Annotated in this window: 201 protein-coding genes and 1 pseudogene (2 of these 202 only partly in view); 96 read left to right on the top strand and 106 right to left on the bottom strand. The window is 45.2% G+C overall.

The features are described from left to right. The 9 genes from BMX95_RS20230 to truB form a co-directional block, all read left to right on the top strand. Window positions 1-781, top strand: the 3' portion of a protein-coding gene (locus BMX95_RS20230; RefSeq protein WP_081203853.1) for a stage II sporulation protein M. It extends 188 nt beyond the left edge of the window; only the last 781 of its 969 coding nucleotides appear in the window; the start codon falls outside the window, past its left edge; the stop codon is at window positions 779-781. Between the two features lie 16 nt (window positions 782-797). Then, complete coding sequence (locus tag BMX95_RS20225) at window positions 798-1,580, top strand: DUF4129 domain-containing protein (RefSeq protein WP_133054059.1); 783 nt, start codon at window positions 798-800, stop codon at window positions 1,578-1,580. Further along, window positions 1,577-2,833, top strand: coding sequence for a DUF4350 domain-containing protein (locus BMX95_RS20220; RefSeq protein ID WP_133054060.1), 1,257 nt, complete (start codon window positions 1,577-1,579; stop codon window positions 2,831-2,833). Before BMX95_RS20225 ends, BMX95_RS20220 begins: the two co-directional genes overlap by 4 nt. 3 nt (window positions 2,834-2,836) lie before the next feature. After that, the gene (locus BMX95_RS20215; protein WP_081203856.1) at window positions 2,837-3,811 is read left to right on the top strand and encodes an AAA family ATPase; all 975 of its coding nucleotides are present in this window, start codon (window positions 2,837-2,839) and stop codon (window positions 3,809-3,811) included. A 166-nt stretch (window positions 3,812-3,977) separates the two neighbouring features. Next, on the top strand, window positions 3,978-5,324 hold the full coding sequence (locus BMX95_RS20210) for a DUF58 domain-containing protein (protein ID WP_081203857.1): 1,347 nt from the start codon (window positions 3,978-3,980) through the stop codon (window positions 5,322-5,324). A gap of 64 nt (window positions 5,325-5,388) precedes the next feature. Then, window positions 5,389-6,435 (top strand): hypothetical protein, encoded by a 1,047-nt coding sequence (locus BMX95_RS20205; RefSeq protein ID WP_081203858.1) that lies wholly within the window; start codon window positions 5,389-5,391, stop codon window positions 6,433-6,435. Window positions 6,436-6,490: 55 nt separating this feature from the next. After that, window positions 6,491-7,525, top strand: a complete 1,035-nt coding sequence (locus tag BMX95_RS20200) for a hypothetical protein (protein WP_081203859.1) — start codon at window positions 6,491-6,493, stop codon at window positions 7,523-7,525. Window positions 7,526-7,546: 21 nt separating this feature from the next. Further along, window positions 7,547-8,008: a hypothetical protein gene (locus BMX95_RS20195; protein ID WP_081203860.1), complete on the top strand. Its 462-nt coding sequence runs from the start codon at window positions 7,547-7,549 to the stop codon at window positions 8,006-8,008. Window positions 8,009-8,063: 55 nt separating this feature from the next. Next, on the top strand, window positions 8,064-8,768 hold the full coding sequence (gene truB, locus BMX95_RS20190) for a tRNA pseudouridine(55) synthase TruB (protein ID WP_081203861.1): 705 nt from the start codon (window positions 8,064-8,066) through the stop codon (window positions 8,766-8,768). A 237-nt stretch (window positions 8,769-9,005) separates the two neighbouring features. Here the strand turns inward: truB and BMX95_RS20185 are convergent, their stop codons facing one another. Further along, complete coding sequence (locus tag BMX95_RS20185) at window positions 9,006-11,372, bottom strand: BamA/TamA family outer membrane protein (protein ID WP_081203862.1); 2,367 nt, start codon at window positions 11,370-11,372, stop codon at window positions 9,006-9,008. A gap of 21 nt (window positions 11,373-11,393) precedes the next feature. Between BMX95_RS20185 and BMX95_RS20180 the strand changes: the two genes are divergently transcribed. Continuing rightward, window positions 11,394-12,122, top strand: a complete 729-nt coding sequence (locus BMX95_RS20180) for a TrmH family RNA methyltransferase (protein WP_081203863.1) — start codon at window positions 11,394-11,396, stop codon at window positions 12,120-12,122. Window positions 12,123-12,243: 121 nt separating this feature from the next. Here BMX95_RS20180 and BMX95_RS20175 read toward each other — a convergent pair whose 3' ends face one another. After that, window positions 12,244-14,130 carry a DUF3857 domain-containing protein gene (locus BMX95_RS20175; RefSeq protein WP_081203864.1) on the bottom strand — a complete coding sequence of 629 codons (1,887 nt, stop codon included), beginning with the start codon at window positions 14,128-14,130 and terminating at the stop codon, window positions 12,244-12,246. An 11-nt stretch (window positions 14,131-14,141) separates the two neighbouring features. Then, window positions 14,142-16,052: a DUF3857 domain-containing protein gene (locus tag BMX95_RS20170; protein ID WP_081203865.1), complete on the bottom strand. Its 1,911-nt coding sequence runs from the start codon at window positions 16,050-16,052 to the stop codon at window positions 14,142-14,144. Window positions 16,053-16,242: 190 nt separating this feature from the next. On the opposite strand from BMX95_RS20170, the gene BMX95_RS20165 reads away from it, so the two are divergent. Further along, a complete protein-coding gene (locus tag BMX95_RS20165; RefSeq protein WP_081203866.1) occupies window positions 16,243-17,226 on the top strand; it encodes a TraB/GumN family protein in 984 nt (327 codons plus the stop codon). Window positions 17,227-17,424: 198 nt separating this feature from the next. On the opposite strand, the gene BMX95_RS20160 is transcribed toward BMX95_RS20165, so the two are convergent. Further along, a complete protein-coding gene (locus tag BMX95_RS20160; protein WP_014218284.1) occupies window positions 17,425-17,841 on the bottom strand; it encodes a nucleoside-diphosphate kinase in 417 nt (138 codons plus the stop codon). Between the two features lie 205 nt (window positions 17,842-18,046). Here BMX95_RS20160 and BMX95_RS20155 point away from each other — a divergent pair, with 205 nt between their 5' ends. Further along, entirely contained in the window at window positions 18,047-19,054 is a 1,008-nt protein-coding gene (locus BMX95_RS20155) for a DHH family phosphoesterase (protein ID WP_081203867.1), read from the top strand. 21 nt (window positions 19,055-19,075) lie between these two features. Then, on the top strand, window positions 19,076-20,038 hold the full coding sequence (locus BMX95_RS20150) for an FKBP-type peptidyl-prolyl cis-trans isomerase (RefSeq protein ID WP_081203868.1): 963 nt from the start codon (window positions 19,076-19,078) through the stop codon (window positions 20,036-20,038). Window positions 20,039-20,145: 107 nt separating this feature from the next. Here the strand turns inward: BMX95_RS20150 and folP are convergent, their stop codons facing one another. Continuing rightward, a complete protein-coding gene (folP, locus tag BMX95_RS20145) occupies window positions 20,146-20,967 on the bottom strand; it encodes a dihydropteroate synthase (RefSeq protein WP_081203869.1) in 822 nt (273 codons plus the stop codon). 203 nt (window positions 20,968-21,170) lie between these two features. Between folP and BMX95_RS20140 the strand changes: the two genes are divergently transcribed. The 3 genes from BMX95_RS20140 to BMX95_RS20130 all read left to right on the top strand — a co-directional run bounded on the left by BMX95_RS20140 (window position 21,171) and on the right by BMX95_RS20130 (window position 24,575). Further along, window positions 21,171-22,307, top strand: a complete 1,137-nt coding sequence (locus tag BMX95_RS20140) for a BT_3928 family protein (RefSeq protein WP_081203870.1) — start codon at window positions 21,171-21,173, stop codon at window positions 22,305-22,307. Between the two features lie 180 nt (window positions 22,308-22,487). Further along, window positions 22,488-23,540, top strand: coding sequence for an ABC transporter permease (locus tag BMX95_RS20135; RefSeq protein ID WP_081203871.1), 1,053 nt, complete (start codon window positions 22,488-22,490; stop codon window positions 23,538-23,540). Window positions 23,541-23,672: 132 nt separating this feature from the next. Next, the gene (locus BMX95_RS20130; RefSeq protein WP_081203872.1) at window positions 23,673-24,575 is read left to right on the top strand and encodes an SMP-30/gluconolactonase/LRE family protein; all 903 of its coding nucleotides are present in this window, start codon (window positions 23,673-23,675) and stop codon (window positions 24,573-24,575) included. 72 nt (window positions 24,576-24,647) lie between these two features. Here BMX95_RS20130 and BMX95_RS20125 read toward each other — a convergent pair whose 3' ends face one another. From BMX95_RS20125 to recF, 4 genes are all read right to left on the bottom strand, one after another. Next, window positions 24,648-25,286, bottom strand: a complete 639-nt coding sequence (locus BMX95_RS20125) for a carbonic anhydrase (protein WP_081203873.1) — start codon at window positions 25,284-25,286, stop codon at window positions 24,648-24,650. Window positions 25,287-25,296: 10 nt separating this feature from the next. Continuing rightward, window positions 25,297-25,422 (bottom strand): hypothetical protein, encoded by a 126-nt coding sequence (locus BMX95_RS35690; protein WP_262493622.1) that lies wholly within the window; start codon window positions 25,420-25,422, stop codon window positions 25,297-25,299. A gap of 54 nt (window positions 25,423-25,476) precedes the next feature. Next, window positions 25,477-25,758 (bottom strand): DciA family protein, encoded by a 282-nt coding sequence (locus BMX95_RS20120; protein WP_081203874.1) that lies wholly within the window; start codon window positions 25,756-25,758, stop codon window positions 25,477-25,479. Window positions 25,759-25,834: 76 nt separating this feature from the next. After that, window positions 25,835-26,917, bottom strand: coding sequence for a DNA replication/repair protein RecF (gene recF / locus BMX95_RS20115; protein ID WP_081203875.1), 1,083 nt, complete (start codon window positions 26,915-26,917; stop codon window positions 25,835-25,837). 537 nt (window positions 26,918-27,454) lie between these two features. Between recF and pdhA the strand changes: the two genes are divergently transcribed. The 5 genes from pdhA (at window position 27,455) to bamJ (ending at window position 31,120) form a co-directional block, all read left to right on the top strand. After that, complete coding sequence (pdhA, locus tag BMX95_RS20110) at window positions 27,455-28,450, top strand: pyruvate dehydrogenase (acetyl-transferring) E1 component subunit alpha (protein WP_081204127.1); 996 nt, start codon at window positions 27,455-27,457, stop codon at window positions 28,448-28,450. A gap of 55 nt (window positions 28,451-28,505) precedes the next feature. Then, complete coding sequence (locus tag BMX95_RS20105; RefSeq protein ID WP_081203876.1) at window positions 28,506-29,201, top strand: tetratricopeptide repeat protein; 696 nt, start codon at window positions 28,506-28,508, stop codon at window positions 29,199-29,201. 78 nt (window positions 29,202-29,279) lie between these two features. After that, entirely contained in the window at window positions 29,280-29,804 is a 525-nt protein-coding gene (ribH, locus tag BMX95_RS20100) for a 6,7-dimethyl-8-ribityllumazine synthase (protein ID WP_242673243.1), read from the top strand. 20 nt (window positions 29,805-29,824) lie between these two features. Further along, window positions 29,825-30,550 (top strand): (Fe-S)-binding protein, encoded by a 726-nt coding sequence (locus BMX95_RS20095; protein WP_081203877.1) that lies wholly within the window; start codon window positions 29,825-29,827, stop codon window positions 30,548-30,550. 135 nt (window positions 30,551-30,685) lie between these two features. Next, window positions 30,686-31,120 carry a BamJ family beta-barrel-assembly machinery protein gene (gene bamJ, locus BMX95_RS20090; RefSeq protein ID WP_081203878.1) on the top strand — a complete coding sequence of 145 codons (435 nt, stop codon included), beginning with the start codon at window positions 30,686-30,688 and terminating at the stop codon, window positions 31,118-31,120. A gap of 77 nt (window positions 31,121-31,197) precedes the next feature. Here the strand turns inward: bamJ and BMX95_RS20085 are convergent, their stop codons facing one another. Next, window positions 31,198-31,707 carry a nuclear transport factor 2 family protein gene (locus tag BMX95_RS20085; protein WP_207631717.1) on the bottom strand — a complete coding sequence of 170 codons (510 nt, stop codon included), beginning with the start codon at window positions 31,705-31,707 and terminating at the stop codon, window positions 31,198-31,200. A 43-nt stretch (window positions 31,708-31,750) separates the two neighbouring features. Continuing rightward, window positions 31,751-31,948, bottom strand: a complete 198-nt coding sequence (locus BMX95_RS20080; RefSeq protein WP_090519532.1) for a hypothetical protein — start codon at window positions 31,946-31,948, stop codon at window positions 31,751-31,753. Between the two features lie 163 nt (window positions 31,949-32,111). Here BMX95_RS20080 and BMX95_RS20075 point away from each other — a divergent pair, with 163 nt between their 5' ends. Both BMX95_RS20075 and BMX95_RS20070 read left to right on the top strand, forming a co-directional pair. Then, window positions 32,112-33,452, top strand: a complete 1,341-nt coding sequence (locus BMX95_RS20075) for a S8 family serine peptidase (protein WP_081203880.1) — start codon at window positions 32,112-32,114, stop codon at window positions 33,450-33,452. Window positions 33,453-33,529: 77 nt separating this feature from the next. Continuing rightward, on the top strand, window positions 33,530-33,766 hold the full coding sequence (locus BMX95_RS20070; RefSeq protein ID WP_081203881.1) for a hypothetical protein: 237 nt from the start codon (window positions 33,530-33,532) through the stop codon (window positions 33,764-33,766). A gap of 14 nt (window positions 33,767-33,780) precedes the next feature. Here the strand turns inward: BMX95_RS20070 and BMX95_RS20065 are convergent, their stop codons facing one another. Next, window positions 33,781-34,512: an EcsC family protein gene (locus tag BMX95_RS20065; protein ID WP_081203882.1), complete on the bottom strand. Its 732-nt coding sequence runs from the start codon at window positions 34,510-34,512 to the stop codon at window positions 33,781-33,783. A gap of 653 nt (window positions 34,513-35,165) precedes the next feature. Between BMX95_RS20065 and BMX95_RS20055 the strand changes: the two genes are divergently transcribed. Continuing rightward, entirely contained in the window at window positions 35,166-35,621 is a 456-nt protein-coding gene (locus BMX95_RS20055) for a rhodanese-like domain-containing protein (protein ID WP_081204133.1), read from the top strand. On the opposite strand, the gene BMX95_RS20050 is transcribed toward BMX95_RS20055, so the two are convergent. Next, the gene (locus BMX95_RS20050; RefSeq protein WP_081203883.1) at window positions 35,610-39,767 is read right to left on the bottom strand and encodes an FG-GAP-like repeat-containing protein; all 4,158 of its coding nucleotides are present in this window, start codon (window positions 39,765-39,767) and stop codon (window positions 35,610-35,612) included. The two genes, BMX95_RS20055 and BMX95_RS20050, sit on opposite strands and share 12 nt — an antisense overlap. 218 nt (window positions 39,768-39,985) lie before the next feature. Between BMX95_RS20050 and BMX95_RS20045 the strand changes: the two genes are divergently transcribed. The 5 genes from BMX95_RS20045 (at window position 39,986) to BMX95_RS20025 (ending at window position 46,160) form a co-directional block, all read left to right on the top strand. Next, entirely contained in the window at window positions 39,986-40,393 is a 408-nt protein-coding gene (locus BMX95_RS20045; protein WP_081203884.1) for an EVE domain-containing protein, read from the top strand. Between the two features lie 304 nt (window positions 40,394-40,697). Continuing rightward, entirely contained in the window at window positions 40,698-42,371 is a 1,674-nt protein-coding gene (locus BMX95_RS20040) for a vWA domain-containing protein (protein WP_081203885.1), read from the top strand. A 168-nt stretch (window positions 42,372-42,539) separates the two neighbouring features. Beyond that, window positions 42,540-43,229, top strand: a complete 690-nt coding sequence (locus BMX95_RS20035) for an SIR2 family NAD-dependent protein deacylase (protein WP_081203886.1) — start codon at window positions 42,540-42,542, stop codon at window positions 43,227-43,229. A 22-nt stretch (window positions 43,230-43,251) separates the two neighbouring features. Beyond that, window positions 43,252-44,868, top strand: coding sequence for a DUF1800 domain-containing protein (locus tag BMX95_RS20030; RefSeq protein WP_081203887.1), 1,617 nt, complete (start codon window positions 43,252-43,254; stop codon window positions 44,866-44,868). Window positions 44,869-44,879: 11 nt separating this feature from the next. Continuing rightward, the gene (locus tag BMX95_RS20025; RefSeq protein ID WP_081203888.1) at window positions 44,880-46,160 is read left to right on the top strand and encodes a DUF1501 domain-containing protein; all 1,281 of its coding nucleotides are present in this window, start codon (window positions 44,880-44,882) and stop codon (window positions 46,158-46,160) included. Here BMX95_RS20025 and BMX95_RS20020 read toward each other — a convergent pair. From BMX95_RS20020 to BMX95_RS20010, 3 genes are all read right to left on the bottom strand, one after another. Next, the gene (locus tag BMX95_RS20020) at window positions 46,150-47,664 is read right to left on the bottom strand and encodes a saccharopine dehydrogenase C-terminal domain-containing protein (protein ID WP_081203889.1); all 1,515 of its coding nucleotides are present in this window, start codon (window positions 47,662-47,664) and stop codon (window positions 46,150-46,152) included. The two genes, BMX95_RS20025 and BMX95_RS20020, sit on opposite strands and share 11 nt — an antisense overlap. Before the next feature lie 211 nt (window positions 47,665-47,875). After that, on the bottom strand, window positions 47,876-48,184 hold the full coding sequence (locus tag BMX95_RS20015; RefSeq protein ID WP_081203890.1) for a hypothetical protein: 309 nt from the start codon (window positions 48,182-48,184) through the stop codon (window positions 47,876-47,878). A gap of 158 nt (window positions 48,185-48,342) precedes the next feature. Continuing rightward, complete coding sequence (locus tag BMX95_RS20010; RefSeq protein ID WP_081203891.1) at window positions 48,343-49,824, bottom strand: DUF4339 domain-containing protein; 1,482 nt, start codon at window positions 49,822-49,824, stop codon at window positions 48,343-48,345. Between the two features lie 544 nt (window positions 49,825-50,368). Between BMX95_RS20010 and gyrA the strand changes: the two genes are divergently transcribed. Beyond that, window positions 50,369-53,014, top strand: coding sequence for a DNA gyrase subunit A (gene gyrA, locus BMX95_RS20000; RefSeq protein WP_081203893.1), 2,646 nt, complete (start codon window positions 50,369-50,371; stop codon window positions 53,012-53,014). Between the two features lie 59 nt (window positions 53,015-53,073). Then, entirely contained in the window at window positions 53,074-54,453 is a 1,380-nt protein-coding gene (locus BMX95_RS19995; protein WP_081203894.1) for a hypothetical protein, read from the top strand. Between the two features lie 291 nt (window positions 54,454-54,744). On the opposite strand, the gene BMX95_RS19990 is transcribed toward BMX95_RS19995, so the two are convergent. Genes BMX95_RS19990 through BMX95_RS19980 form a run of 3 tightly spaced genes read right to left on the bottom strand, consistent with a single transcriptional unit; the run spans window position 54,745 to window position 57,680 of the window. After that, window positions 54,745-55,467 (bottom strand): LytR/AlgR family response regulator transcription factor, encoded by a 723-nt coding sequence (locus BMX95_RS19990; protein WP_081203895.1) that lies wholly within the window; start codon window positions 55,465-55,467, stop codon window positions 54,745-54,747. Further along, window positions 55,460-56,575, bottom strand: coding sequence for a sensor histidine kinase (locus BMX95_RS19985; protein ID WP_081203896.1), 1,116 nt, complete (start codon window positions 56,573-56,575; stop codon window positions 55,460-55,462). The genes BMX95_RS19990 and BMX95_RS19985 overlap by 8 nt, the downstream gene beginning before the upstream one ends. After that, window positions 56,562-57,680, bottom strand: coding sequence for a histidine kinase (locus tag BMX95_RS19980; RefSeq protein ID WP_165759092.1), 1,119 nt, complete (start codon window positions 57,678-57,680; stop codon window positions 56,562-56,564). The genes BMX95_RS19985 and BMX95_RS19980 overlap by 14 nt, the downstream gene beginning before the upstream one ends. 427 nt (window positions 57,681-58,107) lie before the next feature. Here BMX95_RS19980 and BMX95_RS19975 point away from each other — a divergent pair, with 427 nt between their 5' ends. Beyond that, the gene (locus BMX95_RS19975) at window positions 58,108-58,506 is read left to right on the top strand and encodes a hypothetical protein (protein WP_133054061.1); all 399 of its coding nucleotides are present in this window, start codon (window positions 58,108-58,110) and stop codon (window positions 58,504-58,506) included. A 462-nt stretch (window positions 58,507-58,968) separates the two neighbouring features. Here the strand turns inward: BMX95_RS19975 and BMX95_RS19970 are convergent, their stop codons facing one another. After that, window positions 58,969-59,550, bottom strand: coding sequence for a nitroreductase family protein (locus tag BMX95_RS19970; RefSeq protein WP_081203899.1), 582 nt, complete (start codon window positions 59,548-59,550; stop codon window positions 58,969-58,971). A gap of 36 nt (window positions 59,551-59,586) precedes the next feature. Here BMX95_RS19970 and BMX95_RS19965 point away from each other — a divergent pair, with 36 nt between their 5' ends. Continuing rightward, the gene (locus BMX95_RS19965; RefSeq protein WP_081203900.1) at window positions 59,587-60,855 is read left to right on the top strand and encodes a pepsin/retropepsin-like aspartic protease family protein; all 1,269 of its coding nucleotides are present in this window, start codon (window positions 59,587-59,589) and stop codon (window positions 60,853-60,855) included. A 77-nt stretch (window positions 60,856-60,932) separates the two neighbouring features. On the opposite strand, the gene BMX95_RS19960 is transcribed toward BMX95_RS19965, so the two are convergent. Beyond that, window positions 60,933-63,467 (bottom strand): TonB-dependent receptor, encoded by a 2,535-nt coding sequence (locus BMX95_RS19960; RefSeq protein ID WP_081203901.1) that lies wholly within the window; start codon window positions 63,465-63,467, stop codon window positions 60,933-60,935. 294 nt (window positions 63,468-63,761) lie between these two features. Beyond that, the gene (locus tag BMX95_RS19955; protein ID WP_081203902.1) at window positions 63,762-65,591 is read right to left on the bottom strand and encodes an ABC transporter ATP-binding protein; all 1,830 of its coding nucleotides are present in this window, start codon (window positions 65,589-65,591) and stop codon (window positions 63,762-63,764) included. Between the two features lie 378 nt (window positions 65,592-65,969). On the opposite strand from BMX95_RS19955, the gene BMX95_RS19950 reads away from it, so the two are divergent. Beyond that, window positions 65,970-66,176, top strand: coding sequence for a hypothetical protein (locus BMX95_RS19950; RefSeq protein ID WP_081203903.1), 207 nt, complete (start codon window positions 65,970-65,972; stop codon window positions 66,174-66,176). Window positions 66,177-66,230: 54 nt separating this feature from the next. Here BMX95_RS19950 and glk read toward each other — a convergent pair whose 3' ends face one another. Beyond that, entirely contained in the window at window positions 66,231-67,271 is a 1,041-nt protein-coding gene (gene glk, locus BMX95_RS19945) for a glucokinase (protein WP_081203904.1), read from the bottom strand. Window positions 67,272-67,386: 115 nt separating this feature from the next. Here glk and BMX95_RS19940 point away from each other — a divergent pair, with 115 nt between their 5' ends. Continuing rightward, on the top strand, window positions 67,387-68,628 hold the full coding sequence (locus tag BMX95_RS19940) for a serine hydrolase domain-containing protein (RefSeq protein ID WP_081203905.1): 1,242 nt from the start codon (window positions 67,387-67,389) through the stop codon (window positions 68,626-68,628). 718 nt (window positions 68,629-69,346) lie between these two features. On the opposite strand, the gene BMX95_RS19935 is transcribed toward BMX95_RS19940, so the two are convergent. Further along, window positions 69,347-70,255, bottom strand: coding sequence for an SAM hydrolase/SAM-dependent halogenase family protein (locus BMX95_RS19935; RefSeq protein ID WP_081203906.1), 909 nt, complete (start codon window positions 70,253-70,255; stop codon window positions 69,347-69,349). Between the two features lie 35 nt (window positions 70,256-70,290). On the opposite strand from BMX95_RS19935, the gene BMX95_RS19930 reads away from it, so the two are divergent. Then, a complete protein-coding gene (locus tag BMX95_RS19930) occupies window positions 70,291-70,818 on the top strand; it encodes a hypothetical protein (RefSeq protein WP_081203907.1) in 528 nt (175 codons plus the stop codon). A 324-nt stretch (window positions 70,819-71,142) separates the two neighbouring features. On the opposite strand, the gene BMX95_RS19925 is transcribed toward BMX95_RS19930, so the two are convergent. Together BMX95_RS19925 and BMX95_RS19920 are read right to left on the bottom strand one after the other, a co-directional pair. Continuing rightward, window positions 71,143-71,862: a YqjF family protein gene (locus BMX95_RS19925; RefSeq protein ID WP_081203908.1), complete on the bottom strand. Its 720-nt coding sequence runs from the start codon at window positions 71,860-71,862 to the stop codon at window positions 71,143-71,145. A 187-nt stretch (window positions 71,863-72,049) separates the two neighbouring features. After that, entirely contained in the window at window positions 72,050-72,427 is a 378-nt protein-coding gene (locus BMX95_RS19920) for a VOC family protein (protein ID WP_081203909.1), read from the bottom strand. Window positions 72,428-72,580: 153 nt separating this feature from the next. Here BMX95_RS19920 and BMX95_RS19915 point away from each other — a divergent pair, with 153 nt between their 5' ends. Further along, window positions 72,581-75,544, top strand: coding sequence for a glycoside hydrolase family 2 protein (locus tag BMX95_RS19915; RefSeq protein ID WP_177193705.1), 2,964 nt, complete (start codon window positions 72,581-72,583; stop codon window positions 75,542-75,544). A 199-nt stretch (window positions 75,545-75,743) separates the two neighbouring features. Here BMX95_RS19915 and BMX95_RS19910 read toward each other — a convergent pair whose 3' ends face one another. Both BMX95_RS19910 and BMX95_RS19905 read right to left on the bottom strand, forming a co-directional pair. Beyond that, complete coding sequence (locus tag BMX95_RS19910; protein ID WP_081203911.1) at window positions 75,744-77,132, bottom strand: Gfo/Idh/MocA family protein; 1,389 nt, start codon at window positions 77,130-77,132, stop codon at window positions 75,744-75,746. A 186-nt stretch (window positions 77,133-77,318) separates the two neighbouring features. Continuing rightward, a complete protein-coding gene (locus BMX95_RS19905) occupies window positions 77,319-78,011 on the bottom strand; it encodes a sulfite oxidase-like oxidoreductase (protein ID WP_081203912.1) in 693 nt (230 codons plus the stop codon). Window positions 78,012-78,290: 279 nt separating this feature from the next. On the opposite strand from BMX95_RS19905, the gene BMX95_RS19900 reads away from it, so the two are divergent. The 4 genes from BMX95_RS19900 (at window position 78,291) to BMX95_RS19885 (ending at window position 81,472) form a co-directional block, all read left to right on the top strand. Then, window positions 78,291-78,734: an SRPBCC family protein gene (locus tag BMX95_RS19900; protein WP_081203913.1), complete on the top strand. Its 444-nt coding sequence runs from the start codon at window positions 78,291-78,293 to the stop codon at window positions 78,732-78,734. A gap of 99 nt (window positions 78,735-78,833) precedes the next feature. Then, a complete protein-coding gene (locus BMX95_RS19895) occupies window positions 78,834-79,310 on the top strand; it encodes an LEA/WHy family protein (RefSeq protein WP_081203914.1) in 477 nt (158 codons plus the stop codon). Between the two features lie 134 nt (window positions 79,311-79,444). Further along, entirely contained in the window at window positions 79,445-80,044 is a 600-nt protein-coding gene (locus tag BMX95_RS19890) for a hypothetical protein (protein WP_081203915.1), read from the top strand. A 126-nt stretch (window positions 80,045-80,170) separates the two neighbouring features. Beyond that, window positions 80,171-81,472: a radical SAM family protein gene (locus BMX95_RS19885; protein WP_081203916.1), complete on the top strand. Its 1,302-nt coding sequence runs from the start codon at window positions 80,171-80,173 to the stop codon at window positions 81,470-81,472. A 104-nt stretch (window positions 81,473-81,576) separates the two neighbouring features. Here the strand turns inward: BMX95_RS19885 and BMX95_RS19880 are convergent, their stop codons facing one another. Next, a complete protein-coding gene (locus BMX95_RS19880; protein ID WP_081203917.1) occupies window positions 81,577-81,987 on the bottom strand; it encodes a hypothetical protein in 411 nt (136 codons plus the stop codon). A 485-nt stretch (window positions 81,988-82,472) separates the two neighbouring features. Between BMX95_RS19880 and BMX95_RS19875 the strand changes: the two genes are divergently transcribed. The 4 genes from BMX95_RS19875 to BMX95_RS19860 all read left to right on the top strand — a co-directional run bounded on the left by BMX95_RS19875 (window position 82,473) and on the right by BMX95_RS19860 (window position 86,315). Next, a complete protein-coding gene (locus BMX95_RS19875) occupies window positions 82,473-83,000 on the top strand; it encodes a DinB family protein (RefSeq protein ID WP_081203918.1) in 528 nt (175 codons plus the stop codon). 168 nt (window positions 83,001-83,168) lie between these two features. Next, complete coding sequence (locus BMX95_RS19870) at window positions 83,169-83,933, top strand: TSUP family transporter (RefSeq protein ID WP_081203919.1); 765 nt, start codon at window positions 83,169-83,171, stop codon at window positions 83,931-83,933. Between the two features lie 107 nt (window positions 83,934-84,040). Then, window positions 84,041-84,934 (top strand): hypothetical protein, encoded by an 894-nt coding sequence (locus tag BMX95_RS19865; RefSeq protein ID WP_081203920.1) that lies wholly within the window; start codon window positions 84,041-84,043, stop codon window positions 84,932-84,934. Window positions 84,935-85,025: 91 nt separating this feature from the next. Then, the gene (locus BMX95_RS19860) at window positions 85,026-86,315 is read left to right on the top strand and encodes a bifunctional folylpolyglutamate synthase/dihydrofolate synthase (RefSeq protein ID WP_081203921.1); all 1,290 of its coding nucleotides are present in this window, start codon (window positions 85,026-85,028) and stop codon (window positions 86,313-86,315) included. An 86-nt stretch (window positions 86,316-86,401) separates the two neighbouring features. Here BMX95_RS19860 and BMX95_RS19855 read toward each other — a convergent pair whose 3' ends face one another. The 5 genes from BMX95_RS19855 to fbp all read right to left on the bottom strand — a co-directional run bounded on the left by BMX95_RS19855 (window position 86,402) and on the right by fbp (window position 90,462). Further along, window positions 86,402-86,959, bottom strand: a complete 558-nt coding sequence (locus tag BMX95_RS19855; RefSeq protein ID WP_081203922.1) for an NUDIX hydrolase — start codon at window positions 86,957-86,959, stop codon at window positions 86,402-86,404. A 112-nt stretch (window positions 86,960-87,071) separates the two neighbouring features. Further along, on the bottom strand, window positions 87,072-87,593 hold the full coding sequence (locus BMX95_RS19850; RefSeq protein WP_081203923.1) for a YfiT family bacillithiol transferase: 522 nt from the start codon (window positions 87,591-87,593) through the stop codon (window positions 87,072-87,074). 17 nt (window positions 87,594-87,610) lie between these two features. Beyond that, the gene (locus tag BMX95_RS19845) at window positions 87,611-88,372 is read right to left on the bottom strand and encodes an ABC transporter ATP-binding protein (RefSeq protein ID WP_081203924.1); all 762 of its coding nucleotides are present in this window, start codon (window positions 88,370-88,372) and stop codon (window positions 87,611-87,613) included. Window positions 88,373-88,612: 240 nt separating this feature from the next. After that, the gene (locus BMX95_RS19840) at window positions 88,613-89,209 is read right to left on the bottom strand and encodes a CAP domain-containing protein (RefSeq protein WP_133054062.1); all 597 of its coding nucleotides are present in this window, start codon (window positions 89,207-89,209) and stop codon (window positions 88,613-88,615) included. 230 nt (window positions 89,210-89,439) lie between these two features. After that, window positions 89,440-90,462: a class 1 fructose-bisphosphatase gene (fbp, locus tag BMX95_RS19835; RefSeq protein ID WP_081203926.1), complete on the bottom strand. Its 1,023-nt coding sequence runs from the start codon at window positions 90,460-90,462 to the stop codon at window positions 89,440-89,442. Window positions 90,463-90,588: 126 nt separating this feature from the next. On the opposite strand from fbp, the gene BMX95_RS19830 reads away from it, so the two are divergent. After that, the gene (locus BMX95_RS19830; protein ID WP_081203927.1) at window positions 90,589-91,857 is read left to right on the top strand and encodes an aspartate kinase; all 1,269 of its coding nucleotides are present in this window, start codon (window positions 90,589-90,591) and stop codon (window positions 91,855-91,857) included. Window positions 91,858-91,948: 91 nt separating this feature from the next. Here BMX95_RS19830 and BMX95_RS19825 read toward each other — a convergent pair whose 3' ends face one another. Next, on the bottom strand, window positions 91,949-93,364 hold the full coding sequence (locus BMX95_RS19825; RefSeq protein WP_081203928.1) for an MBL fold metallo-hydrolase: 1,416 nt from the start codon (window positions 93,362-93,364) through the stop codon (window positions 91,949-91,951). A gap of 165 nt (window positions 93,365-93,529) precedes the next feature. Here BMX95_RS19825 and BMX95_RS19820 point away from each other — a divergent pair, with 165 nt between their 5' ends. Then, window positions 93,530-95,311, top strand: a complete 1,782-nt coding sequence (locus tag BMX95_RS19820; RefSeq protein WP_081203929.1) for a MutS-related protein — start codon at window positions 93,530-93,532, stop codon at window positions 95,309-95,311. Between the two features lie 39 nt (window positions 95,312-95,350). On the opposite strand, the gene BMX95_RS19815 is transcribed toward BMX95_RS19820, so the two are convergent. The 4 genes and pseudogenes from BMX95_RS19815 to BMX95_RS35510 all read right to left on the bottom strand — a co-directional run. Continuing rightward, the gene (locus BMX95_RS19815) at window positions 95,351-96,223 is read right to left on the bottom strand and encodes a hypothetical protein (protein WP_081203930.1); all 873 of its coding nucleotides are present in this window, start codon (window positions 96,221-96,223) and stop codon (window positions 95,351-95,353) included. 26 nt (window positions 96,224-96,249) lie between these two features. Then, window positions 96,250-97,095 (bottom strand): hypothetical protein, encoded by an 846-nt coding sequence (locus BMX95_RS19810; RefSeq protein ID WP_081203931.1) that lies wholly within the window; start codon window positions 97,093-97,095, stop codon window positions 96,250-96,252. Window positions 97,096-97,251: 156 nt separating this feature from the next. Further along, window positions 97,252-99,168: a molecular chaperone DnaK gene (dnaK, locus tag BMX95_RS19805; RefSeq protein ID WP_081203932.1), complete on the bottom strand. Its 1,917-nt coding sequence runs from the start codon at window positions 99,166-99,168 to the stop codon at window positions 97,252-97,254. A 514-nt stretch (window positions 99,169-99,682) separates the two neighbouring features. Next, window positions 99,683-99,898 (bottom strand): annotated as a pseudogene (locus BMX95_RS35510) (IS3-like element ISElsp1 family transposase); the annotation flags it as partial. A 350-nt stretch (window positions 99,899-100,248) separates the two neighbouring features. On the opposite strand from BMX95_RS35510, the gene BMX95_RS19795 reads away from it, so the two are divergent. The 4 genes from BMX95_RS19795 (at window position 100,249) to BMX95_RS19780 (ending at window position 103,747) form a co-directional block, all read left to right on the top strand. Continuing rightward, window positions 100,249-100,926 (top strand): hypothetical protein, encoded by a 678-nt coding sequence (locus tag BMX95_RS19795; protein ID WP_081203934.1) that lies wholly within the window; start codon window positions 100,249-100,251, stop codon window positions 100,924-100,926. An 11-nt stretch (window positions 100,927-100,937) separates the two neighbouring features. Then, entirely contained in the window at window positions 100,938-101,675 is a 738-nt protein-coding gene (locus tag BMX95_RS19790; RefSeq protein ID WP_081203935.1) for an N-acetylmuramoyl-L-alanine amidase, read from the top strand. 222 nt (window positions 101,676-101,897) lie between these two features. Beyond that, window positions 101,898-103,016: a DUF2235 domain-containing protein gene (locus BMX95_RS19785; protein WP_081203936.1), complete on the top strand. Its 1,119-nt coding sequence runs from the start codon at window positions 101,898-101,900 to the stop codon at window positions 103,014-103,016. Window positions 103,017-103,330: 314 nt separating this feature from the next. Then, window positions 103,331-103,747, top strand: a complete 417-nt coding sequence (locus tag BMX95_RS19780) for a helix-turn-helix transcriptional regulator (RefSeq protein ID WP_081203937.1) — start codon at window positions 103,331-103,333, stop codon at window positions 103,745-103,747. On the opposite strand, the gene BMX95_RS19775 is transcribed toward BMX95_RS19780, so the two are convergent. The 3 genes from BMX95_RS19775 to BMX95_RS19765 are packed head-to-tail and all read right to left on the bottom strand — an operon-like array spanning window position 103,719 to window position 105,091. Further along, on the bottom strand, window positions 103,719-104,276 hold the full coding sequence (locus BMX95_RS19775) for a DsbA family protein (RefSeq protein WP_081203938.1): 558 nt from the start codon (window positions 104,274-104,276) through the stop codon (window positions 103,719-103,721). The genes BMX95_RS19780 and BMX95_RS19775 overlap by 29 nt on opposite strands. Then, entirely contained in the window at window positions 104,273-104,749 is a 477-nt protein-coding gene (locus BMX95_RS19770; protein WP_081203939.1) for a redoxin domain-containing protein, read from the bottom strand. Before BMX95_RS19770 ends, BMX95_RS19775 begins: the two co-directional genes overlap by 4 nt. Before the next feature lie 21 nt (window positions 104,750-104,770). Continuing rightward, the gene (locus BMX95_RS19765; RefSeq protein WP_207631718.1) at window positions 104,771-105,091 is read right to left on the bottom strand and encodes a phosphoribosylpyrophosphate synthetase; all 321 of its coding nucleotides are present in this window, start codon (window positions 105,089-105,091) and stop codon (window positions 104,771-104,773) included. A gap of 271 nt (window positions 105,092-105,362) precedes the next feature. On the opposite strand from BMX95_RS19765, the gene BMX95_RS19760 reads away from it, so the two are divergent. Beyond that, the gene (locus BMX95_RS19760; RefSeq protein ID WP_081204135.1) at window positions 105,363-105,776 is read left to right on the top strand and encodes a VOC family protein; all 414 of its coding nucleotides are present in this window, start codon (window positions 105,363-105,365) and stop codon (window positions 105,774-105,776) included. 243 nt (window positions 105,777-106,019) lie between these two features. Here the strand turns inward: BMX95_RS19760 and BMX95_RS19755 are convergent, their stop codons facing one another. After that, window positions 106,020-106,580 (bottom strand): GtrA family protein, encoded by a 561-nt coding sequence (locus BMX95_RS19755; protein ID WP_081203940.1) that lies wholly within the window; start codon window positions 106,578-106,580, stop codon window positions 106,020-106,022. A gap of 417 nt (window positions 106,581-106,997) precedes the next feature. Here BMX95_RS19755 and argS point away from each other — a divergent pair, with 417 nt between their 5' ends. Then, entirely contained in the window at window positions 106,998-108,854 is a 1,857-nt protein-coding gene (argS, locus tag BMX95_RS19750) for an arginine--tRNA ligase (protein ID WP_081203941.1), read from the top strand. Between the two features lie 239 nt (window positions 108,855-109,093). Here the strand turns inward: argS and BMX95_RS19745 are convergent, their stop codons facing one another. Next, window positions 109,094-110,122, bottom strand: a complete 1,029-nt coding sequence (locus tag BMX95_RS19745; RefSeq protein WP_081203942.1) for a tetratricopeptide repeat protein — start codon at window positions 110,120-110,122, stop codon at window positions 109,094-109,096. A 31-nt stretch (window positions 110,123-110,153) separates the two neighbouring features. After that, entirely contained in the window at window positions 110,154-112,100 is a 1,947-nt protein-coding gene (gene glgB, locus BMX95_RS19740) for a 1,4-alpha-glucan branching protein GlgB (protein ID WP_081203943.1), read from the bottom strand. A 219-nt stretch (window positions 112,101-112,319) separates the two neighbouring features. On the opposite strand from glgB, the gene BMX95_RS19735 reads away from it, so the two are divergent. From BMX95_RS19735 to BMX95_RS19715, 5 genes are all read left to right on the top strand, one after another. Next, window positions 112,320-113,042, top strand: a complete 723-nt coding sequence (locus BMX95_RS19735) for a carboxypeptidase-like regulatory domain-containing protein (protein ID WP_081203944.1) — start codon at window positions 112,320-112,322, stop codon at window positions 113,040-113,042. A gap of 41 nt (window positions 113,043-113,083) precedes the next feature. Next, a complete protein-coding gene (locus BMX95_RS19730; RefSeq protein ID WP_133054063.1) occupies window positions 113,084-115,111 on the top strand; it encodes an outer membrane beta-barrel protein in 2,028 nt (675 codons plus the stop codon). Window positions 115,112-115,157: 46 nt separating this feature from the next. Next, window positions 115,158-115,892, top strand: a complete 735-nt coding sequence (locus BMX95_RS19725) for a GLPGLI family protein (protein ID WP_081203946.1) — start codon at window positions 115,158-115,160, stop codon at window positions 115,890-115,892. Window positions 115,893-116,307: 415 nt separating this feature from the next. Further along, entirely contained in the window at window positions 116,308-116,694 is a 387-nt protein-coding gene (locus BMX95_RS19720; RefSeq protein ID WP_242673244.1) for a helix-turn-helix domain-containing protein, read from the top strand. 285 nt (window positions 116,695-116,979) lie between these two features. Then, window positions 116,980-117,609, top strand: coding sequence for a hypothetical protein (locus BMX95_RS19715; protein WP_081203948.1), 630 nt, complete (start codon window positions 116,980-116,982; stop codon window positions 117,607-117,609). A 349-nt stretch (window positions 117,610-117,958) separates the two neighbouring features. On the opposite strand, the gene BMX95_RS19705 is transcribed toward BMX95_RS19715, so the two are convergent. The 6 genes from BMX95_RS19705 to BMX95_RS19680 form a co-directional block, all read right to left on the bottom strand. Beyond that, window positions 117,959-118,825 carry a pentapeptide repeat-containing protein gene (locus BMX95_RS19705; protein ID WP_081203950.1) on the bottom strand — a complete coding sequence of 289 codons (867 nt, stop codon included), beginning with the start codon at window positions 118,823-118,825 and terminating at the stop codon, window positions 117,959-117,961. A gap of 69 nt (window positions 118,826-118,894) precedes the next feature. Further along, window positions 118,895-119,647: an OmpA/MotB family protein gene (locus tag BMX95_RS19700; RefSeq protein ID WP_081203951.1), complete on the bottom strand. Its 753-nt coding sequence runs from the start codon at window positions 119,645-119,647 to the stop codon at window positions 118,895-118,897. A 45-nt stretch (window positions 119,648-119,692) separates the two neighbouring features. Further along, window positions 119,693-120,238: a hypothetical protein gene (locus BMX95_RS19695; protein WP_081203952.1), complete on the bottom strand. Its 546-nt coding sequence runs from the start codon at window positions 120,236-120,238 to the stop codon at window positions 119,693-119,695. Continuing rightward, window positions 120,235-121,080 carry a hypothetical protein gene (locus tag BMX95_RS19690; RefSeq protein WP_081203953.1) on the bottom strand — a complete coding sequence of 282 codons (846 nt, stop codon included), beginning with the start codon at window positions 121,078-121,080 and terminating at the stop codon, window positions 120,235-120,237. Before BMX95_RS19690 ends, BMX95_RS19695 begins: the two co-directional genes overlap by 4 nt. A 44-nt stretch (window positions 121,081-121,124) precedes the next feature. After that, window positions 121,125-121,715 (bottom strand): hypothetical protein, encoded by a 591-nt coding sequence (locus BMX95_RS19685; RefSeq protein WP_081203954.1) that lies wholly within the window; start codon window positions 121,713-121,715, stop codon window positions 121,125-121,127. An 11-nt stretch (window positions 121,716-121,726) separates the two neighbouring features. Next, window positions 121,727-122,377 carry a DUF4136 domain-containing protein gene (locus BMX95_RS19680; RefSeq protein WP_081203955.1) on the bottom strand — a complete coding sequence of 217 codons (651 nt, stop codon included), beginning with the start codon at window positions 122,375-122,377 and terminating at the stop codon, window positions 121,727-121,729. 31 nt (window positions 122,378-122,408) lie between these two features. Between BMX95_RS19680 and BMX95_RS19675 the strand changes: the two genes are divergently transcribed. Beyond that, window positions 122,409-123,098, top strand: a complete 690-nt coding sequence (locus tag BMX95_RS19675; protein WP_165759093.1) for an RNA polymerase sigma factor — start codon at window positions 122,409-122,411, stop codon at window positions 123,096-123,098. Window positions 123,099-123,193: 95 nt separating this feature from the next. On the opposite strand, the gene BMX95_RS19670 is transcribed toward BMX95_RS19675, so the two are convergent. From BMX95_RS19670 to BMX95_RS19640, 7 genes are all read right to left on the bottom strand, one after another. Then, window positions 123,194-123,631, bottom strand: coding sequence for a helix-turn-helix domain-containing protein (locus BMX95_RS19670; RefSeq protein WP_081203957.1), 438 nt, complete (start codon window positions 123,629-123,631; stop codon window positions 123,194-123,196). A 227-nt stretch (window positions 123,632-123,858) separates the two neighbouring features. Continuing rightward, window positions 123,859-125,145, bottom strand: coding sequence for an OprO/OprP family phosphate-selective porin (locus BMX95_RS19665; RefSeq protein WP_081203958.1), 1,287 nt, complete (start codon window positions 125,143-125,145; stop codon window positions 123,859-123,861). Then, window positions 125,135-126,202: a type II asparaginase gene (locus tag BMX95_RS19660; RefSeq protein ID WP_081203959.1), complete on the bottom strand. Its 1,068-nt coding sequence runs from the start codon at window positions 126,200-126,202 to the stop codon at window positions 125,135-125,137. Before BMX95_RS19660 ends, BMX95_RS19665 begins: the two co-directional genes overlap by 11 nt. A 66-nt stretch (window positions 126,203-126,268) precedes the next feature. Further along, complete coding sequence (locus tag BMX95_RS19655; RefSeq protein WP_207631719.1) at window positions 126,269-127,726, bottom strand: aspartate ammonia-lyase; 1,458 nt, start codon at window positions 127,724-127,726, stop codon at window positions 126,269-126,271. A 133-nt stretch (window positions 127,727-127,859) separates the two neighbouring features. Then, window positions 127,860-128,534: a hypothetical protein gene (locus BMX95_RS19650; protein ID WP_081203960.1), complete on the bottom strand. Its 675-nt coding sequence runs from the start codon at window positions 128,532-128,534 to the stop codon at window positions 127,860-127,862. Window positions 128,535-128,554: 20 nt separating this feature from the next. After that, window positions 128,555-129,682 carry a hypothetical protein gene (locus BMX95_RS19645; RefSeq protein ID WP_081203961.1) on the bottom strand — a complete coding sequence of 376 codons (1,128 nt, stop codon included), beginning with the start codon at window positions 129,680-129,682 and terminating at the stop codon, window positions 128,555-128,557. Window positions 129,683-129,784: 102 nt separating this feature from the next. Further along, window positions 129,785-130,807, bottom strand: coding sequence for a DUF481 domain-containing protein (locus BMX95_RS19640; RefSeq protein WP_081203962.1), 1,023 nt, complete (start codon window positions 130,805-130,807; stop codon window positions 129,785-129,787). A gap of 260 nt (window positions 130,808-131,067) precedes the next feature. On the opposite strand from BMX95_RS19640, the gene BMX95_RS19635 reads away from it, so the two are divergent. The 9 genes from BMX95_RS19635 (at window position 131,068) to BMX95_RS19595 (ending at window position 140,070) form a co-directional block, all read left to right on the top strand. Next, window positions 131,068-132,294 (top strand): DcaP family trimeric outer membrane transporter, encoded by a 1,227-nt coding sequence (locus BMX95_RS19635; RefSeq protein WP_081203963.1) that lies wholly within the window; start codon window positions 131,068-131,070, stop codon window positions 132,292-132,294. A 33-nt stretch (window positions 132,295-132,327) separates the two neighbouring features. Then, window positions 132,328-133,353, top strand: a complete 1,026-nt coding sequence (glsA, locus tag BMX95_RS19630; RefSeq protein WP_081203964.1) for a glutaminase A — start codon at window positions 132,328-132,330, stop codon at window positions 133,351-133,353. 6 nt (window positions 133,354-133,359) lie between these two features. After that, window positions 133,360-134,691 carry a hypothetical protein gene (locus tag BMX95_RS19625; protein WP_090519531.1) on the top strand — a complete coding sequence of 444 codons (1,332 nt, stop codon included), beginning with the start codon at window positions 133,360-133,362 and terminating at the stop codon, window positions 134,689-134,691. Between the two features lies 1 nt (window position 134,692). Further along, window positions 134,693-135,754, top strand: coding sequence for an amidohydrolase family protein (locus tag BMX95_RS19620; protein ID WP_242673245.1), 1,062 nt, complete (start codon window positions 134,693-134,695; stop codon window positions 135,752-135,754). A 280-nt stretch (window positions 135,755-136,034) separates the two neighbouring features. Further along, a complete protein-coding gene (locus tag BMX95_RS19615) occupies window positions 136,035-136,865 on the top strand; it encodes a hypothetical protein (protein ID WP_081203966.1) in 831 nt (276 codons plus the stop codon). Between the two features lie 139 nt (window positions 136,866-137,004). After that, a complete protein-coding gene (locus tag BMX95_RS19610) occupies window positions 137,005-137,886 on the top strand; it encodes an OmpA/MotB family protein (protein WP_090519530.1) in 882 nt (293 codons plus the stop codon). 25 nt (window positions 137,887-137,911) lie between these two features. Then, a complete protein-coding gene (locus tag BMX95_RS19605) occupies window positions 137,912-138,466 on the top strand; it encodes a DUF4136 domain-containing protein (protein ID WP_081203967.1) in 555 nt (184 codons plus the stop codon). Between the two features lie 5 nt (window positions 138,467-138,471). Further along, window positions 138,472-139,191 (top strand): outer membrane beta-barrel protein, encoded by a 720-nt coding sequence (locus BMX95_RS19600; protein WP_133054064.1) that lies wholly within the window; start codon window positions 138,472-138,474, stop codon window positions 139,189-139,191. A 105-nt stretch (window positions 139,192-139,296) separates the two neighbouring features. Beyond that, window positions 139,297-140,070, top strand: coding sequence for a hypothetical protein (locus BMX95_RS19595; RefSeq protein ID WP_081204142.1), 774 nt, complete (start codon window positions 139,297-139,299; stop codon window positions 140,068-140,070). A 78-nt stretch (window positions 140,071-140,148) separates the two neighbouring features. Here the strand turns inward: BMX95_RS19595 and BMX95_RS19590 are convergent, their stop codons facing one another. The 3 genes from BMX95_RS19590 to BMX95_RS19585 all read right to left on the bottom strand — a co-directional run bounded on the left by BMX95_RS19590 (window position 140,149) and on the right by BMX95_RS19585 (window position 142,974). Continuing rightward, window positions 140,149-141,360 (bottom strand): epoxide hydrolase family protein, encoded by a 1,212-nt coding sequence (locus BMX95_RS19590; protein WP_081203969.1) that lies wholly within the window; start codon window positions 141,358-141,360, stop codon window positions 140,149-140,151. Between the two features lie 297 nt (window positions 141,361-141,657). Then, window positions 141,658-141,795, bottom strand: a complete 138-nt coding sequence (locus BMX95_RS35015) for a hypothetical protein (RefSeq protein WP_165759094.1) — start codon at window positions 141,793-141,795, stop codon at window positions 141,658-141,660. Between the two features lie 75 nt (window positions 141,796-141,870). After that, a complete protein-coding gene (locus BMX95_RS19585) occupies window positions 141,871-142,974 on the bottom strand; it encodes an alkene reductase (protein WP_081203970.1) in 1,104 nt (367 codons plus the stop codon). Window positions 142,975-143,115: 141 nt separating this feature from the next. Here BMX95_RS19585 and BMX95_RS19580 point away from each other — a divergent pair, with 141 nt between their 5' ends. Beyond that, window positions 143,116-143,511, top strand: coding sequence for a winged helix-turn-helix transcriptional regulator (locus BMX95_RS19580; protein WP_081203971.1), 396 nt, complete (start codon window positions 143,116-143,118; stop codon window positions 143,509-143,511). Here BMX95_RS19580 and BMX95_RS19575 read toward each other — a convergent pair. Next, window positions 143,508-144,266, bottom strand: coding sequence for a hypothetical protein (locus BMX95_RS19575; RefSeq protein ID WP_081203972.1), 759 nt, complete (start codon window positions 144,264-144,266; stop codon window positions 143,508-143,510). The two genes, BMX95_RS19580 and BMX95_RS19575, sit on opposite strands and share 4 nt — an antisense overlap. A gap of 394 nt (window positions 144,267-144,660) precedes the next feature. Here BMX95_RS19575 and BMX95_RS19570 point away from each other — a divergent pair, with 394 nt between their 5' ends. The 5 genes from BMX95_RS19570 to BMX95_RS19550 all read left to right on the top strand — a co-directional run bounded on the left by BMX95_RS19570 (window position 144,661) and on the right by BMX95_RS19550 (window position 147,845). Then, entirely contained in the window at window positions 144,661-145,350 is a 690-nt protein-coding gene (locus BMX95_RS19570; protein ID WP_081203973.1) for a hypothetical protein, read from the top strand. An 81-nt stretch (window positions 145,351-145,431) separates the two neighbouring features. Then, on the top strand, window positions 145,432-145,875 hold the full coding sequence (locus tag BMX95_RS19565; RefSeq protein ID WP_081203974.1) for a DUF4265 domain-containing protein: 444 nt from the start codon (window positions 145,432-145,434) through the stop codon (window positions 145,873-145,875). A gap of 191 nt (window positions 145,876-146,066) precedes the next feature. Next, on the top strand, window positions 146,067-146,573 hold the full coding sequence (locus BMX95_RS19560; protein ID WP_081203975.1) for a hypothetical protein: 507 nt from the start codon (window positions 146,067-146,069) through the stop codon (window positions 146,571-146,573). A gap of 223 nt (window positions 146,574-146,796) precedes the next feature. Further along, complete coding sequence (locus tag BMX95_RS19555; RefSeq protein ID WP_081203976.1) at window positions 146,797-147,114, top strand: hypothetical protein; 318 nt, start codon at window positions 146,797-146,799, stop codon at window positions 147,112-147,114. Next, entirely contained in the window at window positions 147,111-147,845 is a 735-nt protein-coding gene (locus tag BMX95_RS19550; protein WP_081203977.1) for a hypothetical protein, read from the top strand. The genes BMX95_RS19555 and BMX95_RS19550 overlap by 4 nt, the downstream gene beginning before the upstream one ends. A gap of 240 nt (window positions 147,846-148,085) precedes the next feature. Here BMX95_RS19550 and aqpZ read toward each other — a convergent pair whose 3' ends face one another. Then, window positions 148,086-148,793 (bottom strand): aquaporin Z, encoded by a 708-nt coding sequence (gene aqpZ, locus BMX95_RS19545; protein ID WP_081203978.1) that lies wholly within the window; start codon window positions 148,791-148,793, stop codon window positions 148,086-148,088. A gap of 569 nt (window positions 148,794-149,362) precedes the next feature. On the opposite strand from aqpZ, the gene BMX95_RS19540 reads away from it, so the two are divergent. Together BMX95_RS19540 and BMX95_RS19535 are read left to right on the top strand one after the other, a co-directional pair. Then, window positions 149,363-149,764: a cupin domain-containing protein gene (locus BMX95_RS19540; protein ID WP_081203979.1), complete on the top strand. Its 402-nt coding sequence runs from the start codon at window positions 149,363-149,365 to the stop codon at window positions 149,762-149,764. Window positions 149,765-149,865: 101 nt separating this feature from the next. Continuing rightward, window positions 149,866-150,054 (top strand): hypothetical protein, encoded by a 189-nt coding sequence (locus tag BMX95_RS19535; protein ID WP_081203980.1) that lies wholly within the window; start codon window positions 149,866-149,868, stop codon window positions 150,052-150,054. A 14-nt stretch (window positions 150,055-150,068) separates the two neighbouring features. On the opposite strand, the gene BMX95_RS19530 is transcribed toward BMX95_RS19535, so the two are convergent. Beyond that, window positions 150,069-150,719 (bottom strand): hypothetical protein, encoded by a 651-nt coding sequence (locus tag BMX95_RS19530; protein WP_133054065.1) that lies wholly within the window; start codon window positions 150,717-150,719, stop codon window positions 150,069-150,071. 283 nt (window positions 150,720-151,002) lie between these two features. Here BMX95_RS19530 and BMX95_RS19525 point away from each other — a divergent pair, with 283 nt between their 5' ends. Further along, window positions 151,003-151,194: a hypothetical protein gene (locus BMX95_RS19525; protein WP_081203982.1), complete on the top strand. Its 192-nt coding sequence runs from the start codon at window positions 151,003-151,005 to the stop codon at window positions 151,192-151,194. A gap of 1 nt (window position 151,195) precedes the next feature. On the opposite strand, the gene BMX95_RS19520 is transcribed toward BMX95_RS19525, so the two are convergent. From BMX95_RS19520 to BMX95_RS19510, 3 genes are read right to left on the bottom strand one after another with little or no spacing between them, the layout of a single operon-like run. Then, window positions 151,196-153,913: a glycosyl hydrolase gene (locus tag BMX95_RS19520; protein ID WP_081203983.1), complete on the bottom strand. Its 2,718-nt coding sequence runs from the start codon at window positions 153,911-153,913 to the stop codon at window positions 151,196-151,198. 50 nt (window positions 153,914-153,963) lie between these two features. Further along, on the bottom strand, window positions 153,964-155,829 hold the full coding sequence (locus BMX95_RS19515) for a glycoside hydrolase family 13 protein (RefSeq protein ID WP_081203984.1): 1,866 nt from the start codon (window positions 155,827-155,829) through the stop codon (window positions 153,964-153,966). Further along, the gene (locus BMX95_RS19510; protein ID WP_081203985.1) at window positions 155,816-157,183 is read right to left on the bottom strand and encodes an MFS transporter; all 1,368 of its coding nucleotides are present in this window, start codon (window positions 157,181-157,183) and stop codon (window positions 155,816-155,818) included. Before BMX95_RS19510 ends, BMX95_RS19515 begins: the two co-directional genes overlap by 14 nt. A gap of 324 nt (window positions 157,184-157,507) precedes the next feature. On the opposite strand from BMX95_RS19510, the gene BMX95_RS19505 reads away from it, so the two are divergent. Then, window positions 157,508-159,862 (top strand): ABC transporter permease, encoded by a 2,355-nt coding sequence (locus BMX95_RS19505; protein WP_081204144.1) that lies wholly within the window; start codon window positions 157,508-157,510, stop codon window positions 159,860-159,862. Window positions 159,863-160,000: 138 nt separating this feature from the next. On the opposite strand, the gene BMX95_RS19500 is transcribed toward BMX95_RS19505, so the two are convergent. Then, window positions 160,001-161,275, bottom strand: a complete 1,275-nt coding sequence (locus BMX95_RS19500; protein ID WP_081203986.1) for a glucose-1-phosphate adenylyltransferase — start codon at window positions 161,273-161,275, stop codon at window positions 160,001-160,003. 73 nt (window positions 161,276-161,348) lie between these two features. After that, on the bottom strand, window positions 161,349-162,770 hold the full coding sequence (locus BMX95_RS19495) for a glycogen synthase (protein ID WP_081203987.1): 1,422 nt from the start codon (window positions 162,768-162,770) through the stop codon (window positions 161,349-161,351). A 313-nt stretch (window positions 162,771-163,083) separates the two neighbouring features. Between BMX95_RS19495 and BMX95_RS19490 the strand changes: the two genes are divergently transcribed. Together BMX95_RS19490 and BMX95_RS19485 are read left to right on the top strand one after the other, a co-directional pair. After that, window positions 163,084-164,547: an MFS transporter gene (locus BMX95_RS19490; RefSeq protein WP_081203988.1), complete on the top strand. Its 1,464-nt coding sequence runs from the start codon at window positions 163,084-163,086 to the stop codon at window positions 164,545-164,547. A gap of 94 nt (window positions 164,548-164,641) precedes the next feature. Then, a complete protein-coding gene (locus BMX95_RS19485) occupies window positions 164,642-165,622 on the top strand; it encodes an ROK family protein (RefSeq protein ID WP_081203989.1) in 981 nt (326 codons plus the stop codon). 259 nt (window positions 165,623-165,881) lie between these two features. On the opposite strand, the gene BMX95_RS19480 is transcribed toward BMX95_RS19485, so the two are convergent. The 3 genes from BMX95_RS19480 to BMX95_RS19470 form a co-directional block, all read right to left on the bottom strand. Continuing rightward, entirely contained in the window at window positions 165,882-166,781 is a 900-nt protein-coding gene (locus tag BMX95_RS19480) for a phosphodiester glycosidase family protein (RefSeq protein ID WP_165759095.1), read from the bottom strand. A 199-nt stretch (window positions 166,782-166,980) separates the two neighbouring features. Beyond that, window positions 166,981-167,916, bottom strand: coding sequence for a lipoyl synthase (gene lipA / locus BMX95_RS19475; RefSeq protein ID WP_081203991.1), 936 nt, complete (start codon window positions 167,914-167,916; stop codon window positions 166,981-166,983). Between the two features lie 565 nt (window positions 167,917-168,481). Further along, the gene (locus tag BMX95_RS19470; RefSeq protein ID WP_081203992.1) at window positions 168,482-169,282 is read right to left on the bottom strand and encodes a hypothetical protein; all 801 of its coding nucleotides are present in this window, start codon (window positions 169,280-169,282) and stop codon (window positions 168,482-168,484) included. A gap of 49 nt (window positions 169,283-169,331) precedes the next feature. On the opposite strand from BMX95_RS19470, the gene BMX95_RS19465 reads away from it, so the two are divergent. Further along, entirely contained in the window at window positions 169,332-169,757 is a 426-nt protein-coding gene (locus BMX95_RS19465) for an OsmC family protein (RefSeq protein ID WP_081203993.1), read from the top strand. Between the two features lie 78 nt (window positions 169,758-169,835). Then, window positions 169,836-171,302 (top strand): sialate O-acetylesterase, encoded by a 1,467-nt coding sequence (locus BMX95_RS19460; RefSeq protein WP_242673247.1) that lies wholly within the window; start codon window positions 169,836-169,838, stop codon window positions 171,300-171,302. 83 nt (window positions 171,303-171,385) lie between these two features. Here the strand turns inward: BMX95_RS19460 and BMX95_RS19455 are convergent, their stop codons facing one another. Further along, window positions 171,386-171,844: a CBS domain-containing protein gene (locus BMX95_RS19455; protein ID WP_081203995.1), complete on the bottom strand. Its 459-nt coding sequence runs from the start codon at window positions 171,842-171,844 to the stop codon at window positions 171,386-171,388. Between the two features lie 207 nt (window positions 171,845-172,051). On the opposite strand from BMX95_RS19455, the gene BMX95_RS19450 reads away from it, so the two are divergent. Next, window positions 172,052-172,306, top strand: a complete 255-nt coding sequence (locus tag BMX95_RS19450; RefSeq protein WP_081204146.1) for an acyl-CoA-binding protein — start codon at window positions 172,052-172,054, stop codon at window positions 172,304-172,306. Window positions 172,307-172,315: 9 nt separating this feature from the next. Here the strand turns inward: BMX95_RS19450 and BMX95_RS19445 are convergent, their stop codons facing one another. Beyond that, window positions 172,316-173,473 carry a glycosyltransferase gene (locus tag BMX95_RS19445; protein WP_081203996.1) on the bottom strand — a complete coding sequence of 386 codons (1,158 nt, stop codon included), beginning with the start codon at window positions 173,471-173,473 and terminating at the stop codon, window positions 172,316-172,318. A 99-nt stretch (window positions 173,474-173,572) separates the two neighbouring features. Here BMX95_RS19445 and BMX95_RS19440 point away from each other — a divergent pair, with 99 nt between their 5' ends. Beyond that, on the top strand, window positions 173,573-175,030 hold the full coding sequence (locus BMX95_RS19440) for an oligosaccharide flippase family protein (RefSeq protein ID WP_081203997.1): 1,458 nt from the start codon (window positions 173,573-173,575) through the stop codon (window positions 175,028-175,030). Between the two features lie 5 nt (window positions 175,031-175,035). Here BMX95_RS19440 and BMX95_RS19435 read toward each other — a convergent pair whose 3' ends face one another. The 7 genes from BMX95_RS19435 to BMX95_RS19405 all read right to left on the bottom strand — a co-directional run bounded on the left by BMX95_RS19435 (window position 175,036) and on the right by BMX95_RS19405 (window position 185,022). Beyond that, a complete protein-coding gene (locus BMX95_RS19435; protein ID WP_090519529.1) occupies window positions 175,036-175,464 on the bottom strand; it encodes a hemerythrin domain-containing protein in 429 nt (142 codons plus the stop codon). A 227-nt stretch (window positions 175,465-175,691) separates the two neighbouring features. Then, complete coding sequence (gene tpiA / locus BMX95_RS19430) at window positions 175,692-176,453, bottom strand: triose-phosphate isomerase (RefSeq protein WP_081203999.1); 762 nt, start codon at window positions 176,451-176,453, stop codon at window positions 175,692-175,694. A gap of 31 nt (window positions 176,454-176,484) precedes the next feature. Continuing rightward, window positions 176,485-177,552, bottom strand: coding sequence for a putative sugar nucleotidyl transferase (locus tag BMX95_RS19425; protein WP_081204000.1), 1,068 nt, complete (start codon window positions 177,550-177,552; stop codon window positions 176,485-176,487). Between the two features lie 357 nt (window positions 177,553-177,909). Continuing rightward, window positions 177,910-178,161 (bottom strand): type B 50S ribosomal protein L31, encoded by a 252-nt coding sequence (locus BMX95_RS19420; protein WP_081204001.1) that lies wholly within the window; start codon window positions 178,159-178,161, stop codon window positions 177,910-177,912. Window positions 178,162-178,607: 446 nt separating this feature from the next. Beyond that, complete coding sequence (locus BMX95_RS19415; RefSeq protein WP_081204002.1) at window positions 178,608-179,099, bottom strand: YajQ family cyclic di-GMP-binding protein; 492 nt, start codon at window positions 179,097-179,099, stop codon at window positions 178,608-178,610. 241 nt (window positions 179,100-179,340) lie between these two features. Then, the gene (locus BMX95_RS19410) at window positions 179,341-181,833 is read right to left on the bottom strand and encodes a TonB-dependent receptor (RefSeq protein ID WP_081204003.1); all 2,493 of its coding nucleotides are present in this window, start codon (window positions 181,831-181,833) and stop codon (window positions 179,341-179,343) included. 726 nt (window positions 181,834-182,559) lie between these two features. Then, window positions 182,560-185,022, bottom strand: a complete 2,463-nt coding sequence (locus BMX95_RS19405) for a TonB-dependent receptor (protein ID WP_081204004.1) — start codon at window positions 185,020-185,022, stop codon at window positions 182,560-182,562. Between the two features lie 399 nt (window positions 185,023-185,421). Here BMX95_RS19405 and BMX95_RS19400 point away from each other — a divergent pair, with 399 nt between their 5' ends. Then, window positions 185,422-185,943, top strand: a complete 522-nt coding sequence (locus tag BMX95_RS19400) for a hypothetical protein (RefSeq protein WP_090519527.1) — start codon at window positions 185,422-185,424, stop codon at window positions 185,941-185,943. A 409-nt stretch (window positions 185,944-186,352) separates the two neighbouring features. On the opposite strand, the gene BMX95_RS19395 is transcribed toward BMX95_RS19400, so the two are convergent. Next, the gene (locus BMX95_RS19395) at window positions 186,353-187,657 is read right to left on the bottom strand and encodes a prolipoprotein diacylglyceryl transferase (RefSeq protein WP_081204006.1); all 1,305 of its coding nucleotides are present in this window, start codon (window positions 187,655-187,657) and stop codon (window positions 186,353-186,355) included. Window positions 187,658-187,870: 213 nt separating this feature from the next. Next, a complete protein-coding gene (locus tag BMX95_RS19390; RefSeq protein ID WP_081204007.1) occupies window positions 187,871-188,284 on the bottom strand; it encodes a BrxA/BrxB family bacilliredoxin in 414 nt (137 codons plus the stop codon). Between the two features lie 223 nt (window positions 188,285-188,507). On the opposite strand from BMX95_RS19390, the gene BMX95_RS19385 reads away from it, so the two are divergent. Further along, window positions 188,508-188,939 (top strand): Hsp20/alpha crystallin family protein, encoded by a 432-nt coding sequence (locus tag BMX95_RS19385; protein ID WP_081204008.1) that lies wholly within the window; start codon window positions 188,508-188,510, stop codon window positions 188,937-188,939. Window positions 188,940-189,055: 116 nt separating this feature from the next. Further along, window positions 189,056-190,363, top strand: coding sequence for a hypothetical protein (locus tag BMX95_RS19380; protein ID WP_081204009.1), 1,308 nt, complete (start codon window positions 189,056-189,058; stop codon window positions 190,361-190,363). Between the two features lie 81 nt (window positions 190,364-190,444). On the opposite strand, the gene BMX95_RS19375 is transcribed toward BMX95_RS19380, so the two are convergent. The 6 genes from BMX95_RS19375 to thrS form a co-directional block, all read right to left on the bottom strand. Beyond that, entirely contained in the window at window positions 190,445-190,909 is a 465-nt protein-coding gene (locus tag BMX95_RS19375; RefSeq protein ID WP_081204010.1) for a nuclear transport factor 2 family protein, read from the bottom strand. A 28-nt stretch (window positions 190,910-190,937) separates the two neighbouring features. Then, the gene (locus BMX95_RS19370; protein WP_081204011.1) at window positions 190,938-192,332 is read right to left on the bottom strand and encodes a type III PLP-dependent enzyme domain-containing protein; all 1,395 of its coding nucleotides are present in this window, start codon (window positions 192,330-192,332) and stop codon (window positions 190,938-190,940) included. Between the two features lie 419 nt (window positions 192,333-192,751). Continuing rightward, window positions 192,752-193,096: a 50S ribosomal protein L20 gene (rplT, locus tag BMX95_RS19365; RefSeq protein WP_081204012.1), complete on the bottom strand. Its 345-nt coding sequence runs from the start codon at window positions 193,094-193,096 to the stop codon at window positions 192,752-192,754. 45 nt (window positions 193,097-193,141) lie between these two features. Beyond that, the gene (gene rpmI, locus BMX95_RS19360; RefSeq protein WP_081204013.1) at window positions 193,142-193,339 is read right to left on the bottom strand and encodes a 50S ribosomal protein L35; all 198 of its coding nucleotides are present in this window, start codon (window positions 193,337-193,339) and stop codon (window positions 193,142-193,144) included. 396 nt (window positions 193,340-193,735) lie between these two features. After that, window positions 193,736-194,323, bottom strand: a complete 588-nt coding sequence (infC, locus tag BMX95_RS19355; protein ID WP_081204014.1) for a translation initiation factor IF-3 — start codon at window positions 194,321-194,323, stop codon at window positions 193,736-193,738. Between the two features lie 154 nt (window positions 194,324-194,477). Next, the gene (gene thrS, locus BMX95_RS19350; RefSeq protein ID WP_242673248.1) at window positions 194,478-196,454 is read right to left on the bottom strand and encodes a threonine--tRNA ligase; all 1,977 of its coding nucleotides are present in this window, start codon (window positions 196,452-196,454) and stop codon (window positions 194,478-194,480) included. 253 nt (window positions 196,455-196,707) lie between these two features. On the opposite strand from thrS, the gene BMX95_RS19345 reads away from it, so the two are divergent. Continuing rightward, window positions 196,708-197,844, top strand: coding sequence for a hypothetical protein (locus BMX95_RS19345; RefSeq protein WP_081204015.1), 1,137 nt, complete (start codon window positions 196,708-196,710; stop codon window positions 197,842-197,844). A 106-nt stretch (window positions 197,845-197,950) separates the two neighbouring features. After that, the gene (locus BMX95_RS19340) at window positions 197,951-198,817 is read left to right on the top strand and encodes a hypothetical protein (RefSeq protein WP_081204016.1); all 867 of its coding nucleotides are present in this window, start codon (window positions 197,951-197,953) and stop codon (window positions 198,815-198,817) included. Window positions 198,818-198,864: 47 nt separating this feature from the next. Here the strand turns inward: BMX95_RS19340 and BMX95_RS19335 are convergent, their stop codons facing one another. Next, window positions 198,865-201,216: a TonB-dependent receptor gene (locus tag BMX95_RS19335; protein WP_081204017.1), complete on the bottom strand. Its 2,352-nt coding sequence runs from the start codon at window positions 201,214-201,216 to the stop codon at window positions 198,865-198,867. Window positions 201,217-201,267: 51 nt separating this feature from the next. Next, window positions 201,268-201,879, bottom strand: a complete 612-nt coding sequence (locus BMX95_RS19330) for a DUF3347 domain-containing protein (RefSeq protein ID WP_081204018.1) — start codon at window positions 201,877-201,879, stop codon at window positions 201,268-201,270. A gap of 256 nt (window positions 201,880-202,135) precedes the next feature. On the opposite strand from BMX95_RS19330, the gene abc-f reads away from it, so the two are divergent. The 3 genes from abc-f (at window position 202,136) to BMX95_RS19315 (ending at window position 206,935) form a co-directional block, all read left to right on the top strand. Beyond that, entirely contained in the window at window positions 202,136-204,148 is a 2,013-nt protein-coding gene (gene abc-f / locus BMX95_RS19325) for a ribosomal protection-like ABC-F family protein (RefSeq protein WP_081204150.1), read from the top strand. Between the two features lie 7 nt (window positions 204,149-204,155). Further along, a complete protein-coding gene (locus BMX95_RS19320) occupies window positions 204,156-204,602 on the top strand; it encodes a GNAT family N-acetyltransferase (RefSeq protein ID WP_081204019.1) in 447 nt (148 codons plus the stop codon). 74 nt (window positions 204,603-204,676) lie between these two features. Further along, complete coding sequence (locus tag BMX95_RS19315) at window positions 204,677-206,935, top strand: patatin-like phospholipase family protein (protein ID WP_081204020.1); 2,259 nt, start codon at window positions 204,677-204,679, stop codon at window positions 206,933-206,935. A gap of 10 nt (window positions 206,936-206,945) precedes the next feature. On the opposite strand, the gene BMX95_RS19310 is transcribed toward BMX95_RS19315, so the two are convergent. The 8 genes from BMX95_RS19310 to BMX95_RS19275 form a co-directional block, all read right to left on the bottom strand. Then, window positions 206,946-208,007, bottom strand: a complete 1,062-nt coding sequence (locus BMX95_RS19310) for a formimidoylglutamase (RefSeq protein ID WP_081204021.1) — start codon at window positions 208,005-208,007, stop codon at window positions 206,946-206,948. A gap of 35 nt (window positions 208,008-208,042) precedes the next feature. Beyond that, complete coding sequence (locus BMX95_RS19305) at window positions 208,043-210,070, bottom strand: site-specific recombinase (protein ID WP_081204022.1); 2,028 nt, start codon at window positions 210,068-210,070, stop codon at window positions 208,043-208,045. 246 nt (window positions 210,071-210,316) lie between these two features. Continuing rightward, window positions 210,317-211,564 carry an imidazolonepropionase gene (gene hutI, locus BMX95_RS19300; RefSeq protein ID WP_081204024.1) on the bottom strand — a complete coding sequence of 416 codons (1,248 nt, stop codon included), beginning with the start codon at window positions 211,562-211,564 and terminating at the stop codon, window positions 210,317-210,319. Between the two features lie 83 nt (window positions 211,565-211,647). Next, window positions 211,648-213,882, bottom strand: coding sequence for a bifunctional alpha,alpha-trehalose-phosphate synthase (UDP-forming)/trehalose-phosphatase (locus tag BMX95_RS19295; RefSeq protein ID WP_081204152.1), 2,235 nt, complete (start codon window positions 213,880-213,882; stop codon window positions 211,648-211,650). 236 nt (window positions 213,883-214,118) lie between these two features. Continuing rightward, window positions 214,119-214,697, bottom strand: a complete 579-nt coding sequence (locus BMX95_RS19290; protein WP_081204025.1) for a hypothetical protein — start codon at window positions 214,695-214,697, stop codon at window positions 214,119-214,121. 134 nt (window positions 214,698-214,831) lie between these two features. Beyond that, window positions 214,832-216,511 (bottom strand): urocanate hydratase, encoded by a 1,680-nt coding sequence (hutU, locus tag BMX95_RS19285; protein ID WP_081204026.1) that lies wholly within the window; start codon window positions 216,509-216,511, stop codon window positions 214,832-214,834. A 40-nt stretch (window positions 216,512-216,551) separates the two neighbouring features. Then, window positions 216,552-218,114, bottom strand: a complete 1,563-nt coding sequence (gene hutH / locus BMX95_RS19280) for a histidine ammonia-lyase (protein ID WP_081204027.1) — start codon at window positions 218,112-218,114, stop codon at window positions 216,552-216,554. 5 nt (window positions 218,115-218,119) lie between these two features. Further along, window positions 218,120-218,608: a MarR family winged helix-turn-helix transcriptional regulator gene (locus BMX95_RS19275; RefSeq protein WP_081204028.1), complete on the bottom strand. Its 489-nt coding sequence runs from the start codon at window positions 218,606-218,608 to the stop codon at window positions 218,120-218,122. 126 nt (window positions 218,609-218,734) lie between these two features. On the opposite strand from BMX95_RS19275, the gene BMX95_RS19270 reads away from it, so the two are divergent. The 3 genes from BMX95_RS19270 (at window position 218,735) to BMX95_RS19260 (ending at window position 221,957) form a co-directional block, all read left to right on the top strand. Then, window positions 218,735-219,961 (top strand): nucleoside permease, encoded by a 1,227-nt coding sequence (locus BMX95_RS19270; protein ID WP_081204029.1) that lies wholly within the window; start codon window positions 218,735-218,737, stop codon window positions 219,959-219,961. A gap of 141 nt (window positions 219,962-220,102) precedes the next feature. Then, complete coding sequence (locus BMX95_RS19265) at window positions 220,103-221,296, top strand: Gfo/Idh/MocA family protein (RefSeq protein ID WP_081204030.1); 1,194 nt, start codon at window positions 220,103-220,105, stop codon at window positions 221,294-221,296. A gap of 106 nt (window positions 221,297-221,402) precedes the next feature. Beyond that, a complete protein-coding gene (locus BMX95_RS19260; RefSeq protein WP_081204031.1) occupies window positions 221,403-221,957 on the top strand; it encodes an OmpH/Skp family outer membrane protein in 555 nt (184 codons plus the stop codon). A 246-nt stretch (window positions 221,958-222,203) separates the two neighbouring features. On the opposite strand, the gene BMX95_RS19255 is transcribed toward BMX95_RS19260, so the two are convergent. Both BMX95_RS19255 and BMX95_RS19250 read right to left on the bottom strand, forming a co-directional pair. Then, complete coding sequence (locus BMX95_RS19255; RefSeq protein WP_081204032.1) at window positions 222,204-223,937, bottom strand: phospho-sugar mutase; 1,734 nt, start codon at window positions 223,935-223,937, stop codon at window positions 222,204-222,206. Between the two features lie 278 nt (window positions 223,938-224,215). Beyond that, complete coding sequence (locus BMX95_RS19250; protein WP_081204033.1) at window positions 224,216-224,713, bottom strand: phosphoribosyltransferase family protein; 498 nt, start codon at window positions 224,711-224,713, stop codon at window positions 224,216-224,218. 252 nt (window positions 224,714-224,965) lie between these two features. Between BMX95_RS19250 and BMX95_RS19245 the strand changes: the two genes are divergently transcribed. Next, complete coding sequence (locus tag BMX95_RS19245; RefSeq protein ID WP_081204034.1) at window positions 224,966-226,276, top strand: 4Fe-4S dicluster domain-containing protein; 1,311 nt, start codon at window positions 224,966-224,968, stop codon at window positions 226,274-226,276. Window positions 226,277-226,499: 223 nt separating this feature from the next. Here the strand turns inward: BMX95_RS19245 and BMX95_RS19240 are convergent, their stop codons facing one another. The 5 genes from BMX95_RS19240 to BMX95_RS19220 form a co-directional block, all read right to left on the bottom strand. Then, window positions 226,500-227,357, bottom strand: a complete 858-nt coding sequence (locus BMX95_RS19240) for a hypothetical protein (RefSeq protein WP_133054067.1) — start codon at window positions 227,355-227,357, stop codon at window positions 226,500-226,502. 204 nt (window positions 227,358-227,561) lie between these two features. Next, window positions 227,562-228,215, bottom strand: coding sequence for a LysE family translocator (locus tag BMX95_RS19235; protein ID WP_081204036.1), 654 nt, complete (start codon window positions 228,213-228,215; stop codon window positions 227,562-227,564). 227 nt (window positions 228,216-228,442) lie between these two features. Next, window positions 228,443-229,507, bottom strand: coding sequence for an ATP-grasp domain-containing protein (locus tag BMX95_RS19230; protein WP_081204037.1), 1,065 nt, complete (start codon window positions 229,505-229,507; stop codon window positions 228,443-228,445). Continuing rightward, a complete protein-coding gene (locus BMX95_RS19225) occupies window positions 229,504-230,235 on the bottom strand; it encodes an NRDE family protein (RefSeq protein WP_081204038.1) in 732 nt (243 codons plus the stop codon). The genes BMX95_RS19230 and BMX95_RS19225 overlap by 4 nt, the downstream gene beginning before the upstream one ends. Next, window positions 230,223-230,686: the 3' portion of a DinB family protein gene (locus BMX95_RS19220; protein ID WP_081204039.1), read on the bottom strand. The gene runs 37 nt beyond the window's last position; only the last 464 of its 501 coding nucleotides appear in the window; the start codon falls outside the window, past its right edge; it ends in the stop codon at window positions 230,223-230,225. Before BMX95_RS19220 ends, BMX95_RS19225 begins: the two co-directional genes overlap by 13 nt.

Below are 230,686 nucleotides of genomic sequence, written 5' to 3'. Positions count from 1 at the left end.
CCTGAGCATTTACAGAAACAAACGGGAAGACACCTCCCGCATCGGCCGTTTTTTCAAAACGGAATTACCGCTTACAATCCGTAAACACCATCGCGAAATATTGTATGCCTTTCTCATATTCGTCGGTTTTGCAGTAATGGCCGCTTTTTCGGCAGCCCATGACGAAACCTTTGTCAGAGGTATTCTGGGCGATGGGTATGTAGAAATGACGGAAGACAACATTTCCAGAGGTGATCCTTTTGGCGTGTACCGGCAAACAAAAGCCGTTAATATGTTCGCCTACATTGCACTGAACAATATCTATGTCTCGTTCCGGGTTTTCGTATGGGGTTTATTCCTGGGCCTGGGCAGTGTTAAGGAATTATTTACGAATGGGGTAATGGTAGGTGCGTTTCAATATTATTTTTTTGCAAAACACCTGGGCTGGTCTTCGGTACTGGTGATCTGGACCCATGGTACGCTGGAGATCTCTGCCATCATACTGTCGGGCGCAGCCGGTTTAATAGTAGGCAATAGCATTTTATTCCCTGGTTCCCATAAACGATTGTATTCGCTGATGCAGGGGGCAAAAGACGGGCTGAAGATAATGATCGCCCTGGTGCCCATTTTGCTGACAGCTGCCTTCCTGGAAGGGTTTGTAACCCGTTATTCCTATTATACCATGCCCCGCTGGTCGAGCGTTTTGATCCTGGTTGCCTCATTAACTTTTATTATATGGTATTTTGTGTGGTATCCCATACAGGTACAACGTAAAACAAAAGCCGAAAAAGCTGTTGAATAAATTATTTGCCCTGTCAATGAATGTTGTTGTATCATACCGGTTATTGATCCCAGCTGTAAAAAACCTCAGGTTGATGGCCTGCCTGGTTACCCTGCTGGTATGTTCTCCATCGATACAGGCACAAACCGATACCAGACCAGGCACTATACTGCCACCGCCACCTGAATACCGCACCGTTCCCGATTCAACAGTTCGTCGCTTAAAAAATGAAAAAGATTTCGAATACGCCAATGATCCTGCCTACTGGGACCTTGAACAGGAAAGGGAACGCAAGCGTAAACGCGAACAGGATAACGGAGCCTATAAAAGAAGCATTTGGGATTTCTTCTATACTACTTTCTCCGGCGTTGCAATCCGCATCGTTAGCTATGTATTACTGGGTATTTTTTTCCTGTTTGTCATTTACCGCATTATGGTAGTGAACAAACTGTTCCTGTTCTATACTTCCAGAAAAGCAAAAGTAACTGCCGGAGCCGGTGAAGCCGTGGATATTGAAAATGACAACCTGGATGAAAAGATCAGGAATGCCGTGCAGACCGGTGAACACCGCCAGGCCATACGCCTTATGTATTTGAAGGCCCTGCAGATCCTGAACGAAAAACAATGGATCAAATACCATGTGGATGCTACCAATTATGAGTATGTGATCCAAATGAGCAAACACAAACTGGGCGACGATTTTGGTTTCTTAACCCGCATATACGATTATGTATGGTATGGGGAGTTCAAATTGACGCAGGAGCAGTTTGAGATAGTAAGTAATAATTTTAGCCACTTTTACAACGCAGCAAACTCTTGAAACCAATAATACGATATCGATTTCTGCTCTTGCTGATGGCGTTGGTTGTCGTGGCAGCCGGTTGTGGCCGGTCAAAACGGCTGAACAAAAACGTAACGTTGTGGCGTACGGATAAAATCCCCTACGGCACATATTACGCGTATGAGAACCTGCGCCATGTATTCCCGGATGCCAGCGTTGTTATCAATAAAAAATCGCCCGACCAGTATAAAACGTACAGCTATAAAACGGAAAAGGAGGAGGAGGATAGCGATACTGTACAGTATGCTGATGATAAAACCAATTACATCATTATCAGCAACCAGGTTTTACCCGACGAAAGCGAGGTCAATGCGTTGTTGAACCTGGTAGGCAAGGGGCAGCATGTATTTATCTCAGCCTTTACCATCAGCGAAAGCCTGCTTGATAGTTTACATTTGAAAACGGCGTTCTACTCCAGTTTGTTCAATACCGACGATTCACTGACCGTAAGCGTCAACAATCCGGAAACAAACGATTCCCTGTCGTTCACCTATCCCGGTACGGCCCTGGATAATTATTTTGCGTCGGTTGACTCCAACATTACTTCTATTCTGGGGCGTGATAAGTTTGGCCGGCCCAATTTTGTAAAGTTCGACTATGACGGAGGCGGTTCTATTTACATTCACCTGGCACCGATGGCCTTCACCAACTTCTTTTTATTACACAAGAATAATAAAACCTATTACGATAATGCGTTGTCGTACCTGCCTAAAAACAGTACGATAGTACGATGGGATGACTATTTCAGGTACCATACAGCGGGCAGCGACAATAAAGATGGAAATGGGTTGTTTGGTGCAGGCAGCTGGCTTTTCAAGCAAAAGGGCCTGTCGACAGCTTTGCTGTTATTACTGGCACTGATGCTGATCATTTACCTGTTTGAAAGCAAACGCAAACAACGTGTCATCCCGGTTATTCTGCCCCTGAAAAATGCTTCGGTCGATTTTGTGAAAACGGTAGGCCGCCTGTATTTTCAACGGCACGATAACAAAAACCTGGCGCTGAAAATGACGGTGCATTTCCAGGACCATGTGCGCAGCCGGTATGGCATTCGCTCTTCCCTGAACGATCCGGAATTTGAAAAAAAGCTGGCCTGGAAAACAGGGTATAATATCAATAACCTGAAGAACATGTTGTTTTTTATGAATTCCCTGCAGAAGATGCATGATGTAACTGATGATGCCCTGCTTGAATTCAACCGTAAATTGGACCACTTTTATAAATACGCATAATACATGGAAAACTTTTTCGATGTTCGTACCGACCTCAGCGCATTGCAGCAATCGGTACAAACCTTAAAGCAGGAGATAGGTAAGGTGATCGTTGGCCAGGAGCAAATGGTGGAACTATTGCTCGCTGCCATTTTAGCCGACGGACATGTACTTATTGAAGGGGTGCCTGGTGTTGCCAAAACCCTTACGGCCAAATTGCTGAGCAAAAGCATTTCGGTTGGTTTTTCACGTATCCAGTTCACTCCCGATATGATGCCGAGTGATGTAATAGGCACTACTATTTTCAATCCCAAGGATTCTACTTTCCAGTTTAATAAAGGGCCCATCTTCAGCAATATCGTGCTCATAGATGAGATCAACCGCGCCCCGGCCAAAACCCAGGCGGCACTGTTCGAAGTAATGGAAGAGCGGCAGATAACCGTTGATGGCCACTCGTACCAGTTATCGGTGCCGTTTATGGTAGTAGCTACGCAAAACCCCATTGAACAGGAAGGTACCTATCACTTACCTGAGGCACAGTTAGACCGCTTTCTGTTTAAAATAAATGTGTCGTACCCAACGGCTGAGCAGGAGTTCAGGATCGTGTTGCAACACCACCAGCAGAACCTGCAAGAAATGATCAGCCAGGTATCTACAGTGCTTTCAGCTACCCAGGTGCAGGAACTGCGCAAACAGGTGCGTTCGATTCATGTGGAAGAAAAGCTGATCAATTTTATAACTACCATTGTAGCCAATACCCGTAATCATAAATCGATCTATCTGGGTGCCTCCCCCCGTGCATCGATTGGCATATTAAATGGGGCAAAAGCGCTGGCATCCATGCGGGGCCGCGATTTTGTTACACCCGATGATATCATTTATGTGATCCCGGCGGTATTGCGCCACCGCATTGTATTAACACCGGAGAAGGAAATGGAAGGGGCTTCTACGGATGATGTTATTCATCAGATTATAACAAGCGTTGAGGTACCGAGGTAAAGGAAGGGCAGAAGGCAGAGGGCAGAAGGCAGAGATGAAAGCCCGAATTTTGGGACTTCTTTGCCAATTGCAGACTGCCGCTTGTCAAAGTGAACCTCGAATGACAGGAAACCCTTTCTGCCTTCTGCCCTTTTGCTGAATATCACCATGCACCATTTTTATACAAATGAATCTTTATAAAAGATATATACTTCCATTGTTCTTCGGCCGGCGATTTTACTGGTCGTTTGTAACGGTTATATTATTGTTTGTACTGTCGTATAACTGGCCGTTGCTGTTTCCGGTGGCGCGGGTTTGCCTTTGGTTTGTGATAGCCCTGGTAGTGCTGGATTATTCCCTGTTGTTCCTGCGCCGGGAAGGATTGCTGATACAACGGATCGTAAGCGACCGGTTCAGCAATGGCGATATCAATAAGGTAAAACTGCTTATCACCAATAAATTCCATTTTCGGGTTCGCATAAAAGTTATTGATGAAATACCGGTGCAATTTCAGCAGCGTGATTTTTCAGTAGATGCTGAGCTCGACACCGATGAATCGAAAAACATTGCTTATGACCTGCGTCCGGTTGAACGGGGCGAATACATTTTTAACGATACCAATGTTTTTGTAAAAAGCCCTTTGCAACTGGTAGTGCGCCGCATAAAGAATGAGGGCGAACAAAAGGTAAAAGTATTGCCTTCGTATTTGCCCTTGCGCCAGTTTGAACTAATGGCCTATAGCAACAACCTGGCCGAAGCCGGCAGCCGCAAGATCCGTAAAATAGGCCATAGCCTTGAGTTTGAACAGATCAAGGAATACGTTACCGGTGATGACATCCGCAGTATAAACTGGAAGGCGACCGCCCGCAGGGGTGGACAGCTGATGGTGAATAACTATACCGATGAACGCAGCCAGCAGATCTATTGCATTATCGACAAAGGGCGTGTTATGAAAATGCCTTTTGAAGGCATGACGCTGCTGGACTATGCCATCAATGCCACCCTGATACTTTCGAGAGTAGCGTTGATAAAACAGGACAGGGCCGGGCTGGTGACCTTTGCCGAGAACATCGGTCATTTTTTACCCGCCGACCGCAAGGCCTCGCAAATGGGACATATTCTGGAGACCCTGTACAACCAGCAAACCAAATTCCTCGAAAGCGATTATGAGAAGCTGTATGCGCATCTCCGCACCCGCATTTCACAACGCAGCCTGATAGTTTTATTTACCAATTTCGAGTCGTTATCGGGTTTACAGCGGCAGTTGCCTTACATCAGGCATATAGCCCGCAATCACCTGGTGCTGGTGGTGTTTTTTGAAAATACCGAATTGCGCCAGTTGACCGATGATCCGGCGAGTGATATCGAAACACTGTATACCAAAACCATCGCCGAGAAATTCGTATATGAAAAACGGCTGATCGTAAAGGAGCTGCAGCAACACGGCATATTCACCATTCTCACCGCACCGGAGCACCTTACTATCAATACGGTTAATAAATACCTGGAGTTGAAAGCCAGACAGGCAATATGATTTTTTAAATGGTGGATCAGACAAACCCATTTTAAAAAATTAAATCAAGCGCATCTTTAACCTTATGAAACGTATTTTACAAAACGCATTCCTGTTTGCGGTTGTATGCAACTGTTGGAATGTGGTGCAGGCCCAGAAAACGGAAAACTATTCTCTTCAGTGTAAAAATGTAAAGATCGCACATGCCGGTTTTTCAAAAGTAGAAGTGATAGATTCCCGGTATGATACGGTTCACATCGGGTCTATTCAAAGAGGGATGTTCAATCGCAAAGGCTTACTAACCCTGTCACAATCGCTGAAAGATGAAATTGCCGCCGCCGCCAACAAATTAGTCGATGAGGCGGATACAAAAGTGGCGGGTACGCTGCTTATCAACCTTCGTAAGTTCTTTATATCGGAGCACACAACGGCTACAGAAGAAGGGCTGTTTACTATTAAAGCCGGTTTCTATTATAAGCAGGATTCCCTTTACAAGGAAATGTTTACGATAGATACCACCTATAGAATAAAAGCAGGATTGGGTGATGTTACTGAAAGGTTACTCGATACAGTGCCCAGTTTATTAGGCCTGTTGGTACGGGATGCTGCCAATTATAATTTTACAACGGGTGTACTGAAAAATCAGTATACCGGTGTAGAAATCCAACACCTGACCGAGATCGAAAAAATGGTCATCCCGGTGTATAATGTGCCGGCAGCCAAAAAAGGATTATATGCAACCGCTGCAGATTTCATGAACAACCACCCCACCAGGGAAGACGTTATCATTCAACTCAGGAAAGGTTTTAGCCGGCCTTTTATCTATGAAATGACCGAAGATGGCAAAAAGGGCAAGGAAATTCTACGTAAATATTATTATGTGATCAGTGATGGCGATAAAATGTTTCTCTCTCGTCCGAACAACTTATATGAATTGACAAAAAAGGAGGGTGATTTTTATTTTACGGGCGTTGGCAAAGACGATGCCGACATGGGGTCGGTTGCGGTTGGTTACGCTTTGCTTGGTGTTTTGGGTGGCGCAACTGCCGCCAACCACGATACCGCAATTTTTGAATTTATCCTGGACCATTCAACCGGCAAGTTCATTCCCATAAGGAAGATCAAAGATTGATACAGCAACGTGCTGCGTGTACGAATTCCAAGTTACCTTAACATCCAATTTCCTTATGAAACAACTTATAAAGCATATTTGCCTGCTGGCCTTTGTATGCACCTGCCAAAAGATACAGGCCCAGAAGTCAGAAGTCATTTCGCTCGAGCCCCAGCATATAATCATTACTTCCTCCGCTTTTTCAAATGTGCGGATCGTAGATACCCGGCTCGATACTACGCTGGGAATTATTCATAGAGGCGCGCTTCAGAGTCCGGTGGAATTAAAAAACACCCAGCCATTGAAGGATGAATTGGCGTCTGCCGTAGCCAAACTGATCCTCGGCGCCTCTAAACAGGAGGGAACCTTATGCGTGAATATTCGCCAGTTCGGGTTGTCGGAGTATTCAGCAGCCGGAATAAGAACCGGAGTGTTCAGGCTCAGTGCTGTTTTTTATTTAAGACAGGCTAACAGTTACAGGAAACTATTGACAGTAAATACCAGGGTGCTTATAAAAGCGGTTTTAGGTGACGTAACGAAAAGGTTACTGGATACCGTACCACAGGTATGGGGCAGTTTAGTGCAACAGGCGGCCAGCTATGATCCCGCACAAAGCGAGGCAGCCACCCAACTTACGGCGCGCTATATTGATGAACTTGATGTTGAGGAAAAGAAAGCCCTTCCGGTGTACAACACCAACCTGGCGCAAAAAGGGTTATATGCCACCTTTGACGATTTTAAAAATAACCGGCCTTCACAGCAGGCGGCTTTTTATTACAAAGATGGAGTGATCGCGCCGTTGGTGTACGAGTTAAAAGAAAATGGCATGGTAGGGAAGGAGATCAAATTCAATAAATTTTATGCCGTTTGTGATGGCAAAAAAATGTATGTTTCCGGCTTGTACGGCTTGTATCCCTTAACGAAAACCGATAATGATTTTTATTTTGAATGCATAGGCATGGAAGGAGGTTCCAGAGCGATCGTGGATTTAGGGGACAAGACTATTATTATACCCAGGTCGGTCTTACCGCCATATGATTACATTGATGTTGTGCATAAAATAGATCATATTACGGGGGAATTCATCCCTGTTAGAAGAGGAAGGGTGTAAATTTCCATAACAGCGAATAAAATGAAAAATATTTTAATTGTCTGTGTTTTTGCCTTGATGGGTGGATGTGTTTATGATCCTCCTCAAAAGGGTAATATAATTTACATACACAACCAAACTGATCAATACGTTTTCGTTATTGATTCTTTACCCTCACAAGGGAATGCAAGATTGTATGATACTTCTTTAGTAAACGGAAGAAGAATGATATCTGCAATAGATTCAAATATTCCGGCATTTGGTACATGTGCATATTTTCTGTCTGAAAATCATTATCGCTATCAAAAGCTAAAAAATAAAGGCAACGTAACTCTTTATTTTATCGCAGAAAAAGATATAACGAAAACTTATGACAAAATTAAGCATGACACCTTTTATAGGGTATTTAGTGTTGATGCCGATACTGTAATGACCAACGGAATAAACCATATTTTTTATTATAACGATACCATTTTCCTGGAACATATTTTCGATACAGAATAATACAGGTAAACCAGTGCTTCGACAACTCGGATTTTCAGGTTACCTTTGCGCCCTCATGCAAAACGACCACAAAAACATTTTTGAAGAAGGACAGGTCTTATTGATCAATAAACCCCTGGAATGGACTTCCTTCGACGTTGTTAGAAAGATCCGCAATACGATAAAAATAAAAAAGGTAGGTCATGCCGGTACGCTCGATCCCTTGGCTACCGGCATGCTTATTTTGTGTACCGGTAAGTTCACCAAGCGCATCAATGAATACATGGCGCAGGAAAAAGAATACACCGGCACTTTTACCCTGGGCGCCGTTACCCCCACCTACGACCTGGAAAGCGAACCCCAGGATTTCAAAGATTATAATTCCGTTACCCCGGAGCAATTACAGGCTATTGCCGCACAATTCACCGGTGAAATTATGCAGGTTCCCCCCATGCACTCGGCCATAAAGAAAGATGGTATACGGGTGTATGAACTGGCCCGTAAAGGCCAAACCATCGAGCTGGACCCACGCCGGATCACCATAAAAGAATTTGAATTTACAAAGATAGAAATGCCTGTGGCACACTTTCGGGTGGTTTGTTCAACCGGAACGTACATCCGCAGCCTGGCCAATGACGTAGGTAAAGCCGCCGGCTGCGGCGCATACCTCAGCAGCCTTTGCCGTACCCGAATCGGGGCATTTACTTTAGATAAATCCATGACGATGGATGAAGCGTTTGAGTGGATAGCTAAGGAGAAGGCAATGGGCAATAGGGAATAGGCAATGGGAAGAAGGGCAGAAGGCAAAGGGCAGAGGGCAGAAAAAAAGGCAGTAGGCAGTAGGGGGAAGGCAGTGGGCCTTCCTACGCTCTTCGGTAGCCATAGTCAAAGCCGACGGCGGTAAAGCCTTGGCCGGCTAAGCAGACAGCCTCTGCGCGTTAATGCCTTTAAACTTTGAACCAGAACCCTGAACAGAGAACTCAATAACATAATAACCAAATAACATAATAACTTGGAACTAAAAAGGATATCCCAATCCTAACTGAAATTGTCCGTTTAAAATGCGGATATCGTTGAACCAGCCATTATTGATTTCGGCATGTGCGGGGTCTTTTATTTTATAGGCCCAGTCGAGGCGGATGAGGAAGAAATCGAAATCGAACCGCAAGCTGCTGCCCGCGCCAATGGCCAGGTCTTTATACAGGCGGTCGAGGTGAAACGAGGCATCCGGCACCCTTTTACCGGTGTTATCATATTCTGTACTCCAGATGTTCCCCATATCAACAAACAGGGCGCTGTTCACCTTAATACCTGCAATAGTGGTGATGTTAAAGCGGAATTCGGTATTGTACTCCAGTTGCATGTTACCGAAACGCTCAATGTTCGTGGTGTCGTTCTCATACAAAGTAGAGGAACCGGGGCCTAAATGCCTGATCTGCCACGCCCGCATACTGTACGGACCACCGGCAAAAAATGCTTTAAAGAACGGCAGGTTATTCTCCGGCACTATCTTATTGGGATCAAGGGCATCTTTGGTTTTACCATATACATACCCATAACCGGCAAAAAGGCGGAACGCCCAGGAGGAATGTTTCTGATTGATGTAATGCTTATACTCCCCATCGAACTTTACAAAGCGGGCCAGTGACCCATAATCAAGGGTTTTAAAAAAGCCAAACAAACCGCCGCTTTCCTCAATTTTGCCACGCAACAAAGTTAGTTTATTGTCTTTTTCTATCCCCGTACTCAGGCTGAGGATCTGGCTGATGATAAGACCGTTATTAAAAGCGTATTTATAAGAAGGGATCTGATCTTCCAGTCTTTTCAAACTGTCGGTCTTTTTTACATCGGTATACTCATAATTTAAGGGGATGTACTGCCAGGTCTTCCGCCATTTTTGCCCAACCTGGTCCTGGTCTTCCCGGCGCCGGCCTTTTACCCACTCATAACCCCAGCTGGTATTGAACGATTTCGATTGAAACAGCAAAAGCCGGTCGGTATACGAGGCATTCAGGTTTAATACCGTACGCGGGTTTATGAGGCTGTCGGTCTTTATTCTGATGGGGGTTATAAACTTGGGGAAGTTGATGGTATGGGCGAGACTGGCCTGCAGGGTTTGAATAAAGTCGGCCCCTAACTCAATCCCGAACCGCGCGCTGGTCACAGTTTGAATGGCTTCGCGATAAGCATTCCTGTTTAACAGGCGGCCATTTACCCCAATACCAAATAACTGGCCATTGGTTAAGATGTCGCTTACGTTGCGGCTCGCTTCCAGAGATAAATTCAGGTTTTGTTTGGGACTTGGGTACAGTTTTAGTCTGGCGTCGAGGGTAGGCACACTGGTGTCTTTCCGCTCAACCATTTCAAAATCTACGTTCTGCCAGGCCCCCAAACTGGTAAAATTATTTACAGTCCGGAAATAGCGGCGCTGTACATACAGCGACCCTGGCTTCAGGTAAATATTATTGGCTACGAAAGGCAGTCTGAAACGATGGGAGTTATAAATAAACTGATAACCCTTTACATTGGCCGTATGGTGTATGGAGGAATCAAACTCTTCATAGTTGGCATCGGGGTACACAGACACTTTGCCTATGTAAAACTTTTTTATCCGGCTGCTGTCCTTTACCGGGTGTTGTTTAAACACTACATTGATGGTGGGGTTCTCTCTTTTTTTACGCAGCGAGTCCAGTAACCGGATCTGTTCAAACGGATCAAGGGTTGGAGTTATCAGGGCGGCTACCACGGTATCTACCTCGGCATACACATCTTCTTTATTTATCTTGTAATAGCCATTGTTGCGAAAAACGGTTAGCAGCCTGTCCAGTTCGTCCGACACCTTTTGCTGGGTATAGGCTTCATCCTTTTTCAGTACCGACTTATCCTGTTGGTGCATAGCCAGGGATTGCAGGCTGGAATCGCGGAATGCATAACCGATTGAATCGAGTTTCAGCACCTTACCCGGTATAACCTTAAAAGTGATATGGGTGCGGTATTGTTTGCGTACCGTATCGATGAAGAAGGTATCTTTTATTTCAGGATTAAAATAACCCAGGGAATGCAGCAGGCTGGCCATAAATAATTTCGACCGGCTCACATTGGTTGTATCGAATACAGGCGGTTTCTCCAGCACCCGGCGTACACCGGCATAGTAGATGTACTGCGTTTTCACGCTGTCGTCGAGCTGGTTGATGAGGCGTTCCTCCAGCTGTAACTTTTCGGGTACATTACCCTGAATATTGATGGTAGTTTTGTAAACAAAGGGTTTTCCTGGTTGAAAATGTCTGGGAACTGTGCAGGAAGTTATCGTCGCCGCCACTAAAGCGCAGTACGCTATCCATTGAACCAGTCTAAATACAGTAACTTGCCGGGCTAATAACAACATATTTAGTTTAATCGGAATGCAATGTTGATTAAATCTCAGGTCAAATATATTCAAAGTTTAAGCCACAAAAAACTACGAGATAGTGAAGGTGTATTTGTTGCCGAAGGACCGAAGCTTATTAACGAACTTTTAATTGCCGGTTTACCCCTGCAGCAACTGTATGCCGTAAAGGAATGGATAGCAGAACAGGGCCAGCAACTGACCAGCCCCGTAACGGAAATAGCCCCGGCTGAACTGGAGCGCATATCCCTGTTGCAAACTCCCAACCAGGTATTGGGCATTTTTAAAAAACCGGTGTTCACTGCGAACAGGCCTGCACGAAATACCCTTTCGCTGATGCTCGATACCATTCAGGACCCGGGGAATTTGGGGACTATTATCCGTTGTGCCGACTGGTTTGGCATTTCCCAGATCTTTTGCAGTGTCGATTGTGCCGATGCCTATAATCCCAAAGTAGTGCAAAGCACCATGGGCAGTATTACCCGGGTACAGGTAGCCTATGGCGACCTGGTTGCGCTGTTAAAGGCGGAACCTGAATTGCCTACCTATGCCGCAGTGTTGAATGGTACTGACCTGCGTCAGCTGCCGCCCATAAAAGAAGGGGTGCTTATTATCGGAAATGAATCAAAAGGGATTAGTCCTGCCATGCTGGAGCTTTGCCGCAACCATATTACCATTCCGCGCCATGGAAAGGCGGAGTCGTTGAATGCGGCTGTTGCGACCGGGATCATCCTTTCGCATATAATCTAAAACAGTTTAAAGTTCTAAGTTGAAAGTTCAAAGTTGAAAGTTTAAAGTTGAAAGTTTAAAGTTGAAAGTTTTAAGTTCTTTTAGTCAGGAGCTTCCAACTTAGAACTTTAAACTTAGAACTTTATTCTTTCTTAATAACTATCCTTTGCGTATCGTCAAGCAGGATATCATCGAACAATTTTTTTATTTCCGCATAACTGGCTGCGGGGATCTTTTGCTTTTTTAATACCAGGGCTGCCGTACAGTACACTGCCTTTTCGCTTTCGTTGTACCAGTATTGAGTGGTATATGTAGCAAATTCGTTGGTGAGTGCCTTAGGCCTGGGCAGGGCTTCTACAGCTGCGCCCGCCGGCAGTTTGAACAGGGTGGTATCGATGCGCTCAAAAGGATAGGAGAAATAATAATCCTGTTTACGTTCTTCCGATTGGGGCAATGACCTTGACCAGAACCGGTAAATACGGGGGCTGATGAACAGTTTATTACCCGCATTGAACTCAGGCACTTTCTCGTACAACATATCGAGGTGGGTGGTAAACGCCGCTGATCCATCAACCTGCTTTAAGGTAAACTCATCGGGTTGTTTGAAGTTCAGGCTGTTCACGATAAATTCTTTCTGATCGTCTTTCTTCTCCTCTAAATAATACTTCATCTGTATTTTAAACTCTCCGGTGGAGGTAAAAGTGGTATTGGTTTTACCCGATCCATCGGTTTGCAGGTCAATGACCGTATGCACCTTAAACACATTCTCCGAACATTTGCTTTCGGGGGTGGGTACCAGAACACCGCCATTTTCTGTGATCAACAGCGCATTCCGGTTTTCGGTAAAGGCGCCCAATACATTAAAATCGGTGATATTGCTGGTGCATTCCAGCCATACCGAGTCTTTTTCCATGGGTACGCAAAGAACAACGTGGTTGCTGAGTTGGACCGGGAAGTCGGGGTCCATGGCCATGGCATTGTTGCCGGCATTGATAACTGCACTGTAACTTTTAATGCCTACGGCAGTAAGCATGGCCTTCATACAATTGCTCAGGGCTTTACAATCGCCATACTTTTTCTTGTCGGTAAAGTCGGCTGAAAAAGGACGAAATCCACCAATACCCAGCTGAATGCTCACATACCTGAAATTCTTTTGCAGATACGAATACAGTCTTCTTATTTTTTCGTAGTTATCTGGCGCGTCTTTAACCAGGTCATTAAAAAAAGCAACCCGGTCGGCAGGTAATTTATCGAGCCCTTTCCATAGATTGGCGCACCACATGCCGAAACCTTTCCAGGTACTGAGGTCGCCTTCAAAGGCATCGAACTTAAACCGGTTGGGCGCCAGCATCACATACGGGTAAGGACTAACCGAACCGGCTTCGTATTTTACGGCAGGCAGGTTTTTTACCGACCAGCGGTACCATTTGTAATTGCCGTCTTCACCGGTTTCCGGTTTTAAAGTGGTGTTTTTCTCCTTATACCGCAGGTCAAGGTCTTTGGGCACTTTAGCAGTAAACACCGATGACTCCACGCTTTCATTAGCACCCTGGATGTTGAAGGTTGGATAGAATATGTTCCCCCTGAACCGAATGCTGTATGTCACTTCAAAGGTAACAGGGTACGAGGTTGAAGAGAATTCAATGTAGGTGATCTTGTTATCGTCTATCAGGTTGTCACTGTACCCGGCCCTGGTGATCATGTCTTTTTGCCTGAACCGGTTTGTTTGCCGGCCGTTTGCATCAAATACCTTTACCTCTGCATCTTCAAGGATGTGAAATTTATCAGTATACTCGGCAAAATGCAGGGCACTTTTGCCTTTTTCATTCATAACAGTTATCACCTGGTGCACGCTCATGAACGACCGGTCGATATCGGTTACCTCGAAGGTGATCTCCTCTAACCGTTTTACGATGCCGGCATCTTTTTTAATGGTTTCGGGTATCGACAACAGGGCGTATTGCGAAACTTGCGCCTGCAGGGTTATGGCGGCAAAAATGATTGCTATTATGGATATACACGTCTTCATTGTCACATTTATTATGGCTTCCTCAAAACGATCTGTTCATTCATTATGCCCGCCATTCTTTTATAAAAGTCCTTTACATATTCATATTCATCGGCGGCAAACACGCTGCGGGTAGTGCTGATCTCGTATTTCACCCGAAGTTCATTGTCCTTCACATCCATCAACCGGCTAAAGGTAATGCTGGTGTCGGGCATGATCATCCGGAGATTTTTAGGCAGCGTTTCTATTTTCAGGGAGGGCGGCAGTTCTATAGATTCCGTTACACAATGCGATTGCAAACAGCCGAAATCGATATTGGTAAACCTGATATCGGAGATGAACGGATTTTTGGCAATACCGCTGAACAGATTCAGGTTAATGAGTTTATAATCGCCGCTGACTGTTGGTGGCAGGGAGAAATTGAATTGTTGTTCCAGCGACAGGGAATCGTTCTCCAGATTATGCATTTCCAAACTATCTACTTTCAGTCCGGCTTCATACGTGGTGTAATAATTTTCCTTGAAGCGGTCTTTATCGTTTTGCCAGGCCCGCATACGGGTAAGGCGGGCATATTCATCGCTTTGAATAATAGCTTTACCGGTCATGGCGCCATTGTCGTCAATGCGGGCCTGAATAAGCACCAGGTTCCGGTCCTTTTTTTTAGTTTCCGTAAGGGTGATGATGGCACTTTTCTTTTTGGCAACCAGGAATGCTTTTGTATTGATGACAGAAAAGGGGATCATGAAAGGTGGGGTATAAGGGCCTGTGGCATCCAGTACATATTTATTTCCGGCTATCAGTACACAGGCCATAGTTTTACTGAACTGGTCAATAAACGGCGTTTCGGGGTCTACCTTGCCATGGCCACGTTCGCTCACCAGCAGGGGATATACTTCCAGTTCTGCTTCTTTCAGCAGGTTTATCAGCAATAGGTTAACATCGCCGCTGCTGCCCTGTTTTTTATCCCAGGTTTCCTTTACCCCGTCCACAGCCGTAATACTGCGGGTGCCATTCCAGTTGATGTTCTTATATACAAAATTGTAAACGGCCGACATGCGTTCAAACGCAGGCGTTATTGCCTTCACGCTGCTGAGCCATTCCGGTCCCAACGGAATATTTTTATTCAGTTGTACCCCAAACGAAGCGTCCGTCATTAATTCGCGGGTCACTTCATCCCAGGTGGTCATGTACCGGGTAGTGCCGCCGAAGGTGCCCTGGTAACCCGACATCTGAAATTCCACATGTTGCAGGTAATCCTTTTCCGCATCCATAAACGGTTCCTCCCGTAAACCGGCAATATTGTTCATTTCAAAATAGATCCGGCCTTCTCTTTCTCTTTTTTTGATCTCGATGGGCAGGCGCTCGCTTTTGAATACCCGGTAAGAAAAGGCGTAGTTGGGCATTACCGCCAGCGAAAAATGGCTGTGCATTACGGGTAGCTCACGCTGGAAATTCCAGTCTTTGATGCGGTAACTTTTGGCGGTGGTAATGTATTTGTATTCTATTATAGTACCAGGTTGAACATTGGGCAGGGCAATTTTTACTACAGACCAGTAGTCATTTAATTTTTGGCGGAAGATGGCAGACGAAGGCACTCTTTTTACTTCGGGATCTGTACCGGGATTGCAGGTATAGGCTTCTATATCGCTTATATATTCTATTTCTTCTCTGCTGTAATAGGGGATGGAAATATTGGCATAGCGGTTACCTTTTGGTTTCAGGATCTTTAACCGGGTACGCCTGATATAAATGAGTTTATGCTGTTCGTCGGTGTCGGCAGAAGCCTCGTCGAAGATCACCACGGCGTCGGCTTCTTTATCGAACGGGCATTCGGTGATCGCTTTTTCAGCCTCTGTAAATTCTCCCGGTTCAGGCAGGGTAGTTTGCGCTGTGCACAGACTTATGAATACCAATGACAATAAGCTACAAACAAATCGTTTCATGCAGTTAGTTGTAAAAATTCAATTTTGTATTCCCAGGCCCCTGTTTTGTAAATTTATTCGCACATATCACCAAGCCGGTTTAGCTTTGTTGTGAAGTAAAAATGTGCAGTTAACCGGCATTAAAAACTACGCACCGCAAGTATAATAAAAAAAAGCACCCTATTCAACAGGCAGGATAAAAGCAAGCACTATGTTATCGAAAAAAGTAAGTATGTTATTTTTTTATGTGGCGCTGGCCATGACGGGATTGGGACAGCAAAACGCCAATAACGGCAAAAAAGCAACCGCCCCGGTGTCGAAAAGCGGGTATAATCACCTAGATAACACACTGTTATGGAAAATAACGGGTAATGGGCTCAAACGGCCCTCGTACCTGTTTGGCACCATGCACGTTTTGTGTGCCGAAGATGCCACGGTGAGCGATAGCCTGAAATACGTGATCAGGAATTGCGATCAGATCTATTTTGAGCTCGATATGGACAATTTAGGCGAAACGCTGGGCGCCCTGAAATACATCCGGATGAACAACGGCACTAAATTGTCTGAATTGCTTACCCCGGCGGAGTATGCCAAAGTAGAAGCTTATTTCAAACAAAATTCGCTGCCGTTAAGTATGTTCAACCGGGTAAAACCGTTTTTCATCTCCAGCCTTATAGGTGAAAAAATGATGGAGTGTTCCGGCCAGGAGGGTGGATCGTTTCTTTCCCAAAAGAATGGCATGGAAGAACTGATCATGCAGGAAGGCAAGCAATACAACAAGGAAATAAAGGGATTGGAAACAACCGAATTCCAGGCTTCAATTTTCGACAGCATCCCTTATGAAAAACAGGCAAAAGACCTGGTAACGTATATCGACAGCATAGACACCTACAAAGCAGCCACCCTGGAAATGGTAAAAGCTTACCGCGAGCAAAACCTGGAAGAGCTGGATTCCCTTTCGAACAAAAGCGACCCGGGTATGGAAGCCGATTATATGGACCTGTTGTTGTACAGCCGTAACCGTCACTGGGTTGACCAGATGCCGGCATTGATGAAGGAGAACTGTTTGTTGTTTGCAGTGGGAGCAGGGCATTTACCCGGCGAACAGGGGGTGATCAATCTGTTGAGGAAGAAAGGGTTTAAGGTAACGCCGATGAAGAATATCGGGAATAGTAAGAATACGGAATCACTTTGATTGAATTGAAGCAATTGATTATTTGAGGAGGTGAACTAGGAGGTAAGAGGAAAGAGGTAGGAGGTGGGACATAAGAAATAAGAAACTCAAAATAAAAAAGAAGAGGTATGAAATTAGGGAAGTTCTTACTTCCTGCTTCATACCTCTTTCTTCGTTATCTTATAAAACGATAGGTTACAATTAAACCTAAAGCGTTAATTAGAACTGCTCCAGTCCGCTGAAGAAGAAACTGCCTTCGATAGCGGCATTTTCATCGCTGTCGCTGCCATGAACGGCGTTTTCGCCGATAGAGGTAGCAAACAGTTTGCGGATGGTACCTGCTTCGGCCTGGGCTGGGTTGGTAGCACCGATCAGGGTACGAAATGCGTTAACGGCATTGTCTTTTTCCAAAATGGCGGCAATGATAACACCGCTGCTCATAAAATCAACCAGTTCGCCATAAAAAGGACGCTCTTTATGCACAGCATAGAACTCACCGGCTTTTTCCTTGCTTAATTTGGTCAATTTCAACGATACAACGCGGAACCCTTCCTTGATGATCCGGTCTAATATCGCTCCGGCATGTCCATTCTTCATGGCATCGGGTTTAATCATAGTAAACGTGCGGTTACTCATACTAATCTTTCTATTTTGGCCGCAAAAGTAAGGAAAATACAGCTTCAAGCTACAAGCTGTAAGCAGTAAGCCAATACACGGCTGCGCGGCAACGAGGCTTTAAAGGCCGCAGGGCGTTCAAATTATAAAAACTTACAACATAGAACTTAAAACTAAGAACTGTTTTGGTCATTGAGCTTTATTTCTGCAACTTTGCCACCGTTTCATGAAACCTATACAAGACATATATCCCCATTTAACAACCCCACGTAATGTGGTGATTACCACGCATCAGAAGCCTGATGCGGACGCCATGGGCAGTTCCCTGGCCATGTATCATTTTCTTACCGCCCTCGGTCACTCAGTTACCGTAGTTTCCCCTACCAACTGGGCCAAATGGCTCGACTGGATGCCCGGATCGGCAAAAGTGATAGATTATGAACTGCAACGCGACAGGGGTGAGGCCGCCTTACAACAGGCGCAATGGGTTTTTTGCCTCGATTTTAATGTGCTGGTTCGTACCAAGCATATGGCAAATACCCTGCGTCAGGGCGCTTATGACCGTATTTTAATTGACCATCACCAGCAACCTGAAGTACCCCTTTTTACCTGGGGTATCAGCGATACCGCTAAAAGCAGCACCTGTGAAATGGTGTATGATTTTATCGTGGGCGGCGGATACGGCGACCGTATCACCCCGGCCATCGCCGACTGCCTCTATGCCGGTGTTATGACCGATACCGGTTCGTTCCGCTTTCCTTCAGCCAGCGCCTCTGTGCACCGCATGGTGGCCGACCTGAAAGACCGCGGGCTGCAGCACACCCTGGTGCATGAAAATATTTACGATAACTTCCTCGAAAACAGGCTCCGGTTTATCGGGCACATCCTGCTGCACCGGATGGACCTGTTCTATGAATACAACACCGCCCTGATCTCTATTCCCAAAAAAGATCTGTTGCGGTTTGAGATCAAAACCGGCGATACCGAAGGACTGGTGAACTGGCCCCTGAGCATTCAGGGCATTAAACTGGCTGCCCTGGTTATCGACCGCGATGAAGAACGCAAATGGAGCTTCCGCAGCAAAGGCGATTTCGACGTAAATACCTTTGCCCGTAACTATTTTGAAGGCGGCGGTCATTTCAATGCAGCCGGTGGCCGCAGCAGTGATTCGCTCGATGGAACCGTTCAACGCTTTCTGGAAGCCATGAAAGAAAACGCTTTGCAGTTACAATAAAACTTTATTACAAATATTCAAATGAAAAAAACAACGATTTTATTAAGTGCCCTTTCAGCACTGTTGTTGTCAACAACGGCCTGTAAAAACAGCGGGTTCAAAAAAACAAAAAGCGGTTTGCTTTATAAGATCATCCCCAATGGCAGCGGCCCACTGGTGAAAAGAGGTGATATTATAAAAATTCAGTTTGTACATAAATTAAGAGATTCTGTTCTGGCCAACTCATACGAGCAAATGCCTTTTTATGCAAAGGTTGACAGCGTAGGCCCTACTTACGATCCACAGGAAATTTTCACCATGCTGCACAAAGGCGACAGCGCCGTGGTGATCCGCGAGGCTGATACCCTTGCTAAAAAACAAGGCATGCTGCCTGAGTTCATTAAACCAAAAGATAAACTGGTTTTATCTTTCAGAGTGGTAGAAGTGTTCAATGCTGACAGCGTTGCCCAAAAAGACCAGATGGCAGAAATGCAAGTGGCCCAAGAGCGTCAGAAAACAAAAATGGAAAGCCTGAAAGGCCCTGCTGTAAAAGAGATCGAAGACTACCTGACTAAAAATAACATCAAATATCAAAAAGGCCCAGAGGGTACTTTTGTTGAAGTTAAAGAACAAGGTAGCGGCGCCCAGGTTGATTCTGGTAAGTTTTGCTCTATCCGTTATACTGGTAAAGTATTCCCTACCATGAAAACTTTTGAAACCAATATGGAACCCGGCAAACCTGCTTTCGATGTACAGGTAGGAACCCATGCCGTTATTCCTGGTTGGGACGAAGGTTTGAAATATTTCAAAAAAGGTGGAAAAGGTACATTGTACATTCCGTTCTTCATGGCTTATGGTGCACAACCCGGCCCTGGCGGAAAACCATACGAAAGCCTGGTATTTGACATTGAAGTGGCTAACGTAAGCGACAGCGCGCCCAAACAAGCGCCTATGATGCCTATGCCGCCTCAGGGACAACCTCAGCCTCAGCAACATTCACACTAATTGTTAGTGGTTTGTAGTTGGTGGTTGCAGTATAACACTCCTTCACGCTTCAAATAATATACAGGTATGCTCCAGCAATGGCAGCATACCTTTTTTATTTTGAAGAACTACAAACGGCTAACAAGCGTTATCGCTTCCTTTGCTTCTTTTACATCATGCACCCGCAAAATATGCGCACCGTTCAGCAACCCGACGGTATTTAGCACTGTGGTGCCGTTCAACGCCTCTGCGGCAGTTATGCCCAGGGTTTTATACACCGATGATTTGCGCGACACCCCAACCAGGATGGGTTTATCAAGCATTTTCAACAGGGCCAGGTCTTTCAGCAGCACAAAATTATGGGCAGGTGTTTTGGCAAAACCAAAACCGGGGTCAATGATCACGTCGGTAATGCCCGCTTTATGGCACTCAGCCGTTTTTTGAATAAAGAAATCCAGCACCTCCCGGGTAACATTGTCGTATGTTGCGTGTTGTTGCATGGTGGCCGGTGTTCCTTTTATATGGGTGCAGATGTAAGGAACACGCAGCGAACCCGTAGTAGTAATAATGGCAGGATCAACCAGTCCGGCACTAACATCGTTGACGATGGATGCTCCCGCGGCCACCGCTTCAGCGGCTACCCGGGCATAATAGGTATCTATGGAAATTACCGCTTCGGGAAAATTGTAATGCAGCGATTCAATAGCGCCTGTAACCCGCTGCAGCTCTTCCCCGGCCGAAACGGTGATACTGTTGGGGCGTGTGCTTTGTCCGCCAATGTCCAGGATGTCGGCACCGGCCTTTAGCATTTCTTCCGCCTGCTTTAGCACCCCGCTTTCGCCCATAAAACGGCTTCCTTCATAAAAAGAATCGGGGGTGGTATTGATAATGCCCATTACCAGGGGCTTATCTATTACCAATAAACGGCCTTTACAATTCAGCGTATACATTTATGGTTTGTTCATTACTTTTGATGGATAAAGGTAAGACAAAGGGCAGAAGGCAGAAGGCAGAGATAAATACACTTCTTCGCGGCAGCGAAGACAACCCGGCCGCGTCGCGGCTTTTCTTTCTGCCTTCTGCCCGCTGCCTTCTGCCCTTTCAGCCGATTGCATTTGACTAATGAATCACCCTGGATCATATATAACATAATATGAAAATATTACTGACTATAACCCGTATCATCGTAGGCGTTCTGTTTATTTTTTCCGGACTTGTGAAAGCCAATGACCCCCTCGGCCTGAGCTATAAAATGCAGGAGTTTTTTGAAGTATGGGGCTGGAGTTTTCTCGACAATTATACACTGACCTTCTCGGTAGCCATGATCGCGTTTGAGATCATTGCCGGCGTGGCCGTGCTGGTAGGCTGGCAAATGAAACTGTTCAGCTGGCTGTTATTGCTGCTGATCATTTTCTTCACCTTCCTTACCGGGTATGCCCTGTTCAGTGGTAAAATACGCGAATGCGGTTGTTTTGGCGATTGTATTCCCTTAACTGCCGATCAGTCGTTCCTAAAAGACCTGCTGTTGCTGGTATTGATTGCCTTTATCTTCTGGCAGCAAAACAAAATAAAACCGGCTTTAAACAAAACCTTCAGTCTGGCCGCGCTTTTCTTCACTGTTATTTTTTCTTTTGCTTTTCAATGGTATGTGCTGATACACCTGCCCGTAAAGGATTGCCTGCCTTACAAAATAGGCAATAACATTCCCGAAAAAATGCAGGCGCCGCCCGGTTCCATCCCCGATAGTACCGTGATCAGCTTTGTATATGAGAAAGCAGGTAAACAGGTGGAGTTCACCGCAGATAATTTCCCCGCCGATTACGACGATGCCACTTACAAATTTGTAAAGCGGTACGATAAAGTAGTGCGTAAGGGCAATGCCTCACCGGCCATAAAAGATTTCACGCTGCAGACTTTTGCGGGCACCGATACCACCCAGGCATTGCTGAATACAGATGAATACCAGTTGTACCTGTTCCTGAAAAATGGTTATTCCACCACCGGCGAATGGCCTGGCAAACTGGATATGATCATGCGGATTGCCGATAAAAAACACATAAAAGGTTATATGGTCACCAATGTGCCCATGGAAACCCTGCGGCAAAATCCGCCCGATGTGTTTTATGCGTTTATGCCGTTGCGTTGTGACGCCACCGCCATTAAAACTGCTGCCCGTACCAACCCTGCTTTGTTTTTGATCAAAAAAGGAACTATCTTAAATAAATGGAGCTATGCGGATCTGGAGCAGGCGTTGTTGGTAGTTAGTAATTTGAAAGGCAATGGGGAATAGGCAAAGGGCAGAAGGCAAAGGGCAGAGGGCAGAGAGTTGAAAGTTTTAAGTTTAAAGTTGAAAGGCGAAAGCTAACTTAAGAACCTACGAACTTTAAACTTTGAACTTAAAACTTTCAACTTTGAACTTTCAACTTTGAACTTTCAACTTTAAACCTTGAACTTAAAACTTTAAACTTTAATGATAAAATACTTTACCAAACGACTTCTCTATGGCATCCTGGTGATGCTGGGAGTAATCGTACTGGTATTTTTATTATTCCAGGGCTTTGCCGATCCATCGCGGCTGATAATGGGGCAGCGGGCAGATGCGGCTACCCAGGAAAATATTCGGCGTGAATTGTACCTCGATCAACCCAAATGGAAACAGTTTGTACTGTTCCTGAATGATATTTCTCCACTCGCCATTCATACCGATAGTGAAATAGAGAAAAAACAGCTGAAAGGCATTTTTATTGGTGGCGCCGGTTATAACCTCGCCATCAAAGTGCCCTACCTGCGCCGTTCTTACCAAACCAAGAAAAATGTAGGCGAAGTATTGATGGAAGCGTTGCCCGGCACGCTGTTGCTGGCCATTGCCGCCATGTGTATTGCCGTTGCCCTGGGCATACCGCTGGGCGTACTGGCGGCCACGAAGAAAGATACCTGGCTGGATACATCCGCCATTTTTACCAGTGTACTGGGCATTTCAGCCCCTTCATTTTTTATGGGTATTGTAATTGCTTATTTGTTTGGCTTTGTATGGAGTCAGTATACCGGTCTGCACATGACGGGCAGCTGGCGCAATATAGATGAATTTACGGGCAAACCATTCTGGTCGTTACAAAATCTGTGGTTGCCCGCATTGACGCTGGGTATCCGGCCGCTGGCCATTATTACCCAGCTCACCCGAAGCGCCATGCTCGATGTGTTGAACCAGGATTATATCCGTACCGCCTATGCCAAAGGATTGCCCAAACGCGTGGTAATATGGAAACATGCCCTGCGCAATGCCCTTAACCCTGTGATCACAGCCATTACCGGCTGGTTTGCCGAACTGCTGGCGGGCGCTTTTTTTGTTGAATATATTTTTGGCTGGAAGGGGATAGGAAAAGTAACCGTAGACGCCCTGGAGAAACTCGATTTCCCCGTAGTAATGGGTTCGGTACTCATCACCTCTTTCTTTTTTATACTGGTTAATGTCTTAGCGGATGTGCTGTATGCTGTTGTGGACCCACGCGTAAGATTAGGGTAGAACAGGTTACCAGTCGCCGGGTACCGGTTTCCAGGCCCCAATTCGTAATGTTCGACTAATTGACGGCGATCTGAGCGTTCAAGACCCGGTAACCGGAAACTGGTAACCGGCAACCAACACGAAACTTATAAAATGAAGAATAAACTAATTATAACGAGTGCTGCTATTGTAATGACTATTGCCTGTCATAGAAAACACAGTCCCCAAAAGGAGTTTGACAAATCGCTGTTCCGGGCGTATGACCATACCGCAGAGAATTTATTTACCAAGAATTGTGAAGGACCGGCAGTTGACAAAGACGCCCGTTTGTTTGTGGTGAATTACCAACAGGACGGCACTATTGGACTGGTTCAACCCGATGGCAAAGTTGAATTGTTTTTAACCCTGCCCGGTAAAAGCGTTGGCAACAGCATTCGTTTTACAGCAGACGGACACATGCTGGTAGCCGATTTTGTTGAACACAATATTCTGGAAGTGGATCCTGCCACCAAAGCAGTAAGCGTTTATTGTCATGAAGACCGCTTTAACCAGCCGAATGATCTTTGCATCAGCAAAAAAGGAGTGGTTTATGCTTCTGACCCCAACTGGCAAAAACAAAACGGACAGATCTGGAAAATAGGCACTGATAAAAAAGCCGTATTGCTGAAAGAAAACGTGGGTACAGCCAACGGAATTTGCCTGAGCCCCGATGAAAAAACGCTGTACGTAAATGAAAGTATTCAACGCAAAGTAATAGCTTATCAACTGGATAGTAAAGGCGATATCACCGGTGAAAAAACTTTTACCACCTTTTCTGATTTCGGTATGGATGGTATGAAGTGCGACAACAAAGGCAACTTATACATCTCCCGCTATGGCAAAGGTACCATCGCCATCTTCAACGCCGATGGCCGGCAAATACAGGAGGTAGAACTGAAGGGTAAAGATGTAAGTAATATCACCTTTGGCGGTAAAGACGGCAGAACCTGTTTTGTTACCCTGCAGGATAGAAAATGTATTGAGAAATTCAGGACTGATATCGCGGGAAATAGATGAGCGTTGATCAGTTTACGAGTTAACCAGTTGACCAGTTAACTCGTAAACTGGTTAACTGGTCAACTGGTTAACTTATTTACCTGTAAGATTATAGATTTTCTCTATTTTCTTCAATATACCTTCAAAGTCTATTTTCAGGTCCTTCAGCATCCCATTGTGCAGATCGAACACCCAGCCGTGTACAATAGGAAACCCTTTTTCTTCATACATCAATTGCACGGCAGCGGTTTTGATAACGTTGGTAGCCTGTTCAACCACGTTCAGTTCTACCAGGCGGTTGTAACGCAGGGTATCGTCTTCAATGCTGTCTAACTCCTGTTCGTGTAAACGGTATACGTCCCTGATGTTACGCAGCCAGGGGTTCAGGATCCCCAGGTCAACCGGCTGCATGGCAGCTTTCACGCCGCCACAATTGTAATGGCCGCATACAATAATGTGTTTTACCTCCAGGTGCCGCACGGCATAGTTCAGTACCGACATTACATTCAGGTCGATGTTGTTTACTATGTTGGCAATATTGCGGTGTACAAATACCTGTCCGGGCCCGGCGCCCATGATCTCTTCAGCAGTTACGCGGCTGTCGCTGCAACCAATGTACAGGTATTCGGGCGATTGGCCGGCAGCCAGTTTTTCCAAAAAGCTGGCATCTTTTTCCTGTTGCTGACTAACCCACTGGCGGTTGTTTTCAAAAATCTGATCGTAAGAGAGCATGTGCAATAATTTACATTTGAATAAAATGGTTTGGCGTGCGGGCTGCGGGAATATTTTCTACACCCAGCATTTCATTAAGGTCTATCTCTATGGTGCGACTGATGGTGCTTTGCAGGGCCAGTATCTGGGTGCCCATGTTCTTTTTGCTTTTTACGGCCAATTATAAATTAGTTAAGCGGCAGCCAGCTGTTTATTGAATAACTACGTTGTTGATGGTATTTTCGCCCAGGGTCTCATTCACCCGTTTAATGATATTATCTTTTTGATACAGGAGTTCCTGTTTCAGCGGGGCCATGCTGGTGGTGATGAATAATGTTTTACCCTGGATCTGTATTTTCTCGGTGTATTTGGCAATGGTTTTACCCATGATCTGTTCCCACACATCTTCTATCTGTAATGCCTGTATGTAACCTTTCAACTTGCTGTGGTTGAGGAAGTATTTTAGCGCGTCGCCGAGTGAATATTCGCCCATTCTTTATGCGGTTTCTCGCGTGAAGGTATGAAGAAAGAGGTAAGATGTATGAAGTAGGAGGTAAGAAATACAGGAATCACAATTCAATTAATTGAAACGGGATCCCCAAATTGGAAAAATGCAGCTTAATACGTTCCGGGTGTGTATCGGTGATAAAAACCTGACCGGCGTTTTTCATACAAACATGATCGAGCAGGTTGTGCATCCGGTCGGCATCGAGTTTTTCGAACACATCATCGAGCAGCAACAGGGGAGGAAATTGTTTGGCCTGTTTCAGGGTATCGAATTCAGCCAGTTTCATGGCAAACAACAGGCTTTTGCGCTGTCCCTGGGAGGCCAGGGATTTAAACGGCTGGTTATTGAGCTGGGTATTGATGTCGTCGCGGTGAATACCGCCGGTGGTGCGCTGAACGATGCAATCCTTCTGGCGAAAGCGTTGTAACAATTGCGGAAAGGAACAATCGTGCAGCTGGCTTTCGTAGGTGAGGGTCAGCGGTTCTGACTGTCCGGCGATCTGCGTATAAAACTCCGAGACCCGGGGCAGAAACGCCTGCAGGAACTGATTTCTTTTCTGATAAATAAAAGTGCCATAACGGGCCAGCTGTTCATCATACACATCCAACAGGCTGTAATCGCTCATTCTTTTTTCGGCCATCGATTTTAAAAAGCCATTGCGTTGCTGCAATACTTTATTATAATCCATCAACTGTTGCAGGTAGTGGGCATCGAGCTGGCAAAGCAAGGCATCGAGCATGCGGCGGCGTTCTTCGCTGCCGCCGGTAATGATCTGCACATCGTCCGGCGCAATGATCACACAAGGAAGTTTGCCTATATGAGTAGACAGCTTTTCGTAAGGTTCATCATTCACCGAAAATTCCTTCTTACCGGTTTCGCGTAAAATGCAGACTACTTTTAAGGGATCGTGCTGGAGGGAGAAATGGCCTTCAATGCGAAAACCGGCCGCACCGTGCAACATATTCTGGCTATCGCTGCGGGTAAAATAGCTCTTGGTAAAACAGCAGTAATAAATGGCATCGAGCAGGTTGGTTTTGCCTACGCCATTGGGGCCACAAATGCCAACTATCCGTTCTGTAAACGGGAATTGCTGGTGTTGATAGTTTTTGAATTGGGTGAGGGATATGTTGTTGAGCGATAACATTTCGGCTGCAAGATAGCTACTGTTTGGTAAGTTCAGAGTTCCGGGTTTAAAGTTGAAAGTTTAAAGTTTTAAGTTGAAAGTTAATAGGTTCTTATGTTATTGGGTTATTCCGTTATTGGGTTATTAAGTTCTGAGTCCGGCCGGCTCCCTGGACCGGAAACCATCCTTCAAAACATAGAATCTAATAACTTACGAACCTAATAACCTACGAACCCAATAACCGGAACTTAGAACCCGGAACCCCGAACTTTCAACTTTCAACTTTAAACCTTCAACTTCCAACTTTCAACCTTAAACTAAAAAACTTCAAACTTCGAACTAAAAATCTGCCATAATTACCGGAAATATGTCCTTTATACAGGTAATTGATAAGTTTTTCACCCAATCAACTGGCTATCAAACCATCTATTAGGGCTAAAAATGTTAATCCCCATTCCATAATTCCCTTACTTACCCTATCTTTGCCCCCGCCTTAGCCAGCCAGTCCCGATGAAATCGGGAGGACTCGGCGGGGTTAAAACCTCAAATTTTTATAAAGTGGCTTCGAAATTCTCCAAAGAAACGTATTTGTATTGGTACGAGTTAATGCTCCTGATCCGTCAATTTGAACTGGCAGCCGAAGAAAAATATAAAATGGAAGGTAAGATCCGCGGCTTTTTCCACGCCTATGTTGGGCAGGAAGCAATTGCTGCGGGTGTAATGACCGCTACCCGCCAGGAAGATCCATTTGTAACTGCTTACCGCGACCACGGTCTGGCATTGGCAAAAGGGATGAGCCCTGATGGTTGTATGGCTGAATTGTATGGTAAAGCAACAGGTGTGGCCAAAGGAAAAGGTGGAAGTATGCACTTCTTTGGTAAAAAAGAGTATTTCTTTGGCGGTCATGGTATCGTAGGTGCCCAGATAGGCACCGGAGCCGGATTGGCCTTTGCAGAAAAATATAAAGGAACCGATAACGTTTCTGTAACTTTCTTTGGCGATGGCGCAGCCCGCCAGGGTATTTTGCACGAAACATTCAATATGGCCATGACCTGGAAATTACCAGCCATATTCATTTGCGAAAACAACAACTACGCGATGGGTACTTCAGTAGAACGTACCAGTAACGTACACGATATTTTCAAACTGGCCGATGCGTATGAAATGCCTGCTGATTCAGTGGATGGTATGAGCGCTGAAGCCGTTCACGATGCCATGTCACGTGCCGTAAAAAGAGCCCGTGAAGGCGGTGGACCAACATTACTGGAAATTAAAACGTATCGTTATAAAGGTCACTCAATTTCTGACCCTCAGAAATACCGTACTAAAGAAGAGGTGGAAGAATACAAACAACGTGATCCTATTCAATTGGTGTTGAATACCATCACCAAGAATAAATACGCTACAAAAGACGAGATTGCTGCAATCGACAAACGGGTAAATGATAAGGTAGCTGCTGCGGTGAAATTCGCAGAAGAGTCACCTTTCCCAACAGAGGATGAAGTGCTGAAAGACATCGTGCTGACGCCAAATTATCCGTTCATTGTTGATTAACATAACCTGCTTTTCCCTAAGTAAACAACATTGTCAATTAAAACATGAATAATTCATGGCTACTGAAGTAAAACAAGTGCCTGAACAACCAGTAGAAAGATCAACCGAAGAAAGAGTGGTGGATTCGGCCCGCGATTTCTGGGGTAAGAACAATAAAGTGATTACCTACGCATTGGCTGGCCTGGTGGTAATTGTAGGCGGTTATTTTGCATATACCAAATTCTATAAAGCACCTGCTGAAGCAAAAGCGGCAGAAGCCATCTGGAAAGCGGAAGACTATTACAGACTGGATTCTTTCAAGCTGGCCCTGGAAGGTGACGGACAGAATGGCGGCTTTTTGAAAGCTATCAAAAACCACAGTGGTACAAAAGCCGGTAACCTGGCTCAGTTCTATGCTGGTTCCTGCTATATGCAAATGGGCGATTTCAACAATGCCATCAAATACCTGAAAGATTTTTCTACCAGCCAGGTTGAAGTGGAAGTGCGCGCTACCGGTTTACTCGGTGACGCCTATTCTGAACTTGGAAAAAAAGAAGAAGCCATCGGTTATTATAAAAAAGCAGGAAGTCTGTTCGATAAGGACGACATCAATTCACCCGAATACCTGTTCCGCGCAGCTATGCTGAACCAGGAACTGGGCAAGAACAAAGAAGCAATCGAGCTGTTGCACCAGATCAAGGATAAATATCCCAGCAGTCAACGCGCTTTTGAAGTAGATAAGTACTTAGGTAAATTAGGTGATTTGAATTAGGAATTGTTTTTGAAAAAGCAGTTACAGGTTACAGGACACAAGTTACAGGGATAAATCCCTGGCCCTGAAACCTGAAACATGAAACCTGAAACTAAGGACATGGCTGAAGTAAGCAATAGTAAATTATTACAGATAGACGCAGGCATTCACAACACGAATGCCTGTGTTGTTATAGTACGTACTGAATGGAACGCTGCTATTTTAGATGAACTGGAAAAAGGCTGTTTAACTATATTCGAACGCGAAGGCGTAAAGGATGTAAAAGTGGTCACCGTTCCCGGCGCCTTTGAAATTCCATTTGGTATAAAAAGTTATTGGGACGCGAATAAATACAAAGATGACCGTCCGCAAGCTTTCATTGCCCTCGGCTGCGTACTTCGTGGCGACACGCCGCATTTTGATTATGTATGCCAGGGAGTAACCCATGGGGTTACACAATTGAACCTCACCTTACCCGTACCTGTTATCTTTGGTGTGTTAACTGTAGATAACGATCAGCAGGCGCAGGAACGCCTCGGTGGCAAACATGGCCATAAAGGCGAAGAAGCCGCGATCACTGCGCTTAAGATGATCTCACTGACGCAATCGTTTAAAAACCATTAACAGGAAAGGGGAGGTTTGCCATGAAGGTTCAATTATTCATACCCTGCTTCGTTGATCAATTGTATCCAACTACAGCCTTTAATATGGTAAAAGTGCTGGAAAAAGCAGGGTGCACCGTAACGTACAATACCAATCAAACCTGCTGCGGTCAACCCGCCTACAATGCCGGTTTCTGGGACGATTCCCGCGATGTATGTTCCAAGTTCATTAAAGATTTCAGTGGCTCCAGTACCGACTACGTAGTAGCACCCAGTGCTTCCTGCGTGGGTTTTGTACGGAACTATTATACCACACTTTTCGAAAATACAGCCCAAATGCGGGACGTAAATCAACTGCAGGCACGCACTTTTGAATTCACCGATTTTATGGTGAACGTGCTGAAAGTGGAAGAGGTGGGCGCCACTTTATATACAAAGGCCACTTACCACGACTCCTGCGCCGGTTTGCGCGAATGCAAGATCAAGGAGGAGCCGCGTAAGTTGTTGTCGCATGTAAAAGGACTGGAACTGGTGGAAATGAACGACGTGGAAACCTGTTGCGGTTTTGGCGGCACGTTCGCCGTTAAATTCGATCCCATTTCCATTGGGATGGCCGATCAAAAAAGCAACAACGCCAAAGCCACCGGTGCAGAATGTATCATCTCTACCGACCTTTCGTGCCTGATGCACATCGACGGCGTAATGCGTAAAAAAGAAATGGGACTGCAAACCATGCACATCGCCGATGTGCTGGCCAGCGGTTGGTAATAATACAGTTACAGGGTACAGGGTCCAGGTTTCAGGGAATACGTTCAAAAGAGTCCTTGTAACCTGAAATAGGAAACCTGCAACAGCAGTTAAGTGTTTGACAGCTACAATTATTTACTAATTAAACTTAGTATCATGGGAATTGCAGATCGTTTATTTCAACAAAAAAAAGAGAAAGCAGAAGCTAATCTGAAAGCCGGTAACGACTTTCTGGAAGCCAATAAACAAAAACCCGGTGTTGTGGCACTGCCCAGCGGGTTACAATACGAAATAATTACTGAAGGTACCGGTGCCAAACCAGGCGCTACCAGCAATGTTACCTGTCATTACCACGGTACACTCATCGATGGTACCGTGTTCGACAGTTCTGTACGTCGCGGCCAGCCAGCTACCTTTCCTTTAAACCGGGTTATCAAAGGCTGGACAGAAGGTTTGCAACTGATGCCTGCCGGTAGCAAATGGCGTTTCTTTATACCACCACACCTGGGTTACGGTGAGCAACAGGTGAGCGCACAGATCGGACCTAACAGCACACTGGTATTTGAAGTGGAGTTGCTTAGTATTAGCTAGTATAAACGTAATAAGTTATAAAAGAAGCCGCGGTTCGCAGGGACTGTGGCTTTTTGTTTATTATAAACAAAAAGCCACTATTGTTCAATTTCCATCCTTTGCAAAAGACCATCATTGATCACATATACATGGAATACCTTTCCATCAAATAGTATATTTCCTGCTAAATCTTTAACCAGTTGGGCAACTTCAACTTCCAGGGTACCGTTCTCTCTTTCACGAAAACCAACCGGTGTTACATGCGGGTCAAGCTCTTTCCATTGTTTTTCCCAATAATCTCTAACTTCGTCATGCCCATTTGCATAGCCACCTCCCCAGGCCATTGGCCATTTTACTTCCGGGTGCATAACCTCGAGTATTGCATCAATATTTCTGGCGTTAAAAGCAACATAAGCCAGTTTAATTAAAGCCTGGTTTTTAAGCATTTTTTCTTCAGACATGATATTCCGTTTGAGTTTTAAAATGCGATCCTTCCTTCTAAGATAAGCAATTAATGCAGCCCTTTCCCTACGAATAAATTCAATTGTAAAAACCGGAAAAAACACCCAAATACAATTATACATGTAAGTGCTTAAATACATATCCATACCAGTTAGTAGTATGCATAACCGAAAAAAGGTCTTTTTCCTGTTATTCCGCTCTCAGGCTTTTATTGGCCACACTGGCGCCCAGCACCTTGCGGATCCCGATCTCCAGGGCAAATGCGTTCACACAACATAATTTCAAAAACGCTTTAGCTGTAAAAGCCTCTCTATAAAATACCGTGTAATAACGGTATTTATACCACAGCGTCTGCTTTGTTTTGGTCGTATTATCAAATTTCATCATCTTGTATCAGCACTGCTATTCCGTAATTCCTCTACAAACTTTCCCTTTACATTTCGGCCTGATTGGTTTTAAACATTGACAAGAACACCATCATCTGGTTCTTCAGAGGTGTATTGTCAATCATGCATGCACCAAATTCCTTCACACTTAAAATAAACCAATTATGGCTTCTAAAAAAGACCGCAATGAATCACAAAATCTCAGTCTTGTAAACTCTTCAGTAGACGATTTGCTGTTGGCTTCGCTTGAGCGGGGTGGTGATAACCTGCAAACCGGCCGTTACCTGGTTACCTACAAACCAGGAGCCGCCGAAGAAGGCAAACAATCGCTGGCCGATCAGGGCCTTCGGATTGCAGATGCAAGAGACTTTACAGAACAGGCGATAACGCTTGAAAGTGTTGGTGATGCTGATACTATTCATTTTAATGAGATCGGGGTGGCATTGGTTAGCGGTCCGGCAGCACAGGAACGCAGTATGGATATACAAACTGAAGCTGCTACAGACAGTGCTATAGAGTCCATCGATCCTGAGTATTTCGTTTTTGCCAATGATGTTATGACACCGCCATACGGTATGGCAACAGAAGAAACACCCAACCAATATTTGCGGGGCTTTCTGCGGGCAGCAGAGATCATTGCAAAAGACCTGCAAAACCCCAATGGACATTCGCTGTTGGAATTACAGGAAGAAGTGCAGGTACTTGGCGCTACCTGGGGTTTAAATGTATGTAAAGTTCCGCCATGTCCCCGCGGTGGCAGTGGTATTAAGGTAGCAGTGCTGGATACCGGTATGGACCTGCTGCATCCGGATTTCATCGGGCGTTCCATCACTTCCCAGACATTTGTTGGCCAGCCCGTACAGGACCTGAATGGCCATGGCACGCATTGCATTGGAACCGCCTGTGGCCCCAAAGCACCTGTAGGGAATATACCCCGTTATGGTATCGGATTCAAAACGTCTATCTATGCAGGTAAGGTACTTACCAATACAGGAACTGGCACGCAGGCTGGTGTACTGGCAGGTATGAACTGGGCTATTGCGAACCGCTGTGCCGTAATTTCCATGTCGCTGGGAGCACCAATTGGGATTCAGCCTTCCTATACCGCGGCAGGACAGGCAGCACTTAACAATGGTTGCCTCATTATAGCTGCAGCTGGTAATAGTTCTGGCGGACCAACCGGTGCACCAGGCAACTCACCGACTATTATGGCGGTAGCTTCCCTGGATCAGAATTTGATGCCTTCCAGTTTTTCAAGTGCCGGCAAGATTGACATTGCAGGGCCCGGCAGAGACATATTCTCAAGCTGGCCACGCCCTCAAAAATATAATACCATCAGCGGTACCAGTATGGCCACTCCGCATGTGGCAGGTTGTGCGGCGTTGTGGGCCGAAACCTCACCCAATTTGCGTGGTGCATTGCTGTGGCGCAAACTGGTGTCAACAGCCAGGCATTTGTCACTGCCCACCTCAAAAGTTGGTGCAGGGCTGGTTCAGGCTTTATAGTCATTCAATTTTGTAATTTTATAGACAACACCACCGGCAGCATGCTGCCGGTGGTGTTTTAAAAAAATTATCGGGCTATGGCTTCTAATAAAAAATGGATAGTTACCACCTCCAACAAAGACCTGGATGAGATAAAAAAACAGTTGGATGAAAATGGGTTTGCCGTTAACCAGGTGATGACAGAGATCGGCTGCATAAGCGGTACCGCATCTGAAGAAGTGGTAAACAAATTGCGCACTTTACCGGGTGTTACAGATATTTCACCTGATACCGATATCAACATAGGGCCACCGGATTCACCTGTAACCTGGTGAATTGCTTTGTCTCCTCATACCAGCCCCTGCTCTTCAGCCCAACGCATATGATAAGCCATCTTTGCCGTATAGCCAAGTTTGCGTATGAGCCTGTAGTTGACGACTGCCCCAACCGGGGCGCCTATAACGGGTATAAGCTGAGCCATTTTAGCCAGGTCGATATAATCCCTGTATTCCTGTTGAAAGGGACGCCACTCAAACTGGTTAATGTCTTCGGGCAGGCTTTTCGATCGCTCGTCCCAGTTTATCATTTCCAGAAATACATTCCTTCTGTGTTTCGCTGATGAGAATGCAAGTTGAAAAATATACAGAATGTATACCCGTTCTTTGTAGTCGTTCACTGAAAACCCGTAAATAGCGGCGATCTCAAATAACAGTTTGATCTTTATCGCTATTAAAAGCGGGAAATCTGCCAGTCCCAGCCATAAACCGCCGGCGCCGGTAAGGGCACCTTCAGCAGCCGCTGTAGTTCGGTAGATCTTTATCTTTTGTTCAACAACATCATCACTCTCGCCAAGCGTAAGTAGCGTTTTTTTATCGCGGGTGGTCCATTTGGCACCAAATAATACTCCCCGAATCATTTGTTTGATGACTACCGTAACTACCTGATGAACTTTTTCCGGTATAAGGTTATTGATCTTGTCCTGCATCGATTTAGACAGCCTGTTAAAGAAGCCAGGCTTCCGCATCATCTTCCGCTGCCATATCCGCAGCTCCTGCATCATTATCTGTTCGTAGGTGGTCATGGTACTAAATTACACAACGTTTACTGCAACTCTTTTGCCAGGGTGATGGGGCATGCAGGAGGCATTTTCAGCATACTTTCCCCACTGATAATCATAAAATAACAATTTATAATTTATAAATTGAGTATCCCCGTTTATGGCAACAGGAAGGTACGTACATTTAGAAGGCAAGAACCATAACACCACTCCCCAAAACTGCTGTTAATGACAAAAAGAACACTCATTTTAACTGGATTTGTCATTCTTAAATTTGTCCTGCAAAGCATTCTAATAAACCCGGAATACGATTTACAACGTGATGAATATTTACACCTTGACCAGGCAAACCATTTAGCGTGGGGGTATTTATCTGTTCCACCCGTCACCTCCTGGATCTGGTCCTGGGCGCTACGGGTGTTTTATTTTCCTGTTTGCTGCGATTGAACACCCTGTATCAACCCAACTCATTAGATGTGTTATGCTGGACGACCTTATACTTTTGCATCATAAAGTATATAAACTCCCAAAAGTCAAAATTGATATCAGAAAAAGGATAACAGCTGAAATTACAGCAATAAAAAATCGCCCCTAAAGAACGGGCTGTTTGTTAATCCCCCGAAATAAAAATATACTTACATTCGCTAATATCTTCTCCATACCGTAAACGAATGGATATGAAAACAACTATTGCAACGATATCGCTGATAATGCTGCTGGCGTCTGTTAAGTGTATTGCTCAATCAAATGAACCCTGGACAGCCAAACAATTGATAGAACCGGCTGACCTGGCCAAAACGATTAACAATCCCAAAGCTACTCAACCCCATATTTTCTGTATCGGGCCCGGCGCCATGATCAAAAACTCCATTGACATTGGTCCTGGTAAAGACAAGGCCAGCCTTGACAAATTCAAACAGGAACTCAGCCAATTACCCAAGGATGCCAATATTGTCATTTATTGCGGTTGCTGCCCTTTCGATCATTGTCCCAATATTCGTCCGGCATTTACCTTGTTGAATGAAATGAAATTCACCAATCATAAATTGCTGGATATTCCGCACAACATCAAAGTTGACTGGAAAGACCATAATTACCCGGTTCAAAATAGGCGCCCCGCGTTACTGTTTTAGCACCTTGATAACGTAACTCTTCCTGCTTATTGGATTGAATATTTTTGCCAAATAAACACCGGCTGCAATACCACTCAGGTTTACCTGAGTGGTATTGGAAAGCTGGTTATAAGCACCTATTACCCGTCCCTTTAGATCTATCAGCTGTACATTCACAGTTTGAGTAATATTCAAATTGAACGTCAGCTGCAGTTGGCTTTCGACCGGATTGGGGCTTAACCGGATGAACTGGGTATTGTCAATATTCACCACGCCGGTAACCACAAAAAAGAGTTTATCTGACCGGGGACCTGTACAGCCGTTCACAGTGGCTTCTACCGAATAATACCCGCTTTTTGTAGGGGTGTACCCATTATTTGTTGCCCCGGGGATCAGCACGCCTTCCAGGTACCATTGGCTTACACTGTTGATAATGACGCTGGAAATCAGGCTGCTACCAGTCATTGAAATGAATGGTTTCTCTGGGATCGGATTAACAGTTACACTAATTCTATTTGAAGGAGGAGTCAAAAACCCACTAACAACATTGGTGGCTGTATAATCGCCTCCTGCATTGGCGTTATACGTAACGCCGGTAGCCCCATTAATTGCCACGCCATTCTTATACCATTGGTTATTGACTGTGGACGAGGAGGTCAGCAGTACATTACCACCCTGACAAAAAGTGACCGGACCATTGGATGTAATGGCGGGCGGTATTAACCCTTTAACAAAACCAACACTGGCAGCAAAAAAGCCGCTGAATCCTTTCACATCAAAAGTTACTTCCCAGCAATCCGCGCCATTGTTCCATACAATGTTCGCATCATCGGGATTTATTTCTACCCCCAAACCGCTATAACTTCCGGGAATACCAGTTACACTTTCACCATGAAACTGGTAAATACGCAGGTTTGCTTTATTCGTTACATCAGTTGGTTGTTTGGGTAAGTCGGGCCCATGACCGGGAGCTGCATTGTAATTATCAAATTCCTGCTGGGTAAAATACAAGGTAACGGTTGCTTCCAACGTAGCAGCATTGTTTGTAGGTACTACATCGTAATGGCGTTGCACATAAGGGCTGCCATTATAAGTTTGCACACTGGCATCAACTACCGATCTGTTTGTAGTAAGAGCTGTTACCCCATTTAAAACATTAGACAATACTCTTGCTGAACCGACCTGATTGCGAAGCGCCACCATACCATTAAAACTTGTTATTATATCACTTTTACTGTCGCCATCGAAATCAGCAATCGCAATGTCGATAGGAAACTGATTATGCTGGTAACTCACAACGGGGGCGAATGCCAGGTTTCCGGGCGTGCTGCGATTTTTTATATAAACCAGGATCCCATTTGTATTAAGAACCATGTCGGGTTTTCCATCACCATCCAGGTCACCCGACTTCAGTTTGGTGGCCGATGAGGGCAGTTCGATCTTGAATTTCGGGGCTAATGAAATAGCACCCGCTGTACTTGTATTTCTATAAATGGAAACAGCAGCTGGGGCTATCTGGGTCATAACAGCAATGTCTAACTTACCATCGCCGTCATAATCGGCAACAGCCGTGCCCGACGGGATCTGATCTACCGACATATCTATGGGAGCCGCAAAATTGATGGTGCCGGGCGTGCTGATATTGGGATATATTGAAACCGTGTTGGCGTTTCTATTGGTGACCAGGATCTCGGGGCGGCCATCACCGTCTATATCACCGGTACTTAGGTGCATCGGATCGTCACCGGTGGCATAATCTGCTGCTGCCGCCAGGGAAATCAAGCTGCCGATACTTGTATTTTTGAATACGTACAAATGATTTTTAGCAATTGATGTAACGATCACATCAGGTCTTCCATCCAGGTCAAGGTCTGTTACTGCCAGCGTGCTCGACCCGTCTGTGAGCACATTTACTTCAGGGGCAAATGCAATGTCACTTACGGTGCTTATGTTCCTTTTGATTGAAATAGCTGCCGCATCGTTCTGGTTAACGGCATGAGCCGCTATGATGTCCGTCTTTCCGTCACCATTCATATCGGCCGTTTCCAGATAGCTGACACCTATAAGACCTGGTAATCCCTTAACATCGTTAAAGGAGATCGTATTGCCGGTACTGGTGTTCTTTTCAACCGTGATGTTGTTAGGATAGGGATTGGCATGTACAAGATCCGGTTTCCCATCCCCATTAAAATCAGGGCTTAAAAGCTCCCAGGAAACGCCACCTGCATCTACAACACCAGGGGTACTAAATGAGCCCACTGTAAATGCCGGACCAGCAGAAGGATAAGTTACTACAAATGGAATCTGCGTTTGAGCTGTTAACCTTCCTGTAGCCACGGTGATGGGTTGATAGCTGGCACCGACCGGCACCTGTACGGTTAACGACGTAGCAGAAGCTGTCAACACAGTAGCCTTTGTGGCACCAAAATATACAATGTTGGTGGCGGGTGTGGCGCCAAAATAATTTCCGGTGATGGTAACAGTTGTACCAATGGGGCCGGTAACGGGTGTAAAAGATGTTATAACCGGCGCATTGGCAGGAGAGGTTAAATAAGTATAACCGGGCTGATTGACGGTGCCACCGGGTGTAGTGATACTGATTGTGCCGGAAGTATTGAAGCCAACGGTGGCAGTGATCACATTGTCTGATACCACTGAATAGGACAGGGGAGGGGTTCCACCAAACAACACCGCGGTGGCGCCGGTAAAATATCGTCCGGTAATGGTGACCTCTTCCCCGGCATAAACGCCCGCCGGTGTAAAAGAAGTGATCTGAGGCGCATCCCAAAATTTAAAACCCGTGGCTATCCCGGTTCCCGTTGCACCGGTAACGCTCACCTCGCCCGAGGCGCCAGTCCCAACCACAGCCTGAATGGTGGTGGGTGATACTACATTAAATGACTGCGCAGCCACATTCCCGAATGAAACGGCCGTTGCCCCGGTGAAGTTCAGGCCCGTTATGGTAATATTTCCGCCTGCTGGTGACTCTGTGGGCGTAAAGGAAAGGATCGTTGGTTCATCGAACCGGTTCCGGTAAATAGTAGCTGAATTATCACCCTGGTCTACGGAGGCCAGATCGGGTTTTTGATCGTTATTAAAATCTGCAATAGTGATACGCCCGGCACTCGTTTTCGTTGACACATTCACTTCGGCATCGAAATTAATGGAACCTGAAACGCCGCTATTTCTGTAAATCCCTATAGAGCTGCCATCCGAAAAAACAAGGTCAACTTTACCGTCATGATCTATATCTCCTATACATAAATTATTGCCATAACTGGTCGCCGGAAAAGTTGTTCCGGCTGCAAAGGCAATAGTGCCCGGGCTGCCGGTATTCCTGTAAACAGCAATACTGCCGGCCATTAGGTCAGGTTTTGAATCGCCATCAAGATCTGCCAGTTTTATTCCGCCTGATGCGATGCTGCTTCCAACCCCTGTTAAAGAAAAAGAGGGCGAACCGGCAACACCGTTGTTCTTATAAATTGAAACGCTTCCGGCGCCTATAACAAGATCATTCCAGTGATCACCGTCCAGGTCGCCGATGCTAAGACTGGCAGGAAAGCCCCCGGCGGGATAATCAATTTTTGCTGCAAATGATATGGTGCCGGGCGAACCCGTGTTTTTAAATATGGAAATGGAATTGGCTGCCCAATTGGCTGTTACGAGGTCCGGCTTACCATCGTTATTCAAATCGCCAATAACAACCAGATTAGAGAGAAAGGTGGAAAGATCTGTTTTGCTAAAGTTAATATTACCCGGTGTACTCAGATTCCTGAAGATCGAAACGGTGAGGGAGGTATAATTGGTAACTGCAATATCCGTTTTACCATCTCCATCGAAATCACCCGTTGCCATGGAAGTTGGGTCAGAAGCGAAAAAGTCAACTTTTGGCGCAAAGGTAATTGCAGGGCCGCTGCTTATATTTCTATAAACCGAAACGGTGTAGGGGTAACCGGCGCTTAAAACGATCATATCGACTTTACCATCCCCATCCACGTCGGTGGAAGCAACGTCATTGGGCAGCACACCGGCCGAAGGCATGTAACTGGCGTCAAACGACCAGGGGGTGATGGCAGACTGCGCCTGAAGCTGTTGTATAAATATCAAATGGAAAAGAACTATAGAAAGGCATTTGTACACTTTTCTAAATGAAGTTATGGGGGCCATGTGTGGGCGTTAGATTGAATGATTGTAAGGCGACCCAACAAATTTATAAGATTATTATTAAAAAAGAAAGCCCCCGATAAAGAGCAGCTTTATAGTTGAAAGTTCAGAGCCCGGAGTTATTGGGTTATTTTGTTATTGCGTTCTGGATTCTTACGGCCTGAGGCTGTATTCAGCTTTCAGCTGTTTTCCTTACTTTCGCCCTTCATATAACAACAACTATGGCTTACTGGCTCGTAAAATCAGAACCATCCGTATATCCCTGGGAACAATTTGAAAAAGACAAACAGACCTTTTGGGACGGCGTACGCAATTACGCAGCACGCAACAACCTGCGCACCATGAAAAAGGGCGAGGAAGTATTATATTATCACAGCAATGAAGGCCTGGAGATCGTGGGCATTGCCAAAGTGGTAAAAGAAGCCTACCAGGATCCATCCACCGATGATGACAAGTGGGTAGCGGTTGACCTGAAACCTTTTAAAAAACTGAAACACCCCGTTTCATTAAGCGTTATTAAAAAAGATAAACGTCTTGCCAATATGGCCCTGGTACGCATCAGCCAGCTTTCGGTTCAGCCCGTTACTGACGATGAGTGGGCAGCAATTATGGAATTAGCGGGTCTTTAGTTTTAAGTTTAAAGAATGTTACCGGTTGCCAGTTACCGGGTCCCGGAAACTGGCAACCAATTATACGGCCCTTATTCCTCCAAACGTGTTAACCTGTTAACCCGTCAACTGATCAACTCTATTTCTGCCTTCTGCCCTCTGCCTTTTAGCCTTCCTCTATTTAACTTTTCCTTCAGGTTACCTTTCACTCCCGTCCGTATTAACCACAAATACCGGTATTTAAATTATTGTTTTCCTGTAAACTGTTTATGTAATTATCAATTACCTGCATCTTATAATCACACACACCTAAAAACGAACAGCCATGAAGTTTTTATTTCAAATACTGGCAGCATTGCTGCTGTGGATCTTTATTGCCTGTAATAACCGGGGCGCCACCTCCGAATCAAAAGCTGATTCCTCAACAAGAAATGTAACGGTGCAAGACATGGCATTGCAGGAAGTAGCGCCAGCGCCTGCTACTGCACCCTATGTAACTGCGGAAAGCAAATTCACGCCGCCCCGTATTATAAAAGACGAAGAAGTGAAAGAGGAAGAAAGGCCAACGGACCCCAATACCGAAGATTACGATCATATTGTGGAAAACAGGTTCCTTACAGCCACGCAAAACCCATTGTCGACATTCTCGATAGATGTAGATGAGGCCGCTTACAGTAACATCCGCCGTTATATTAATAATGGCAGCATTCCACCGGCCGGCGCTGTGCGTATAGAGGAAATGATCAATTACTTCGATTACACCTATCCACAACCGCAAAATGACGACCCTTTTACGGTTAATACAGAATTGAGTGAATGTCCATGGAGCCCGCAACACCGCCTGGTGCACATCGGTTTGCAGGGAAAGGAGATCCCGGTGAAAAACCTGCCCAATGCCAATATTGTGTTTTTGATAGACGTCTCCGGTTCTATGGAAGATGAGAATAAACTGCCCCTGGTAAAATCATCTATGAAATTACTGGCCGATCAATTGCGGCCCGATGATAAGGTGGCCATTGTAGTATATGCCGGTAATGCCGGACTGGTATTACCGGCTACCAGCGGTTCCAACAAAACTGCTATTAAAGAAGCTATTGACCAACTTGAAGCCGGTGGTTCTACCGCTGGTGGGGAGGGTATTCAACTGGCCTACAAAGTTGCCCGGGATAATTTTATCAAAGGCGGCAATAACCGCATCATTCTGGCCACCGATGGCGATTTTAATGTAGGCGCCAGCAGTGATGATGAACTGGTATCTATGATCGAAAAAGAAAGACAAAGCGGTATTTTCCTGAGTGTATTGGGATATGGTATGGGCAACTACAAAGATAACAAAATGCAACAGCTGGCCGATAAAGGGAACGGTAATCACTCCTATATCGATAACATCAACGAAGCCCGCAAAGTACTGGTAACGGAGTTTGGCAGCACCCTGTTCACTATTGCCAAGGATGTAAAAGTCCAGATAGAATTTAACCCGGCTAAAGTACAGGCCTACCGTCTTATTGGGTATGAAAACCGGGTAATGGCTGCAGAGGATTTTAACGATGATAAAAAAGATGCTGGCGAACTGGGTTCCGGCCATACCGTAACAGCACTATACGAAGTAATTCCTACCGGGGTAAAAAGTGAATTCACCGGCAAGGTAGATGACCTGAAATATCAGCCCGCAAAAACGAATACAGCCACTGGTAGTGGCGATGAAATCATGACCATCAAGCTGCGTTACAAAAAGCCCGATGGCGATGTAAGCAGGCTGATCGTTCACCCCGTTACGGATTCACACCAGGCCCTGGCCAATACTTCAGAAAATTTCCGGTTCTCGGCAGCCGTAGCTTCCTTCGGTATGTTGTTACGAAATTCTGAATTCAAACAACAGGCCACGTACCAACAGGTAATTGAATTAGCCAAAAGCGCAAAGGGAACCGATGCAAACGGCTACCGCCAGGAGTTCATCAATTTAGTACAATCGGCCGGGTCGTTGACAGCTAAGAAATAAAGGCAATGGACAGTAGGCAATGGGCCGCGACGCGGATTGCGCGCAGAGGTGTATTGCTGGCGGAGAAGGAGTGCCTTTCCCATTGCCCATTGCCTATTGCCTACTGCCTTCTGCCCACTGCCTACTGCCCACTGCCTACTGCCCCGCCTTTTTCCTTATATTTGACCTATGAGTAAAAAGAAGATCGTAGTATTGACCGGCGCAGGTATAAGCGCCGAGAGCGGATTAAAAACCTTTCGCGACAGCGACGGATTATGGGAAGGATATAAAGTGACGGATGTGGCTACCCCACGCGCCTGGAAAAAAGACCCGGCCATGGTGCTGGACTTTTACAACCAGCGTAGAAAAAATGTACTCGAAGCGCAACCCAATGCCGCGCATATTGGTCTTGCTAAATTGCAGGACGATTTTGATGTGACCATTATTACCCAGAATATCGATGACCTGCACGAACGTGCCGGCTCAAAAAAAATACTGCACCTGCATGGCGAGATCTTCAAAATGCGCAGTGAATTTGATGAATCACTGGTGTACGACATTCGCGACGACATCAAACTGGGCGACAAAGCCGAAGACGGTGCCCAGCTGCGCCCGAACATCGTCTGGTTTGAAGAACCGGTGCCAATGATCCAGTTAGCCGTTCCCGTAGTGCTCAGCGCCGATATTTTTGTGGTAGTAGGTACTTCCCTGGTAGTATACCCGGCTGCAGGCCTGGTTGATTATGCACCCATGGACATACCCAAATACGTGATCGATAAGGTGATCCCCAGAACAGATAACGTTTACAATGTCACAAACATTGAAAAACCGGCTACCCAGGGTATTCAGGACCTGATCGAGCTGTTAAAAAGTCAATAGCCGCCTGCAAAAAAAGCACGCAATGACAGTACCATCCGTAACAACCACCTTGAAAAAGTACAAAGGCAAATGGGGGCACCCTGAAGTAAAACATTTATTGAAGCGAACCCTGTTTGGTGCAAAAAAAGAAGACATTGATTATTTTGCGTCAAAATCACTCAGGCATACCATTCAGCAATTGTTGAATCAGGAGGAACCTGTTCCCGCGCCCCCTGTCAATAACTACAATGACGACAAATATACCGACGAAGACGTTCAACCAGGCCTTACCTGGACAACCGCAGCCCAATACAGCGGAATGAACGGTTTCCGCAGAAGAAATTCTTTTAAAGCCTGGTGGCTGGGTTGCATGCTGAACCAGCAACGCACTCTGCGTGAAAAAATGGTGCTGTTCTGGCACAACCATTTTGCTACCGAAGCCATGGTGATCGAAAACCCCACCATGGTCTACAAACACAATGTATTATTACGCCAATATGCATTGGGAAATTTTAAAACTATGGTGCGCGCGGTAACTATAGATGCAGCGATGCTTAAATACCTGAACGGAAATGCCAATACTAAAAAAGCGCCCGATGAAAACTATGGCCGGGAGTTACAGGAATTGTTCACGGTAGGCAAGGGGCCGGGGTCGCATTATACCGAATCCGATGTAAAAGCCGCCGCATGCATCCTAACCGGTTTCCGCATCGATAACAAATCATTGCCCGGGATACATGGCACCTTCGATGCGGGCCGCCATGACGAAAGCGACAAACAATTCTCCGAATTCTACAATAACCAGGTTATAAAAGGTCGTAAGGGAAAAGAAGGGGAAATGGAGCTCGATGAATTGCTCGACCTTATTTTTCAACAACCCGAAGTAGCCCGTTTTGTCTGCCGCAAATTGTACCGGTACTTTGTATACCACCAGATAGATGAGGGCACGGAAAAAACGATCATTGAACCACTAGCGAACATCTTTCGACAAAGCAATTATGAAATAAAACCCGTGCTGGAAATATTATTTACCAGCCGGCATTTTTACGACGTGGGCAACCGCGGCAGCATCATTAAAAGCCCGATTGATTTTACGGTTGGCCTGTGCCGTGAATACAGCGTTCCATTCCCGGCTGAAGACAGCTATGTAGAGCAGTATAGTTTCTGGCTCAATATTCAACAGACAGCTTCGCAAATGCAACAGAATATTGGCGACCCGCCCAATGTGGCCGGCTGGCCTGCTTATTACCAGGAACCCATGTACGATAAATCATGGATCAGTTCGGATACGCTGCCCAAACGCACCGCTTTTACCGACCGCATGATGACCAATGGCTTTGCACGTAATGGAAAGAAAATACTCATCGACCCGCTGCTGTATACGAAACAACTATCGGCGCCCGGCGACCCTAATAAACTGATCGATGAACTGGCCGCCTTGTTGTACGCCGTTGAATTACCGGCCGAAGAAAAACAGTATATGAAAACCGGTATTCTATTACAGGGGTTGCCAGGCATGGCCAGCGACCATTACTGGACGGATGCCTGGCAGAAACTACACGATAAACCCGATGATGCAGCCAATACAAAGAATGTGACCAGCAAGTTGAAAAACCTGTTGAAATATATGATGAGCCTGCCACAGTACCAGTTAATGTAAAACCACCAGCTATGAAACGCAGAAAATTTTTACGGGACACTATTACCGGCGTTGTATTGCCTTCCTTTTTGCAGGGCGTATCACTGAAAGCCCTCGCAGGTACGCCGGGCATACATGCGCGGCACGCCAGTCTCGATAACGATCGCGTGTTGGTGCTGATTCAACTGGCCGGTGGCAATGATGGCATCAATACCGTCATCCCTTTCGATCAATACAGCAATTATACGGCCGCAAGACCCAATATCTTTCTTCCGCAGGAAAAAGTATTACGACTGAATGGCTTCGATGCCACGGCTTTTAATCCCGCACTCGCCAATATGCAACAATTGTTCAATGAAGGAAAGCTTGGCGTGATACAGGCGGTAAGTTATCCCAAACCCAACTTCTCACATTTCAGGGCAACCGATATCTGGATGACCGGTTCCGACAGTGATAAAGTGGTTTCGTCGGGCTGGGCCGGGCGATTCCTGAATGATGTATACCCACAATTCCCCGATAATTACCCTAATGAAGCGATGCCCGATCCGCTGGCTATACAGGTAGGGGCGGTGGTATCAACGGCCTTACAGGGTCCCCTGTTCACCATGGGCATGGCCATCAGCAACCCGGCCGGTTTTTATAAACTGGTAGAAGGAAAAGTAAATGTAAATGCCAACTCCCGCTGGGGCGAACAGCTGGATTACATCGAAATGATGAGCCAGAAAACCGATCAGTATGCAACGGTGATCAAAAAAGCGGCGCAAAAGGTAACTACCCAATCGCCCAACTGGCCTGCAGCAGGTAAAAATCCGCTGGCCGATCAGTTAAAGATCGTGTCGCGCCTTATTGCCGGCGGGTTAAAAACAAAAGTGTATATGGTAAGTACAGGCAGCTTCGATACCCATGCCAAACAAACGGAAACAGATACCACTACCGGCACCCACGCCAAACTGTTGCAACGCTTATCGGAAGCCATTGGCGCTTTTATGAATGACCTGCAATTCTTACAAATTGAAAACCGGGTGATGGGTATGACCATCTCGGAATTTGGCCGAAGAATAAAAAGCAATGCCAGCGATGGTACTGACCACGGAGCCGCAGCACCCGTTTTTTATTTCGGCAACGCCATAAAACCGGGTATTATCGGTTCAAACCCGGTGATCCCCGAAAAAGTAACGGCAAATGACAATGTGCCCATGCAGTATGACTTCAGATCATTATATACGTCGGTGTTACAAAACTGGTTCAATATGCCGGTGCAGGAGGTGCAACAGATCCTGATGGGAAATTTTTCGCCGGTGCCTATTGTATAATACAGTCATTCTCTTCAAACCTGATCCCGTTCTTTTCCAGTTCCTGCAAAACGGGTATGTATACGGACGACATAACAGGTATGCGCAAACCGGTTTCCGGGATTCGGCCCAGCAATATTTGTTTGGCCGCAATACCCAATGGCAACCCGGTTGTTTTAGCCATGGCTGTGTTCAGGTGGTTCTCGCCTTTTACTACCAGGCTGCTGCTGGCCAGGTGTTGTGTTCCTTCCAGTTCGTAACCTATCTCATGGTGCAATACAACCAGGTCTTTATCGGCTGGTTGCAACAACAATTTTTTTTCCATGGCAAATTGCAATACGTCGGCAGCACTGCAGTTGCCTTTATTTATTATGGTCTGGTCATCATCCATCCCTAAAAAGAAAAGCTGTTTCATCGACAGGTTGGCTTCGTGCATTTGTCCGGCCACCGTAGCCGCCGCCTGGCTTTTTATGGAATCCAGGTTCACATCCATCAGTTGTCCGTTGTTATCGACCATCATAAAATCCTGCAGGGCTTTTCGTTCTTCTTCATTGGCTTCCTGTTCGGCCTCCAGCAGCTGTTGTAGTTTCTCAAGCAACTGTTTTGTTTGCGCAAAACGCGCTGTTAGTTGCTTTTCGATCCACTCCCCAAAACCATGATGGGCGAAATGCTCCTGAAAAAATTGTTGCAGCGTTAATCCGTCTGTTTGATACCGTTTGGTGCCATCGGTCAGTTTCAGCTCCACTATATTTTTCCAGCCAAAACAAAATTCGGGATAACGCAGTGTGGAACGTATAAAAGTACTGGCATTGGGCAACCCGTACAACGGCATATAATGCAGCGAATCGCAGTTAGGGTACCAGGCCAGGTAACCCAGGTGGGGAATATGAATAACCCGTTTGGGGTCGAACAACTGCTCGTAAGACAGTTGGTGTACAGCCCCATTTTCTTTAAACACCGCGCCATCTATACCGGCCAGCACCGGGTTGTGATGGATCCCGGTCAATTTATAATGCCATGGATTGTCGTCGTTTTCCGGTGATATCAATCCACCACAGTGCGATTTAAAGGAAGTAATGGTGCCGCCATTGGCTTTTATGCGGTGAATGTGTTGCATGGCAATCATGTGATCGATGCCTGGATTCAATCCCATTTCGCAGAGGAACAACAGTTTTTGTTGTTTAATGGCGGGTTGCATACCGGTCAGGGTATCATCTATATTGGCAGGAGTTAGAAAATGTTTGTTGAACCGTAGGCAATCAGTAGCAATGAACGTGTGCCAGGGGGCCGGCAACAGTGAGATCACTATGTCAGCAGCAGCGATCAGTTGCTGACGGCCGGGTTCATTATCCGGGTGTATGATCACAGTTTTAAGATGCGAAGGCGGGTTGGTAATAAGCGGTGTGATTACAGGATAAGTTTCAGCAACAGTGATGAACCAGCTGTTGTATGCAGCTTCCTTCATCAGGTATTCGATCAATGATACTGCCGAATGCCCGGCACCGATCACCAGAATTGAATTCATTCAAATGAAATAAGGATGCAATTTACTTAGAATATGGCTATAAGTTGTATACTGAGTTACAGGTTGCAGGGGAAACATGGGGATTGGCTTTAAACATGGAATAGGTAACGGTAAACTGTTTACTCCCCTTTAGGGGGCTGTGGGGGGCATAAAAAAAGCCGGTGACGAACACCAGCTCTTTTGGTTTTGAACCGTCCCTTATTTAATATTGTTAATTTAGAATGATCGTGCCCATATCAAGTGTACGTCCTTCTGAAACTTCTACTGTTTGTCCTCCCTCAGTATTAGGATGATTTTTTGTCACTATCACCCGCCACTCGCCCGGTTTTACTTTAAACCGGAACTCTCCGTTACTCACCATTGTTTTTAAAGAATCTGTTCCATTAACTGCATACACCCAAATTGAATCCCGCTCTGATGTTACTTTACCTGTTATATTTGATTGATTCATGGCGCGAGAGGCGTGAAGCCCAATAACCACACTCACAACACCTATAAACGTGGCAACAGTTTTATCCATAAAGCAAAAAAGTTTTTTAACTCTTTAGGTGAATCAATTACTGACTAAATTAAGAGCACCTAACTTTTAAAAAAACTGTGCCAGCATCAAGTAAGGTCTAAAAACTATGCCAGACGCAATAAATGTGGAAAACGAAAACAAGAACTGTAGAAACTTCCTCAGAAGCCAGATTGTGCTAATCCCAATGCTTTTGAGTTTATGCTGATCACCCCATATTCAATGGTGATGCCACGTCTTGTGCTGGGTGCTTCCACCGTTCTTCTTTTACCAGGCGGTATACTATTAAAGAGAAGAGTTTGCGTTTTTACCAGTTTCTTTTCCGGCCCAAAATACCTTACTTCTACAGCAACCTGGTCAAGGGCATACAAACTGGTGTTCTGCACTGTTATATCCAGGTCGGAGACACCACCCAGTAAACCTACCTTGAAGGCGCTTGCTTCTACATGCACCTGTTCATATATGTTCTTACGTGCTTTTTCAATCACTTCTTTATCAATGCCTTTTTCCTTTGGCTCCATATTGGTTGGCGATGTCTCAACAGTTTGGGTAGTGGGTGAAATTGGAACTGTGATAGATTTTGTTGGAGGGGGAGGCGGGGTTACCACGCTGTTATCCTTTTTAATTACTGCATGGCGGCCGCCTGGCCGGTTGGCCGGGTTTTCATTGGAGCCTGAAGTCGATGCAGGCTCGGGGTCACTATTTACATGGTCATTATTATAAACATGTTCGCGTTCCGCTGTATGCCGGGACTCTTTGCTTTTTTGGGCCACGTCGCCGGTACGGGGCGTGGAAGTGGTTTTCTCATTCTGTTTATCCCTGATCTCTTTTACCAGGCTTTCGAGCGCCCTGGTATCAGGTTGTTTATGACCGGAATTAATAACCAGACCAATTACTACCCCGCCCAGTATCAGCACGACTGCTACCAGCACCCGGGTTAGGTTTTTATTGTTCTGCAGGTATTGGCTTGAACCGGCCAGTAATGTCTTCAGGTCGAACTGATCTTTTTTAGGACCTGCCCAGGTTTCCTTTTTGGGTTGGGATGCCGCCTTTTCAATTGGTTTTTCGACTGCTTTTACGGCCGACCCGCCTGAATTGTTTTTTGACCAGGCTGCTTTCCGGGATTCGTAATCGTTCATGAACCCGCTGTTGATCTGGTCGTCTTCCTGTTTCCGGCTCTTATGACCTTTCAGTAATGCACTGTTCAGTTCATCGTCTTCCTCGGAAATGAGGTAGGTAGTAGCGGCTGCTTTCTTTTGGGTATTATTGGCCGTATTGGCGTTCTTATCGTTTTGGGAAGAAACCGCTTTGGCTGTTTCTTCTTTTTTGGCAACCGGGGTGCTGGCTGTCTGGGCCTTGCCCTTTGGCATGGTTACGTAAATGTGTTTGGAAGTTTGCTCAACCTGTTTGCTTACCGGCTGGGCTTCCGGTACGGTTTCGGCAACCGCCTGCAGGGAAGTTTCCGTTCCTTCCATTACTGGTGCAAAGGCTTTGAGTTCTTCCAGTTCACCGGGGTAACGCCAGGCCGCACTTTTCCCTTCTAACCATACCAGGTCATAAGGTTTCAAACCTTTGGCCGCCAGCTCCTGGGCGGAATAAGGGCCAGTTTGTTTATTATCGCGTAATAGTAAATATTGGTTCATAACTATAAAAACTCAATAAAATATAATGCAAACAGGCAGCTGTAGTCAGCTACTTCATAAATGAAAGTACAATCATCAGTGGGTCGGGGCTCAGATGGTTAAAGGCTGTTTTTATTAGGATACCGGGGGGTGAATTAAGCTTATATGCAAGTTAAAACTTGGCAGTAATTGTACCAAATACTCAAATGGAAAACTTATAAAAAGAGACGTTAAAAGTGCAGGTAGTTTCCCACTATAACCTACGCATATTGAAAACTGATATACCTGTTAATGAAATTCTAATACCTGGGGCAGAAGGCATAGGGCAGAGAGCAGAGTGAAAACAGCCGATACAGGCAACAGACGCAGGCTGGCGGGGTGGAAAGGGGCTGTATTTCCTTTCTGCCTTCTGCCCTCTGCCTTCTGCCCTTTTTTTAACATTTGTTGATAAAATTTAGGGCTAAAAAACCCCTCCAAATCACGGGTTTTCACGGTTAAATAGGGTATTTTTGCCCCCCATCCAACTTACCAATAACCGGATGTAAATCATTTCTGTAAAACAAGTATGGAAGAAAACTTCACCCCACAGGAAACAAACGATGAGAATCGTATTATCCCTGTAAATATCGAAGAGCAAATGAAAACGGCATACATCGATTACTCGATGTCAGTAATCGTAAGCCGTGCCTTGCCCGATGTACGCGATGGTTTGAAACCGGTTCACCGGCGCATTTTGTTCGCCATGAACGAACTGGGTCTGAACTATAACAGAGCATACAAAAAATCGGCACGTGTAGTAGGAGAGGTGTTGGGTAAATATCACCCGCATGGTGACTCATCTGTGTACGACGCCATGGTGCGTATGGCACAGGAATGGAGCATGCGGTATACCCTTGTTGATGGCCAGGGTAACTACGGTAACCAGGATGGCGACGGCCCTGCCGCCATGCGTTATACAGAAGCCAGGCTCGACCGGTTAGCTGAATACATGTTGATGGATATCGACAAAGATACCGTTGACTTTCAGCCTAACTTCGACGACTCAGAAAGAGAGCCTGCTATTTTACCAGCACGCGTTCCCAACCTGCTGATAAACGGTTCAAGCGGTATTGCGGTGGGTATGGCCACCAACATGATGCCGCATAACCTCAGCGAAGTAATTGATGGCTGTATAGCCTATATCGATAACCGCGACATCACCATCGATGAGTTGATGCAGCACATAAAAGCCCCAGACTTCCCCACCGGTGGTATCATTTACGGTATGGAAGGCGTACGGGCCGGTATGCACTTTGGACGTGGCCGCGTTGTATTGCGCGGTAAACTCACCGTAGATACCAAACCCAGCGGTCGCGAAACCATCATTGTGAACGAAGTGCCTTACCAGGTAAACCGCGATGCGCTTTGCGATAAGATCGGTCAGCTGGTAAATGAAAAAGTGATCGAAGGTATTGCACACGTAAACAATGAATCGAACGCCAAGGAAGGCACCCGTATCGTGATCGATCTCAAACGCGATGCGATCGCCAACGTGGTGATCAACCAGCTGTACAAATTCACCGAACTCCAAACTTCATACGGTATCAACAACGTGGCCCTGTCAAAAGGCCGCCCCAAAACACTGAACGTAAGAGATATGATCAGTGAGTTTGTGGAGTTCCGTCATGAAGTGGTGGTACGGCGTACACAGTTCGAATTACGCGAAGCAGAGAAGAAAGCCCACATTTTACAGGGTTACCTGATAGCACTGGATCACCTCGACGAAGTGATCGCCATGATCCGGGCATCGGCCACACCGGAAATTGCCCGCGAAAGCCTGATCAATGCAGGATGGGGCCTCGATGAAGTGCAGGCCCGTGCCATCCTCGATCTGCGTTTACAACGGTTAACCGGCATGGAACGCGATAAGATCCGCGAAGAGTTTGAAGAACTGCAACGCCTTATCGGACACCTCCGTGAACTGTTAAGCAATGAAGGTATGCGGTACGATGTTATTAAAACCGAACTGGGCGAAGTAAAAGAAAAATTCGGCGATGCCCGCAAAACAGAGATCACTTATCTCGATAATGAAGTACGCATAAAAGACCTGATCAAGGAAGAAGATGTGGTGATCACCATCTCTCACCTGGGTTATATCAAACGTACATCCGCTACCGAATTCCGCGCTCAGCGCCGCGGTGGCCGGGGAGCCAAAGGCAGCAAAGCCCGCGAAGAAGATTGGATTGAACACCTGTTTGTGGCCTCTTCACACCACACCATGTTGTTCTTTACTGAAAAAGGACGCTGTTACTGGCTGAATGTTTATGAAATACCCGAAGGCGACAAAACCAGCAAAGGCCGCGCCATTCAGAACCTGATTCAATTACCGCCCGATGACAAGATCAGGGCGATCATCGATATCCAGGACCTGGAAAACGAAGAGTTTGTAAAATCACACAACATAGTGCTCGCTACCAAAAAGGGTATCATTAAAAAGACTGCCCTCGAAGATTTCAGCCGTCCACGTACAACCGGCGTAAACGCCATTACCATTGTGGAAGGGGATGAATTGCTGGTAGCCAAGCTTACCAATGGCACCAGCGAGATCATGATGGCCCTGAAAAGCGGTCGTGCCATCCGGTTTGCCGAAGAAAAAGTACGTGCAACCGGCCGCGGCGCTATTGGCGTATCGGGAATTGATGTAGATGATGATAATGATGCAGTTATTGGCATGATATGTGTCAGCAAGGAAGATAACTCTCGTAGCGTGTTGGTTGTGAGTGAAAAAGGATTCGGAAAAAGAACACCATTAGAAGATTATCCCATCACCAACCGCGGCGGTAAAGGGGTGAAAACCCTGAACGTTACCGAGAAAACCGGTTCACTGGTAGGTATGCTGGATGTTGCAGCGAAAGAAGACCTGATGATCACCTGTAAAAGCGGTATGACCATTCGTATGCCGGCAGAAGGCATCAGCGAACTGGGCCGTAACACCCAGGGTGTTAAATTAATTCGCCTCGATGATGGTGATGAAATAGCCGCCATTACTAAACTGGATGATAATGAAGAAGAAGGAAATGAAGAAAATGGCGAATTAGAAGCCCAAACCGATGTGAATGCAACAGCCGGGGCAACCGATGGCAATGAGATTGCATCTGATGAAAGTACTGATGCCAGCGAAGATTCAAATGAAGGAGACGAACCAGGAACAGAAGGACCGGTTACAGAATAATTAGAGATTTGCTTTCAATTATATAAGCTCATTGGCTAAAAAACAATAAATATTTTCAGATGAAAAAATTGTTGCTGACAGCATTGCTCGCTGTAGTTGGGTTTTTGTCACAGGCCCAAAAACTAGAAAAGGCTAAAGACCTGCTAGGCAAGAAAAAACTCACGGACGCTAAAACCGAGATCGACAATGTAATGACCGTTGAGAAAAATAAAACGCTGCCAGATGCATGGTACACAAAGGCTAAAATTTATGGCGCCATTGCCGCTGACTCATCGCTGAAATCAACGGTGCCCGATGCACGCGGAACAGCCCTGGAAGCCATGAAAACCTACCTGGACATGGAATCCAATGAAAAAGACGCAGCTAAAAGAAATATTCAGTTAACCCTGGATAACAACGCTCCACTGATTGACCTGTACACAGGTTATTCAAAAGATGCAGCTTCGTTTTATAACGCCAACAACTACAACGACGCGTTCATAAACTTCAAAAAGTCACTGGAAGTATTCGACCTGTTGTCATCAAAAAATATCATTCCTATTAAGCTCGATACTACCACCACTTTATATGCTGGTATTTCAGCTGAAAAGGCACAGAAACCCGATGATGCAGCTGTTTACTACGGTAAAATTGCCGAAGCAAAAGCAAAAGGCGAAGGCTTTGTAGAAATTTACAAGTGGCTGGCTGACTACTATCGCAGAAAAGAAGACAAAGCCAACGCTTCTAAATTTGCTCAACTGGGTAAAGAAGTATATCCCAGCGATCCTTTCTGGACTGGTTTTGAATTAGACCTGGCCCGTGAAGCAGGCAACAAAGAAGAGCTGTTCAAAAAGTATGAAGAAGTTATAAAAGAAAACCCTGACAATTATCTCTTCCTGTTCAACTACGGTGTAGAGTTATACCAAACAGGTTACGATCCTGATGCCAGCAAACGTCCGGCCAATTCAAAAGAGCTGATCGCAAAAGCGGTTGATGTTATGGGCAAAACCCTGGAGAAAAAACCAGATTTCGCCAATGCCAACATGGTATTAGGGCAGATCTATTACAACCAGGGTGTTGAGATCAATAACGAGAACAAGAATATCCGCCCTTCAGGCAATGTTAAATTAACGCCAGACCAGTTGAAGAAAAAAGACGACCTGCGCGCAGAAACTGCCAAGAAGTTCGACCAGGCTTTACCTTACTTAACTAAAGTAGACGAAGTGCTCGATGGTCAGGGTAAGTTGAAAATGGAAGATAAAGACAACCTGAAAAATGCACTTGACCTGTTGATCATCATCAATGAGGAAAAAGCAAATCAGCTGGAGCAAAAGAAACGCCAGGCTGAAGCCAAGAAAGATGTAGCAGGCGTTAAAACAATCGACGCCGACATCAAGAAAATTCAGGAGAATGTTACGAAGTACACAGATAAGTACAACAACATTGATAGAAAGCACTAATAAGTATATCCGAAATTAGTAAAAACCCTCCCGAAGCATCGGGAGGGTTTTCTTTTTATACGCCTGTCATCAATCGGTTGCATGAACCGCAGGTAAATGGGTATAATGTATTTTAATTTCCTTTTAATTGATTACTATTCCCTGTATGATACCTGGCTATTACCTTTACGTATGCGCTGAACAATCGTGCGCATGGGTTTAAGGGTTTAATTTTTCAATCAATTTAACGCGGCTTTTCCAGGCTGCGTTTTTCATTTATATCAACTGGCTGGCAGCAGACAGCGGTAGAAGTTATAATTGGGTAGGGGCGTGCAATGCCTGCTCCACTTCACGACGGTACATACGACTTACCGGAAGTTCATGTTTATCAATCTCAATTAACTCACTGGTGTAGGATTGCACCTTTTTCAACGAAATGATATACGACCGGTGTATACGTATAAAAACATTTTTGGGAAGCATTTCTTCCACAGCCGAAATAGACTGCTTGGTAAGAAGCGCTTTTGCGGTAGTTACTATTTTAATGTAGTCCTTCAGGCTTTCAATGTACAGGATGTCATCTAAAAAGATCTTCACCATTTTCCTGTCGGCACGAACACAAATAAATTCCGGATCATGATTGTTGTGAGCGAACTCTTTTTCAACACCAGTGTCTTTTTTAATGACTTTGTTGACGGCCTTTAAAAAACGCTCAAATGATATGGGTTTCAGCAAATAATCAGCAGCTTCCAGTTCAAAACCTTCCAAAGCATATTTCCGGTAAGCGGTTGTAAAAATAACTTTTGGCGGGGTCTTCAGTGTTCGTATAAAGTCCGTACCCAGCAATTCGGGCATCTTAATATCCAAAAATATTAAATCAACCTGCCTGGTCTGTAAAAAGTTAATAGCTTCAATAGCATCACAACAGGTGCCCGCTAATTCAAGCGATTGCATGGACGAAATATATTTCTTCAACACTTCAAGCGCTGGCGGTTCGTCGTCTACCGCCAGGCACAGCGTTTTTTTGTCAGGCATAAGCCACGATTTTTACTGGTGACTCTTTAATTGTTGAAGCAATTGTACCCAATTCTATTTTCAGGTACACTTCAAACTTTTTTTCTGTTGACTGAATGACCAACATATGTTTATCAGGATAAAGCAATTGTAATCTCTTTTGAACATTCGACAAGCCAATTCCCTTTTTGGGTGATGACATTTTCATATCAGGAAGCCTGTCATTAATTATGCTGAATTCGAGCTGATTGTCAATAATACCTATAGATAAATCGATCTGATGATTTCCCCGCATTTTGCTGATACTGTGTTTAAAGGTGTTTTCAACAAATGGTACCAGCAGCAAAGGCGCAATCGTTTTGTTATGATAGTTACCGGATACTGACATATTGAACCGCAATCGTTGTCCATACCGCACTTTTTCCAGCCCGATATAATTATTCAACATATCAATTTCCTTCTCCAGTAATACTGATTCTACATTGCATTCATCCACCATATACTTTATGGTGTTTTTCAATTTCAAAACAAGACCGCTTGTTTCAACTGACTTACTAAGTGCAAAAGAATAAATGTTATTCAGGGTATTGAAAAGAAAATGCGGATGTACCTGTGCTTTCAAAACCTGCAATTCTGCGTTGGCATTTTCTTTTACGAGCATTTCTCTTTCACGCATTTTTAAATAATAATTCTTAAACATTTTTATTGTTAAGAACATGGCGCAAACAGCAGGGGGGCCGGCAAATATAAACCCGGTGGAAGAATACCATAGTAAGAGAAATTGTTCATTTTGTGATCTGTTAAATGAATCCGTAATCCAAAACTGATAAGCGATGAATAGCACGTAGGTCAAAAGAGTGAGTAGGAAAACAGAGAAACAAAATTTCCTATACTCGTTTTTTTCAAAATACTTAGGTGTGTAATAATAGGCAACCAGGTAAGTATATATGGCATCAATTACAAGTATGCCATCCCCTTTAAAGACGTTGTAAATAAAGGCTTTGTGAAAACCCTCCAATAAACTGTCTGTCCAGCATCCCCAAAACCAGGCCTGGGCAAGCCAGAAAGCGATATGCCGGAAATACTGCTGTGGCTTCTTCGTGGTCCATACGATATCATGAAGCGTCATATACAGGTTCTTTTAAATTATTATTGGCACTAAACGCAGGTTCTTTTGTTTCGGTCGATAGTTTTAATGCAAATCTGATAACGATTCTATTGTCAATATTTACGAGTCCAACCCGGAAATCGGTTGAATCATAGTCGCCTCTAAGTCTGCTTCGGGTATTTTCAATCAACAAAGCCCAATCGATATCGGTCAAGGCATTTCCATCGGCATCGCTAAAGGATAATGTTGAAAAAAGCGTATTGGTTGTTATGGTGAAAGTCCAATCCCCAATCCAGGAACAATTGCAGGAGTTATGCAACTCGGTAATGCTTTGTTCCAGCATTTTAACAAGAACCATGGGAGCGATGAATCGGTTATTCGAATCTCCCTTTATGTCCAACCGGATATCTATAAAGCGTTCTTTGTTTTGATTTTCCAGCATTATCAGATGATTCAGCTGCTGCAATTCCCTTTGAAGAGGCACCATTTTGTTTTCGTTTTCATATAGAGAATAGCTCAAAAGTTCAGAGAGGTATAAAATTTGGGAAGACGAATTGTTATAACCAGATTTGGTATCGCTATAAATGGTATCTAGGGTCCGCAACAGCAATTCCGGGTGTATATTGGCTTTTTCCAATTGCATTTCAATCCTTGCTTTTCGTTTTATTATTTCAAGATTTTCCTTTTGTTGCAGGTACCAGCTTTTAGAAAACTTTATTCCTACCGCCACAAAGGCTATTACCATTCCCCATCGGGTATTTACAATGCTCATATCAATTCTGTGCTGTAACGTGTCCGGAAACCAACCTGTAATTATCAGAAACAATTTTGAAGGATAATAATTCAAGAGTATACCGGTGCCGTATACGGCAAAAAAGCCCAACAGAAAAAGCAAATAGCTTTTTTTCATTAAATAATAGATCAGGAAATAAGTGGCCCCAATAAAAAAGGGGGCATACATGCATAAATTTATGAGGGCGATAAAATAAGGTTTCCCTGTGAAGAATTCATGATAATCACGGGCGGCAATGCTTTGTATATAGAAGTAGGAGCAGTAGGCAATCCAAAAAAACAGGTGGCGCCGGAACCGGTAACGAAATTGATTGCTGAATATAATATCATGCATTGGCATTACTACAACTATTAAATCAATTAAGCAGGTTTACTAAATAGCATATAGTAGCGATCAGCTTTCAGGTACCGAAAAAAGAGCGAATAGTATACTAAAGGTAATTATCTCTTTGCCGATAAATGTGATAAATCGGTACTTTTTTGTTTTTTAAAGACCGATGCCATTTGTCGACGCTTACTTGCAATTCGTTTCTGAATGCTACTAAATGTTTGCGTTTTCACTGCCAATGTCGAGTAGTCTGAAAAAGGCCTTTACACGGAGATACATTTGCATTGTCAATTCAATTTCACCACGCCACCTAAAATTCAGAATAATGAAAAAGCAACTCTTCGTTTTTTGTGCAGTATCAGTTATCGCAATAACATTTTGTAGAGTTAACGCACAATCCCTCGCATTTCAGCCCAAGGACAAATCTGCTAATGTGCCTGTTACAGCAGCTGCTATGGAAGAAAAAATAGCCGATAACGTTCAGAAGAAATTCAGCAAAAACTTTCCCGGCATTACAGGCGAAGTATGGGCAACGCTCCGTAATGGCTATGAGGTTGTATTCAAAAACGGCAAAGTGCAAAATCGTGTTTTTTTAACCCGTAAAGGAAATATCAAGTATCAGATCAGCTATTACACTGAAGCTGAATTACCAGCTGATGTTCGCAAGCGGGTTAAAAGTGAATTTTTCGACTACAATATTTTTTGCGTTCAGGAAATAAACTACAACCAGGCGAAAATTTACCTGGTTACGCTGGAAGATAAAACCACCTGGAAAGTGCTACGTCTCGATGACAATGAAATGGAAGTTTATAAAGAGTTTGTGAAAGGATAGGTTTCCTTCAGCATCTTTTTAAGTGAAAGAGGGGTATTCAGGTTATAAATGTAAAAGCTGCTCCATAACAAGAGCAGCTTTTATCGCCATATCCTATTTAACATAATGTTAATTATCGCAACTAGATATATACTAGCAATGGCCAGGCTCGCAGGTCCATAAACCTGGTAGGAATGATCCTGGTCAAGAAAAACCGATTTAAGCCCGATTTTAGACCCTAATAGGGAAACTACTTATACCAGACTAGAGATTTTATGCGTTGTAAAACCGGTCAACATTCCATTCCTATTAAAAACGATTTGTATGCTAGGTTTTATCTCCCTGATCTTAATTCTGTTTATTCCTGTCATCTTTATCTGGCTGGGTTATCGCAGCAGCAAAAGCTTCAAAGACTTTAACTAGAACAGAGAAGTAAGAACCCCGGAACTAAGAACTTAAAACTTTGAACTGGGAACTTAGAACTTATTTAACCCAGGTAACTTTCTCCTGTATCGGTTTACGTTTACCCGAAACAGATGGCACCTTTACATATCCCAGATAAAAGAAACCCATCAGCACATCATCGGTCCCCAAACCAAACAATGGTTTTGCTTCCTCAATAAAAGTAATGCCGCCCGTACTCCAGTAACCGCCAATATTTTCATACGCAGAAATGGTGAGGTAAATATTCTGCACCGCGCACGCTACAGCGGCGACCTCTTCCATTTCAGGCACCTGGTCTATATGGCGTTTGCAGCCAATGGCAATCACATGCGAGCATTGCTGTGGCGTTACCTGCATTTGCTCGTATTTATTTTGTTTGAATTTTGGGCCGGCGTATTTTTTATAGATCTCAGCCTGTTGTTCGGCCAGTTTCTGTAATCCATTACCGGTAAAAACGGTAAACCGCCAGGGTTCGGTAAACTTGTGGTTGGGTGCCCAGTTGGCGTTTTCAAGCGCCTGCCAAATGATCTCATCCGGAATAACTTTTCCTGCTTCAAATTGTTGAGTAAACACACTCCTGCGTGTTTGTATCAGTTCATTGATCAATTCAGTTTTTTTCATAACGGAACAAAGATAAGGTAGCTTAAATTTGAGACCATGCGGATATTTTTATTCTTTATTTGCATTTTCACAGGCACTTTGTTGCATGCCACCGGCATCAATCCGCTCGACAGCCTGTTGGCAAAGCGGCATTTTTTTGAGCTGCAACGCGCCCTGCAAAGTGATGCTTACCGGGATCTGCCCACTTATAAAAGATTGTATTACCAGGCTTTTTTACATAACTTTTTTCACGATCTCAATACCTCGAACAAAGAAATTACCCAGCTGCTCGGAAATTATAAAAAACAGCTTTCCCATTACCAGATCGGCAATCTGCTGATGAAAAAGATCGAAAACCACGTAAAGCTGTATCAATACCGCGATGCCCACCTTACCACCCAGCTTGTATTACGAAAATACCGGAACTCCCTGTCACCCGGCGAACGCGAAGACGCCCGTAATTCTGACCTTATCTGGAAGGCATTGCAGGACCTGCCCCCTCAAACTACCACTATTTCCAGCGACACGCAGATCGGTTATAAGCGCGATCTGGCCGGCCTGATCACCGTTCCGGTTAGTTTTGTAGACAGCTCCTATTATTTCGTATTCGATACCGGTGCCAATTTTTCCGTAATAACGGAATCCTATGCCCGTAAAGCCTTCCTGCGTAAACTGAATGTGCGGTTTAGGGTAAGGGCCATTACCGGTTTGCAGGTGAGTGCCAGTCTGGGTATTGCAGATGAATTAAGGCTGGGCAGTATCATAGTAAAAAATGTGGTGTTTATGATCTTTCCCGACAGTGCCCTTTCTTTTGCACGCGGTATGTATACCATTAAAGGCATTCTCGGCTTCCCGGTTATTGAGCAATTGCAGGAAGTACGCATCGATAAATACAACCTCACCATACCCCAGGTGGCGGAGGATCGCAACATCCGCAATTTCGGGGTCGATGAATTATTACCGGTGATCTCGGTTGGTTACAATACCGATGTGCTGGCATTTACATTCGATACCGGTGCCCAGTTCACTTTTTTAAATGAACCGTTTTACCACGATTACAAATCCCTGATCGATACGGTGGGCTATTCGTTCGAAATGCAGATCGGCGGCGCCGGCGGTGTTGCCAAATCGAAAGCCTATCGCCTGCCGCAAATTCCCATTACCGTTGCCGGACAACCAGCCCTGCTGAAAGATGTAGCCGTAAAAACAAGCAGTACCACCCCAAAAGACAAATTATACTATGGCAATTTTGGCCAGGACATCATGAACCAGTTCAAAGAAATGGTAATTAACTTTCGCTATATGTACGTAGATTTTGTAAAATAAGGTTTGATATAAAAAAGAAAGTCCCCCCGATGCACCAGGAGGACTTTTACCTTCGATACTAAAAACCCATAGCTGTATTAATCACGATCTTCATTGTCTTCCCGGTTACCACCTTTCTCCTTTTTAAACAACTGGAAATCGGCTTTACCAAATTTGTACGTGAACGTAGCCCGGAAGCTGCGTACATCCCAGCGACGGTATGAATCCTGGTAAAAATTCTCGGTATCGCTGATGGTTCCGCGTTTCCTTGAGTTGAACACATCATTAATATTGAAAGTGAAGGTGGCCTTGTTTTTCAGGAATTCCTTGCGCAACCCAAAATCAACCCCGTACATTTCCTTGCGTTTACCCTGGGCCACTACTTCTGGCGATTCATACCCACCGGTTGCCTGAAAACTCCATTTATTCCACAGCGCTGTTTTAGAAACAACCCGGTAGTTGATGATCAGTTTGCCTTCCCAGTTAAACCCTTCATTGCTCAGGTCAACATTGTTTACATTCGATTTTACTCTTTTGTATTGCAAGTCAACAGAGGGAGTAACATCCAGTTGCTGGCCCAACCTTTGTTGCAGGGTAAGCTCAGAACCCCAGCGATTCTGGTATTGTGCATTTACAAACGTATTTAAAATGGCGCTGGGATCAATAGCAGCATTGTTCAATTGCTGGTATTGAGCCGCTGTGAGGGTATCACTATAACGGGTAATATCGCCCTGGGTGTTGCGGAAATAAATAACGCCCAGGAAACTGCCTGAATGATAGGTTTTATTATAGTTGAATTCAAATGAATTGGTGAATTCAGGACGCAGCGCCGGGTTACCCTGACGAATATTCAACGGGTCGTTGATATCAACAAACGGGTTCATTTGCCAGAAATCGGGCCGGCGAATGCGACGGCTGTAGTTCAACTGAAGTTCTTGTCCATCCCCGATCGTTTTGCTCAGGTATAAACTCGGGAACAACGCATCGAACAAATTCTTGATCTGGTTGGGATACTGATAACCAAATTTCTTGGCGCTGTCAACCAACTCACCATCGAACTTTGAATGTTCGGCCCGCAAACCGGCCTGATAACCGATGCCCACTAATTTGCCGGTATAAGTAATATAGGCAGCGTTCACCATTTCGCGGTACTTATAATTATTGCTGAGGGGCAATTTGGTTTCAACCGCATTATTTACGCTAAAGGCATTGAATGTACTGTTGTAATCATTTATATAAGAACGGATACCCGTTTCCAGTTTGTTATCATCGCCCATCGGATCCACATAATCAAGCTGGAAGGTAACCTGGTTGTTGCTGCCCGAACCGGTGTTGTGCACGCGGCTGTCCGGTGAATATACAGATCCGTTAGAAAAGGAATAGGTGTTCAGGATCTGGGTATTGTCGATATTGCTGCCATGGTTGAAATTGATATCGGCGCTTATTGACTTGCCGGCTTCCACAAAATTATGTTTGAAGATCAGTTGCGTGCTGCTGCGTTCATTGGTAGATTTTCCATCGGAAGTGCGTAAGCCAAAATGATCGGGTGCCTGATTCACATCCAGGTATTCCTGGTTTTGGTTTTCAAAGTTGGTGAAGCGGCCACCGCCAAAGTTTTGAGTTAAGGTAAACGTGTTGCGGTTATCCAGGAAGTAATCCATTCCAAACCGAACAGAATAAAACTGGCGTTTGCGATCTGTATAAGCAAATTGATTGAAATAGTTCTCTATAACACCATTGCTTTTATTCTGGCGGTAAGTTTCCGATTTGGGTTTTCCGCCTGAATGGTTGAAGTTCCCGTTTACAAAGAAATTGAATTTGCCCTGGCGTAAATTCAAAGCCAGGTTGCCATTATAAATATCGGGTGAACCGCCGCCAATGGAGACCATTCCGTTCATCCCCAGTTTTTTATTTTTTTTGAGCACCACATTGATGATACCACCAGTGCTGGCGGCATCAAATTTGGCGGAAGGATTGGTGATGAGTTCCACCCGCTCGATATTATCGGCCGGGATCTGGTCTAAAGTAAGTATAGTAGGGCGGCCATCTACAAAGATCTGGGGCGAGTTGTTACGCAATAACACATTTCCATCCACATCTACCGTAACAGAAGGAATATTACGCATTACATCGATCCCGGTACCTCCTGCTGAGGACAGGTTCTTTTCTACATCGAAGGTTTTGCGGTCGATGCCCATTTGCAAAGCAGGTTTCTGCGCCACCACGGTTACTTCGCCCAGGTATTGCGATTCCGCGGTCAGTTTGATGTTACCGAGGTCTTTTTCAGCGGTTGCAATGCCTTTGGCCGATTTATCGAACGTGATGACCAATTCCTGTTTAGCATATCCTATAGCAGTGGCTACCAGCCTGAAACTATCGGTAGTGGTAAGGCTGCTGATGTCAAAATCCCCATTGGGTTTGGTAAGCATCCCTCCTGCCAGCACGCCGCTGTTTATTTGAAAAAGTTGAACGGAAGCCGCCTCGATGCCCTTGTTGTTCTTGGCATCGGTAATGCGGCCGAATAATTTACCGCCGCCTGCTGCGGCTGGTTTCGTACGGGAAGCATGCTCGTTTTGTGCACATACGGATATTGTGAAAATTGTTGCTAAAAACAGTGCTAATACAGATTTCATTACGCAGTTTATAATTGTTTTTTCTACACCGGATTCTAATAATCTTTTAATCCGGACCAATAGACGCAAAAAAATATAAACTGGTGGGCAGGGGGCGGAAAAAATAATAGGAATTTAATTTATAGAAGATTGGCAATTAGCAATTGACAACCGGTTTCGGTTCCAGGTTCCAGGTTCCAGGTTCCAGGTTCCAGGTTCCAGGTTCCAGGTTCCAGGTTGCAAGGAATACAAAACCGCCAGTTGGCGGAAACGCCCCTATCCCAATCATCCCAAAAAATCTCACCCCATCCCGGTTCAGACAGAAGTAAACTCCAGTTGCAGTTTCGTCAAACTCTTGTACAACCCATCTTCCCGGGCCAATAATTGCTGGTGGGTGCCGCTTTCCACTACATGACCCTGGTCCAGCACAATGATCTTATCGGCGTTGCGAATGGTAGAAAGCCGGTGGGCGATCACAAAAGAAGTACGGTTTTTCATGAGATTATCCAATGCCTCCTGAACAACCGATTCAGAAGCGGAGTCCAGCGAACTGGTGGCCTCATCCAGCACCAGAATAACCGGATCCTTCAAAATGGCCCGGGCAATGGCAATACGCTGGCGTTGTCCGCCCGACAATTTAATCCCCCGCTCCCCTACTATTGTTTCGTATCCTTCGGGAAAACTGCTGATAAAATTATGGGCGTTTGCTTTACGGGCGGCGTCTTCAATCTCCTGCTGGGTAGCACCGGGTTTACCGTAGGTTATGTTTTCCTTTATGGTTCCGCCAAACAACATAACGTCCTGAGGCACCAATGCCATTTGTTTGCGAAGCTGGGAAAGAGGGATCGTATCGGCCGGTTTGCCATCAAACAACAACCGGCCTTCATCTGGTTGGTAGAAACGCAGCAACAAGGCGGCAATCGTTGATTTTCCCGCGCCGCTGGGTCCCACAATGGCAATTTGCTCACCGGGTGCCGCGGTAATGCTTACGTCTTTTAAGATATGCAAATCTTTGCGTGATGGGTAACTGAAAGCCACATGTTCAAAGGTAACAGCACCGTGTAATTTATTTTGCTCCTGTACCGGTTCATCGATAACAGTTACGGGTTCGGTTTCATCGCGCAGAATTTCGCGCACGCGTTGCGTTGCGCCCAGTGTTTTTTGCAACTGGCTGTACAGATCGGCAAAGCCCGCCATGCTACCGCCCACAAAAGCGGTGTACACAACAAAGGCAGTAAGGCCGCCAAAGGTGATGGCGCCATGTTGCACCAGGGTAGTACCATACCATACTACCAGAATGATGGTCCCGAATATGCTCATCAATATAAACGATACAAACAGGCCCCTGAAACGGCCATTGTTGATGGCCATTTTTACGGCGTCCTGTAAACTGCGGGTATACCTGCCTATTTCATACCATTCATTAGTAAACGATTTTACATTGCTGATGCCTTGCAGCGTTTCCTGTACTATTATATTGGAATCGGCTAACTGGTCCTGCGTATTGCGCGACAGTTTGCGGATTCTTTTCCCGAATAATACGCCCACCACCACAATTATCGGCAATACCGATAACATGAGGCCGGCCAGTTTTGGGGACAATACAAATATTAATACCATCCCTATGATCAGCGTAAGCAGCCCACGCAAAATTTCGGCCAGCATACCGGTAACTGCATCCTGAATCTGCGACAGGTCGGCGCTGATGCGGCTCGACAACTCCCCTACTCTCCTTTGTGCAAAGAAATTCATGGGCATCATGATCATTTTCCGGTATACTTCTTTTCGCATATCCGCCAGCGCATGTTCGCCCACATACGTAAATAAGAATACCCGCATAAATGAAAAGACCATCTGCAAACTCAAAATACCCAGCATCCATAAAGCAATCGTACCAGGCGAAACGGCATCTTTCCCGAGGCTAAGCGATTGCGCACTATCAATAAGTTTCTTTAAGAAGTAAGGAAATGCCATGGTGGTGCCGCTGGAAAGCGCAATAAAAAGCAGGCCGGTTACAAACGTCCAGCGATATGGTTTAAGATAGCGGAAAATCAATATCGCTTCTTTGAGATTTTCCCTGTTCAATTTTGCTTTAGGCATATCCGGTTTACGTACACCGTTATCCTGTCTGTTACCACGAGCCATATATAGCAATTACCTTTTTAATGTTTACTAATCAATGTTGCAAATCAACCTTTGTAAAATCATTTGATGACTGGCATCTACGTGTATTAAGGTATTTACAATGGTAGACGGATGAGCAGCACGAATATTGTATAATAAAATACATCTTACCGATTATCAATAATTAATGCGGATTGATTAAAGTGATTCTAATAAATTATTAATAAATAACAGGCAGATTTCTAACAGGTAGATCTTTTTTTGGCATGATTCTTATTACTCTATTGATAACCTGGCGATTTTAAAACTACAAGCCGATTGCTTAACCTGATTAGTAGCCTGCACCCGCCCCGAATATAGTAGTCAATTAAATATTTTATATACTAAAAACTCAAAGTTATGAAAAGAAGCTTTTTAGCGGCAGGCATTGGACTTTGCATTTTCGCATTTACAATGGTAGTATCAAACCACCCAGTGAGAGCAGAACAATATAATGGAAATTATATTGAGCAGGATACTACACCCAAGAAGAAAAAAGATACTGCAAGAAAAGACACTATGCATATCAACAACTTGTCTTCTCCTACCACAACATCACAACAGTAAACTAATAAGCGAAGAGCGTCTTGACCTGAGGCGCTCTTCGCTTATATTTTATAGTTACATCAAGTAAGCTCCATACCAGGCGGCGCCTATCAGCCCGGCCTTGTCATTCTTAATGATCCGGATCGGCACTGTCTCCAGCAAATGTTGCATCCGGTCACAATCCATGTAATGTTCCATAAATTGTTTTTGCAATAACAAGGGCGCAATCTTAGGTGGTATGCCACCACCCAGAAACAATCCACCAGTTGCTTTCATTTTCAACACCAGGTTCGATGATTCACGGGCCAGGTAACGCACAAACAGATTCATGGTCTCCACGCAGATAGCCGACTTTTGTTCTATAGCAGCTCCGCTTATTACAGCAGAATCAGGTGATTCTTTTGCCAGTTCTTCTTTTAACCACTCAGGCTCTTCCATCTTTTTTACATCCCGTAAAAAAAGATAGATATCTACAATGGCCGGACCAGCCACTACTTTCTCCCAGCTTACAATGCCATATTTTTTCTGCAGGTATTTTAATAATGCAATATCATCATCGGTGCGCGGTGAAAAATCAGCATGACCGCCCTCTGTAGGAAAAGGAAAATGGTTTTTACCATTCCAGAATAAACCAGCCTGGCCCAATCCCGTTCCCGGTGAATTGATGGCCATATTACCGGCATTGTTTTCATTGCCGGCATGCACGGTTATAAAATCTTCTTCCGTTAATCCAGCCAGTCCGTAAGCCATCGACTCCAGGTCATTCAGCAGAAATACCGATTCCACCCCCATCATTTTTTTCACTTCCTGAATATCTATATCCCAGCTCAGGTTGGTAAGGTTTACTTTTCCGTTCAGCACCGGGCCGGCCACCCCTAAACAAATCCTGTCGGGTTGCGGACATTTCTTTTCTAATAGAAACTGTTTCATAATAGCAACGCACGATGCATATTCAGCCGAGGGGTATCTACCGGTTTCCACCACCTTTAACCCGGAATCGGTAGCCTGATAAAAGGCCAGGTTGGTTTTGGTGCCCCCAATATCGCCAGCCAATACGGTAATGCCTTTTTCACCTAAGTCTGAACGCTTTGGAATATGCAAGTTTTTTATTGTCATAGTACAGGTACTGTTTTTAACGTGGTTAATTCCTTCCTTAAATGCAATAATAAGTTGTAAAACTAATGAACTTACCAGCTAACTTAGAACATAATACTCACTTATAACCAGAACTATGAAATATCTGCTGCTGCTTATTGCAATGGGTGTTTTGCCGGCGGTTGCCCAACAAAAAAAGCCGGTAATTTATTATCCGCAAGCCGGAAACTGGGAACATCGCAGCGCCTCGTTGGCTGGACTGGATTCTTCGCTGCTGCAGGAAGCCGTTGCCTATGCCCAGGCCCATGAATCAAAAGAATCGCGCGATCTGAAAAAGGCTTTTTACCAGGGCAGTTTTGGGCGGGAACCGTTTGGCTATCCCGTTGGACCGCTGAAAGAACGCGGGCCCGCCACCGGTCTGATCATCAAAAACGGCTACATAGTGGCCGAGTGGGGTGATCCCACCCGGGTTGACCAAACCTTCAGCGTAGCCAAAAGTTTCCTTTCATCGGTAGCCGGACTTGCCTTCGATGCCGGCCTCATCACCAGTATAAACGATAAAGTTTATCCCTACATGGCGCCTATTATTCCGTATGAACCGGGCCGCCTGGCAGCGGATAAATCGGATGCCCTAACGCACCCCGATGTGATTGACCTGTTTGACACGGACCATAACCGCACCATTGCCTGGGATCACCTGCTGCGGCAAACCAGTGATTGGGAAGGCACCCTGTGGGGAAAGCCGGATTGGGCCGACCGCCCCACCCCCAATTCAGCCGAATGGCTGACCCGCAAACGGAACGCGCCCGGTTCCAGCTACAAATACAACGACACCCGGGTGAATGTGCTCGCCCTGGTGTTGTTGAACCTGTGGCGGCAACCACTACCCGTGGTATTAAAAGAAAAGATCATGGACCCCATTGGGGCTTCCCGCACCTGGCGCTGGACGGGCTACGAAAACAGCTGGGTGGTTATTGACGGACAACTGATGCAATCGGTAAGCGGCGGATCGCATTGGGGCGGCGGCCTGTTCATCAATGCCTACGACCAGGCCCGGTTTGGTTACCTTACTTTACGAAATGGGAAATGGAAGGACAAGCAAATAATTTCAGAAGGCTGGCTCAAAATGGCCCGAACACCCACTTCGGTTCAACCCACCTATGGGTTCATGAATTTTTACCTGAACACGGATCAAAAATTGTACGCGAGCGCTCCTGCCACTGCCTTTGCCCATATCGGCGCAGGTTCCAATATTATTTATGTCGATCCTGAAAATGACCTCATCATAGTTGCCCGCTGGATCGAAGGGAATGCCATGAATGGGTTGATTGAGAAAGTTTTAAGTTCTAAGTTGAAAGTTTTAAGTTCAAAGTTTTAAGTTGTCTGTTCCGGGTTCTTAGTTTAAGTTATTGGGTTCTTTAGTTCGGGTTCGCGTCTTTGACTTTCAACTTTCAACTTTAAACTTTAAACTGTAATGTGATAGTAGCCTGACTGTAGGATAATTGCCTAAGTATTCCCTGAGGACTGCCTGAGTATTCCCTGGGTATTGCCTTATGGCTAAGGCGGGGTTTGGGGGAACAGCAGGCAAGTTTTAGGGGATCCCAGTGGCTTATTCCGGCCATCTGACTACCATTCCCGTACTGTTAAAGAACCTGACTGAGATTTAACCCGAACCAGGCAAGGATAAATTCCCTTCCTGGTCCCTGCTTGGTCCCTGCGAGGTCCTTGTGAGATCCTTGTTAGGTTCTGGGAAAACCTCCTTTATAGTTATACTTAAACGCAAAATGACCCATCAATATATCAATCAATTTTTTATGCTCTTTTTTTCAAATTAAATAACAACCCCATTTTTAGATATTGCTACTTTTTTAGCACTACATGAAAAAAGGACCGGGTTACCCGGTCCTTTTTCTTAATTATTTGATTGAATTTTCGCAGGATTATTTCAATTTATAAAGCAGATAAACACATTAACTAATTATAGATCAATCATGATATTTAGTAAACTATCGTTTACTCCCGCCAATATGAATTTTCTGCTTCCCATATTCCCTACTTACTTGGTTATCCACCGATTACACCAAATTGTGTAAAAATTAATTTGGTTTTCTCCTTTTGACTACAATATTCCAATCCGCTCCGCTGTTTATATGAAAAGAATCGGCCATGTTACCCATGTTTATGGCCAGCGAAAAGTTCATCAGGCTGTTCATATAGGCCAACATCTTACCCTCAGGCACGTCGCCGAACGTGTGTACAAATTCAACATCCTCGTCAAAGACAGGGATGCCATTTCTATTGATTTTTACCTCTACTTTTTCTTTAGGTTCCACGTGTAACACTTTGAAAATCGAGTCGTTAATGTTAGTCCATACGTTGCCATATTGAACATCGAGGATAGGTATATTACCCAGTATGGAATCCCCTTGAAACACAGCTTTTTGGTAAGGAATGGTCACTACTGCCGGCGGTAATTCCTGACCCACCTCTTCAAAACGGATCACGCCAGCCGCCAGCCTTGCTCCGGTGTAGGCATATACATCCCGGCCATGAAAAGTGTAGGAGGCCTGTGAGTTTTTCCTTCTATTTAAGGCTTCGTTGATCTCACGTACGGATTCAATGCCAAGTGATTGAGCTATCAGGGTCAAAGTGCCATTATCGGGTGTTACGAAATAATGCCCCGTCTTTGTTTTCAGCACCACCGATTTCCGGTTGGTGCCAACGCCCGGATCTACCACAGACACAAAAACCGTCCCGGCCGGCCAGTAGGGAGCAGTTTGCTGCAGCCGGTAGGCTCCCTCCCAAATATTGAAAGCCGGAATTTCATGGGTGAGGTCGTACAGCTTCAGGTCAGGATCAACACCGGTGGCTACCCCTTTCATAGCAGCCACGGCCCCGTCCTTCAGTCCATAGTCGGTTTGAAAAACCACCATGCCAGCCTTCTTATGGTTACAGGCAGTCACGATACAAAAAACAAAAGCAGTCATTAACTGAGTCTTTTTCATTTGATAATTTTAAAAATGGCTATTTTCAAATTTATATGGATTTATTAAAAGCGATCGAAAAGGAACATTCAAAAAGTCAATGTGAGAAAATCGTAAAATATGTGGGTGGGGATAAAGACCGGTTTGCAGAACTGATGCAATTATTTTTAAAAGGTGAGTACCGGGTAACGCAACGGGCCGGCTGGCCCCTGAGCATTTGTGTGGAGCATCACCCCGAGCTGATAACGCCCTGGTTTAAACAAATTCTGCCCCTGCTAAGAAAAACCGGCGTCCATAGCGCCGTAATCCGAAATGTGGTGCGGCTGCTTCAATATGTAACCATCCCCAAACGCTTCCACGGACAGGTAATGAACGACTGTTTCGAATTTGTTGCCGACCACAATACCGCCCCGGCCATCAAAGCATTTTCACTCTCCATCCTGGAAAACCTCTCCGCCGAATACCCCGATATCAAACCCGAACTAAAATTGATCATCGAAGAACGATGGCCCCACGAAACGGCAGCTTTTCATTCCCGGGGTAAGAAAATACTTAAGAAGTTAGTTGAAAGTTCAAAGTTTTAAGTTGAAAGTTCAAAGTTGAAAGTTCTGGTTCTTAGTTTTTAGTTTTTAGTTTTTAGTTTTTAGTTTTTAGTTTTTAGTTCCAGGGCGGCGCTGCTGCGCCGAGATGTATTGCGTGAAGTGCGCGGAGCGTGCAGCGATGTATCGCTTATAGCTTATGGAACTTTCAGCCCGTATCACTTTCACCTTTTTCCAACTACCTCGCCCGCCGACTGTGTACTGCCGAAGCTTTAGCGTAGGCGTAAGCTTTATCGTAAAAGGGACCGTCTGCCTTCTTCCATTGCCCATTGCCTTTCATCTCTGCCCGCTGCCCGCTGCCTTTTGCCCTTACCCAACCACTCTTTTACTAAACACACTAATCTCCGATCCCTCGGCCAGGAACACAGAAACGGGCGCCTGTTCCTTCAATACCGAAAATGACGGACCATACAGGTTGCCAAAATCGCAATCAATGGTGTAGTCTGTAACGGGAAAAACGTCCCAACTGGGGTGTGATACCTGGTATTCGCCGGTAAGGTGTTCATTCAGGGAAGAGTAGCCCCAGAAATGTTCGGTAATAAACTCCTCCTCGCTGCCGGCCTGCAGGGGGAATTTCTTCAACCCGGTTTTTACTTCGATCCCATTCCAGCGGTTATTAAACTTCCACTGGTAACCGATATGTTGTTCTTCGGGGGTGATTTCAACAAAAGTCTTCATGGGCAGCGTAACATAACGCTCCTTAAAAAGGGAATTGGCAATAAAGGTAATGGCCCGTTTGGGAACGATCTCCTTAATAAACACCACACCCCGTTTGTATTGGTCATTTTCTTTGTAGCGAACATAAAAACGCAGATTCACCTCTGGAAAACTGGTATGAAAAGGCACACTGATCCGCATCACGCGGGTATTATGAAAAAGAAATCCAACCAAACTTACGTAAGTACGCCCGTTCCAGCTGTCCAGTTCGGTTTTAGCAGGCAAATATGGTTTCAGGATGTTTGGATCTACCACATAATTGGCCATTATTAAACGCAGCCACTGGGCCGAAAGGAACTTCTTTTGTTTCATAGTGCTGCAAAGGTAAGTGAAAGAAGGGCAGAGGGCAGAAGGCAGAGGGCAGAGAGAACAGCCAAAACCTAAATCTGAACTTAGTACTGAAAACATAATAACCTACAAACCCAATAACTTAACCTTAGAACCCTGCACTAACACCTTAAAGCTTTAAACTTTCAATTTTGAACTTTCAACTTTAAACTTATTTCGGATTCTGATACAAGCCAATCACATTCCCCGCCGGATCCCGAAAACGGGCAGTGATCTCAGGTGCATCCATGCCAACGGGTTGTACTATGGTACCGCCATTGGCAATTACTTTGGCTATTGTTTCCTCCATGTCATCGACCATTACATATACCAGTAGTCCGGGTGATACGGCCGGCGTGCGGCCTTTTACCCAGGTACCGCTTACTTCACCCACGCCGTCGTCAAAAGAGGTGGCGCCATCGCCGCGCTTACGAATGTTCCAGCCAAATACCGCTTTGTAAAAGGCGGAAGAGCTTTCTATATCTTCAGCAGCCATTTCAATATAACAGATCTTGCCATTGCCATAAGTGGGTTGTTTTTCTGTTGACATAGTTTGAATGGTTTTATGCGTGGTTATTTTACCTGTAATTTACCAAAAACTAAGCTTGCCTGGCACAACAGTAAGCTATTTCAGCGCAGGATTCAACAGGATAGTTGCCATAAGTACCGCCTCTATATTTGAGCACGTATTACAATGCGCCATATGATAAAAAAAACTGTCATTGCTTTCTTATTGGCATTCACCTGCCTGTACCTGCAAGCCCAACGTACCACTTATAATTTTAATACCAGCTGGAAAGTATTCGTGGGCGACACCGCCGCCGCCTCTGCAACTGCGTTTAATGATGCCAGCTGGAAACCGGTAACATTGCCCTATGCCTGGAATGAAGATGAAGCCTTTAAAAAAGATATCAAAGACCTAAGCACCGGCATCGCCTGGTACCGAAAGCATTTTAAAATTCCTGCTGCGGCAAAAGGACAAAAAATATTCCTGGAGTTTGAAGGCATCAGACAGGCGGGGGAATTTTACTTAAACGGGAAACACCTGGGCCTGCACGAGAACGGCGTCACCGCCTTTGGTTTCGATATCTCAGACCTGGTAACTACCGGCGATGCGGAAAATGTACTGGCCGTTCGCATCGATAACAGCTGGGAATACAAAGAAGTCGCTACCAACACCAAATTTCAGTGGGAAGACAAAAACTTCAATGCCAACTACGGCGGCATTAACAAGAACGTATACCTGCACATATGCGGCAACGTGTATCAAACCCTGCCCTTGTTTACTACATTAGGCACAACGGGGGTTTACGTCTATGCCGACAATTTTAATATAAAAGGCGGCACCGCCACCATTCACGCCGAATCACAAATAAAAAATGAAACCGGCCAACCACAGACCATCTCCTATGAAGTAGCCATTACCGACGCCAAAGGAACGCCCGTAAAAACTTTTGCCGGCAGCAACACTACCCTGGCGGCCGGAGCTACCGCCATTGTAAAAGCAGCTTCCGCAGTAAACAACCTGCATTTCTGGAGCTGGGGCTATGGGTATTTGTATTCGGTTCAAACCCGGTTAAAGGTGAATGGTAAAGTGGTAGATGCCGTGAACACCAAAACGGGTTTTCGAAAAACCGAATTCAAAGATGGCATGATCTACCTGAACGATCGCGTGATAATGGTGCATGGTTATGCCCAGCGCACCAGCAATGAATGGCCGGCTATTGGGTTGAGTGTTCCGGCCTGGTTAAGTGATTACAGCAACGGCTTGATGGTGGAAGGCAATGGCAACCTGGTGCGCTGGATGCACATTACGCCCTGGAAACAGGATATTGAAAGCTGCGACCGGGTCGGCCTGCTGCAATCCATGCAGGCGGGTGATGCCGAACATGACATCACCGGCACCCGATGGGAACAACGCAAAGCCGTAATGCGCGACGCCATCATTTATAATAAGAATAATCCCAGCATCATTTTTTACGAATCGGGAAATGAATCTATCAGTGAAGAACACATGCAGGAAATGAAAGCAATCCGCGATCAGTACGATCTGCATGGTGGCCGGGCCATCGGTTCCCGCGAAATGCTCAACAGCAAAGTAGCTGAATACGGCGGTGAAATGTTGTACACCAACAAAAGCGCCCATATCCCTATGTGGGCTATGGAATATTCACGCGATGAAGGCGCCCGCAAATACTGGGATGACTATACCCCACCCTTTCACAAAGACGGCGATGGGCCTTTGTACAACGGACAAAACGCGGCCGTGTATAACCGCAATATGGAATCGCATGCAGTGGAGAATGTTAAGCGCTGGTTTGAATTCTGGAATGAACGTCCCGGTACCGGTAAACGCGTGAGCGCCGGCGGCGTGAACATTGTGTTTTCTGAAACCAATACCCATCACCGCGGTGCAGAAAATTACCGCCGTAGCGGCGAAGTAGATGCCCTGCGTATTAAAAAGCAAAACTATTATGCCAATCAGGTCATGTGGGACGGCTGGGTGAACCCGGAAAAATACAGCCTGCACATTATTGGCCATTGGAATTATACAGCCGGAGTGAAGAAAGATATTTATGTAGTATCGTCTGCAGCCAAAGTAGAATTAAAAGTAAACGGCAAATCACTGGGGTTTGGACTAAAAAGCGATGGCTTTCTGTTCACGTTTAAAAACGTGGAGTGGCAGTCCGGCACGCTTTCAGCAACCGGTTACAACGACAAAGGAAAACAGGTATGCGAGGGTACAATCACCACAAAAGGCACACCGGCCGCACTTCGATTGACCAATATTGAAAGGCCCGTTCCTTTTGTTGCCAATGGGCAGGACCTGTCGCTGGTAGAGGTAGAAGTGATCGATGCCAATGGCGAACGTTGTCCTACCGCCTTGAATATGATCAATTTTAGGTTGGATGGTCCGGCGGAATGGCGGGGCGGTATGGCCATAGGGCCCGATAATTACATCCTGGCTAAAAGCCTGCCCGTTGAAAATGGGGTGAACCGGGTGTTGATCCGTTCAACTACTACAGCGGGAAATATAACAATAAAAGCAACTGCGGATGGTTTACAACCGGCCACTCTTACCCTGAATTCCATTCCCTTTATGGAAAAAGATGGCCTGGCCACGCAGTTACCAGCTGCCGGCTTACAAGGCCGTCTAAACAGAGGATCAACGCCTTCAACACCATCTTATACAATGACCCGCACACCCATTGCCATTGTCAAAGCAACGGCTGGCGCTCATGCCGACAGTGCATTTGCCAGTTATGACGACAATGAATTAAGCGACTGGGTGAACGACGGCCAACTCGAAACCGCCTGGATAGAATATGAACTGGAGCGGACGGCCACGGTAAGCGAAATAACCCTGAAGCTAAATAATTTTCGTAGCCGGGCATATCCATTAGTCATTACCGTGGATGGCAGGGAAGTATTTAAAGGATCCACCAAACCTACCCTGGGTTATTATACAATTGCCTGCAAACCGGAGAAAGGGAAAAAAGTAAGGATCCAACTGGCCACTTTGTCGAAAGACGAAGGCGGCAATACCATGGCAGAAGTAAATGGCAAAAAGCTTGATGATGGCGTTGCCCGGGATGATTCGAAGGCGAAAGGAACGTTGAGTATAATAGAAGCAGAGGTCTATGAAGCGTTGCCTTCGGCACCTTGAAAGATTGAAAGGCAGTAGGCAGTGGGCAGTAGGCAGTAGGCAGTAGGAAATACAGGCTTAAAGGTTAAAGGTTAAAGGCTAAAGGTTAAAGGCTAAAGCAAAAAACATGTATTTGCTTTAGCCTTTAACCTTTCAACTTTATGCTGTATTCCGCTTGCGGCTGTTTTCCCCATTGCCTACTGCCCACTGCCTACTGCCCTTACATCTTAACATCCATCACCTTATTATACTTCCTGCTTTCTTCTGCCATAAAACACATGATATGGCTTTCAATAGATTCATCGATGGTGGAAGTGAGTAGTTTGGGATTTTGCTGCGCTACTGCCTGTACAAAATCAGCTGCCAGATTCCAGTCGCCGCCACCATGACCGCTGTTTTTATAGTCGGCTACATCTTCGGCTTTGGGTACCAGTTTGGTTTGTTTACCGGTTTTAAAATCGGTGATCACCAGTTCTTCCATATCACCCACCATATCGCCCATGGCGCCCATTACCCGCGTACGGCGGCCTGCATAGGAAGTAAATGCTTCCATGGAAAAGCTGGCTGTAATGTTATCGCCAAACCGGATGTTGGTAATGTAGTGATCTGGCTGGTCATTATCCATTTTGTATACACAACGGCCATAATTGGTGGTCTTTAGGTATTCCATGATGGCCTCGGGTTGCTTGGCTTTGTCTTCGGGCAGATCGAATACGTATAACCGCTGTTTATTGTCGTGGTATATTCTAATTGCCGAATAAGGACATTCACGTTCAATAGCACACCCGTCGGTACAACGGGCGGTGCTGTCCTGCGGCGCGTTTTCTTTCCTGAACCATTTTAAATCGCCCATGGCCGAGATCTGCTTTGCCGGTTTATTCAGCATCCATTTTATAATATCCAGGTCGTGGCAGCTTTTTGCCAGTATGATAGGCGTGGTTTGTTTGGAATTATGCCAGTTACCGCGCACATAAGAGTGCGACATATGAATGTGCTCGATGGGTTCAAAATGCTGAACACTGATGATCTCGCCAATGGTCCCATTCTGAAGCAGTTCCTTCATTTTTACAAAGTAGGGCGCATAGCGCAATACATGGCAAACAGCTACAATGCGGCCAGTTTTTTTAGCCATCGCCAATATATTCCGGCATTCTTTTTCTGTGGGGGCAATGGGTTTTTCCAACAGGATGTCGTACCCCATTTCCAATGCCTTCATACACGGTTCATAATGCAGGTTATCGGGCATGGAAATAATAACGGCATCTGCAAACCTGGGCCGTTCAAATACCCGTTCCCAGGTATCGAAGCGGTTTTTGTCGTCGATCTGATGTTTTTTCGCATACCGTTCATTGCGGATGGCAATGTGTTCTGCTACCCCAATGATATCCAGCTGATCGGGGTACTTCTCGGCAAATCCGCCATATACATTACCACGGCTGCCTGCTCCCAGGGTAATGGCAGTGACTGGTTTTGCCAGTGGTTTGTGCAATGGGTTGCGTGGCATTTCGTATTCAATGGCATCGTTGGAAAGGCGGGCCATGGTATTTGATCCCAATACCGTAGCGCCAACACTTAAACTGAGTTGTTTTAAAACACTTCTTCTGTTCATATGGTATTTGTATGGATGAATACTAATTTTAAAGTGTTGTTTATTTCTTATCGTGGGACTGTTGCAAGTTGCAGGTTGCAGGTTGCAAGTTGCAGGGGAAACACAAAGTAACAACCCCTGAAGCCTGTAACGGCTAATGGTTATTGCTATTCATGCTTCAACAACGCCAGGCGCCACCATTCACAACTAGCTGTATCTATCATTCCGCCAGGGATAGGCCGTATTGGAATAACCGCGTTCTTCCCAAAAGCCCAATACGTTTTTGGGCAGGAACTGGATGCGCTTTATCCATTTGGAGCCCTTCCAGGCATATAGCTGCGGGGTGATCATACGTACCGGGCCGCCATGTTCGGGTGGCAATGGTTGTCCTTCGTAGGTATGCACCAACAGTACATCGGGTTTCAATGCTTCTTCCAGCGATACGTTGGTAGTATAATCGTCGTACCCATAACATAGAATATGGGTAGCCGTTTCTTTGGGTTGAACCAGGGCTGCAAGATCCAGCAAACGCACGCCCTTCCAGTTCATATTTAATTTGCTCCAGGTGGTTACACAATGAAAATCGGAGGTATCGTCCGTTTGTGGCAGGGCCATAAAATCATCCCAGTTCAAGGTTACCGGATGCTCCACTTCCCCATCCACTACCAGTTGCCATTCCGATAAAGGAATATCGGGTTGAATACCCAGGTCAAGCACTGGCCACTTGCGGGTCTCAATTTGTCCAACAGGAATTTCAGGCATGCCATGCCGGTTAATTTTACCAGACCCCATGGGCTGGGTATCGGCCACAGAAGGAGTTTGTTTTATTTTTTGCTCGAACCGGTTTTTCAATTTCATGCGTGCTTCCACAATGCGGTTGAGTTTGTCTGATTGTTCCATGCTTATGAAATTACCAATTATGGTTCGGTGTAACAAAAAACAAACATTGTTCCAAGTGCAAACGATTGCTTGAAAAGGGCAATCAATGTCGTTTAGTTAATGCTTGTTTTTAAGAAATCCTCCCGCTTGCGGGAGGCAGGGGTGAGTTTACACCATTGCATGGTTTTTATTATGTCCAAATTAACCCATGATAAAGTCCATTTCGCACCTGCTCAAAAACATATTTAGATAATAGATTTGTGCATGTAACGCTTCATCATCGGCAAAAAATTAGAACTTATGCAAAATCAAAATTTCACTACTGCCTTTCTTGTAGATCAATCTCCAGAGGAAGTTTTCAATGCCATCAACAATGTTCGCGGGTGGTGGTCAGGAGAAGTTGAAGGCACCACTGATAAACCAGGTGCGGAGTTTACATACAATGTTCCGGGAATTCATTTTTCCAAACAGAAGATAACGGAATTTATTCCCGGTAAAAAAATCGTTTGGAATGTGGTGGACGCTGTGCTAAGTTTTGTAAAAAACAAGAGCGAATGGAAGGGAACCAACATCACTTTTGACATTGGCAAAAAAGATGGCAAAACGGAAGTTCAATTCATTCATATTGGACTGGCGCCGACACAGGAATGTTATGACGACTGCTCCAATGCGTGGGGACTGCTTATTAACGGCAATCTGAAAAATCTGATAGCAACAGGGGAACACCAGCCAAGTCCATGGTAAAATATAGCTGCTGTATTGTTAAAAAAAGCTTTAAGAACGTTGTTGCTTAAACTGGTGATGCGATTTTCTATCTAATGGATATTCAACAAACCAGTAATTATGAAGAGCATTTTAACACTACTTTCAGCTTTCGTATTGATCTTTTCGGCCTGTAAATCTGCTAAGGATGTTCGCGAACCGCAATATCGTGACATGGGTGATGTAAAGATCATTGAGACCGGTGTGCTAAAAACAACCGTGGGCGCCAATATGATCTATTATAATCCTAATAATTTCGGTATTAAATTGTCATCTGCCAGAGGCGATGTATATGTTGATAACGCTTATTTTGGCAGCTTTGTGCTGAATCAGGAAGTGGAAGTAAAGAAAAACGCAGAATTTGTATTACCTGTATCAATCAAGATCGATAATATAGGAGCGATCAAAAACCACACCGATATCTACAAAAAGAAAGATGCCTTAGTACGCATTGATGGTATCGCTCTGGTAAAAAGATCCGGGTTTGCAAAGGAGATCCCCATCAAATATGAACAGAAACAGGACCTTGCCCGGTTAAGGGCAATTGTTATCCGTTAGATTAATATATTTAATAATGAAGGCCTCAGGTAAAAACCTGGGGCTTTTTTATTACTGTGTGGGTAACCGTTAATTTTTTAAGGAATTGATATGGAATTTATCGAGTATTACATCTAAGTAAAAAATAACTGCCTATGAACTCCTTAGCCTTGCCCGTTGTTCATCCGGCTTTTCAGAAACTGAAACGCGCTGGTCGTTTGTTGCATTTAGCCGCTGGTGGGTTAATTCTTGTGCATGCATTGTCTCATTTTAATCAGCCGCATAGCAGTCCGGTTTTTCTGGGTTGCCTGGTATTTATGGCGGTTGACATATTCATACTGGCCATGGCCGGAAAAAACATTGCCGCCGATCTGCCCCTGGTGAACCTGTTTTTCCGCTTCATAGAGGTCATCTTTTTTCTGGGTATCGGCATTACGGCCTGTATCCATGGCGAATGGGTGGTGGGCGTCGGCCATGCGTTGATGAGCGCGGCCTATGGCTACCTGTTCTGGTGCGAAAAACGCATGGTCACCGAAGAATTTGTGGCCCTTCACCACACCGGGATCACCATTCCCGCCCTGCCGGAAAGCCGTTTTTTTATTTGGTCGAACATAAATCACATTGAAGCTCAATACGATTCGATCACTATTGACGCCTCAGGCGACAAATCTTACCATTTTGACCTTCGAAATAATCTTCAATTCGAAGAACTCGATCAAATTCACGAATTTTGCAGACATTATTTAAAACAGTAATCCGCCAGCTGGCGGACATAAGCCGTAAGCTGTAAGCCGGAAAACGCAAATATGTATTTGCATATAGCTTACAGCTTAATGCTTAAAGCTTTGATTTTTAGTGCTGTTGACCTGTAAAAGAATAAAATGTCTGTATTGAAGAGTTCTCCGTTCTTATTGTATTCCGACGGAAAAGGAAACATTTTTGAGGATACCACCCTGTATACTACCGGCCGGGCCGGTTGGGATGCGTACGAAGTACCGGTAGAAGACTGGATCGCCCTGCCCGACGGGGGTTCCCTGTACGAATTACCCGGTCGCCGGGGTATTGGTATCGACGTAATAACCGGCGAAATGCGCCTGTGCGACAAAGGCTGGGCCGTGGCGGCCTTTATTCCCCCCGCCCACACCGGTTTGTACCTGGCCGCTTACGAAACAGCGCCCGATGCACCCACCCTGCCCCTGTTTTGCTATACCGCAGTTGGCTGGCATAACGAGCAGTTTTTTGTACCTGCAGTGCGCATCGAGCAGGATATCAGGCAGGAATGTGCCGGTTTCGACAATGATACCATTCAATCGGGCGTTGCAAAATTCCTTGAAGCATACCCCCACAACCGGCTGGTAAAACACCTGGCCGATAATTGTTGCTTAACATATCATTGTCCGGCCGCCCGTAACTATTTTATGGGCCGCTGGGAATGTCCGATCCCTTCTTCCCCGGCCTGTAATGCCAATTGTATTGGTTGTATTTCGTTTCAACCCCAGGAAGAGGAAATCGTTTCTACCCAGGACCGCCTCACGTTCAAACCCACTGCTGAAGAAATTGTGGAATTCACCGTTCCGCACCTGGAATCGGCGCCCTACCCCATTGTGAGCTTTGGCCAGGGTTGTGAAGGCGAGCCCCTGCTGATGTGGGAAACCATCCGCGAAAGCATTATTGAAATGCGGAAGCATACCAGCAAGGGCAGCATCAACATCAATACAAACGGTTCCAAACCAGCTGCCGTAAAAGCGTTGTGCGAAGCCGGACTGAATTCAATCCGGGTAAGTATGAACTCGGCGCGTAAACATATTTACGAAGCCTATTATCGCCCCAATAATTACCAGTTTGAAGACATTGTCGAAAGCCTGAAAGTGATGCGCAGTTATAATGGCTGGGCCAGCATCAATTATTTTGTTTTCCCGGGCATGACAGACAGTGAAGAAGAATATGAAGCGCTGCGCAAGCTGATCATTGAAACCGACCTGAGCATGATCCAGTGGCGGAATTTCAACATCGACCCCGACTGGTACATGGGCAAAATAGGCGCTTATGAAACCGGCGATCTGCTGGGAATAAAACAACTGCAGGAATTGATCCATGAGGAATTCCCGAATGTAAAATTCGGTTACTTCAACCCGTCAATGGAACGGATACAGGGAAATTACGAAGAAGATTTCGCGCATTAAGCGCAACGTTATACGAGAAAATAAGAAAGGCCTCCCGATTTTTTCGGGAGGCCTTTCATTATAAAACACTCTATGATGATTGACTGAACTGCGAACCAGATTTATTATTTGATCTTATTGATCACGGTTTCTTCCACCATATCCTGGTTAGAGAAGATGGTATAAACTTCAGAAATATTGGTCTTTTTAGAGGTGATCACCACGTTCAGGTTCACATCGCTGAATTCCTCTGATTGCAACAGGAACTTTTTGGTTACACCAGATGCACCTTTGAATTTATTTTTATACAGTACATTTCCCAGGTTATCCCGGAAAGTTACGGTATACTCATCATCGTTGTTGATGAGGTTCAGTTCAAATACAGGTTGATTTTCTATATTTCCAACGAACTTTAATTGAGTAGTAGCCGGGTTTCCTTTATCACCACCATTAGCCAGCGCAGTTGTAGTAAAAGCTAAAGTTAAAGCGATTGCTACGATGGCTAATTTGCTAAAATTCCTCAAATCCGTTTTCATAATTGTATGTTTTAAGGTTTGTTTCTCTTTGATGATGCAAACATACTGCGGCTTTTTGCACTACTAAAACCAACTCAAGCCCGTTTATAGGATGGTTAAGCCCCGTATGAAAAGTTAAAACCCACGCCAGACAAGGGTTTTTCGACAAATGAGCCATGATGCCCAAGGTCTTAATTGCCCCAAAAAAAAGTTTAAAAGTCCACAGATTGAGGAGGATAATACCCGTTTAAGTGTTTTTTAGACATATAATTTTATCCTAAAGCGCATAAAGGCGAACGTTTGTTGGTGAAAACAGGGCAGAAGGCAGAGGGCAGAGGGCAAAGAAAAAGACACCAGGCAGCGAAAAATACAAGCTACACACCGAAAGCCGCATTAACTTTCTGCCTTCTGCCCTCTGCCTTCTGCCCTTTGTATTTTATTCCATTTCCCATTGCCCATTGTCCTTCCGGCTAGTAGCTTACCTTTGCCCTATAAAACAAACGACTATGCAATTTGCCATTGAAAACGCCCTACCGATGCTGGAACGAACCCCTCAGGTAATAGAGACTATGTTATACGGACTGGCAGACGAATGGATCTATAGCAATGAAGGTGGCGATACCTGGACGCCGGTTGATATTGTGGCGCATTTGATACATGGTGAAAAAACAGACTGGATCCCGCGCACCCAGGTTATTATGGGTGAAGGCAGCAAAACATTTGTGCCTTTTGATATGGAGGGGCATCATGCCGTAAAAAAAGGAAAAACAATGAGCCAGCTGCTCGACGAGTTTAAAATATTACGAAAAGAAAACCTGGCCCAGTTAAAAACGATCGACATTACCGAAGAATCGCTTAACCGTACAGGTATTCATCCCATACTGGGCACCGTAACCTTACGTCATTTACTGGCAGCCTGGGTAGTACACGACCTTACACATATCCATCAGTTAAGCCGGGTTATGGCTAAACAATACTACGATGCCGTAGGGCCATGGGTTCAGTTTATGGGAGTTTTGGGAGGGAAGAGATAGTTTAAAGTTTTAAGTTGAAAGGTTGACGAGTTAACAGGCTGATAACGTTGACAGGGATGGTAAAGTTATAGTGGAGACAGGTTGAAAATAGACGCGAGGTTGTATTTCTCCCCTCCACCGGAGGGGCTGGGACGGCTTACAGCCTGAAACTTCATTCACGAAATAAACATGACAATAGATTTGATACTCCTTTGCGTATTTGCTTTTTTAGCGGGCTTTACCGATGCCATTGCCGGTGGCGGTGGATTGATACAAACACCCGCCGCATTAGTGTTATTGCCACAATATCCCCTGGCTACGGTGTTGGGTACATTAAAGATCCCCTCCTTTAGCGGCACCAGTATTGCCACCGCTCAATATGTACGCCGGGTACCGGTGAACTGGTTATTGATCGGGTTAATGGCCGTTACGGCGTTTTGCGCCGCCTTTGCCGGTTCCACCCTATTGACGCATGTCAACAACAGCTTTATGAAACCCCTGCTGCTGTTCATGCTGATCCTTGTTGCCATTTATACCTTTACCAATAAAAAGTTTGGCGATCACCTCGAGAAAGACCATTCAGTGAAGCAACAGATACTTTATTCATTGCTCATCAGTTTGATCATTGGGTTTTATGATGGTTTTATTGGTCCCGGTGCAGGCAGCTTTCTGATCCTGTCGTTTATTGGCCTGTTGGGTTTTGATTTTCTAAAAGCAAGTGCACACGCCAAGTTTGTAAACCTGGCCACCAACCTTGGTTCCATCACCTTCTTTATGCTCAGTGGCAAGATCATATTCGCGATAGCTTTACCGATGGCAGCCTGTAATGCCCTGGGTGGATGGGTAGGTGCCCGGCTGGCGATCTTAAAAGGCAACGCTTTTATCAGGATATTTTTCCTGATCGTTGTATGCGCTACCATTATTCGGTTTGCCTACGACGTGTGGTTTAAGTAGTTGGCATTTTTGTTGAATTAGAAAGTACTGTTAAAACAGTTTTGAATTTTAACATTTTCAACCTGTTAACTTGTTAACCTGTCAACTTTTCAACTTAACTTAGTAACATGAATCCGACACACATACAGGAATCTGAATCAAAGAAAAATATCCAGGCTGGCAGTTATACCATATTGGTGGTAGGCCTTATGCTGTGTATTTTCTTTTTTGTAAAATGGGGTATGCCGCCATTACCTGAACCTCCTGTTGAAGAAGGACTTGAAGTGAACCTGGGAAACAGTGAAATAGGATTGGGTAACGATCAGCCTTATGAACCGGGTTCACCGGCGCCTGCCAGCGTACAGGAAACCTACGTGCCGCCAAAGGCAGCTGAACCAGCCAAAGAAGATGTAAAAGATATCGAGACCGACGATAAAGATGCAGACGCACCGGAAATCAAAAAGCCGCCGATTGTAAAACCGGAAGCCACCAAAGTACCTGAAAAGGAAGTGGTGAAAAGCAAACCGGTAAAAAATCCGGCACCAGTTGAGCCGGCGCCTCCCGCTCCTCCCCGCCCCAAAGCGGTGTTTAAAGGGGTAAATGGCAATGGTACCGGCGGCAACGAAGCCAACACCTACAAAAAAGGCGGCAGCGAAGGCATTGCCGGTGGCCGTGGAGATCAGGGACAAGCCGGTGGCAATCCCGATTCAAAGAATTATTCAGGTGGTGGCCGTGGGTCAGGTATTGCCATTAAAAGCGGTTTATCGGGCCGCACTTTTACCAGAATGCCTTCCTACTCCGATGAGTTTAATGAAGATGCAACGGTAGCAGTGGATATCCGGGTAAACCAGAATGGAGATGTGATCAGCGCTACTTATCAGCCAAGAGGATCCACTACTGCGGAAAGTTTTTACAAACAAAAGGCCGTCGACCTGGTCCGCCGGTCGAAACTGAATGCCAACCCCGATGGCCCTGATGAGCAAACAGGTACCGTTCTGGTCAGGTTTAAAGTGAAAGGGTAACTTACTAATCCTTTATATACGAAGTCCGAAAGAAATGTACTATTAATTTCTTTCGGACTTTTCTTTTAGCTTTGTCGGCCTAATTATACCGATGAACTACGAGCAAGCGACGAACTATTTGTTTACCCGGCTGCCAATGTTCAGCCGCATAGGCGCAGCTGCCTATAAAAAGGACCTTACCAATACCCTTCGGCTTTGTGAATATTTAGGCAATCCGCAAACTAAATTCAAATCCATTCATATTGCCGGAACCAATGGTAAAGGATCTACCAGTCATATGCTGGCAGCCGTGCTGCAAACAGCAGGTTATAAAACCGGCTTATATACTTCCCCGCACCTGCGCGATTTCAGGGAGCGGTTCCGCGTAAATGGTGAAATGATCGACAAAGACTTTGTGGTTGATTTTGTGGAACGCATTCAACCTGCGATCGATGAAATAGAACCCTCCTTCTTTGAGATCACCGTAGCCATGGCCTTTGAATACTTTGTACGCGAAGGAGTGGATATTGCAGTGATTGAAACCGGACTGGGTGGCCGCCTCGATTCTACCAATGTAGTTATTCCGGAGATCTCGGTTATTACCAATATTGGCTGGGACCATATGAACCTGCTGGGTGATACACTGAGCGCCATCGCTTATGAAAAAGCCGGTATTATTAAACCGGAAATTCCTGTAGTGATCGGTGAAACCGACGAAGCAACAAAGCAGGTGTTTGAACAGGTAGCCCTTGAAAAACAGGCGCCGCTGTTTTTTGCCGATACCCAGCGCTATGTGGCCGAATGGAAATATGACCACCATCAACTGGTACTGCAGGTAGCCACCTCCGCCACCGATGTACGCAATTCGTATCAGCTTGACCTGCCCGGCTTTTATCAAACCAAGAACTGCATTACCGTACTGGAGGTAATATATCATTTACAAAAAGCAGGCTATAAAATTACAGAAGCACATATTCAACAGGCCCTGCGCCAGGTAAAGAAATTGACCGGTTTGCATGGCCGTTGGGAAGTGATCCATACCAATCCGGTAGTGGTGCTCGATGTGGGTCATAATGAAGATGGCATCAAACAGATCACTGCACAGATTGAACTAAGCGATTACCAGCACCTGCACATTGTGATCGGACTGGTAAAAGATAAGGAAGTTGAAAAAGTGTTGACTTTATTACCCAAAGAAGCAACCTATTATTTTACCCGCGCACAAATACCCCGCGCATTACCCGAAAATGAACTGGCCGCCAGAGCCCATGCTGTTGGGTTAAATGGCCATGCCTATGAGGATGTAAATACCGCGGTGAAAGAAGCGATGCACCGGGCTGAGAAGAAGGATATGATCCTGGTGTGTGGAAGTGTGTTTGTGGTTGGGGAAGTGAACTTATAAGGTCGAAGTAGGAAGTAAGAGGTAAGAAATTCGCGATTGTCGTACTTCCTACCTCCTACTTCAGCCTGTTCTTCAGGCGATGTTAATTAAAAACGCAATTCACCTAACTTACTCAACGCATACATTATAGCAGTTACGTGCATACTCTGAACAATCTGGTTATCGCGTAACAATTGTTTTAATTCCTCCATCGATACCAGGTGAATGTCGATGTCTTCGTTGTCATCAAACTCCTGGTCCTTTACTTTTTTACCACCGGTTGCCAGGTACATGTGCATCCAGTTGTTGTTGGTGGATGGGTTGGCACTCGTTTTACCCAGGTATTCGTAGTGCGTGAATGCATAACCCGTTTCTTCCAGCAGTTCGCGGGCAATGGCTTCTTCATAATTTTTATCCGTATCATCTACACAGCCACCGGGAATTTCCAAATGCGTTTCGCCCAGTCCCTGTCGGTATTGTCGTTCCAGAATGATCTTTCCATCTTCAGTGAGCGCTACCGCCGTTACCCAGGTAGGAAATTCATACACATAATACGGCGTAACCAGTTTACCATCCGGTCTTTCACAGGTATCCTTCCGCACCGTAAACCACATATCTTTAAACAAATACTCTGACTTTAACGTCTTCCACTTCAGGTCTCTCATTACGTTGTTTTATTCGTGAGTTGAACTCATCTATGCCTTCTGCGTCGCCCGCCGACTGCGTACTGCCGAAGCCTTAGCGTAGGCGTAAGCCTTGGCGTAGGAGGGCCTATTTCTACCATCTCATCCGTTCCCGTAACGAAGTAATATGCGCTACGTGATGACGGCCATGCCAGGCATAACTGCCCAACAGGTAATACAGCGTCATTTCTTTTTTGGCTTCCGGATGGAATACCGTCCGGTTCCAGGCTTCTGCGGGCAGGTTCAGCAAGGCTGAATGCCAGCGGGTATGTAAGGCATATAACAGCGTGATGGAAATATTGATGGGCACTGCTTTTACATCGTTCAATTCGGCCCATAAAGATTCTTCGTACGGTCTTATAGTTGGATTGTTTTCCGTTAACCCCAGTTTAAACCGGATATAGGCATTCATATGGCTGTCGGCCACATGGTGCACTACCTGTTTTACATTCCAGCCGCCCTCGCGGTAAGGTGTGTTCAGTTGTTTTTCATCCAGGTTTTCGATGGCGGCTTCAAGCATGCCCGGCAGGAACTGAATATCCTGCAGCCATTCGCGTTTCTGTTTGTCGGAAAACGGTTGTGGTTCGTATTTACCGATGGGATAACGTAAGTCCATAGTATAAAGTTTTGAATTTACTCTTCTCTTAAATTGTGACCGGTCAGGTGAATGAACACATCTTCCAGGTTCGCCTTCTTCACTTCTTTGGGTCGTTCAAAACCGGTAGCAACCAGGTCGTCGATCAGTTTATCGGGTGTAGCCAGGGCTATGATCTTACCGGAATCGATGATGGCGATCCGGTCGCACAACACCTCGGCCTCGTCCATATAATGGGTAGTGATAATAACAGTAGTGCCTTTTGCACGGATCGATTGTATGAGGTCCCACAAGTTACGGCGGGCCTGCGGATCGAGGCCGGTAGTGGGTTCATCCAGGAAAATGATCTTGGGATCGTTGATGAGTGTGGTGGCAATGGAAAAACGTTGTTTCTGGCCGCCACTCATGTCTTTGTATTTGTTTTTGGCCTTGTCTTCCAGGTTCACCATTTTCAACAGCTCGTGTGCATTCACCTTCCGGTTGTACAGTCCGGCAAACAGATCGATCAGTTCCAACAGGTTCAACCCGGGATAAAAACCCGATGTTTGTAATTGAACGCCAATCACTGCTTTAATGGAATTGGGATCTTTATCGAGATTAAATCCATTGACCCATACTTCCCCGCTTGTTTTTTCGCGCAGCGTTTCTATGATCTCGAGGGTGGTAGATTTTCCGGCGCCGTTGGGACCGAGCAACCCAAATATTTCTCCTTCATTCACTTCGAAGCTGATGCCCTTTACTGCCTCGAAACTGCCATAATTTTTGATGAGGTCTTTTACGGAAATGATCACCTTGCTCATGTACTATTCCTGAATTTGGTGCACAAGATAGCCCGAAAGTTTGATACTGAGGGGCCGGATTCAGAATATCAGGGGGGCCAGTTTGTATGGTGTTACTTATTGGTTCATAAGAGGCTGAAGTAAGAGGTACGAAGTAAGAGGTAAGAAATATGAAGTACGAAGTTTGAGGATGAAGATCGGAAGCGAGGCCAAAAGCCTGAAACGCTTCCTAATTCTGACCTCATACTTTTTACTTCTGTTTTATTTCGCAAACATTTGCGTAAAGTATAACTGATTCTGCATATTACGCGTAACACCTATCCCTGTATACTTGTAATTTCCTTCCATATTCTTGCGGTGCTCGGGGCTGTTGATCCAGCCGCTTACTACAGCCTGGGCCGACAGGTTACCATAAGCTATATTTTCGGCAACCGTGGCTGAACCGGGTACTTTCTCCATAACATACTTCATTCGAAAGGGAAAGCCCTGGTGGCCAAACGGAACCCGGTGCGTACCCATATCCATACTATGGCGGCGGGCCTGGTATTCCATGGCGGGATTGTTTGCCAGCGGTGGCAGTTTTTTTGTTTTGCGGTAATCGTTTACCAGTCCAAGAATGTCCCGTTCCAGTCCGGGCGCCACGTTGGCTTCCACAACCGGCGTGGCAGGCGTTACCACCACTTTCTTTTCGGCAGTAGCAACCTCGGCGGGTTTTGTACTGGTGGTTTTGGGAACCGTTTTGGGTATAGCTCCTCCACTGCTGCTATAAGCAGAGTAACTGGTTGTTGTTGATTTTGAGGATTTACAACCTGCTATTGTTAAAAAAATACTAATGAATAGAAAAACGAATCTGCACATATCCTGTAGGCTTTGATTCAGAAATGCATATTCTATACCAGATTTGAAAGGCAATGGGCAGTAGGCAGCAGGCAATGGGGAAAAGGCAGAAGGCCCTCCTACGCCAAGGCTTACGCCTACGCTAAGGCTTCGGCAGTACGCAGTCGGCGGGCGAAGCAGAAGGCAGAAAGTAAAAGCCTAAAGCAACACCGGTGCTACTTTAGGCTTTTTACTTTGTATTTTGTATTTGCTTATGGCTTCTTCAAACCCAGACATTCCTCCAGCTCATCCATCATTCCCCGGCTGCCGATAAACATGGGGCTGCGCTGGTGCAGTTCGGTAGGTTCAACATCCAGTATTCTATCCTTGCCATTGGTAGCACGGCCTCCGGCCACTTCGGCAATAAATGCAAACGGATTGCACTCATACAGCAACCGCAGTTTGCCCTTGGGTTTATCAATGGTGCCGGGATACATGAAGATGCCGCCTTTGATCAAATTGCGGTGCACATCGGCTACCATGCTGCCTATATAACGTTGCGTATACGGGCCACCGGTATCCTTGTTCTTTTTCTGGCAAATGTCGATGTACTTCTGAACGGCGGGATCGTACTGAAAGAAATTACCATGATTCACTGAGTAGATCTTCCCAAACTCAGGACATTTGATATTCGGATGACTTAAACAAAATTCGCCAATGGAAGGATCGAGCGTAAACCCATTTACCCCACGGCGGGTAGCATACACCAGCATGGTGGAGCTGCCATAAATAATGTAACCAGCAGCCACCTGTTTTCTGCCTGGTTGCAGAAAATCTGCGGCAGTGGCCACAGTGCCAATTTCACTTACCCGGCGATACACGCTGAAAATGGTACCGATAGACACATTCACATCGATATTACCACTACCATCCAGCGGATCGTACAGGCAAACATATTTCGAGTTCCTGCTTACTGCATCGTTAAAAGCTACATAATCATCCAGCTCTTCACTGGCAATACCGGCACAGCTGATCCCATGCTGCAATACCCCGGTAAACTGGTTGTTGGCAAAAACATCCAGCTTTTTTACATCTTCCCCCTGTACATTAATAGTTCCTGCTTCACCCAGAATGTCTACCAGTCCGGCTTTATTTACCTCTACGTTTACCCGCTTGGCGGCCAGGCCAATATCGCGTAACAGACCACTCAGTTCGCCGGTGGCATGGGGAAAGTCCCGTAATTGCTGAATAGTAAACTCGTCCAGGGTTGATACATTTCTGTTAATAGTGGTCATATTGGCTCTGTTGTTTGGTTAACAGTTGTTAGCTGGCGAAGGTAGGTAAAACCGATGTAACTTCCTTCCTCCCGCTTCTTTCATTACATTTGCACACTTATCAATCGTTACCTTAATTAAACAAGTATGAAGGTTTTCAAATTCGGCGGCGCCAGTGTTAACAGTACGGAAAGAATCCAGCAGGTAGGACATATATTAAAATCATACCAGGATGAGGAATTGCTTATTGTTATTTCGGCAATGGGTAAAACCACCAATGCCCTGGAGAAAGTAGCCGAATCATTTTATGCCGGCAAAAAAGAAGAAGCTTTACAGTTGTTTGAGGCCATCAAACAAAATCACCTTACCATTGCCAAATTTTTGCTGGTTACCACCTACAATGAAGCGTTGGATCAACTTGTTAATTTTTTTACAGAAGTAGAATGGCTGTTGCACGATAAACCAGTGCAGGAATTCGATTATTATTACGACCAGGTAGTGTGTATCGGCGAATTGTTATCGACCGTTATCGTAAGCGCTTACCTTAACGAAATCGGTTTTGCAAACCATTGGGTAGATGTGCGGGACATCATTCGCACCGATGATAATTTCCGCGATGCCAATATCGACTGGCGTTTTACCAGTGAAAGAGTGGAGAACCTGGTTACACCCCTCTTGAAAGAATACAAGGCGATCGTAACCCAGGGCTTTATCGGTTCTACCGATGAAAATGAAAGCACCACCCTGGGCCGGGAAGGCAGTGACTATACCGCGGCGGTATTTGCGAACCTGCTGAATGCATCCGGACAATACATCTGGAAAGATGTGGAAGGTGTAATGAGTGCCGACCCCAAGGAGTTCAGCGACGCCCAGTTGCTGCGTGAACTGAATTACGACGAAGTGATAGAGATGGCTTATTATGGTGCACAGGTGATTCACCCCAAAACCATCAAGCCCCTGCAGAATAAAGGCATTCCCCTGTATGTAAAATGCTTTCTCGATAAAGACCTCGCCGGCACGGTTATCCATAATAAAAGCCTGAAAGGTTTACCGCCCATTGTTGTACTGAAACAAAACCAGGCCCTGATACAGCTGCATTCAAAAGACTTTTCGTTTGTTGGTGAGAAACCGGTGGCAGAGCTGTACCAGTTACTGGCCGATATAAAAATAAAACCGAACCTCATGCAAACCGGTGCGGTTTCTATTCAGATCTGTTTAGACAATCATGCAGAAAAATTAGAAAAGCTGGCCCATGCCGCTTCCGATATTTTTGATGTACAGGTGGAAAAAGGATTGACCCTGCTTACCATTCGTCATTACAACGAAGCTATCTTACAGAAAATGGTTGCGGGTTCCAAGGTAGAGTTGTTACAACAAACGCCTGAGACCGTTCAGGTAGTTTTGAAAGCAGTTTAAAGTTTTATGTTTAAAGTTCAAAGTATCGGCCAGGCCTTTGAGCTTTAAACTTTCAACTTTGAACTTTCAACTTTAAACTTTAAACTTTGAACTATCTCAGATATTTATCCAAATCCAGCTTCCCATACACCAGCTTGTCTTTTGCCAGCTGCATGTACAATACAACTTCCCGCCATCGCATTGACCACGATTCTACCGATCGCCAGGTAAAGATGCGGCGCAGGGGTAACAAGTCATACTCATAGGCGTTGAAGACCAGGTTCAACGCCTCCATATATTTTTTCTGACTGGCCGTGACTTTATAGAACACGCGTTTTCCAATACACATATGCGAGAAGATCCTGAATTCAATTCCACGCAAAAAAATAAAGGCGGTCGTGTGTATTTGAATGGGGTATGTGGCATGGTCTAATGGCGTATCGGGTGGCAATTCCACTACCCTGCCCTGGTGCACGTTTATCTGGTAAACGTATTTGGTGGTTTCGCCAGCCGAAAGCACATAGGTGAAATGCACCTTTTTAAAGTAGCGCCGGATAAAGTACGGCAGCGTGGCCGTAAACTGTTCAAAATACGCTACCACTACCTGTTTATCGATCTCGGTTTTATTTTCCTGCGCATAGAATTTCTCCAGGCTGTCTTTTTGTTGCTGTAAATACTCAGCCAGCAGGGCCGACCGGTTGGTGAACCAGTCTTTATCGCTGATGGTAAACCCGCTGTCAGAACACCAGCTATCGCCCGAAACCATCACTTTTACCTGGGGCGATTGGATCTGGTGTTGTTTGAAGTAGTCCTCGACTAACAAAGGGTGTTGAATATATTGGTTGAAATGAAAGGAGTCTTTATGCAAATGACAATGGTTGCTGGCAAACGGTATAGCAAACCTGGCTTTGGTAGCTTTGGCGGTTTGTGCAAACTCCTTTATGTATCGCTCCAGGTCATCAACCGGGGCGTTGGGTTCATCAACTATCTGGTACGATAACCGTTCATTGGCCGAGCTATGGCTTCTGAATACAAAATCGATGGGTTTGTGTTTGCGAACTATTTGTTTCAGCGTAAGTCCCATGTGTTTGCTGTCGTTCAGGTTCAGCAGTTTTACGCCGTCGCATTCAATCAGCAGGGCACTGTCGAGGAACATCCAGAACTGATAGGAAGTAATGTAGAACTGTTCAGCTATTTGAAAGCGCTCGCCATGTTTCAGTTCTATGATATTGGTGTAACCCAGGTAAAACAAGTCATCCTTCATACGGGTGTAATTCCCTTTGGGAATGATGATGGGAATATCGGGTCTGAACTTTTTTAAAGAGTCACCATGAAAGTGGTCCCAGTGAATATGGGTGAGGTATATGAAATCGGGTTGCAGTGAGTTGATAAGGTCTTTACTAACCGGTGGATAATTCCACCACGAGCGCCAGTAACTGCTGCCAACTAACCAGGGATCGCATATCAAAGATTTGCCGGGTTTATTCCTTACCAATAAACCGGCATGGGATAAGATTTTGAATTCCATTGCTGAGCCGTTTAACTGTTTTAAAGTTACAATTATAACAGTGAAATACAAGTGCCGGCAAGTGGTATTTTGATAATATAAAGGCTAAGAAGTATATGAGGTGGCAACCGCCGTTTTTAAACTATCTTGCATTTCGATATTTTATTAATATATAGCGTTTTCATTATGTCGTCAATCCTTGCTTTTTACGAAGAAAAGATCTCTTATTACAATAATGCGTTGACCCGGTTAAAGCCGTATGCCACTGCAGTGGCGGCGTTGCGCATGGCCTGTTTTGGCGGTATTGCCTGGGGTATTTATAAATGGGCGGTCACACATAGTTCCGCCTGGATAACCACTACCCTTTTACTGGTTGTTGCTTTTGTGATACTGGTGCGTGCTGCCTGGCGGTTGAACGATCGTAAAGGGCTTCTTGAAAAGTTGCTGTTTATAAATACCAATGAACAGCAGGTGCTGCAAAACAAACCCAACGAGTTTCACAACGGCGAGGAATTTTTGTCCTACGGCAGCATTGCAGGCGATCTGGACGTATTTGGCCCCGGCTCTTTATATCTTTTGTTGAACCGTACCACTACGGGCCATGGAACCAAACAACTGGCCGGTTTGTTGAACGCGCCTCCGCTGAACCCAACCGACATCGAAGACCAGCAACAGGCTATCAGAACCTTAAGCACGCAAAGGGAACTGGGACAGTTATTGACGGCCTATGGATTGATAAACGGCGAGAAGAAAGGCAACATGGATGACATCGGTAACTGGTTACAGCAACCACAGGCCATCCATGGCAATCGCTTCATCAACATCATGCGTTTTCTCACGCCTTTGTATAGTACTATATTCCTGTTCAACTGGCTCATCACCGGAAGCTATGGCATGTTGATCCCGGTTATTCTTGTAAACTGGGGCATCATTGGCATGTATACCAAACGGATTCAACAGCAACATCTGCTGCTCGGGAAGAAAGAAGCTATCCTGAACCAGTACGCTACCATTCTGTCGCTTTTTACAAAAGTGGAAACAGGCAATTCAGTATTGTTGAAAAAGGAAAAAGATAAAGCAGCCCAGGCGCATCATACAGTAAAAAAGCTCTCCCGGTTAGCAGCGATGTTCGATCAGCGGCTGAACCTGTTCATAAACTTTTTCCTGAACAGCTTTTTTATGTACGATATCCAATGCCTGTGGGCTCTGGAAAGCTGGAAACAACTTAATAAAGAGCAGTTCAACGAATGGATCCATTCTGTAGGCATGATCGAAAGCCTGAACTCCCTGGCAACTTTTGCCTATAACAATCCGGTTTATAAGTACCCCACAATTCACACCGATAAACTGGCGATCACCGCTACCCAACTGGCGCATCCCCTGATCGCTGCGGAGGGCCGCGTGGCCAATGATTGTTCTTTTGGTGACAATGAAAAACTGGTACTGGTAACCGGTTCAAACATGTCGGGCAAAACCACCTTTTTGCGTACGCTGGGCATCAACCTCATACTGGCGCAGTGCGGTGCGCCGGTTTGCGCCACGTCCTTTTCTTTTACGCCCATGGTTATCCGGGGTTCCATACGTGTAAGCGATTCGCTGCAGGAGCAGACTTCGTATTTCATGGCAGAGTTAAAACGGTTGCAGCTGATCATTCATTTCCTGCAACAGCAAACCGTACCGGTACTGATCCTGATCGATGAAATATTACGCGGTACCAATTCAGAAGATAAGACCTACGGTTCCGAACAATTTATAAAAAAGCTGATCAAATACAATTGTTTAACCTTGTTTGCCACGCACGACCTTACCCTTAGCCGGTTGGAAGAAGAACTGCCCAAACAGGTAAGTAATTATTGTTTCGAAAGCACCATCCGCAATGGAGAGTTATTGTTTGATTATACCCTGCAACGTGGTGTTGCTAAAAATAAAAATGCTTCTTTCTTAATGGAGAAGATGGAGATCATTTAAAAGACAATCCCTCCTGCAAAACCAGGAGGGATTGTTCCTTTATCTGATTAAAGTAGTATAGTAGAAGTTTGTTTTTAAGCTGCCAACTATATTCCCATCACCGGTCGCTTCACAGTCAACCGGAAGGTTGTGCTCGTTATAATTATATTTATAGGTGAGGGTTCCCGCCGGCGTATATCCGCCAGGGCCTCCGAATAACGGGATGAAACCGGTTTTCATTTCGGTGGGATTGTTTTCGCTGTAGCCATTATTATTTATCCCGCCTAAATTGCCCAAGGGAATAGCTGCATGAATGTTCAGGGCATGGATCGGGTTTATATTATTGTCATAAGTATAATAAGTGGCTGGTATCCCCTGTCCAAGCGGGTAACTGGTGCCGAATTGTGCCAGTACATTGTGGTTGTTTATTTGAAAGGAGTCCGTTCTCATGGCAATAGTACCCATTGCGTGTATTGCGGATATGATCATTAGCTTGTCAACGTACCAGTTGTATTGTCTTATAGTGTAACTCGTATGGGTAACATTGGGCAAAAAAGAATCAGTTGCCAGCCGGCCCTGGTTGTCGTAAAAGAAATACATTTCATTGACAAAGATGCTGTCTTTGAATTGCGTATATTTATAAGGCAACTGCTCATCGCCTTTATAAAACCATTTTGTAGTACTAACATACTTCGCCCCGGATTCGTCCTTTGCTGCATCTCCATATAAATAGTCGAACCCGGTTATCCGGTTCTGGGCATCATAATAATATTTATTAACCTCAATGCTCCCGGAGGGCAAATTGGAGGATCCGCGCACGATAATTTTCGACAACACAGTGCCATTGGATCCCTCGTCACCGGAATGTTTTTTACAGGAAAAAACCACCGATACGGATAACATAATCCCTAATATGGGGATCAGCGATTTCATAAATAAGGTTTATTGGTTGGGAGTAGTTAATTATAGTAGAATTTATATCTCGTAATACCTGCTATGTTACCTGAGGTTTCACAGTCAACCGGCAGTCCACCCGCGTTATAATTGTATTTAGAAGAAATGATCTGTGACTTTACAAATACTGCCGGCCCGGGCCCATAGATATCGAAGTAACCATTTGCCGTCTCAATAAGATTGTTTTCGTTATAACCGGCTGTAGGCAACCCGGCTATTGCGGTAAAAGTGGCAGCCGCACGAATATTCAATAAATGCAAAGGATTTATTTTATTATCATACGTGTATAGCGAGCCAAAGCTCTCACCAGTCTGCGGATTGGAGCCGGTAGCCCCGAGTTGACTTTTATCTGAAAGGGTAATGGTGTCCTGGTTTACTGACGACATACCACCAGTCGTATTACTCCATATGCTGGTGCGCACGATCATATTGTTGCCCCAGCTATATTTTTCTTCATTATGACTGTTAGCATCGACTATGCTATCACCTACCAATCTTCCCATGTCATCGTAGAAATAATACTCATCGTAGTGTATAAAGCTTTGATTGACACCACTGCTTTTGAAAGGCTTTTGTTCATTGCCATTATAAAACCATTTTATTGATTCGTAGGGCTTCGCCTGTTCTTCCCCACTGGCAGAATCTCCATTGGCATAGGTAATCTCTGATACCCGGTTCATGCCATCGTACCGGTACCCATATACGTCGATGGTATGTGAATAGCCTATTGTGTTCCACACGATAACTTTAGACAATTTAGTACTGTTAGAACCGGAATCATTGGAGTCTTTCTTGCATGCAAACAAAAGAGAAAAGGATAATATGACTCCCAGGAGTTGGATACGTTTCATAAAGATGGTTTAAAGCTTTTGGTTAAGGTGCAAGTTATAAACAGAATTAGTAAACGAAGGTTAAAATCTGTTAAAACAAAAAAGGCCCCGACAGAAACGAAAAAGGCCCCGACAGAATCGTCGGGGCCCTTTGTAGTTTATTGTAATCCTCGTCCTTTATTTCACTTCTTCAAACTCGGCGTCGGTTACGTTTTCGCCGCCACCGCCGTTGTTTCCGCCCTGTTGCTGATTGCCACCGGCTCCGGGTTGGTCGCCACCGGCTTGTGTGCCTTGTGTAGCTTTGTACAACTCTTCGCTGGCTGCAGTCCAGGCATTGTTCATTTCAGTGGAGGCCGCATCGATGGCGTCAACGTCCTGAGACTTGTGGGCTTCTTTCAATTTGTTCAGCGCATTTTCGATAGGCGCCTTTTTATCGGCCGGGATCTTGTCGCCGTATTCCTTCAGTTGTTTTTCTGTTTGGAAAATCAGGCTGTCGGCCTGGTTGATCTTGTCGATCTTTTCGCGGGCAGCCTTGTCGCTGGCTTCGTTGGCCTTTGCTTCGGCTTTCATTTTTTCGATCTCGTCTTTGCTTAAACCGCTACCGGCTTCGATCCGGATCTTTTGTTCTTTACCGGTTCCCTGGTCTTTCGCTGTTACATGCAGGATACCGTTGGCATCGATGTCGAAGATAACTTCGATCTTAGGTACACCGCGTGGAGCAGGCGGAATGTCTGTCAATTGGAAGCGGCCGAGGCTCTTGTTCTGATTAGCCAACGGACGTTCGCCTTGCAGTACATGTATTTCAACACCAGGCTGGCTATCGCTGGCGGTTGAGAATATTTCTGATTTTTTAGTAGGGATGGTGGTGTTGGCAGTGATCAACGGGGTCATTGCGTTACCCAGTGTTTCAATACCCAGGCTCAGCGGTGTAACGTCGAGCAACAGCACGTCTTTTACTTCGCCGGTCAATACCGCACCCTGAATAGCAGCACCTACGGCTACCACCTCATCGGGGTTCACGCCTTTGTTAGGTTTCTTGCCAAAGAACTTTTCTACAATTTCCTGTACTTTAGGAATACGGGTACTACCACCTACCAGGATCACTTCATCGATGGCTGAAGTAGATAAACCGGCATCTTTCAGTGCCTGTTCGCAGGGTTTCAAACAGCGTTCGAATAATTTATCGGCCAGCTGTTCAAATTTAGCCCGGCTCAGTTTTTTAACCAGGTGTTTAGGCACCCCGTCAATAGCCGTGATGTATGGCAGGTTGATCTCTGTTTCTGTTGAAGAAGACAATTCCACTTTGGCTTTTTCAGCAGCTTCTTTCAAACGCTGTAACGCCATAGGGTCTTTGCGCAGGTCAACGTTTTCGTCATTTTTGAATTCTCCGGCTAACCAGTCCATGATCACTTTATCGAAGTCGTCACCACCGAGGTGGGTATCACCATTGGTAGATTTTACTTCAAATACACCATCACCCAGTTCCAGTACGGAGATATCGAAGGTACCGCCACCAAGGTCAAATACCGCGATCTTCTGATCGTGTCTGCCTTTATCGAGACCGTAAGCCAGGGCAGCAGCCGTAGGTTCGTTCACGATACGACGTACATTTAAACCGGCAATTTCACCGGCTTCTTTGGTAGCCTGACGTTGCGCGTCGTTAAAATAAGCCGGAACCGTAATAACGGCTTCATTTACTTCCTGACCCAGGTAATCTTCAGCGGTTTTCTTCATTTTCTGAAGAATCATGGCTGAAATTTCCTGGGGTGTATATAAGCGGCCGTCTATGTCAATACGTACCGTATTATTGTCACCCTTAGCTACTTTGTAGCTCCAATGGCTGATCTCTTCTGTCACCTCGTCAAACCGGCGCCCCATGAAACGTTTAACGCTCATGATGGTGTTGTGTGGGTTAGTGATAGCCTGGCGTTTAGCCGGATCGCCTACTTTTCTTTCGCCGTTCTTTAAAAAAGCCACTACAGACGGGGTGGTACGGCGTCCCTCGTCATTGGCAATTACCACGGGTTCATTACCTTCCATTACTGCCACGCAGCTGTTTGTGGTACCGAGGTCAATTCCTATTATCTTTCCCATATATGCTGAATTTAATGTTCTCTTATGGTTATCAATGATTATGCCGTGGGCAGAGACAGTGAAAAAATGTCAGGTTGTTGGCAGAGACTGTCATTAATAGGTTGATAGTTAATACCGGGAAGGCAGTTTTAAGTTTAAAGTTGAAGGTTTTAAGTTCCGGGTTCTTGGGTTTCCAGGTTATTGGGGTCTGAAGGTCGGGTTGAAGTGTTTGTGAAGCCGGGTTGGATTGTAGTTAAACTTATGTTGACTATATAAGGTATTCGATACTTATCCCACCAGGCTCACTGCATAATTGCACTGTAATTGCACTGGGGAGTGGGATTCCAGTGGCATTCCAGTGGCATTCCAGTGGCATTATTACCGGGGATGTCGTATAGGTGGAACGAATCTGACTAGAATCAGACAGGGGAATGTCTCGTCCTAAAGCTATACAGATGAATAATAAGTCCTGAAGCAACTATACACAAGCAATTGATAATCCTGAAGAAGCTATACATGAGCTTATGGTAATCCTGAAGTTGCTGTAGAGATTAAACGCTGTTTTAAGAATCCCATTAACCCGTTCCGCCAGGGCATTTTCATAAGGGTCACCATTTTCTGTCATGCTGATGGCGATATCATTTTCCTTTAGTATTCGCACATAATCAGCAGAACAATACTGGGATCCGCGGTCGAAATGATGGATAAGCGCCGGTTTAGGATAGAGTCGATTGGCAAGAGCCATTTGCAATTTGTCTATTCACCAGACCTGCTGTTCTCCGTTCTCTATCAACCCAGTTAACCAGCCGTCCACTTTACTCTCCTATCAACTTTTTAACTTGTTAACTTAGCAACTGACCAAACCGTATTTATACTGCAACATCACGTATAACCTCTTTTTGTTATTAATTAATGTCTATATATCTTCACGCCCCATCACCCCTATACCTGCCGGTTAAACGCTGCGGAAGCCCTGTTATACCGGTATTCTTCAATTTGAACGACTAAACCGTAAGTAGAAACTCTTGGTTTTTGAAATCCGGCATTCCCTTTGGAAGTAAAGGGATTGTCACAAACAATGTCCCTTAAAAACAACTCCTTATGGTTTTTCAGTTCTGGGCCTTATTTGCCATCTTAACTGCCTGCGTTGTCGTGTGCGACCGAAAGTTCAATATGTTGCGCGACCTGAGCAAGGCCAGTCCGCGCCCCTTTAGCTGGTCGCGCGTGCAACTGGCCTGGTGGTCGGTGATCATTCTTACGGTGTTTACGTCTATTATTATGCAAACCGGCCATGCGCCCAACCTGCATTATTCCACCCTGGTATTGCTGGGCATCAGCGCCGGTACCACGGCCGTGGCCCGGGTCATTGATCTGGGCGATCAACAGAATGCCTTGATCTTCCGGCATCAGGACATCAAGACCAGTAATTTTTTCTTAGACATTCTATCCGATCAAAACGGGGTTAGTATTCAACGGTTCCAGGCCGTTATCTTCAACATGATATTCGGCATCTGGTTCATTTCATCGGTACTGGGTAACCTGGGCGATCCCAGCTTTTGCATGTCCGATTTTGCCAAGGGCGACCCCAACCTGGCCAACTGCCTGTTGCATTCGACCGACTTTATTATTCCAATTATCAGCGACAATAACCTGATCCTGCTGGGTTTAAGTTCGGCTACTTATGCGGCATTAAAGATCACAGAAAACAAAGGAACTGCTTCTGAAGCGCTTAATGAAAAAGTGGTAGATGAAGCCATGAACACACCTGCACAGGGTTAAAACGGATTTATATGAACATCATATCAGTAGCGAGTCCCAACTTCACCCAGGGAAGAAGGACTTACCGTCCCGAGGCCATTGTTATTCATATTATGGATGGTACCTTAAAGGGTACCGATAGCTGGTTCCTGAGCCCGCTGTCGCAGGTATCGAGCCACTACGGTATTGGCAAAGGCGGCGAAGTACATCAATACGTCGATGAAACCGATACCGCCTGGCATGCCGGCCGTATCCACGATCCAACCTGGCCCCTGATCAAAAAAACATCCGATGGCATGTTCATCAATCCCAACTATTATACCATTGGGGTTGAACACGAAGGCAATGAAAGCAGCGAGTGGACCGACGCCATGTATGCCACCAGCGCCGAACTGATAAGACGGCTTTGCCAGCGCTGGAGCATTCCCGCCGACCGCCTGCATATTATAGGGCATCATGAAATTTATTCTTTAAAGAACTGTCCGGGTTTGAAAGTAGATATGGATAAACTGATCGCCCTGGTAAATGGCAGCGCCCAGGTAATGAACGGACAGATCAGCAAAACCGAAAAGTTTGGCAAAGTAACCACACTCACCCGGCTGAACCTGCGGGCAGGACCCGGCAAGGTGTATAAAATAACCAACATGGTGAATGCCGGTATTCAACTGGCCTTTGATGGATTTACCATGCATGGCGAAACCGTGAATGGCAATGGTAAATGGTATTATACCGAAGAAGGCAATTGGTTTTGGAGTGGCGGGGTTAAATAGTTTTAAGTTGAAAGTTCAAAGTGTTTTCTGACCAACATCAACCATAGATTTATCAAAAACAATAAAATAGTTAATAACTTGGAGCTTCCTTGTTAATGCATTGCTTTTACATTTCCGTACTTCTACCCTAAAAAGATCAGTAATTCCCGGTTGCAATCTATCTCCTACCCTACATAAATTTATAGCAGCCGTTCTTTTAAAATATTTCCTGAAATCACTGCCATGAAACGTTTAATAACCTGCAGCGATGGCACCTGGAACAAACCAGGCAATACCGATCGCGGTCAACGTGTAGAAACAAACGTTGAAAAAATGTATCAATGCATTTGCTCGTACGATAATTCAACGGGGCAACCCATTCCCCAGCTCAAGTTTTACGATAAAGGCATTGGCACCGGCTACTCCTGGAAATCAAATTTACTGGGTGGCATCACCGGCGCCGGTATCGATAAAAACATCAAAGACATCTACACTTTCCTGGTCACCAATTACGAACCCGGTGATGAAATTTACCTGTTCGGTTTTAGCCGGGGCGCCTATACCGCCCGCAGCATTGGCGGACTGATCCGCAATTGCGGTATCCTGAAACCTGAATACCTCGGCCTCACAGATAAAGCTTATGATCTGTATCGCATGCGCGATGAATATACCGCACCCGAATCTGATATGATGGTGGGTTTTAGAAAACGATATGCCCGCGAAGACCTAACACCCATAAAATTTATTGGCGTCTGGGATACCGTGGGCAGTTTGGGTATTCCCCTGCCCTGGTATCGTTCCTGGAACATGAAAAAATATCAGTTTCACGATGTTACCCTCAGCAGTTCTGTTGAGAACGCCTTTCATGCACTGGCCATCGATGAACGAAGAAAGATGTTCTCCCCGGCGTTGTGGCAGCTCAGCGATACCGTTAAAAACGATCCCGATCACCCGCAACAAGTAGAACAACGCTGGTTTGCCGGTGTGCATAGTAATATTGGTGGTGGTTATGCCGATACCGGTCTAAGCGATCTGGCCCTGCAATGGCTGGCCACACAAGCTAACAACATTGGATTGTGTTATGATAATTCCGAATACAAATCCATCAAAGGCAATCCCTGGGGTGAATTGCGCAACTCCTATTCCCCTGCATTCTGGTTCTGGCTGCCCATTTGGCGTGCTATCACACTGAACGATGATACCCGTCAAACCATCGATGCCAGTGTACTGGAGCGTTTTCGGGAAATGTATCAGTATAGGCCGAGGAATTTGAGGAAGTATGTTAATCTGGATGAAAGTAATAAGCCTATGGTGGTTTTAAAGCAAAGGGCAGAAGGCAAAGGGCAGAAGGCAGAGATTTGAAGAAAGGGCAATGGGGCTGTAAGCAGCAAATGCAAGGCTAAAGCCCAAAGGTAAAAGCCTAAAGCAAATACATTAAAGTTTAATTCAAATAGAAAATCCCCGGATCATTATGGTCCGGGGATTTTGTTTTTAAATAGTTTGGCGTACCGCCGAATCCGCCAGCCAGCGAAGCAGGAGGGCAGTTTTCCTAGTGCCTACTGCCTACTGCCCACTGCCCATTGCCTTTCTTTCTCTGCCCTCTGCCCTCTGCCCTCTGCCCTTCTGCCCTCTGCCCTTCTGCAACTTTTCGTATATTTAATTCCAATATACCAACCATGCCAATTACTTCCGATACGTACCAACGTATAGTAACCGCCAAAGTTTATATTGACGATAACTTTCGGGAGGCTATCGATCTTGACAAAATAGCCGGACAGGCTTGTTTGTCGCGCTTTCATTTTCACCGGTTGTTCACGAAAGTGTATAAGATCACGCCGCATCAATACCTTACACAAAAAAGGATCGATAAAGCCAAAGACCTGCTTCATAAAGAAAACCTCACTATTACCGAAGTATGTAATGAGGTTGGGTTTGAAAGCATTGGCTCTTTCAGCATGCTCTTCAAAAAAGAAATTGGGTTTGCGCCTACATATTATCGCAACATGGCCTGGCTAAAACAACAACAACTAAAAGAACAACCCAAACAATTTATTCCGCATTGTTTTATTGAGGGGTATCGGTTGGAGAAGTAGACAGCTCTGCCAATACGTTTTGTAAATAGTTCAGTAAGTTATCACCGCTCCAGTCGCCATCGAATTTTTGTCCGTTGATAAAGAAGGTGGGCGTTCTGTTCACGCCACTTCTAAGGCCGCCGTAAAAATCTTTCTCCACTTTATCGGTCAGGGCCGGGTCCTGAATATCATTTCTGAAACGTTCCAGGTCGAGCCCTACTTTATGGGCAAACAAAAAAAGATGCTCTACTTCCAGGGTCTTCTGGTTCTCAAAAATAATGTCATGCATTTCCCAGAACTTGCCTTGTAAAGCTGCGGCTTCCGTAGCTACAGCAGCTGATACGGCATGGGGATGCACATTCGATAACGGAAAATTCCGGAACACAAATTTCAGGTTGTTGCCCATTTGTTTGATGATGTCTTTTACGATCGGGTATGCCCGGCCGCAATAAGGACATTCGTAGTCGCCATATTTCAATAACTCAAGCGGGGCATTTTCATTGCCCCAGATATGGTCATTACTGTTTACAGGTGTTCTTAGTTGTGTCATTGGTTTGTTGATTTAACGTTATCTAATTCTTCCAATGCATTCAGTATGCCATCGGCGCCGGGGTTAATACCTACGGGTGATAAATAACTCCAGCGAATAATACCGTCTTCATCCAGCACATACAAAGCGCGTTGACATTCACCGGTCTTGTCATTGTATACTTCGTATAAACGTGCGACTTCACCCTTTGGTTCAAAATCGGCTAACAGCGGAAAATGAAATTTGTTGTGCTCGCAGAAAGCCAGGTGGCTCCATTTGCTATCTACCGAAATACCTATTAACTGGGCATTGTGCCTGGCAAAATACTTTCCCATCTCGTTGTACAGGTTCATTTGATCATCGCATACGGGACTCCAGTTGGCCGGGTAAAATGCCAGGATCACTTTTTTGCCTCTCAGCTCACTTAATCTCAGTTGTTGGTCGAGCGTGGAATACAATTCAAAATCGGGTGCCAATGTGCCTGTTGCTATCATAGCGTTTTATTTTGTGTGTGATTATAATGGTTGATCAATTCTAAGCAGCGTGGTGATGGGTTTGGGCAGTTCACAACTATCACCCCCACCGCGTGCGCCATAGGGATCCACCAGGGTACCTCTTACCCCGGAAGAAGCCGAGATGGCATACAACACGGTATTTTCTTCCGGTTTGCAATTGCCTTCAAACCGATGCACCTCATCTATATGAAAATCTTCGGGGTCCAGTCTCAGGTCGAGATCACCGCAATAAAGACAAACAGATTCTGTAGCAAAGTCGGCATTATAGCCCCTGCCTCTGAGGTCAGACAAAGCATCGGCGAGTGTTTCATAATTTTTCATATCATTCGGTTTTTACTATTATAAAGCCAATGCAATGCCAACCGGTTAAATTACTGGCTACCAATTATATACTTGAATGTTGCCTGTATATTTTTCACTGTATTTCGTGAAAGCACGAATTGATTCACCATATAAGAGGAGGCAGAAGGCAAAGGGCAGAGAGGGAAAGGCAATGGCCCGCTTATGGCAGGCGAAGCAGGCGAAGGAAAAAGCAATAATCAATAACTTACCTCGTGCCTTGTTCGATAGCTTTGTTGAAAACAAAAAGCATATGATCACGAAATTATCACACGCCAGTTTTTTTGTAAGCGACCAGGAGAAAGCCTACGATTTTTACGTGAATAAACTGGGGTTTAAAGTTCATACCGATGCCACTATGGACAATGGTTTCCGATGGCTGACCGTTACACCGCCCGAACAACCCGAATTGGAAGTGATCCTGTTCCCTGCCACCGATGCCATGAATGGGTATGATGAAGAAGTACGCAATGCCCTGAAGTTATTGCTCGACAAAGGCGTAATGGGCGCCGGCGTTTTATATACACCCGATTGTTACGCAACCTATGAAGAGTTAAAAGCTAAAGGTGTTCAATTCAAGGGGGAACCTAAAGAACAGTTTTATGGTATTGAAGCTATTGTTACCGATGGATGCGGGAATTGGTTTAGTATGACGCAGCCGAAGTAAGGGCAGAAGGCAGAGGGCAGAGGGCAGAGAGGGAAAGGCAGAGGGCAGAGGGCAGTAGGAAAACAGCCCTCCTGCTTCGCTGGCTGGCGGATTCGGCGGTACGCCAAACTATTTTTTTAAACGAAAATCCCCTGATCATAATGATCCGGGGATTTTCTATTTTATTGTATTTTGTATTAAATCTCTGCTTCGCCCGCCGTAGCTTTAGCGTAGGAGGGCCTTCTGCCCTTTACATTCTGTCCTTCACCTGCGGCCTTCCATTCTTGGCTTTTCTTCTTCCAATACTTCCGCTTCCATTACCGCTTCGGCTTCCAGCATAGTTTCTTCTTCGGTCGTTTCTGTCTTGAATGTGAAATGCTTTTGGGTAACAAAACTGAATGCTACTACAATGAAAGTGGTCAGTATTTTAGCTACTGTGGGAAATAAATGACATTGTTCAACAAAGAGCTTTATAAAGATATAGTTCAGCCCTATGCAGATACATACCAGCATAAAATAACGGATCAGCTGGATACGGCCCCTTAAGGTTGAACCGGGAAATACAATGGTACGGCTCATATAAAAACCCAGCGGAAAAGTTATTGAGAAGGAAACCATAAATGCCGCGGTATACGGCTGTAGGGAAATGATCGGCGTATGAACCAATTGTTCCCTGAACAAAAAATGATAACTTATATAAAACAGGGAGATATCGAGCAATGTATTTCCACCACCACAGGCTGCATACCGAAAGGTTTGTAATGGCATGATCCGGCGAAAAAAAGGATATAAAGCGTTTATGACTGCATTGATCAGGTTCTTCACAAATGGTATTTTGTATACTTAACAAAGGTAATTGAATATCAATAATTACCGGTCAGGAACTGGGCGAACGTGTATATTTTCTCCCATCCGGCACCGGAACGCACTCTTTGACGTCATTATTTTGCCAAAACAGCGGTTTCTTGAAGAAAAGCAGAGGGCAGAAGGCAAAGGGCAGAGAATGGGAAGAATTGATCCGGGTCAAGAAAATTTAACATTGTTTTAAAGTATCCTAAAAACGAGCATATTTGATGAAGTTTAACCCCTGAACTTTATAAAGAGCCGTCCGCCGAAGGCGGATGGCTCTTTGAATTTTTATCGCAAAAGATGCTTCTCAGGTGAATTTCCTCTGTGTCCTTTGCCTTCTGCCCGCCCTTTGCCCTCATTATCTTAAATTTGCACCATCAACAAATTAAACGAATGGCAATAGTTTCCGTTATTCAGCAGGCAGTTAGCGAACAGCTCAGTAAGTTGTACCAGGTAGAGGTAAACCCGTCTTCTATTACCGTCAGTGAAACCAAACCCGAATTTGAGGGCGATTATACCGTGGTGCTGTTCGTCCTGTTAAAAACCCTGAAAAAGAAGCCGGAGGAATTGGGCAATGAACTGGGACAGGCCCTGCTGGCGAATAACGCCAACCTTTTCAGCGCTTTTAATGTGATCAAAGGTTTTTTAAACCTCGCTGTCAACGACAGCTTCTGGCTGAATTTCCTGAAAGAAAACTATAACGAACCCGCCTACGGCCGCCTGCCGCGCAACGGCAAACGGGTAATGGTTGAATATTCTTCCCCCAATACCAATAAACCCCTTCACCTGGGGCACTTAAGAAATAATTTCCTCGGCTGGAGCGTTGCCGAGATCTATAAAGCCAATGGCTATGAGGTTATAAAAACCTGCATTGCCAACGACCGCGGCATCCACATCTGCAAAAGCATGATCGCCTGGCAACTATTCGGCAATGGCGCCACCCCCGACAGTACCGGCATAAAAGGCGACCACCTGGTAGGCGATTATTATGTTCAGTTCGGGACCGAACTGAAGAAACAAATGGTGCCCATCAAGGAAAAGAAACTGGCGGAATTATTAGCCGCCGGAAAAACGCAGGAACAGGCGGAAAAAATAATGGAAGACACCAAACAGGAAATGGAAAAAGAAGCCCCCATTATGCAAGCCGCCCAGCAAATGCTGGTTGACTGGGAAGCCGGCAAACCCGATGTAGTTGAACTGTGGCGCACCATGAACAGCTGGGTATACAAAGGCTTCGATGAAACCTACAAACGCATTGGCAGCGACTTCAACAAAGTATATTACGAAAGCGAAACCTACCTGCTGGGGAAAGGCCTGGTTGAAGAAGGTTTGCAGAAACAGGTGTTTTTTAGAAAAGACGACGGCAGCGTGTGGGTTGATTTGACCAAAGACGGCCTCGACGAAAAAATAGTGCAACGGCGCGATGGTACCGCTGTTTACATAACCCAGGACATTGGCCTGGCTGAAGTAAAACAAAACGAATTCCATTCCGACCAAAGCGTGTATGTGGTAGGTGACGAACAAAACTATCACTTCAAGGTATTAAAACTCATTTGCCAAAAGCTGGGCGTCGCCGGCGCCGATGGTATCTTCCATTTAAGCTATGGCATGGTAGAATTGCCTACCGGCAGAATGAAAACGCGTGAAGGTACTGTGGTGGATGCTGATGATATGCTGGATGAAATGATAAAGGAGGCCGAGCGTAAAAGAACCGAAAGAGAACAGGAACAGAAAGAAAAAGGCCAGCATAAAACGGAGGACATGACCGAAGAGGAATTAAAAAAGCTGGATGAAATGGTTGGAACCGGTGGCTTGAAATTCTTCCTGGTTCGCGTTGACCCCCAAAAGCGGATGATCTTTAACCCGGAAGAATCGATAGACCTGCACGGGTTTACCGCCACCTTTGTGCAATATGCTTTTGCCCGTACCCAATCGGTATTCAGAAAAGAATTACATACCGGTTCCGACATTGGCACGGACCTGTTGCCGCTTGAAAAAGAATTGATCCTGTCACTGGAAAGATATCCTGAAGTTATTAAACAGGCTGGTGAAGAAATGAACCCGAGTGCCATTGCCAGTTATGTATTCAATGTGGCCCAGTTGTACAACAGTTTTTTCGCCAAACATAAAATACTAACCGCCGAAACGCCCGCTAAAAAAGAATTGCGTCTACAGATCAACCAGCTGGTAGCCAATGTGCTTAAATCCGGCATGGCGCTGTTGGGGATACAGGTACCTGAGAGAATGTAAATGAAGGGCAGAAGGCAGAGGGCAGAAGGCAGAGATAAATACACCGCTGCGCGGCAAAATAAAAAATCCCCGGATCATTATGATCAGGGGATTTTTGTTTTAAATAGTTCGGTGTACCGTCGAGTCCGCCAGCCAGCGGAGTAAGGGGCTGTTTTCCTATTGCCCACTGCCTACTGCCCATTGCCTTTCTCTCTCTGCCCTTTGCCTTCTGCCCTCTGCCCTCTGCCTTCTGCCCTTTCCTAAATTCCTCCCGGCATTTTCTGTTCCTGCTTCAAATTCTTCAGGGAAGGGTCCATCTCGATGGCTTTGTCGCACAGCTGTTGTCCTTTTTCTTTCTCGCCTTTCTTTTGGTAGCTCAGTCCGATCATATATAAAGAGTTCGCGTTCTTTTTATCGAGCTCCAGAATTTTATCCCAGTAGCTGATGGCGTCGTCATACTTGCCAATGTTGTAATAGGCATCGGCAATATTGTATAACAATTCCTGGTCCTGCGGTTTTTTCACCAGCACTTCCTGTAACATGGATAATCCTTTGTTATAGTCCTTCACATTCAGGTAGGCATTGGCGAGGTTCTCTATAAAATCATTGCTGCGGGGATAACCTTTGGCGGAAGCGCGTTCAAACCAGTAAATGGCTTTTTTATCATCAGGTACTGCGTAGTAAACCAAACCGGCTTCATACATCCAATTCGCTTTACTGCTGTCGAGTGCGATGGCCTGTTCAAAACAACCGGCTGCTTTTTTATAGTTGCTCATATCCACCAGGCAACGGCCGGCGATATAGGGGACTTCTGCATTTTTGGGATCGTCTTTATAGGCCAGTTCACAATACTTCACACATTCGCCATAATTCTCCAGCCCGTAATAGCTTTTCACCATAATGAAATTGGCGCTGTTACCGATCTTCAACTCCTGCATTTTTTTGGCGTAGGTGATGGCGTCATTCCACTGGCGGGTATTCAACGACAGGGTAGCCAGCTGCAGTACCGCATCGGGATTTTTGTTGTCGGCCTGGTAGGCGCCGGTAAACTTTTCCCGGGCTTCCACATAACGCCGCTGCTCTATCAACGATTCACCCCAGGCCAACAATACGCTGGCGTTTTTGGGTGAAAACTGGGCAGCTTTGGCGAAGCTCTTTTCAGCTTCCCTGAACCGGCGGGCGTCCTTTTCGGTGGTCCCTTTTTTAAAATAAAAATCTGTGCTGTCTGTCTGGGCAAAAAGACCGTTGGAAATTAATCCCAACATTAAAATAGTACTTAGGGTTTTCATAGATAGTGCTTTTCTATTTCACAAAAATCAATTACTTCAATACTATAGCTCCCAACGGCGGCAGGTGCACATTTATTTCATACATATTATCATTTTTATCTAAACTACGGGTGGAGATCTCCGGATTGAACACATTTCCGGTTCCCCAATATCGTTTGTCGTCGGAATTAAAGACCTCGCGCCATTGGGATTTTCCGTGCGTATATACTTTCCAGTCGTGCCGTACCACCGGGGTAAGGTTTAAAATTATCAGGAGGTCATTCTCAGGGTTTTTCCCTTTGCGCCGGTAGGCTACTACACATTCGGCGGTATGGTTCAGGTCAACCCATTCAAAGCCATAAATATTAAACTGATTTTCATACATCGCGGGTTCATTCCGCAATAATAAGTTCAAGTCACGCACACAATCCTTTAACATACGGTGTGAGTCAAACTTCAACAGGTCCCATTGCAGCTCGCTTTTGTAATTCCATTCATTGGTATCGCCGAATTCGTTGCCCATGAATAAGAGTTTTCCCCCGGGATGCGTAAACATATACGTATACAACGTGCGCAGGTTGGCGAATTTCTGCCATTCATCGCCGGGCATTTTAAAGATCATCGGACTTTTACCATGCACCACCTCATCATGACTCAAAGGCAATAGAAAGTTTTCGTCGTAATAATACATCATACTGAACGAAAACTTGTTCTGGTAGTGGCGGCGGTAAATGGGATCCATTTTAAAATAATCCAATGTGTCGTGCATCCACCCCATCATCCATTTCATACCAAAGCCCAGGCCGCCCTGAAACGTGGGGCGTGATACGCCCGGCCAGTCGGTAGCTTCTTCTGCAATGGATTGTATATCGTGAAAATCGCGGTACATGGTTTCATTCAGGTCCTTGATAAAGGTGATGGCTTCTATATTGCCATCGCCGCCATATTCGTTAGGTTCCCACTGGCCGTGGGTACGCGAATAATTCAATTTCAGCATGGAGCTGACTGCATCTACGCGGATGCCGTCGATGTGGAATTTATCGAACCAGAAACGGGCGCTGCTGATGAGGAAGGATTTTACTTCTCCCCTTTTATAATTGAACACATAACTGTTCCAGTCGGGATGAAAGCCTTTGCGCATATCGGCATATTCGTAGGTGTTGGCCCCGTCGAACATAAACAGGCCATGCGCATCGTACGGAAAATGCGAAGGCACCCAGTCGAGTATAACGCCGATGCCTGCTTCATGAAAAGCATTTACCAGCTCCATAAAACTTTGCGGGTCGCCAAAACGTGAAGTGGGTGCAAAATAACCGGTTCCCTGGTAGCCCCAGCTGCCATCGAAGGGATGTTCCATTACCGGCATAAACTCCACATGGGTAAAACCCATTTCTTTTACGTAGGGAACCATTAGATCCCTTATCTGATCGTAGGTATTGTAAGATTCTTCGTCGTGTTTATCGGGGCGCATCCAGCTGGCCAGGTGTACTTCATAAATGCTGCAGGGCGCTTCCAGCGAATTGTGATGGCCGCGGGTATCCATCCACCCGGCATCCTTCCAGGTATAATCGAGGTTCCAGGTAATGGATGCCGTGTTGGGGCGTTTCTCCCAAAAGTTGGCATAGGGGTCGCCTTTGTCGGTTTTGACGCCCTTGAAACCATCGATATGATATTTATATACTTCCCCTTTAGGCAGGTTGGGAATAAACCCTTCCCAGATGCCCGATTTATCGAGCCGTACAAACAGTGGGTGGCTGGTGGGATTCCAATCGTTGAAATTGCCGATCACTGAAACGGCCGTGGCATTGGGCGCCCATACGGCGAAATAATAGCCCTTCTTTCCCAATACTTCAATTTCGTGTGAGCCAAACAGATCGTACAACCGGTAATGGGTCCCGTGCTGAAAATTGCGGATGTCATCTTCCGTGAAAAAAGAATAGTTCCATACTGCTCTTGTGCTATCTACAAAATGAACCTCTTCATATTTTTTTACTTCCATAAGCCTGTTCTGTTTGTTTTGATCCGTTACTTGTCTTGTATATTATGACCAGATAAATATGAAACTCCTTTAACGATAAATTAAGACACTGTTTAGTTAAATCCCGATTACATTCCAGACATTCGCTCCGTTCTTTCTACCAGAAGGCGTATCGGACGACAAACTAATTAAACACGTTAACCAACAACGATGGCTTAGTGCCTACGTCCCTTACTTCCCATGAAGCAAACAACCATTCTGCTCGCCTTTTTATTTATTATTTCCGTACCTGTTTTCGCCCAGCAAGCCGTTCTTAAAGGTACAGTAATTGACACTTCGGAAAAAAGAAACCTTGCAAATACTGTCATTGCATTATTGAGGCCAGCCGATTCGGTGTTGATTTCCTATACGCGCAGTAATACTTCCGGGCAATTCCAGCTGCAAAAGTTACCTCCGGGTAAATTTATTGTTATGGTTACGCGACCAGCCTATGCCGATTATTACGACGGAGTTGAATTAGCAGCCGGCGCCACCGTTGATGTAGGTAAGATTTCCATGACCTTAAAGACCCAGCTGCTGGCAGAAGTGGTAGTGCAGCACAAACTGGGCGCCATTCGCATCAAGGGCGATACCACCGAATACGTGGCCGACAGCTTTAAGGTGAACCCCGGGGCCACGGTAGAAGATCTGTTGAAAATATTACCCGGTATTCAGGTAGACAAAGACGGTAAAATAACCGCCCAGGGTGAAACCGTACAAAAAGTACTGGTTGACGGCGAAGAATTTTTTAGCGACGACCCTACCATTGCCACCCGCGGGTTAACCGCCGATGCTGTTGACAAAGTGCAAACGTTCGATAAGAAAAGCGATCAGGCCACCTTTACAGGCATCGATGACGGACAAAAAACCAAAACCATCAACCTGCAGTTAAAAGAAGAAAGAAAGGCTATTTTGGCAAAGTAGAATTGGGCAGCGATGGCAATAAATACTGGAATAATAACGTGATGTTAAACGCCTTTAAAGGCAAGCGGAAGTTTGCAGCCTATGGTATTATGTCGAACACCGGTAAAACGGGGTTAAACTGGAACGAAGGCATGAACTATGGGGCCAACAACAGCGTGGAAGTAGGTGTTGATGACAATGGCAATGTTACCAACAGCTGGAACAATAACTGGGATAATGAATTCGGCGGCAGCTCGTATTGGGGCGAAGGATTGCCTAAAGGCTGGAATGGCGGCCTGCATTACTCCAACAAATGGAACGGCGACAAAATACACCTCAACAGCAATTACCTGTATAATAAACTGAATACCGAAGCCGAGGGCAACACCTTTAGCCAAAATATCCTGAACGACACGGTTACCTACACCAATGAACATGGCAATAGTTTCACCAGCAAATACCGCCACCGCCTGGATGGATTGTATGAGGCGCAGCTCGACTCGCTTGCGTCCATAAAGATCACCGTGCAGGGTTCGCAGGGAAAAAGTTACAGCGAGAGCAACTATCACCAGGAATCCATCAATTCGGAAAACGACACTTTAAGTATTATTGACCGGAAATCAGCTGTTGATGCCGATAACAAAAACTTCAACTCTTCCATTCTCTGGCGGCAAAAATTTAGAAAAGTGGGCAGAACGTTGTCTGTTTCGGCCCGACAAAACTATACCGACCAGGCTTCGCATGGGTTGTTTTATTCCGATAACAATTATTTCAAAAACAGGCTGCCCGATAGTTCCAACATCCTTGACCAGCAAAAGCTGAATGAAAGCACTATCTCCGCCATCAATGCCAAAGCATCCTATACCGAACCGATCAATAAAAGATCGCTGCTTGAATTCAATTACAGCATCGATAACAACCACCGGCAATCCCGTATTACCACGCTGGAAAAGATAGATCCAACGGGAAAAGACTATTCAAACCGAATCGATTCACTGAGCAATGATTATAGCTTTAACGTGTTCACGCAGTCGGGCGGTATCAATTACCGATATGCCAAACCCAAGAAGATCAACTTCTCATTTGGGATGAACATTTCTAATGCCGCCTACACCCGCCAGGACCTGCAAAACGATTCAACTATCAAATACAGCTTTACCAATTATTATCCCCAGGCCAATCTGAACTGGACCATGGGTACCAATGGCAACTTCCGGTTCAGTTATAACGGCAGTACACAGGCGCCTTCCATTGACCAGATCCAACCTATTAAGGATATCACCAACCAGCTGAACATCCGCCTGGGTAATCCCGATCTGAAACAGGCTTTCCGCCACCGGTTGAATGCCTCTTATGAGAGTTATAAATTCCTGTCGGACCGCAGCATTTATGCCGAAATAAATTATTCCGCCACACAGAATGACTTCAGCAGCAGTAACTGGCTGGACCCTAACACCGGTCGTAAAACCTCTCAACCCATCAACGTGAATGGCAACTACCGGTTAAGCAGCTATATGTGGTATAGAAAAAAGGTAACCAAATGGGGTTTACGGGCAGGTGGTAATGCCAGTGTAAACCTGAACCACAATACCAATTTTACCAATGGCCAGGAAAACAGGAACGACGTGTATACGTACAGCCTGGGTCCCGGCTTGGGTTTGTATAAAGAAAAGAAATACAGTTTCTGGCTAATGACCAACTTCGACTTCAATGAATCCCAAACCTCGTTACAAGCGGACCATATTACCCGTTACCTTACCCAACGACATGAATTCGATATATGGATGTCGCTGCCCTGGAAACTGGAAGTAAATGGTGATGTCACTTTCAACATCCGACAAAAGACAAGCGTGTTTGAAAACAATAACAACAACACCATTGTGAATGCCAGTATAGACCGGAAAATTCTCAAGAACGATATAGCCCGGCTGCGTTTTTCTGTTAGGGACCTGCTAAACCAAAATATCGGGTTTAACCGGAACATCAACAGCAACTTTATTTCAGAAAGAACCTACAATAACATCAAACGAAACTTTATGGTATCGTTTATATACAACTTTAGTAAAAACGGTAAGCCAATGGGCTGGTAAAACCAGTTGAAAGTTTAAAGTTTAAAAACACAACAACCCGACAACAATGAAGCTACTTTTTTATATAATAACAACCATATTACTCTCCCCTGCTTTGTTTGGTCAACAACAATTTATAACCGAGGGGAAAATTGAGTATGAGCGTAAAACGAATCAGCATGCGTTTATGGATGAGAACAGTGCTTATGATGAAAAGGCGAAAGCGGCACTGCCTAAGTTTGTGACCTTTTATTATGACCTTACGTTTAAGGGTGATCGTACGTTGTTCAATACAGGGCGGGAGCCGGAAACAAAACAGCCCAAGAACTGGGGCATTTTTGATTCGGAGAATACGATTCTTTCCAGGTTAGACAGCAACATAGCGGTAACACAACGCGTGGTTTTTGGAAGCGCCTATTTGATAACAGATTCCATCCGGCATATTGACTGGCGTATTACGCCGGAGATCAGAAAGATTGCCGGGTTTGATTGCCGCAAGGCCGTTGGCCGCGTGCTCGATTCCATTATTGTGATCGCTTTTTATACCGATGAAATAATCACCACCGGCGGCCCGGAATCCTTTGCCGGTTTACCGGGGATGATCATGGGGCTGGCCATTCCCCGCCTTCACACCACCTGGTACGCCACCAAACTGAAACTGATCGATGTAACGGATGCAGACTTGCAAGCTCCTAAGAAGGGAAAGAAAATGACCGGTACTGCTTACCAGCTGCAGGTAAAAGAAAACATGAAGGACTGGGGTTCAGAAGCCGGCAAAATTCTATATGAGTTTTTATTGTGAGGCTACTATTACGAAGTTTTTCAAAGGGTACAGGTTTACTGGCTGCCAGGTTCGGCGGAGGTCTGGCATAACGCGTGTTTCCTGGCAGTTTTGACCAAATAGCCGGGAGCAGTGACCAGTTGCCTAAAACAAACCGGTGATTTTACAGTTAAATGTAACTGTCCATCAACCGGACGTTACCTTTATGGGTGAAAATGCCGCCACGATGTTACCATTCATGGTAATCGATGATGAGCCATTTGCTGTTCTCCCTGAGCACAGGAAACCTTGATTGGCAGGTTTCTATGAGCATCCCTACCTAACATATGATTCACCGTTAAACGGCTTGACGGTAGCGCAAGGCGAGTAATTTTGTAGTACTGCCTTGTTGCTTATGGAAAGAAAATTGCTTCATATATTAAGATCATTACTGGGTATGAATAAAGATGAACCCCAGCCTGAGGCCGACAGCGCCAATGTTGACCTGATCAGGTCCAGACTGAATAATTTTATGCTGCAGCAACAACCCTTTTTAAAACCGCATTATAAGCTAAAGGACCTGGCTGAAGATTTGCAAATGCCTCTGCACCAGTTGTCGGCATTTTTGAACAAACGCCTGGGCATGCATTTTACCGATTACCTGAACCAGTTCCGCATCAAATATTGTGAAGACCTGATCAAAAACGAAAAACCGGGCAAGATCAACATGAAAGACCTGGTGGCCAAGTGCGGTTTTCACAACCGGAACACCTTTACTACCGCCTTTAAGAAATTCACCGGCAAAACACCTTCCGATTACGTGCGTAACAGGCTGTATATGTGATTTGGACAATTTTTGCAAATCTTGTCCACTAAGCCTCCCTGTTATTTGTTTTCCCCTTGCACGGCCGGTAACTTTGATAATGGTATTCAATGCGAATTTTTAGGTTACGTTGGTTACGCAGACAGTTTTATTTATTGGGTTTTTAATAGGAGAAGGCAAGTTTCCGGTTTATTTTTCTGCATGCGATGGGTAAAACGCAGCAGGCTCACAAAAAGACCGGTGCAACAAGGTTTCATCGGTCTTTCTTTCAACAGCCCCTTTATCTAAGATTCAAATCGGTAGGCAATGTTAAAGTATCTGCTCTTTTTATTACTATGGCCGTTTGAATCACTGCAGGCGCAAAACCTGCAGGTAAGCGCCAATGCTGGCTATTTTACCGGAGCCAGTCTGAAAGCTACCAGGGGGCGATTTATTTTCGGAGATGGTCCCTGCTACACGGGTGCCATTGCATTATCAATGCAACCGGATAAGCTGAGAGATGTATGTTTTGAATTGCAATATGGATATGTATCTACCAGCATGCGTTTTCAACGATATGATTCAGAAATAAAAATGCCGCTGGGCTCTGTAAAGATGCATACGATACTGGCAGGGGCCGGAAAAGAATTTGGCAAACGTACTGTGCACGTTTTTGGAAAAGCTTTTTTGGGCGCCGCTTATTTTGACCCCGATTCAATTCCCCATGGAAACCGGATAACATTTTCGTTTTCGTTTGCAGGCGGTATGAGAATAAGCATCACACACGCCATGGGTATTTGCCTGCAGGCCCAGGTTCTTTTACCTCTGATGTACAACAGGGTATATGTAGGCTGGGAACCGGATAATGGCCTGCAAACAATGGTAACACCCCTCGGGATTTTGTATTCAGGTTATTTAACAGGAGGCATTTACTACAAGATCATTCAAAAATATTAGATCATGCAGTTATACAAGTATAGACACTTAAGACAATCAAGCCACTTTTTAAACGATTCTATTCAGGAGTAAGGTTAAAATCAGCAGGTGTATTTCTATACGCCACTGAAAAGTAGAGTTCAGGATTTTTTATACCTACGTCAGTTTTTTCATATGGTAGCAGAATCCCGTTTCCACGGGATTCTTTTTTTATGCCTGTATGTGAAGGCCGGCAAATAATACAAATAAAAAATACCGTCGCTGTTTTAATCCCTTGGGATGTGAACAGTTTCGGTATTTTTCCCGTCATCTCAGCGATGCGGTTCGGTCACTCCTAGATTCAACGTCTCCTTGCCAGGGATCTCTTCAGTTATTTTTTATCGGTCACGATCCTGTTATCGATAATACAGTTGATCCTTCGTGAATTGCCCCAATTGATCATGGTAATATCTGCGCGGGTGAAATCAATATTCCGGAGCTTCGACTGGTTGAACCGGGTGTTGGCCATTTTTGTACCCCGGAAGGACGTGCCAAACCGGCCGGTTATGTACAGGGCGATGCCATGCAACAGATAAAATCCCTGTACATTGCTCAGGGCCCGTTTGGTGATAAAGGCACATAAAAGGGCCAGCACGAGTGTGCCGATGCCACCACCAATGGTTTTACCAAATATTTCACCCGATATGGCTACCAAAAAGAACAAAACATTCGATAAAACACCGGCCATCGCCTGGGCAATAGTACCTGTTATAAACATGACCACTAACAGCAGCAAAGACAATCCCAGATAAAACATGCCTTTACCTGTGCTGAGCCCGGTCCAGTAAATGATGAGCCCGGCCAGAAAGGCAAAGATTATGATAGGGACAATTACCGTGCGAATGGCATGGCCACCACCCACCCACCAGGAGCACACGATAAACAGGATGGTAATGATGATGGCCAGTATGCCGGCGGTGCGTTCATGTTCATGTTTTGAAGATAACAGCGTCTGCACAGATCTTCCACCCAACATGGCCAGATAGCCGGAGAGCAACGAAATGGCCATCGCTACCAGGAACATCCAAACCAGCCTCACCGGAGTAACACCGGTTTTAATGCCTGTAAAATCAACCCCGTTCAAATTAGCCCCGGTAAAATTGGCGCCCCGGAGATCACTGTTTGAAAAATTGGAAAACCTGAGGTCCTGATCAACAAAGGAAGCATTCTGCAAATTCTGGTTACTGTAATCCTTCACTGGTTATTGTTTTAAGGTCAATTCATTTTCACGAAACCAGGCTGTCAGGTCACCCATTTTAATCATGCGCTATTTGTCTACGGTGTCCCAGAGCTTATCGAGGTCGGGGTTAAGTATAATATCGGTGCGCCGGTTCTTTGATTTACCTTCTGCCGTTGTGTTTTCGGCAACCGGGTTGTACATACCCTTACCAGCGGCAGTCAACCGCATGGGATCCATTTTTCCTTCATCCTTTAATACTCTTACTACTCCATTGGCTCTTTCTGTGCTGAGTGTCCAGTTATCCATGCCATTCTTGAACTTTACATCATCGGTATTGCCCAGTACAATTACTTTCAGGTTGGGATAGCCATTCAGCACTCCTGCCAGGTGGTTCAGTGCATCTTTGCCTTCCGGGCCCAGCTTGGCGCTGCCACTTTTATACAGCAGTTTGTCTTCCATGCTTACATGAACCAGTCCCTTGTCGAAATATACTTCTACTCCTTTGCTCTTAAAATCTGCCAATGCATCATCTACTTTGGTTTGCACCTGGTGCATCACATCGGCTTGTTCTTTTAACACTGCGTTTGTCTTGGACAGCCGTTCCTGAAAGTGTTTGTTATCGGCTTTAACCTGAGTGAGTTCATCCATACATCCTTTTTGACTTGCCGTACAATTACCCAGCTCAGTATTAACTGAGCTTACCTGGCTTTTTAATTTCATGTTCTGTTCGGTGAGTTCCGCATTCTGTCCCTGCGCAACCTCCAGCTTTTTAGCAGTGCCGCAGCGTGTCATAAACAATCCAGCCACTATGAATGGCGCCATCAATGCAATCTTTGTCATACGATATTATTTTATGCTTGAATAAATTGTACTCATTCTCCACAGTCATTTAACTTTTACCAGTTCTCCTTCTCCGTCATAGATCACTTTCTTTTTTTCTTTTCCGTTACTGGCTACAAATTCATAGTACTCCTTACTGCTGTTGTAATTGGTGTTTTTGTAATAGGTTTTTGAGCTTAATTTATACCCGGGATATTTATCTTTCAGGTGTGTTAAGGATTCTTTTATTTTGTCAGGGATATTTTGTACGGTTTCCTGGTATTTCGACATTACCAGGGTACCATCTGGTTTGTACAAGCCGTAATATTGAAAATCGGCTCTTTTGAATTTGAGTGCATAATAATCGAGGTCGGCCTCGCCTTCGATATTATCCTCTACATTGATCGCCCACCCTCTCGCCGCAGCGTCTTTAGGGACCTTGAAATATGCCACCGATTTGGCATCAGGGAATCTGGCTTCCAGGGAGTCGATGATCTGTTTGGGTGTAAGTTCTTTGGAGATCTTGTTTGTGCCGGTTATTACTATGTCATCCTGGGCAATTGAAAACTGGTACATCAGCACCAGGAAGAGGACTAGCGCATTTTTCTTCATATTGTTTGGTTTTTAATGTTAATGCCTGAATAGTTGCTGGCCTGGTTGGTGATCACCTGGCAAATGCCATCCTGTACCTCAAAAAGGTTGGAGTCGGTAATGGTGCAATCAAAAACCCTTGACCATATTTGCCGGTAATAGTGGCAGTCGATGATCTGGATGTTTACCCGGCTTTTGTTTTGCTGGTACTGGGCACCTACACTGATGATGTGGTTGAACCGCAGCGCCGAACTCAGTTCCTTCAGGTCGCTGTAGCTGTCGGCCATGCTTTTTACTACCTGGTAACTGATTACGGAGATTTGTTTTACCTGCGACAAAGCAGAGCTGATCTGCAAACACAGGTCATCGAGGAAGGTGCGGGTGGCTTCGTTCGCAGAATGATAGTTAAAAGGAAGAATGGCAAAAGTCAGTGGTTCGGTTTCAGCATGCGATCTGTTAACCTCGTAGGATTTATTCAGCAGGCTTTCCTCGAGCCACTGTTGACGGTCCATAAAAACGGGCACATACTTTCCTTTCGGGATGCCAATGATTATTTCATCGTCAGCGCCGGGAGCGTTATAATAATGATACAATGCCCGCCTCAGCCTGCCTGCATGGATGCGTACAATACAATTCTTTTGTGGATTGAAGTTGACAGGCTTCTGTAATACTTTCAACGCTATGGTATATTCTTTCAGGCAATTGGCATTACCGGTAAGCGTTTCCTGTACTACGAACGTCAGGAATCTTTTCAGGATCTCTGAACTGCTGAAATCAGGATGCAGGAAGATCCGTTCCAGTTGTTGTTCAACAGCCCGGCCATCCAGCCAGGCAGGCATCGTGTTTGGAACCGGGAAGATCATGGTTTGGTTAATTTTAGTGAATAAATAAGATCTACTCAGTTTGTTTATAAACTGGAGAAAACAAAACCCACATTGATCGACAAAAAATTCTGGCCATCGAGGTCATCGGTATTGAAAGCACCGTAATATTTTACACCAACCATAGCTTTCAAACCGGGCTCAATAGAAAAGAGCACACCCACTTCGGGTTTAATGCAAAATTGCCAGGCTTCATTGGTTATACGGTATAAGCCAAAATCGGTTGACCGGCTTGCGAAAAGCGTTCCCACGCCTAAGCCAACATACGGGTTGGCCTTCTTCTTCTCCTCGGTGGGATACCATTTTGATTCCACCAGTATGGGTACTGCATTGGTATATCTGTATGTTACCCCGGTAACGGTTGTAGTACCGCTCTTGTAAGGCTGCTTGCCTACCTTTTCATAAAACACATTCCAGCCTGTTTCCAACCCAACGGCCACACCGGGTTTTGCATGGCCCAAAAACTCCATATTAATGCCCCGCCAGCTTGTTTTTTTCGAATAATCGTGCAGGTCACCCATGGGGAAACCAATAGGATAGGTTAAAATGAAGGAACTCTGGCTGTAGCTGTTGATGCCACACAAAAGGATGAACGCTGACAAAATATAGTATTTCATAAAAAATAGTTCTAGTGTTTTAAGTATGGTGACTGAGTATATGCCTGGTCTATGTTGATCTGCGTACGTGCAGCAATGTCAGAAGTACCGCCTTCAGCCAGGCCGTTTAATATACAAACCCATTTTACGGGTGCATTATCAGCGCCCCATGGTTTGCTTGTATTGTCTATAAACTGCATAAAAATTGAACCGGAGCGGTAACCCGTAACATAAGGCGGGTAATAACCAGGATAATACCAGCCCCAGCCGGGATAGTAACCGGGATAATACCAGCCCCAATACCACCAGTCGTAGTAATAATAAATATTGGTAGTGGTCATGGAAGAAACCAATATAGTAGCATCGGGGTTTTGTCTTTTGTCAACCAGCGTCCATCCATAGTTGCTCATGTTTGTTTTTATCTGATCGAGTATTACCTTACCGGATGACGATGGCAAAAACGACGGTTTACCATCTCCGTCAGGATCGGAAATAACATCGCCGGTGATCTTTACAACGCTGTCGGGGATTGAATAAGTCTTCAAAGCTGTAAAATTGAAGTCACTGGCATAGTTCGTATATACGAGGTCCAGTTCGTCTGTGTATTCCGCACCCTTGGGATAGCAGCTCCACAACAGCGGCAACAGACACGCAAGAAGCAGATAGCGCAAACTCGTTGTCATAATGTTTTTTTTGGTGTTTATTTTATATTTTATGACACGTCAGAAATCCAAAAAAGTGCAAAAAGAACCAATCAACCGGCACAGTTTTATAAAACCGATCATCGTTGTAGACTTGTGCTCAGGTCACCGTTCACATAATTTCTACATTCGTACCATGATGATCCGGAATTTCAATGACGAGGCTGTTTTTGAGGTGTTGTATAAAAAATACTGGGACCTGTTATTGAGATTTGCCAAAAAGTACATCAACGACAAACAAACCTGTAAAGAAGTAGTACAGGAACTGTTCATCACCCTGCACGTTAAAAGAGATCAGTTAACGATCAATGTATCGCTGTCATCTTACCTGTATCGATCACTACGAAACAAGATCATCAATCACCTGCGGAACGAGTCGGTATATAAAAAGCATATAGCTATTGCGGGAAAAAAGTACAGCATCATTTCTGTTGGCAATGAAGCTGAGTATTGGATGGATATGATCGATCTGCAACGGGAGATCAGCTGCTGCTTGCGTAAAATGCCGGATAAGTACCGCGATGTATATGTACTCGCCATGCAAAAAGACAAAACGGTCAAAACTACAGCGGCCCTCCTTCAACGCTCCGTACCTACTGTTGAGCGCCAGTTAAGAATAGCCATTCGCCTGATGCAGGAGTACCTGAACAAGCACAAAGCATATCTGCAGTTTTTAATACCGATTATCTGTCAGCTGTTATAAAAATCAAGGTTGGCTGGACGAAACAAAAATAAGAGAGGTGACCTAATAGACCACCCCTCTTTCACCCATACTGATAGCACAGAGTTGACAGCCTGTTACGGCTTTATTCCCAAACGTACACTCTTGGTGTAGCGGGAAGGGGTTAGCCCTGTAAATTTTTTGAAAGCACTGGTTAAAGTATTCCGGTTCTGAAAACCGCAAATCAATGCAAGGCCCTTCATGTTCAGATCATTCGCCAGTCCTTCCTGAATAAGGTTTTCACAATATTCGATCCGGAACTGGTTGAGATAATCGGTAAAACGTAATCGTTTTTCCTGATTTAGATAGGCAGACAGCAGGTACGCCTGAACCTGGATATCATCTGCCAGGCTTTTTATGGTATACCTGTAACGCAAATACGGTTTCTCTGAAAACATAAATTGTTTCAGCCGTTCGGAAATGTCACTGACCTTTTCAGGACTTAATACATGAGCGTTAAAACTCGAGGTCCTTTTTTCAGTCTCTGGTGCGAAGGTTAGGTTTTGGTGTCGCATACTAGTAAGATTTAATGTGATTGGTTACGCTTTGTGTGTGCATGTAGCCGTACTAAGCTTTCGAGTGGGAATACGAAAAAATGTTGTGCGGGAATACGAAGTAAAAGTATGCTGGTGTTTGTAATACAATTTACCATCTATCGCCAACACAGCCTAATTTAAGTTTGCATATTGAAAAGTTTGGGCAACCTATTTTTTTTTTGTGCAGAAAGATTGCTTATCTGCAATTACAGCATGGTAAACTGTAAACGGGTTTGAAAGAACTGTACGGGGCCTTTGATTTGATATCTGTCAAGAACACCATAGCCATATACAAATTCCATTCTGATTACCTTGGTGGCATACCAGTTGATCATAGGTGTAATCCGCCAGAACTTACCACCTGCAATAGACCGGTCATCCAGATCGAGCATAGAGAAGTGTAATACAGCCTCCCACTCGCCCCAGCCTCCTTTAAAGATGGACCGTTTAACAGGCACAAAGCCAAACACATTACTGTTGGTTGTATAAGGCCGAACAGCACCCGTAAAAAGCCAGGTAAACACAAAATTGCCACCATAGAACCGGTGGTTCTCGCCATTATCGGCGTAAAAACTATGCAGGTTCCATTCCGATCCTATCAAAAAGCCTTTGTTGCTGTAATAAATTTCTCCACCAATATGGCTTGAATGGTCGGCAGCAAATGAACCCGTATTAATTATTTGCGGTGTAGGGTTCGATTCCGGTCTCGACTTCAAGGTTATCTTGCCATCAACCGGTTTGCCATAACGCAGGTTTACACCCACATGTAACACTTCATTTGTCTTTTTATTATAGATAGGTAACCAGCCAATACGGGCATCGTATTGCCAGGCATAGGTAGAGAAACCCTGTCCATTTGAAATGACATCGTTATAAGCACCCAGGTTCCAGAATACCCGGGGTTTCGGCAAATAACCAAAGTACTTGATACCATCGGCCAGAATCGGAATTACATCAATTGACATTTGTCGTTCTGCGGTCCAGGGGGAGTGGCCATTCATTACCTTCACCATCGAATACCCTTCTTTTGTACGGCCTATAAAAATGTGACCGGACAATTCCGGTACGCCTATCGTAAGCCCCGATTCCCTGACAAGCCATTTTTGGTTATCACCATCCCACATATAGGCAAATTTGAATGCCAGGTATCTTTTGGTTTTAAACACGCCGCTGCCCATTACCCTAAAATCCCTTAGTTTAAATTCAGGTTTCAGATCATAATGGAGAGAATCCATTTGTTGTTTGAACTTGTCGCTTTCACTGTAGGCTACAAAGTCATGAATGTATCCGAGACCAATTTTAAAAGTGGCTTTCGGTCCGTCGAATTCATTGTCTTTCATATTTTTCCCCGTATCAGCCGGGTTGAATGTCAGGCCATCCGTACCATTGGGAAGGAGCTTTGTTGTATCCTGTGACCAGGTAAAAAGTGGGAGGATGCCAATAAGCAAGCTGATCAGCACCCTCCCGGTTGCGCTTCCCATGTTAATACTCATAAAATATCTTTTGCATATCGGCATTACTCCTTTGTTTTAGCAATGCCACAGACAACAGTATTCTTGATTTTTGGGGATTGTGGTCATAAGAGGCTACAAAACCCATTTTATCATCATCCACTTCTACATTGCGGCCCACATTACCGGTAACCACGCGGCTGCTTCTAACCACTACAACACCTTTTTTTACCGCTCTTTCACAAGCTTCCATACCGGCCTTGTTCATATTGCCATTGCCTACACCGGCTATTACAATTCCTTTGGCGCCTTTTTCAACGGAGGCATCAATCAGGTCGGCTGGCAGGTCTACATCGGCATAAATAATATCCACGCGCGGAAGTTTGGCAACATTGTCTACCGAGAATTCGCTTTGGCTGCCATATTTATTAAAAGGAAAACGATAAAATTCGTTCGTTCCATAATTGCTGATCCCAATAAGCCCATTCAATGGCGACATAAAGGTTTGAACAGCCGTGGTACTAACTTTCGTAAGGCTTTGTGCCGAATGGATCCAGTCGTTCATCACCAGCATTACGCCACGTTTTTTGGCGTTAGGGTCTGCAGCCACTGCCACTGCATTATACAGGTTGAGCGGGCCATCGGCACTAACGGCAGTTGAAGGCCGCATAGAACCCACCAGCACAATAGGTATATCTGTTTTACAAACCAGGTTCAGAAAATATGCGGTCTCCTCCATAGTATCGGTTCCATGGGTGATCACAATGCCATCGAGCCCGCCCTGCTGGGTTAGTTCCGCAATTCTTTTTGCCAGTTTCAACATGATCTCGAACGACATATCCTGGGAACCCACATTGGAGATCTGCTCCCCTTTTATGTTAGCCAGTTTGGTAATATCGGGCACGGCATTTACCATGGCATCGATGGTAACCTGGCCCGACGTATACCCCGATTGCACCCCGGTGCTGGCAGCACCTGCAATAGTACCCCCTGTAGCCAGTATGACTACGTTGGCCTTTTTCTGGGCAAAACTGCCCATGCTTACCAGTATCAACAAAATGGTGATCTTGCTTCGCAACACTGTATTAAGGGTTTTCATTTTCAGTTGATGTTTTAATTAACGGTAATATTTTTGTTTGATTAACTCGCCTGCCTACTGCCCCTCTTACTTTTCCCCAGTCAATGCAGCAGGGTCGAGCAGTTTTTTTATCTGGTCTTCCGTCAATAACTTCTTTTCCCTGATCAATTCCAGGATGCCTTTGCCCGATTGCAGGGCTTCCTTGGCCAGTTCGGTGGTTTTATCATAACCCAATACCGGGTTCAGGGCGGTTACTATGCCCACGCTTTGCGTAATGTATTTGTCAAGGATGTTCTTATTAGCCGTAATACCATCTATGCAATTCTTTCTGAACAGCGGCAGTATTTTAAACAGCAGGCCCTGCGATTCCATGATGGCAATCGCCTCTACGGGTTCGTAGGCGTTTAACTGCAGCAATCCGGAATGAGCAGCCATAGAAACCGTTACATCATTGCCTATCACTTTAAAACAGATCTCATTCATTACTTCGGGCATAACCGGATTTACCTTACCGGGCATTATGGAAGAACCGGGTTGCAACGCAGGCAGGTTTATTTCAAAAATACCGGTGCGGGGCCCCGAAGCAAGAAAGATGAGATCACTCGAGATCTTCGATAAGGTAATGGCAAAACTTTTTAAGGCGGAAGAATAGATCACAAATGCCTGCTGGCTGCTGGTGGCGGCTATCAGGTCAGCACTTTTCACAATAGGTTTGCCGGTTATTTTTGCCAGTTCTGCAGCACATTTATCAGCATAACCGGGTGTGGCAGTGATACCTGTTCCTATAGCAGTGGCACCCATGTTTTGTTCACATAAATACATTTCTGTTTTGCGAAGCGTGGCTATCTCGGCATCGAGCTGGTTGCCAAAGGCATGAAACTCCTGTCCCAGGGTCATCGGAACCGCATCCTGTCCTTCAGTACGGCCCATTTTTACCATACCCTTGAACTCATCGCCTTTTTTATGGAATGCCTTTGCCAGTGCATCGGCCTCTTTTGTCAATTTATCGTTGTGCAGCAACAGCGCCACCTTGATGGCAGTTGGATAAGCGTCATTGGTCGACTGCCCCATGTTCAGGTCGTCATGAGGTTCAATGCTGTGGTAATCGCCTTTTTGCTTACCGCTTAACTCCAATGCAATATTCGCCAGTACTTCATTCACGTTCATATTGGCTGAAGTGCCGGCGCCGCCCTGGTACATATCAACCAGGAACTGATCGTGGTATTTGCCATCCATCACGGCCTGACAGGCCTTTTCAATGGCAGCCAGTTTCTCGGGTTTCATTCTGCCCACCTCGGTATTGGCCCTGGCCGCAGCCAGTTTCACGATGGCAAATGCTTTTACATAATCGGGGTAAAAAGAAGTAGGAACACCACTTATAGTAAAGTTCTCCAATGCACGTGCTGTTTGAACCCCGTAATACGCATTCGCATCTATTTGCTTTTCACCCAGCAGGTCTTTTTCTGTTCGGGTTTGCTGTGCCGGTAGTTGTTGTATAAACAACAATACAATAAGTAACATGGTAACCGCAAGTGACTTTTTCATGTTGATGTGGTTTTCTCTTTGTTAATTTCAATGTGCTACCAACCCCTATTAAAGATACCCCTTGCCTGCTGGTTATCAATTGATTTACACCTATTCACAGTTAAATGTCACCCGGTTTACAGTAAAGCCCTCATCAGGGATGACGGGTGGGTTTAGGATCGGGATGACCAAACCGGACAAATACACCGCCCCCCAACACAAATTGTGTCATACTGCTGTAGGTAGTAACGCCAACGCCCGCACCGCCTGTGCCAAAATACAGACCGCCACCAGCTGCCTGGGTAGCGCTTTGTATCTGTGCCTGAAACCGGAACCCAATACGTTCGCTTACCAGTACATTAGTACCCAGTCGAAACCCCCAGGCGAATTTGGTAGCACTTTGCTTATTGCCATTATCAGGGTTGGTGCCATCGAGAATGGCCACCCCAAGCATAAACCCGGCAAAAGGTTCCAGGCTTCTTTTCTCAGTAAGGTATCGCGTTCCGCAAGCCATGATCCAGTTGACGCCGAGATCAACATCGCCATTTTTGTCGCCTACTGAAGTAAGATCATAATAATGAACGGTGGCTTTTGTATCCTGTCGCTGATACAGGATCTCGAGGCCATACTCATCATGCACTTTGAATTCCAGTCCAACGCCCCACATCCCGCCGCCTTCAATAACGCCATTAAAATAGTTGGTAGAGCTGTAGTACGATTCTACTCTGTCATCAAACACATAATTGCCATATCCACATATTCTTGTTTCCTGGGAATAAACTGCTCCTGCCACTAAACTGACAATGATCAAAACTGCATATTTTCTCATAACTAAATTTTGAGTGGTTATTAAAAGCCAAACCGGTATTGCAAACCGCCAATAAACTGCTTGCGGCTGCTGAGAAAACCATATTCTGCCCGGATCATAAAATGTTTATTGATCTGGTATTGCGCACCTATAAGGAAATTCCATTTGTCTTTGGGGCGTTTGTCAAGGGAGTATTGTACGGAGGAATTGCCCAGCGTACCGGCCGCTTCCGATGCGCCATTGAGCAACTGCCCTGCTTTATCCAATGCGGCATTGGCGGTAGCGTATTTTGCTTTATTCACCGGGTTTTGCTGATCGCGCGGAGAAAGGCCATTCCACCAGGCGTTTACCTGTTGCTGGCTATTGGCCACTTTTATATACCCACTATCTATCCTTTGCATCCATTCATTAGTGGAGAACAGATCAGAAAGGGGTAAAGAACCATTTGTACCGCTGTTCATGTGTACGCGGAAACCGCCCGTCCAGATGGCGAGGCTTTGTTCCCCTTTGAATTTGAAATTTTTTCCAATGCGGGGCCCCAGAATAAAAATATAGGCGGGCTTATCCAGCTGCTCAATATCTGACCACGACCAATTCATATCGATCGCCACAAAAAACCCGCCTATCCCGAACGTGGGGGTCAGTCCAAAGCCTATGGTGGTTGCATCAAAATCAGCTTTTGTATTGATGTCTGTTATCTTTTTCCAGCTGTTGCTACTGTCGGGTACCCATAGCCCACAGTGCACGGTGGTAGAGTTGTTCGATCTTGCCAGGATCCCATATACATTCAAAAAAGGAAAGATCCAGAAATCGGGCCGCAGGTTAACCCCATTGGTGGTGGCGGTGGCTTTATCGAACCGGATCAGGTCATCGCAATTCCTTTTTGGTCCATTGTTAAACCCCACCTGTAAATTATTGATGAGGATGTCCGATTCCTGCCAAACATATTGGACGCTCAAACCCATGGGAAATGGCAGGTCGAACCCTTTATTGATCACCTTTTGCCCCCAGATCGGCAGCAGGTACGGGTAAGTCACATGCTTCAAACTATCAGCCAGCGTTACGTTCTTTTCCTTCTGCCCTACTATCTTGTCGGTGGTATATTGAGCGGCCGCCTCCCTGTACAGGAGTCCTAAAAGCACAGTCAATAAAAAACAGCTAGTACGCATATTGCACAGTTATGAATGCGGAAGCAATAACTACTAATTTACCGCGGGTTTGTGCAACAATAAATAATGTAACCGTTTAGTTTAACCGTAAAACGGGTACTGTTAAAAGAGGTAGGAGATGCCGAAGACCGTACCGAAATCGAATTTGCGGCTTTCTTCGGATGGTGGCTGGCTGTCGAAGTTAGAGTAGAAGGAAACAGTGAGGTTAAGGTCTTTGATGATCTTGTAACTGAGTGTAGTGGTGGCATCGTTACGAATGCGGTCTTTTTGCGTAAGGCCGTAATAAAAAGCTTCTGTTACGGTAAAACTGATTTCTGGTTTTGTAAACTTGAAAAAATTAAATTCCAGTTGCCCATACAACTCAGCGAGCGTAGCGGTGGTCGTATTTTCCGTATTTTCTTCCTGGTTCAACACCATGCCCATTCTGGTCCACGCATATATGTTTTTGTTAGTAATGAATTTATTGCCCCCGCCGATACCCTCCTGAAAACGCCGTAGCAGGCCCAGTTCCAGATTTCGTTGGTATTTTACCAGCAGGGTGCCAAACCAGGTAGTGTTGAAATAGTAATTATTCTTTATACTAATATCTTCCCGGTCGCGGCTGAAACTGGAATCGGTAAGCGTATAAATACCGGCAGTTGATAACGTGAGCTCCACTTTTTTTGCGTTGTAATTTATCTTACCATCATAATTTATCCTGCCTATTCCACTGGAGCGGGTGAAATCCAAACCTGCAGTTGCCTGGCCAGAAAATCGTTGAAAAAAGGAGTTCTTTACCGGGTACAGGACAGAGATATTTTCAATAGCACGGGCGGTAGTGTCAATTTCTGACATAAAAATAGCATAGCCATCCCTGTCACTCGTAGTAATTTTACCGAAATAAACTATTTGTGTGGTGCTTTCAACCCGGTATGGCCTGTACTGGGCAGCCATGGTGCGTAATTTTTTTAACTGTACAGTAATATCATTGGCATCATCGGGATCGAAGGTCATTACCCCCAGTTTTATCTTTTTAATTTTCCCAATGACCCTGGTGCCGTTCTTAAAATAGATGGTATCCCTGGGTTGTTGTGCAGTAAGTGGTATAACAGCCAAAATCAGCAAAGACAACAGAACGTATCTCATATACACCCAATGTGATCAATGAATGTAGTTACTATAAAAGCGCAGGTGTTCATTTTACGGTTAAACACGTGCGAAATTCCAATTCATCTCTAAAACCGTATAACTTTAATGAACTAAAGCGCGTGCTGGACCAACCTTCTTCAGAATACTTTTGCGCATAAGAGTATTCGTCTGGTCATTCCGATACCATCCTGGAAAACACCTGCTCCTTCCCTGCCAGGGGATACGGAACAAAACCTTCATGTTTAAAATAATTGTTTATGAAGCAATCCTTGTTACTGGTTTCTGCTTTAATTTTTTCTACATTGTTCTGTAGGGCACAGCAGTCTGAAAAGTTAATAGATACCACCAGGGTAAAGGCACTGGAAATTTATGGGTTCGTTATGACCGATGTTGGTTACAATTTTGATCAGATAAACCCCAACTGGTTCGATGCCATGCGCATAACGAAACTCCCTTCTTACAAGGACCAGTTCGCTCCGGATGGAAAGGTGTTCTTCGGTATTCGCCAAAGCCGGTTTGGCGTGAAGGGTTATACCAACACCCCGATTGGGGAATTGAAAACCACCTTCGAGTTCGACTTGTTTGGTACGGGAGCAGATGAAGGACAAACCACCATGCGCTTGCGTCATATATACGCAGAGTTAGGACCGATTGCCATTGGACAAACCAATTCACCCTTTATGGATGGTGATGTGTGGCCCAATACCATTGAATACTGGGGGCCATCAGGCATGGTGTTCTACCGGAATATACAACTTCGCTATGCGATCATGCAGGGTAAAAATGAACTCTTCGTTGCCCTGGAAAGACCCGGCGCCAGTGCCGACCAGGGTACTTTCGAAAGCCGTACAGAGCTGGACAGCGTACGGGGCCGGTTAAAGCTGCCCGATTTTTCGGCCCACTATAAAAGAAGCGGTGACTGGGGACATATTCAAATTGCCGGTATGCTGCGCGACCTGAGGTGGGAGGATACGCATACAACAGGAGGTTATGATATCAGCGACAATGTACTTGGCTGGGGCGCTCACTTTAGTACGGTGCTTAATCTGGGACAGAACAATGTATTCAGAGGATCTTTTGTATATGGACATGGCATTGAGAACTACATGCAGGATGCGCCGATTGATGTAGGCGTGGAGGAACAACCCGGTAACACTACAGAACCATTTACCGGTAAAGCATTACCCGTGTATGGAATACACGCTTACCTGGACCATAACTGGAATTCAAAACTGAGCACTTCACTCGGATATTCAAGCGTACACATCGAGAATACAGATGCCGCAGCCCCCAGTGCCTATAAAATGGGACAATATGCCAGCGTGAATTTTGTGTCTGTCCCTTTTCCCAATGCCATGGCGGCCATTGAATTTCAATGGGGCCGGCGCACCAATTTCAGTGATGATTTTCACTCCGATATTTTCAAGATCCAGTTAGGATTCAAATATAATTTCTCTCAGATCTTTTACAGAAACAGGGATTAGCCTTTTTCAATAATCAGCATTAAAAAAGCAGTTATGAAGCAGATATGTTTTAGGAAACAAACAGCTATAGCTGTTATGTTTTCGGTGTTGTGCAGTACCACCTGTATAGGCCAGTTAACGCTGCCACCGGCAGAGATCGAGAAAGCGCTGGACGAAGCCTATAATAAATTCAAGGACCTTAAAGAAGGTAAAAATGCCGATTATATAAAAGAGCTCGCCAGTGTAGACCCCAACATTTTTGGAGTGGTGCTGGTAACCACCGATGGAAAAGTATATACCAAGGGGGATATTACCTCTATGGTTTCCATTCAAAGTGTATCGAAAGTATTCACCATGGCAAAAGTGATTGAAGAACAGGGCGCGAAGGCGGTGGAAGACAAGATTGGGGTAGATGCTACCGGGATGCGGTTCAACAGTATTGTTGCCGTTGAATTGCAAAAGGGAAAAGAGATCAACCCGCTGGTGAACCCCGGCGCCATAGCTGCTTCCAGTTTAATCAATGGCGCCGATTCTGCGGCCAAAATGAAAAGTATAATGCAGGTGCACAGTGATTTTGCCGGCCGCCCGCTTTCATTGAACTGGCCGGTGTATGTAAGTGAGGCGGGGGATAATTTACGCAACCAGGCTATTGCGCACCTGCTGCTCGCCTATGGCCGCATGTATTTCGATCCTGTACAGTCGACGGATATCTATACCAAACAATGCGCCATAAACGTAAATGCCAAAGACCTCGCCATTATGGCCGCTACGCTGGCAAACGGTGGCGTAAACCCCGTAACAAAAAAGAAAATCGTAACGCCTGAAACGGTGATGCATACGTTATCGGTAATGGCTACCGCCGGTTTGTACGACAATTCGGGCATCTGGTTATACAATTCCGGGCTGCCAGCCAAAAGCGGTGTAGGCGGTGGTTTGCTGGCTGTTTGTCCCGGCAAGTTCGGTATTGCGGTTGTTTCTCCCCCACTCGATGCAGCCGGCAACAGCGTAAAAGCACAAAAGGTGATCGGCTATGTAGTGGATAAACTACATGTTAATCCCTATCTCGTACAACCTAAATAATAATTGATGCGATACTTAATCCGGGCAAAACTATACCTGTTGTTTGTATTGATGACAGGTAGCCATAGCAATAGTTGGGCGCAACTGGAGCCCGAGGTATTTCAAAAAGATACCGCAAAGGTAGACCAGGTGGAAACATACCCAAACATGGTGGCCGGGGAATTAACGCCCGGCAAAGGATTCGCCATAGTAAAAACAAAAGTGGCCAGTTTAAATATTGGTTTGTATTCAGTGGTTCGCTACCTGAACCAGTTGCCGGGAGAACACGAACAGACCTGGCAGGACCATTTAGGAAGAGACAGAGAGGTAACCGGGCGTAATGATTTTTACTGGCATCGTGTTATGATCTGGTTCACCGGTTTTGTGATGACGCCAAAACTAACGTATACCGCTACCGTATGGACCATCATGACCACCCAGCAAACCCTGGTATACGGGAACCTGCAATACAAGTTCAACAAATACTTTATTCTGGGCGCGGGTATTATGCCAAACCAGTCTATTCGGTCTATGCAGGGGCCATTTCCCTTTTATTTATCAACCGACCGAACCATGGGTGAAGAAAGCCTGCGGGCCGGTTTTACCAATGGCTTCTTCGTAAAAGGGGAAGTGTTGCCCAAATTACACTACACCCTTATGCTGGGCGACAACCTGAGCATTCTGGGAATTGCCGCTGCCAAACTAACCCGTACCATGTCAAAGGGCGTGGGATTGATGTACATGCCTACTACCGGCGAATATGGCCCCCGGGGGGGACTGGTTGATTTTGAACACCACGATAAAGTAGCCACCCGTTTCGGCCTTAATTATACCCATTGCCGCGATAATCGTTTCAATAATACCGGCCAGCCTTCACCCGACAATACACAGGTACGCATGACCGATGGTGTATTGTTTTTTGAAACCGGCGCCCTGGCCGATAATGTTACCGTGAACGAAGCCAATTATGATATGATCGCCGTCGACCTTGGCGCAAAGTATAAAGGCTTCAATGCACAGGTGGAATTATATTACCGTTCCCTCACAAAATTCGATGCAGACGGTCCGCTTCCGGTAAGTTCACTGCGCGATAAAGGATACAGCCTGCAGCTATCCCAAATGGTTATACCAAAAAAACTGTGTGTATATGGCTTTCACTCCTTTTTTTGGGATGCTTTTAAACGGCATCCCTGGGAAGCAGGCGGTGGTATTAACTTTTATCCCATGAAATCGAGAAGCTGGCGTCTGAATGCCCAGGCGCATTACGTATATAAAAGTTCCGCAGGCGGCACCTTTGGGTTATATGCCGGCGGACAAACCGGCGCTACTATTACCATAGGTACCGACATTTTATTGTAACATGATGAAACCAATATATGCGCTCATACTACTGGTGCCTTTAGCTACCAGGGCGCAAACCAACACAACCGCAGACACTTCCTGGTTTTATGATTCGCACTTTCACTTAACCAACTATGTGCAGGAAGGAATAACCGTTCAACAATTCATACAGGTAATGAAAGGAAAAGTGGGCCGAAGCACCTTGTTCGGTATCCCTTTGCAACAGGAATGGTCTTATGGCAACACCGGTGATTTTGCCCCCACCTATTACCTGGCCACTGATGCACCTTTATATTATTACTCTTTTACCGATGCATACATTGCCATGGCTTATCGAGGCCTAAGCAAAGAAGAACAAAAACTCTTCGACCCCATGATCACCGGGTTCAACCCCACCGACATGTATGCAGCCGATCACATCAAACGGGTATTGAAAGTATTCCCGGGGGTATTCTCAGGCATTGGCGAGTTTACCATTCATAAGGAATTCGTTTCTTCGAAAGTGGCCGGCGAAGTAGCCTCCCTCACCAACCCGGCCCTTGACCGCATTCTGGATTTCGCCGCAGAAGCAGGACTGGTGGTGTTACTACACAGTGATATCAATATGCCCTATCCCAAACCCGGGCAGGAGCCATATTTGCTGAAACAGATCCGCAGCCTTTTTCAGCGTCATCCCAACACAACTATCATCTGGGCGCATTGCGGCCTGGGCCGCGTTGTGCAGCCTGTACAGGACCAGCTTAAAATGCTCGATGTAGTGTTGAGCGATCCTGTATTAAAACATGTACATATCGACATCTCCTGGGATGAAGTAGCCAAATATGTTGTTGCCACTCCGGAAACCATAAAGGCTACCGCCGCAGTTATTAATAAATACCCAGACCGGTTTTTGATGGGTACAGACGAAGTAGCGCCCGCTACACAGGAGAAATATTTGAAAGTGTATTATATGTATGAGCCATTATTAAAGCAACTAACACCCGACGCGAAGAACAAACTGTTGAAGGGCAACTATGCCCGGCTTTTTGATAATGCCCGTCAAGAAGTTCGGAAATGGGAAGCGGCACATACCAATAATTAAAAAAATAATCATATACTTGTATGGCGAACTGCATTAATACGATTAAAACCCAATGGATAATTCGCTCAAAATTTGCCAGTTCAATATTTTCTTATTATTTTTTACTATCCTATTCACCCGCAGTGCCCTGGCATTATAGAACTCTCCCTCCCTCCTTGTGAGAACAACGGGCTTTGAAATTCATTTCAAAATCATTTCACCTATTCAATCAAGTGTAACCTATTGAATTATTTGGCTGACTTTTTTAGTGCCTATTCTATTATTTATTAAAAACCTGACTATGAACTTCCCGACTCCGTTTGTAGCTAACAAACCGTTTAGTTACGACTCCATTGCCGACCAATTGGATAAAATATTCGTGCATCCTGATTTTAGCAAATCGGAGATCCTGAAAAAATTCTTATCCTATATTGTTCATGAAACGCTTATTGGTAGTGCACATTGTATAAAGGAATATACGATTGCGCTACATGTATTGGAAAAACCAGTTAGTTTTAATCCGCAGAAAGATTGTATTGTACGCATTCATGCCGGCAGGCTGCGACAGGCACTCACGCATTATTATTCCGGAATGGGTTTTAACGATCAGATCGTTATTGGCATACCCAAAGGCAAGTATGTGCCTGTTTTTATGGACCGGCAACAATGGATCGACGAAAAGAATTTGCTCACCCCACCCCGTCAAAGGGAACCAGCCATTCCCGATTATGAACCGGTGATCTTTGCTATTATGCCATTGATCTGTACCTCTGACGGCAAATTGATCAAAGCATTTAACGACAGTCTTTGTTTACAAATGTGTACCACGCTGTCGCAACTGAACGAAGTTTCAGTGATCGCTTACCAGGCCATAAAGAACCTTGCTACGAAGTACCTCGATCTAAAAGAGCTGGGCACCATGGTTGGTTTCAACCATATTATTACCGGCGGAACCCAGTACGTAAAGAACAAGATCCGCATTAACATCCAGATCATCGACAGCCGCAATTACAAACAAATATGGTCGAAGATCTTTGAAAGTAAAGTCACTCCTACCAACCTTTTCGACATTCAGGACGAGATCTGTCAGCAAACCATTATTCAGGCGCAATACCTGGTAAACGAAAGCTAGCATATCCAATACGGCTATACATTCTCTTTATTTTTGGGCACGTTAGATAACACACACTATACCGTTAAACGGGTTGAAAATTCAATTTGCCCTGTAATTTTGTAATGAACTCACCCAACCACTTAAAACCACATGCTGTATGTCCCTGTTTAAAATCACTGGTCTGTTTTTAATGATCACGCTCATTTTTTCTGGTTGCGTTAGTAACAAAAAGTTCAATAAAATGAAAACCGAGGCACAACAAAATTATGATGCCTTGTCTGGCAAAAACCAGAAACTGGAAACTGACCTTAAAGGCTGTAATGACAAAACTGCAGAATTAACACAAGCCAATACCTCGCTGCAGGATGAGAATTCAAATTTAAAAAAACACGTAGATCAGTTAAAGGAGAACAACACCACCATGTTAAAACAACTGGAAGGCCTTTCAGTGCTCACCTCCACACAGGCCGCCAGTATAAAACAGTCGCTGGAAAATATCGGCGCCAAGGATATTTATATCGCCGACCTGCAAAAGGAAATGGCCCGTAAAGACTCTTTGAATATGGCATTGGTGTTGAACCTGAAAGGCGCCATTGGAGATCTCAACGACAAAGACATCAATATAAAAGTAGACAAAGGGGTGGTATTTATCGACATCTCAGACAAACTACTTTTCACCAGTGGGAAATATGATATTCGTCAGCAAGCCCAGACGGTACTGGGAAAAGTGGCCACGGTGTTAAAGGCCCAGCCTAACATTGATTTTATGGTAGAAGGCCATACCGACAATGTAAAGTACAACAAGCCGCCCCTGGTCGATAACTGGGACCTGAGTGTAAAAAGAGCCACCGCGGTTGTTCGGGTATTGCAAAAGAAATATGGCCTCGATCCTACTCACATAACCGCTGCCGGCCGTAGTGAGTATGCACCTATAGCGTCGAACGACAACGCGGAAGGGCGGGCCACCAACCGAAGAACACGCATCGTAATACTGCCAGAACTTGATCAGTTCTTCAAGCTACTGGAACCAAAACAATAATTGTGAATACTCAACCATGTAAGCCATGAAATACATTTATATAGGTTTGGGACTATGGTTTCTATTACAGGCAAACTACGGCTGCGCGCCCAGTGTAAAGGTGAATGTAGATTATGATCGCGCAGCCGATTTTACTTCCCACAAAACATTTACGATGACAGACATTGCCGCCAAAGGCGAGGTAAGTCAGCTGAATGCAGAGCGTATCAGGAATGCCATTGTGCAAAACATGAAGACCAAAGGGTACACCGAAGTGGGCGCAGATGCCGCCGATCTGCTGGTAAATGCAGTGACGGTATCAAAAACCAAAACTTCCGTAACCGCTAATAACAACTATTATGGTTATGGTGGTGTTTACAGGCCATATGGGTATTGGGGTGCCGGATCTACCACTTTCAGTACGTACGATTATACGGATGGCTCGCTGATCATCGATGTAGTAAATAACAAAACCCAAAAACTGCTGTGGCAGGGTGTTGGCAATTCCGAGATCGATTCAAAACCCAAAAACCCCGATAAGTTCATTCAATATGCGGTAGAAAAGATCATGAAAGATTTTCCGCCAAAGCCAGGAAAGTGAGTGATGTGAAAAAGATAACAGTGCTGGTTATTTGCTTTTTGATAACGGCCAACCTTCATTCGCAGATCCTGATCTCAATTTTGTTTGGCGACAAACTGAACACCGATAAAATGACCTTTGGTTTGGTGCTGGGCCCTGCATGGAACAATTTAACGGGTTATGCCGAATCCGATGCGCAGACCAATTTCAACCTGGGTATTTTTCTGACATTCAAATTAAAGGAGCGGCTTTTTCTGCAGTTCGATGCCCTGGCAAAATATAAACTGGGTGCCAAAGGCCTGCCGGTTTATACGCTGGGAGATGCCACGCTCGATTCCATTTACCAGCATGGAAGTCTGCAACGAAGCATCTCCTACGTGGGGCTGAACACCAGTATTCAATACCGCATCTGGAAATACCTGAATGTGGAAGCGGGACCAGTAGCAACGCTACGTACAAAAGCGATGGATTTTTTAAAGGCCGATCATGAACTGGGAGAACAGGTATTCGAAAAAGACATGAAGGAATCAACCACCCTTTTCGATTTTGGACTGGCCACCGGCACCTCGTGGCAGTTCAGTAAAGGGAAAGGATTGAAATTAGGGGTACGCTATTTCTGGGGCCTGGTTGATCTGTATCCCGCCGATGCAGGAACCAATGCAGCAAGGTCATTCCAGGTAAACTTATATATTCAAATAGGCGGAAAAAAGCAAACGATAAACGGTAGTAATAGCAATTCAAAATGAGCGGGAGAAGATTAATTTCAGGGTTTAGTTTTCTCTCAGGTATGCAGTTGGTGCAAGGGGAACAGCGTTATGCTTTTCCCCTTTTTTAAAACATTGCAAAATGACATGAAAAGGATCTTGCTTATAGGTTGTATTACAGGATGCATTTGTCTGATATCCCCGGCGATGAATGGCCAGCAATATAACTCCGATAGCTACCTGTCGAAACCCTGGGGCACCATTACCATCATTCCAACTGTTGGCAAACGCAGTTCCATGCTTATGACCACGTATTCCCTGTTTCCCAAATGGGAATTCACCATTGCGTCCTACCTGTATAATAACGATGACGACCCGCTTACCAATGATGGCTATTCGGCATCCCTGTATGCCAAATACATGTTTTATGAGAACAAGGCTAAAACCGGTGGTTTTGCCGCCAAGGCCGGCACCGGAACAAGACCAGGTACATTGGATGCAGAATTCCGGGTGAAAGATGCTTTTAAAACATACTGGATCAATACACCGGGCACTATTCCTTTTTTTAATAATAAACTGTCGGTAGACCTGATGCCCGGCGTAAGCACGACCATTAATTATGGCGATAGTAGTGAACATGCGGCATGGGCTTTTACTTACTCAGCCCGTGCGGCCTGGTATCCTTTTGGGCCAAAAGCATCTATTGTGGGCGAAGTGTTTGGGGCTTCTGGGGAAGCTGGTACCATGCCCGAATATAAGATCGGGTTGCGTTGGGAACCGAGCCAGCATGCCGTATTTGCATTGACCTACGGCCAGGAATTCAACGGCACGCAAGGCGCGGGATTCGAATTCGGTATTATGTTGTTTACCCCGCCATTTGCCTGTTTTGGCGGCTGCACCCCAAAGCAAAAGAAAAAATAACAAGCAGGTTTATTAAAGGAGCAGAAAAAACAAAGGGACGTGCAGCAACGACGCGTCCCTTTTTCTATTTACTAAATGTCAGCGTAACGATTTGAATGCGGTACGCATTTCCTGAACCAATGATTTAGGTTGTTCAAAAGCAGCGAAGTGGCCGCCTTTTTCCATTATATTGAAGTGCATCAATTTTGGATAAGCCTTTTCGGCCCAACTGCGTGGACAGGGATATAACTCATCGGGGAAAACACTCACCCCAACAGGAATTTTTACCCCTTTAGGTGCAAAAAAGTTAAGCTTGTTTTCCCAGTAGAGTCGGGCAGCAGAAATACCCGTGTTGGTAAACCAGAAAAGCGATACGTTATCGAGCACATCATCTTTGGAAATGCCTTCGCTTTTTCCGTCGAAAGAACGGGCAATGAGTGCCGTGCTTTTTGGATCATGGTCCAGCAAAAGTGAGGCAAGGCCAATGGGTGAATCCGAGATGCCGGTAAGTGTTTCCGGCCGTGTACCCATAAAGAAAGCATAGTACACCACTTTATAAAAATCAACCAGTTCCTGACAGGCTTTTGTTTCGTCGGCCGGTAAACCAGCGGGAACTGTACCGGCCCAACACTGCTTATCGATCTCTGGCGGAACAGCACCCGGCATATTCAGGTGAATGGCCGCCAATGCAGGATCAGCCTGTACGCCCATTAAATCGGTTATAATGGCGCCCCAGTCACCGCCCTGGGCAACATACCGGTTATAGCCCAGGCGTTTCATCAAAACAGTCCAGGCGCTGGCAATACGTTCAGGGCCCCAGCCTGTAGTGGTAGGCTTGCCAGAGAAACCATAACCCGGCATGGAAGGGATCACTACGTCAAAAGCGTCTTCTTCTTTACCACCATATTTAGTAGGATCGGTCAATGGTTCAATCAACTTCATTTGCTCAATAACAGAGCCGGGCCATCCATGGGTGATAATCACCGGCATGGCATTGGCATGTTTTGATTTAATGTGCATGAAATGAATATCGAGCCCGTCAATTTCTGTAATGAAATTGGGAAAGGAATTGATCCTGTTTTCAATTTTACGCCAGTCATAGCCGCTTGTCCAATAACCCGCCACTTTTTGCATGGTTGCCAGGGGTACCCCTTGCGAAGCATCATTCACTGTTTCTTTTTCGGGCCATCGCGTTGCCTTTACCCTGCGCATAAGATCTTCCAGTTCAGACTGCGGCACCAGGAACTGAAAGGGTCTGAGCGACTCACTGGATGCCATTTTAGGCACGGCAGAAGTTTGACTTGTGCTCATGATGTTATGTTTTAAATATGAAAAAAGAAGCCTCCTCAGCATCTACCAATATGTAAGTGCAGAAGTGTATGAGAAGGCTTTTTGCATCCTGTATATTTCCATGTTGCGTTTAGGTGGTAGCAGGTAACGGCGGGAGCGGTTGTGTTGGATAATTGTTGGGCGAAACTACAGTTTATAAAATTGCCACGCTTTATTTATGCACTGACATATGTCAAATTCTGAAAAATACTTTTCCTGATAATAAAGGAGGCGGGGATTTCTGCCCGCCTCCTTTGTTATGATATTATAAGTAGTTTGTTATTCTTTCACTTCTTTGGAGATCTCCCCTATCAACAGGCGGCATTGTTCCAATACGATATGGTATCTTTCCAGGATATCCATAATAAATTCGTCGTACGACAGGTAGTTGCGTAACTGGGTTTTTTCTTTCAGCAATGTTTTCAGGTTGCTGTTTGTTTCGTCGGTAGACGTCAGATTATTCTCCAGAAAAACGATAGATTTTTTTGTAATCTAACTTAAATATGGGTAATCGGTATACCCTTTTTCGTCACCGGCATAAAACGTGGTGGTGTCTGGTTTGGCCAATGGCAGGTTGTTGGCCAGGCGTTTTACCAGATCTGGATTGGCGATGAAATCCATTCCAAAAGACACCAGATCAGCATGATCATCCGTTATGATCTTATTGCCCGTTTCACCTGTAAATCCCCGGTTGGCCATCAATGTTCCTTTATAAACATCCCGGGCCTGACGGAAGTAAATGTCCTGCATTTGTTCAATAGCTGTACCGGTAAGATCGGTAGCTGGCCCTACCAGGTGAAGATAACCCAGGTCATACTCATTGAGTTTTTCAAGTATGTATTGAAACATTGGAATGGTATGTTCATCTGGCTGCAAAATACCGGGGTTGAAAGCGGTGGGAGTAAACTTCACGCCTATCCGTTTGCTATCCCAAACCTGTTTAAGCGTATCCAGTATTTCAAACAACAACCGGGCACGGTTCTCGATGCTTCCGCCATATTCATCGGTACGTTGATTGGTTGCCATGCTCAGGAATTGCGGGATCAATGCAAAGATCTGCGCATGCAGTTCCACCCCATCAAAACCTGCAACCACTGCATTGAAAGCGGCTTGCTCAAAATCATCAATGGTTTGTTTAATTTCCTCTTTTGTAAAAGCAATCGGCGTAACCGTATCTTTAGGTCCCGTTGGTGTATAGGTCGTTAACTGCGGATTGATCGCAGAAGGCCCACGCGGGATGTCCCCCTCAAAAAAATCAGGATGAGACGCAGCGCCGCTGTGACTCATTTGTAAAAAGATCTTTCCACCATTGGCATGTACTGCTTTGGTAACCTCTTTCCAACCTTCCACTTGCGTGGGCGTAAAGATACCGGGAACATGTACAAAGCCAATGGCTTTGGCGCTCACCCAGGTGCTTTCAGAAATGATGAGGCCGGCTGAAGCACGCTGTGCGTAGTACGTAGCCATCAAAGATGTTGGCGCCAATTCTTTATTAGTAGCTCTTGCCCGCGTTAAAGAAGACATAATAACCCTGTTCTTTAATTCAAGATCGCCTAACTGATAGGAAGAAAAAAGCGGCTGATTCGGATGTGACATGACATATAACTTTGTTGATGCCGCAAAACTACCAGCACCCAATGGGCTCAACAATAAGGGGTTAATTGATCAGCAGGTGATAATTTTATCCCCCAGGCACATATAGGGACTAAATTTTACCTTTGTGCAAACAAAAGGAAGATGTACGAAAGGAAAATTCCACGCCCAATGGAATGTGGTTTACATTTCACCAAAGAGGTGTTGAACGGAAAATGGAAGGCCGGGTTATTAAAGGCCATCTCTATCGACATCAAGCGCCCCAGTGACATGTTACGTGCCATACCCGATATTACCAAACGGGTAATGAATGTACAATTGCGAGAACTGGAGCAACATGGTATCGTTACAAAAAAGATCTACCATCAATTGCCCCTTAAAGTAGAATACTCCCTTACGGAACTGGGCGCTTCTTTACTGCCCATCATCAACGCCATGAACCAATGGGGCGAAAACAACCGGGCTTATCTGCAAACTGTGATTGCAAAAGATGCGCCTGTACTACCTGAACTGGATGAAAAGAGACGGAAAGTTTGTTAGGGCATTAAAAAGATATCGATCAGTTGTTTATTATCCTGCCGCCAGCGCAACCAGCCGGTAACCGGGTTGGTGCATTTGTTTATATAGTTGTGGCAGGGTTGTCCTTCGTTGGGATTGTTTGCATTATTGTAGAAACAGTCGTATTGTACTTTTACCCAGTCGCCTTTAACCTGCATGGCGCAAAACATTTCCTGACCAGCTGGAATGGAAATGGTATCAGCCACGTCGTTTGGTTCTTTTCTTACAAGACCAATCGGGGTTCTCAATGAATCGGCTGTAGTTTTACGTCTGATGCCAAAAGAGCTTTCAATATATTGTTCCCAGGTTTTAAATTGATAATCTTTTTCCCGGGGCAGCCATTTTACCTGTGAATAATTGATCAGCACGCGATAGGCCCTGTCTGTTTTACCGGTACAGGCAAAATGCATCAACCCATACTCCGGATCAAATACGCAGGAGCAAACATTATTCAGGCTGTCATATTTTTCGTACATGTCTACCAGTTGCGGTTCGCCTCTTAGTAAACTATCGTCGTACAGGGAAAATTTAAGGGGTACACTGACCATTCCAATACCCAGCTGGGCAACTTCATTATCGATGTTGCAGCGGCCATCATAATGCGGTGTAACGGCGGCAACACTGCTGTCTTTTCTAACAGGAGTGATCTCCTTTTTAATAGGACCTATCTTGTCTTTTTTGTTTTCTGCACAGGAAAAAAGGCTTAATGTAAGTAAGGCTATGATCAGGTTTTTCATCGGATTTATTGTTACGGCCTGTAAAATATAAAAAGGCTTTGTAATTCAAAAATCTGTGGCCGTTTATTAAATCTACTACGGAAAAATACGATGGCGATACTGATTGCACACGTGACTATTTAACCGAAAATTAATATGCGTTGTTTTAATGATCCTGGTCAGGTTTGCCGGTAAAAATTAATATCATTTTGTAGTTTCATCTTGTTATTCAAGGTTCCGTGGCCGAGTGGCTAGGCCAAGGTCCGCAAGACCTTTTACAGTAGTTCGAATCTGCTCGGAACCTCAGGAAAAGGACCATCTCGTCTCGGCTCAGCCGAAATGGGACGGTCCTTTTTTGTTTTATATAGATTAACAGCTTTATTTTTTAATTTAGCCACATATTTTAGTTCAAATTATGGGTATAGAATGGAATATTGGATGCTTAAAATGCAAAAGACAAATTTGGCTTGGCTCAGAGAAACCATACAAATGGAAAGGTTTTCAAATTAAAAATGAAGATGTCGAACGATTTTTATCTCTTCACTCACAGTGTGACAAGAATATAAATGGAAACTTACTGTTAACAAACGATGGAACGATTGATATTCCCTGGTATAGTGATGATACAAAATTAGAATGGCAGGAAGATATTTTGTCAAGAACTTTTTGTTTTGACTCCTGGTTTAATAAAGCCTTTTATTGTCCAGGTTGTTCAAAAAAGCTTGACGATGACGAAGAACTCCGAAAGCTGAACGGCGACGTAAAGAAAAACTCCTATTTGTGGTTTTGCAATGATGCCTGCTTCGACAGGTACGTTGAGAATTATAGAAAAAACGAGGAAACGATCATTTACGATTCAACGAATGACCAGCAACAACCAGCAACAGGAGCCGTTTTTGAAGTTTGTTGTACCAGGTGTAAAACGTTTGTTGTTATAGACAATTTAAAAGATGCAGATGAAATAACAAGAGACTTTGAATACTTAGCATTATTCTTAGAGGAACATATTGGACATGATCATCTGTTAAAAGTAAATTTTGACAATAATAATATACTTTGGAAAGAAACAAAATACATGGACAAGTGGAAAGAATATGTGTATTAAATAGCATCCTTACCTACAATACTGACAACCCCGGTAAGGGGATAAGGCGACAGAATTATTATTATGAAATATTGGTATTGAATGGATAATAATAGCAATTATAAAGTTCACTTTGTTTATTCAAGCCTTGAAGGTGCAACAGAGACTGAAAGCATGTGGGCCGAAAAAATTGGTGATTACTATAAAATATTGAATGTGGCTTTTTTTGCGCCCAATATTGCATATGGTGATATCGTTAAAGTTGAGGATGATGGTGGCGTTCTTTATTTTGATGAACTAATTGAAGAGTCTGGCCATAGTACAATTCAAATGATAATATTTGATAAGGATCATCAGTCGATGATTGAAAATGAAATATTGGGATTTGGATGCGATTGGGAAGGTAGTCATAGAAAAAATTATATTTCCATTGATGTCCCCTCTGAAGTTTCATATGTTAGATTTAAAGAGTATTTAATGGAAGGGCAAATGGAAAACAGGTGGAATTTTAAAGAAGCTTGTTTAAGTCAGATTCATAGAAGCTAATAAATATCAGATATAGAAAAGCCACAGCAATCGCCGTGGTAGGTCAAACCAATATTCTAATTGCGTTCAGGACAGGTGCTTACTGTATGTTTTTTGCTGTGCTGTATATTTTGTAGAAACACCAGCGAATAAACAGGACAGCGAGCAATAGAAATAAATGGTGGAATTAGAAGGATAAAAGATAACTTATAATGGGACTTGAATCATATTTACTAGAGGTCTGTTTTAAAAACCCTGTTTCCCAAACAGACATAAAAGACATTATTGAGAGTGCAGGAGCCACTTTTCTCGCCCAAAAATCCAATACTGAACCATTTGACACATATCGAAATTTCTATTTTGAAATAAGGTCGGATCTCGGTCTGACAGAACTAAATATTCTATTGGCTCCAGAAAAAAGGGTTGTTACTAATTTCTCATTACGATTCTCCATTTTAAGCCCTTCGAGTGTAATAGACCAGAGCTTTGAGTTCCTGAATAAAATAAATACAATAAGAAGCATCAAAGTTATAGACACCGACAATAAATTAAAGGAGCTTGATTTAAGCGCTGATCAATTTAAACTAAATAAGGACATAGTACGCAAGCGTCAAATTATAATAAACAATAAGACTGGACTTGTTATTGAAGGAGGTGCTGACACAACTGAATACATTCACAACAATAACCTGATGGAGAAGATTTGGGGACAAAATTAAAATTTATTGACGATACAATAGTTCTTGAGATTGCAAGGCCGTTTGAAAAGTAACAGCGATAAGCTATAAGCATCTGAATGAATGAAATACATGATGAATTTCGATGCGACGGTATGGAATGACAGCAAAACATTTCCAACTGTTGTACATAATCTAATAATTTTGTGATTGTTCCTTGCAGAACACAGCCTGAGACTTCAATACCAAATCTCTTAAGATATTCATGGAAGAATTTGAAAACAACGACCTAAATCTGAAAGGTAAAATATATGGGTCCGCGCCAGTACAGTCAGATGGAACCATAAACGGTTTTCCATTTTATTTTAGAGCAAGATGGGACGAGTGGTCATTTGCAATTTCTGAAAATCCCGATATATCCCCGGTAGACATACAATTGATTGACGCAGGAAAAGAGTATGGATATTTTGCCGAAGGACGTATAGGCAAGGCATGGGAATACCTGGCAAGTTACATGGAAGTCAATATGGTTAAAGACATCATAACTAAATGTACAATCGAATATTTGAAAACTAAACTGTGATCGAAAAACCAAAACATACAACGGTCAGCAACAACGGCTTCTTACCTTTATTATTAGATAATATTATGAGACACATTCTACTTATTTTAACAACATTTTTTTTATTGACCTCATGTGCAAATCAAGCGACAAATTCACCGACTGTTTCTCAATCACAAACTGTTGATAGTTCAATTTTATTTATAGGACTGTTTCCCGAAATAAGTACAGTCGATTTACATATTTATTCACCTGACGACACACTAACTACAGACAAATTTCAAGGCAAACAAATCCCTACATCCTTTTACAAGTATCTGAAGTTTGACAATAATATTGATCCTGTTATGGCAGACACTTCATATCATTTTTTCAGCTGCTTCCAGTTTAAAATTACAGATACAAAAATTGGATTAATTATTAGACGACCCAGCCAATATAGTGAGACTGCAATTGATTTATACACTTGGGACAATTCGCAAAAGAAAATTGTTGATGTAACTAATTTGACAGATGCTTTTGGTGACGAAGGTTGGCATTTCGTTCAGGATGCCTGGGTTAAAGACTTAAACAACGATAAAAACCTTGATATAATTACAAGACGAAAAGACGTTGACCAGGATTTGGATGACACTACAAAAATTTCAAGAAAAGATTCGTTATTCGTTTTTTTGAACAATGGCGCTACTTTTAAAAAGACAAACTTCCAGCTGGACACTTCTAAATTTCAATTAAAGTATTGGACAGACTAATAAATACGGTCTCCAACATCAGACAAACAATTATCATCCATGATAATTGTTATGAACAATGGCAAACCCAAAGAATTTCATATTTAGTTGAGTGCCACATAATGAAAATCCATTTCAACAATAATACTTCGAACCAAAAAGAGCCTTCAAATCCAATGACCTGAAGGCTCATGTAAATTTTAATCGGGGTAGCTGCCGGCGCACATTAGGAATAAATAATACTTCATAAAAATATCATGACTATTCCAGGGCAGCGGGCAGCTTTAAAGTTGTTTTTTCATTTAAGTACTTATAGGCAACTCCTGCAATTAAGGCACCCAGTATCGGAGCAACAATAAATAACCATAATTGTGCAATCGCCCATCCACCAACAAATACAGCCTGACTAATGCTCCTCGCAGGATTAACAGATGTATTGGTAACAGGGATGCTTACCAGGTGAATTAAAGTCAAGGCAAGCCCTATTGCTATACCTGCAAAACCCTTGGGTGCTCTTTCATCTGTTGCGCCTAAAATGATCATAAGGAACATAAACGTCATTACCGTCTCTGTAACAAATGCCGCCGGAAGGCTGTATTTCCCCGGAGAGTATTCACCATACCCATTAGCGGCAAAGGTTCCTATAGACGATCCATTGCCTGTTACAATAAAATATAAAACTACTGCAGCGGCAAGGCCTCCTGCAATTTGTGAAACGATATAGGGCAGTACCTCACCCGCCGGATGTCTGCCGCCAGCCCAAAGACCGATAGTGACGGCCGGGTTAAGATGGGCCCCTGAAATGTGGCCCATTGAGTAAGCAATAGTAAGTACTGTAAGACCAAAAGCAATAGCCACACCAACAAAACCTATTCCTAAATGAGGAAAAGAAGCAGCCAGTAAAGCGCTGCCACACCCTCCGAACACCAGCCAGAAAGTGCCAATGAATTCCGCAATATTTTTCTTCATGATCTTTATTTAAGTTTTATAATGAAACTACCAGTTTAATAGAGTAACGATCTTTTGTCTTGAAATTTGAATTAGATGGGCAGGGTGAAGCCAGGAAACGGAATGGATCTCTTCAGGAGAATGCGTGTAATTGAGATACAAGTTTACAATGAAATAGCAACTCTGGTGTCATTTTACGGTTAAATATTAGTATCCCATGTGTGAACCTGGCCTCATCTATGTGTGAACCATGTGTCAAAACTTATGTTTCCCTAATGACGCACACATGGTTCACACATGGACGACACATGGTTCAGGCAGTATATAGACCTATTAACAACATTCATCCCGGGTATGTTGCTGTTCGTCCCGGTTCCGTCAATTGAAATGGGGAATTACCGATAGCAAATGTCATTCGTACCGGATCTTTCCGAAGCCCGTCCCAGGTTTGACACAAGCTGATCCCATTTTGCCACAACCTGCCTGTTTTGCATGTACTTTTGTATAGTTCAGGTGGTAATTCGCCTACCCGGGCAGATACTTGTTGGCGAACGCTGTACCGGGATTGTACATTTACAAAAAGCCAGAATATGAAAAGAAATATTTTTAACAACACCATCGCTACGCTTATAGTCCTGTTATTTGTATTCACCGGCACGTCCTTCGCGCAACAGGCAGGCATAAAACGTACAGACTTACAAAAACATGACCTCAGTATACCCGGTCGGGAAATGGTACAGGTGCGCGTTGACATTGCACCAGGAGTAACGGCTGCCAAACATAACCATCCGGGCGAAGAGGTCATATACGTTTTGGAAGGCGAACTCGAATACCAGCTGGAAGGCAAACCACCGGTGACGCTCAAAGCAGGCGAAGTACTGTTCATTCCAGCCGGCGTAGCCCATACCGCCAAAAATGTGGGTAAAACAAATGGTGCAGAGCTGGCAACATACATTGTTGAAAAAGGAAAACCGCTGGTTAAGGTCTTGTGACAAGGATCACAAAAACAATTGCCCGGTCAAAAGTGAGGCATGTCACGCAATAGCCTGGTGAATTGTCTTGAACTTTGGACCGTCATCTAAAGACAAAAAATATGAAAGACAATACCAACCACATTGAGGTAATGATGTTCTCAAAAACAATGGCTGCTAAATGGAGTCAGAGTGAATTAGTAAAATGGTTCACAACATCTATTCTGCCTGCGATTGAACATCAGGAGAAAAATACGAAGAAACTGTTTGCCGGCATTTTAAGAAACGACGCCCCTATTCATCTGTCGTGATAAAAAGATTAAACTTATTTCTTCTTCATTATCAGCCTTGCTTTTTGCAATTGGGAAATGAGGGTCTTAGTATATGACTTGCTGAATGCATTGATATCTGCAGGATTAAAAATTTCAGAATCGACTGACCACATCTTTTCTTCAGTAGCAGCATCATACAAATTGCTTTGCATAAAGTAGACCTTGTCATTGGTAAAATAGGATGGCGTTGAAACGGTGGTGTACGCCCCACTATAGTAAGCATAATAATTACCTGCAGGGGTATAATTGGTCATGGGTGCGTAGGCAGTTGTTCCCTCTGTATGTTTTACCCGGTCTTCTTTTCTTAATAAGGAGGCAAGAAACACGCCATCACAACCACTTTCTTTTATCTTACTAACCACTTCTTCTTTAGTAGGTTTTTTAGGATTCTGGATATCAAACGGCATTACGTCTACACTTTTAACATTCTTTAAGCCCCTTGCCGTGGCTATTTTCGACAGATCACCTTCCAGCTTCACTCTTGCCTGGATATCTGCCGTTACCACCAGAATAAAAAGATTGCTATACGTTTTGTCCTTTATCTTTTCTTTGTTTATCCAAACACCAGCCGATTCTTTGGGCGATTTGCAGGTAGCCAAAAAGATTGTCAGTAAACTTGCTGACAGCATAAAAATGCTTTTCATAATTCTGGTTGAAGTATTAAGAAATAACCTGGCGAAGTAGACAAAAACAATTTTTGTTATTTTCTCAATCTTTCCAAAAAAACAGCTGGCCGAGTTGCCCGAATTTATAAATGCTGGCAAGATAATAATCCTCTGTCACGCAACTGCTTTCTCAATTGTCTTCCTGCAGCTTCTCATAAACCACCCGCCGTTCTTAGAATTTTGCAAGAAATGCTGAAATCTGTGTACGCCCGGCGGGTGGTTTATGAAGCATCTTTGTAAGGTCATTTTAAAGACACAAAACATGAAAAAAAACAACAACAATTACATTGAAGTAATGGTAATCTCCAAAACTTTAGCAAACCAATGGAGTGAAAACGATATGGTAAAATGGTTTACAACCATCATACAACCTGCCGTTGAACGGCAGGAATTGTATGTAAAAAAAATATTTAAAGGAACGCTGACCAACCTGCTGCCCGTTTACCTGTCGTAATTTATTTCAACGGGATCAATTGTACAGCTCCGTCCAGGCCCGATGGCTGCACCTTCCACTTGCCGGCATCGAAGTTCTGGTAGTTGATGTTCACAAAATTTATCTCGTGGTAATTGCGCCATACTTCCCCTTTACGGTCCATATCGCGAATACGATTGGCCATCAGGTTACACACTTCTATGCTGATGGTATTGTTGCCTTCTTTCAGCAAGCTGCCCACTTTCAATTCATACGGCAGGCTCCAGATCAAACCCGCATCCTTGCCATTGATGATCACTTTGGCCGATTCATACAGCTTATCCAATTGCAATACGTAATCTGCTGCTTTGTTTTTGATAGTGAAGGTGGTAGTATACATCCCTGTTCCTGAGAATGACTGGGTGGTGGAATCTTCGGTGAAACTGGTCCAGGGTTTAATCCCGGTCATTTGTTTGGTGGCTGGTAATTGCGGACCGCCTGTTGCAAAACGCAACGTCCAGGTATTGTTTTGTAAATTGATGGCTTCACCGGCTGGTGCACTGTATTTATAAGCGGGTGCTGTTTCTGCCTTGTTCGATAATTTTAAGATGACGGACCCGCCTGATCTTAATTGCAGTCTTACTGAAGTGGCGTTTGTTTTCTTTTCACCTGGCAACACGTTGATGGCGCCGTTCAGAGGGTCCATGCGTAATACGGTAGCGGCTGGTGTTTGCAAATCTATTTTTTCATCGATATCGTTGGCAGTATTGTTTACAATGAAGTAATATTTCCCTTCTGCAGTTTGACGGCGAATGAATTTCAGTTGTTTGGCTGCCATTGGTTCGGGCGAAATCTTCAGGGTGTTTAATGAGCTGGCAACATCCCCGGTAATAATTTTCGCTTTCTTTATTTCAGCAATCAATGCATTCAGTTCCTGGTTCCCTTTTTCAGGATTATTAAATCCGGGCACCTCCTTTGGGAATTGTTCCATGATCACCGTAGCGCCTGCTGCGGCCAGTCTGATGATATTTTTCAAAGTAGCCACCGGCATTTTCTCACAGGCCGGCACCAACAATACTTTGTGTTTGGCACCTTTGGCAACTACGCTCACCAATCCATTGCTCACACTTGCCTGTGCCAGCATTTTGTCCGATGCAAAATCCAGTGAGTAACCGGCGTTTTGCAAACCCACTACATTTTTATAGAAATTGGTTGGGTGCAGCCATTTGTCTACGTCATGCACTTTCAGCGGCATGTCCATCCCTTTTGCATTGTGCCATACATCGTACACCGGCCAGTAAATAAGTATTTCATTATCCGGCTCACCGGCCTGTAACACCGATTGACAACGCGCGATGTATTCATTCAAACCCTTCAGGTGTGGCCATAATGAATTATCGGGCACAAAGTTTACCGAAGCATAAAACAACCAGCCCGGCCATTTTACATCGGCAGGCGTAAACGTGGTGCCATGATAAAATACATGGTTGATGCCCGACAGGAATACCTGGTCTACTTCAGGTTTACACTGGCTCCAGGCTGTTTTAAAATGTTCGCTTAACCAGGTAAAGGTTTCACAGCTTGTCAATGGTTTGCCATAGGCATGTGCGGCCGAGGAAGCAAACTTCAACATATTGGGATCAGGGTCAACATTGCGGATGTCGCCGCTGTCTCTTTTTAATCCTTTTATGGGGAAATAACTGCTGCCAAAAGTTTCTGTTTCAGGAATATCGAAAGCGCCATACAGATCGAGCAGGTTGCCGGGTGAACCATGCGCCTGGTTTACCGACAGGGTATTTCGTTTATTGGTCCATTGGGTGAAAACGGTACTGAAATTTTCCCGCATCAGGTCGGCCAGGGTTTCGCGGTAATCTGATTTTAATCGCGCAACGGTATCATTTACGGCATCGGAAATAAACAGGTTGATGTATTGCCGCAGGTCGTAACCGCGTCGTTTTTGGAATTCGGTAAAGAAGTCGGGCGTCCAGTCGGCATTGTATACTTCGTAGCTGTCGTTAAAAAATGCTTTTACACCATGTGAGGAATTGCCAAACGCGGTATCGAAGATCTTAAAATAGTCGGCTGTAGCGGCTTTGGAAAAGTGATCGATGGTATATCCTTCCCCACCCGGCGCGGCTCTTTTTACCGCCTGCCGGGTTTTGCCGGTGAATACCGCATATAATTTCAGGTCATCGGTTGTGGTGTATTGCAGGTTACCACTGGCATCCAGCTTACTGGTAAGATCGATGGCCACGCCATTCTTCTTATACCCCATCAGAGCGTTTAATGCGGCAAACCCTGTTTGTTTGGGATCATTAACGATGATCTTTTCAGTAAAAGGAGTGTTTGCTTTCAACTCATATTGCTGAACGATCAGTTTGGAGGCAGCATCCTGGATAGTAACATCTGCCCCGCCAATGGGCCAGCCTGTACCTACCGAGATGTATACGCCCATATTCAACGCATTTGATTGTTGAACCGTGTGATCGAGCATTTTCATCCACTGGGGTGATAAATACTTTAAATAACGGCTTTCATAGCCTTTGGCGCCATAGATGGGAACAACCTCTACCCCACCAAAACCAACCTGGTTATACTGCTGTAAGGAGGTACTGATGTTCTTTTCATCCACCGCGCTGCCCATCCACCACCATCGGGTCCAGGGACGGGTTTGCTGGTTTATTGCAGGCCATTTTGTTTGTGCAGAAACGGGTAATGTGAGTGCTGTTATACAGCAGGCAAGGATCGTTTTTCGTAACATGTGGCTAATATAGCGGAATTAGAATGGTACACCTTCCTGTACTATCAGGATCAGGGAAGCAACTCACCCACCCATAGTGTTTTGGCTGGCACTTTTAATTTGTTATTAATGTCTGCGGTAACGCCGTCGATTATATTCCTGGCTTTGGTAAATGGCTTTGTTCTTTCCCCGAACCGGTGCATGTCTATTTCCTTTACCTGATCGGCAGGGTTCATGACACACATGACGGTTTGTACCGCGGTATAGCGGAAATAGACGTACACGCCGTCTTCCGGCACATACTGCATCAGTTTTCCTGTTGTTAATGCCGGGGATGTTTTGCGATAATTGGCCAGCGTTCTTACATAATTGTACACATCATTTTCGGCGGGTGTTCTGCCGCCCGGTTCAAACTTATTAGCGGCATCGCCGGACCAGCCACCGGGAAAATCCAGTCGTACCAATCCATCGGGATCGGCAAAATTCTTCATCAGGATCTCTGTGCCATAATACAACTGCGGAATGCCCCGGAAGGTTAGCAGCCAGGCTATGCCCATTTTTTGTTTGGCGATGTCCTCGCCTACTACACTGAAAAAACGGCTGATATCGTGGTTGTCGAGAAAGATCACATTCTTCCCGGGATCGGCATATACAAAATCATTGGTGGTGGTGAGGTACAGGCGGTTCACGCCTTCCGTCCAGCCAACTGCCTGGGTCAATGCCGGTACAATGCCATAGAGATTGAGTTGAAAATCGGTTACACCCGGCAGGTTGCTTTTATACGGGATATCGTATTTGTTACGGGCAAAAAAACTCTGGTTGGGAATGCCATGCACCCAGGTTTCGCCAAACAGATGTAATTGCGGGTATTCATCGAGCAGGGCTTTATTGCACCGGTTCATAAAATCGAGGTCGTTGTAGGCATAGGTATCTATGCGCCAGCCATCGAGCCCGAATTCTTCGGTACACCAAATTGCATGTTGAATAAGAAAGCTGGCCGCCTGCGGATTGTTTTGGTTCAGATCGGGCATTACGGGTGAGAACCAGCCATTACTCATTCTTTTTTTATCGATCTGAGCAGCATACGGGTCCATCAGCACCTGGTCTTTGTACGTGGTATTGGTATACACGGGCCACCAGTGAAACCAGCTGCTATCTGGCAGATCGCGATACAGAAAATGTTCGATGCCTACATGGTTGTATACGGCATCCTGAATGATCTTCATACCGCGTTTGTGCAAACTGTCAATCAGTTCCCGATAGGCGCTGGCACCACCCAGCCGCGGATCGATGGTATAGTGATCGGTAAAGGCATAACCATGTTCCGTACGATCGGGCATATCGTTTAACAGTACGGGATTCAGCCATAAGGCTGTTACGCCCAGTTGCTGTAGATAACCAAGGTAGTTTTGAATGCCTTTCAGATCGCCGCCATGGCGTTTAAAATAATTGCTCCGGTCAAGGCTTTGGTCTTTCAATCCCGCAATACGATCATTGGAGGTATCGCCATTGCTGAAGCGGTCGGGCATAATCAGGTATATGAGGTCGGAACTGTTGATGCCTTTGATGCGGGTTTTGCCGTTTTGGGTATTTCGTGGCTGGAGGCTATACGTCAATTGCGCCACAACCGCAGTAGTATTATGGAAGGTAAAGGTAAGCAGCCCGGGCGCCGTGGTTTTGCCGATATCGAGATAAATAGTAAGGTAATTGGGATTGGCGTACGTACTTACGCTGGTCATTTTCACCCCGGCATATGGTTTCAGCGCAACGCGGCCAGCCGATTTGATATTGGTGGCATGCACCAGCAATTGCAGCTTTGTATTTTTCATGCCTGTCCACCAATGGGTGGGATATACTTTCAAACTATCAACAGCCCACGTTTCCAACACCAATAAACAACAACTTATAAGCACCAATAATTTTCTACAGCAGATCATCGTGAGTTTTTTCTTTTACAATTAAAGCACAAACAATTCCTGCCACCATCAGTAAGGTGCCCCCGATCTGCACCGCCAACAGCCGGTCGTTGTGCAGAAAGTTTTCCATGATCTTTCCAAAAAAAAGCGAGGCAATGATCTCGGGCAATACAATAAAGAAATTAAAGATGCCCATATAAATACCGATCTTGTTTTCAGGTAAATGTCCGGCCAGCATGGAGTATGGCATCGACAAAATAGAGGCCCAGGCAATGCCCACCATACTCATGGATACATATAACAAAGAAGGGTCGCTGATATATTTTACGGTGAATAAACCAATGCCGCCAATGAGCAGACAAAAAGTATGTGTCATTTTTTTGCCCAGTTTGGCTACCCAAAAAGACAATGTGAGGGAAAACAAAAAGGTAACGAGATTTAAAATGGAGGAAGTGGCATTGGCGTGTTCTATCCCCTGCGTGTAAAGGTTATTTGAAGTAGCAGGATCGCCTTTAAAAATATCGCGGGCCACGCCGGTAGTATAGTAAAACCACATCAGGAACAAACCGGGCCAGGTAAGGAATTGAACCAGCGCCAGTCTTTTCATTTGGACGGGCATTTGAAAAATAGAGGCCGTGATCTCTTTTACAGCGCCGCTAAAACCGCCGCCATGTTCTGCATTCAACCGTTCGCGCCAGTTGGGATCGGTGGGTGGATATTCTTTGCTTTTGAACACGGTATACAATACCGCTGTGAGGAACATAATGCCGCCTATATAAAACGACCACATAATGTTTTGTGGAATGCCGCCCGCGGTTTTCTCCCGAGAAACACCCAACCAGTTCACCAATATACCGGGTAAGAACCCGGCGATAAACGCGGCGGCCCCAATAAACATGCTTTGCATTGAATACCCAAAGGGACGCTGCTGCTCATTGAGGTTGTCGGCTACAAAGGCACGGAATGGTTCCATACTAACATTGATGCATGAGTCAAGGATCCACAGCGTACCCGCTGCCATCCAGATGGCAGAAGCGTTGGGCATGATAAATAAAGCAAGTGAACTCAGGATGGCGCCGATCAAAAAGAAAGGTCTTCTGCGGCCCCAGGTGGGGTGCCAGGTACGGTCGCTGAGATAGCCGATAATCGGTTGTACCAACAGGCCGGTCATGGGTGCTGCCAGCCACAGTCCGGGTATTTGTTCGGCCGATGCGCCCAGGTATTCATAAATAGCGCTCATGTTGTTCATTTGTAACGACCAGCCAAACTGTATTCCAAAGAAACCGAAACACATATTCCAGATCTGCCAGAAGTTAAAATGGGGTTTTGACTGAATGGCCGTTTCGGTATCCAATACTATCGGGGATGGTTCCATATGCAATCGCTTTGAGTACGTGTAAGATACGAAAAGTAAGTTGACAAGTTCACAAGTTGATCAGTTGACAAGTTGATACCCTCTCTGCCTTCTGCCCTCTGCCTTCTGCCCTCTGCCTTCTGCCCTCTGCCCTCTGCCCTCTGCCCTCTGCACTCTGCCTTCTGCACTCTGCCTTCTGCACTCTGCCTTCTGCCTTTCCGTACAGTGTCCGTATCGAAACCGAACAGTTTCATACATCAGAATAATTGTATACTACTGATAATTACCCTTATAGCTTCCGGCATTTTTATGGTACTGGTTATACGTCACACCAAAACGCATCCCATGTTTAAAAGCTATCTAAAAATCGCCTGGCGTAACCTGCTTAAAAACAAGTTGCATTCCTTTATCAACATCACCGGGCTGGCAACCGGAATGGCAGTAGCTCTGCTGGTAGGTTTATGGATCTGGGATGAAGTGTCGTTCGACAGGCATTTTCGCAACCATGACCGGCTGGCACAGGTGCTGTGTAACCAAACCGATAAGGGCGAAACCTATACCGACAATTCCTTAGCAATGCCAGTGGGCGAAGCATTGCGTTCAAAATATGGACAGGATCTCAAATATGTATCCCTGGCCAGTTGGGAAAACGATTTTTTAGTGGAGGCTGGTGATAAAAAATTCGATCGCAAAGGGATGTGGGTGCAACCTGATTTTCCCGGTATGTTCACCTATTCTCTGGTTCGTGGTAACGCACAGGCTTTACAAGACCCTTCTTCGGTACTCATTTCCCAATCGTTGGCCAATGCTGTTTTTGCCGGCAACGATCCGTTGAATAGGATCATAAGACTAAACAACCAGTTCGATCTGAAGGTGGCCGGGGTGTTTGAAGACCTGCCCCGCAACACCAACTTTTACAATGTTCAGGTGCTTTTGCCCTGGGAGAACAAAGCAAACTGGTTAAACAAACAAACCTCCTGGAATAACCACTGCGGCCAGTTATTTATACAATTGAACGACAAGGTTGATCTCCCTGCCTTAAATGAAAAGATAAAAGCCATTCCCACACCGTATATAAAAGCATTCAAAGAAGAGATCATGCTGCACCCGTTTGATAAACTTCATTTATATACTGAATTCAAACAGGGTAAAGCGGTGGGCGGCCGCATTGATTTTGTATGGTTGTTTGGTATTGTGGGCGTGTTTGTATTACTGCTTGCCTGTATCAACTTCATGAACCTTTCTACCGCCAGAAGCACTGTGCGCGCCCGCGAGGTAGGCATTCGAAAAACAATCGGATCGCTGCGCATACAATTGATCACCCAATTCCTGGGCGAATCGATGATCGTTGTTTGCCTGGCGTTTTTCCTGGCGATCATGCTGGTACAATTGTCGCTGCCATTCTTTAATAACCTGGCCGATAAAGAGATCCCCATGCGGTGGACGAACCCCGTCTTCTGGTCACTGGCATTGTGCTTTATTTTGTTTACCGGACTGATTGCCGGCAGTTACCCGGCTTTTTATTTGTCCCGTTTCAAACCTGTAAAAGTGTTGAAAGGGGTTATACAAACGGGACGCTTTGCCAGTATGCCCCGCAAAATACTGGTGGTAGTTCAATTCACCGTTTCGGTAACACTGATCATTTGCACCATTGTTGTTTTTCTGCAGATCAATCATGCCAAAGACAGACCTGTTGGGTATAACCGCGCCGGACTGATCACCGTTAACATGAAAACACCGGAACTGCGGAAGAATTATAACGCCATACGTACAGATCTGCTGCAATCGGGTGTGGTAGAACAAATGGCCCGCTCAAGCCATTCTGCTACTTATTTCCCCAATAATAACGGCATCAACTGGCGCGGAAAAGATCCCGCCCAGGTAGTATTTTACAGAACAGTAACCGTATCGCCTGATTTTGGTAAAACCATTAACTGGCACATAAAAGAAGGACGTGATTTTTATTCGGATGTTCCTACCGATTCGGGATCTGTTGTATTAAATGAAGCCGGGGCACAAACAACCGGGTTAAAAAATATTGTGGGAGAGATCATTCAATACGGCGATAAAAATTATACCGTGGTGGGCGTTGTTGATAATATGGTTACCCAATCGCCTTATGAACCCGTTCCGCCAGCCATTTTCTTCCTCGATGGTTATCTGGGCATTATTACTATAAGAATAAAACCGGGCACCCCCATTCATCAGGCATTGGCGAAAATAGAACCGGTGTTTAAAAAGTATAATGCGGGCAACCCGTTCGAATACAAATTTGTCGACAACGAGTATGCTCAAAAGTTTTCGAATGAAACGCGCATAGGCAACCTCGCTACCTTCTTTGCCAGCCTCGCCATCTTTATCTCCTGTTTGGGTTTATTCGGACTGGCCTCTTTTATAACCGAACAACGCACCAAGGAGATTGGTGTCCGTAAAGTGTTGGGCGCCTCCCTATTTAATTTATGGCATTTGTTATCGAAGGAATTTACCCTGCTGGTAACTATCTCTTTATTGATCGCGATACCGATTGCCTGGTACGCTATGCATAACTGGTTACAGGATTACCAGTACCGGATCGAAATTTCGTGGTGGATCTTTGTAGCGACCGCGCTTGGCGCCTTACTGATCACACTGCTAACGGTAAGCTTTCAGGCCATTAAAGCCGCGATGATGAAACCGGTGAAAAGTTTGAAAACGGAATGAAAGGAAATGGGCAATGGTGAATAAGCAATGGGCCGCGACGCGGATTATTGCGCAGAGGTGTATTCCCATTGCCTACCAACAATAAAAAAGGTGAACCACCCTTTACAGATGATCCACCCTTACTCTTATGCTTGTCGCTTATATCACAAACCCATCAGGCAATATAGAGCCTTTCTTCACAACGACAATCCCGTCTTTGATGGTGTATAACGAGTGATCAGTATTTTCGAGGTGATTGCTGCCATTGATGCGCACATCGTTACCAATGCGGCAGTTTTTATCGATGATGGCATTGCGGATGTAACAACGTTCGCCGATACCCAGCTTCGGCAACCCTCTTTCCAGGGAATGCTGCATTTCTTCAATGGTCTCGAAGTAATCGGAGCCCATCACATAACTGCTCACCACGGTAGTACCGTGTCCAATACGGCTGCGGATACCGATCACGCTGTTCTCAATGCGGCTTGCATTGATGATGCTGCCTTCAGCAATGATGGTTTTTTCGAGCGTGGTACCGCTGATCTTAGCCGGCGGCAACATGCGGGCACGGGTATATACGGCGTTCCTGTTATCGAATAAATTGAATGGCGGAATATCCTGGGTGAGTGCGAGGTTGGCTTCAAAGAAGGAATAGATATGGCCGATATCGGTCCAGTATCCATCGTACTCATAGCTCATGATCTTGTGCACGCCGATCGATTTGGGAAGAATTTCCTTACCGAAGTCGGTAGCACCTTTATGTTCTTCCATTAACTGATCAAAGATCAGTTTACGGTTGAAGATATAGATACCCATGGATGCCAGGTATACCCTGCCCTGCTTTTGCATTTCAGGACTGGTTTCGCTTTTCCAGTCGGGCAACAGGTCCTGTTTGGGTTTTTCGATGAATGAGGTAATGTGGCCGTCTTTGTCGGCTTTCAGAATACCGAAATCGGAGGCTTCCTTGGCATGAACCGGAATGGTGGCAACCGAGATGGCGGCACCCGATTCGCGGTGTTTGTTGATCATGTCCTGGAAGTCCATCTGGTACAATTGATCGCCCGAAAGAACTAGCACGTATTCAAAATCGTGCTGGCTCAGGTGACGTAATGATTTGCGTACGGCATCGGCTGTACCCTGGTACCACGATGGATTATCGGGGGTTTGCTCTGCGGCCAGAATGTCAACAAATGCACTGCTGAAAATACTGAAGTGATACGTGTTCTTGATGTGTTTGTTCAGCGATGCCGAGTTGAACTGCGTTAAAACAAACATGCGGTTGATACCGGAGTTGATACAGTTTGAAATAGGTATATCTACCAAACGATATTTTCCGGCGATAGGCACTGCGGGTTTCGAACGGCTGGCAGTAAGGGGATAAAGTCGTGTACCGGCTCCTCCGCCCAGGATGACAGCAATCACTTGTTTGCTCATGGTTGTAAATTTTAACCTTCTTGTTCTTTTATTCCTTGTTCTAGTCTACTCTACTCTTCTTAAAGTTATACAATTATTGCGTTACTAACGACGAATAAAGTTGTATATACTGCTTCACACTGCTTTCCCAGCTGAAGTCGAGGTTCATCATTTTCTGCCTGATCGTTTTCATCCGTTCTTTATCGTGGTATACTTCGGCAGCACGCCATACCGCATGGGTAATATCGGGTACACTGGCATGGTTATAACAAATACCGTATCCATTCACGTCACCAAAATCGATAACGGTATCTTTTAACCCGCCGGTGCGGCGTACCATAGGCACGGTGCCATATCGCATGGAGTACATTTGGTTCAGTCCACAGGGTTCTACGCGTGAAGGCATCAACAAAAAATCAAGCCCGGCATACATGGTATGACTTAACCCTTCGTTATAACCGATGTATACGTTATAATCAGATTGCGATAATGGTTTTAGCGCTGATAACCGGGCTTCCACTTCGGGGAAACCGCTTCCCAATACGAGGAAGTTCATCCGGCGGCCAACAAAATAAAACGAATCGCTGATGACCTGGGGTAACAGATCGGCGCCCTTTTCGCCTACGAGGCGGCCTATGAAACCTATCAGAGGTTTATCATAGTCGAGGCCAAACTGATCGCACAACAGCATTTTATTTTTTGCCTTACCGGCTTCGTAATCGTGCTCTGTAAAATGATGTTGTAAATATTCATCCGTTTCCGGGTCCCATACCTTCGCATCGATGCCATTCAGGATCCCCACACATTTCCCTTTTTCATATTCGAACAGCGCTTCCAGCCCTGCACTCATCCATTTCAGCTCCTGCAGGTAACTGGGGCTTACAGTAGTTACTTTATCGGCGCATTTGATAGCGCTGGCCAGTGGGTTGATGGTATTGTTCCAGTCCAGCATTCCCCACTTCCACATATCCCATTGGGGAATGAGGATGCTTTTGCTCCAGGGCATCCAGCCCTGGTACTGGGCATTGTGAATGGTCAATACTGTTTTTACAGTGGAGAGCCCCCGGTATTTCAGACAATTTTTTGTCATAAAGGGGATCAACCCGGTATGGTGATCGTGCACATGCAGGATGTCGGGCTTTTTAGCCCAGGTATTCACCCAGTCGAGCACGCAGATCTGAAAAGCGGTGAAACGTTCGTTGTCGTCGTTGTAGCCATACACTTTTTCGCGGTCGAGCAACCCATTCACGTCAACCAGGTACAGTTCAAAACCCAGTTTATTGGTCTTTTCCTTGATGATCGTAAATTCAAACCACCAGTTGCCCATGTTGGTGCTGGCTTTGTGCACCACCTGCCATTCATTGGCATATAGAAATTTGGTACGGTACATGGGCATAACCACCCGGGCCGTGTGCCCCAGGTCATTCATGTATTTTGGTAAGGCCCCTACCACATCTCCCAAACCACCAGCCTTAGCAACAGGGTAACATTCCGCGCTTACGTGTAAAATATCCATTCTTAAATGTCGGGTTAATAGTAAAAAGGAAATGTGCGTTCAATATAGGAAGGATTTTGATTGAATGATGCAGTTCTATAAAAAATGATTACAAAACATTGCTTATATGATTCTTTTTATAGACTGATACCGGTTCCGGCAACAGAAATTTTCATGCCCGATGCGGCTAAAGCGGTATCTTGGCAATTGCTTTTGAAAAACGCTTAAAAAGGTAATTGATTTTGTGCAGCCGGTCCCCGGGGTAATTGGGGGGAAGCCTGTGGCAAAAACTTGTTATTTTTAAATCATCTTTTGACTAAAAACCAACCTTTCAATGAGTCAACAAACCAAATGGTCGCAATTTGCCGTACTTGTTTCTGTTTTCTTTTTCTGGGGATTCGTTGCTGCCAGTAACGACATCCTGATCCCCGTTTTCCGGGAAAAATTACACCTGGAGCCCTGGCAATCCCAGATGATCTCCTTTGCCTTTTATGTAGCTTATACTGTAGGTTCTGTTATTTACTACCTGGTTAGTAAAGCAACCGGTGGTGATATCTTAAATAAAATTGGTTATAAGAACGGTATTGCGTTGGGCCTGGTGATCTCCGCCCTTGGTACGCTGTTGTTTTATCCCGCTGCCCAAAGCGAGTCGTTCTTCATAATGATCTCTGGTCTTTTCATTGTTGGACTTGGTTTTTCCCTGCAGCAAACAGCTGCCAACCCGCTGGCCATTGTAATGGGTGATCCTAAAACCGGCTCACAGCGTTTAAGCATGGCAGGCGGTATCAATAACCTGGGTACTACATTGGGCCCAGTGGTGGTTAGTCTGGCCATTTTTGGTTCCGTGACCGAAGGTTCCAAAGTAGCTGATATTGGCGCGGTAAAAGTACCTTACCTCGTACTGGGTGCTGCCTTCATTCTGGTTGCCGTCATATTTAAATTCTCTCCTATTCCTAATCAGATCAAACACGATGAGGAAGTTGAATCGGATCCACTGGCTTTTACCCCCGCGGTAAAAAGCAGTGCGTTAAAATATTCGCAGCTTTGGCTGGGCATGATCGGCATTTTTATTTATGTGGGTGTAGAAGTGGCCACGGCCAGTAACCTGCCTCAGTTCATGAGCGAGCACGTAAAAGAAAACGGTTTGCCGTTCCCTACTGAAAAAATTGCCCCGTTTGTTTCGTTGTACTGGGCCAGTTTAATGATGGGCCGCTGGACGTCTTCCGTAGGCGCTTTTGGCTTTAGTGCTTCGGTTAAATCTGTGCTGCGATTCATTATGCCGTACCTCGCATTTGGCGTTTTCCTGTTGATCAATAAGATCGCTAACCACGATATTACTCCTTTTTATATTTATGCTGCGGTGATCGTTGCCCTGATCATCGGCGATCTGCTGAGCAAGGGAAATCCTGCCCGCCAGTTGCTGATCTTTTCGCTCTGTGGCATGACCGCCCTCATCATTGGTATGCTGAGCAATGGTATGGTAAGCGTATATGCGTTTACCAGCGTAGGATTGTTCTGCTCTACCTTGTGGCCCTGTATCTTCACGCTGGCTATTGCCGGTTTAGGACGTCATACCAATGAAGGCGCCAGCTTCCTGATCATGATGATCATGGGTGGTGGCTTTATAAGTCTGTTACAGGGCTGGCTGGCCGGTGGAAACTTACTCGGCATTCAGGCCTCTTTCATTGTAGGCGTTTTCTGTTTTGCCTACCTGGCATTTTATGCCATTCGTGCCAAGGCCATTTTGAAGGCCCAGGGTATTGATTATGACAAATTGGAAAGCGGTGGAGGCCATTGATACACGAATTGTGTAACAATGATGGTATCTTCATAGCGCAATATGGTCCGCAGGGGCTTTTTATGACTGAAAATTGAAACTGAATTATAGAGCAATGAGACAACAAGAATATGCCATAGGAATTGATATTGGCGGCACCAACACAGTTTTTGGGATCGTAGATCACCGGGGCGATATTTCGTACCGGGGTGCCATTTCAACCCGTAAGCACAGTAACATTTCTGATTATATCGATGAACTGGCCATAGCCCTGGCTCCGGCTATCGACCATGTAGGCGGCATCAATTACATCCGTGGTATGGGTATTGGCGCCCCCAATGGAAATTATTACAAAGGGACTATTGAATATGCCCCGAATTTACCCTGGAAAGGGCTGGTACCCCTGGTACAGCTCATGAACGATAAATTCGGCGTTCCCTGCTCCCTTACCAATGATGCCAACGCAGCCGCAGTAGGTGAAATGATGTATGGCGTGGCCCGTGGTATGCGCGATTTCATTATGATCACCCTGGGCACGGGCGTAGGCAGCGGCATTGTGGCCAATGGCCAGCTGATCTATGGACACGACGGTTTTGCCGGCGAACTGGGCCATACCACCACCATCCCCGGCGGCCGTTTACACAAGGGCACCGGTTTACGTGGTTCGCTGGAAGCCTATGCTTCCGCTACCGGCGTGGCATTGACCGCTAACGAATTCCTCGACCGTGACCCCAAACGCGACAGCCTGCTGCGCAATTATGCCAAAGAAGAAATCGATTCCCGCATCGTATATGATTGCGCCATCCAGGGCGATGCGATCGCTCAGGAAGTATACCAGTTTACCGGTGAGGTACTGGGACTGGCACTGGCCAATTTCGTCATGTTCTCATCGCCCGAAGCCATCATTCTATTCGGGGGCATGACCAAAGCCGGCGACCTGATTTTGAAACCTACCCGCGAGCACATGGAAAAAAACCTGCTCCCGATTTTCCAGAACAAGGTAAAACTGTTGTTCTCTGAATTAAAAGAAGCCGATGCGGCGATTCTTGGGGCAAGTGCGTTGGTGTGGGAGGTGAAGGCGGATAAAGTAGTTTAGTTGACGAGTTAACCAGTTAACCAGTTGACGAGTTCAACGCAAGTTGAATCTCCATAAAAGTGGCTGGTTGACGACGGAAGAATAAAAGAAAGGGCGCATGCAGTTTAAAACCTGCCTGCGCCCTTTCTTTTATCAAATTTTCTTATCTTCTTACTTCAGGCATTTTCATGCCTCAAGAATCGCTTTTTATCAAAATTTATCTTATCAACCCCTGCATTCCTGGTTAACTCGTCAACTTGTTAACTCGTCAACCCATCAACTACATCTTCTTCCTCCGCTCCTTCTTAATAACCATAAACACACTCGCCACCGGCCGCTCCCCTTCCTTATCCGCCGGCTGAATAGTTTCTTTTCCATTTATAAGCATACAACTGCTGCCGCCGCCATCGAGGTTGATGGCTTCTTCACAGCCCAGCTCCACTAAAATGCGGGCCGTTTCGTCGAGCGTGGCGCCTTCGGCCACACCGGGATTGCGGCCCTGTATAACCAGGATAATCAACCGGTGATTATGGGTATAACCGATAGCCGTACGCGGATGCTGGTCGTTCCGTTCAAAGGCGTACAGTTGTTCTTCTTTATTGGTAATGAATACCGCGCCTTCCTGTACCAGTACCGGGCCGCCACCAATGGCGGTATGCATTTTCCACCAGTTCCATTGTTCAATGGTGTGCAGATCGGCAAAGGACGGGTCGGGCCTGCTGCCTTTGGCAATAATGGGATGGGTTTGAAACCCATAAGGCCATCGTTTGGCCGAGTCAGTGAACAGCCAGGCTACATCGGCCAGTCTTTTTTTAGTAATACCGAATGCACTGCGGGTAGCATAATAAAATGAATCGTTGAACAGGCTTTTCAGGGCCGGAATATTGTAAGAAACCATCTTCCCCTCGCGGATGATCACGTTCAGGTTCTGGTTGGTTTGATAGGAGAAATATCCGCCATTTACGACGATATAGGGCTTATGTTCGCGGTTATAGTATTGAGTAGGTGTATAACTGTTACCGGCGCCCGTTTGGGTGGTAAAGTCGATCTGTTTGTCTTTCAGTTTTACTTCAACGCAAAAGGCTTTGAAGGGGCGGCCGTTTAAGGAGTCGGAAGTTTTAAAAACGCGGATGGCGCGGGGCAGGCTGTCAAATTCGTCATTGGCCTTTTTCCAGTGCAACTGGGCGAAGCCGATTGCAGGTAAAAGGCAGATCGTTAGTAATATTGAGTATGCAATTCGCAATATTCAGCAGTAAGAAGTATGAAGTACGAAGTAAGAGGCAGGAGGCAGGAAGCATGAAAATCTGTATTTCTTACCTCCTGCTTCTTACTTCTGTATTTTTCAACTGTTCAATACTTTTTATCTACAGGCGTATTAATTAAGATATCATCATCTCTTTCTGCTTCAGCCACTGTTCCTTGCCGTAACCTGGAATAACGTGTTTTTCGCTGTGATAAGAAGAACGAACCAGCGGACCGCTTTCCACATAGTCGAAGCCGATGTTATACCCAAACTCACGGAACTCGGCAAATTCGTCGGGGTGTACAAACCGAAGTACCGGTAAATGCTTTTTGGTAGGTTGCAGGTACTGACCAAGGGTAATTACATCCACGCCGCTGTTACGCAGGTCCTGCATGGTTTGCATTACTTCCTCTTTGGTTTCACCCAGTCCGCACATGATACCGCTTTTGGTGCGCATGCCACCTTCTTTCAGTATTTTCAACACTTCCATGCTGCGGCGGTATTTTGCCTGAATACGTACCTGGCGCGTAAGGCGCTCAACGGTTTCAATATTGTGTGATACTACTTCGGGATGCGCATCGATGATCCGTTGAATATCTTCAGCCTTTCCTTTGAAATCGGGGATCAGCGTTTCAAGCGTAGTATCGGGAGTTAATGCTTTTACAGCTTTAATGGTATTGTGCCAGATGGTACTGCCGCCATCTTTCAGTTCATCGCGGTCAACCGAGGTTAACACGGCGTGTTTCACTTTCATCAGGTGGATGGCTTCTGCCACGCGCTGGGGTTCATCCCAGTCCACGGAATCGGGACGGCCGGTAGCAACTGCGCAAAAACCACAGCTGCGGGTGCACACATTACCCAGGATCATAAAGGTGGCGGTGCCTTCGCCCCAGCACTCACCCATATTGGGACAATTGCCGCTTTCGCAAATGGTGTGCAGTTTATGCGTATCAACCAGGTTGCGTACGTGCCGGTAGTTTTCGCCGGTAGGTAATTTTACACGCAGCCAGTTGGGCTTTTTTACAACGGAGTTCGATTCATTTACACTACTGATAACTGGTAATTCCTGCATATGTCTAAATATTCTGATTAAACCTTAGGGTGTTTCCATATCAGGTATATTAACACACCAAAACCCAAAAGGTTTTCTGTAACAAATTGATAGCTAAATAACTACTAAATAAATAGGGTTCAATTCACTTACAAAAATAACATAAAAACTGGTTCCCGGGGCTTTTAGTTATCCCGTAAGAGGGTATAAATCAAGGGGCAGAAGGCAGAGGGCAGAGAAAGGAAGAAGAACAGTCAGCCTTTTTTCTTTTTTACAGCTTTACTCTACGAGACGCAGGCGAGAAAACGGCAGACGGCAGACGGCAGACGGCAAACGGCAAGCGGCAAACGGCTCGCGAACTTTGCAATTAATGATCCAATTTAATAACCTTAGTAATCTAATAGCCTATAACCAATAACCTGAAATCTGGAACCTGGAACCTCCCATTGCCCATTGCCTTTTCCTACTGCCTACTGCCTTTATCTCTGCCCTCTGCCTTCTGCCCTCTGCCCATTGCCTTTAAAAAAAGGTGGGCCACTCATTAAGAATGACCCACCTTAATATGTTTAAGTTCCCCTTTAGGGCATCACTTTCGCTTACCCAGCAACAGGGAAATATAGGCATTGAAGAAAAAGTTCTTCTCGGGGTTATAGGCCATTTGAGCTACTTTCTGAATATAATATTCGGCATTCAGTCCCACTTCTACTGCCGCTACGGTTTCGTTAAAGCGGCCATAATCGAAGCGGAGGGCGCCCTTGGCATGTAATCCATATTTAGGCTGCACCTTGTCCCAGCCAACAGTAAAACCGGAAGCACCCTGCTCCAGGTAACCGCTGTCGGTAATTTCGGGATAGGTTTTGCGATAGCGTTGTTGCGCCTGGTCTATCACGTCAACATAATACGGCTTTTGTAACCCAACGCTGATACCACCGGTATAAATGGCCATTACGCCAACCCCGTTTTTGTTGCCCTTGCCACCAATAATGCGTTGCTGGCCGGCACTGAGTTTTACCTGGTAAAAGTTATTGAGCTTGCCGAAAATTACGCTGTTGAAGTTGAATCCATTCAGCAGCGAGGTGCGCTTTTCTTTCTTATGCTTTTTTTCGTTGATCTCTATTTGAAAGATGTTAGCCACCCGCGCGCTTTTAAACCGTCCTATTTCATAGGAAAGCCCATAGCCATCGGTATTAAGCTTAATACCGAAGATGTTTTGTTTGTTGAAAATAATTTCCCCTTCTTCTTCTTGTTTTACCAGGGCATTGATCCTTTCTTTTCTAGCGGCCTGTTTGTCTTTTTTTGCTGTTGGCGATTTGGGTGTAGGGTTATCTTGCGCCCATGTTTCGGAAGCAAGGGTACCAGCCAAAAGGAACAAAACAATTTTCTTCACTGGCTATGATTTGATTATTAGACGTAAATTTAAGGTAAAAATATACATAATGACCTCAACAGTAGTTTACGAAGGAAATCTGCGAACGGTTTGTACACACGAAAAATCCTTATCCACTTTTGAAACTGATGCGCCACCGGATAACCAGGGACTGGGCGAACGTTTTTCCCCTACCGACATCGTGGCAACCGCCCTTGGATCCTGCATGCTAACGATCATGGGTATCAAAGCCCGCGAAATGAACGTCGATATAAAAGGCATTAAAATAGACGTGGAAAAGATCATGAAGGCCGAACCCCGCCGTATTGGTGGCATAAATTTAACATTTCATTTCCCAAACACCCTGCAGGTGGATGAAAAACAAAAGACAATTTTTGAAAGAGCAGCCAATACCTGCCCGGTTATGTACAGCATTCACCCCGATATTGAAGTAAAGGTGACCTTCAACTGGAAACCCGAAATGATCCTGGGATAATTACTATTGGGAAATTAATTAATATATGACCGTTCCGGTTGAACCGGGACGGTTTTTTTATTGATTAAAACAACCTTTGTGGCTCGAAATACTTCTACCATTCATATCATTATAAAATACATTCAATCGCACAAATTGCTATTTAGTATGAAAAAATGGGCATCGCTACTTTTCTTATTATGTACACTTGTTGTTACTTCTCAGGCCGCCGTTCGGCTGCCTGCGGTTATCTGCAGTAACATGGTTTTACAACAGCAGTCAACCGTAAAACTATGGGGCTGGAGTGCTCCGTTCGAAAAAATTGTTATTACCACCAGCTGGAATAACCATTCAGATACCCTGAAAGCCACCAACAATGCCAACTGGTTAAAAAACATTCAAACACCGGCTGCCGGTGGCCCGTACACTATCACCATCAAAGGCAGCAATACCCCCGCTCCTATTGTACTGGAAAATGTAATGATCGGCGAAGTATGGGTTTGCTCAGGCCAGTCGAATATGGAATTTGGCTATTACAATAAGATACCTGATGTGGCGGCCGAACTGCCTACCTGTTACAATCAGAACATCCGCTTTTTTGCCATCCCTAAAACAACCGCTGCCAATCCACAGGATGATTGCGCCGCTAAATGGACCGTGTGTGACAGCAACACGCTCAAAACCTTCAGCGCCGTGGGTTATTTCTTTGGGAAGAAACTGAACAAAGACCTGAATGTGCCCATTGGTTTGATCAATTCAAACTGGGGTGGCACACCGGCCGAAGTATGGACGCCCGATTCGCTGGTAAACAACGATGCAGAACTGAAAGGCGCCGCCGGCAAATTAAAAACTAATGGCGGCGGCTGGCCCATTACCCCGGGCTATACTTATAATGCCATGATCAACCCTATCATTAATTATAACATAGCAGGTACCATTTGGTACCAGGGCGAAAGCAATACCGAAACCAACGGCTCCTATGCCAAACTGTTTACTACCATGATCGACAGCTGGCGCAAAGCCTGGGGCAAGGAATTTCCTTTCTATTATGTAGAGATCGCTCCTTTTAAATATGCCATCCCACAGATCGGTGCCCTGTTGCGCGAGCAGCAAACAAAGGTGATGTCGCTTCCGCAAACAGGCATGGTGGTTATTACCGACCTGGTTGCCGATACCAACAATATTCACCCTACCAATAAACACGATGTGGGTGCCCGCCTGGCTAACTGGGCCCTGCACGATACCTATAAAAAAGAAGGGTTTGCCTATAAAAGCCCTATGTACAAAAGCATGGAGGTTAAGAAGGGCAAAGCATACCTCAGCTTCGATAATGCACCTGCAGGCTTGATGTCGACCGGAAAAACAATCACTGAAGTATATGTGGCCGGGGCAGATCAGCAATTCTACCCTGCTGAGGCAAAAATAGAAAACAACCAGCTGGTAGTATGGAGTAAACTGGTGAAAGAGCCGGTAGCCGTACGCTATGGTTTTACCAATACGGCCATGGGTAACTTATTTGGGAAAGAAGGATTGCCGGTAAATCCTTTCAGGACTGATTCCTGGTAATTCAGTTTAAGGTTGAAAGTTTAAGGTTGAAAGTTTAAAGATCGATGTACGTTGACTTTAAACTTTCAACTTAAAACTTTAAACTAATAAATTCGTCCCCTGCCTTCCGCTGTTTTTATCAACTCTTCGGCAAGGGTATCATCAAACACCTCTTCCCGGTTGGCCAGTACTTCCCTGAGAATATCGTGAATAGTGACAATTCCCATAAACTTCTTTTCATCGATCGCCACCAGGTAGCGGGCTTTGCTCCTGATCATCAGGATCATGCAATGCTCCACCGTTTCTTCGGGGCCTACCACGGGTAAATCGGTGGTCATTACTTCCTGAACATGGGCCTCTTTACTGCTGCGGCCTTTTAAAACAACATTGCGACTGTAATCCTTCTCCGAAAAAACGCCTTTGTACGCATCCCCATCCATTACGATCAGGTAACTCAGGTTTACCTGCTCAAGCAGATGCAGGGCATCGATCACTAAAGCATCGGGCCTAATGATATTCTCCGGACGCGGTTTACTCGCAATAAGATCGTCTACCGTTCTCATGAAATGAACATTTGTTTAAAGTTCGTATTTTATTTTATTCGACCATACTATAAAACAGGGGCCGAACTACATATTCGCGATAAATTTATTACATAATTGGATAGAGCTTTCATGAACTGTCCTGATTCATCGGGATGGGCATTGGGAGGTAAACCGATAGTGGATAAAAAACGCCTATTTTCGCACCCATCTAAAATCGCAAACCATATGAATGTCCAGGAACTGTTCAACCAGGCCGTTTCCCGCAGCAAAACCCTAACCGAAAAACCGGGCAACGACGTACTGTTACAATTATACTCCCTCTACAAACAGGCTACCGAGGGCGATGTGAATGTAGACCCGCCGGCCAATGCATTCGATTTTGTGGGCAAAGCCAAATTCAATGCCTGGGAAGGCCTGAAAGGCAAGTCGAAAGAAACAGCGATGCAGGAATATATTGACCTCGTCGATAAACTGAAATAGTTAACAGGGTCAATCAGGTGAATGTTGTAAAACCCGGTCATATGCCTCGTTAATCTGCCGGCCAATTTCAGCATAGCTGAATTTGCGACCGGCATTTTCGGCAATTGTTACCCGGCTGAACCGGTTATAGTTGTTCTTCAGCTGCTGCATAGCTTGTAACAACTCCGTTTCATTACCCACAGTTATCAGCAGGCCGTTGTTATCATCAATCACTTCGGGAATACCACCTGTTTTTGTTGAGATTACCGGTAATCCGCAGCACAGCGCTTCAATAATTACACAGGGCATGGTTTCGATATTGCTGAATAAGATCAGCGCATGGGCCTGCCGCAGGTTTGCAGCCACTGATTCGTAAGGGAGCTGGCCGGTTAAAATGACCGCCGTATTTAACAATCCCGAATCAGCAACCATTTCATGGATCTCGTTAGTATAGCCCCCAACCAAGACCAATTCACAGTCGGGTTGTTGTTTATTCAAAGCGCAAAATGCGCGAACGATACCTGCTACATTTTTATGCGGCCCCATTTCCGATACATGAATAAACCTGATCTTGTTTTGTGAAAGTGGCGCATAATAAAACAGACCGGTATCAGCCACATTGTAAATAACCGAAAAGTCTTTTTTTACTACCCGCTCATTTATGGAGGTGCCCAGGTTGTTGCTAACCGGTAAAAATACGCTGGCTCCTTTTATTATTTTTTGTGTATAGTGTTTGAAGTAAAATGAACGGTGGCTGAAACGGTCATCTACGATATCGTTATAAATGCCATAATGTTCGGTGCATACATATTTAATACCATAGGTGCGTTTTAACCACAATGCAATTAAACCGGCCTTGACAGGCACCTGCACATGCACCAGGTCAGGCTTACCATGCTTTTCAATAAAGCGGGAGATCAACTGTTTGTAGGTGCTGAAGTACTTTTTCCAGGATAACAGCCGGGACAAAAACGAAGGACTTTTATAATAGGCGATGGTTTCATGCAAATTCCCATTTTGCCGTACCACTATTTCCTGGCTGTTATTAAGCGACTTGTCCTTTACAACAAAAAAAACATGTATTTCGGCATACTGCGAGGTGGCTGTAGCCATTCGTTGAATGAAATCACCATCGAAAGGCTGTGTTTTATTAGGATACCAGCTGGGAAGCCACAGTATTTTCTTCATAAATGGTAAAAAAAAGGACCGGGAACGGGTTTCCGCTTAATAATTTAAAAATATTATGTTTGTAACGTTTATGACACTTAACGGCAAAAACACATCCTGTTGTCAAACTTAAAGAAAAACTTATCATATATATATATTTTATCGCTTAGCCAGCTTCTTTTTCCCCTGATCTCCATCCCCTATATTTCCCGGGTATTAGCGCCGGAGGGCATAGGACAAGTAGGTTTTATTGATTCCCTCACCTGTTATTTTATCACGTTTGCCGAATTTGGTATTGTAACCTATGGCATTCGTGAAATAGCCAAACACCGCAATGATCCTGTTTTTTTGAAGAAGCTGTCGGCTGAGTTGCTGGTGTTACATATGATCACGTCTGCTGTTGTGCTGGTGGTTTACGTGCCCGTGGTATTTTTGCTGTGGCATAAGATCGGTGATGTGCGTTTGTTGTTGTTCTCCCTGTCCTTTTTTGTAGCCAGTTTTTTTTCGTGCGAGTGGTATTTTGCAGGACTCGAACGTTTCCGGTTTGTTGCTATCCGCAACCTTGTTTGCCGGGTGCTTGGCCTTATCTCCATCTTTGTGCTGGTCACCAAACCAACTGACTATTACATTTATTATGGCATTATTACAGCTTCCACTATAGCTACTTTACTTTGGAACACCATCACGCTGCTTAAGGAACAACCCTTGTCGTTTAAACAGGTGAACTGGAAACAGCACCTGCGCCCGCTGTTTGTTGTTTTTCAGGTAGCGATCCTGTTCAGCGCCACCCTCTGGCTCGATAATATATTGCTTGGCTTTTTAGGCGGCGCTGTTGCCTTGGGCTATTATACCTTTGCAGCCAGGGTAATTCGTATCACTTCAGCGCTGCTCACCGATAGTATGTGGGTATTGTTCCCACGCATGGTCTCCCTTTTACAACACGAAAGCCAGGAACGTTTTGCCACTACCAACCTCCAGTCGATCCGGCTTTTTACCACCCTGGCCATCCCTTTAAGCGTGGGCCTGTTTTTATTGGCAGAACCATTTACGGCATTATACTTTGGACCCGCTTTTAACCGGGTTTACATCGATATCAAAATGCTTTCCTTATACCCGTTTATCAAAGGTTACAGCGTGTACCTCACCAAACAAATGCTGCAACCTTTCGGGCACGATAAACTGGTGGTAAAAGGATTGTTGACAGGGTTTATTGTACTGGTGATAAGCATGCTGGTGTTATGCCCTTTGTGGCAGGATATGGGGGCCTGCCTGTCATTGTTGTTATCTGAAATAGTAGTTGTGGTTTATTTTACCTGGTGGCTGCGTAAGCAGTATGCGCATATGCAGCTTTTTGATTTCACCACCTTACTGCAGGCTGCCGGCACTTCCTTAGTGTTTATTCCTATAGTGTATTTTACAAAGCGCATAGGTATACATACCCTGCCACAATTCTTCGTTATGGTAATGGGTTGTATTTTAGTTTACTTTGTTGTTCAACTGGTTATTTGCCGCAATAAGTTGTTGCTGCAGGTTTACCAATCCGGTCTTAAAATAATAGGGATCAGTAAAAATGTATAATCGCATTAAACCTTTTGCAGGGATAATTCCAGTTGCGCCAGATCCTTTTGGGAAATGTCTTCTTCCATTTTTTTGAAAATGAACTCATCTTCAAAATGACAGTGTTGGTCAACCAGCTTAATGAAGGCTTTATATAAATAATAGTCTTCGTCATTGCGGTTTAGCCGTTCTGCCAACAGGCGAATGGTTTCGTGTTCGCGTTTTAAGATGTTCATGAAGGGAAATGGGAATTGATGCTTCAACAAAAAAGGAAATAATATCGCCTCTTCTGCATCCACATGCTTTTGGAGCTCGTTTTTCCAGAATTGAACGATCCGTTGCCGGATGCCTGATTTATCGCGTTGCTGCTGGATGTCTTTTAGAAACTCACGGCACTTAAGCCGATCTTCCTTGTGCTGCCAGGATAATACCTGTAATGCCTTTGAATGTTCCATAAACAGATCCTCCCGTTTTTGCTTAAACAAAGATCACTCCATTCATGGACAATGGGGATAAGTTAACCTATTTTAACAGCTAATTTACATTAGTGAAAACGGGCAAAGGGCAGCAGGCAGAGGGCAGAGAAAAGAGCCGTTGTAAGGCTGAAGCCGTCACGACCAGGACGTCTACGCTGCCGCGAAGAAGTGTATTTATCTCTGCCTTCTGCTCTCTGCCTTCTGCCCTATTTTAAACTATTTATGATCGTAATAAACTCACCTGCATTTAAAGAAGCGCCGCCAACCAGTCCGCCATCAACATCAGGACAGCTGAACAATTCTTTCGCATTATTGGCTTTTACGCTGCCACCATATAAGATGGAAATTTCATCGGCAGTTGCTGCACCATATTGTTTGGCCAGCACACTGCGCAAAAAGGCATGCATTTCCTGTGCCTGTTCGGAAGTAGCGGTTTTACCGGTACCAATTGCCCAAATTGGTTCGTAGGCTATCACAATACGTTTGATGTCTGCCTCTGATAAATGGAACAGGGATTCTTTTAATTGGGTTTCCACATAACTGTTCTGGGTGCCGGCTTCGCGAATGTTCAACGGCTCGCCACAGCAGAAGATGGGAGTGATATTGTATTGCAGGCACAGATCCAGTTTCTCGGCCAGCATTTTATTCGATTCCTGAAAATATTCACGGCGCTCGCTATGTCCCAGCACGCAAAATTGAATACCGATCGATTGCAGCATTTCAACTGATACCTCACCGGTATAAGCGCCGGATTTTTTATTATAACAATTCTGGGCAGCTACAAAGTAGTTGTTCTCTTCTTCGGTTTCACTTTTTGCCATAATGAGGTAAGGGAACGGAACAGCAAAAATGGTTTGCTGGTGTGCTTTCAATTCAATGTTGGCAGAAAGGATCTCATCGAGTAACTGTTCACCCTGTTGGTAGGTACAATTCATCTTCCAGTTAGCCGCTGCAATTTGTTTGCGCATAAGAAATCGTCTTTTTTAGTGGTGAAGGCTTTTATGATTGCCCAAAAATATGTTTCAATTGAGTTATTTCGACTTCTGTGAGCTCCTGATTTTTTAATTTTTTCCAATTGCGGATATCTGACAGGGCTTTTTCAAATTCATACAGGCTCAACCCCTTGTTGCCCCAGGTAAAATTGGGGATGAATTTGGGGGGCATGCCTTCGCCAAATACATTGGCGCATACGCCCACCACCGTTCCGGTATTGAACGAGGTATTGATGGCGGCCCGCGAATAATCACCCATCAGTAAACCGCATTTGAGCCCGGCTTTCAGGTATTCACGGCTATGATAATGCCATACATTCACTTCGCTGGCGGTATTCTTAATGTTTGAATTGGAGGTACCGGCGCCGAGGTTGCACCACTCGCCTAATACCGAATCGCCCAGGTAACCGTCGTGCGCCTTGTTGGAATAAGCAAACAAAATGGAGTTTTTGATCTCGCCACCTGCCAGGCAATACGGGCCAATAGTGGTGGCGCCATATATTTTAGCGCCCATTTTTACCAGCGCGCCTTCGCCCAGCGAAAAAGGCCCCCTGATCAGCGACCCTTCTAATATCTCTGCGTTTTTCCCAATATAAATGGGACCGGTTGATGCGTTCAACAGGCAATGGCTCAGGATGGCGCCCGTTTCAATAAATATATTGTCAGGACTAACAGTTTGTACGGTTTCGGGGATAGGCGCAGAAACCCGATTATTGGTAAGCAAGGTAAAGTCTTCCCGCAGGGCCCAGTCGTTAAATTGAAAGATATGCCATGGGTATTGAATGATCTTTACCAGGCTGTAATCGGGTTCCCGGGTTGGTTCCGGGTCACCATTGCCTTCAAACATCGATTCAATAAAAGCTTTGGTTGGAATAATGTTAGCGGCAAATACAATGGCGTCGGCCGGTGGTTGCTCATCCTTCTTCAGGATATATACAGGCTGGTTCAACAGGCGTTCCCATTTCTCCCTGATGGTAAGGATACCGATACGGATATCGGCCACAGCGCGGGTTTGGGTAAAAGGATATAAATGATCTGCAACTTCTTTATCTGACAGAAAGACCCGTTTGTTCATATTTCTTGGTTCTGAGCCAAACTTAAGTCATTTTTCAGTTAACCACAGCGAATTGGTGTTGGAATAGTAGCTTAATGGCCCGGGTATTCCCTAAGTATTGCCTGAGAGTTGCCTGGGAATGGCCTTGGGACAGTATATCCCTGTAGAGTACCCAGGCTATCCCGGTGCAATACGCAGGCAATCTGATTACCATTATGGTACCATTACACTGCTATCTGCAATACTATTTGGAAGAATGCTGCGAAGCTGTTGGAGAAATGTTTGTGGAGGGGCTAAAACAAAAATCCCCTTCCTTAGACAAGGAAAGGGAAAGTATAGCCATGAAAAACAAAAATGTTTGTATTGAAATTACGCTTTTTATTTTTTCTTTTCGTAACGTTTCTTGAATTTATCAATTCTACCCGCAGTATCTACCAGTACATTTTGGCCGGTAAAGAAGGGGTGAGACATATTTGAAATTTCCAATTTGATCAGAGGATATTCGTTGCCGTCTTCCCATTTCACAGTTTCTTTAGTAGGCGAAGTAGAACGGCTGAGGAACTGATGCCCGTTACTCATATCTTTAAAAACAACGAACCGATAACTTTCAGGATGAAGTCCCTTTTTCATAACTCTTTGATTTTTAATTGTACACCGATTTTGCGGTATACCCTGTTATTGTAAATATTATACTGGTTTTAGCAGCAAAGCCGCAAAATTAGCCTTCCGGTATAACTCCGCCAAATTAAATTTAATTCCTGACTTTTTTAATAATTTATTAAAGAAAAAAAGAAAATTAATAAACCGGCGGGTAAAAATAAATTTTTTCAGGCAAGAAATAAAAAAGAAAGCACCGGATCCATTTTATACCTGCTACGAGCACGTATAACCTGTGTACCCAATGCTTTCCGCTAATCGCATTGAACCATTTTACTAGCCTACTGCGATTTTCTATATCTAAGATACTTATTATATAATTTCCATTCCAAAATATCCGGACTGTTGTTATGCACCTGTTGTGCACCCGGTTATCCACATCGAAAACATCTCTTAGCTGTAAGCAGTATGGCTTATAGCTAACTTCTCATATTCTCATACTGTAATGGAATGCCCAATTCGGCGCCGCGGCACAGGGCAATTACTTCCTGCAGGTCATCGATCTTTTTGCCGGTTACCCGTACCATATCATCCATAATGGAGGCCTGTACTTTTAATCCGGAATCTTTGATCAGTTTTACCACTTTTTTGGCGTCTTCCTGTTTCAGTCCGTTGCGAACTGATACTTCCTGTTTGGTCATTTTGCCGCTTTGGTACGACTCTTTGCTGAGGTCGAACGCTTCGGGGGCAATGTTTTGTTTGTGTGCCCGGTTGATCAATACATCGATCAGCTGGCGCATTTTCATGTCATCTTCTGTTTCAATGTTGATCTTGAACTCTTTCTTATCGAGTTTGATCTCCACGTGTGAACCTTTAAAGTCGAAACGATTGGTGATTTCCTTGGTGGTAACATTCACTGCATTGTCCAGTGCCTGTGCATCCACCTTGCTTACAATGTCAAACGAAGGCATAGCGTAAAATTTTAAAAAAAGGGGCGTGCCGAACTAACGGAACGAACTACGAAAGTAGGGAAAAACTGGTTACCGGTTGCGAGTTACCTGTTACCGGTTGCTTGTTCACGGTTTCTGGTTATCAAACCCACCCCTGCCCCTCCCAGGAGGGGATTCCTTAAAACAAGCGCTGCCCATACCTACCGCCTTTCTTTTCTGCCCTCTGCCTTCTGCCCTCTGCCTTCTGCCTTCTGCCCTCTTCCTATTGCTGTCCTCCCCCGGCCCGGTTCTGTTCATCGGTAACGCCGCTGGTCCGGCGGCGGGCCTGGGCTACCGAACTTTTACCAAAGCGGTAACTGAAAGTGGCGGTTATATTCCTGTTGTCCCACTTGTTGAATATTTTTACATCGATATCGCTGTACAGCGTGCGTCCCCTGAATTGCTGCCAGTGAAACGGGTCGCGCATGTTTAATCGCACGGTTCCCTTTCCTTTCATTACCAGTTTTTGCGCACCCACGTTCATAAAATACATAGGGTCGGAAATCGTGAGCTGTTCTATTGTTTTGCCCCGGTACCAGCCGCTCAGCTCTGCACTCCATCCCTTTTTAAAACTGAAATTGTTACTAACGTTTATCGTTGCCGAAGTATAATCCAGGTTAATAGGATCGTTGTTACCGGTGTAGGAATTATAATAAATACCCTCATACCGGTTGTTGAACACATTTACAAACAGATTCACGCTCCAGCCCTTTACCGGCGAAAATGGCGCATTCACGGCCACTCCAATATTCCTGAGCCGGGCTACATTATCCGTGGTCAGGTAAGTGATCCTTTTTTCCGTATTCTGTTTTAACAGCTGCGAAATCACATCGTCGGTGATCGTGTAGTTAAAGGTAGTAGTGAATTTACCATTGAGCGTATGACGCAATTCAAAATTATTGGCATACTGCGGCATCAGGTAAGGGTTTCCCTGGCGGTATTGCAGGGAATCGATGAACCAGATGAACGGATTAAGGTCCTGGTAATTGGGCCGCTCAATGCGCCGGCCGTAAGAGAAGGTGAATGCATGTTGTTTATTAACCTCATAATTGACGTACCCCGTAGGAAACAGGTTGGTGTAATTCCGGGTAAAACCTGAATCGTTGGTAACCTGGTTTCCCTTTGCTATTGTATTTTCAACACGCAGCCCTACCTGGGCGCTCCATTTCTTCTTCCATTTCTTATTCAGGCTTACATACCCGGCATTGATGTTTTCCTCATAAATAAAATGGTTGCTGCGGTTATCGGGTTTCCAGGTACCATCGTCGTTGCGCTGGTAATCTACCTCATTGTCGTTCTTTACAAAGCTTAGTTTAATACCGGCATCAAAACGAAGGTTGTTCTTAAGCGGATGTACATAATCGCTTTTTACAGAAACGATGTTTATGATACCCGGAATGTCGCCGAATAAGGTCAGGCTGCCCAGACTGCTGCCATTGCCATCGTAAATGGAAGTGTACAGGGTGTTTTTAGACCTGTTGGAATAGCCAATATAATCCAGGTCAACCGTAAGCTCCCGGCCGGCTGAATCGAAAGCATGTTTGTAATTGATATTGGTTGAATAATTAAAGAAATTAACCTTATTGGTATTATACGTGGCCAGTACCGATTCTGTGCTGCCATCGGGATGGCTGATTACCTGGTTGCTGTAAGGTGTGGGACGGCCAAAAAAGCCAAACCCGTTCAATACAATACCGAAAACATTCTTTTTGTCGGCATAGTAATCAAAACCCAGTTTCAGCGTATGGTTGTTATTGTGGAAATCAAAATTGGTATGCGTATAGGAAGTGGAGTTCAGGGAACCGTCTTTTTCATAAAATCGGCGGGTTAGGTCAAGGAAGTTATTCCCTTCGCGATAGTTGTAGTTGTAATTCCCAAACAGGTTCCATTTTCCCTTGCGATAATTGATATTGATGCTGCTGGTGCTCCTTAATGGGAATAGCCATTCATTGTCCCGTTTAAAAATACCAACGGTACCGCCCTGGGTGATGCTGCCATTAAACCCTTCGTTAAGGCTTTTCTTTGTTTTTATGTTGATGATACCCGAATTGCCGCTGGCCTCGTAACGGGCCGGCGGGTTGGTCATGATCTCTATCTGGTCAAGCGCCGAGGCCGGCAGGTTCTTCAGCACATTGGCCAGGTCGGCAGCTGATAAATACGTAGGCTTTCCATCGAGCATTACGCGCACGCCCTGTTTTCCCTTTAAACTGATCTCCCCTTCGTTACTAACGGTTACTCCCGGCGATTTTTCCAGCACTTCCATGGCCGTAGCGCCGGCATTGGTGGGGGCAGCTTCTACATTCACCACCATGCGATCGATCTTGTTTTCGATGAGGGGCCTTTTGCCGGTTACCGTTACCGAACCCAGCGATTTGGCTTCTGATCTTTTTAACTGAAAGGACGGTAATTTAAACACAGAAGCCGATGCAACGGTAAACCGTTTACTTCCTGCTTTTGCAAACCCTACTGCGGTAACCGTAATAAAGTACTCGCCTTCAGACAGGTTTTCAAATTCAAACAATCCATATTTATCCGAAATGGCTACTTTAACAAGAGAGGAGTCTTTGGCCCGCTGCAGTGAAGCAGTAGCTGATTCTACAGGCTGGGCATTATCGTCGGTGATAACGCCGCTTATTTTACCTGATCTGTTTTGAGCAATAACGTCAATGGAAAAATAACACAATAAGCCCCATAGCAAGGTTAGTTTAATTTTCATGTGCCGATAACTTGAAGGTTCTAACGGTTGATGCCGGGTGCAAAATGCAATCTAAACGTGAGATTAAAAAACGGTTAATGATAATCAGTAGTTATACCTATACAAGGGGAGTATATTCCGTATCAATACACCAGCGGAAAAAATTCGGGAAGACCGGCCAATACATGTAAATATTTATCATTGGGGAGGTTCATCTACAAATGCTTCAACAATGGAAAAGCGTATAAAAAAGTAAAGGCCCCATAGAAATGGGGCCTCGTTAACCAAAACTAACTGCTTATGAGAAAAACTGTATGACTGCTATTTATGAAGAAGTTTATTTACTTAATTATTTGTCTTTTACATATAAGAAATTCCACATCCTACCAGGTAAACAAGTGCTATCGCTATTAGTATAATCTTTCCCATTGTCCTGTCTGTTTATTTATTGCCGCTTTATATATAAGACGTTTGAACGGTAAAAAAGGTTTCGTTGTCCACTGTTAAAAAAATCTAAATACTCCTTTTGATTATTTCTTCTTTTCAAACAGCTATTATACCTTATTCAGAAACTGTGCCACGCTAGTCAATTCTATTCTTAAAATCCTTTTAATCTTCTAATTTTATGCTGTTCCTGTATTCCTTATTAGGACTCGTTTTTTGCGTGTTGGTTTAACGAATGTACGGCTGCAAATTGTTAATCGACTGTTATCATATACGAGCAAACTGTTCTGGTAGATTTGTGCGTTAATTTCCCATATTAACCCGGTTTTGTTCGTCGTTGGCGCCTCCTTTTTTACGTTCCTTATTGTTGCTTTTAATAGGTTTACCAAAACGGTAACTAAAGGTGATGTTAGCCACCCGCGTATCGCGGCTGTTCCTGAAACGGGCTTCGGTATCTTCAATATTAACGATATTGCCATGCGGCACCTGGGTATACAAAATATCGCGTACGTTTAATTTAACAGAGCCTTTTCCTTTTAACACTGTTTTTGAAACCCCGGCAGCCAGTTGCCCCATTGCAGCTAACTCTATCTGTCCTTCCACACCTTTGCTCAAATACCAGCCACTTACTTCGGCGCCCCAGCCTTTGCTGAAATTAAACTGGTTGTTGATATTGAAGTAAATGGTACCGGCTGCCAGTTTCAGATCCTGGCCGTACAAATTGCCTGAATAACTGGTATAGCGGTAGTTGGTATAGATCATACTGGTAAACCATTTGGCTACGGGGATCTGGGCGTTTACTGAAATGCCATAGTATTCACGTTTTCCTATATTGTTTCTTCTTACAATAGTAGCAAACTCCGCCTGCTGGAATGTTTCGCTAAACACATTCTTTGTGACGCTATAGCTCAATGTTGTGGTAAGCTTGCCTTTGAAAATATGCGTAAGCTCCACATTGTTCGAGTACTGTGGTTTTAAATAAGGGTTACCGGCTTCATAAGTGTATTTGTCAATATAAAAAACGAAAGGGTTCAGGCTGGCATAACCGGGTCTGTCTATACGGCGGCCAAATGATAATCCGAACTGATTGTTGCTGTCGGCATTATAACTGACATACACAGTCGGGAACCAGCTGTTATAAGAACGTTGAAAGGAAGAGTCACCTTTTTTAGGGTTACCATACTGATGGCCCTTGTAATTGGTATTCTCATAACGCAATCCGGATTGCAGGCCCCATTTTTTTGTAAGCTGTTTGTTGAAGCTTACATAGGCAGCATTGATGTTTTCATTATAGTTGAAAAAATTCGTTTTCTCTTCGTCAGTCAGCCATTCGCTGCCCTTCACCTGGTAATAATTGGCCTTGTTTACTGTTTCTACAAAACTGGTCTTCCAGCCGGCTTCTATTTTACCATTGTTCTTCAGGGGATGGGTATAATCCATTTTGGCTGAATAAATGTTCACCGTTACAGGCAGAATGCCCATTAAATTTTCTTCATAGCGTTTGGTCCAGTCGGCATCATATGAAGTATTGATAAAATGCTGGTTGTTCGCATTGTCATAGATGATATAATCCAGATCGGCGGTCAGTTCGCGGCCGGTGGTATCGAACTGGTGGCGCATGTTCAGGTTCACGCTGGCGTTTTTCCAGGTACCATCGATACCGGAACTGGCGGTTACAATGGAATCTACTGCATGGTCAGGATTTTCGAGATAGCTGGTGTTTCTATTGACGCTGCTTTCGGGATTGTATACGCCGCTCAGCACAACGCCCAGGGTTGTTTTGTTGTTTACAAAATAATCCATTCCCATTTTCAGGTTGTTGCTGGTATTGCGCCGTTTCATGAAGGCAACCTGTTCAAAAATGGCTTTGGTACTTTTATCATCATTAAAATAGCGGCGGTAGATCTCCAGCTCCTGAAAGTTGTTATTGCGACCATAGCTGTAACTGCTGAACAGGTTCACTTTCCCATCACGATAATTCAAACTGAGGCTTTCATTTGTTTTAAAGTATACCCCCTGCCCTACTCCGGCGCTTACGTTGCCGTTAAAGCCTTTAACCTTGTTCTTTTTGGTCTTGATGTTAATGATGCCCGCGTTTCCGGAAGCGTCGTAACGGGCCGGCGGATTGGTCATGATCTCAATTTGTTCCAGTTGAGAGGCCTGCATGCCTTTCAGCATATTGGCCAGGTCGGCGCCGGTAAGGTAGGCCGGACGGCCATCGATCAATACAATTACATTCTGCTTCCCTTTCAGGCTGATGTTCCCGTCTTTATCTACCTGCACACCGGGCGATTTTTCCAGGGCTTCCAGGGCATTGGCACCGGTGTTACTGATATAGGCATCCACATTTACTACCGTACGGTCGATCTTTTGTTCCACCATGGGTTTACGGGCGCTGATGGTCACCGCTTTCAGATCGTTGTTACGCGGGTTGAGCACGATGGTGGTTAATTCAACAACCGGGGTTTCGGCTGAAATGGTAAAGGGGGCGGAATATTGTTTTTCATATCCAACGGCCGATGCCGCTACAAGGTAATTCCCTTTAGGTGGGTTATCGAATGAATATTGACCTTGCTGGTCGGTCACGGACATTTTTACTACGGTGGAGTCTTTTGCCTTTAAAAGGGTTATGGTGGCGGCAGACAGGGTTGATTGGTTGGTGGCTGATACTTTCCCTTTAAGCTTTGAGGTGTTGGTGTTTTGTGCCCTGCTTATCAAGGATATAGTTAAAAGAATGAATATAAACAGGTTGGTTGGCGTTCTCATGACTCGTTTGGTTGATTGAATACTTTGCTTAATTGATTACAGTCCAAAATTAGGTACTATGCAATGTAAAGTACTTGCTTTTGTGTCCAATGGTTACTATGCCTGATGTCCGGAAATAAATGACATGTAGGTAGGACGCGTATGTTTACGAGGGGTTACAATAGCCGTTTTTTTTGGGATGAATGGTGGAAAGGCTGGTTAAGCGGATACCCCTTAATTGATAATGATAAATTAAGGTGGAAAACAGGGAAATCTAAAAAGAGAATGGTAGATAAAAAAGTTATGAACATCGAACTTTGAAGAACAAACGTCGAAACGCGTGCTACTTTGACCGATTTCGGTATTAACTTGCGGCCAGTTACATTTTTCACGGACCCCTATTTAAAATTTAGTATCCCTATGACCAATCGTTTACTAGCCGTAGTGCTATGCATGCTCGTTTCAGCAACCGTATTTGCACACAAAAGCCCCAGCAGCAGAAATCCAAACAAAGCTCCCCACAGGGACTGGCAGACAGTTTTAACCCGCAACAAAGTTGGAAAGAAGTACGTTTTTGACCGTTCCAGAAAAGGACAGTACAACCAAACGGAACTTACCTACCTGGGAAAGATCAAAACCAATGATGGCCGCACCTTTAAAGTGGTGACCTCTACCGTTTTTTACGGTAATTCCCCGGCAGCTACCAATAAAGTGGTGGTATTCAACAACAAAAACCAATATGTAGGCAAATACATGTTTGGTGCTGACTTCAACCTGCCCCGCAAAATTGTTAACAATCAACTGGTATTCGACCAGAAAGACACCGGCGGATTGTGCGATCCTACTGTTGTAAACCGCATCAGTTTTGAAGATGGTTTACCCAAGCAAATGTTTGTAGAGTGCAGAAACAAGCAAGGTGAACTGTACAGCTTTAGCGATTAGAAAAATTTACCCCCTAGACCGTGTTAAAGGCCCCAGGAGAAACAGCTTGTTTTTCCTGGGGCTTTTTAGTTATTGGGTTATTGGGTTCTGGCCTCCCCCGGCCCCCTCCATTGGGAGGGGGGTGTGCTCCAAAGCTGATTTCGTCCTGGTAAAGGCGCTTTCTACCTTTTACTATTTCCCGATTGCCCTTTTATCCGTCTTCCGCCTTTCTTCTCTGCCTTCTGCCTTCCGCCTTTCTCTCTGCCTTCTGCCTTCCGCCTTTCTCTCTGCCTTCTGCCTTTTTCTCTGCCCTCTGCCCTCTGCCTTCTGCCCTTTCCCCATTTCCTTCTGCCCTTTCCCCATTGCCTTTTCAAACAAAAACGCCCCAAACAGTTACGTCAGGGGCGATCTATATAAGGAGTTTTCAGCGTTAAGCCTTTGCGGCCAGTGTTGTTTCGTACTTTTTCTTCATAATAAAGTAGAGGGCGGCGCCCCCGATAACCAGCAGCACGGCAATGATCTCGGCCTGCGTGGGGTGAAAACCAAAAATGGAGTACTTGGTATTAACCCGGATCTGTTCTATAAGAAAGCGCTCAATACCATTTACTATCAGGTATACGCCAAACAGCGTACCCGGCGCTTTCAGCTTTTTCCGCAAGGACCAGAGCAGCAGGAAAAGCAAAAAGGCCATTATCGTTTCATAAAACGGTGTTGGAAATACCGGTATCGGCAATTGATTACAGTATTGTTCCTCCGTACAACCTGGTATGGGGGCTCCTTCGTTCACTACGTTGTGCGGATAGGTATACGCAAACAACCAGTTGGGCAACCAGCCGGGTGCTTTTACACTGATATGAGGAATTTCTGAGGTATTATTAACCTGAAAGTTTCTTAAGTAAAAATTACCATGCGCCTGTAAGGTGCGTTGAAAAGTAGCCGTATCGGCCAGCACTACTTTCGATTTTGGTCCGGGCTCGGTTACATAGGCGCTGTTTAAAACACCCCAGTCGCCATCACCGGCTACCTGGCAACCAATACGGCCAAGAGAATAGGCCAGAATAAGCGCAGGTGCAATGGCATCGCACAACAGCGTGAAATTGATCTTATGTTTACGGGTGTAGAACCAGATAGCCACAGCAGCGCAGATAAGGCCACCGTAGAAAGTCAACCCGCTGAATGATAATAAAGCCTCGACCGGGTTGGCTACAAAGTCGTTCCAGTTTTCGAGGTTATGGAAAATTTTAGCACCCAAAAAACCAAACAGGGCAGCATAGATCACCAGGTCGCCTACCCGGTCGTGCGGCCAGATGCGAATGGTCCGCTCTTCGGGTTTATCCAGCTTTTGTTTGTGCTTTTCCCACCATTTCAACCCGGCAAACAATACACCCAGGCCCAACCCAACAGGCAGGTTCCCTTCAGAGGAGAAGATGAATTGTTGCGGATCGCCACTGGCGTTGCCCGATATAAATAATCCAATGATCTTATACCCCAATAAAAATCCCAGGAGGAAATTCAACAACAATTCCCCCGGACTGGCTTGTTTACCTACCACCATCTTTACGTCCTGCCCCGTTAACAAACCTGTTCTTTCCTTGCGTTTTAATTCAATGGTTAAAACATAGGCGGCAGCTAAAAAGGACAGGGCCACGAAAAAACCGAAGGAATTAATAAACCGAAGTCCGCTCGGCGCACTACCAAAAATATCCTTGAAAGCGTAATATAGGTTTGGATACATGTATCTGGAATAGATTTTAATCTACCAATAAATCAATAAAGGTGCAATGATAAGAAAACAAACGAAGAATCTGGTAACGGATTGCCTAAATGGTCCAAATGAATGAAAATAGTCTGGAAGTCAACAAGTCAAGTGATTTTGCATCAAAAAACCCTCTCAGGAATGAGAGGGTTCATCACTATGAACAAAGCTGAATTAATCAGCTAAGAAATTTTAACAATATTCTTCAAATGCTGCGATCAGGTTATGAGCGATCAGCTGGGCCGGACGGCCTTCGATCATGTGCCTTTCAATAAAGTGCACCAGCTGACCATCTTTGAACAGCGCAATGGCTGGTGAAGATGGTGGATAAGGTAATAAACGCTCACGTAATTTCTTCACCGCATCAATATCGTAACCGGCAAAGCTGGTAGTCAAATGATCGGGCTTTTTTGCTGAGTTGGTAACGGCCATTAATACACCAGGACGGGCTGAACCTGCTGAGCAACCACAAACTGAATTGATCATTACCAGGGTTGTGCCTGTTGAATTAAGTTGGTTATCAACATCTTCAGAGGTTAACAGCTCCTGGAAGCCGTTGTCTGTCAACTCCTCTTTCATCGGGAGTACTATTTCTGTTGGATACATTCTACTATTTTTTAATTGAAACGCAAAACTACGTAAAAAGTTCATTTCTAACCTTAACCGGAATTTATGTCAGTTACAATCGAACGCGACTGCAATTATGTCCGCCTATTTTGCCCGCTTTCTGTCAATCCAGGCCGGTTTTTGGTCATTTTCTGCAATGGTACACTGTTTGAAAAATAGGTAGACGTACATCGAAATTTAAAAAACAATAAAATTTATAATTATGACAGTAAGACTGCACCATCCCGCCAGAAAATCATTCGATTCTGTAGTTGATGATTTCTTTAATTCAATTCCCGGATTGTGGAATGAAGGACATACCGGCCTTAACCTGGCGCCGGTTAACATTGACGAAACTGCTGAAGGTTTTCAACTGGAAGTAAGCGTACCTGGTATCAATAAAGAAGAGATCAAGGTAAACGTAGATAAAGGTTTGTTAACGATTAGTTACGACAAAAAAGACGATAACAAATCGGAAGGCATCAAATCCGTACGCCGCGAGTTCAGCCGTAAAAGCTTTAAACGCAGCTTTACCATAGCAGAGCAGGTAAATGCCGATGCTATCGAGGCTAAATACGAAAACGGTATCCTGAAACTGTTCCTGCCTAAAAAAGAACAGGTAAAAGAAACACCTAAACAGGTAGTAGTTCAGTAATAATAGCAAAAGAAATACTAAAGTTTTGGTTTCATAAGCAGTTGGTTTTGGTTTAGAAAGCCATCCGCCTTTTGGTGGATGGTTTTTTTTAATGTTTTGTCCTAACTTCGGCCCCCATGAGAGCACTTACCTTCTGTATCCGAAAGACGTTGGTATTGATCGTGCTATGTATATTTTCAGGCGTAGGGATGATTTCAGCACAAGAAAGGCAGCCGGGCGATAGCATATATCACGGTCATAAACATGTTGACACGTTACCATTTATTATTGACTCCGCGGAGGTGGCTTTGCGGATCAAGAACCTCAATCCGTCATTTAATCTGCACGTAGACTCTTCGCTTAGCTATAAGCTGGAGATAAACAAGGACCAGTCGAAATATTACTGGTTCCTGCGTAACCCGCCCGTGGGTCTGCGTATTAATAAGGATAACGGCCTGTTGACCTTTAAGGCTGAGAAATCCTATTTCCTGTCTGGCAAACTGAAATACGACTACCAGTACCGGGTGAGTGTGGGTGTACAAAACCTGGAAGCACCCAGCGATCACGTGGATACCGCTTTTTACATCAGTTTCTACAATACGGATATCATTCAATCGAAGGTAAAGCCTACCGTTGGTTCCACTTTAACTGTAGATGAAGGCGATACCGTAGCCTTTAAGATACAATGCGAGAATGGGAACTTTCCTATTGAAACCATTACCTTCTTTGCCAACATGCCCGTGCGGGGTGCTACCCTGGTAAAGAAATGTGATGATGATTTCATCTGGGCACCCGGTTTTGATTTCGTGAAGGAATCAGACCCCGGCAAGGAAAGGGTTGTGCTGTTGAGTTTTGTAGGGGCCAATAAATTTGGCGTCCGCGATACCGCCCAGGTCAAGATCATTGTAAAGGATGCCCTGAACTATCCTTTATCGGTAGAAGACTATAAGCTGACCGTAAATGTGATCAACAGTTACATTTTGCGGTTAAAATATACCTTCCTGCAACTGGACAAAGGGGTGAAGAAAAACAAAGGCACCCGTACCACCTTTGACATCACCGGTTCCGCCACGGCTTTAACCGGCAGCGTACTGGCCTCCTCTCAACCCAACAGTGAAGTGGGCAAAATAATGCCAAGTGTGGGTGTATCCCTGGTGCCGGTAAAAGAAGCCGTTGCCCCCACAAAAACCACTGAACAAAACCAGGCAGGACAGATCCGCTCAACAGTTAAAAGGCTGGAGTATATGGTAAGCGACAATGCGCTGGTAGGCGAACGCGACCCGGAGATTGCTAAAAAAACAGCCAAGCTGAAAGAAGAATTAAAACAGGCACAGGTTCAGCTGGTTGATATTCCCATCGAGATCACCAGCGGCATGAGCGAAAAAGAACTGAACGACTATTTTAACAGTAAAAAGGTGATGAAGAAATACAGGTTGAAGAAATAGTTCACGAGTTAACCAGTTAACAAGTTTACAAGTAAATAAAAAGAGAAAGCCCTCCTGATGCATCGGGAGGGCTTTCTCTTTTTATTGTTTATTACAATCTTTTCGTCTCGTATCAATCAGGTACTGGACTTTCCAGTTGTTATCCAGCAGTACCAATTGAAAGGAATTGACGCCGCAGTGATGGAATTTGCCTTTATAATAAAACTGATAAGGCGCCCATACCATGGCCAATGCGCCATCGATGCGGATAGATTCGAATTCAATGCGCTCGTCGGCCTCTCCTACTTTCTGGTCGCCAATAAACTTTACAAAGTCTTTAAACTTGTCGCTTTTTATATAGACCTGTTTCTTTTTATTGGTGGCTACGGTTTGCAATATGGGATCATCGGTAAATGCCGATTTCAACAGCACGGTATCGGCATTTTTCATGCCTTCAAACATCCGGTTAATGGTGACTTTCACCGAATCTTCGGTTGTTTGGGTTTGTGCTTGTGCTGTTGCCGTTAAGGCCGAGACTACAATCAATAAAATCGCAAATCGTTTCATGTATTCAATTATCGGAATCACTACTTTTCTAATACCCTAATATCTTCAACATACTTTGGGCAGATTGCTCTTTGGCATATACCCAGTCAACCAGTTTACCATTTTTATCGTGGCCCACAATAATGTGTTTGGGCGATGGGATCAGGCAGTGTTTGATACCGCCATAACCACTGATCTGGTCCTGGTAGGCACCGGTATGGAAAAAGCCTACATACAGCGGTTCGCCATTAACGATCTTGGGCAGGAACACCTCATTGATGTGTTCTTCCGAGTCGTAATAGTCGTGGCTGTCGCAGGTAATACCGCCCAGCACCACACGCTGGTATTCCTGGTCCCACTTGTTCACCGGCAGCATCAGGAATTTCTCCCCAATCCCCCAGGTGTCGGGCAAGGTAGTGATGAAGGAAGAATCGATCATGTACCAGATCTCCCGGTCGTTCTGCACTTTTTGACCGATAACGCTGTAAATATGCGCCATGCTCTCCCCTACGGTATAGCTACCGAATTCGGTGAAGATGTGCGGCATGGGCACGTTATTCTTTTTGCAGGCTTTTTTGATATTGCCTACAATTTCATTGATCATAAACTGGTAGTCGTACTCGAAACCCAGTGAGTGCTTGATGGGGAAGCCGCCGCCGATGTTGATAGAATCCAGCTCGGGGCAGATCTTCTTTAACTGGCAATACAGGTTGATCACCTTGTTCAGCTCAGACCAGTAGTAGATATCATCCTTGATACCCTTGTTCAGGAAGATGTGGAGCATCTTTAACTGAAAGCGCTCTTCGTTGCCTTCTATTTTGTCTACATAGAATTCCAGCACATCCCTGGCCCTGAAACCCAGTCGGGAAGTATAGAACGGGAAGGTTGGTTCTTCTTCCGCTGCTACCCTGATACCGAGTTTGAACGGCCCTTTCACTGTTTTTTTATAATGCTGTAACTCTTCCTTGTTATCGAGGATGGGGATCACGTTTTTGAAACCGGTATTCAGCAGGTTGGCTATACGGCTGGTATAGGTCTTTTGCTTGTACCCGTTACAAATGATAAAGGTGTCCTTGGTGATCTTTTTACGGTCGTACAGTTTTTTGATGATCTCTATATCGTACGCGTAGGAAGTTTCCAGGTGAATATCGTGCTTCAGGGCTTCTTCCACTATAAAAGAGAAGTGGGAGCTCTTTGTACAATAGCAATAGTTGTATTCACCCTCATACCTATGCTTTTTGATGGCATTGGCGAACATCTTTTTTGCCTTTTTTATCTGCATGCCGATCTTGGGAAGATAGGTCAGTTTCATGGGGGTGCCATGTTTGTCGATGAGGGCTTTCAGGTCGAGCCCGTTAAACTGCAGATAATTGTCTTTTACATCGAACCCTTCCTGGGGAAAATTAAAGGTTTGGTTCACCAGGTCGGTGTACGAGTTGTTCATGAACGAGTTCAGGTTGCTGATGGTAGTGAATTTTAATTGTCAGAAAAAGGTGTACCCAAACAAAAAAAAATTATTGCACAAAAGTAATAGTTTGATGAATTTTTCAAATAAAAAATTCTTTGGTCTGAATTCTTTGGTCTGAATTCTTTGTGCTGGGCTCTTTGTTACAGGCTGCCGATTACCGGTGCTGGTACCTGTTACAGGTTACAAGTTTAAAGTTGAAAGTTTTAAGTGCTTAGTTCGCGGTATACGGCTTCGCCACCAGAGGGCCGCGTCGCGGCCTACTGCCTACTGCCTACTGCCTACTGCCTTTCTTTTCTGCCCTCTGCCCTCTGCCCATTTTGCATTATCTAATTGTTACCTTAATAAAAAAGCCCCAACGGTAACCGTCGGGGCTCAATATATTGAAGCTTGTAAGCTTATTTTACAGAAGCTACCAGGTTTTTGAAGGTTTCTGGCTCATTCATAGCCAGGTCAGCCAGGATCTTACGATCTAAACCAACACCTTTCACGTTCAGCTTGTGGATGAACTCAGAATAGGTTAAGCCTTCAGCGCGAACAGCCGCATTGATACGGGCGATCCACAGTGCGCGGTATTCTCTTTTCTTCAGTTTACGGCCTACATATTTATACTGCAGACCTTTTTCCATTACGTTTTTCGCAACGGTATATACGTTTTTACGTTTGCCATAGTAACCCTTGGCAGCTTTCAGAATCCTTTTACGGCGTGCACGGGATGCAACAGCGTTTACTGAACGAGGCATATCTTAAATAATTTGAAAATTCGAAAATTGGTTAACAGAAACAGCTTACTTCAATCTCAGCAAGCGCTTTACAAAGTCTACGTTTGACTTGTGCACAACACCGTCTTTATTCAGGTTGCGTTTACGGCGCTTAGACTTTTTAGTAAGGATGTGACGTTTGAAGGACTTCTGATGCGTGATTTTGCCGGTGCCTGTTATTTTAAATCTTTTTTTGGCACTGGAGTTTGTTTTAACCTTTGGCATAAGTTAAATACCTTTTGCGGTGATACCCTGCTGGCGTTCCCGAACTGACGGGAAACTTTTTGGGCCATGTGGGCAATGTTTGTTTTACGGCTTATAACCAGTAAAACGTAAAATGGAGCGCAAAGGTAGGGAATTTCTACATATGGGCAAATTGAAATTCAATGGGCATTGTTTTTCAATTACTGCCTGATTTTTAGGGAGTTGCAGGATACAGGTTGTAGGTTACAGGTTTCGGGAACACTGAAGATAGAACCCAGAAGCGTGAATTCGGAAATTGAAACCTGAAACTTGAAACCTTGAACCTGAAACTTGGAACCCTGAAACCTGAAACCCGGTAACTAAAAAAAGCACCCCTCCTTGCGGAAGAATGCTTTTAAAGCTCGATTTATTATCAGTCTAAGACCCTTCTTTCTTCTTTTTGCTGGTCTTAGGCGAAATGATCATCAACATACGTTTGCCTTCCAGTTTGGGTAAGCCCTCAGGCTGCCCTACTTCACCCAGGCGTTCTGCAAATTTCAACAATACCAGCTCACCCCGTTCTTTGAACATGATGGCACGGCCTTTAAACTGCACATATGCCTTTACCTTATTGCCTTCTTTTAAAAAGCTTTCAGCGTGGCGTGCTTTAAAGTCAAAGTCGTGATCATCTGTACCAGGTGTAAAACGGATCTCTTTAACCTCGGCCGTTTTACTTTTAGCCTTCATCTCCTTTTCCTTCTTCTTCTTCTCGTACAGGAATTTATTATAATCAATGATTTTACAAACGGGCGGGTCAGCCTGTGGTGAAATTTCAACCAGGTCAAGCTGTTGCTCCTGGGCCATCTTAAGCGCCTCCTGGATAGAATAAACGCCTACTTCTACATTATCGCCTACCAAACGTACCTGTGGTACGCGTATCATGTTATTGGTGCGATGTTCCTGTTGTTGTTCCTTCTTAAATCGGGGATTGAAATTACCTCTCGGTTGTCGCGGTGGAAATGCCATTTAAATCTTTTAGTTAAACAATTTTTGAGTTGGTAACCATTGCTATTGCTGAGTTACCGGTTTTTTAATGTGATTTTGTTTTCGAATGATTGTTACGGACCAAATGTTCTAGCTTCTAAGTTATAAAAATTCCATAGAATCTTCAAACACAATATTATTCGCCACGGCGTTCTTTGATCTCGGCTTTGGCCTCATTAATGAATTCCTCAATACCTTTTGATCCCAGATCACCCTTGCCCTGACGGCGGATGGCCACCTGGTTCTCATTCATCTCTTTTTCGCCCACTACCAGCATGTACGGCACTTTCATGAGCTCGGTATCGCGGATCTTTTTACCAATTTTTTCATTCCTGTCATCCACTTCAGCACGAATATCTGCATTTTTCAGCGATTCTAAAACACTATTTGCATACGGCAAAAACTTATCGCTGATAGGCAAAATCTTTACCTGAACAGGCGACAGCCACAGCGGGAATTTACCGGCATAGTGTTCCAGCAAAAAGCCAATGAAGCGCTCATGGGTGCCTAATGGTGCCCGGTGAATGATCAACGGGGTATCTGCTGTATTGTCCTTATTGGTATATTCCAGCTTGAACCGGCGGCCCTGGGCAAAGTCAACCTGGTTGGTTGCCAGGGTAAACTCACGGCCAATTACGCTCCAGATCTGTACGTCGATCTTGGGGCCGTAAAAAGCAGCCTCATCGGGGATCTCCACATATGGAATATTCGATTCAATCAATACCTGGCGAACCATTTCCTCGGTTTCCTTCCACAATTCCGGTTCGTCAACATATTTCTGACCCAGTTTGGACGGTTCGTGCAGTGACAAACGCATCACGAACTTGTCTATACCAAATATTTTGAAGTATTTCTGGTACATGTCGTTCACCGCTTTGAACTCCTGGGCGAATTGTTCCTTGGTACAATAGATGTGTGCATCGTTCATGTGCAAACAACGTACACGCATCAGTCCAAACAGTTCACCACTTTGCTCATAGCGGTAACAGGTACCGTATTCGGCCAGTCGCAAAGGCAGGTCCTTATAGCTTCTGGGTTCTGCACCGAAGATCTTATGGTGGTGCGGGCAGTTCATGGCCTTCAGGAAATACTTTGTTCCGTCCAGTTCCATGGGCGGGAACATGCTGTCCTGGTAATACGGCAGGTGACCGCTGGTGAGGTACATGCTTTCTTTGGCAATATGCGGGGTAACTACCCTTTTATAGCCGGCACGCGTCTCGGTTTCCTTGGCCAGTTTTTCCAGTTCCTCGATAATGATGGTACCGTTGGGCATCCACAAAGGCAAACCAGGGCCTACATCATCATCCATGGTGAAAATTCCCAATTCCTTACCCAGCTTGCGGTGATCTCTTTTCTTTGCTTCTTCCAGCATGGTCAGGTACTCATCCAATTCCTTTTGAGAAGGGAAGGTAACCCCGTACACGCGGGTAAGTTGTTTATTATTGCTGTCACCTTTCCAGTAAGCACCGGCAATGCTGGTAAGCTTAATGGCTTTGATAGGTGCAGTTGTAGGAATATGCGGTCCCCGGCACAGATCGGTAAAACCACCCTGGGTGTAAAAGGTGATTGCTCCGTCGGTGAGGTTACTTAACAGGTCCAGTTTATATTCATCACCTTTTTCGGTGAAATATTGAATGGCTTCGGCCTTGGGCATTTCTTTACGAACGTAGCTGTTGTTCTGTTTGGCCAGTTCGTTCATTTTCTTTTCCAGCTTCAGCAGGTCTTCTTCCGTGAGCTTGCGGTCGCCCAGGTCCATATCATAATAAAATCCTGCCTGGCTGTCGAGGGCAGGCCCTACCCAGAATTTTACGCCCGGGAACAAACTTTCCACGGCCTCTGCCATCAGGTGGGCAGAAGAGTGCCAGAAGGTTTTTTTACCGTCTTTATCATCCCAGGTTAATAAATTGAGGGTAGAATCGGTGTAAATGGGGCGCGTGGCATCCCACACCTCTCCGTTTACTTTTGCGGCCAATACCTTTCGGGCCAATCCTTCACTGATTGACCTGGCTATTTCCAACCCTGTGGTCCCTTCTTTGTACTCCCGTACATTTCCATCCGGGAAAGTAATTTTTATCATTTTATCACTTCCTTTTTTGTGACTGGTTATAGCCATAGGTGTGCCACACTTTTGTAACCGAGGCAACGGTAAGTATGGCTCTCCTACGGTATAATCCGGAAGAACGGCAAATTTAACGAACAATTTGCAGACCACCATTTACGATATGCGTCGTAAAAAACTAATTATTAAGTAATTTGCCGGGTGACAGAAAAGGCAGCCGGTGGCAAACTGCGGAAAAATCAGGGAAAATCAGGTCTATACCAATAAACCATAAGTTTTAGCTGGCTAAAGAAAATAACAATTTCAGATGAAATCAGTTTTACTTTTTTTGTTTTTAGGCATCAGCTTTTGTGGACAGGCCCAGAACCTAACCGGCATCTGGCGGGGAAATTTCAAAAGCACCCCAGCCGGCCCGCAGGGCCGTCAGCTGGATTTATTGGGTGTTGATCAGCGTTATAAGTTTGAAGTACAGATAGATCAGAATAAGAAAAATTTCAAGGGGGTTACCTATTCCTACCTCACCACTGTGTTTTATGGCAAGGCTACCTGCCAGGGAACCGTAAATCCTGCCACCCACCAGGTGTTGCTGGAAGAACTGAAAATTGTGGAAGTGCGGATGTCGGGCGGCAGCGATGCCTGTATAATGACCCTGTTCCTGAAATATTCAAAGGAAAATGATGAAGAATTCCTGGAAGGGAATTACATCAGCTATAATACCTCCGATTCAACCAATTGTGGCCGGGGCACCGTTTTTCTGCGCAAGGTAACCACCTCCGATTTTTATGAAGAACCCTTCCTGGCCAATAAGGATAAGCAAAAACCGGTAGAGTCAACGCCGCCGGCACAAAAGCCGGTAGTTAAAAAGATCGATACCACTGCCGGCAAGCCCAAACCAGCGATCGCAAAAACAACACCCAAAACCACCAATCCGCAAACAACAGTCAAAAAGCCGGTTACCGTTACCAAACCAGCTAATAAAGCCGTTGTAAAAACACCAACGGAAACAAAACCAAATGTCAAGATCGTTGAAACGGATACGGTGAAGAAGGTGGATGTAAAGGTGCCGCCACTCGCACGTATTCCCACACCCAAAGTACTGGCTAACCGCGAAAATGAACTGGTAAAAACCATTACCACCGATGCCAAAGAGATTGAGATAAATATTTACGACAATGGTACCGTTGACAACGACACCATATCAGTATACGTCGATAAAAAACTGGTGCTTTCAAATAAACGGCTTACCGAAAAAGCCATTCCGCTCACCATCTCCCTCGATGAAACCGTGAACTATCACGAACTGGTGATGGTGGCAGAAAACCTGGGCGAAATTCCACCCAACACCTCCCTGATGGTGGTAAAAGCGGGAAGCAAACAGTATGAAGTAAGGATCACTTCCACCGAACAGAAAAATGCGGTAATAGTGTTTAAATACGAGCCGTAACATGTTGTTTCAGGTTACAAGATCACATCAGCAGATTATTAAACCGATTTTATAAGCGGTACATTCCGTTGCACTTTAAGTTGGTAAATTCCAATAAAATTAAAACATGCGTTTTTTGCTGTTGCCCCTGTTGCTTGGGTTAAGCGGGGTTGGTCAGGCGCAATTGTTAACGGGAGTATGGGGCGGTATAAGGACCCAGAATGCCGGCGGTTGTTTTCCCGCATACTCCACCGAACTGCATATCATTTATATGCAAAACAATTCGTTTATGGGTAATGTGTACAGCTACGACAACGACCGGTACACTAAAATAAACTTTACCGGCAAGTACAACCCGCTTACCAAACGCATGGTGATCATTGAAAACTCTGTATTGCAATACAACGTGCCCGACAGCTGCATTCCCTGTATAAAAACATACGACCTGACACTTTCCAACAATGGCAATGGCGGCGAATTGCTGCAGGGCGAATGGCGGGGCCATGAAATGGGCAATAACAACAATTGCCAGCCCGGAAAAATATCCCTTGCAAGAGTGGCCAAATCAATCTTCCCCATCGATGTTTACCAGAACGATACCCTTGCCCGGTTACAAAAGACCATGAAATTAAAAAGCCGGGAAAAAGACCTGGTTCAAACCCTGGCCATCGACACCTCCCTTATAAAAATTGAATTGTACGACAATGCCGAGATCGATGATGATACCGTATCGGTATTCCTGAACAATACGTTGTTATTATATAAAAAACGGCTCACCGGCAAACCACTTGTATTGAATGTAACGGCCTTCCCCAATACGCCTTACGAGTTGATGATGTATGCCGAAAACCTGGGCCGCATTCCTCCCAATACCGCCCTGATGGTTATAACAGCCGGACAAAAACGCTACCAATTACACCTGTCGTCGAGCGAGGAAAAAAGTGCTGTTGTCAGGTTTAAATATGAGCCGCTTCAAAAGGCCCTCCTACGCTAAAGCTACGGCGGGCGAAGCAATAGGCAATAGAAAAACAGCTCTTCTACTCAGAACCTGAAGTTCCAGGTAACAGAAGGGATGATCGGGAACAACGATACCTGGTCGGTTTTAATATTCAGGGTGCCGTCATACGGACTGCCCTCCTGACTGAAATAAATAAAATATGGATTCAACCGGTTGTATACATTGTATAGACTGAACACCCAGTTTGTCTGAAACTTTTGATTGGGCCGGGTGCGGGGTGTATAAATAGCTGAAAGGTCCATGCGGTGGTAAGGCGCCAGGCGGTATTGATTGATCCTGCTGTACTCCTGGGTAAGAATGCCGCCTACCACATAAAAACGCTCCGGTAACGAGATGGCATTACCACTTCCATATACAAACACACCGGAAAGCTTCCATTTCTTATTTAACTGGTAAGTGGCCACTACCGACAAATCGTGGCGGCGATCGTATTTGGAGGGATATTTCTTCCCTTCGTTCAGTGTATCGAACTGGCGCCAGGTCCAGGAAAGGGTGTAACCGATCCAGCCGGTGAGTTTGCCCTTTGTTTTATTAATAAACAGTTCCGTTCCATAGCTCCAGCCTTTTCCAAAAACAAAATCATTTTCCGGGTCCTTCAACGCGGGCGTATAGCCTTCGCGGTATTCTATCTGGTTGTTCATTCGCTTGTAATACACTTCCAGCGATGTTTCCAGCATGTTATCGTTGAAGTTTTTGAAAAGACCGGCCGCATATTGCCAGCTCTCCTGTGGTTTTACCCGGTAGGTACTGGGCACCCACAAATCGGTTGGCAGGGTTGAACCGGCATTACTCACCAGGTGTATGTATTGCAGATTGCGGGTAACGGCCGCTTTTAAAGACGTTTCATCATTGATGGCATAGCGCAGGGTGAGCCGTGGTTCAAACCCATCGTAGGCTTTTACCGGTTTATTGCGACCGTACGAAATGCTGTCGGTTTTGTTGCCATTTATATCTGTAGAAAATATTTTGTAAGAGCCCAGTTGTACAAAACGGCTGTAACGCAAACCCGCGTTTACTTTAATGCGTTCGCTGAGGTCCCATTCATCCTGCACATAAATACCAGTTTCACCGGCATACTTTCTCATGGCGTTGTCGGGGGAAAACTGGTTATCGCCCTGGTTGCCACTCAATACATTCGGGGTGAAGGTATGGTAGGTATAGGCAGCGCCAAAGCGGACCTTATGCCGCGTGGAGGGATAAAAATCAAAATCGGTTTTTGCGTTCCAGTCGTGAATGCCGGATGATAGTTTTATGTTGAAATCGTTTTGGGTAGCCCCGAACGAGAACGCATAATCATTATACACCAGGGTGGTATTGGCAAACAGCTTCTGGTTAAACACATGGTTCCACCGCAGCGTGGCCGTTGAGTTTCCCCAGGGAATATCGGCTTTGAATACGCGGCGCGCATTGCGATAGGTAAATACATCCCGGCCTACATAACCGCTCAGGTACAAGCGGTCTTTTTCCGAGAAAATATAATTCACCTTGGCATTGAAATCATAGAAGTAATAGCCAGACCCATAAAAATCACTATTGGGTTTAATAAATGGTTTTGCCAGCAGATCGATGTAGGTGCGTCGGCCGGAAATGATAAAGGAAGATTTATTCTTTTTGATGGGCCCCTGAATGGAAAGCCGCGAAGCGATGGCCCCTATCCCACCTTCCACTTCAAATTTATTCAAATTCCCTTCCTTCATGGCCACATCGAGCACAGAAGAAAGACGTCCGCCATATTGCGCCGCCATTCCCCCTTTTACAAGGGAGATGTTTTTGATAGCATCTGAATTAAAGATGGAGAAAAAACCAAACAGGTGGCCCGAGTTGTATACAATGGCATCATCGAGCAGGATCAGGTTTTGATCGGGACCGCCGCCCCGCACATACAACCCGGTATTACCCTCACCGGCGTTGCGCACCCCGGGCAGCAATTGCAGCGTTTTTAACAGATCGGTTTCGCCCAGCACTACCGGCAGCGATTTTACCTGGTTTATCGACAGGTCTATTTTGCCCATTTGCGCATTGGTCACATTGCCATCGCGCCGCCTGGCCGACACGATCACCTCCTGTAAAACGGGTTTTGTAGTAAGGTAAAAACTTTGCTCAATGTTTTTATCGAGAGTGAGTTCCCGTTGAACCGGCTGGTAGCCGGCAAAACTAACAAACACGGGATAGGTACCCCGCGGTAAGGTGATAGAGTAGAACCCAAACTGATTGCTTACAATGCTTTTGCCATGACCGTTTACTGCAACCGTAGCGCCAATAAGTGTTTCGCCCGATAAAGAGTCGCGCACATATCCGCTCAGTGTAAATCGTTCCTGTGCAGTAGCCAACAGTACACTACATACGCCAAATACTATAGCAACCAGTCTGGTCATTTCCTGCAATTTTCCGTTATCTAAAAACCGGTTACCCGGCCGATAGCGTAATTACTTCGAGTAGTCGATTGAATCTTCTACGCTGCCGCAGGTCATCATTTTACTACCGAAGTAGGGGTTCCTGATATCCCTTTCATAGCTGATCCAGTAGGCGCCTTTGTTGTCAAAAGCCATTGGGCAGTATTCCCAATATAACTTTTTACCATTGTACCGAACGGTACGGGTAAGGGTCCAGATGTCATCAGCAATGTTTACAAATATCTTACGCTTTCCTTCAATGTCTTTCTGTGCTACCAAAGCCTGTGCCGAATCGGCAATGCTGGTAGTATAGCTTTTGGCGGTTTCTTTTATTACCCCGGTACTATCACCTTTTATTTCATTTACTTTCAGGCTGTCGACCGCTGTATGCAGGATTTGCGCAGCGGTCGTCGCTTTTGCAGCATCACTGGCTACCAGGGCGTCTTTTAAATCGTTGTATGCATTCAATAACTGGGTGTACGACTGGTTAAAGGCATCGGAATTGTCCCCGATTGAAAGGGGTTGTTGTTTGGTTTCGGCCGTTCCACCAGCCGATTTATCATCTTTTTTACCATTACAAAAAAAGGGTCGGGCAACTAAAATAATAGCGGCAAGCACAATAACTACGATTAACGTTTTTTTCATCCTTTTAAATTTATAGGCGTTTAGGGTTCCAGGGGCGGCAGGAATTGTACCGAAATAATCCTGCCGGTTTTAACGCCGCAAACCTTATCGACTTTTTAACATTCCAAAGATAAAGAATAACCTTACATTACTGCCTCATACACAGGTGTTTTCGCACCAAACAGCCCCTTATTTTTTTCTGACTGCCATCTTTTCGGGAACCCTTTTCAAACGGCCCGAATTGTTATATTTTTGCACCTCATTTGAAGTAAAATTTATGCTGGCAGGATTAACGAACGTAACTTTTGAATTTGGAGCCCGGGCAATTGTAGAAGATGCAACCTGGCATATTCAACCCAATGAACGTATTGGTTTAATTGGTTATAATGGTACCGGTAAATCAACCTTACTAAAATTGCTGGTGGGCCAATACCAGGCCTCGGCAGGTACGGTTGAACGCAGCCGCAACACCTCTATCGGGTATTTGCACCAGGACCTGTTAAGTTTCGATACGAACGACACCATCCTGGGGGTTGCTTTAGGCGCTTTTGAACGCGTGTTGCAACTGGAAAAGGAATTGGAAGAACTCGGCAAAGAACTGGAAAACACAGCCAGCGGAAGAACCGCGGCCCAGGAAGACGCCCTGTTGCACAAATATTCCGACCGGCTGCATGAAATGGATACCCTCGACGGGTACAACATTCACCACAAAACAGAGGAAGTTTTACAGGGGCTTGGTTTCTCCAATGCCGATCTGCAACGGCCCTACAAAGAATTCAGCGGGGGCTGGCGGATGCGGGTACTATTGGCCAAAATGATCCTGCAGCAACCCGATCTGCTGCTGATGGACGAACCTACCAACCACCTTGACCTGCCTTCTATTGAATGGCTGGAAAAATACCTCGTACACTACCAGGGTTCTGTGGTGATCGTGAGCCACGATAAATATTTCCTCGACCGCATGGTGACCAAAATTGTAGAGGTTTACCAGCGGCAGCTGCATGTATATAATGGTAACTACTCCTACTACGAAGTAGAAAAAGTACAACGGGTAGAATTACAACAACGGGCATTTGAGAACCAGCAGGATTATATCCGCCAGCAGGAACGTTTTATTGAGCGTTTTAAAGCCAAAGCCAGTAAAGCGGCCGCCGCACAAAGCGCCATGAAACGCCTCGATAAACTCGACCGCATCGAGGATGTGGCCATTGAACGCCCAAATATCAAGATCAACTTCCAGGTAGATAAAGTACCGGGTAAAGTACTGTGCGAATTGAAACATGTTTCCAAGAAATTCGGCGACATCGGGATCGTTGAGGACGCCAGTGCAGAAATAAACCGCGGCGACAAGATCGCGCTCATTGGGGCCAACGGAAAGGGTAAATCAACCCTGTTGCGCATTATTGCCGGCGCCGAGTCGTACGACGGAGAGCGCAAATGGGGCCATAATGTAGATGAAAGCTTTTACGCCCAGCACCAGCTGGAAAGTTTGGATGTAAACAACACCCTGCTCGATGAACTGAAAGGGGCCGGCAGCCAGAAAACCGAACAGGAACTGCGCACGCTGCTGGGTTGCTTTTTATTCGGCGGCGACGACGTAGATAAAAAGATCAAAGTATTAAGCGGGGGCGAAAAAGCCCGTGTGGCCCTGGCAAAAACCATCATCAGCAAGGCCAACTTCCTGATGCTCGATGAGCCTACCAACCACCTCGACATCCATTCCGTAGAATTATTGATAGAAGCCCTGAAAAAATACGAAGGCAGCCTGATCCTGGTTAGCCACGACCGCTATTTTGTATCAAAAGTGGCCAATACCATCTGGGAGATCGATAACAAGAAAATAAAATCCTTCCCCGGCGGGTACGAAGAATGGGGCGAATGGAAAGAAAGACAAAAAGCCAATGGAGGGACTGAGGGAAAAAAGTCCGAAGCCGGTAATAAAAAAGCAGAGCCGGCTGCGCCAAAAAAGGAAGTGGTTGCACCCAAACCCGAGCCGGTTGCGGATAACAAACCACAACCTGCCAGCGTTAATGAACCAATCAATAAAGAACTGAAAAAAGAGTTGCAAAAACAGCAAAAACTGTTTCAGCAACTGGAAGAAAAAATAGCCCAGCTAAATAAGGAAAAAACCAGACTGGAAGCACAATTAACCGAGCCGGATACTTACTCCGACCGGAATAAGTTTGTTCAAACAGAAACAGACTATAAAAAAGTGGATGACGAATTGCAGCGCATGAATAAACAGTACGAAGAGGTGTTTGAGAAGATTATGGAGCTGGAATCGAAATAACCATCCCATGAATATAACCATCCGTAAAGGCGTAGAAACCGATTACCCGGCCATTATTGACCTTATCCACCAATTTGCAGTGTACCAAAAAACACCGGAAAGGGTAACTAATTCTGTAGAACAAATGAAAGCAGACAACAATTTGTTCCAATGTTTTGTTGCTGTAGATGATAAAAACAGGATCATTGGTTACGCTGCCTGGTTTTTTGCCTATTTCTCCTGGACGGGTAAAGCGCTTTATCTCGATGACCTGTATGTAGTGGAGTCTGCACGGGGAAAGGCCATTGGCACCCGGCTGTTGCAGACTGTTATTGATCACGCAAGGGCTACCAATTGTGTAAAAGTACGCTGGCAGGTCTCCAACTGGAACAAACCCGCCATTGCCTTTTACCGGAAAATGGGTGCCCTGATAGACGACGTAGAAATGAATTGCCACTTTGAACTACAGCATTAAGTTTCCCTAAACACCACGTTTTGGGGAGATTTATTAATAAATCACATACCCGAAATTAATTGTGGGGGTAACAGATGGTTATATTCAACAACTATAAACCAGGGTTGGTCTGGTTATTATTGATCCTGGTTTTTCAATCCGCTTCAGCCCAGTTGCCAGCCCCCCGGCCCAAAATTGGGGTAACATTAAGTGGTGGCGGCGCCAAAGGACTGGCGCATATCGGTATTTTAAAAGCCATTGACAGTGCCGGACTAAAAGTTGATTACATAACCGGCACCAGTATGGGCAGCATCATCGGCAGCCTGTACGCCATCGGGTATACTGCCGACAGCATTGAAAAAATTACCCGTAGCATCGACTGGGACCTGCTGCTTAGTAATTCGGTTTCCCTCCGCAGTATTTTCATGGAAGAAAAAGACGAGTATTCCAAATACGTCATTGAATTGCCCTGGCAAAACAACAATTTCCGTTTGCCCAGTGGTTTGCTGCAGGGACAGGAATTATGGCAGAAATTCTCCGAACTATATTTCCCGGTACACCAGATAAAAGACTTTTCCAATTTCAGCATTCCGTTTCGCTGTATAGGCACCGACGTAGGTAATGGGGAAGCCATTGTAATGAAAGATGGAGAGATCATTTCGGCCATCCGTTCCAGCATGGCCATTCCCTCGGTATTTACGGCTATTGATTATAACGGAAAGCGTATGGTGGATGGCGGTATCGTACGCAATTTTCCCGTTCGCGACGTAAAAGATATGGGCGCCAATATTGTCATTGGCAGTAACGTAGCCAGTGGATTGCTGCCCTCGGAAAAAGTGCGCAACGCCCTGCAAATCTTATTACAGATAGCCTTTTTCCGCGAAGCCGAAGACGCTAAAACCGAAGTGCCGCAATGTGATATCTATATCCCGTTTAAACTGCAGCGTTACACCATGGGCAGCTTTGGCGACGGGAATGCCATCCTCGATTCCGGCATTGTGGAAGGACGTAAATTATACCCGCAATTCAAACGGCTGGCCGATTCACTGAATGCTATTTATGGCCCATTAGAGGTAACAAAGAACCGCTTACCGGCAGTGAATTCAACCGTCATTACTTCCTACGAAGTACATGGGGTGGAAAGAACCTCTTCGGAATTCTTTGTGCATACCATGGACCTGCAGCTGAACAGATCCTATACAGCTAAAAGACTATCGAACATGGTGCGCCAGGCGTATGGCACCCGGTATTACAGCCGCATCATTTATTCTTTGCAGCCTCAACCCGATGGCACCAGCAGGATCATCTTCGATGTAACGGAGAACCCGTTCACATTTGCCAAACTGGGCATACATTACAACCGGTTTACCGGTATAGGCATCATTGGCAATTTAACGGCCAGGAATTTTTTCATTACCAATTCGCGCAGCCTGGTCACCGTTAATATCGGGGAAAGCTTTCGCATAAGGGGCGAACACCTGCAATACCTTGGCCGCCTGAAAAACTTTGCCCTGGTGGCCGAAACCCAGTTCGACCGGTTTGAGGTGAACGCATACGATCAATACAAACAGGACGGGTTATACAAACAAACCTTTGCCAAAGTAGGTGAAAAGTTCCAGTTCTCCCCTTCCCGCAGTTTTTCAACCGGCGCAGGCCACCGCTTTGAATGGGTGCATTACACGCCCAAGATATCCAAGGGCAGCGTTGACCTGAAGGGCAGCAATAACTACAATACGCTGTATACGTTTTTTGATTATAATTCGCTCGACCGCAGCATCTTTCCCCGCAAAGGCGTAAAGCTCTATGGCGAAGCAGGCCGGGTATTGGGACAACACCCCGATCTTAATTTTATTCAGAATGGCGAACCCCTTACCGACACCTCATTGGCCATCAGCACCCACCCTTACTGGCGTACTACGCTCGATGTGGAAAGTTATATCCCTATTGGCAAACGCACCACTTTGCTCCTGAACGGACAGGGCGGTATCAATTTCAACTATACCCGCAATGCCCTGAATGAATTCGCCATTGGCGGCTTAACAAAAGTATTCCGCAACCAGATCACTTTTGCCGGTTTGCAGGAAGGCACTTTGTATACGCCTTCCGTAGCCATGCTGCAGGGCGGTGTTCGGGTAAACCTGTTTACCAATAACTACCTCATCGGTAAGGCCAACGTATTGTTCACCAATTTTATCAGCAGAAGCGAATTCTTTAAGAATAACCCTGATTTTCTATCGGGTTACTCACTTACCTATTCGTATAACTTTGCCCTGGGCCCGCTTGAAATAAGTACCATGTATTGCGATCAAACCGGCAGGCTGCAATGGTATATTAACCTGGGAATTCCTTTTTAATGTTATTTAATTACGCTTCAATTTCTTCGTGGGCTTTTATAAAATCACTTACCAGGTAACTGATCAGTTTACCGGTAGTTTCGTCGGTACGTCCATCGGCCAGGCGGGTAGCGCCTTCGCAGATATGTAAATAAGCTACCTGGCTTTCCCGCGCGGCCAGGGTTATATACTGACGGGCGTGCAGGGCCGAAATACCTGAAGGTGTCATAGCGCTGGACAAGGTATTTTCAATACAGTCCATATCCAGTTCAATGCCCGTATAATTATCTTCCGTAAAGCTGGTGGCATGGGCTATCGCCTGGATAAAATTCCGTTTTTCCAGAATGAAAATATCTTCGTAGGTAATGAAGTCAAGAAAGGGATTGTTTACAATATCGAGCCACACGTTTTGCGGCAGGTAGTTTTCGTGCAGGCCAATAATGCAATATTTCTGTAAATACCCGTCTTCCTCGGCATAGCGGAAACCATTGCCGCTGTGGCGGCCTTCGGAAGGCCTGAAATCGGAATGCGCATCGAGGTTGATACAGTTTATTTGCGCCAGTTGTAAAGCGCCCGCTTTGTGCAAACCTTTGGCGGCTCCTTTTATCAATGGGTAGGCGTTGTTATGACCACCGCCGATAGCAATGGGTATTTTATTGTTCGCGGTAATGATCTTGGTGAGTTCTTCTACTTCTTCATCTATGGTGATCACTGCGTGGCGGTAGGCATCTATCTTTTCTTCATACCCATAGGCATTTTGCTCTATCAATTCACTGAGATCGCTGAAATTGAACTGTCCCAGTAAAATGACGGCTGACCCATTCAGAAAATCGTTGCTTTGTAAATTCAGAAAGGCCGACAGAAAAGGTATCCACACGGACTCTGCCCCGCCGGTACCATGATTGGCCCGAATGCCAATGTCTTCCGGAATTCCAAACACTACATACTTTGCCGTCGATTGCTGCAGGGCTGTTTCCCAGGTTTCTTTATCGGGCACTACGAGCACAGTCTCCCCCAGTTTTGTCTCAAACTTTCGGATCCGCGTATGATTCAGCACATCGTGCCTGTTGTAGAATTTGAAATGTTTTATCATAAAGCTGACAATTGAACTTTGGTTATTGGGATAATTTATACTGTTGCTGTTTTTTCCGTTTCCGATCTGCGTTTGCGTGGCCTGATAAAATCAAGCGGATGACTGCGGAAATAATTCCAGAGTATCTTTAAAAAGCCGGGATAATCCTTTAAATGAATACCCCTTGATCGTACTGCTACAAAAAATGCCAGAGAAAAGCTAACCAAAAAATTCAGGAACCCGATGCCTAATACGCCTGCCACCACATTGGCCAGGTACCGGTAATTCATGTGCTCCCATCCTATGCCATAGGCGCCCAGGGAGGTGTTGGCGGCCGAAATGGTAATATGCCTGATATCGAAAGGTATACCAAATATTTTACCCACGATGCCGGCCATGCCAAGAAAAAAACCCAAAGAGATATTTCCGGCCAAACTGCCCCCATGTGTATTCACATAGGCGGCTATTTTCTGCAGCCGGCTGGCTGGTAAGGACGTACGCAACACCGGGTGCTCGGTTAGCCGTTTGTCTATACGGCCGTAATTTATTTTGTTTTGAACATAGCCCGCAATAATTCCGCTCAAAAAAAGAAAGAACCCGGTATTACATGCATACAACAGGGAAAGGCTTTGCCAGGGATGCTGGTCCTGCAGCAACAGCGCCGCTTTTTCGCGCCCTACCAGCGGATGGCCCATGGCCAAATCGTACAACCAGGCCAGCAGGTAGGTAACGGGAAATACAATGATGAGGTTCCCGATAAAAGAAGCGATCTGGCTGCGGCTCACTTTCGATACCGTTACTGCCAGGTTGTATAAATTAGGCGGATCGTCGGTTTTACGGGCATCTAACGAACTGGCTACCGCGCTGGCCGTAAAGGCCGGTTGTTTGGTTGCCAGGGTTGAACCGGTTTCTTCAATGGCTACAAAACCCAGGCTGTAATTAACGCTGTAAACAAAGCCATGCCAGAAGGGCGCCATTTGCAGCAGGCCCAACAGGTTTTTAAAAATGGCCACAAAACAAATGATCAATCCGCCCCACATGGCGCTGCCGATCATTTGAAAATATTCCAGTGGCGAGGCAGTGATATATTTACTTCCCTTTTTCCCCTTGTGTTCAGCGATCTGGTAAGCCAGGTAACCCGTTGTCTGGGACAGAAATTCCCTGATACTGTTCTTCCTGTTCTCATTGCGTATTACGGCAATGAACAGATTGGCGAAACGCGCCATGTCGATGGTTTCATCCGCATCTGCAATATCTAACAGCAGGCTCATCCGGTTCAGCTTCTGCTCCATCTGGTACAGAATGAACGTTTGCGACAGGCTGGTGCCTTTATCTGTTGTTTCATCGCGTAACAACTGAACCAGTTGATGGCATTCCGCCAGTACTTCACTCAACTGCCCGGCCAGCCCCTGTATGGATTCGGATCCCTGGTGCTCCCGAAGGATCCGTTCTTTTATCTGGTACACCAGGTGCTGTTGCACGGCAAAGGGATTGTTAGGCGGTTGCCATTGTGCAGGTGTATGATGAGTGATCTCATTTTCCCAACCCAATTGTGCCACCCGGGCACTCAGGATCTGTAAGGACAGCACCACCTGCCTGATGATGACCGGCTCGTTGCCGGTAAATGAAATACCGATCAGCTCAAAGAAACGCATCCATTTATCGCGGCCCAACTGTTCAACCCACTCATAATCGGTATGTTTAAAAAAGATGCGGTTTAACAGGTATAAAAAATCGTTAGGATCCTGCGCGGCAGGTAAAAATTTATGTTTTAAGCGGGCATAAAGTTCACGCCCAGCTCCCCGCGAAATGGTGATCCCGCTTTCGGTTAACAGGGGCACCAGGTTGCTGTTGATCAACTGCGCCATCACGGCGGTACGCAGGTTATTCAATACAGCCGGATGCTGGTGTACAAATTGTATCGTTTCTGCAAACTTTCTGTGTACGTTCTCAAACTCCGACAGGCGCGGTCGTATCATGGCCACAAAAGCTACCAGGTAATCGAGGGCCTCTTCCCGGTCCTTAATAGAAACGGAACGGCCTTTCTCCAGAAACTCTTTTACCAGGTTTACTTTTTTCTTCATCTTAATTGTGAGTGGTGAGTAGTGAGTGGGGCTCGCAAGCTTTGAGATCACTTTACTATCTTACATCTCCCAAATTTTTTCTGCTTCGCCCGCCGAAGCCTTGGCGTAGGAGGGCCTTCTGCTTCGCCCGCCGAAGCCTTGGCGTAGGAGGGCCTTCTGCCTCGCCCGCCGAAGCCTTGGCGTAGGAGGGCCTTTCAACTTTCAACTTTCAACTTTCAACTTTCAACTTTAAACTTTCAACTGTATTCAAACTGCCCACTGCCCTTCAATCATCACCTGCTCAATTAAATTAGAACCAAATGAATACGGTATATACGCCAATGATGGAACTGGCTTTGTAATTATCAGGTTCGCTTTTTTTCCAACAGAAATACTACCCAGTTTATCGGCACATTCCATGGCCCAGGCGCCGTTCAGCGTAGCCGCGTTGAGAGCTTCTTCGGGCAGCATTTTCATTTGAATACAGCTCATATTCACTACCAGGTTCATATTACCACTGGGGGATGAACCGGGGTTGAAATCCGAGGCCAGTGCAATGGCGCAGCCTGCATCTATTAAAGTACGGGCCGGTTGAAACGGCATTCTTAAAAAGAAGGCAGCGGTGGGCAACAAGGTCCCTATTGTTTCGGCGCCGGCCAGTGCTTTTATGGCCGCATCATCCATGGTCTCCAAATGATCTACACTTACAGCGCCCAGGGCTACACCGGTTTGCACACCACCCGATAAATTCAACTGGTTGGCATGGATCTTTGGTTTTAATCCATACTGCATCCCGGCTTTACAGATCAGGGCTGTTTCTTCCGGTGAAAAGAAACCCGTTTCGCAAAACACATCGATGTAATCGGCCAGTTGCTCCCGTCCAATAACGGGCAGCATGTCATTTATAATAAGATCGATATATCCCTGGTGGTTCTCTTTATATTCCACCGGGTACGTATGTGCGCCCAGGAAAGTGGCTTTGATGGTTACGGCCGACCGCTCGCGCAATTTCTTTATCACCCGCAGCATTTTCAATTCGCCGGCAACGGTAAGGCCATACCCGCTTTTTATTTCAATAGCGCCGGTGCCTAATTGGGTCAACTCCTGCAGGCGGCCCCAGGCCAGGTTGAAGAGTTCATCTTCCGACGCCTCATTTAGTTTACGGGCCGAATTCAGAATGCCTCCACCCCGGGCGGCAATTTCAGCATAGCTGAGTCCTTTTAATTTATCGATGAATTCATTTTCCCGGCTGGCGGCAAATACCAGGTGGGTATGGCTGTCGCACCAGGTGGGCATTATAATTTTCCCTGTTGCGTCGATGGTTTCAGTTGGCAGCGCGCGATTGCTTTTTGCCAGCTCGTTCATGGCGCCATAGGCAACAATGGTATCCTCTTCTATCAATAAAAATGCGTTGTCTATACATGGCAGGTTTGCCAGTTCTTTTCCCCGCAGTACAGGCCATTGCTCCCGTACATTTACGAGTTGTTTGATATTGGTAAAAAGTGTTGCGGCCATGGAGTGAAGATAGGCATAAAAAAGCCCGGAATCAGCTCCGCAACGCGGATACTTTTCCGGACTTTCTGTTGGACAATCCCATATTAAGTTTTTGCCGCGTATTGTTTATTTACAATGGGCAACATCAGCTTCTTCAATAATTGCAATACCTTTATTTGTGAAAAAACAGTGTATTGCGCAGCGGTTGATCCATTGCTTACTTTAATACTGTAAGCACGTTCGCCCAATGCTTTAAACATATCTTCATCGGTGGTATCATCGCCTATGCACAATACAAAATCGGGCTGCGTATCGTTCACTATTTTCAGGGCCATTATCCCTTTATCAAAACCCGACATGCGCACTTCCACTACCTTATTGCCATCCACTACCTGCAGCATGGTGTTTTGCAACAGCTGCGTAAGGTTATTGATCAGCTCCCTTGACCGGGTAAAACCCAGTTCGGGGTGGGTATTGCGATAGTGCCAGGCCAGGGTATTGGTTTTTTCTTCAATAAAAGAACCAACGCAATGGGTAACGAACAGTTGCATAATGGGCCTGATCTCGTTCTTCCATTGATCAGGAATAGAAACGGCCTGTTGCCATTGATCGCCCTTGGGTTTAAAACTGGCGCCATGTTCAGCTACCAGCATCATCGGCAGATCGCCCAGCCATTTTTCCAGTGTATAGGCTTCGCGGCCGCTGATGATCACCACATTGTTTTTGGGATCAGATGATAACCCGTTCAAAATGGCACGCAACTCGTCATTGGGTTTTGCTTCCGACGGTATCCGGGCATAGGGCACCAGCGTGCCGTCATAGTCTAACAACAGACAGCGGCTGTTGGCCACCTGGTAATGCAAATGAATTTGTGCAATCACGCGTTCATCGAGCACTTTCACCTGTTGTTTCAACTGTTCCTGTTTTACGTTCGCCAGTTGATCGAGAAAATCGCTTACCCATTTTATAACATCGTAATCAGATAAGCGCTGTTGCATCAGGAACATGCGGTGTTCCTGTTCTTCCTCAGGCATGGTCAATGCCCGGTTTATTGCGTTCGACACTTCAATGGTGTCAATGGGATTTACCAACAGGGCTTCATTCAACTCGTTGGCAGCCCCGGCCAGTTCACTCAGAATTAAAACGCCTTTCCGTCCCGAACAACTGGCAACATATTCTTTGGCAACCAGGTTCATCCCATCGCGCAAAGGTGTTATTAAAGCCACATCGGCCGCTTTGTACAGCGCCGCCAGTTCGTTGAACGGAAGATGGGTGTATCGGTAAATGATAGGTTGCCAGGTAATGGTTGATACCTTACCGTTAATGGTACCTATCTTTTGTTCTATTTGTTGTTTACGTTCGGTGTATGCCTGAATATCATCCCGCGAGGGAACTATATTCAGAATGAACACCACTTTCTCCCGCCACTCGGGATACTGGTCAAGGAAATGTTCATAGGCATTCAGCCTGTCCATTAATCCCTTGGTGTAATCCAGTCTGTCTACCGAGAAAATGATCTTCCTGCTATCAAAATTCTTTATGATCTCGTTGTAATATTGTTTTGTTTCCAGGTCACTGCAGGCCCTGTTGAATTTTTTATAATCGATGCTGATCGGGAACAGGTCGGCTTTTACCAGCCGGTCCTGGTACTGCATGGCGTGAAATGAACTATCTACGCCAAGGATCATTTTGGCCGATTGTAAAAAGTGTTGCGCATAATCGTGCGTGTGAAAACCGATCAGGTCGCTGCCGAGCACACCCCGTACCAGCGAGGTTTTCCATTCTGCCGGTAAGGTCCTGAACAACTCGTAAGAAGGAAATGGAATATGCAAAAAGAAACCAATGGCAGCGTCTGCTTTTTCAGCCCTTATCATTTCGGGTAATAACAGCAATTGATAATCGTGGATCCAGATGGTGTCATCGGGTTCCAGCAAGGGTATTAGTTTATCGGCAAACGCGCGGTTCACTTTTACATAAGCATCAAAATAGTGCACATTCGATTCAACCAGATTTGGAAAATAATGGAACAGCGGCCATAATACGGAATTGGAGAAGCCGTTATAATAATCCTTGTACAACAGCTTATTTACAAAGAGCGGTACAATTTGAAAATCAAGACCCGAGAGTTTTTCTTCGACAATACTCCATTCATTTTGGGGAAAATCTGCCACACCGAGCCACAACTTCTCTGTAAAGCCTCTGTTTGTAGAACTATCACTTTCAAAATAACTTTTTATAGCAGAAACCAGCCCGCCCGAACTTTGCCGCAGATTTAGCTGATCTCCTTCATGATCAATAGAAAAAGGCAACCTATTAGATATTATAATCAATCGTCCCATAGAAAAAACAGTAAACCAATTAATAATAAAGGCTGCTGTCACGTACAAATGTGCCAGGCCCTGTTACATGGTTTATTATCAATGAAATTATGGTGCCAATAGGGGGAAGAAAGGCAGAGGGCAGAAGGCAGAGAGGAATACACTTCTTCGCGGCAGCGATGCCCCCTAAAAAAGAAAAAGAGACAAGGACTTGCATCCTTATCTCCCTTAATGTTGTATTGAGTGTTCTTTTGGCCTTATTTGAAATTCAACTTCGCGCGTTGACGGTATTGCTCTCTTACCACACCACGTTGGTTATAGGGGTTGGTAACCAGGAAAAACAAATAAAGTGGTTCTCCCACTTCAGCCATTTTAACGGTTTTCTCTTTTACCGGGAAATACAACTGTTCAATTGTACGGGTAGCAGTAACCGTATTGGCATCTACCGTTTTAATGTCACGGTCCCAACGGTATTCGTTGGTTCCTTTGTTGTAAAACCAAAACGACCAATTGTCTGAAACAGCAATTTGTTTGTTGGGGTTAAAATTGTCTTCTTTCACAATTTTAAATGGAATGTCTTGAAGGTCGGCTAAAGGGGCTTTATCACCAATTTTGTACACGCCATCGGTGAAATCTGCATTTACGAAAACGCCATCTACGGCATTAACGTCAAAAGTGAACTCAACGGAAAAAGGGGCTTTCTTTAACTCATACTCGCCATTAACAGGGGCAATGGCTGCGCCGTTTTGAACGATCTTCAAGCTGATTTTCGCTTGCGAAAAAACGGTGCTGGTAGCTAACAAGGCAAAAATGAACAAGGAAATGGTTGTTTTCATATTGCGGATTTTTCATGCGTATTTATCTTCATAATTGCTACAACGTACAAATTATGCAGATATTTTGTCATAGTATAAATACCAATTTTTCCGGTCGGGGTCGGTGGTATCGACAGCAAAATAGAAAATTATTGTTATTTATGGAAGCGTTTATTCAAATCAAGGTCAAATTTCTTTGAAGTTTCTTTTGCGAGGTCATATCCGGCATCCGCATGTCGTATAACTCCCATACCCGGATCGTTTCTTAACACCCTTGCTAATCGTTGTTCAGCATCGATTGTTCCGTCGGCAACGATCACCATACCGGCATGAATACTATACCCCATCCCTACCCCGCCACCATGATGCAAACTTACCCAGCTGGCACCACCTGCCGTATTGACCAATGCATTCAGGATCGGCCAGTCTGCCACCGCATCACTGCCATCCAGCATCGACTCGGTTTCTCTGTTAGGGGATGCTACGGAACCCGTATCCAGGTGATCACGGCCAATGACAATGGGCGCTTTTACTTTGCCGGTCCTTACCAGTTCATTGAAGGCCAGTCCTGCTTTTTCTCTTTCCCCCTGCCCCAGCCAGCAAATACGTGCAGGTAATCCCTGAAAGGCAATTTTTTCTTTGGCCAGTTTCAACCAGCGTTGCAATGATTTATTCTCTGGAAATAAATTGCCTATTACTTCATCTGTGACGGAAATGTCGTTGGGGTCGCCGCTTAATGCCGCCCAGCGGAAGGGCCCTTTTCCTTCGCAAAACAATGGCCGGATATAAGCAGGAACAAACCCCGGAAAATCAAAAGTATTGGTCAATCCCTTTTCCTGCGCCCGCGCACGGATGTTATTGCCATAATCGAAGGTGACAGCGCCTTTTTGCTGCAGGGCCAGCATCAACTCCACATGCCGGTACATGCTGTTATAAGCATAATAAATATATTGTTCGGGATTTTGCTCGCGTAAAACCTTTGCCTGTTCATAGGATATCTCATGCGGCCAGTAGCCAATCAACGGATCATGCGCAGAAGTTTGATCTGTAAGTGTATCGGGCACAATATTTCTTTCAACCAGGCGTTCTAATAACTCCACCGCATTGCACAATACCCCTATAGAAAGTATTTCTCCTTTTTGTTTTGCCTCCAGCGCCCGGTCGATCGCCGCATCGATACTTGTCATTTTCACATCCAGGTACTTTGTCTCTATGCGTTTATCTATCCGCCATTCTTCCACTTCAGCAATTAACGCCACGCCTTCATTCATGGTAATGGCCAGTGGCTGAGCACCGCCCATACCACCCAATCCGGCTGTTACATTCAACGTTCCTTTTAAAGTTCCGCCAAAGTGTTTATCGGCTGCGGCTGAATAAGTTTCATACGTTCCCTGCACAATACCCTGGCTGCCGATGTAGATCCACGAACCGGCGGTCATTTGTCCGTACATCATCAAACCCTTTTTTTCCAGTTCGTCAAAATGCTGCCAGGTAGCCCATTTAGGCACCAGTTGTGAGTTGGAGAGCAGTACCCGGGGCGCGTTTTCATGAGTTTGCAAAATGCCCACCGGTTTACCACTTTGAATCAGCAGGGTCTCATTGTCATTCAGGTCTTTTAAAGATTGAATGATCAGATCGAGCGCTTCAAAATTCCGGGCTGCTTTTCCGCGGCCGCCGTAAACGATGAGGTCGTCGGGCCGTTCAGCCACGGCGGGGTCAAGGTTGTTTAACAACATGCGCAGCGCGGCTTCCTGTACCCAGCCTTTGCAGGTGAGTTGTGAACCCGTTGGCGTTTTGTATTTTATAGGATCGTAGTGTTTTGTTACTGGTGTCATCGTTAGTGCGTTTTATTATCAATGTAGTTTTTGTGTTACGTTACAGACCGAATGCTTCAAAGCCTGTATTTAAATTCACCTTTTTCATTCCGGCGAATGCATTACAATGTTCTACAAACGAAAAATTACTGATGAGTTGTTTTATCTGATCGATGTCATCGGCAAAAATGCGGTCTTCCTCGGCAAAGCTTACAAACTGCCGTACATAATCATGGGCCGATTCCAGGATCTCACTGCTTTTTAATGGCCGTCTGAATTCAATGGCCTGACAGGCGCTCAGTAACTCGATAGCCAAAATGAATTCCAGGTTATCCAGCACCTGGTTCAGCTTGCGGCCACTGATGCTGCCCATGCTCACATGGTCCTCCTGCCCCAGCGAGGTAGGAATACTGTCGGCACTGGCAGGAAAGCAAAGTGTTTTATTTTCTGTTACCAATGCAGCCGTGGTGTATTGCGGGATCATAAACCCACTGTTCAACCCTACGTCTTTCATCAGCAACATGGGCAGCCCCCATTTTCCTTCCAGCAGCAGGTAACACCGGCGGTCAGAAATATTGCCGGCTTCTGCGGCAGCAATACAGGCATAGTCGAGTGGCAGTGCCAGAGGCTGACCGTGAAAATTACCACCGCTGATGGTATCATCGGCACTTAATATAATAGGATTATCCGTTACCGAGTTCAATTCAATTTCGGTGAGTTGTTTCAGGTGTAACCAGGCATTGCGGCTGGCGCCATGTACCTGAGGCATACAGCGCAAACTGTAAGGGTCCTGCACGCGGCCGCAATCAACATGGCTTTGCATGATGTCGCTTTGGTGTAATAACAACCGCAGCCGTTGGGCCACCAGGGTATTGCCGGCAAACGGACGCAACTGGTGCAGGCGTTCATCAAAAGGCGCTTTGGTGCCGGTCAATGCTTCCAGACTCATGGCGCCAATGATATCGGCCGCTTCCAGACAATAATGCATCCGCTGCACCGCTTTTACCGCAAACGATAAAATGAACTGGGTGCCGTTTATCAGGGCCAGTCCTTCCTTGGGGCCCAGTTGAATGGGTTCCAACCCAAATTGTTTTAATATGTCCTGCGCTTTATACCGGGTGCTTTTGTAAAATACCTCTCCTAACCCAATGAGGGGTAAGAACAAATGGGCCAGCGGCGCCAGATCACCGGAAGCGCCCACGCTTCCCTTTTCGGGCACTACCGGAATTACATCCTGCTCGATATGCCAGATGATGCGTTGTAATGTTTCCAGCTGAGCGCCCGAATAACCACGCGCCAGTGCATGTACTTTGGTAATGAGCATCAGTTTGGCAACCTCCACGGGAATGGGTGCACCCACGCCTACGCTGTGGCTTTGCAAGATCTTATGTTGCAGGGTGCGGGTATCTTCTTCCGAAACGGGTTTATTGGCCAGTACCCCAAAACCGGTATTAACTCCATATACCGTTCTGTTGGTTGCTACAATTTCCTGTACGTACTGTTGGCTTTTTTGAATATTGCCAATGGCGGTTTTATTCAACACGCCTTTTGTTTTACCACCGGCAATTGCCAGTGCACTGCCAATAGTTAATTGATCGATGCCGTAAAAAAACTCCTGTTGCATAAAAGTTACTTATGGTGCAAAATGGTTTGCACCCGGTTAAAAACTGATTCGTTTTGTAAGCCCTGTTCTATTTCACTAATAGCCGTTAAGATAGTTTTGCTGTGTTTTCCTTCCTGCACCAGGGCACCCATGGCTTGTTGCAGGGCATCCCATACCGGCTGTACCTGCTGTTGTAATTTCTTTCCTTTGGTAGTGAAGGCCACTACTTTTTTGCGGGCATCATCATCGGCAGTGGCGGTTTTAATAAAGCCTTTCTGTTGCAGGCTGCTCACCAACTGACTTACGGCCGAATGCGAAATGCCCAGTTCATCGGAGATATCCCTGATCGACACTGTTTCCTGTCTCGACAAAATATAAAAGACCGGAAACCAGGCGGCATCAAAAGAAAGATCGTGCGAAGCATAGATCTTGTTCACATCGGCCAGGAAGGCTTCACTCAGCCTGCGCAACCGGCTTCCAAAGACCAAAAATCCCAATGATTCGTAAAAGCTCATAATTGTATAAGTACTTATACAAATGTACAATAAGTGGTAATAATTCAAAATATAAATTAGGAGGGATTGGCTAATACAATTTTGTTGTAATTTCCGCACGTATTCTTTTTAAATGAATGTATATATATGAAAACCAAGACCGGATTTCTGTTGTGTTTAATGATGTTCCTTCAGTATTTTATCTGGAGTGCCTGGTATGTGACAATGAGTACCTACATGAAAGTACACCTGGGAGCTTCGGATGACGCCATTGGGTTAGCTTATGGCGCGTTAGCACTGGCCACCATGATCTCGCCGTTCTTTATCGGATTGATAGCTGACCGTTTTTTTGCTGCCCAGCGGTTAATGGGCATCCTGCATTTATTGGGTGCAGGGATGTTATTGCTCGCCACCAAAATCACAGATAATTCGGTATTCTTCTGGGTGATATTAGTATATTCTTTATTGTATATGCCAACCATTGCCTTATCTAACAGTATTGCTTTCCATCAAATGACTGATCCGGGAAAACAGTTTCCCTGGATCCGAGTTTTTGGAACCATTGGCTGGATCATTGCCGGATTATTCATTGCCCGCCTGGATATAGGCGCTACCTCTTCTACTTTCATCATGGCCGCCGCTGTTTCAGCCGGACTGGGAATCATCAGCTTTATTTTACCCGATACACCGCCCAAAGGCAAAAGCGCTGATGCTTCAGCTGGCAAAGCCCTGGGCGTGGAAGCGTTAGTATTGTTTAAAGACAAGCCTTACCTGATCTTCTTTATTGCCGCCATCCTTGTTTGTATTCCGCTCTCCTTCTATTATGGATTTGCCAACCTCTTTTTAACAGAGTCAGGCATGAAGGAATCTGCCGGTAAAATGATCCTGGGGCAGGTATCAGAAGCGGTGTTCATTATAGCCATTCCCTTTTTGTTCAACACCATTGGGGTTAAGAAAATGCTGCTGTTGGGTATGGCTGCCTGGATCCTGCGTTACGTAGCATTTGCTTTTGGCAATATCGACACCAACGTTTGGATGTTATATGCCGGTATCATTCTGCATGGCGTTTGTTACGATTTCTTTTTTGTTACAGGTTATATGTATACAGAGAAAAAAGCAGGCGAAAAGATCAAGAATGCAGCGCAAGGCTTATTTACATTTGCCACTTATGGCGTTGGAATGGTGATTGGCACGTGGTTCTCAGGTAAAACAGCGGGTATGTACACACTGTCAACCATCAACGCCTTCACCGGAAAAAATGACCATAACTGGGTTAACATCTGGCTGGTACCGGTATACATTGCCATAGCCGTATTACTGTATTTTATCTTATTTTTCAGAGAGAAAAAAAAGGTACATGTAGCAGGTGAATAGTTTATCGGAACGAAACCTGGAATTTTGAACCCAGAACCGCGGAACTAAGGACCTAATAACCCAATAACTTACAAACCCAATAACTGAAACTTAAGAGTACAGCGCTTTAAACTTTAAACTTTGAACTTTCAACTATAAACTATGGCAAAGATTGCAATGCTCGGTTCAGGCTTTATTGGCCGGTTTTATGCCGACTCCTTACAGGGGTACAGAAGCCGTGATAAAATTGTAAGTATCTATTCGCGCCGTACCGAAAGCGCCCAAAGATTTGCTGAAGATTATAAAGTAGCGCACCATACCACCAACATGGAGGAAGCCATTGCGAATCCCGATGTTGACATCGTATGTATTGCACTGCCCAATAACCTGCACGAAGCAGCTGTAATGCTTTGCTGCCTGCATCGCAAAGCCGTAATGACCACCAAACCACTTGGCCGCAATGCCGAAGAAGCAAAGCGTATGTTGCAGGCCGTTGAACAGGCCGGTATCTTCAATGGCTACCTTGAAGACCTGGTGTATACCCCAAAATTCATAAAGGCTTTAGAAAGCGTTAAAGAAGGCGCCCTCGGCCGTATTTTATGGGCCAAGTCAAGGGAAACCCACCCAGGGCCTCACAGCGACTGGTTCTGGGATATAGAACAGGCCGGCGGCGGTTGTATACTTGACCTCGGCTGTCATTGCGTGGAGATCACCCGCAGTTATATTGGGAAAGATATAAAACCGGTAGAGGTGATGTGCTGGGCCGATACCCAGGTAAAACCCATCGACGCCGAAGACCATGCCATTGGTCTGGTGAAATATGAGAACGGCGCCATTGGCCAGTTTGAAGTAAGCTGGACCTTCCGCGGTGGCCTCGACCTGCGCGATGAGGTAATGGGCTCCGAAGGCACCATCTGGATCAACAGCTTCCTGCGCACTGGTTTCGATATGTTCACCAGCGGCAAAGGCGCCAATTACGTTGCCGAAAAAGCCGAAAGCAATACCGGTTGGTTATTTCCGGTAGGTGATGAACTGAATGAACTGGGCTACAACCATATGTTCATGGATATGTTTAATGCCATGGAAGCCGGCGAAGACCCCAAAGAAACTTTTTACGACGGTTATGTGGTAAACTGCATCCTGGATGCCGCCTACCGCTCGGCCAAAAGCAAATTGTGGGAACCGGTGCAGCTCGACATCTGGCGGGGCAAAACCGGGGTAACCAAAGACAGCCATCTTACCGAGTACGATGCCGACCACTACCTGGTAAAAGAAGAAGTGACCCATTATGGCGCAAAAAAAGTGATTTTGAAAAATAAAAAAACAGGTAAAATCGTTGAAAGGGTGATGGAATAATCGCGCCTAAATAAAATCCCTAGGAACCAAAGAAACACCTTGTATTTTTTCCCGGGAAGTAGCGAATTCCATTATTTTTGCGACCTAAATAACTTAAACCCCCAATATGAAGAGGCAATTTGTAGCAATTGTAGCGATTTTTACCATTGGTCTGCTGGCAAATACAATGCAGGCACATGCTCAAAATAAAATTGGTTATATCAGCCTGCAGGAACTGGTAGCTAATATGCCCGAGTACAAAAAAGCACAGGGCGATATGCAGGAATATCAGAAAGCCCTGGTTCAACAGGGAACTGACTACCAACAGGCGTTTATCGATAAACAAAAATTGTTTATAACCGATTCAGCAAAAATGACTTCTCCGGTAAAAGAAGTAAAGCGTAAAGAGCTGAATGACCTGTATGTTAAATGGACCAACTTTGTTAACCAGGAAGCTCAACAAATGATGAACAATCACGAGCAGGAATTGCTGGCGCCCATCCAGGACAAAGCCGTTCAAACTTCACAGGCCGTTGCCAAAGAAAATGGCTATGCGTACATTCTGCCTAAAGAGCAATTGATCGCTTTCCCTTCTGCAGATGACATTTTACCACTGGTGTTCAAAAAATTAAACATTACACCTGTGAAAGATGCACCCGCTGAAGCACCAAAGAAGAACTAAGAAGAAATAGACGCAGCGACAAGCTGAGTTTTTTATAAGTAATAGAAGTAGGAAGTAAGAAGTAGGATGTATGAAAATACACCTCTTTACTTCCTGCTTTTTTTTATGAAAGCACCTCAATAAAAAAGTAGAAGACAAGAAGCGCGAGTCCCGACATTCAGACTCTTCTTACTTCTAATCTCCTACTTCTTACTTCGTTTCCTTATATTACGATAAGCAATACGTCACCTCGAAAGCACCACCCAACTACTTCAGCCCCATATCACTGATAATGCCTTGTATCTTCTTATCGAGGTTACCTTTAACCTGGATAGAATCGAATTCAGCAGCACTTGCAATTTTAGTATTTACGCTGAAATAGAATTTGATCTTGGGTTCTGTACCGCTGGGGCGGGCTGAGATCTTGCTGCCATCCGCCAGAATAAATTGCAGCACGTTTGAAACAGGCAGCGTGATGGCCCACTCCTCACCGGTTTGCAGGTTCCTGCCTTTGCGCAGTTCATAATCGAGCAATTGCACCACGGGCGAACCATTGATGGTTGATGGCGGGTTGTTCCGATAGCCATCCATCATTTCCGCAATTTCTTTTTGACCATTCATCCCCTTCTTGGTAATGGAGATCAAATGCTCTTTATAATAGCCGTATTGTACATACAGATCGATCAGTTTTTCGAACAGGCTTCTGCCTTTGTCTTTTTCGTAGGCAGCCATTTCGCACAGCAGCGCTACGGCCGATACAGCATCTTTATCCCGCAACTGGCTACCGATCATTAAGCCATAGCTTTCTTCACCACCTATGGTGTAATGTTCCGTGGCTTCTTTTTCCTTGATCAGTTCGGCGATCCATTTAAAACCAGTTAATACATTATAACATTTTACATTATTATCAGCCGCAATGCGGTCGATCATATCCGTAGTTACAATGGTCTTGCACACAAAATCGTTCTGCCGGGCAATGCCTTTGGCCTTGCGTGCTTCAATGATATAGTTGAAGGCCAGAACGGCGGTTTGGTTACCATTCATCAACACCCAGTTGCCCTGTTTGTCTTTTATGGCAATACCAACGCGGTCGGCATCAGGATCGGTTCCCAGTAAAATATCGGCATCCAGTTCCCTGGCTTTTTTCAAACCAATGCTCATGGCTTCACTTTCTTCCGGATTGGGGTAGACCACCGTAGGGAAATTACCATCGGGTTTAGCCTGCTCTTCTACAATACGCACATTGGTAAAACCAAAACGTTCCAGCACCTGAGGCACCAGCATAATACCGGTTCCATGTATGGGGGTATAAACGATCTTCAGGTCGTGCTGACGGGTGATCACCTCAGGGTAAACGCTCAGGCTTTTCACCATGTCGATATACTGGTTGTCCATGTCTTTACCAATGATGGTTATGGCAGCTTCGCCCCCACTCCATTTCACTTCATCAACCGACTCGATGGCCTCCACTTCTTTGATGACGTTTTTGTCGTGCGGCGGCACCAGCTGCCCGCCATCGTTCCAGTATGCTTTATACCCGTTGTATTCTTTTGGATTGTGCGAAGCCGTACAAACCACACCGCCCTGGCAACCCAGCTGGCGAATGGTAAAACTTAATTCGGGGGTTGGACGTAACGCTTCAAACAAAAACACCTTAATACCGTTGGCGGCCATTACATTGGCAGTGATCTCTGCAAACTGACGGCTGTTGTTACGGCTGTCGTGTGCAATGGCAATGCGGATTACGCCACCGGGATAGGTTTTATTTAAGTAGTTGGCAAAACCCTGGGTGGCCATACCAACCGTGTATTTATTAATGCGGTTTGTGCCTATGCCCATAATACCGCGTAAACCACCTGTTCCAAATTCCAGGTTGCGGTAGAAAGCATCGGCCAGCTCGGTGGGATTCTCTTTTTCAAGTCTGGCAATTTCCTGTTTGGCGGCATCATCGTAATTTCCGTCTTTCCAAACCTGAACGCGCTGCATAATTGCATCATCCATAGTACTCAAATTGAGGTTATTTTGAAAATTTGAAGTTATATAATTTTCCGATTGGACGCTTTTTACATTCAAAAAGCATACCCGGGGAAGGGCAGAAGGCAGAGGGCAGAAGGCAGAAAGCCTCAACGCGGCAACCCCAACCCGGCCCTTTGAACCCGGAACGTTAAACTTTGAACTTAAAACTTTATACTTTGAACTTTAAACTTTATACTTTGAACTTTATACTTTGAACTTTATACTTTGAACTTTATACTTTGAACTTTAAGCTTTGAACTACCCTACTCCATATAAGCCCCTTTAACAATCTCCCCGTCCACCTCAACGAAAATATGTTCCTGCAGCGTGGTAGCTACCGACAGGCCTACATAATCTGTGTTAACAGGATATGTTTTGTGCGTGCGTTCAACCAGCGCCAGCGTTTGGATCTTTTTGGGCAGGTAGGCCAGAAAAGGCTTGATGGCCCATAACATGGTACGGCCGCTGTTGGCTACATCATCCACCACAATGATCACCTTATCGGTAAAATCGGTTTCCCCACTCAGTTTTATATCGTGCGGCGCTTTTTTATCGAGGGTGATCTCGATATTCCAGATCTTTATATTGCTGTTTATTGAATGTAACAGTTGCTCTATGTTGCGGGCAATTACGCTGCCATTTTCCCGAATACCGGCGAGAATAATTTCCTTTTCATCCAGGTTGTTTTCTACGATCTCATAAGCCATCCGTTGCAATTTCCGGGCTACCGTTTCCTTATCAAGGATATAATTTCGCGACATGTCAGTTATTTTGGCCAAATCTATAGAAAAAAAGGCAGAAGGCAGAGGGCAGAAGGCAGAAAGAAATACAGCTCTAAGCGGCATGCTATTAGCCGTAAGCCGGGTCAACTGGTCAACTGGTCAACTCGCCAACTCGCTGGTCAGCCCTCTACCTTTATCAACCACGTCTTCCTCCCTTTTTATCCAGATTCCACTTTCATTTTACCCTGTCAACCCGTCAACTTGTCAACTAGTTAACTTATCTTAGCCTATATGATACCCCAGATACTATTCATCATCATTTCGGCTGCAGCCATATGGTTTTTTAGTAAAAAGATAATGACTATACGCCGCAACATCTTATTAGGTAAGGAGGCTGACTATAGCGACCGTACCGGCGAACGGTGGCGCAATGTGCTGCTGCTGGCGTTCGGACAAAAAAAGATGTTTCGCAATCCCCTGGTGGCCGTGATGCACTTTTTTGTTTATGCGGGCTTTATCATTATTAATATCGAAGTACTGGAGATCCTGATAGATGGCGTATTCGGTACCCATCGCATTTTCTCAGGTTTTGGCGGCGTCGTATATCCATACCTGATCAATGCGTTTGAATTTCTGGCCATCACCGTATTACTGGGTTGTGTTATTTTTCTTTTAAGAAGAAATATAGTAAAAGTAAAACGCCTCGCCAGTCCCGATCTGAACGGCTGGCCGCGCAGCGATGCCAATTATATCCTGATTACCGAGATTGTACTGATGACGCTTTTCCTCACCATGAATTCCGCCGATACGCTATTACAGCAACGTGGGTATGGTCATTATGGGGAACACGTGACCGGTAACTTTGCATTTTCTTCCATGCTGCACCCGCTGCTGGGCGGCTTAAGCGATAACGCCCTGGTAGGAGTTGAAAGAACCTGCTGGTGGCTGCACATCCTGGGCATCTTTGCTTTTTTGAATTATCTGCCGTACTCCAAACACCTGCATATTATGCTGGCGTTTCCCAATGCTTATTATACCCGGCTGCAGCCCATGGGTAAAATGAGCAATATGCCGGCTATTCAAAATGAAGTGTTGTACGCCATGCAACCCGAACTGGCGCCAACCGATGCAACGACGCCCGACAAATTTGGCGCAAAAGACGTTCCTGACCTGAGCTGGCGCAATATCCTCGATGCCTATTCCTGTACAGAATGTGGCCGGTGCAGTGCGGCTTGTCCGGCTACCATCACCGGTAAAAAATTGTCGCCCCGCAAGATCATGATGGCTACCCGCGACCGGGCCGAAGATATTGGCAAGAACATAGATCAAAATGGGGAGTTTAAAGAAGATGGTAAAACGCTGCTGCACGATTATATCTCGGTAGAAGAATTGCGTGCCTGCACTACCTGCAACAGTTGTGTGCAGGAATGTCCGGTGAGCATCAGTCCACTGGAGATCATCCTCGAATTGCGCCGTTCACTCATCATGGAAGAAAGCAATGCCCCGCAGGAATGGAACGCCATGTTCAGCAATGTGGAGAATAACTTCGCACCCTGGAAGTTCAGTCCGGATGACCGGGATAAATGGGTCTCTGAAATGTAATAAAACAGCTGTAAGCTTTAAGCGATAAGCGGTAAGGGAATACAGTTTCTGGCCTGGGCTTTCAACTGTCTGCCGTCTGCCCAGTGCCTTTTGTATTTCTTTCTGCCCTCTGCCTTCTGCCCTCTGCCCTTACAAGCTGGTTAAATAAATAAAAGCCCCTCATTTATGAGGGGCTTTTTCATTAAAACATACACTATATTATGTGACTAAGAAGACTACTTCTTTAGAACAAAACAATATCATACGATAAAGCGCCTACAGAAACAGTTGCTTTGGCATCGCAGCCAGTGGTGCCGTAGTCAAGTGTCCAGGTTGAACCGCCGGCAGGTGTCAATGTAACTTTACCGCTGTCGAACCAGTAGCAGTTCATTTTTTTAATCAGTGGTTGTGTAATGCTGATGTTATACGCAGCGCCGGCAGCAGTGGTACCGCTGGCAGAACCGGTGATTGAATACACATCATCCAATGGATTCAATGGCGTGCTGATGCCTGCAGTCCATTCGCGTTCGCGGGTAGATTTCCAGGTAATGGTGCCGCCATTGGCTTTTACGATAGAACCATCTACTTCAATTTTATAAACAAGGTTACCAGCCTGGTTAAAACCCATATTGGTGGTCTTGTGGGTACCTTTTACCTGGTTGTTGTTTACAAAATAGTTGTCGAAAGAAATATTGATCACGGTTCCCGCAGCGCGGTAGCTGCCCGTCCAGGTAGCAATGATCTTACCTCTGCGTTTTCTGAGGTCGGGACCAACACAATCGGCAGCACCGAAATCGATGGTAATTTTACGGACAACGGTATCTACCGATACGGTTGCACAGGTGCCCAGCACTTCTTCAATACGGGCGACGCCTGGACCAGTCTCTGTTCTGAAGGTAAAATTGGTACCGGCTGCTGCGGAAAGGTCAACCATGTTGGTAGCATCGTTGTAATTGCTTTCAGCCATGGTGTTATCGTTCGCAGCAGTGATATCGGTAGCCGCATCTTTTGCATCTTTTGCCTCCTTTTTACAGGCATAAAAAGTGGTAGTAACAAGGCAGCAGGCCATTAAGCCGAAGAAAATGGATCGTCTTTTTTGCATGGGTATGAATTTTAAAGGTCCGGTATCAGACTTACAACCGGGTGCAAGGTTTAAAACGTATATCGCTTTTTTTTGGTGTGTTTGTTTGGAGGAAAAATACACTTATTATGTAAGTTCTTGATTAAGAACCGGTATTCGTTTTTTAAAGAATACGAAGGAAGAAGGTAGTACGAAGAAATTCGCGAGCTTCTTACTTCCTACCTCTTACCTCTTACCTCCTGCCTCCTGCTTCGGTTTTCTATTAAGCACGATCTTCCAGCTCATAATAATGGCCGTTACCGCAAACACGCCGCCTATGATCCAGCTGATAACACCCTGGTTCGCGTTTAAACGGGTTACAATGAGCTGTCCGCCGAAAATAAACACTGCATTCCCCAGAAAGGTACCGAGGCCAATACCGCAGATATAAGCGTTATAGATGTCGTTACGGGGCAGCAGGATCTTTTTGGTATACAGGGCCGTACTCCAGCCAAACCAGAAAGGGATCTGTGCCGGGTTAATGGCGCTCATGGCCACACCTAACCAAAAACGATGGATCGTATGCGAGAGAATAATGTTCTTTTTAACGTGCGGACTGGCTGCAGCAATAAAATTGGTCACTGCCAGGGCCACTATGATCAGTACCGTAAACCATTGCAGCCACCGGAACAACCGCTCCTGTTTTTGCACCCAGTCCATCGCCACCAGCGACATCCGCACATAAATGATCTCTATCAGCAGGGCCCCCAGCGAAAAATACAAAGCAGGCCGAATGCCATCACTTACCGAGATCTGCATGGCAGCCACATTCAACGTCCCCAACGGCAAAGTACCGAGGAAGCTGATAAACATACCGGTGAGGAAGATACGTAGATGCAATTTCTTATGTTGGTTATTTTGTGGTCAATAGTGATTCAGTTGGGAAGCGGCTTAATGTTAAAGCACTTTAAAAAGGCAGCAGGCAGTAGGCAGTAGGGAAAAGGCAGAGGGCAGAAAGGAATACACTTCCCGCGGCGGCGAAAACGCCCTGGCCTCGACGGCTTGCAGCATTTAGCAATTGCGCGCAGAGGTGTATTTATCTCTGCCCTCTGCCTTCTGCCCTTTATCTACTCCGTCATCGCATTCAATTTCCTTGCCCAGTCTTTAGCTTCTTTAAACATGGCAATTCCTTCCCTAAAACCAAGGTAACGATGTCCTTTTTGATGGTTGATGCGGCTGACGCGGTAAAGCATCACCCAATGCCTGATGATCTCTTTCCAGGCAAAGAAAATAGAGTGACGCGGATCATAAATATGTGTCGGTTCTGCCCCCGCCCCATTCACTTCAATGATTGAAAAATTCCTGCCGCACTTCAATGCTTCCCAGCTTTCAAAACGGATATCGAGCCGGCCAAAATAAAAACCGGGGATCTGTTTACAGATCTTATCGATGACCTGCGTCAGCGTTTCATCGGCCAGGTGACTGGCATCAATAAATTTGGACCCGCGGGCATGATTGCCAAATGGCGACACGATCATTTTTTCACCGGGCGGCAATACCACATTCAGGCGGTTGCCATGGATTGTTTGTAAACTGCCGAGGTACATCAGCGCCCGTTTATCTTTTTGTAATAACTGCAACACCGTATGTTTGCCATCGCCCGTTACCGATAAAAACTCTTTGTATACTATACCGGTAACAGCACCGGCTGCCTGGTCGGGATAACGAACATAAAAGATCCCGGCTTCCAGTTTCCATGGAACAAACTCCTGGATATGAAAATCAAGATAGGCAGTACGCGCATAGTTTAATACATCTTCTTCATTGCGTAATACTTTTACGCCCCGGCCCCGGCCGCCGATATTGGGTTTGCCAATAAGCGGGAATTGTAACCCCGCCCGTTGCAACTCGCGTAAAACAAGGGGGCCATTGGAGGGGATGGAAAAGAAAACGCTGGGGGGATGGTATTGCGGGGGAATGATGGTGATGATGTCTTTTTTGCTTTCGCCCAAAAAGCCGCCGTTCCTGATGGTGGGATTGCTGGCAGCAAAAAAAAAGAACGATCGCGCACGCAGGCATAACAAGAACCACACCGGGTAAATACAAAAGTAAACCGTTGCAAAGCTCCAGTATTCCCAGTTAAATAACTTTATAAAGAACGGTCGGTGCAGGATGCGTTGTATGCTGTTCATTCTCGGCCCGCCATTGATTTTTCAACTGTTAAATATTGCGTGAAGGTGTTGCTGTTTTTCAGATCCAGGTAATGCATTTCGGTGTGTTCATCGGTAAGGGTTAATTGAGTAACGCTTACAGTGAATACCTGTCCGTTGCGATTCATCAGCAGATCGTTGTGGGCATCCCCGTCACCGGTAAACTGGTGAAAATGCAGGATGTCGCCGGGAGTTGGCTCGGCATGTTGTTGCAGCCATTGCCTGAACCAGCTTTTTCTTTTTGCCACTACTGCTTCCTCGTACAGGGTAACCGACGACCAGATATGCGGTTCGGAATCGTTCAGTTCGGTCACCCGCTTTTTTTCACCATCCCACCGGCATTCAAACAACTGACCGGTATTCCAGATCACAGCAGTGAAGGGTTCAATTTGTTGTAACGTCAGCTGTCTGAAACCCGTCACCGGGTTGGTGGAATCCAACAGATCGAGCAACACCAGGCCACGGCTTTTACGATAAGGTGGTGTTGGCGTATGACGAACAAACCCGCCATTCAGAAAAACGATGGCATTGCCATTTTCATGGGCAGCTATCCAGGTGCCACCGGCATCGCCGTCTTTCGGGTATAATAACCTGCCCGATGTACCGGCATATACGTTGGGTGGAAATGCACTGGAACGCCAATGCTTTTCATCGCGGTTGGATGTTATATATATTTTATCCGCTGAACGGATAAATGTTACTGTGCACATTGTTTACGGTACTTAATGGTAGAGGATGCTACCCCAAAATTGTCAGGTAACTGGATATTGGTGATCTCTGTAATGCCTACCCGTATTAATGCCATGTGATGGATCGTGTGTTCGAGATTATAGGCTATTTCGCGGAAATAATTGGTATCAATGGCAATGGAATCGGTAACATGTTCATCGTAACTGGCTTCCAGGGTGAGTGTTTTATTGGGTTTGTTCAGCCCCCGGTGAACGTCCAGTAACAGGCGACCCGCCAGCTCTTTATCGGTCTCCAGCAATGTGTCGCGTTTACGTTTTTCATAATTGACAGTGCCTGATTCATATCCATTCTCCAAACATTGAAACAACTCGATGATATGTCGCACGTGCTGGCCAATCGTATTATTGAACAGGGTTGCACACGACTGGCTGTATTGCGGTGGCGACAATTGGCTGAGCGAGTCAGCCAGTT

It is taken from the genome of Niastella yeongjuensis (assembly GCF_900110245.1).
In the GTDB taxonomy this organism is placed as follows: Bacteria; Bacteroidota; Bacteroidia; order Chitinophagales; family Chitinophagaceae; genus Niastella; species Niastella yeongjuensis.
The sequence above is the reverse complement of the archived record's forward strand: the minus strand, read 5'-3'. Positions and strand labels throughout refer to the sequence as shown.

What these genes read in the sequence shown, in the direction of transcription:
- BMX95_RS20185 (WP_081203862.1), bottom strand. Translation starts at nt 11,372, where the DNA reads ATGTTGTTATTAGCCCGGCAAGTTACTGTATTTAGACTGGTTCAATGG.
- BMX95_RS20225 (WP_133054059.1), top strand. Translation starts at nt 798, where the DNA reads ATGAATGTTGTTGTATCATACCGGTTATTGATCCCAGCTGTAAAAAAC.
- BMX95_RS19455 (WP_081203995.1), bottom strand. Translation starts at nt 171,844, where the DNA reads ATGAGAACGGTAGACGATCTTATTGCGAGTAAACCGCGTCCGGAGAAT.
- hutH (WP_081204027.1), bottom strand. Translation starts at nt 218,114, where the DNA reads ATGCAACAGGAGTTTTTTTACGGCATCGATCAATTAACTATTGGCAGT.
- BMX95_RS20210 (WP_081203857.1), top strand. Translation starts at nt 3,978, where the DNA reads ATGAATCTTTATAAAAGATATATACTTCCATTGTTCTTCGGCCGGCGA.
- BMX95_RS20105 (WP_081203876.1), top strand. Translation starts at nt 28,506, where the DNA reads ATGGCTACTGAAGTAAAACAAGTGCCTGAACAACCAGTAGAAAGATCA.
- BMX95_RS20140 (WP_081203870.1), top strand. Translation starts at nt 21,171, where the DNA reads ATGAAAATATTACTGACTATAACCCGTATCATCGTAGGCGTTCTGTTT.
- BMX95_RS20205 (WP_081203858.1), top strand. Translation starts at nt 5,389, where the DNA reads ATGAAACGTATTTTACAAAACGCATTCCTGTTTGCGGTTGTATGCAAC.
- BMX95_RS19830 (WP_081203927.1), top strand. Translation starts at nt 90,589, where the DNA reads ATGAAGGTTTTCAAATTCGGCGGCGCCAGTGTTAACAGTACGGAAAGA.
- BMX95_RS20130 (WP_081203872.1), top strand. Translation starts at nt 23,673, where the DNA reads ATGAAGAATAAACTAATTATAACGAGTGCTGCTATTGTAATGACTATT.
- BMX95_RS19435 (WP_090519529.1), bottom strand. Translation starts at nt 175,464, where the DNA reads ATGGAACATTCAAAGGCATTACAGGTATTATCCTGGCAGCACAAGGAA.
- BMX95_RS19410 (WP_081204003.1), bottom strand. Translation starts at nt 181,833, where the DNA reads ATGAAAATTAAACTAACCTTGCTATGGGGCTTATTGTGTTATTTTTCC.
- BMX95_RS19845 (WP_081203924.1), bottom strand. Translation starts at nt 88,372, where the DNA reads ATGAGCAAGGTGATCATTTCCGTAAAAGACCTCATCAAAAATTATGGC.
- abc-f (WP_081204150.1), top strand. Translation starts at nt 202,136, where the DNA reads ATGCTGGCAGGATTAACGAACGTAACTTTTGAATTTGGAGCCCGGGCA.
- BMX95_RS19225 (WP_081204038.1), bottom strand. Translation starts at nt 230,235, where the DNA reads ATGTGCACAGTAACATTTATCCGTTCAGCGGATAAAATATATATAACA.
- fbp (WP_081203926.1), bottom strand. Translation starts at nt 90,462, where the DNA reads ATGACCACTATTAACAGAAATGTATCAACCCTGGACGAGTTTACTATT.
- BMX95_RS19910 (WP_081203911.1), bottom strand. Translation starts at nt 77,132, where the DNA reads ATGAACAGAAGAAGTGTTTTAAAACAACTCAGTTTAAGTGTTGGCGCT.
- BMX95_RS19795 (WP_081203934.1), top strand. Translation starts at nt 100,249, where the DNA reads ATGGTTTTTCAGTTCTGGGCCTTATTTGCCATCTTAACTGCCTGCGTT.
- folP (WP_081203869.1), bottom strand. Translation starts at nt 20,967, where the DNA reads ATGTATACGCTGAATTGTAAAGGCCGTTTATTGGTAATAGATAAGCCC.
- BMX95_RS19590 (WP_081203969.1), bottom strand. Translation starts at nt 141,360, where the DNA reads ATGAGCACAAGTCAAACTTCTGCCGTGCCTAAAATGGCATCCAGTGAG.
- recF (WP_081203875.1), bottom strand. Translation starts at nt 26,917, where the DNA reads ATGTTATCGCTCAACAACATATCCCTCACCCAATTCAAAAACTATCAA.
- BMX95_RS19585 (WP_081203970.1), bottom strand. Translation starts at nt 142,974, where the DNA reads ATGTCACATCCGAATCAGCCGCTTTTTTCTTCCTATCAGTTAGGCGAT.
- BMX95_RS20095 (WP_081203877.1), top strand. Translation starts at nt 29,825, where the DNA reads ATGAAGGTTCAATTATTCATACCCTGCTTCGTTGATCAATTGTATCCA.
- BMX95_RS20055 (WP_081204133.1), top strand. Translation starts at nt 35,166, where the DNA reads ATGAAAACAACTATTGCAACGATATCGCTGATAATGCTGCTGGCGTCT.
- BMX95_RS19765 (WP_207631718.1), bottom strand. Translation starts at nt 105,091, where the DNA reads ATGAAAAATTATGAAACACTCGCCGATGCTTTGTCTGACCTCAGAGGC.
- BMX95_RS19565 (WP_081203974.1), top strand. Translation starts at nt 145,432, where the DNA reads ATGGATAATAATAGCAATTATAAAGTTCACTTTGTTTATTCAAGCCTT.
- BMX95_RS19950 (WP_081203903.1), top strand. Translation starts at nt 65,970, where the DNA reads ATGAAAAGAAGCTTTTTAGCGGCAGGCATTGGACTTTGCATTTTCGCA.
- BMX95_RS35690 (WP_262493622.1), bottom strand. Translation starts at nt 25,422, where the DNA reads ATGGGCACCCAGATACTGGCCCTGCAAAGCACCATCAGTCGCACCATA.
- BMX95_RS19515 (WP_081203984.1), bottom strand. Translation starts at nt 155,829, where the DNA reads ATGATCTGCTGTAGAAAATTATTGGTGCTTATAAGTTGTTGTTTATTG.
- BMX95_RS19685 (WP_081203954.1), bottom strand. Translation starts at nt 121,715, where the DNA reads ATGAAATACTATATTTTGTCAGCGTTCATCCTTTTGTGTGGCATCAAC.
- BMX95_RS19885 (WP_081203916.1), top strand. Translation starts at nt 80,171, where the DNA reads ATGTCTGTATTGAAGAGTTCTCCGTTCTTATTGTATTCCGACGGAAAA.
- BMX95_RS19775 (WP_081203938.1), bottom strand. Translation starts at nt 104,276, where the DNA reads ATGACACAACTAAGAACACCTGTAAACAGTAATGACCATATCTGGGGC.
- BMX95_RS19230 (WP_081204037.1), bottom strand. Translation starts at nt 229,507, where the DNA reads ATGAACAGCATACAACGCATCCTGCACCGACCGTTCTTTATAAAGTTA.
- BMX95_RS19315 (WP_081204020.1), top strand. Translation starts at nt 204,677, where the DNA reads ATGGTTATATTCAACAACTATAAACCAGGGTTGGTCTGGTTATTATTG.
- BMX95_RS19675 (WP_165759093.1), top strand. Translation starts at nt 122,409, where the DNA reads ATGACACGTCAGAAATCCAAAAAAGTGCAAAAAGAACCAATCAACCGG.
- BMX95_RS19295 (WP_081204152.1), bottom strand. Translation starts at nt 213,882, where the DNA reads ATGGGACGATTGATTATAATATCTAATAGGTTGCCTTTTTCTATTGAT.
- BMX95_RS19240 (WP_133054067.1), bottom strand. Translation starts at nt 227,357, where the DNA reads ATGCAAAAAAGACGATCCATTTTCTTCGGCTTAATGGCCTGCTGCCTT.
- BMX95_RS19640 (WP_081203962.1), bottom strand. Translation starts at nt 130,807, where the DNA reads ATGAGATACGTTCTGTTGTCTTTGCTGATTTTGGCTGTTATACCACTT.
- BMX95_RS20080 (WP_090519532.1), bottom strand. Translation starts at nt 31,948, where the DNA reads ATGATGAAATTTGATAATACGACCAAAACAAAGCAGACGCTGTGGTAT.
- BMX95_RS19720 (WP_242673244.1), top strand. Translation starts at nt 116,308, where the DNA reads ATGAATAAAGATGAACCCCAGCCTGAGGCCGACAGCGCCAATGTTGAC.
- BMX95_RS19815 (WP_081203930.1), bottom strand. Translation starts at nt 96,223, where the DNA reads ATGAAATCGCTGATCCCCATATTAGGGATTATGTTATCCGTATCGGTG.
- BMX95_RS19955 (WP_081203902.1), bottom strand. Translation starts at nt 65,591, where the DNA reads ATGGCTCGTGGTAACAGACAGGATAACGGTGTACGTAAACCGGATATG.
- BMX95_RS19660 (WP_081203959.1), bottom strand. Translation starts at nt 126,202, where the DNA reads ATGAAAACCCTTAATACAGTGTTGCGAAGCAAGATCACCATTTTGTTG.
- BMX95_RS19580 (WP_081203971.1), top strand. Translation starts at nt 143,116, where the DNA reads ATGTACGAAAGGAAAATTCCACGCCCAATGGAATGTGGTTTACATTTC.
- BMX95_RS19780 (WP_081203937.1), top strand. Translation starts at nt 103,331, where the DNA reads ATGCCAATTACTTCCGATACGTACCAACGTATAGTAACCGCCAAAGTT.
- BMX95_RS19245 (WP_081204034.1), top strand. Translation starts at nt 224,966, where the DNA reads ATGATACCCCAGATACTATTCATCATCATTTCGGCTGCAGCCATATGG.
- BMX95_RS19270 (WP_081204029.1), top strand. Translation starts at nt 218,735, where the DNA reads ATGAAAACCAAGACCGGATTTCTGTTGTGTTTAATGATGTTCCTTCAG.
- BMX95_RS19260 (WP_081204031.1), top strand. Translation starts at nt 221,403, where the DNA reads ATGAAGAGGCAATTTGTAGCAATTGTAGCGATTTTTACCATTGGTCTG.
- BMX95_RS19275 (WP_081204028.1), bottom strand. Translation starts at nt 218,608, where the DNA reads ATGAGCTTTTACGAATCATTGGGATTTTTGGTCTTTGGAAGCCGGTTG.
- BMX95_RS19510 (WP_081203985.1), bottom strand. Translation starts at nt 157,183, where the DNA reads ATGGAACCATCCCCGATAGTATTGGATACCGAAACGGCCATTCAGTCA.
- hutU (WP_081204026.1), bottom strand. Translation starts at nt 216,511, where the DNA reads ATGACACCAGTAACAAAACACTACGATCCTATAAAATACAAAACGCCA.
- BMX95_RS19980 (WP_165759092.1), bottom strand. Translation starts at nt 57,680, where the DNA reads ATGCATGATATTATATTCAGCAATCAATTTCGTTACCGGTTCCGGCGC.
- BMX95_RS19495 (WP_081203987.1), bottom strand. Translation starts at nt 162,770, where the DNA reads ATGGATATTTTACACGTAAGCGCGGAATGTTACCCTGTTGCTAAGGCT.
- BMX95_RS20120 (WP_081203874.1), bottom strand. Translation starts at nt 25,758, where the DNA reads ATGGGCGAATATTCACTCGGCGACGCGCTAAAATACTTCCTCAACCAC.
- BMX95_RS20200 (WP_081203859.1), top strand. Translation starts at nt 6,491, where the DNA reads ATGAAACAACTTATAAAGCATATTTGCCTGCTGGCCTTTGTATGCACC.
- BMX95_RS19445 (WP_081203996.1), bottom strand. Translation starts at nt 173,473, where the DNA reads ATGAAGAAAATACTGTGGCTTCCCAGCTGGTATCCTAATAAAACACAG.
- BMX95_RS20050 (WP_081203883.1), bottom strand. Translation starts at nt 39,767, where the DNA reads ATGGCCCCCATAACTTCATTTAGAAAAGTGTACAAATGCCTTTCTATA.
- BMX95_RS19595 (WP_081204142.1), top strand. Translation starts at nt 139,297, where the DNA reads ATGAAAAGGATCTTGCTTATAGGTTGTATTACAGGATGCATTTGTCTG.
- BMX95_RS19790 (WP_081203935.1), top strand. Translation starts at nt 100,938, where the DNA reads ATGAACATCATATCAGTAGCGAGTCCCAACTTCACCCAGGGAAGAAGG.
- BMX95_RS19490 (WP_081203988.1), top strand. Translation starts at nt 163,084, where the DNA reads ATGAGTCAACAAACCAAATGGTCGCAATTTGCCGTACTTGTTTCTGTT.
- BMX95_RS19335 (WP_081204017.1), bottom strand. Translation starts at nt 201,216, where the DNA reads ATGACCAGACTGGTTGCTATAGTATTTGGCGTATGTAGTGTACTGTTG.
- BMX95_RS19770 (WP_081203939.1), bottom strand. Translation starts at nt 104,749, where the DNA reads ATGATAGCAACAGGCACATTGGCACCCGATTTTGAATTGTATTCCACG.
- BMX95_RS19370 (WP_081204011.1), bottom strand. Translation starts at nt 192,332, where the DNA reads ATGAACAACTCGTACACCGACCTGGTGAACCAAACCTTTAATTTTCCC.
- BMX95_RS19530 (WP_133054065.1), bottom strand. Translation starts at nt 150,719, where the DNA reads ATGAAAAGCATTTTTATGCTGTCAGCAAGTTTACTGACAATCTTTTTG.
- BMX95_RS19615 (WP_081203966.1), top strand. Translation starts at nt 136,035, where the DNA reads ATGAACTTCCCGACTCCGTTTGTAGCTAACAAACCGTTTAGTTACGAC.
- BMX95_RS19860 (WP_081203921.1), top strand. Translation starts at nt 85,026, where the DNA reads ATGAACTACGAGCAAGCGACGAACTATTTGTTTACCCGGCTGCCAATG.
- BMX95_RS19620 (WP_242673245.1), top strand. Translation starts at nt 134,693, where the DNA reads ATGATGAAACCAATATATGCGCTCATACTACTGGTGCCTTTAGCTACC.
- BMX95_RS19420 (WP_081204001.1), bottom strand. Translation starts at nt 178,161, where the DNA reads ATGAAAAAGGGACTTCATCCTGAAAGTTATCGGTTCGTTGTTTTTAAA.
- BMX95_RS19690 (WP_081203953.1), bottom strand. Translation starts at nt 121,080, where the DNA reads ATGATCTTCCCGGTTCCAAACACGATGCCTGCCTGGCTGGATGGCCGG.
- BMX95_RS20195 (WP_081203860.1), top strand. Translation starts at nt 7,547, where the DNA reads ATGAAAAATATTTTAATTGTCTGTGTTTTTGCCTTGATGGGTGGATGT.
- tpiA (WP_081203999.1), bottom strand. Translation starts at nt 176,453, where the DNA reads ATGCGCAAACAAATTGCAGCGGCTAACTGGAAGATGAATTGTACCTAC.
- BMX95_RS19645 (WP_081203961.1), bottom strand. Translation starts at nt 129,682, where the DNA reads ATGCGTACTAGCTGTTTTTTATTGACTGTGCTTTTAGGACTCCTGTAC.
- BMX95_RS19875 (WP_081203918.1), top strand. Translation starts at nt 82,473, where the DNA reads ATGCAATTTGCCATTGAAAACGCCCTACCGATGCTGGAACGAACCCCT.
- BMX95_RS19250 (WP_081204033.1), bottom strand. Translation starts at nt 224,713, where the DNA reads ATGTCGCGAAATTATATCCTTGATAAGGAAACGGTAGCCCGGAAATTG.
- BMX95_RS19995 (WP_081203894.1), top strand. Translation starts at nt 53,074, where the DNA reads ATGAAAAAATTGTTGCTGACAGCATTGCTCGCTGTAGTTGGGTTTTTG.
- BMX95_RS19870 (WP_081203919.1), top strand. Translation starts at nt 83,169, where the DNA reads ATGACAATAGATTTGATACTCCTTTGCGTATTTGCTTTTTTAGCGGGC.
- BMX95_RS19415 (WP_081204002.1), bottom strand. Translation starts at nt 179,099, where the DNA reads ATGCCTTCGTTTGACATTGTAAGCAAGGTGGATGCACAGGCACTGGAC.
- BMX95_RS19555 (WP_081203976.1), top strand. Translation starts at nt 146,797, where the DNA reads ATGGAAGAATTTGAAAACAACGACCTAAATCTGAAAGGTAAAATATAT.
- BMX95_RS20020 (WP_081203889.1), bottom strand. Translation starts at nt 47,664, where the DNA reads ATGAATTCAATTCTGGTGATCGGTGCCGGGCATTCGGCAGTATCATTG.
- BMX95_RS20150 (WP_081203868.1), top strand. Translation starts at nt 19,076, where the DNA reads ATGAAAAAAACAACGATTTTATTAAGTGCCCTTTCAGCACTGTTGTTG.
- hutI (WP_081204024.1), bottom strand. Translation starts at nt 211,564, where the DNA reads ATGGCCGCAACACTTTTTACCAATATCAAACAACTCGTAAATGTACGG.
- BMX95_RS19915 (WP_177193705.1), top strand. Translation starts at nt 72,581, where the DNA reads ATGATAAAAAAAACTGTCATTGCTTTCTTATTGGCATTCACCTGCCTG.
- BMX95_RS19290 (WP_081204025.1), bottom strand. Translation starts at nt 214,697, where the DNA reads ATGAAAACAACCATTTCCTTGTTCATTTTTGCCTTGTTAGCTACCAGC.
- BMX95_RS20215 (WP_081203856.1), top strand. Translation starts at nt 2,837, where the DNA reads ATGGAAAACTTTTTCGATGTTCGTACCGACCTCAGCGCATTGCAGCAA.
- BMX95_RS19725 (WP_081203946.1), top strand. Translation starts at nt 115,158, where the DNA reads ATGAAGCTACTTTTTTATATAATAACAACCATATTACTCTCCCCTGCT.
- BMX95_RS19680 (WP_081203955.1), bottom strand. Translation starts at nt 122,377, where the DNA reads ATGACAACGAGTTTGCGCTATCTGCTTCTTGCGTGTCTGTTGCCGCTG.
- BMX95_RS19320 (WP_081204019.1), top strand. Translation starts at nt 204,156, where the DNA reads ATGAATATAACCATCCGTAAAGGCGTAGAAACCGATTACCCGGCCATT.
- BMX95_RS19905 (WP_081203912.1), bottom strand. Translation starts at nt 78,011, where the DNA reads ATGGAACAATCAGACAAACTCAACCGCATTGTGGAAGCACGCATGAAA.
- BMX95_RS19450 (WP_081204146.1), top strand. Translation starts at nt 172,052, where the DNA reads ATGAATGTCCAGGAACTGTTCAACCAGGCCGTTTCCCGCAGCAAAACC.
- BMX95_RS19745 (WP_081203942.1), bottom strand. Translation starts at nt 110,122, where the DNA reads ATGAAAACCCTAAGTACTATTTTAATGTTGGGATTAATTTCCAACGGT.
- BMX95_RS19695 (WP_081203952.1), bottom strand. Translation starts at nt 120,238, where the DNA reads ATGAAGAAAAATGCGCTAGTCCTCTTCCTGGTGCTGATGTACCAGTTT.
- BMX95_RS20180 (WP_081203863.1), top strand. Translation starts at nt 11,394, where the DNA reads ATGTTGATTAAATCTCAGGTCAAATATATTCAAAGTTTAAGCCACAAA.
- BMX95_RS19935 (WP_081203906.1), bottom strand. Translation starts at nt 70,255, where the DNA reads ATGAAAAAGACTCAGTTAATGACTGCTTTTGTTTTTTGTATCGTGACT.
- BMX95_RS19890 (WP_081203915.1), top strand. Translation starts at nt 79,445, where the DNA reads ATGAACTCCTTAGCCTTGCCCGTTGTTCATCCGGCTTTTCAGAAACTG.
- BMX95_RS19605 (WP_081203967.1), top strand. Translation starts at nt 137,912, where the DNA reads ATGAAATACATTTATATAGGTTTGGGACTATGGTTTCTATTACAGGCA.
- aqpZ (WP_081203978.1), bottom strand. Translation starts at nt 148,793, where the DNA reads ATGAAGAAAAATATTGCGGAATTCATTGGCACTTTCTGGCTGGTGTTC.
- BMX95_RS19840 (WP_133054062.1), bottom strand. Translation starts at nt 89,209, where the DNA reads ATGTGCAGATTCGTTTTTCTATTCATTAGTATTTTTTTAACAATAGCA.
- argS (WP_081203941.1), top strand. Translation starts at nt 106,998, where the DNA reads ATGGCAATAGTTTCCGTTATTCAGCAGGCAGTTAGCGAACAGCTCAGT.
- BMX95_RS20065 (WP_081203882.1), bottom strand. Translation starts at nt 34,512, where the DNA reads ATGACCACCTACGAACAGATAATGATGCAGGAGCTGCGGATATGGCAG.
- BMX95_RS20075 (WP_081203880.1), top strand. Translation starts at nt 32,112, where the DNA reads ATGGCTTCTAAAAAAGACCGCAATGAATCACAAAATCTCAGTCTTGTA.
- truB (WP_081203861.1), top strand. Translation starts at nt 8,064, where the DNA reads ATGCAAAACGACCACAAAAACATTTTTGAAGAAGGACAGGTCTTATTG.
- BMX95_RS19920 (WP_081203909.1), bottom strand. Translation starts at nt 72,427, where the DNA reads ATGTCAACAGAAAAACAACCCACTTATGGCAATGGCAAGATCTGTTAT.
- BMX95_RS19305 (WP_081204022.1), bottom strand. Translation starts at nt 210,070, where the DNA reads ATGAAGAAAAAAGTAAACCTGGTAAAAGAGTTTCTGGAGAAAGGCCGT.
- BMX95_RS20165 (WP_081203866.1), top strand. Translation starts at nt 16,243, where the DNA reads ATGTTATCGAAAAAAGTAAGTATGTTATTTTTTTATGTGGCGCTGGCC.
- BMX95_RS19310 (WP_081204021.1), bottom strand. Translation starts at nt 208,007, where the DNA reads ATGATAAAACATTTCAAATTCTACAACAGGCACGATGTGCTGAATCAT.
- lipA (WP_081203991.1), bottom strand. Translation starts at nt 167,916, where the DNA reads ATGCAGGAATTACCAGTTATCAGTAGTGTAAATGAATCGAACTCCGTT.
- BMX95_RS19395 (WP_081204006.1), bottom strand. Translation starts at nt 187,657, where the DNA reads ATGTATCCAAACCTATATTACGCTTTCAAGGATATTTTTGGTAGTGCG.
- BMX95_RS19540 (WP_081203979.1), top strand. Translation starts at nt 149,363, where the DNA reads ATGAAAAGAAATATTTTTAACAACACCATCGCTACGCTTATAGTCCTG.
- BMX95_RS19525 (WP_081203982.1), top strand. Translation starts at nt 151,003, where the DNA reads ATGAAAAAAAACAACAACAATTACATTGAAGTAATGGTAATCTCCAAA.
- BMX95_RS20035 (WP_081203886.1), top strand. Translation starts at nt 42,540, where the DNA reads ATGAGTAAAAAGAAGATCGTAGTATTGACCGGCGCAGGTATAAGCGCC.
- BMX95_RS19485 (WP_081203989.1), top strand. Translation starts at nt 164,642, where the DNA reads ATGAGACAACAAGAATATGCCATAGGAATTGATATTGGCGGCACCAAC.
- BMX95_RS20070 (WP_081203881.1), top strand. Translation starts at nt 33,530, where the DNA reads ATGGCTTCTAATAAAAAATGGATAGTTACCACCTCCAACAAAGACCTG.
- BMX95_RS19970 (WP_081203899.1), bottom strand. Translation starts at nt 59,550, where the DNA reads ATGAAAAAAACTGAATTGATCAATGAACTGATACAAACACGCAGGAGT.
- glgB (WP_081203943.1), bottom strand. Translation starts at nt 112,100, where the DNA reads ATGGAAGTAAAAAAATATGAAGAGGTTCATTTTGTAGATAGCACAAGA.
- BMX95_RS19385 (WP_081204008.1), top strand. Translation starts at nt 188,508, where the DNA reads ATGACAGTAAGACTGCACCATCCCGCCAGAAAATCATTCGATTCTGTA.
- rplT (WP_081204012.1), bottom strand. Translation starts at nt 193,096, where the DNA reads ATGCCTCGTTCAGTAAACGCTGTTGCATCCCGTGCACGCCGTAAAAGG.
- glsA (WP_081203964.1), top strand. Translation starts at nt 132,328, where the DNA reads ATGAAGCAGATATGTTTTAGGAAACAAACAGCTATAGCTGTTATGTTT.
- BMX95_RS20025 (WP_081203888.1), top strand. Translation starts at nt 44,880, where the DNA reads ATGAAACGCAGAAAATTTTTACGGGACACTATTACCGGCGTTGTATTG.
- BMX95_RS19880 (WP_081203917.1), bottom strand. Translation starts at nt 81,987, where the DNA reads ATGAAAACGGATTTGAGGAATTTTAGCAAATTAGCCATCGTAGCAATC.
- BMX95_RS19570 (WP_081203973.1), top strand. Translation starts at nt 144,661, where the DNA reads ATGGGTATAGAATGGAATATTGGATGCTTAAAATGCAAAAGACAAATT.
- BMX95_RS19425 (WP_081204000.1), bottom strand. Translation starts at nt 177,552, where the DNA reads ATGAACAAACGGGTCTTTCTGTCAGATAAAGAAGTTGCAGATCATTTA.
- BMX95_RS19985 (WP_081203896.1), bottom strand. Translation starts at nt 56,575, where the DNA reads ATGACGCTTCATGATATCGTATGGACCACGAAGAAGCCACAGCAGTAT.
- BMX95_RS19900 (WP_081203913.1), top strand. Translation starts at nt 78,291, where the DNA reads ATGCAAAATCAAAATTTCACTACTGCCTTTCTTGTAGATCAATCTCCA.
- rpmI (WP_081204013.1), bottom strand. Translation starts at nt 193,339, where the DNA reads ATGCCAAAGGTTAAAACAAACTCCAGTGCCAAAAAAAGATTTAAAATA.
- BMX95_RS19785 (WP_081203936.1), top strand. Translation starts at nt 101,898, where the DNA reads ATGAAACGTTTAATAACCTGCAGCGATGGCACCTGGAACAAACCAGGC.
- dnaK (WP_081203932.1), bottom strand. Translation starts at nt 99,168, where the DNA reads ATGGGAAAGATAATAGGAATTGACCTCGGTACCACAAACAGCTGCGTG.
- BMX95_RS20085 (WP_207631717.1), bottom strand. Translation starts at nt 31,707, where the DNA reads ATGGATATGTATTTAAGCACTTACATGTATAATTGTATTTGGGTGTTT.
- BMX95_RS19390 (WP_081204007.1), bottom strand. Translation starts at nt 188,284, where the DNA reads ATGTATCCAACAGAAATAGTACTCCCGATGAAAGAGGAGTTGACAGAC.
- glk (WP_081203904.1), bottom strand. Translation starts at nt 67,271, where the DNA reads ATGACAATAAAAAACTTGCATATTCCAAAGCGTTCAGACTTAGGTGAA.
- BMX95_RS19380 (WP_081204009.1), top strand. Translation starts at nt 189,056, where the DNA reads ATGAGAGCACTTACCTTCTGTATCCGAAAGACGTTGGTATTGATCGTG.
- BMX95_RS20160 (WP_014218284.1), bottom strand. Translation starts at nt 17,841, where the DNA reads ATGAGTAACCGCACGTTTACTATGATTAAACCCGATGCCATGAAGAAT.
- BMX95_RS19265 (WP_081204030.1), top strand. Translation starts at nt 220,103, where the DNA reads ATGGCAAAGATTGCAATGCTCGGTTCAGGCTTTATTGGCCGGTTTTAT.
- BMX95_RS19925 (WP_081203908.1), bottom strand. Translation starts at nt 71,862, where the DNA reads ATGAAACAAAAGAAGTTCCTTTCGGCCCAGTGGCTGCGTTTAATAATG.
- BMX95_RS20010 (WP_081203891.1), bottom strand. Translation starts at nt 49,824, where the DNA reads ATGAACCAATATTTACTATTACGCGATAATAAACAAACTGGCCCTTAT.
- BMX95_RS19715 (WP_081203948.1), top strand. Translation starts at nt 116,980, where the DNA reads ATGTTAAAGTATCTGCTCTTTTTATTACTATGGCCGTTTGAATCACTG.
- BMX95_RS19730 (WP_133054063.1), top strand. Translation starts at nt 113,084, where the DNA reads ATGTTAAACGCCTTTAAAGGCAAGCGGAAGTTTGCAGCCTATGGTATT.
- gyrA (WP_081203893.1), top strand. Translation starts at nt 50,369, where the DNA reads ATGGAAGAAAACTTCACCCCACAGGAAACAAACGATGAGAATCGTATT.
- BMX95_RS19895 (WP_081203914.1), top strand. Translation starts at nt 78,834, where the DNA reads ATGAAGAGCATTTTAACACTACTTTCAGCTTTCGTATTGATCTTTTCG.
- BMX95_RS20175 (WP_081203864.1), bottom strand. Translation starts at nt 14,130, where the DNA reads ATGAAGACGTGTATATCCATAATAGCAATCATTTTTGCCGCCATAACC.
- BMX95_RS19650 (WP_081203960.1), bottom strand. Translation starts at nt 128,534, where the DNA reads ATGAGAAAATATGCAGTTTTGATCATTGTCAGTTTAGTGGCAGGAGCA.
- BMX95_RS19560 (WP_081203975.1), top strand. Translation starts at nt 146,067, where the DNA reads ATGGGACTTGAATCATATTTACTAGAGGTCTGTTTTAAAAACCCTGTT.
- BMX95_RS19850 (WP_081203923.1), bottom strand. Translation starts at nt 87,593, where the DNA reads ATGGACTTACGTTATCCCATCGGTAAATACGAACCACAACCGTTTTCC.
- BMX95_RS19505 (WP_081204144.1), top strand. Translation starts at nt 157,508, where the DNA reads ATGTTTAAAAGCTATCTAAAAATCGCCTGGCGTAACCTGCTTAAAAAC.
- BMX95_RS20170 (WP_081203865.1), bottom strand. Translation starts at nt 16,052, where the DNA reads ATGAAACGATTTGTTTGTAGCTTATTGTCATTGGTATTCATAAGTCTG.
- BMX95_RS20045 (WP_081203884.1), top strand. Translation starts at nt 39,986, where the DNA reads ATGGCTTACTGGCTCGTAAAATCAGAACCATCCGTATATCCCTGGGAA.
- BMX95_RS19735 (WP_081203944.1), top strand. Translation starts at nt 112,320, where the DNA reads ATGAAGCAAACAACCATTCTGCTCGCCTTTTTATTTATTATTTCCGTA.
- BMX95_RS19635 (WP_081203963.1), top strand. Translation starts at nt 131,068, where the DNA reads ATGAAGCAATCCTTGTTACTGGTTTCTGCTTTAATTTTTTCTACATTG.
- BMX95_RS19575 (WP_081203972.1), bottom strand. Translation starts at nt 144,266, where the DNA reads ATGAAAAACCTGATCATAGCCTTACTTACATTAAGCCTTTTTTCCTGT.
- BMX95_RS19375 (WP_081204010.1), bottom strand. Translation starts at nt 190,909, where the DNA reads ATGAAACGATTTGCGATTTTATTGATTGTAGTCTCGGCCTTAACGGCA.
- BMX95_RS19810 (WP_081203931.1), bottom strand. Translation starts at nt 97,095, where the DNA reads ATGAAACGTATCCAACTCCTGGGAGTCATATTATCCTTTTCTCTTTTG.
- BMX95_RS19330 (WP_081204018.1), bottom strand. Translation starts at nt 201,879, where the DNA reads ATGAAAAAAACGTTAATCGTAGTTATTGTGCTTGCCGCTATTATTTTA.
- BMX95_RS19345 (WP_081204015.1), top strand. Translation starts at nt 196,708, where the DNA reads ATGAAATCAGTTTTACTTTTTTTGTTTTTAGGCATCAGCTTTTGTGGA.
- BMX95_RS20030 (WP_081203887.1), top strand. Translation starts at nt 43,252, where the DNA reads ATGACAGTACCATCCGTAACAACCACCTTGAAAAAGTACAAAGGCAAA.
- BMX95_RS19465 (WP_081203993.1), top strand. Translation starts at nt 169,332, where the DNA reads ATGACCTCAACAGTAGTTTACGAAGGAAATCTGCGAACGGTTTGTACA.
- BMX95_RS19520 (WP_081203983.1), bottom strand. Translation starts at nt 153,913, where the DNA reads ATGTTACGAAAAACGATCCTTGCCTGCTGTATAACAGCACTCACATTA.
- BMX95_RS20125 (WP_081203873.1), bottom strand. Translation starts at nt 25,286, where the DNA reads ATGCTCTCTTACGATCAGATTTTTGAAAACAACCGCCAGTGGGTTAGT.
- BMX95_RS19825 (WP_081203928.1), bottom strand. Translation starts at nt 93,364, where the DNA reads ATGGAATTCAAAATCTTATCCCATGCCGGTTTATTGGTAAGGAATAAA.
- BMX95_RS20155 (WP_081203867.1), top strand. Translation starts at nt 18,047, where the DNA reads ATGAAACCTATACAAGACATATATCCCCATTTAACAACCCCACGTAAT.
- BMX95_RS20040 (WP_081203885.1), top strand. Translation starts at nt 40,698, where the DNA reads ATGAAGTTTTTATTTCAAATACTGGCAGCATTGCTGCTGTGGATCTTT.
- bamJ (WP_081203878.1), top strand. Translation starts at nt 30,686, where the DNA reads ATGGGAATTGCAGATCGTTTATTTCAACAAAAAAAAGAGAAAGCAGAA.
- BMX95_RS19930 (WP_081203907.1), top strand. Translation starts at nt 70,291, where the DNA reads ATGGATTTATTAAAAGCGATCGAAAAGGAACATTCAAAAAGTCAATGT.
- BMX95_RS19965 (WP_081203900.1), top strand. Translation starts at nt 59,587, where the DNA reads ATGCGGATATTTTTATTCTTTATTTGCATTTTCACAGGCACTTTGTTG.
- BMX95_RS20015 (WP_081203890.1), bottom strand. Translation starts at nt 48,184, where the DNA reads ATGGATAAAACTGTTGCCACGTTTATAGGTGTTGTGAGTGTGGTTATT.
- BMX95_RS19865 (WP_081203920.1), top strand. Translation starts at nt 84,041, where the DNA reads ATGAATCCGACACACATACAGGAATCTGAATCAAAGAAAAATATCCAG.
- BMX95_RS19535 (WP_081203980.1), top strand. Translation starts at nt 149,866, where the DNA reads ATGAAAGACAATACCAACCACATTGAGGTAATGATGTTCTCAAAAACA.
- BMX95_RS19940 (WP_081203905.1), top strand. Translation starts at nt 67,387, where the DNA reads ATGAAATATCTGCTGCTGCTTATTGCAATGGGTGTTTTGCCGGCGGTT.
- BMX95_RS20135 (WP_081203871.1), top strand. Translation starts at nt 22,488, where the DNA reads ATGATAAAATACTTTACCAAACGACTTCTCTATGGCATCCTGGTGATG.
- BMX95_RS19960 (WP_081203901.1), bottom strand. Translation starts at nt 63,467, where the DNA reads ATGAAATCTGTATTAGCACTGTTTTTAGCAACAATTTTCACAATATCC.
- BMX95_RS19500 (WP_081203986.1), bottom strand. Translation starts at nt 161,275, where the DNA reads ATGAGCAAACAAGTGATTGCTGTCATCCTGGGCGGAGGAGCCGGTACA.
- ribH (WP_242673243.1), top strand. Translation starts at nt 29,280, where the DNA reads ATGAAACCTGAAACTAAGGACATGGCTGAAGTAAGCAATAGTAAATTA.
- BMX95_RS19820 (WP_081203929.1), top strand. Translation starts at nt 93,530, where the DNA reads ATGTCGTCAATCCTTGCTTTTTACGAAGAAAAGATCTCTTATTACAAT.
- BMX95_RS19625 (WP_090519531.1), top strand. Translation starts at nt 133,360, where the DNA reads ATGCGATACTTAATCCGGGCAAAACTATACCTGTTGTTTGTATTGATG.
- BMX95_RS19990 (WP_081203895.1), bottom strand. Translation starts at nt 55,467, where the DNA reads ATGCCTGACAAAAAAACGCTGTGCCTGGCGGTAGACGACGAACCGCCA.
- BMX95_RS19665 (WP_081203958.1), bottom strand. Translation starts at nt 125,145, where the DNA reads ATGAGTATTAACATGGGAAGCGCAACCGGGAGGGTGCTGATCAGCTTG.
- thrS (WP_242673248.1), bottom strand. Translation starts at nt 196,454, where the DNA reads ATGGCTATAACCAGTCACAAAAAAGGAAGTGATAAAATGATAAAAATT.
- BMX95_RS19655 (WP_207631719.1), bottom strand. Translation starts at nt 127,726, where the DNA reads ATGAAAAAGTCACTTGCGGTTACCATGTTACTTATTGTATTGTTGTTT.
- BMX95_RS19700 (WP_081203951.1), bottom strand. Translation starts at nt 119,647, where the DNA reads ATGACAAAGATTGCATTGATGGCGCCATTCATAGTGGCTGGATTGTTT.
- BMX95_RS19855 (WP_081203922.1), bottom strand. Translation starts at nt 86,959, where the DNA reads ATGAGAGACCTGAAGTGGAAGACGTTAAAGTCAGAGTATTTGTTTAAA.
- BMX95_RS19340 (WP_081204016.1), top strand. Translation starts at nt 197,951, where the DNA reads ATGCGTTTTTTGCTGTTGCCCCTGTTGCTTGGGTTAAGCGGGGTTGGT.
- infC (WP_081204014.1), bottom strand. Translation starts at nt 194,323, where the DNA reads ATGGCATTTCCACCGCGACAACCGAGAGGTAATTTCAATCCCCGATTT.
- BMX95_RS19760 (WP_081204135.1), top strand. Translation starts at nt 105,363, where the DNA reads ATGATCACGAAATTATCACACGCCAGTTTTTTTGTAAGCGACCAGGAG.
- BMX95_RS19670 (WP_081203957.1), bottom strand. Translation starts at nt 123,631, where the DNA reads ATGCGACACCAAAACCTAACCTTCGCACCAGAGACTGAAAAAAGGACC.
- BMX95_RS19400 (WP_090519527.1), top strand. Translation starts at nt 185,422, where the DNA reads ATGACCAATCGTTTACTAGCCGTAGTGCTATGCATGCTCGTTTCAGCA.
- BMX95_RS19610 (WP_090519530.1), top strand. Translation starts at nt 137,005, where the DNA reads ATGTCCCTGTTTAAAATCACTGGTCTGTTTTTAATGATCACGCTCATT.
- BMX95_RS19405 (WP_081204004.1), bottom strand. Translation starts at nt 185,022, where the DNA reads ATGAGAACGCCAACCAACCTGTTTATATTCATTCTTTTAACTATATCC.
- BMX95_RS19255 (WP_081204032.1), bottom strand. Translation starts at nt 223,937, where the DNA reads ATGGATGATGCAATTATGCAGCGCGTTCAGGTTTGGAAAGACGGAAAT.